The 206,852-nt window shown below is 73.7% G+C and carries 159 protein-coding genes and 1 pseudogene; 87 read left to right on the plus strand and 73 right to left on the minus strand.

What is annotated here, in order from left to right; all coding sequences use genetic code 11:
• The first annotated feature begins 257 nt into the window (after window positions 1-257).
• Together ACGFX4_RS11280 and ACGFX4_RS11285 are read left to right on the plus strand one after the other, a co-directional pair.
• Window positions 258-683 carry an NPCBM/NEW2 domain-containing protein gene (locus tag ACGFX4_RS11280; RefSeq protein WP_393071990.1) on the plus strand — a complete coding sequence of 142 codons (426 nt, stop codon included), beginning with the start codon at window positions 258-260 and terminating at the stop codon, window positions 681-683.
• Between the two features lie 67 nt (window positions 684-750).
• On the plus strand, window positions 751-1,713 hold the full coding sequence (locus ACGFX4_RS11285; RefSeq protein WP_393071992.1) for a formylglycine-generating enzyme family protein: 963 nt from the start codon (window positions 751-753) through the stop codon (window positions 1,711-1,713).
• A gap of 11 nt (window positions 1,714-1,724) precedes the next feature.
• Here the strand turns inward: ACGFX4_RS11285 and ACGFX4_RS11290 are convergent, their stop codons facing one another.
• Window positions 1,725-4,553 (minus strand): ATP-binding protein, encoded by a 2,829-nt coding sequence (locus ACGFX4_RS11290; RefSeq protein WP_393071993.1) that lies wholly within the window; start codon window positions 4,551-4,553, stop codon window positions 1,725-1,727.
• A gap of 197 nt (window positions 4,554-4,750) precedes the next feature.
• Entirely contained in the window at window positions 4,751-6,496 is a 1,746-nt protein-coding gene (locus ACGFX4_RS11295; protein ID WP_393071995.1) for an alpha-galactosidase, read from the minus strand.
• 513 nt (window positions 6,497-7,009) lie between these two features.
• Here ACGFX4_RS11295 and ACGFX4_RS11300 point away from each other — a divergent pair.
• From ACGFX4_RS11300 to ACGFX4_RS11320, 5 genes are all read left to right on the plus strand, one after another.
• The gene (locus tag ACGFX4_RS11300) at window positions 7,010-11,119 is read left to right on the plus strand and encodes a beta-galactosidase (protein WP_393071997.1); all 4,110 of its coding nucleotides are present in this window, start codon (window positions 7,010-7,012) and stop codon (window positions 11,117-11,119) included.
• A gap of 420 nt (window positions 11,120-11,539) precedes the next feature.
• On the plus strand, window positions 11,540-12,022 hold the full coding sequence (locus ACGFX4_RS11305; RefSeq protein ID WP_393071999.1) for an ATP-binding protein: 483 nt from the start codon (window positions 11,540-11,542) through the stop codon (window positions 12,020-12,022).
• Window positions 12,019-13,212: an ROK family transcriptional regulator gene (locus ACGFX4_RS11310; RefSeq protein ID WP_393072001.1), complete on the plus strand. Its 1,194-nt coding sequence runs from the start codon at window positions 12,019-12,021 to the stop codon at window positions 13,210-13,212. Before ACGFX4_RS11305 ends, ACGFX4_RS11310 begins: the two co-directional genes overlap by 4 nt.
• 303 nt (window positions 13,213-13,515) lie before the next feature.
• Complete coding sequence (locus ACGFX4_RS11315; RefSeq protein ID WP_393072003.1) at window positions 13,516-15,648, plus strand: NPCBM/NEW2 domain-containing protein; 2,133 nt, start codon at window positions 13,516-13,518, stop codon at window positions 15,646-15,648.
• A gap of 413 nt (window positions 15,649-16,061) precedes the next feature.
• Window positions 16,062-16,886 (plus strand): DeoR/GlpR family DNA-binding transcription regulator, encoded by an 825-nt coding sequence (locus ACGFX4_RS11320; RefSeq protein WP_393072369.1) that lies wholly within the window; start codon window positions 16,062-16,064, stop codon window positions 16,884-16,886.
• Between the two features lie 37 nt (window positions 16,887-16,923).
• Here the strand turns inward: ACGFX4_RS11320 and ACGFX4_RS11325 are convergent, their stop codons facing one another.
• Window positions 16,924-20,007 (minus strand): ATP-binding protein, encoded by a 3,084-nt coding sequence (locus tag ACGFX4_RS11325; protein ID WP_393072005.1) that lies wholly within the window; start codon window positions 20,005-20,007, stop codon window positions 16,924-16,926.
• On the opposite strand from ACGFX4_RS11325, the gene ACGFX4_RS11330 reads away from it, so the two are divergent.
• A complete protein-coding gene (locus ACGFX4_RS11330) occupies window positions 19,996-20,190 on the plus strand; it encodes a hypothetical protein (RefSeq protein WP_393072007.1) in 195 nt (64 codons plus the stop codon). The two genes, ACGFX4_RS11325 and ACGFX4_RS11330, sit on opposite strands and share 12 nt — an antisense overlap.
• 41 nt (window positions 20,191-20,231) lie before the next feature.
• On the opposite strand, the gene ACGFX4_RS11335 is transcribed toward ACGFX4_RS11330, so the two are convergent.
• The 7 genes from ACGFX4_RS11335 to ACGFX4_RS11365 form a co-directional block, all read right to left on the minus strand.
• The gene (locus ACGFX4_RS11335) at window positions 20,232-20,546 is read right to left on the minus strand and encodes a hypothetical protein (RefSeq protein ID WP_393072009.1); all 315 of its coding nucleotides are present in this window, start codon (window positions 20,544-20,546) and stop codon (window positions 20,232-20,234) included.
• Window positions 20,547-20,768: 222 nt separating this feature from the next.
• Window positions 20,769-21,803 (minus strand): ABC transporter permease, encoded by a 1,035-nt coding sequence (locus ACGFX4_RS11340; protein WP_393072011.1) that lies wholly within the window; start codon window positions 21,801-21,803, stop codon window positions 20,769-20,771.
• The gene (locus tag ACGFX4_RS11345) at window positions 21,800-23,374 is read right to left on the minus strand and encodes a sugar ABC transporter ATP-binding protein (protein WP_393072013.1); all 1,575 of its coding nucleotides are present in this window, start codon (window positions 23,372-23,374) and stop codon (window positions 21,800-21,802) included. The genes ACGFX4_RS11340 and ACGFX4_RS11345 overlap by 4 nt, the downstream gene beginning before the upstream one ends.
• A 164-nt stretch (window positions 23,375-23,538) precedes the next feature.
• Complete coding sequence (locus ACGFX4_RS11350; RefSeq protein ID WP_393072015.1) at window positions 23,539-24,585, minus strand: substrate-binding domain-containing protein; 1,047 nt, start codon at window positions 24,583-24,585, stop codon at window positions 23,539-23,541.
• Between the two features lie 587 nt (window positions 24,586-25,172).
• The gene (locus ACGFX4_RS11355) at window positions 25,173-26,069 is read right to left on the minus strand and encodes a DeoR/GlpR family DNA-binding transcription regulator (RefSeq protein ID WP_393072017.1); all 897 of its coding nucleotides are present in this window, start codon (window positions 26,067-26,069) and stop codon (window positions 25,173-25,175) included.
• Window positions 26,070-26,090: 21 nt separating this feature from the next.
• The gene (locus ACGFX4_RS11360) at window positions 26,091-27,134 is read right to left on the minus strand and encodes a substrate-binding domain-containing protein (protein ID WP_393072019.1); all 1,044 of its coding nucleotides are present in this window, start codon (window positions 27,132-27,134) and stop codon (window positions 26,091-26,093) included.
• A gap of 257 nt (window positions 27,135-27,391) precedes the next feature.
• Window positions 27,392-30,289 carry an ATP-binding protein gene (locus tag ACGFX4_RS11365; protein ID WP_393072021.1) on the minus strand — a complete coding sequence of 966 codons (2,898 nt, stop codon included), beginning with the start codon at window positions 30,287-30,289 and terminating at the stop codon, window positions 27,392-27,394.
• Window positions 30,290-30,675: 386 nt separating this feature from the next.
• Here ACGFX4_RS11365 and ACGFX4_RS11370 point away from each other — a divergent pair, with 386 nt between their 5' ends.
• From ACGFX4_RS11370 to ACGFX4_RS11380, 3 genes are all read left to right on the plus strand, one after another.
• Window positions 30,676-31,047 carry a CAP domain-containing protein gene (locus ACGFX4_RS11370; RefSeq protein ID WP_393072023.1) on the plus strand — a complete coding sequence of 124 codons (372 nt, stop codon included), beginning with the start codon at window positions 30,676-30,678 and terminating at the stop codon, window positions 31,045-31,047.
• A 30-nt stretch (window positions 31,048-31,077) separates the two neighbouring features.
• Entirely contained in the window at window positions 31,078-33,072 is a 1,995-nt protein-coding gene (locus ACGFX4_RS11375) for a protease pro-enzyme activation domain-containing protein (RefSeq protein ID WP_393072025.1), read from the plus strand.
• Window positions 33,073-33,238: 166 nt separating this feature from the next.
• Window positions 33,239-34,924: a substrate-binding domain-containing protein gene (locus ACGFX4_RS11380; RefSeq protein ID WP_393072028.1), complete on the plus strand. Its 1,686-nt coding sequence runs from the start codon at window positions 33,239-33,241 to the stop codon at window positions 34,922-34,924.
• 41 nt (window positions 34,925-34,965) lie between these two features.
• Here ACGFX4_RS11380 and ACGFX4_RS11385 read toward each other — a convergent pair whose 3' ends face one another.
• Window positions 34,966-35,349, minus strand: a complete 384-nt coding sequence (locus ACGFX4_RS11385) for a hypothetical protein (RefSeq protein WP_393072030.1) — start codon at window positions 35,347-35,349, stop codon at window positions 34,966-34,968.
• 189 nt (window positions 35,350-35,538) lie between these two features.
• On the opposite strand from ACGFX4_RS11385, the gene ACGFX4_RS11390 reads away from it, so the two are divergent.
• Entirely contained in the window at window positions 35,539-36,120 is a 582-nt protein-coding gene (locus ACGFX4_RS11390; protein WP_393072032.1) for a dihydrofolate reductase family protein, read from the plus strand.
• Between the two features lie 64 nt (window positions 36,121-36,184).
• On the opposite strand, the gene ACGFX4_RS11395 is transcribed toward ACGFX4_RS11390, so the two are convergent.
• Window positions 36,185-36,760: an AAA family ATPase gene (locus tag ACGFX4_RS11395; protein WP_393072034.1), complete on the minus strand. Its 576-nt coding sequence runs from the start codon at window positions 36,758-36,760 to the stop codon at window positions 36,185-36,187.
• A 162-nt stretch (window positions 36,761-36,922) separates the two neighbouring features.
• The gene (locus ACGFX4_RS11400) at window positions 36,923-37,444 is read right to left on the minus strand and encodes a helix-turn-helix domain-containing protein (protein ID WP_393072036.1); all 522 of its coding nucleotides are present in this window, start codon (window positions 37,442-37,444) and stop codon (window positions 36,923-36,925) included.
• A 114-nt stretch (window positions 37,445-37,558) separates the two neighbouring features.
• Here ACGFX4_RS11400 and ACGFX4_RS11405 point away from each other — a divergent pair, with 114 nt between their 5' ends.
• A complete protein-coding gene (locus ACGFX4_RS11405; protein WP_393072038.1) occupies window positions 37,559-38,041 on the plus strand; it encodes a YbaK/EbsC family protein in 483 nt (160 codons plus the stop codon).
• Window positions 38,038-38,823, plus strand: a complete 786-nt coding sequence (locus ACGFX4_RS11410; RefSeq protein WP_393072040.1) for an SDR family NAD(P)-dependent oxidoreductase — start codon at window positions 38,038-38,040, stop codon at window positions 38,821-38,823. The genes ACGFX4_RS11405 and ACGFX4_RS11410 overlap by 4 nt, the downstream gene beginning before the upstream one ends.
• 52 nt (window positions 38,824-38,875) lie before the next feature.
• Here the strand turns inward: ACGFX4_RS11410 and ACGFX4_RS11415 are convergent, their stop codons facing one another.
• On the minus strand, window positions 38,876-39,613 hold the full coding sequence (locus ACGFX4_RS11415) for a translation initiation factor IF-2 (protein ID WP_393072042.1): 738 nt from the start codon (window positions 39,611-39,613) through the stop codon (window positions 38,876-38,878).
• 235 nt (window positions 39,614-39,848) lie between these two features.
• Here ACGFX4_RS11415 and ACGFX4_RS11420 point away from each other — a divergent pair, with 235 nt between their 5' ends.
• From ACGFX4_RS11420 to ACGFX4_RS11445, 6 genes are all read left to right on the plus strand, one after another.
• Complete coding sequence (locus ACGFX4_RS11420; RefSeq protein ID WP_393072044.1) at window positions 39,849-41,033, plus strand: sensor histidine kinase; 1,185 nt, start codon at window positions 39,849-39,851, stop codon at window positions 41,031-41,033.
• Between the two features lie 35 nt (window positions 41,034-41,068).
• Entirely contained in the window at window positions 41,069-41,737 is a 669-nt protein-coding gene (locus ACGFX4_RS11425; RefSeq protein ID WP_393072046.1) for a response regulator, read from the plus strand.
• Between the two features lie 196 nt (window positions 41,738-41,933).
• On the plus strand, window positions 41,934-42,230 hold the full coding sequence (locus ACGFX4_RS11430; protein ID WP_393072048.1) for an SHOCT domain-containing protein: 297 nt from the start codon (window positions 41,934-41,936) through the stop codon (window positions 42,228-42,230).
• On the plus strand, window positions 42,227-43,009 hold the full coding sequence (locus tag ACGFX4_RS11435; protein WP_393072050.1) for an ABC transporter ATP-binding protein: 783 nt from the start codon (window positions 42,227-42,229) through the stop codon (window positions 43,007-43,009). The genes ACGFX4_RS11430 and ACGFX4_RS11435 overlap by 4 nt, the downstream gene beginning before the upstream one ends.
• Complete coding sequence (locus ACGFX4_RS11440) at window positions 43,006-45,573, plus strand: ABC transporter permease (RefSeq protein ID WP_393072052.1); 2,568 nt, start codon at window positions 43,006-43,008, stop codon at window positions 45,571-45,573. The genes ACGFX4_RS11435 and ACGFX4_RS11440 overlap by 4 nt, the downstream gene beginning before the upstream one ends.
• A 63-nt stretch (window positions 45,574-45,636) precedes the next feature.
• Window positions 45,637-45,915, plus strand: coding sequence for a tetratricopeptide repeat protein (locus ACGFX4_RS11445; protein WP_393072371.1), 279 nt, complete (start codon window positions 45,637-45,639; stop codon window positions 45,913-45,915).
• 188 nt (window positions 45,916-46,103) lie between these two features.
• On the opposite strand, the gene ACGFX4_RS11450 is transcribed toward ACGFX4_RS11445, so the two are convergent.
• The 7 genes from ACGFX4_RS11450 to ACGFX4_RS11480 all read right to left on the minus strand — a co-directional run bounded on the left by ACGFX4_RS11450 (window position 46,104) and on the right by ACGFX4_RS11480 (window position 52,294).
• Window positions 46,104-47,759 (minus strand): CehA/McbA family metallohydrolase, encoded by a 1,656-nt coding sequence (locus ACGFX4_RS11450; RefSeq protein WP_393072054.1) that lies wholly within the window; start codon window positions 47,757-47,759, stop codon window positions 46,104-46,106.
• A 141-nt stretch (window positions 47,760-47,900) separates the two neighbouring features.
• Window positions 47,901-48,176: a hypothetical protein gene (locus ACGFX4_RS11455; protein ID WP_393072056.1), complete on the minus strand. Its 276-nt coding sequence runs from the start codon at window positions 48,174-48,176 to the stop codon at window positions 47,901-47,903.
• A 95-nt stretch (window positions 48,177-48,271) separates the two neighbouring features.
• The gene (locus ACGFX4_RS11460; RefSeq protein WP_393072058.1) at window positions 48,272-48,868 is read right to left on the minus strand and encodes a GNAT family N-acetyltransferase; all 597 of its coding nucleotides are present in this window, start codon (window positions 48,866-48,868) and stop codon (window positions 48,272-48,274) included.
• Between the two features lie 33 nt (window positions 48,869-48,901).
• Complete coding sequence (locus ACGFX4_RS11465; protein WP_393072060.1) at window positions 48,902-49,684, minus strand: ABC transporter permease; 783 nt, start codon at window positions 49,682-49,684, stop codon at window positions 48,902-48,904.
• Complete coding sequence (locus ACGFX4_RS11470; RefSeq protein WP_393072062.1) at window positions 49,681-50,736, minus strand: ATP-binding cassette domain-containing protein; 1,056 nt, start codon at window positions 50,734-50,736, stop codon at window positions 49,681-49,683. The genes ACGFX4_RS11465 and ACGFX4_RS11470 overlap by 4 nt, the downstream gene beginning before the upstream one ends.
• 110 nt (window positions 50,737-50,846) lie before the next feature.
• Window positions 50,847-51,692, minus strand: coding sequence for a DUF4097 domain-containing protein (locus ACGFX4_RS11475; protein WP_393072064.1), 846 nt, complete (start codon window positions 51,690-51,692; stop codon window positions 50,847-50,849).
• Between the two features lie 92 nt (window positions 51,693-51,784).
• The gene (locus tag ACGFX4_RS11480) at window positions 51,785-52,294 is read right to left on the minus strand and encodes a hypothetical protein (protein WP_393072066.1); all 510 of its coding nucleotides are present in this window, start codon (window positions 52,292-52,294) and stop codon (window positions 51,785-51,787) included.
• Window positions 52,295-52,636: 342 nt separating this feature from the next.
• Here ACGFX4_RS11480 and ACGFX4_RS11485 point away from each other — a divergent pair, with 342 nt between their 5' ends.
• Both ACGFX4_RS11485 and ACGFX4_RS11490 read left to right on the plus strand, forming a co-directional pair.
• On the plus strand, window positions 52,637-53,014 hold the full coding sequence (locus ACGFX4_RS11485; RefSeq protein WP_393072068.1) for a hypothetical protein: 378 nt from the start codon (window positions 52,637-52,639) through the stop codon (window positions 53,012-53,014).
• Entirely contained in the window at window positions 53,011-54,804 is a 1,794-nt protein-coding gene (locus tag ACGFX4_RS11490; protein ID WP_393072070.1) for a caspase domain-containing protein, read from the plus strand. Before ACGFX4_RS11485 ends, ACGFX4_RS11490 begins: the two co-directional genes overlap by 4 nt.
• A 75-nt stretch (window positions 54,805-54,879) precedes the next feature.
• Here ACGFX4_RS11490 and ligA read toward each other — a convergent pair whose 3' ends face one another.
• Window positions 54,880-56,946 carry an NAD-dependent DNA ligase LigA gene (gene ligA / locus ACGFX4_RS11495; RefSeq protein WP_393072373.1) on the minus strand — a complete coding sequence of 689 codons (2,067 nt, stop codon included), beginning with the start codon at window positions 56,944-56,946 and terminating at the stop codon, window positions 54,880-54,882.
• Between the two features lie 123 nt (window positions 56,947-57,069).
• On the opposite strand from ligA, the gene ACGFX4_RS11500 reads away from it, so the two are divergent.
• The gene (locus tag ACGFX4_RS11500) at window positions 57,070-57,522 is read left to right on the plus strand and encodes a hypothetical protein (protein ID WP_393072072.1); all 453 of its coding nucleotides are present in this window, start codon (window positions 57,070-57,072) and stop codon (window positions 57,520-57,522) included.
• Between the two features lie 152 nt (window positions 57,523-57,674).
• Here ACGFX4_RS11500 and ACGFX4_RS11505 read toward each other — a convergent pair whose 3' ends face one another.
• The 5 genes from ACGFX4_RS11505 to ACGFX4_RS11525 form a co-directional block, all read right to left on the minus strand.
• Entirely contained in the window at window positions 57,675-62,045 is a 4,371-nt protein-coding gene (locus tag ACGFX4_RS11505) for a hypothetical protein (RefSeq protein ID WP_393072074.1), read from the minus strand.
• Between the two features lie 12 nt (window positions 62,046-62,057).
• Entirely contained in the window at window positions 62,058-63,575 is a 1,518-nt protein-coding gene (locus ACGFX4_RS11510; RefSeq protein ID WP_393072076.1) for an esterase/lipase family protein, read from the minus strand.
• Between the two features lie 282 nt (window positions 63,576-63,857).
• Entirely contained in the window at window positions 63,858-65,108 is a 1,251-nt protein-coding gene (locus tag ACGFX4_RS11515) for an IS701 family transposase (protein ID WP_393072078.1), read from the minus strand.
• Window positions 65,109-65,260: 152 nt separating this feature from the next.
• A complete protein-coding gene (locus tag ACGFX4_RS11520; RefSeq protein WP_393072080.1) occupies window positions 65,261-66,814 on the minus strand; it encodes a glycerol-3-phosphate dehydrogenase/oxidase in 1,554 nt (517 codons plus the stop codon).
• Window positions 66,811-67,389 (minus strand): TetR/AcrR family transcriptional regulator, encoded by a 579-nt coding sequence (locus ACGFX4_RS11525; protein ID WP_345695949.1) that lies wholly within the window; start codon window positions 67,387-67,389, stop codon window positions 66,811-66,813. The genes ACGFX4_RS11520 and ACGFX4_RS11525 overlap by 4 nt, the downstream gene beginning before the upstream one ends.
• Window positions 67,390-67,409: 20 nt before the next feature.
• Here ACGFX4_RS11525 and ACGFX4_RS11530 point away from each other — a divergent pair, with 20 nt between their 5' ends.
• Window positions 67,410-69,041: an FAD-binding oxidoreductase gene (locus ACGFX4_RS11530; protein WP_393072082.1), complete on the plus strand. Its 1,632-nt coding sequence runs from the start codon at window positions 67,410-67,412 to the stop codon at window positions 69,039-69,041.
• Window positions 69,042-69,096: 55 nt separating this feature from the next.
• On the plus strand, window positions 69,097-70,017 hold the full coding sequence (locus ACGFX4_RS11535) for a diacylglycerol kinase (protein WP_393072375.1): 921 nt from the start codon (window positions 69,097-69,099) through the stop codon (window positions 70,015-70,017).
• 38 nt (window positions 70,018-70,055) lie between these two features.
• On the opposite strand, the gene ACGFX4_RS11540 is transcribed toward ACGFX4_RS11535, so the two are convergent.
• A complete protein-coding gene (locus ACGFX4_RS11540) occupies window positions 70,056-70,925 on the minus strand; it encodes an NAD-dependent epimerase/dehydratase family protein (RefSeq protein ID WP_393072084.1) in 870 nt (289 codons plus the stop codon).
• Between the two features lie 107 nt (window positions 70,926-71,032).
• On the opposite strand from ACGFX4_RS11540, the gene ACGFX4_RS11545 reads away from it, so the two are divergent.
• Window positions 71,033-71,545: a MarR family winged helix-turn-helix transcriptional regulator gene (locus tag ACGFX4_RS11545; RefSeq protein WP_393072086.1), complete on the plus strand. Its 513-nt coding sequence runs from the start codon at window positions 71,033-71,035 to the stop codon at window positions 71,543-71,545.
• 21 nt (window positions 71,546-71,566) lie between these two features.
• Here the strand turns inward: ACGFX4_RS11545 and ACGFX4_RS11550 are convergent, their stop codons facing one another.
• Together ACGFX4_RS11550 and ACGFX4_RS11555 are read right to left on the minus strand one after the other, a co-directional pair.
• Window positions 71,567-72,448, minus strand: a complete 882-nt coding sequence (locus tag ACGFX4_RS11550) for an alpha/beta fold hydrolase (RefSeq protein WP_393072088.1) — start codon at window positions 72,446-72,448, stop codon at window positions 71,567-71,569.
• A 108-nt stretch (window positions 72,449-72,556) separates the two neighbouring features.
• Window positions 72,557-73,318 carry an MBL fold metallo-hydrolase gene (locus ACGFX4_RS11555; protein WP_393072090.1) on the minus strand — a complete coding sequence of 254 codons (762 nt, stop codon included), beginning with the start codon at window positions 73,316-73,318 and terminating at the stop codon, window positions 72,557-72,559.
• A gap of 87 nt (window positions 73,319-73,405) precedes the next feature.
• On the opposite strand from ACGFX4_RS11555, the gene ACGFX4_RS11560 reads away from it, so the two are divergent.
• From ACGFX4_RS11560 to ACGFX4_RS11575, 4 genes are all read left to right on the plus strand, one after another.
• Entirely contained in the window at window positions 73,406-74,281 is an 876-nt protein-coding gene (locus ACGFX4_RS11560; RefSeq protein WP_393072092.1) for a pirin family protein, read from the plus strand.
• A 116-nt stretch (window positions 74,282-74,397) separates the two neighbouring features.
• A complete protein-coding gene (locus tag ACGFX4_RS11565; RefSeq protein ID WP_393072094.1) occupies window positions 74,398-75,087 on the plus strand; it encodes a TetR/AcrR family transcriptional regulator in 690 nt (229 codons plus the stop codon).
• Window positions 75,084-75,953, plus strand: coding sequence for a tetratricopeptide repeat protein (locus ACGFX4_RS11570; protein ID WP_393072096.1), 870 nt, complete (start codon window positions 75,084-75,086; stop codon window positions 75,951-75,953). The genes ACGFX4_RS11565 and ACGFX4_RS11570 overlap by 4 nt, the downstream gene beginning before the upstream one ends.
• Window positions 75,954-75,989: 36 nt before the next feature.
• Window positions 75,990-76,244 carry a hypothetical protein gene (locus ACGFX4_RS11575; RefSeq protein ID WP_393072098.1) on the plus strand — a complete coding sequence of 85 codons (255 nt, stop codon included), beginning with the start codon at window positions 75,990-75,992 and terminating at the stop codon, window positions 76,242-76,244.
• Window positions 76,245-76,259: 15 nt separating this feature from the next.
• On the opposite strand, the gene ACGFX4_RS11580 is transcribed toward ACGFX4_RS11575, so the two are convergent.
• Complete coding sequence (locus ACGFX4_RS11580) at window positions 76,260-76,787, minus strand: PadR family transcriptional regulator (protein ID WP_393072100.1); 528 nt, start codon at window positions 76,785-76,787, stop codon at window positions 76,260-76,262.
• Between the two features lie 111 nt (window positions 76,788-76,898).
• On the opposite strand from ACGFX4_RS11580, the gene ACGFX4_RS11585 reads away from it, so the two are divergent.
• The gene (locus ACGFX4_RS11585; protein ID WP_393072102.1) at window positions 76,899-77,669 is read left to right on the plus strand and encodes an alpha/beta fold hydrolase; all 771 of its coding nucleotides are present in this window, start codon (window positions 76,899-76,901) and stop codon (window positions 77,667-77,669) included.
• 67 nt (window positions 77,670-77,736) lie between these two features.
• Here ACGFX4_RS11585 and ACGFX4_RS11590 read toward each other — a convergent pair whose 3' ends face one another.
• The 3 genes from ACGFX4_RS11590 to ACGFX4_RS11600 form a co-directional block, all read right to left on the minus strand.
• A complete protein-coding gene (locus ACGFX4_RS11590; protein ID WP_393072104.1) occupies window positions 77,737-78,477 on the minus strand; it encodes a Mut7-C RNAse domain-containing protein in 741 nt (246 codons plus the stop codon).
• Window positions 78,478-78,569: 92 nt separating this feature from the next.
• Window positions 78,570-79,172, minus strand: a complete 603-nt coding sequence (locus ACGFX4_RS11595; RefSeq protein ID WP_393072106.1) for an isochorismatase family protein — start codon at window positions 79,170-79,172, stop codon at window positions 78,570-78,572.
• Between the two features lie 78 nt (window positions 79,173-79,250).
• A complete protein-coding gene (locus ACGFX4_RS11600) occupies window positions 79,251-80,234 on the minus strand; it encodes a GlxA family transcriptional regulator (RefSeq protein ID WP_393072108.1) in 984 nt (327 codons plus the stop codon).
• A 91-nt stretch (window positions 80,235-80,325) separates the two neighbouring features.
• On the opposite strand from ACGFX4_RS11600, the gene ACGFX4_RS11605 reads away from it, so the two are divergent.
• Window positions 80,326-81,045 carry a 2-phosphosulfolactate phosphatase gene (locus tag ACGFX4_RS11605; protein ID WP_393072110.1) on the plus strand — a complete coding sequence of 240 codons (720 nt, stop codon included), beginning with the start codon at window positions 80,326-80,328 and terminating at the stop codon, window positions 81,043-81,045.
• Window positions 81,046-81,168: 123 nt separating this feature from the next.
• On the opposite strand, the gene ACGFX4_RS11610 is transcribed toward ACGFX4_RS11605, so the two are convergent.
• The gene (locus ACGFX4_RS11610) at window positions 81,169-81,897 is read right to left on the minus strand and encodes a 4'-phosphopantetheinyl transferase family protein (protein ID WP_393072112.1); all 729 of its coding nucleotides are present in this window, start codon (window positions 81,895-81,897) and stop codon (window positions 81,169-81,171) included.
• A 56-nt stretch (window positions 81,898-81,953) separates the two neighbouring features.
• A complete protein-coding gene (locus tag ACGFX4_RS11615) occupies window positions 81,954-82,163 on the minus strand; it encodes an MbtH family NRPS accessory protein (RefSeq protein ID WP_345695931.1) in 210 nt (69 codons plus the stop codon).
• Window positions 82,164-82,391: 228 nt separating this feature from the next.
• Here ACGFX4_RS11615 and ACGFX4_RS11620 point away from each other — a divergent pair, with 228 nt between their 5' ends.
• From ACGFX4_RS11620 to ACGFX4_RS11680, 13 genes are all read left to right on the plus strand, one after another.
• Window positions 82,392-84,701 (plus strand): lantibiotic dehydratase, encoded by a 2,310-nt coding sequence (locus ACGFX4_RS11620; RefSeq protein WP_393072115.1) that lies wholly within the window; start codon window positions 82,392-82,394, stop codon window positions 84,699-84,701.
• Window positions 84,701-86,206: an amino acid adenylation domain-containing protein gene (locus ACGFX4_RS11625; protein ID WP_393072117.1), complete on the plus strand. Its 1,506-nt coding sequence runs from the start codon at window positions 84,701-84,703 to the stop codon at window positions 86,204-86,206. Before ACGFX4_RS11620 ends, ACGFX4_RS11625 begins: the two co-directional genes overlap by 1 nt.
• Window positions 86,203-87,186, plus strand: a complete 984-nt coding sequence (locus ACGFX4_RS11630) for a threonine/serine dehydratase (RefSeq protein WP_393072119.1) — start codon at window positions 86,203-86,205, stop codon at window positions 87,184-87,186. Before ACGFX4_RS11625 ends, ACGFX4_RS11630 begins: the two co-directional genes overlap by 4 nt.
• Window positions 87,187-87,195: 9 nt before the next feature.
• A complete protein-coding gene (locus tag ACGFX4_RS11635; protein WP_345695927.1) occupies window positions 87,196-87,441 on the plus strand; it encodes an acyl carrier protein in 246 nt (81 codons plus the stop codon).
• A 19-nt stretch (window positions 87,442-87,460) separates the two neighbouring features.
• Window positions 87,461-89,737 carry a lantibiotic dehydratase gene (locus tag ACGFX4_RS11640; RefSeq protein ID WP_393072121.1) on the plus strand — a complete coding sequence of 759 codons (2,277 nt, stop codon included), beginning with the start codon at window positions 87,461-87,463 and terminating at the stop codon, window positions 89,735-89,737.
• A gap of 185 nt (window positions 89,738-89,922) precedes the next feature.
• Window positions 89,923-96,174, plus strand: coding sequence for an amino acid adenylation domain-containing protein (locus ACGFX4_RS11645; protein ID WP_393072124.1), 6,252 nt, complete (start codon window positions 89,923-89,925; stop codon window positions 96,172-96,174).
• A 16-nt stretch (window positions 96,175-96,190) separates the two neighbouring features.
• The gene (locus tag ACGFX4_RS11650; RefSeq protein ID WP_393072126.1) at window positions 96,191-103,387 is read left to right on the plus strand and encodes an amino acid adenylation domain-containing protein; all 7,197 of its coding nucleotides are present in this window, start codon (window positions 96,191-96,193) and stop codon (window positions 103,385-103,387) included.
• Complete coding sequence (locus ACGFX4_RS11655) at window positions 103,384-104,616, plus strand: cytochrome P450 (protein WP_393072128.1); 1,233 nt, start codon at window positions 103,384-103,386, stop codon at window positions 104,614-104,616. The genes ACGFX4_RS11650 and ACGFX4_RS11655 overlap by 4 nt, the downstream gene beginning before the upstream one ends.
• 66 nt (window positions 104,617-104,682) lie before the next feature.
• Complete coding sequence (locus ACGFX4_RS11660; RefSeq protein WP_393072130.1) at window positions 104,683-105,933, plus strand: MFS transporter; 1,251 nt, start codon at window positions 104,683-104,685, stop codon at window positions 105,931-105,933.
• A 96-nt stretch (window positions 105,934-106,029) separates the two neighbouring features.
• A complete protein-coding gene (locus ACGFX4_RS11665) occupies window positions 106,030-107,586 on the plus strand; it encodes an SMI1/KNR4 family protein (protein ID WP_393072132.1) in 1,557 nt (518 codons plus the stop codon).
• 915 nt (window positions 107,587-108,501) lie between these two features.
• Window positions 108,502-109,005, plus strand: a complete 504-nt coding sequence (locus ACGFX4_RS11670; protein ID WP_393072134.1) for a F0F1 ATP synthase subunit B — start codon at window positions 108,502-108,504, stop codon at window positions 109,003-109,005.
• Window positions 109,006-109,513: 508 nt separating this feature from the next.
• Window positions 109,514-110,665 (plus strand): hypothetical protein, encoded by a 1,152-nt coding sequence (locus tag ACGFX4_RS11675; RefSeq protein ID WP_393072136.1) that lies wholly within the window; start codon window positions 109,514-109,516, stop codon window positions 110,663-110,665.
• Window positions 110,666-110,741: 76 nt separating this feature from the next.
• Window positions 110,742-111,344 (plus strand): disulfide bond formation protein DsbA, encoded by a 603-nt coding sequence (locus tag ACGFX4_RS11680; RefSeq protein ID WP_393072138.1) that lies wholly within the window; start codon window positions 110,742-110,744, stop codon window positions 111,342-111,344.
• Between the two features lie 656 nt (window positions 111,345-112,000).
• On the opposite strand, the gene ACGFX4_RS11685 is transcribed toward ACGFX4_RS11680, so the two are convergent.
• A complete protein-coding gene (locus ACGFX4_RS11685) occupies window positions 112,001-112,984 on the minus strand; it encodes a LysR family transcriptional regulator (protein WP_393072140.1) in 984 nt (327 codons plus the stop codon).
• Window positions 112,985-113,201: 217 nt separating this feature from the next.
• On the opposite strand from ACGFX4_RS11685, the gene snpA reads away from it, so the two are divergent.
• Window positions 113,202-113,828 (plus strand): snapalysin, encoded by a 627-nt coding sequence (gene snpA, locus ACGFX4_RS11690; RefSeq protein WP_393072142.1) that lies wholly within the window; start codon window positions 113,202-113,204, stop codon window positions 113,826-113,828.
• 323 nt (window positions 113,829-114,151) lie between these two features.
• On the plus strand, window positions 114,152-114,472 hold the full coding sequence (locus ACGFX4_RS11695) for a hypothetical protein (protein ID WP_393072144.1): 321 nt from the start codon (window positions 114,152-114,154) through the stop codon (window positions 114,470-114,472).
• Window positions 114,473-114,486: 14 nt separating this feature from the next.
• Here ACGFX4_RS11695 and ACGFX4_RS11700 read toward each other — a convergent pair whose 3' ends face one another.
• Window positions 114,487-115,269 (minus strand): isoprenyl transferase, encoded by a 783-nt coding sequence (locus ACGFX4_RS11700; protein ID WP_393072146.1) that lies wholly within the window; start codon window positions 115,267-115,269, stop codon window positions 114,487-114,489.
• 162 nt (window positions 115,270-115,431) lie between these two features.
• Here ACGFX4_RS11700 and ACGFX4_RS11705 point away from each other — a divergent pair, with 162 nt between their 5' ends.
• The gene (locus ACGFX4_RS11705; RefSeq protein ID WP_393072148.1) at window positions 115,432-116,574 is read left to right on the plus strand and encodes a hypothetical protein; all 1,143 of its coding nucleotides are present in this window, start codon (window positions 115,432-115,434) and stop codon (window positions 116,572-116,574) included.
• Window positions 116,575-116,581: 7 nt separating this feature from the next.
• On the opposite strand, the gene ACGFX4_RS11710 is transcribed toward ACGFX4_RS11705, so the two are convergent.
• The 3 genes from ACGFX4_RS11710 to ACGFX4_RS11720 form a co-directional block, all read right to left on the minus strand.
• Window positions 116,582-119,491, minus strand: a complete 2,910-nt coding sequence (locus ACGFX4_RS11710) for an AAA family ATPase (protein WP_393072150.1) — start codon at window positions 119,489-119,491, stop codon at window positions 116,582-116,584.
• A gap of 108 nt (window positions 119,492-119,599) precedes the next feature.
• A complete protein-coding gene (locus tag ACGFX4_RS11715; protein ID WP_393072152.1) occupies window positions 119,600-119,821 on the minus strand; it encodes a hypothetical protein in 222 nt (73 codons plus the stop codon).
• 50 nt (window positions 119,822-119,871) lie between these two features.
• Entirely contained in the window at window positions 119,872-122,937 is a 3,066-nt protein-coding gene (locus tag ACGFX4_RS11720) for a type 2 lanthipeptide synthetase LanM family protein (protein WP_393072154.1), read from the minus strand.
• A 408-nt stretch (window positions 122,938-123,345) separates the two neighbouring features.
• Here ACGFX4_RS11720 and ACGFX4_RS11725 point away from each other — a divergent pair, with 408 nt between their 5' ends.
• From ACGFX4_RS11725 to ACGFX4_RS11760, 8 genes are all read left to right on the plus strand, one after another.
• Entirely contained in the window at window positions 123,346-123,969 is a 624-nt protein-coding gene (locus ACGFX4_RS11725; protein WP_393072156.1) for a LuxR C-terminal-related transcriptional regulator, read from the plus strand.
• Window positions 123,966-124,565: a response regulator transcription factor gene (locus ACGFX4_RS11730; protein ID WP_393072157.1), complete on the plus strand. Its 600-nt coding sequence runs from the start codon at window positions 123,966-123,968 to the stop codon at window positions 124,563-124,565. The genes ACGFX4_RS11725 and ACGFX4_RS11730 overlap by 4 nt, the downstream gene beginning before the upstream one ends.
• Window positions 124,566-124,616: 51 nt before the next feature.
• The gene (gene ddaH / locus ACGFX4_RS11735) at window positions 124,617-125,444 is read left to right on the plus strand and encodes a dimethylargininase (RefSeq protein ID WP_393072159.1); all 828 of its coding nucleotides are present in this window, start codon (window positions 124,617-124,619) and stop codon (window positions 125,442-125,444) included.
• A gap of 172 nt (window positions 125,445-125,616) precedes the next feature.
• The gene (locus ACGFX4_RS11740) at window positions 125,617-127,095 is read left to right on the plus strand and encodes an APC family permease (RefSeq protein ID WP_393072161.1); all 1,479 of its coding nucleotides are present in this window, start codon (window positions 125,617-125,619) and stop codon (window positions 127,093-127,095) included.
• Window positions 127,092-127,532 carry a hypothetical protein gene (locus tag ACGFX4_RS11745; RefSeq protein WP_393072163.1) on the plus strand — a complete coding sequence of 147 codons (441 nt, stop codon included), beginning with the start codon at window positions 127,092-127,094 and terminating at the stop codon, window positions 127,530-127,532. The genes ACGFX4_RS11740 and ACGFX4_RS11745 overlap by 4 nt, the downstream gene beginning before the upstream one ends.
• Window positions 127,533-127,561: 29 nt before the next feature.
• Window positions 127,562-128,911, plus strand: a complete 1,350-nt coding sequence (locus ACGFX4_RS11750; RefSeq protein WP_393072165.1) for a dipeptidase — start codon at window positions 127,562-127,564, stop codon at window positions 128,909-128,911.
• Between the two features lie 14 nt (window positions 128,912-128,925).
• Window positions 128,926-130,041: a M24 family metallopeptidase gene (locus ACGFX4_RS11755; RefSeq protein WP_393072167.1), complete on the plus strand. Its 1,116-nt coding sequence runs from the start codon at window positions 128,926-128,928 to the stop codon at window positions 130,039-130,041.
• Between the two features lie 15 nt (window positions 130,042-130,056).
• Window positions 130,057-131,262, plus strand: a complete 1,206-nt coding sequence (locus tag ACGFX4_RS11760) for an aromatic acid exporter family protein (protein ID WP_393072169.1) — start codon at window positions 130,057-130,059, stop codon at window positions 131,260-131,262.
• A gap of 1 nt (window position 131,263) precedes the next feature.
• On the opposite strand, the gene ACGFX4_RS11765 is transcribed toward ACGFX4_RS11760, so the two are convergent.
• The 3 genes from ACGFX4_RS11765 to ACGFX4_RS11775 all read right to left on the minus strand — a co-directional run bounded on the left by ACGFX4_RS11765 (window position 131,264) and on the right by ACGFX4_RS11775 (window position 134,504).
• Window positions 131,264-132,610, minus strand: a complete 1,347-nt coding sequence (locus ACGFX4_RS11765) for a diaminopimelate decarboxylase (protein WP_393072171.1) — start codon at window positions 132,608-132,610, stop codon at window positions 131,264-131,266.
• Window positions 132,611-132,680: 70 nt separating this feature from the next.
• Window positions 132,681-133,478, minus strand: coding sequence for a family 1 encapsulin nanocompartment shell protein (locus tag ACGFX4_RS11770; RefSeq protein WP_393072173.1), 798 nt, complete (start codon window positions 133,476-133,478; stop codon window positions 132,681-132,683).
• A 3-nt stretch (window positions 133,479-133,481) separates the two neighbouring features.
• A complete protein-coding gene (locus tag ACGFX4_RS11775) occupies window positions 133,482-134,504 on the minus strand; it encodes a Dyp-type peroxidase (RefSeq protein ID WP_393072175.1) in 1,023 nt (340 codons plus the stop codon).
• 232 nt (window positions 134,505-134,736) lie between these two features.
• Here ACGFX4_RS11775 and ACGFX4_RS11780 point away from each other — a divergent pair, with 232 nt between their 5' ends.
• Entirely contained in the window at window positions 134,737-136,083 is a 1,347-nt protein-coding gene (locus tag ACGFX4_RS11780; protein WP_393072177.1) for a DUF2254 domain-containing protein, read from the plus strand.
• Here the strand turns inward: ACGFX4_RS11780 and ACGFX4_RS11785 are convergent.
• Complete coding sequence (locus ACGFX4_RS11785; RefSeq protein WP_393072179.1) at window positions 136,069-140,808, minus strand: glycosyltransferase; 4,740 nt, start codon at window positions 140,806-140,808, stop codon at window positions 136,069-136,071. The two genes, ACGFX4_RS11780 and ACGFX4_RS11785, sit on opposite strands and share 15 nt — an antisense overlap.
• A 207-nt stretch (window positions 140,809-141,015) precedes the next feature.
• Between ACGFX4_RS11785 and ACGFX4_RS11790 the strand changes: the two genes are divergently transcribed.
• Window positions 141,016-141,933, plus strand: a complete 918-nt coding sequence (locus ACGFX4_RS11790) for an oxidoreductase (RefSeq protein ID WP_393072181.1) — start codon at window positions 141,016-141,018, stop codon at window positions 141,931-141,933.
• Here ACGFX4_RS11790 and ACGFX4_RS11795 read toward each other — a convergent pair.
• From ACGFX4_RS11795 to ACGFX4_RS11805, 3 genes are all read right to left on the minus strand, one after another.
• Window positions 141,921-142,589, minus strand: a complete 669-nt coding sequence (locus ACGFX4_RS11795; protein WP_393072183.1) for a hypothetical protein — start codon at window positions 142,587-142,589, stop codon at window positions 141,921-141,923. The two genes, ACGFX4_RS11790 and ACGFX4_RS11795, sit on opposite strands and share 13 nt — an antisense overlap.
• Window positions 142,590-142,636: 47 nt before the next feature.
• Window positions 142,637-144,076 carry a rifampin monooxygenase gene (rox, locus tag ACGFX4_RS11800; protein WP_393072185.1) on the minus strand — a complete coding sequence of 480 codons (1,440 nt, stop codon included), beginning with the start codon at window positions 144,074-144,076 and terminating at the stop codon, window positions 142,637-142,639.
• Window positions 144,077-144,220: 144 nt separating this feature from the next.
• Window positions 144,221-144,808: a hypothetical protein gene (locus tag ACGFX4_RS11805; RefSeq protein WP_393072187.1), complete on the minus strand. Its 588-nt coding sequence runs from the start codon at window positions 144,806-144,808 to the stop codon at window positions 144,221-144,223.
• A gap of 184 nt (window positions 144,809-144,992) precedes the next feature.
• Between ACGFX4_RS11805 and ACGFX4_RS11810 the strand changes: the two genes are divergently transcribed.
• Window positions 144,993-145,613 (plus strand): DJ-1/PfpI family protein, encoded by a 621-nt coding sequence (locus tag ACGFX4_RS11810; RefSeq protein WP_393072189.1) that lies wholly within the window; start codon window positions 144,993-144,995, stop codon window positions 145,611-145,613.
• Between the two features lie 100 nt (window positions 145,614-145,713).
• Window positions 145,714-147,570: a protein kinase gene (locus ACGFX4_RS11815; protein ID WP_393072191.1), complete on the plus strand. Its 1,857-nt coding sequence runs from the start codon at window positions 145,714-145,716 to the stop codon at window positions 147,568-147,570.
• Between the two features lie 22 nt (window positions 147,571-147,592).
• Here ACGFX4_RS11815 and ACGFX4_RS11820 read toward each other — a convergent pair whose 3' ends face one another.
• Entirely contained in the window at window positions 147,593-149,707 is a 2,115-nt protein-coding gene (locus ACGFX4_RS11820; protein ID WP_393072193.1) for an MMPL family transporter, read from the minus strand.
• Between the two features lie 141 nt (window positions 149,708-149,848).
• Complete coding sequence (locus ACGFX4_RS11825; RefSeq protein ID WP_393072195.1) at window positions 149,849-150,031, minus strand: hypothetical protein; 183 nt, start codon at window positions 150,029-150,031, stop codon at window positions 149,849-149,851.
• 96 nt (window positions 150,032-150,127) lie between these two features.
• Between ACGFX4_RS11825 and ACGFX4_RS11830 the strand changes: the two genes are divergently transcribed.
• The 4 genes from ACGFX4_RS11830 (at window position 150,128) to ACGFX4_RS11845 (ending at window position 155,748) form a co-directional block, all read left to right on the plus strand.
• On the plus strand, window positions 150,128-151,663 hold the full coding sequence (locus ACGFX4_RS11830) for a hypothetical protein (RefSeq protein ID WP_393072197.1): 1,536 nt from the start codon (window positions 150,128-150,130) through the stop codon (window positions 151,661-151,663).
• A 63-nt stretch (window positions 151,664-151,726) separates the two neighbouring features.
• Window positions 151,727-153,196, plus strand: a complete 1,470-nt coding sequence (locus tag ACGFX4_RS11835) for a hypothetical protein (RefSeq protein WP_393072199.1) — start codon at window positions 151,727-151,729, stop codon at window positions 153,194-153,196.
• Between the two features lie 63 nt (window positions 153,197-153,259).
• Entirely contained in the window at window positions 153,260-154,726 is a 1,467-nt protein-coding gene (locus ACGFX4_RS11840) for a hypothetical protein (protein ID WP_393072201.1), read from the plus strand.
• A 92-nt stretch (window positions 154,727-154,818) separates the two neighbouring features.
• Window positions 154,819-155,748, plus strand: a complete 930-nt coding sequence (locus ACGFX4_RS11845) for a DUF4396 domain-containing protein (protein ID WP_393072203.1) — start codon at window positions 154,819-154,821, stop codon at window positions 155,746-155,748.
• A gap of 262 nt (window positions 155,749-156,010) precedes the next feature.
• Here the strand turns inward: ACGFX4_RS11845 and ACGFX4_RS11850 are convergent, their stop codons facing one another.
• Entirely contained in the window at window positions 156,011-156,463 is a 453-nt protein-coding gene (locus ACGFX4_RS11850) for a hypothetical protein (protein WP_393072205.1), read from the minus strand.
• Window positions 156,464-156,638: 175 nt separating this feature from the next.
• On the opposite strand from ACGFX4_RS11850, the gene ACGFX4_RS11855 reads away from it, so the two are divergent.
• The 5 genes from ACGFX4_RS11855 to ACGFX4_RS11875 are packed head-to-tail and all read left to right on the plus strand — an operon-like array spanning window position 156,639 to window position 161,602.
• Window positions 156,639-157,715, plus strand: coding sequence for an MFS transporter (locus ACGFX4_RS11855; protein WP_393072207.1), 1,077 nt, complete (start codon window positions 156,639-156,641; stop codon window positions 157,713-157,715).
• Window positions 157,712-160,012, plus strand: a complete 2,301-nt coding sequence (locus tag ACGFX4_RS11860; RefSeq protein ID WP_393072209.1) for a molybdopterin oxidoreductase family protein — start codon at window positions 157,712-157,714, stop codon at window positions 160,010-160,012. Before ACGFX4_RS11855 ends, ACGFX4_RS11860 begins: the two co-directional genes overlap by 4 nt.
• A gap of 2 nt (window positions 160,013-160,014) precedes the next feature.
• Complete coding sequence (locus tag ACGFX4_RS11865; protein WP_393072211.1) at window positions 160,015-160,632, plus strand: 4Fe-4S dicluster domain-containing protein; 618 nt, start codon at window positions 160,015-160,017, stop codon at window positions 160,630-160,632.
• The gene (locus ACGFX4_RS11870; protein ID WP_393072213.1) at window positions 160,629-161,234 is read left to right on the plus strand and encodes a Rieske 2Fe-2S domain-containing protein; all 606 of its coding nucleotides are present in this window, start codon (window positions 160,629-160,631) and stop codon (window positions 161,232-161,234) included. The genes ACGFX4_RS11865 and ACGFX4_RS11870 overlap by 4 nt, the downstream gene beginning before the upstream one ends.
• Entirely contained in the window at window positions 161,234-161,602 is a 369-nt protein-coding gene (locus tag ACGFX4_RS11875; RefSeq protein WP_393072215.1) for a DUF6755 family protein, read from the plus strand. Before ACGFX4_RS11870 ends, ACGFX4_RS11875 begins: the two co-directional genes overlap by 1 nt.
• Before the next feature lie 23 nt (window positions 161,603-161,625).
• On the opposite strand, the gene ACGFX4_RS11880 is transcribed toward ACGFX4_RS11875, so the two are convergent.
• Window positions 161,626-162,447 (minus strand): hypothetical protein, encoded by an 822-nt coding sequence (locus ACGFX4_RS11880; RefSeq protein WP_393072217.1) that lies wholly within the window; start codon window positions 162,445-162,447, stop codon window positions 161,626-161,628.
• Window positions 162,448-162,560: 113 nt separating this feature from the next.
• On the opposite strand from ACGFX4_RS11880, the gene ACGFX4_RS11885 reads away from it, so the two are divergent.
• The gene (locus ACGFX4_RS11885) at window positions 162,561-162,965 is read left to right on the plus strand and encodes an SHOCT domain-containing protein (RefSeq protein WP_393072219.1); all 405 of its coding nucleotides are present in this window, start codon (window positions 162,561-162,563) and stop codon (window positions 162,963-162,965) included.
• A gap of 43 nt (window positions 162,966-163,008) precedes the next feature.
• On the plus strand, window positions 163,009-165,021 hold the full coding sequence (locus ACGFX4_RS11890) for a SpoIIE family protein phosphatase (RefSeq protein ID WP_393072221.1): 2,013 nt from the start codon (window positions 163,009-163,011) through the stop codon (window positions 165,019-165,021).
• Between the two features lie 57 nt (window positions 165,022-165,078).
• Here ACGFX4_RS11890 and ACGFX4_RS11895 read toward each other — a convergent pair whose 3' ends face one another.
• The 4 genes from ACGFX4_RS11895 to ACGFX4_RS11910 all read right to left on the minus strand — a co-directional run bounded on the left by ACGFX4_RS11895 (window position 165,079) and on the right by ACGFX4_RS11910 (window position 171,531).
• Complete coding sequence (locus ACGFX4_RS11895) at window positions 165,079-166,080, minus strand: aldo/keto reductase family protein (protein WP_393072224.1); 1,002 nt, start codon at window positions 166,078-166,080, stop codon at window positions 165,079-165,081.
• A gap of 57 nt (window positions 166,081-166,137) precedes the next feature.
• Window positions 166,138-167,763, minus strand: coding sequence for a D-alanyl-D-alanine carboxypeptidase/D-alanyl-D-alanine-endopeptidase (gene dacB, locus ACGFX4_RS11900; protein WP_393072226.1), 1,626 nt, complete (start codon window positions 167,761-167,763; stop codon window positions 166,138-166,140).
• A gap of 77 nt (window positions 167,764-167,840) precedes the next feature.
• Window positions 167,841-170,405 carry a collagenase gene (locus ACGFX4_RS11905; RefSeq protein ID WP_393072228.1) on the minus strand — a complete coding sequence of 855 codons (2,565 nt, stop codon included), beginning with the start codon at window positions 170,403-170,405 and terminating at the stop codon, window positions 167,841-167,843.
• Window positions 170,406-170,571: 166 nt separating this feature from the next.
• Complete coding sequence (locus ACGFX4_RS11910; protein ID WP_393072230.1) at window positions 170,572-171,531, minus strand: LysR family transcriptional regulator; 960 nt, start codon at window positions 171,529-171,531, stop codon at window positions 170,572-170,574.
• Between the two features lie 169 nt (window positions 171,532-171,700).
• Between ACGFX4_RS11910 and ACGFX4_RS11915 the strand changes: the two genes are divergently transcribed.
• From ACGFX4_RS11915 to ACGFX4_RS11925, 3 genes are all read left to right on the plus strand, one after another.
• Window positions 171,701-173,785 carry a SpoIIE family protein phosphatase gene (locus ACGFX4_RS11915; RefSeq protein WP_393072232.1) on the plus strand — a complete coding sequence of 695 codons (2,085 nt, stop codon included), beginning with the start codon at window positions 171,701-171,703 and terminating at the stop codon, window positions 173,783-173,785.
• Between the two features lie 205 nt (window positions 173,786-173,990).
• A complete protein-coding gene (locus ACGFX4_RS11920) occupies window positions 173,991-174,596 on the plus strand; it encodes a carbonic anhydrase (protein ID WP_393072234.1) in 606 nt (201 codons plus the stop codon).
• A 40-nt stretch (window positions 174,597-174,636) separates the two neighbouring features.
• Window positions 174,637-176,133, plus strand: coding sequence for a SulP family inorganic anion transporter (locus tag ACGFX4_RS11925; protein WP_393072236.1), 1,497 nt, complete (start codon window positions 174,637-174,639; stop codon window positions 176,131-176,133).
• Window positions 176,134-176,234: 101 nt separating this feature from the next.
• On the opposite strand, the gene ACGFX4_RS11930 is transcribed toward ACGFX4_RS11925, so the two are convergent.
• Entirely contained in the window at window positions 176,235-176,960 is a 726-nt protein-coding gene (locus ACGFX4_RS11930) for a hypothetical protein (RefSeq protein WP_393072238.1), read from the minus strand.
• Between the two features lie 127 nt (window positions 176,961-177,087).
• Between ACGFX4_RS11930 and ACGFX4_RS11935 the strand changes: the two genes are divergently transcribed.
• The 5 genes from ACGFX4_RS11935 (at window position 177,088) to ACGFX4_RS11955 (ending at window position 182,568) form a co-directional block, all read left to right on the plus strand.
• Window positions 177,088-178,092 carry a hypothetical protein gene (locus tag ACGFX4_RS11935; RefSeq protein WP_393072240.1) on the plus strand — a complete coding sequence of 335 codons (1,005 nt, stop codon included), beginning with the start codon at window positions 177,088-177,090 and terminating at the stop codon, window positions 178,090-178,092.
• Entirely contained in the window at window positions 178,085-178,621 is a 537-nt protein-coding gene (locus ACGFX4_RS11940; protein WP_393072242.1) for a hypothetical protein, read from the plus strand. Before ACGFX4_RS11935 ends, ACGFX4_RS11940 begins: the two co-directional genes overlap by 8 nt.
• Window positions 178,622-178,755: 134 nt before the next feature.
• Window positions 178,756-179,739: an AAA family ATPase gene (locus tag ACGFX4_RS11945; RefSeq protein WP_393072244.1), complete on the plus strand. Its 984-nt coding sequence runs from the start codon at window positions 178,756-178,758 to the stop codon at window positions 179,737-179,739.
• A gap of 34 nt (window positions 179,740-179,773) precedes the next feature.
• Window positions 179,774-181,015 carry a DUF58 domain-containing protein gene (locus ACGFX4_RS11950; RefSeq protein WP_393072246.1) on the plus strand — a complete coding sequence of 414 codons (1,242 nt, stop codon included), beginning with the start codon at window positions 179,774-179,776 and terminating at the stop codon, window positions 181,013-181,015.
• A complete protein-coding gene (locus ACGFX4_RS11955) occupies window positions 181,012-182,568 on the plus strand; it encodes a transglutaminase domain-containing protein (protein WP_393072248.1) in 1,557 nt (518 codons plus the stop codon). The genes ACGFX4_RS11950 and ACGFX4_RS11955 overlap by 4 nt, the downstream gene beginning before the upstream one ends.
• Here ACGFX4_RS11955 and ACGFX4_RS11960 read toward each other — a convergent pair.
• The 3 genes from ACGFX4_RS11960 to ACGFX4_RS11970 all read right to left on the minus strand — a co-directional run bounded on the left by ACGFX4_RS11960 (window position 182,534) and on the right by ACGFX4_RS11970 (window position 184,850).
• Entirely contained in the window at window positions 182,534-183,400 is an 867-nt protein-coding gene (locus ACGFX4_RS11960) for a hypothetical protein (RefSeq protein WP_393072250.1), read from the minus strand. The genes ACGFX4_RS11955 and ACGFX4_RS11960 overlap by 35 nt on opposite strands.
• A 15-nt stretch (window positions 183,401-183,415) precedes the next feature.
• Window positions 183,416-184,258, minus strand: a complete 843-nt coding sequence (locus ACGFX4_RS11965; protein ID WP_393072252.1) for a hypothetical protein — start codon at window positions 184,256-184,258, stop codon at window positions 183,416-183,418.
• A gap of 124 nt (window positions 184,259-184,382) precedes the next feature.
• Window positions 184,383-184,850, minus strand: coding sequence for an NUDIX domain-containing protein (locus ACGFX4_RS11970; protein ID WP_393072254.1), 468 nt, complete (start codon window positions 184,848-184,850; stop codon window positions 184,383-184,385).
• A 237-nt stretch (window positions 184,851-185,087) separates the two neighbouring features.
• On the opposite strand from ACGFX4_RS11970, the gene ACGFX4_RS11975 reads away from it, so the two are divergent.
• Together ACGFX4_RS11975 and ACGFX4_RS11980 are read left to right on the plus strand one after the other, a co-directional pair.
• Window positions 185,088-186,608: an FAD-binding oxidoreductase gene (locus tag ACGFX4_RS11975; protein ID WP_393072256.1), complete on the plus strand. Its 1,521-nt coding sequence runs from the start codon at window positions 185,088-185,090 to the stop codon at window positions 186,606-186,608.
• 320 nt (window positions 186,609-186,928) lie between these two features.
• Complete coding sequence (locus ACGFX4_RS11980) at window positions 186,929-187,822, plus strand: carbohydrate kinase (RefSeq protein WP_393072258.1); 894 nt, start codon at window positions 186,929-186,931, stop codon at window positions 187,820-187,822.
• A 16-nt stretch (window positions 187,823-187,838) separates the two neighbouring features.
• On the opposite strand, the gene gap is transcribed toward ACGFX4_RS11980, so the two are convergent.
• The 4 genes from gap to ACGFX4_RS12000 all read right to left on the minus strand — a co-directional run bounded on the left by gap (window position 187,839) and on the right by ACGFX4_RS12000 (window position 193,598).
• On the minus strand, window positions 187,839-188,837 hold the full coding sequence (gene gap, locus ACGFX4_RS11985) for a type I glyceraldehyde-3-phosphate dehydrogenase (protein WP_393072260.1): 999 nt from the start codon (window positions 188,835-188,837) through the stop codon (window positions 187,839-187,841).
• A gap of 119 nt (window positions 188,838-188,956) precedes the next feature.
• Window positions 188,957-192,058, minus strand: a complete 3,102-nt coding sequence (locus tag ACGFX4_RS11990; protein WP_393072262.1) for an aminotransferase — start codon at window positions 192,056-192,058, stop codon at window positions 188,957-188,959.
• Window positions 192,059-192,108: 50 nt separating this feature from the next.
• A complete protein-coding gene (locus ACGFX4_RS11995) occupies window positions 192,109-192,549 on the minus strand; it encodes an Lrp/AsnC family transcriptional regulator (RefSeq protein ID WP_393072264.1) in 441 nt (146 codons plus the stop codon).
• 89 nt (window positions 192,550-192,638) lie between these two features.
• A complete protein-coding gene (locus tag ACGFX4_RS12000) occupies window positions 192,639-193,598 on the minus strand; it encodes a GlxA family transcriptional regulator (RefSeq protein ID WP_393072266.1) in 960 nt (319 codons plus the stop codon).
• Between the two features lie 126 nt (window positions 193,599-193,724).
• Between ACGFX4_RS12000 and ACGFX4_RS12005 the strand changes: the two genes are divergently transcribed.
• A complete protein-coding gene (locus ACGFX4_RS12005) occupies window positions 193,725-194,222 on the plus strand; it encodes a hypothetical protein (protein WP_393072268.1) in 498 nt (165 codons plus the stop codon).
• A 33-nt stretch (window positions 194,223-194,255) separates the two neighbouring features.
• On the opposite strand, the gene ACGFX4_RS12010 is transcribed toward ACGFX4_RS12005, so the two are convergent.
• Together ACGFX4_RS12010 and ACGFX4_RS12015 are read right to left on the minus strand one after the other, a co-directional pair.
• Window positions 194,256-194,618, minus strand: coding sequence for a winged helix-turn-helix domain-containing protein (locus ACGFX4_RS12010; protein WP_393072270.1), 363 nt, complete (start codon window positions 194,616-194,618; stop codon window positions 194,256-194,258).
• Entirely contained in the window at window positions 194,615-195,343 is a 729-nt protein-coding gene (locus ACGFX4_RS12015) for a hypothetical protein (RefSeq protein WP_393072272.1), read from the minus strand. The genes ACGFX4_RS12010 and ACGFX4_RS12015 overlap by 4 nt, the downstream gene beginning before the upstream one ends.
• A 74-nt stretch (window positions 195,344-195,417) precedes the next feature.
• Between ACGFX4_RS12015 and ACGFX4_RS12020 the strand changes: the two genes are divergently transcribed.
• Complete coding sequence (locus ACGFX4_RS12020) at window positions 195,418-195,930, plus strand: isochorismatase family protein (RefSeq protein WP_393072274.1); 513 nt, start codon at window positions 195,418-195,420, stop codon at window positions 195,928-195,930.
• Window positions 195,931-195,941: 11 nt separating this feature from the next.
• Here ACGFX4_RS12020 and ACGFX4_RS12025 read toward each other — a convergent pair whose 3' ends face one another.
• A complete protein-coding gene (locus ACGFX4_RS12025) occupies window positions 195,942-197,300 on the minus strand; it encodes a glutamine synthetase family protein (protein WP_393072276.1) in 1,359 nt (452 codons plus the stop codon).
• Window positions 197,297-198,745 (minus strand): amino acid permease, encoded by a 1,449-nt coding sequence (locus ACGFX4_RS12030; protein ID WP_393072377.1) that lies wholly within the window; start codon window positions 198,743-198,745, stop codon window positions 197,297-197,299. The genes ACGFX4_RS12025 and ACGFX4_RS12030 overlap by 4 nt, the downstream gene beginning before the upstream one ends.
• A 248-nt stretch (window positions 198,746-198,993) precedes the next feature.
• Between ACGFX4_RS12030 and ACGFX4_RS12035 the strand changes: the two genes are divergently transcribed.
• The 3 genes from ACGFX4_RS12035 to ACGFX4_RS12045 all read left to right on the plus strand — a co-directional run bounded on the left by ACGFX4_RS12035 (window position 198,994) and on the right by ACGFX4_RS12045 (window position 202,130).
• Entirely contained in the window at window positions 198,994-199,734 is a 741-nt protein-coding gene (locus tag ACGFX4_RS12035; protein WP_393072278.1) for a FadR/GntR family transcriptional regulator, read from the plus strand.
• Window positions 199,735-199,816: 82 nt separating this feature from the next.
• Window positions 199,817-200,689, plus strand: coding sequence for a GNAT family N-acetyltransferase (locus ACGFX4_RS12040; protein ID WP_393072280.1), 873 nt, complete (start codon window positions 199,817-199,819; stop codon window positions 200,687-200,689).
• 226 nt (window positions 200,690-200,915) lie between these two features.
• Window positions 200,916-202,130, plus strand: a complete 1,215-nt coding sequence (locus tag ACGFX4_RS12045; RefSeq protein ID WP_393072282.1) for a hypothetical protein — start codon at window positions 200,916-200,918, stop codon at window positions 202,128-202,130.
• A gap of 51 nt (window positions 202,131-202,181) precedes the next feature.
• Here ACGFX4_RS12045 and ACGFX4_RS12050 read toward each other — a convergent pair whose 3' ends face one another.
• The 5 genes from ACGFX4_RS12050 to ACGFX4_RS12070 form a co-directional block, all read right to left on the minus strand.
• Window positions 202,182-203,456, minus strand: a complete 1,275-nt coding sequence (locus ACGFX4_RS12050; RefSeq protein ID WP_393072284.1) for an acyltransferase — start codon at window positions 203,454-203,456, stop codon at window positions 202,182-202,184.
• 155 nt (window positions 203,457-203,611) lie between these two features.
• Entirely contained in the window at window positions 203,612-204,157 is a 546-nt protein-coding gene (locus ACGFX4_RS12055; protein ID WP_393072286.1) for a hypothetical protein, read from the minus strand.
• Entirely contained in the window at window positions 204,154-204,582 is a 429-nt protein-coding gene (locus tag ACGFX4_RS12060; RefSeq protein ID WP_393072288.1) for a GNAT family N-acetyltransferase, read from the minus strand. The genes ACGFX4_RS12055 and ACGFX4_RS12060 overlap by 4 nt, the downstream gene beginning before the upstream one ends.
• Before the next feature lie 120 nt (window positions 204,583-204,702).
• A complete protein-coding gene (locus tag ACGFX4_RS12065; protein ID WP_393072290.1) occupies window positions 204,703-205,176 on the minus strand; it encodes a hypothetical protein in 474 nt (157 codons plus the stop codon).
• Window positions 205,177-205,205: 29 nt separating this feature from the next.
• Window positions 205,206-206,207 (minus strand): DUF6777 domain-containing protein, encoded by a 1,002-nt coding sequence (locus ACGFX4_RS12070; RefSeq protein ID WP_393072292.1) that lies wholly within the window; start codon window positions 206,205-206,207, stop codon window positions 205,206-205,208.
• On the opposite strand from ACGFX4_RS12070, the pseudogene ACGFX4_RS12075 reads away from it, so the two are divergent.
• Window positions 206,167-206,852 (plus strand): annotated as a pseudogene (locus ACGFX4_RS12075) (hypothetical protein); the annotation flags it as partial. The gene ACGFX4_RS12070 and the pseudogene ACGFX4_RS12075 sit on opposite strands and share 41 nt — an antisense overlap.

Raw genomic sequence — 206,852 nt, forward strand, 5'->3', positions numbered from 1 at the left:
GCCAGGCTCCCGTGCGCGGGGGCGCCACCGTCGTCCCGAGCGCCCCGAGATCCCGGCCGGCTCGCCGGCCCTGATCCTGGCCGTCCCGGCCGCGGGGGGGGGGGGGGGGGGGGGGGGGGGGGGGGGGGGGGGGGGGGGCGGGGGGGCCGCCCCGCCCCCCGCCCGCGCCCGGCTTCGCCGGCCGCGCGCTGAGTTTCGTCAAGGCTTGCTCCTTCGCACCGCCGGAGCCGCCGACCATCGACGGCTGGCTCGGCGACATGGCGTGGATCAGCGACACCAACGGCTGGGGACCGGTCGAGCGCAACACCAGCAACGGGCGCAAGGCCTCCGGAGACGGCACCCCCATCTCCCTCGACAAGACGGTCTACTCCAAGGGCCTCGGCGTGCACGCCGACTCCGAGATCGTCTACTGGCTCGCCCGCCGGTTCACCCGGTTCACCGCGGTGGTCGGCATCGACGACTTCTCCGCCAATCAGAGCAACCAGGGCAGCGTCGTCGCCGAGGTCTGGGTCGACGGCCGCAAGGCCTTCGACAGCGGAGTCCTCACGGCCGCCACCAAGTCGCGGAAGGTCGACGTCGACCTGACCGGCGTCTCCGTGCTGCGCCTGGTGGTCCGGGACTCGGGCAACGGCTACAGCTACGACCACACGTCCTGGGCCAACGCCTTCGTCCGGCACATCTGACCCGGGAGCCCCGGCGGCGCCCCTGTCGGGGCCGCCGCCGGACCCTCGGCCTTCCCAAGGAGCCACCATGGAATGCCACTGCACGCCGCGAGCCGTCCCCCCCGAGGGGGCGGCGGCAGCCCCCGTCCTCGCGGTGTCCGCCGCTCCGTCGGCGCCGGCCGAGGAACTCGTGGACCTGCCCGGCGGACGGTTCCTGATGGGCACCGACGACGACCAGGGCTACCCGGCGGACGGCGAGGGGCCGGTCCGCCCGGTCGTGCTCGGTGCGTTCCGGATCGCGCCGGTCACGGTGACCAATGCCCGGTTCGGCGCCTTCGTGGCGTCGACCGGGTACCGCACCGAGGCCGAGCGGTACGGCTTCAGTTACGTCTTCGAGGGCTTCCTCGACGATCGCCTCGCCGCCGGCTCGCCGGCGGTGCCGGCGGTGCCGTGGTGGCGGGAGGTCGCCGGGGCGCATTGGCAGGCGCCGGAGGGGCCGGGGTCCTCCGTCGGGGCACGGCAGGACCACCCGGTCGTCCACGTGTCGTGGCACGACGCGCAGGCGTACTGCGCGTGGTCCGGCACCCGGCTGCCCACCGAGGCCGAGTGGGAGTACGCGGCCCGGGGCGGCCTGGAGCAGCAGCGTTACCCGTGGGGAGACGAGCTCGCCCCGGACGGGCAGCACCGGTGCAACATCTGGCGGGGCGTCTTCCCCACCCTGAACACCGCCGCGGACGGCCACCGGGGCACGGCGCCGGTCAGGGCCTTCCGACCCAACGGCTACGGGCTGTACAACACCGTGGGCAACGTCTGGGAGTGGTGCGCCGACTGGTTCAGCCCCGACTTCCACCTCGCCGGGCCCCGGTGGGACCCGGCCGGGCCGCCGGCCGGGACCGCGCGGGTGATGCGGGGCGGGTCCCACCTGTGCCACGCCTCGTACTGCAACCGCTACCGGGTGGCCGCCCGCAGCTCCAACACCCCCGCCAGCTCGACCGGCAACATCGGCTTCCGCGTGGCGGCCGGCCCCGGCTCCCCGGAGTCCGGTCCGTAGCCGCGGAGGCCTCACCCCGTCGTGTCGAGGGTGTCGCGGACGTGGTCGCGGGTGGTGCCGAGCTTCCGCAGGACCCCGGCCACGTGGTGTTCGACGGTACGGGGGGAGAGGGCCAGGGTTCGGGCGATGTCCTTGTTGGTGGCGCCGGTGGCCAGGAATTCGGCGACCTGCTGTTCGCGGGGGGAGAGGCTGCCGGCGGGGACGCGGTGGCCGCGCGGCCCGGTGCGTTGATGCCCGCTGACCCGGAGGGCCTGTTCGCAGCGGGCGGCGTCGGCGGTGGCGCCGAGGCGGTCGAAGATGTCGAGGGCGTCCTGGAGGGCGCTCACTGCGGCTTCCGGCCAGTCGGGGCGGTGGGCGAGGTCGAGCCGACCGATCCGCTCGGTGACCCGGGCGGTGGTGTGGACGCGGCCGATGGCACGGTACCGGGCGCGGGCGCGTTCCAGGTGGACGACGGCCTCGTCGGGGTCGGCGTCGGCGGCGAGCATCCCGCGGCACCAGGAGACGCCCGCGGTGGCGGCGGGCGCGTCGAGGCCCGCGATGCCGCGCTCGGCCTCGTCGGTCAGCCGGCGCGCGTCGTCGTGGAGGCCGCACGCGAGGGCGGCCTCGACGGCGGTCGGGACCAGGTCGACGGGCCGGGCCCACAGTCCCTTGCGGCGCCGGGACGCCAGGGCCTGTTCCGTCCGTCGCCAGGCTGCCGGGGCGTCGCCCTCCAGCAGGTCCAGTCGGGCGAGCACGGCGACCGCCGGAGGGCCGATGTCCTCGTCGAGACCGTCGACGAGCGGAAGCAGGTCCTCGCGAGCGGCGTTCCACTGACCCCGCGCGGTGTCCAGGGTGCCCCTCGCCAGGAGGAGTTCGAGCCGGTGCGGGCTGTCCTCGGCGCTCTCCAGCAGCATGGCCTCGATCGTCCGGTCGAGGCCGTTCCAGCGTCCGGCCGCGAGGTCGAGGTGCAGCCGGATCAGCCGGCAGCCCAGCCGCATGAACTGGGACCCGACGCGGTCGCAGAGGTCCTCCGCCTCGCCCAGCAGGCCGCGCACCGCGTCGTCGCAGCCGCGGGCGAGGCCGCTGTACGCCGCGTTGTGCACGGCGCGGGCGCAGTGGCGGAGGACCCGGCGGTCGGTGCTCTCCCGGGGCAACTGCTCCAGGAGCTCCCGGCCCTGCGGGTGCCCGAGGAGTTCGAGCAGGCTGATGCGGTTGGCGAGGACGTCCGCCCGGGCGACCGGGTCGCCGCTCGTCTCGGCCAGCCGGGTGGCCCGCTCCATCAGTGCCAGGTTCTCGGCGGCGGGGCCGCCGCGGGGGCTCATCGCCGAGTAGAAGCCGAGGCACGCCGTCACGGCGGCGGCCGACCCCGGCCTGCTCTCCAGCTCCGCGATCGCCTGTTCCAGCTCCGCCCGGCTGTCCCGGTAGGCGTCCGTGTTCGCCAGCGCCCGGCCGAGGTTGAAGCGGATCTCGCCGCGGGTCTCGGTGGCGAGGGCCGGGTCGGCAACGATGCCGCGCAGGATCGCGATGCTCGCCGCGGGGTCGGTCCGGTCCACCGCGATGGTGCTGAGGGCGAGCGCGGCGCGGGTGCGGTCGCCGGGCGGGAGGGCGGGTTCGGCGAGGAGCTGCCCCAGGAGGTCGGAGGCGATGCCGTCGTCGCCGACGGCGGCGGCGTGGTCGGCGGCGGCCTGCGCGCGGGGCAGCCAGGCGGCGGTGTCGCCGAGGCGGCGGGTGTGGTGGGCGATCTGGACGAGTGCGGGCATCCCCTGGGCGGAGAGGGCGTCGACGGCGCGGCCGTGCAGGCGGCGCCGGCGCGGTCCCGGGACGGTGTCGTAGACGGCGCGCAAGGCCAGGACGTGGCGGAATCCGTACCGGCCGGGGCCCCGCTCGGTGAGCACGTCGGCCCGGATCGCGGCGATCACGGCGTCCTCGGCCTGATCGTCACTCAGCGCGGCGACCGCGGCGAGGAGTTCCTCGCCGACCGGGACGGCCAGAACGGCGGCCGCCTGAACGATCGCCGTGGCATCCGGGTCGAGCCCCGCCAGTCGGTTGTCCACGGCTTCCTGAACAGCACGCGGAACCCTCACCTCGTCGAGTACGGGCGCCGCGTCGGTGCCGTGCGTCCGGGCGACGCGGTCGGCCACGACGAGGAGGTCCTCCTCGGCGGCGAGCGGGAGGCCGCCGCTGCGTTCGAACAACTCCCGGCACAGGTGCCCGGTGGCGGCCGGACCGACGACGGAGACGGCCAGTTCCCGCACCTGGGCCTCGGTGAGCAGGTCCAGCGCGATGTCGGTGCCGCCGACGCCTACGGGGCGGCGGTAGGGCGGCCCGAGGACGTTGCCGGGGCCGGGCAGGTCGTGCTCCCGGTAGGTGAGGACGAGCCGCAGGTGCGGTGGTGGGTTGCGGGCGAGCAGGAGCAGCAGGTCGCGGGTGGCGTCGTCGGCCCAGTGCACGTCCTCGACCATCAGGACGGCCGGCCCGAGCGCGGCGAGCATCTCGTGCACCGCACGCATCAGCCCCTGGTTGGCGTTGCCTTCGACGGCTTCGGGGCCGGGTTCGGGGAGCCGGTCGGCGAGCTCGGGAAGGTGGGCGGCGAGGGCGGCGGTCGCGGGCCCGAAGCTCACGCCGGGCCGGAAGTGTGACCGTCCTGCCCGCAGGGCCTCGATCGCCGGGCCGAACGGCAGCGGTTCGCGCAGCGGATGGCACCAGCCGCGCAGGACCGGAACGGCCTCGTCGGCCAGTCGATCGGTGGCCTCCTGGAGCAGCCGGGACTTGCCGATGCCGGCCTCTCCGGACACGAAGATCACCGCCGGGCCGTCACCGAGCGCCGCCAGCAGCCTGCGCAGCTCGTCCTTGCGCCCCACGAACGCGAATCCCGACCGGCGGTCGGAACCGGGCCGATCGGATCGCACAGCCGGCATGGAGCATCTCCGAACGGGTCGAGCGAGCTGTCCTGTCACAGATTGTTCCACTCGGCCTGCTGACCGGCCAGGTCCCGGGAACGCGTGCGTTCTCCGCCGGGCGCCCGTTCTCGGGGCGCCCGGCGGGTTCGGCCTGCGGGTCAGCCGGTCCGGACGACGGTCCAGGTCTGGTTGGGCGCGGCCGCCTGCTGGGTGAGCAAGGAGCCCTTGGCCGTGCCGGAGGTGGTGACGGCGAGGCCGCTGTGCTTGGCGACGAGCTTGTACACGTTGGCGGTGGTGGGGACGAGGTCGAACTTCTGGTTGGTGGAGCCGGCGTTGCAGTACCACTGGATGGCGGCGGCGCCGGCGGAGGTGGACGCGCCGCTGATGTCGAGGCAGAGGTTGGAGTACAGGTTCTTCAGGCTGTAGGTGCCGTCGGTGTTGCGGGTGAGGATCCAGCGCTGGTTGGTGCCCTGGTTCCGGTCCCAGGTGATCATCTGGGTGTTGGCTGCCTTGGTGGGGCCGGGGTCGTCGATCACCTGGCCGGGGGTGGTCGCGTTGGCGATCTCGTAGGTACCGTCGGCCGGCAGGGCCTGGGTGGCACTGATCTGGCCGCCGGGGGTGAGGCGGTACATGGCGGTGGCGTGCGGGGCGAGGGTCGCGGAGAGGGCGCCGGTGGTGGTGGTCGTGGCACCGGACCACAGGTCCTTGACGGTGTAGGACGGCGCGCCGGCGATGCCGAGTTCGGCGACGGAGGTGGTCACCGTGGCGGTGGTGCTGCCGGTGTTGGTGAGGGTGACCGAGCGGTCCCCGTTGGCGAGTTCACGGACGGTCAGCAGCTGGGTGGGGGTGTTGGCGACGATCCGGGCGGCCTTGCCGAGGCTGTCCTGGTCGACGGCGATCACGTCGGCGTCGGTGAGGATGTCCCTGACCTCCGGCGTCATGTCGGGGAGCGTGTTGCCCGCGACGAGGGGGGAGGCCATCTGGGCCCAGAGGCTGAAGTGGGACCGGTACTCGTCCGGGGTCATGCTTTCCAGGCCCGTGTTCTTGTTCTTCACGCCGACTTCCATCATGTCGGGGTCGTTCCAGTGGCCGGGGCCGGCCTGGCTCCCGAGGGGGCCGTTGTAGCGGACGATGTTCATGACGCCCATGGAGTACGCGTTCGTCGTCTTGGGCTTGTCCCAGTCGGCCGAGATGTCCTCGGTGGTCCGCCACATGTTTGCGATGGACGACCAGTCGTAGGTGGCGCCGGTCTTGTCCTGGTGGAAGCTGTTGGGGTTGATGCTGTAGACGATCGGGCGGCCGGTGTTGCGCAGCGCGTCGCGCATCGTGGTGAAGCCGGCGATCTGCTCCGCGAGGGTGCCCTCATCGGAGCACCAGTCGTACTTGAGGAAGTCGACGCCCCAGGAGGCGAAGGTGTTCGCGTCCTGCTGCTCGTGCCCTCGGCTGCCGGTGGCCCCGCTGTACTGGTGGTTGCGCTGAGCGCACGTCAGGTCGGTGGGAACCTCGTAGATACCGAACTTCAGTCCCTTGGCGTGCAGGTAGTCGCCGAGGTCCTTCATGCCTCTGGGAAAGCGGGCGGCGTTCCCGCGGAGGTTGCCCTGGGCGTCGCGCTGCGGGTCGAACCAGCAGTCGTCGACGACGACGGTGTCGTAGCCGGCGGCCGCCATCCCGGACGAGACCAGGTTGTCCGCAGCCGAGCGGATGAGCTGCTCGCTGATGTTGCACTCGAACGAGTTCCAGGTGTTCCAGCCCATGGGCGGCTTGAGGGCCACGCCGTTGTCGTGGGCGGAGGCCGAGGGCGCGCCGACCGTGGCGAGCGGGCCGACGGCCGCGACGAGCGCGGCGGCCAGGACGGCGGCGGTTCTGCGGCGGGAGGCAGGGCGGGAGTGACCGAGAGGGGACATGGGCGTCTCCTGGAGCAGTGGGGGGTGGGAGTGCGAGCGATCACCCGACCGGGGCGGCCCTGGGGGAGGGCTCCCGCGTGATCTGCGGGAATCCGTCGGATTCCTTCGGAGGACGGCGGCGGGTTCCGTCGTTGGCGATGCACGCCGGCTCGTTTCCAGCATGTTTCGACTGGATGGGGCATATGGAAGCGCCAAATGGAACAGAAGTCAACATCGGGGCGCGTGGCGACTCAAGCGATGCAAGACCCCCTTCAATGGCGACATTTTCACAGGTAGTTGGCCAAATGCTGGGCCGGTAACGGCGAGGTATCGAAGCCGGTCGGCGCTGTCGGCCCCCTTGACGGGTGGATGAACGGCGCGTTTCCTGGTGTCGCCACGTTGGATACCGTTGATATCTGAGTGTTTTTATTGGGCTAATTTGTTGACTTGTCGGGTCGGGCGCCGACCCGCCCATGAGCCCCGAGCACTCCGGTCGAGGTACCGGCGAAACCCCTCCCTCAGACAGGAGACACAATGCGCAGGAGCGGTCACCGGGCGATTCCCGCTCTGCTGGTCAGCGCGGCCATGGCTCTCGGCGGGCCCGCCGGCCTCGTGCCCGCCCAGGCCGCGCCGGTCGCGGCCCCCGCGGTGGCAACCACCTCCCACACCGTCACCTGGGACGACTACTCCCTCAGGATCGACGACAGGCCCACCTACATCTGGGGCGGCGAGTTCCACTACTTCCGCCTGCCCAGCCCCGACCTGTGGCGCGACGTCCTGCAGAAGATGAAGTCCGGCGGCTTCAACGCGGTCTCCCTCTACTTCGACTGGGCGTACCACTCGCCGAAGAAGGGCGTCTACGACTTCACCGGGGTGCGCGACGTCGACAAGCTCCTCGACATCGCCAACGAGGTCGGCATCTACGTCATCGCCCGGCCCGGCCCCTACATCCAGGCCGAGGTCGACGGCGGCGGCTACCCGGCCTGGCTGAACGTCACGCCAGGACACGAGAAGAGCACCGACCCGGACCACCTCGCGAACGTCGACGAGTGGCTGGAGCGGATCGACGCCATCATCGCGCGCCACCAGCTCACCACCGGCCGGGGCACGGTCATCGCCTATCAGCTGGAGAACGAGTTCACCCACACCGCTCCCGCCGACATCGCGTACGTGACCCACCTCAGGCAGAAGGCCGTCGACGCGGGCATCACCGTCCCCTTCACCGGAAACCACTGGAACCACTGGAACTTCCCCGGCAGCCCCGTCGACATCGACGGCACCGACGACTACCCGCTGCTGTTCAACTGCGCCGACCCGACCTGGAAGCAGGTGACGGACTACTCCGGCAAGAAGCCCGCGGGCAAGCCGCTGTACCTCCCCGAGTTCCAGGGCGGTGCCATCAACAGCTGGGGCGGGTCCGACGGCGACAAGTGCCGAGAGAAGATGGGCGCCGACTTCGCCTCGGTGTTCTACAAGAACAACATCGCCTCCGGCGCGACCATGCAGAGCTTCTACATGACGTACGGCGGTACCAACTGGGGCCGCCAGGCCGTCTCCGGTACCTACACCTCGTACGACTACGGGGCGGCCATCACCGAGCCGCGGCAGCTCTCCGACAAGTACCAGCAGGACAAGCTGATCGGCTACTTCCTGCAGAGCGTCACCCCGATCACCAGGACCGACAAGGCGCCGTCCGCCGCGCTCACCAACCCGGCCGCGATCACCGACACCGCCCGCCGCAGCCCGGACACCGGCACCCAGTTCCACATCCTGCGGCACAAGGACTCCACGTCCACGTCCACCGACTCCACCGGGCTCGCGCTGACCGTCGGCGGCGGCCACTCCGGCTACACGCACGACGACACCTCCGCCGGGCTCCAGTACGCCGGCACCTGGACGCACGCCGACCGGACCGCCAGCTACACCGTCGGCGAGTACCAGCGGACCGAGTCGTTCTCCCGCACGGCCGGAGACAGTGTCACCATCCCCTTCACCGGCACCTCCGTGCGCTGGATCGGCTCCAGGGCCGCCAACCACGGACTCGCCGACGTGTATCTCGACGGCACCAAGGTCGCCACCGTCGACAGCTACGGCGCCGGCCCCGAGGCCAAGGACCAGGTCCTCTTCGGCAAGGACGGCCTGACCGCCGGCCCCCACACGCTCAAGCTCGCCGTCACCGGTCAGAAGAACCCCTCCGCCATCGGCACCTTCGTCGCAGTCGACGCGATCGACGTCCTCGACACCACCAGGACGCGCACCTACCCGACTGTCCCGCAGCAGGCCGGCACCGCCGTCACCTTCGCCGGCCGCGACTCCAAGATCCTGGTCGCCGACTACCGGCTCGGCGCCACCCAACTGCAGTACTCCACCTCGGAGATCCTCACCCATGCCCAGATCGGCGACCGGGACGTCGCCGTCCTCTACGGCCGAGGCGGCCAGGCCGGCGAGACCGTCCTCAACTACGCAGAGCAGCCGACCGTCCAGGTGCTGTCCGGAACCGTCGACCAGAGCTGGGACCCCGCCACCGGCGACCTACGACTCGACTACACCCACAGCGGCCTCGCCCGCGTCCTGATCAGCGGCCCCGGCAGCCTCAGGCCGCTGCTGCTCCTGCTGGGCGACGACCGGAACGCCAAGAAGTTCTGGCGTGCCGACACCGCGAACGGTCCGGTCCTCGTCCACGGCAGCGACCTGCTGCGCACGGCCACCGCGTCCTCGGGCCGCCTCGACCTGACCGGCGACAGCTCCTCGCAGCAGGGCATCGAGGTGTTCGCGAACGGCAGCGACCCGATCACCTGGAACGGAGCGCCGCTGGCCACCCAGGCCGGCGCCGGCGGGTCCGCCGCCGGCAGCCTCGCCGGTCCCGCCCCGGTGGTCCTGCCCGCCCTGACCGACTGGAAGCACGCCGCGGAGTCCTTCGAGGCGCAGCCCGGGTTCGACGACTCCTCCTGGACGGTCGCCGACAGGACCGGCTCCAACAGCATCACCAAGCCGGTCACGCTGCCGGTGCTGTTCGCCGACGACTACGGCTACCACTACGGCGATGTCTGGTACCGCGGCCGCTTCGCGGCAGGCGCCGAGGCGACCGGCATCAACCTGTCCGCGCTGACCGGCGGCTCGGGGATCTACTCGGTCTGGGTGAACGGCACGTTCCTCGGCACCACCGGCGACGGCAACGGCCACAGCTTTCCCTTCCCGGCCGGGGTGTTCAAGCCGGGCGCCGACAACGAGGTGTCGGTCCTGGTCCAGAACCTGGGCCACAACCAGAACCCCGGCACCGACGACTCCAACAAGCAGGCCCGCGGTCTGACCGGTGCGTTCGTCACCGGCGCACCCCTCTCCACCATCACCTGGCGGATCCAGGGCGCCCGGGGCGGCGAGGTCCCGGTCGACACCGCCCGCGGTCCGATGAACACCGGCGGCCTTTACGGTGAGCGGGCCGGCTGGACCCTGCCGGGCTTCCCGGACAGCTCCTGGGCCGGCACCACCCTCGCCACCCGTGACAACACCCCCGGCGTGTCCTGGTACCGGACCAAGGCCACGCTCAGCCTTCCCCCCGGCCAGGACACCTCCGTCGGCCTGAAGATCGCCGACGACCCGAGCCGCAAGTACCGGGCGCTGATCTACGTCAACGGCTGGCTGCTGGGCACCTACATCAACAACGTCGGCCCGCAGCACGTCTTCCCGATCCCCAACGGCATCCTCGACCCCCGCGGCGACAACACCGTCGCGATCGCCCTGTGGAACGAGGGCGGCACCAACGGAGGCCTGGGCACCGTGACCCTGGAGAACCTCGGCACCACCGCCTCCCCGCTGAACCCCGCCCCGGTCACGGGACCCGGCTACGACGCCGCCACCTACGCCGTGCCGGCTGCCCACAACGCCGCGCTCACCCTGAGCGCGCCCGACAACGCCACCCCGGCCGGCAGCTACCCCGTCTCCGCCGCCTTCACCGTTCCCGGCGGACAGCCCGGCGCCACGAACGTCGGCCTCGCCCTCGGCCTGCCCACCGGCTGGACCGCGCAGCCCACCGGCCCCACCGCCACGGCCACCGTCGCGCCTGGCTCGACCTTCACCGCCACCTGGAACGTCACCGCCCCGGGCGGGACGCTCCCCGCCGTCTCCTCCCTCACCGCCACCGCCGGCTATACCCAGCAGAACGGCGACCAGCAGCTCACCGACACCCATACCGTCCGCCACCTGACCGCCCCCACGGCGACCACGGACGTCAGCAGGCTGCCGTTCCTGGGCTCCACGAACGGCTGGGGCGGAGGCGTCAAGCTCGACAGGAGCAACGACAACAAGACCCTCACGATCGGCGGCACCACCTATTCCCGGGGCGTCGGCACCAACGCGAAGAGCACCGTCAGCCTCTACGTCGGCGGCCACTGCACCCGCTTCACCGCCACGGTCGGCGTCGACGACGAGGTCGGTGGGAGCGGCTCGGTGACCTACACCGTCCGCGCCGACGGAGCCGACCTGACGACCACCCCGGTCCTGCGGGGCAGCGACAGTACCGCCACCACCATCGACATCCCCGTCCCGGCCGGTACCACCGTCCTCGAGCTCGTCGCCGGCGACGGCGGCGACGGCAACACCAGCGACCACGCCGACTGGGCCGACCCCAAGGTGTACTGCGCCTGACACCTGAACCGCATGCCAGCCGGCCGGGAGGCGAAGTCCTCCCGGCCGACTCGGTGCCGCTCCCCGCCCCGGTACCCGGGCCACCGGGAGCACTACCTACCGCGGCGCCCACCCACCCGCTGCCACTACCTAGTGCCACCGGGAGCGGCCCCGTCCTCCACCCCCAGCGGAGACAGGAATGTCACCGGAATCGGCCGTCCAAACCGTGGAAGCCGCTCCCGCCCGGCGATTTCATGGAAGTGCGCCGGACGGGAGTTCCCACAGCCCCCGGCTGGCGCCCTCGGCGGAATCACCGCGGAATCCCGCCACCGAGCCGATCCGGTCCGCCACCGATTCACCCTCGCGCAGCCGGCACCCGGGCCTCCCCGGGGCCTCGGCACGCCGTGCCCCGCAGCCGCGCGAACCACGCCAGGAGACACCATGAGCACCACCAGCGCCCCCGGGCCGGCCGAGACCCGCACGGCACGTACGGCGGCAGCCGCGGGCTCGCACGCGGCGGCCTGCACCACCGCGTCGGGCGACGCCTGCGTCCCGCAGTTCCGGCACTTCGTTCGCGGCTGCGTCCGTCACCACTCGCTGCCCGACAGCACCTGTGACATCGCCTGCCTCGTGGTCAGCGAGCTCGTGACCAACGCGGTCCTGCACAGCGGCAGCCGTTCGGTCAGCGTTCTGGTGAGGATCGACCCCGTCGACCTCCTCATCGCCGTCCGGGACTGCGGATGCTGGCGAGAACGCACCGGATCCCGGCGCAGCGAGGCCGACGCCGGCATCGCCTGCGGGCGCGGTCTGGCCCTGGTCCGCGCCCTCACCGACTTCTGCACCATCGAGTCCGGCCCCGACGGCACCCTGGTCACGGCGCGCCTGCGCCTCGACGGCCGGGCCCGGACGGGGGCCGCCCGATGACCGTCGGCAGCGGCGACGGCGGCTCCGTCGTCGCGTCGGCCAACGGCTCGGCGAGGCGGCGCGCGGCCAACCGGACCGCCCTGCTGCGCGCACTGCGGAGCCACGGGCCGACGACCCGTCAGGACCTCGCCCGGCACGCCGGGCTGTCCCTGACCACCGTGGCGAGCCTGCTGGCCGAGCTGGAGCCGACCGGCCTGGTCGTCCAGCGGCCGATGGCCCAGGGGCGGGCCGGCCGGCGGCCGTTCCTGGTGGCGTTCGACCACGCCGCGGGGACGGCACTCGCGGTCGACGTCGCGGAGCGGTACGTCGCGGTCGCCGTCGGCAGCCGGTCGCAGCAGGTGCTCGCGGAGCGGCGGATCGAGATCCCGGCCCGGCCCGGCCCGGCAGCCGTCGCCCACCTGGTGTGCGGCCTGTCCGAGCAGGTGCTGGCCGAGGCCGGATGCGGCGCCGAGACGCTGCTGGGCGCGGCCGTGTCCGTCGGCGGGGCTGTCGAGGAGCCGGAGGAGGGGGGCCGTGGTCCCGGGCGGCGGGGCGGACCGACCGCGGACGCCGTGGCCAGGGCGGTCCGCCAGCGCTGGCAGATCCCGATCGCGCTGGAGAGCCCGGCCCGCCTGGGCGCGCTCGCCGAGTACGCGGAAGGTCCGGCCCGGGGCGCCCGCACGCTGCTCAACCTCACCTGGGACCGGCGTATCGACCTCGGCATCGCCATCGGCGGCGCCCTCCACCGCGGCAGCTCGGGCAGCGCCGGACGGCTCGGCCACCTCATGGTGCGCCCCGGTGGCCGCCCGTGCCGGTGCGGGCTCCGCGGCTGCCTCGACGCGTACCTGCAGGAGGTGCCGCTTCTGCACGACCTCGACCGCGGCCCGACCGGACCCCGGGAGACCTCCGTGGACGCCGTGGTCCTGCTCGCGCAGGCCTTGGCCACTGCCACGCTGCTCCTCGACCCGTCGGCGGTCGTCCTGGGCGGGTCCCTGGCCGGCCGCGGGGAGCCGTTGGCGGACCGGCTGACGTCAGAGCTGGGTGCGATGCTGCCGTCCGATCGGACGCCGCTGGTGGTTCCGTCGGTGCTGGAGAGGCGGGCACCCCTGCTCGGCGGGCTGGTCCTGGTGCTGTCGAAGGTTCGGGGAGTGGAGCGGGTGGCCGCCGGTCGGGCGAACCAACAGATGTCAACACCAGCCCCGGAGCAATGAGAGCGCGCTGTTTGATTCTGCGTCAACCCTTCGGGCCTGCCGAGCGTCGACCGCAGAGTTTCGCGCCGACTGCCGACGCGGCGGACGGCAGTCGGTCCAAGGCCGAGGCTGATGCTCTGATCTGGGGCTAAACGTCAACTCCTGCTTTCTCGGCGGTCGATGGTCGGCCTTCTGCGCCCCGACCGCGGGTGCTGACGGCTCGTCGGATCTCTTGACATCGGCGCCGGGTGGCCCGACGCTCTCAAACGCTTGGTTTCGTTGGATTCGGTTCCTTTGTGTTCCGATTGAGCCTGGAGGCCCTCCTTGGCGTCCGTTCCCCGCAAGAACCGGCACAGAGTCACCGGCTTCGCGACCGCCCTCGCCCTCCTGGGCGGCACCACCGCCCTGAGCGCCGTGGCGGTCGTCGGCCTGCAGACCGCGGCGGCCGCCCCGGCTGCCGCACTCCAGAACTCCCTCGCCCAGACCCCGCAGATGGGCTTCAACAACTGGAACTCCACCGGCTGCCGGGCGGAGTTCAACGAGGCGATGGTGAAGGGCATCGCGGACCTCTTCGTCACGCAGGGGCTGAAGGACGCCGGCTACACCTACGTCAACCTCGACGACTGCTGGGCGCTCCCCGCGCGCGACGCCGCCGGGAACCTCGTGCCCGACCCGGTCCGCTTCCCGCACGGCATCAAGTCCGTCGCCGACTACGTCCACGACAAGGGCCTGAAGTTCGGCATCTACTCCAGCGCCGGTACCAAGACCTGCGCGAGCAACGGCTTCCCCGGCGGCCTCGGCCACGAGCAGCAGGACGCGAACCTGTGGGCCTCGTGGGGCGTCGACTACCTCAAGTACGACTCCTGCTACGGCAGTGGCGTCGAGCGGTACCAGGTGATGGGCGACGCCCTCAAGGCCACCGGACGCCCGATCCTCTACGGCATCTGCGAGTGGGGCACCACCCGGCCGTGGACCTGGGCCCGCGACGTCGGCAGCTCCTGGCGCACCACCGGCGACATCGGCGACAGCTGGGGTTCCATGATCGGAATCGCCCACGTCAACCAGGCCCTCGCGCCCTTCGCCGGCCCCGGCGAATGGAACGACCCCGACATGCTCGAAGTCGGCAACGGCCACATGACCGACACCGAGTACCGCACCCACTTCAGCCTCTGGGCCGAGATGGCCGCCCCGCTGCTCATCGGCACCGACCTGCGCAAGGTGACCCCCGCCACCTACGAGATCCTCAAGAACACCGACGTCATCGCCGTCGACCAGGATCCCCTCGGCCGCCAGGGCACCGTCATCGCCAACAACGGCGGCCTCGTCGTGATGAGCAAGCCCCTCGCCGACGGCTCCCGCGCCATCACCCTCACCAACGAGACCGCCACCACCCAGACCGTCTCCACCACCGCGGCCGCCGCCGGCATCGGCGGCGCGTCCTCGTACACCCTCAAGGACCTGTGGTCGAAGGCCACCAGCCAGAGCGACGGCACGATCACCGCCACGCTCCCCTCGCACGGCACCGCGATGTACCGGCTCACCCCGGCGCTGCGCACCGACATGCCGGGCGGCACCTTCCAGCTCGGTGACCTCGCCCCGACCGCGACCTACGCCGCAGCCCCCGTCGAGCGTGACCACAGCGCCGGCGGTCCGGGCACGGGCGACGGCCGACCGCTCACGATCAACAGCGTCCAGTACCGCAAGGGCCTGGGGACGCGCGCCGAGACCGATGTCCACTACTACCTCGGCGGCACCTGCCGGAACCTGGTCGTCGACGTCGGCGTCGACGACGAGACGCCGGAGGGCTCGGTCATCTTCCGCGTCTACCGCGACAGCACCGTCGTCGCCGACAGCGGCCCGCGCACCGCCGGACAGGGAGCCCTGCGCCTGACCGCCGACCTGACCGGCGGCGAGGAACTGCGCCTCATCACCACCGCTCCCGGCAGTGACGGCAGCGGCCACGGCGACTGGGCCGAACCCCGCCTCACCTGCGGACCCACCCCCGGCTCCGACGCCACCACCGCCTCGCTCACCGCCCGGTCCTGGACCACCGCCACCAACGGCTGGGGGCCCGTCGAAACCGACCGGAGCAACGGCGAATCGGGCGCCGGGGACGGCCGCAACCCGCTGCGGATCGGCACCAGCACGTACGACCAGGGCATCGGCACCAACGCGCCGTCGCTCATCACGTACAACCTCGGGGGCAGCTGCACGGCCCTCACCACCGACGTCGGCATCGACGAGGAGGTCGGCAGCAAGGGCTCCGCCACCTTCCAGATCTACGCCGACGGGCAGAAGGTCGCCGACAGCGGCCTGCTCACCGGCCAGGACGGCCCCGTCCGTCTCACGGCCCGGCTCGACGGCGCCCAGGAGCTCCTGCTCCAGGTCTCCGACGGCGGCGACGGCAAGGCGTACGACCACGCCGACTGGGCCGGCATCCAGCTGACCTGCGCCTGAGTCCCGTCCCCGGCCGGTCCCGCCACGACTGCGGGATCGGCCGCACCCGCACCTCCGAAAGCAAGGCGATGACGACTTCGAAGTGGACAGCTGTCCTGGGAGGCCCCGCATGACCGACGCGGATTTTCACGTCGGTGCGCGGGTGGTGCACTACCGGCAGGTGACCCGGGCCGGCACGCTCGTGGAGGCCCGGCGCCGGTGGTTCCTCCCCGGGGTCCTGCTCTGGTACGTCCGGTGGGACGGCACCGACGAACCGGTCCGGGTCCGGCCGGGGACCTGGGTGATCGACGGTGCCACCGCGCCCGGCGCCGTCACGCCCCGTCGGACTCCCGGCCGTGTCCGGCCCGGTGGCACCGAAGATCGGCTGCGCTATATTCGGAGCCGGATCGCAGGTGGACGAGTCTGGGGTGGCAGTGGCGGCGGATCAAGGACTGCTCGCGGGACAGCGGCGTGCTCTGATCCTGGAGGCGGTGCGCCGTGACGGCGCGGTCCGCGTCTCCGATCTGGTGGCCGCCCTGGGCGTCTCCGACATGACCGTCCGGCGCGACCTCGACGCCCTGGAACGCCGGGGGATGGTCGAGAAGGTCCACGGCGGCGCGGTCGCGACGACCGGGAGCGGGGAGGAGCCGGGATTCGCCGTCAAGTCCGGGCTGGAGTCGGCCGCGAAAGCCGCCATCGCCGACGCGGCGGCCGCCCTGGTGAAGCCCGGTAGCGTCGTCGCCCTGAGCGCGGGTACGACGACGTTCGCCGTGGCCAAGCGCCTGCTGCACGTGGAAGACCTGACGATCCTCACCAATTCGCTGCCGATCGATCAGTTCGTGCGGAATGCCAGGACGGTGAACCCGAAGCCGCCCACGGTGCTCCTGACCGGGGGGACGGCGACGCGGTCGGAGGCCCTGGTCGGCCCGATCGCGGACCGCACCATCGAGTCCCTCCACGTGGACGTGCTGATCCTCGGAACCCACGGCGTGACCGAGAAGGAGGGGCTGTCCAGCCCCAACCTGGCCGAGGCCCAGACGAACCGGGCGTTCATCTCCCGGGCCCGCCAGGTCGTGGTCGCGGCCGACCACACCAAGTGGGGCACCGTCGGCCTGAGCACCTTCGCGGACCTCTCGCAGGTCGGGTTCTTCGTCACGGACGCCGGCCTGCCCACCGAGGCCCAGCGCGTCCTGCGCGACCGGGTCGGACAGCTCCTCGTGGTCGGCATCGAGGACGAGGAGTCCGGCCCCACCCCGTGACCACCCGACCGGCGAGCCCGCTGGCGGCCGCCGAGGGTCAGAACAGCGGCGGCTGAGCGCCGCGCAGCTGGTGGCGGGTGGTCTGCAGCTTGCGCAGGACACTGGCGACGTGGTGCTCGGCGGTGCGGGTGGAGATGCCGAGCGCGCGGGCGATGTCGAGGTTCGTGGCGCCGTCGACGAGGAGCCGGACGACCTGCTGCTCACGAGGAGACAGGTCCGTGCCGTACGTGCGCCGGTCGCGGGGCTGGGCCCGGTGCCGGCCGATGGTGCGCAGGAGCTGCTCGCAGCGTCCGCTGTCCGCGAGCGCGCCGAGGTGGGTGAAGGCCCGGAACGCCTCCTCCAGCCGGGCAGCGGCCTGCTGGGGGTGGTGGGGGACGAGGATCCGGCCGACGGCGGCGCAGACGAGCGCGGCATGGTAGGGGCGACCGATTCCGCTGTACCGCAGGCGGGCGTCGTCCAGGTGACGGACCGCCACAGCGAGGCCGTCACCGTCGTCCACCGCGGTCTTTGCCGCCAGCAGCCCACGGCTCCAGGCGATCTCGGCCTCCGCGCCAGGGGTGTCGCAGCCCGCGGTTCCGGCTGCCGCGTCGGCGACCAGGCGCTCGGCCTCCGCCACCAGGTCGCACGCGAGGGCCGCCTCGACCGCGGTCGGCACGAGGTCGGTCGCCCAGACCCAGCCGCCCCGTTCCCGCAGTTCGCGGACGCCGAGCCGGCCGACCTCCCAGGCGTCCTCCGGCTTCTCCTCCAGGAGGCCGGTCCGCGCGAGCGAGGCCGCCCCGAGGAGGAAGATCTCGCCGTGCTCCTCGGTCATCAGGAAGGTGAACACCTCGCGTGCGCGGGCCCACCGACCGTGCGCGAGGTCGAGCCGACCACGCACGAGCCGGGCCTCGACGTGCGCCCAGTGGCCCTCGACGGCCTGACTCATGAGCGTCTCGATCCGGTCCTCCAGACCGGTCCAGCGCCCGCCTGCGAGATCCAGCTTCAGCGCGATCGCCCCGCAGCCGGCCTCCACGCTCGGGTTCCCGATCCGGCGGGCGACGCCCTCGGCCTCCGCGAGCAGGACACGGCTCCGCTCGTCGTTGCCGCTCAGGTACATCGCGTCCGCCGCGTTGTGCAGCGCCCGGGCGCACTGCCGCTGGACGTCGCGATCGGGGTCGTCCCGCGGCAGTTGCCGGAGCATCACATCGGCTTCGCGGTCGCCCAGGCTGGCGAGCAGGCTGATCCGGCTGGCCAGGACGGTCGCCCGGGCAACCGCGTTGTCGCTGTGGGCGATGCTGGCGGTCGCCCGCTCCATCCAGCCCAGCCGCTCGGCGATCGTCATTCCGGTGGAGGTCCGCAGGCCCAGCGAGGCCATGGCGACCGCGGCCAGGTCGGGCCGGTCCCGGAGCTCACCGATCGCCCGTTCCAGCTCGGCGGTGGCGGCGGCCCGGACGTCCGCGCCGAAGAACAGCAGGAGTCCGAGGTGGAGGCGGATCTCGCCGCGGGTGACCACGTCCAGCGCCGGGTCGGCGAGGATCCGACGGAGCAGGGCGATGCCGGCGCGGGGGTCGGCCATGTAGTCCACGATGCGGCTGAGGTCGAGAGCGCTGCGTGTACGCGCCTCGGCCGGCAGCTCCGGCTCGGCGAGGAGCTGCTGCAGCAGGTTCGCCGCGATGCCGTTGTCGCCGACCGCGACCGCGTGTTCCGCGGCCGCCCGAGCCCGGGGAAGCCAGGCGGCGATGTCACCCAGCCGGCGGGTGTGGTGGGCGACCTGGACGAGTGCGGGTGTTGCCTCCCGGGACAGGACGTCGGCGGCCCGACCGTGCAGGCGGCGCAGCCGCGGACCCGGAATGGTGTCGTACACGGCGCGACGTGCCAGCACGTGCCGGAAGCCGTACCTGCCGGGCGCTCTCTCGACCAGGACGTCGGCCCCGAGCGCGTCGGTCAGGGCCTGTTCGGTCTGCTCGTCGGTCAGCGACGTCATGGCGGACAGCACCTCCTCGCGGGCCGGTACCGCCAGGACGGCCGCGGCCTGCACCACGGCCCGCGCGTCGTGACCGAGCGGGTCGACGCGGCTGTTCACCGCCTCCTGGAGCGCGCGGGGGACCTGCGCGTCCTCGAGCGAGAGCGGCACACCGCCCCCACCGGCCCGGGCCAGACGGTCGGCGAGGACGAGAAGGTCCTCCTCGGCGGCCAGCGGCAGGCCGCCGCTGCGCTCGAAGAGCTCCCGGCACAGGGATCCGGCCGCGGCCGGCCCGATCACCGAGACGGCGAGCCTGCGGACCTCCTCCTCCGGCAGGGGCCGCAGAGCGATCTCGGTACCACCCACGCCGAGCGGCCGACGGTAGGGCGAGCCGAGCACGCTCCGGCCGCCGCGCAGGTCGTGCGCGCGGTAGGTGAGCACCAGCCGCAGCTGCTCGGGAGGGTTGCGGGCCAGGAGGGACAGCAGGTCGCGGGTGCCGTCGTCGGCCCAGTGCAGGTCCTCCACCATCAGGACGACCGGGCCCAGGTCACGCAGGGCGTCGTGCACCGCGCGCATCAGCTGCTGCCCGGGCGTGCCGAACCCGCCTCCCGCGGGCATGGCCGGCAGCCGGTCGGCGAGCTCGGGCAGGTACGGGGCGAGGACGGCCGTCGCGGGGCTGAACCGCTGCACCGGTCCGAACCACGAAGACCCGTCACGCAGCGCGTCGACGAGCGGACCGAACGGCAGCGGCTCGCGCAGCGGATGGCAGCCACCCTGGAGAACCGGCACACCGGCGGCGGTCAGGCGATCTGCGGCCTCCCGCAGCAGACGCGACTTCCCGATGCCCGCCTCACCTTCGACGAGCACCACCGTCGCACCTTCGCCCACGGCGGCCAGCAGTTGTCGCAGCTCCACCTCGCGCCCCACGAAGGCGAAACCCGTACGGTGGGAAGCGGGACTCCCGGCTCCTGAGCCTGACATGCAGCATCTCCGCACTACTCCGAACGCGCCGCCACGCAGAGTATTGTCCCACGCCGCCCCGGCCGGGCAGTAGGCGGACGGGGCGGCGACCGGGCGAAACGCTGCACAAACGCTACGGGCTGCTGGTTCGTCCGCCGCGGCGGACGGTGATGTCGGCGGGGGATGTCGAGGGCAGGAGGCGCCCTGATGTCGGATCATGGCCTGACAGACGACGAGGTCGACCTCGTCCGCGCGTTCGTGGACGTGCCGCCCGGCCTGGCGGTCGATCGTACGGATGTTCAGCGTGCCAGGCTCGCGCAGCAGGCCGGCGGCCGATTCAGGAAGGTCGCGCCCGGGCTCTACGAGATCGTCGCGCACACAGCGGGCCCCGCCGAGCTGTGAGGCATCGAGAGCCCGGCGGTGACGGCCCGGGGCCGCGGAGACTACTGCGGAATCTCGACGACCCGGCCACCCGCGGCCCGCAAGCGGCGCACGACGGCACCCGCACCGCCGTGGTCGGTGCCCGTGACCGGCATGGCCGGGACGATCACCGTGTCGTAGAGGCCCTGCTCGACCGCACCGACCAGGCTGCCCAGCGCGGACCGACCGGCGGCGGCCCCGCACCCGCTGTCCACGTAGACGGCGGGGACGGAGAAGCCGTTGTCGAGGGCGTACTCCGTGAGGGCGGAACGGAGGTCCAGCAGGTCCCGGCACAGATAGACGGCCGCGGAATGCGTGCCCGCTGCGTATGACGCCATTTCCTCATCTCCACTCACCGAAGTGCGGATCCCGGTGGGAACGGGGTTGCCGGTGGCGTCCGATCGGTTGGACGCCACCGGCAGGGTGGCGAGTCGGCCGACCCTCAGCGGCCTTCGCCGGTCCGTCGGGAGACGGGCTGTCAGCCGCCGCTCCATTGCTGCGGCCTTCGTACGACAGCTCCCCGACGGGGTTCGGTGGGTACTGCTGCGGCTGCCGTGCGGTCAGGCGGGGAGGCCGACGGCGCGTTCGCCGGTGCGGCGTTGCTGGACGACGACGGCGACGACGAGGAGGGTTCCTTGGGCGACGTTCTGCCAGAAGGAGTTGATGCCCTGGACGGTGAGGCCGTTCTCGAGGGCGCCGAGGAGGGCGACGGCGAGGAGGGTGCCGCCGATGCCGCCCTTGCCGCCCTTGAGGGCGCAGCCGCCGAGGGCGGCGGCGGTGATGGCCTTGAGTTCGAGGCCTTCGCTGCCGGAGGTGGGTTGGCCGGAGCCGGTGCGGGCGGTGAGCAGGATGCCGGCGACGGCGGAGACGATGCCGATGAGGCCGTAGACGGCGACGAGGTATTTGTTGATGTTGATGCCGGCGAGGCGGGCGGCGGTGTCGTTGCCGCCGATGGCGTAGAGGTTGCGGCCGAGGTCGGTGTACTTGAGGAGGACGTGGACGGCGAGGGCGACGACGATGAGGATCCAGACCATGACGGGGAGTCCGGCGATGGCGCCGCGGCCGAGGAAGACGAAGACGGGGTCGTTGAGGACGTAGCCCTGGGCGCGGCCGTCGGAGAGGAGTTGGGCGAGGCCCTTGTAGGCGGCGAGGCCGGCGAGGGTGGCGATGGTGGGGTTGACGCGGCCGTAGACGATGACGGCGCCGTTGAGGAGGCCGATCAGCAGTCCGACGGCGACGGCGGCGGCCATGCCGGCGTAGGCGTTGGAGCCGGTGGTGGTGAAGGCCATGGCGGAGACGACGGAGGCGACGCCGGCCTGGGAGCCGACGGAGATGTCGAGGCCGCCGCAGATGATGACGACGGTCTGGACGACGGCGAGCAGTCCGGTGATGGTGGCGGCCTCGGCGATGACCTGGATGTTGTTCAGGCTGAGGTAGTTGTCGTTCAAAGCGCCGAAGAGGGCGAGGACGACGACGAGGGCGCCGATCAGGCTGATGTTCTGCCCGTTGAGGGCGGCCCGGTTGGCGAGCCGGCCCCGGTTCTTGTGCTGCGGCTCGGTCGCCGTGCGGCCGGTGCTCGGGGTGGTGGTGGTCATGCGGTGGCTCCAGGGGTACGGGCGGGGGCGAGGTCGTCGGCCATGGCGAGGTTGAGGATGGCTTCTTCGGTGGCTTCGGCGCGGTCGAGTTCGCCGGTGATGCGGCCGTTCTGCATGACGGCGATCCGGTCGGCGAGGCCGAGGACCTCGGGGAGTTCGGAGGAGATGACCAGGACGGCGACGCCGTCGGCGGCGAGGTCGGCGATGATCTGGTAGATCTCGGCCTTGGCGCCGATGTCGATGCCGCGGGTCGGCTCGTCGAGGATCAGCACCTTGGGCTTGCGGGCCAGCCAGCGGGCGAGGACCACCTTCTGCTGGTTGCCGCCGGAGAGCTTGCGTACCTCGTGCTCGATCGAGGGGGTGCGCACCCGCAGCCGATCGGTGAACTCCTGGGCCAACTGCCGTTCCGCCGACCGGCGGACGAAGCGGAACCGGCTGAGCCGGTCGAGGACCACGGTGGAGGTGTTGTCACGGATCGACCGCTGCAGGAACAGCGCCTGGGCCTTGCGCTCCTCGGGGGCGAGCCCGAGACCGGCCCGGATCACCTCGCCGGGCCTGCCGGACGGCAGGACCTGTCCGTCGAGGGTGACGGTGCCCGACCGGATCGGCCGGTCGCCGGCGAGGGCGAGGGCGAGTTCGGAACGTCCGGCACCGATGAGCCCGGCGAGGCCGACCACCTCGCCGGCGTGGACCTGCAGGTCGACGTCGCGGACGTCGTCGGTGGTGAGACCGCGGACGTCGAGGACGAGCCGGTCGGTGGCGACGCGCGGGCGCGAGAACATCGCGCTGAGATTCCGGCCGACCATCAGGCGCACCAGCTCGCCCTCGTCGGTGGTCCGGGCGTCCTGGACGCCGACCAGGGCGCCGTCGCGCAGGACGGCGATCCGGTCGGCGAGCTGGAAGATCTCCTGCATGCGGTGGGAGACGTAGACGACGGCCACGCCCTCGTCGCGCAGACGCCGGATGAGGGCGAAGAGCGCGTCGACCTCGTGCTCGGAGAGCGAGGAGGTGGGTTCGTCGAAGGCGATCACCTTGGCCTCGCCGGTCAACGCCCGCATAATCTCGACCAGTTGACGCTGGGCCGGGGTGAGCTGGGATCCGATCAGGTCGGGGTCGAGGACCTTGTCGAAACCGAGGCGGGTCAGGTCGGCGGTGATCCGGCGGCGCAGCTCCGCCCGGTCCAGGCGCCGGCCCGCTGCACGCGGCAGCGCGCCGGCGTACACGTTCTCGGCGACGGAGACGTGCGGGATGATCTCGGGTTCCTGCGGGATGATCCGGATCCCGGCCCGCCGGGCGTCGGTCGGCGAGGCGAGCTGGACTGGCCTGCCGTCGAGGACGACGTGGCCCTGGGTGGGCTGGTGGTCGCCGGTGAGGATCTTCAGCAGGGTGGACTTGCCGGCGCCGTTCTCGCCCATCAGCGCGGTCACCTGGCCGGGTGGGAAGTCGAGCGTGACGCCGTCCAGGGCCTGCACGGCTCCGAACCGCTTGGTGACGTGTCGCACCCCGGTGGCACCGGTGGTGGCTGCGGTGGGTGGGCGGGGGTTCGGGTTGCTGCCGTGGGCTTCGCTCATGAGGGTCGCCTTCGAGTGGTCCGGAGAGGTGGGTGGGCACAGGCGTCGCGGGGAGACGGGCGACGTGGCCTCTCGTGGTCGGGGCCGCTCCGGCCCCGGCGGGGGCAGGAAGCCGGGGCCGGAGCGGCAGCCGGTCCGCGGGGGCACGGTCCGGCCGTTCTTGGTCAGCTGCAGCTGACGCCGGCGGACTTCCAGGTGGTGGCGTCGACCATGGTGGTCTTGGCGAAGGCTTCCTTGGGGAAGTCCTTGCCGTTCTTGAGCTTGTCGTACATGGTCTGGACGGCGAGGGCCCCGACGTCCTTGCCGTTGATGAACAGGGCGGCCTTCATGCCGGAGGGCTTGGTGCCGCTCCAGTCCTTGCAGGCGAGGTAGGCGCCGAGGCCGACGCCGATGACGTTGTCGGCGCCGATGCCGGCGTTCTCGAGGGCGGTGACGCCGCCCTGGACGTTCTCGTCGTTGCAACCCCAGACGATCCAGTGCTTGACGCCTGCGTTGGCGGTGACGGTGGCGGCGATCTTGTCCTGGGCGCCGGTGGGGGTGTTGTCGGTGGCGACGTCGATGTTCTTCACCTCGGCGCCCGCGCCCGCGGTGAACGCGGCCTTCGCGGCCTTCACGCGGTCGCCGCAGACGGTGACGTCCTGCTTCCACGCGGAGACGATCCGGGTGTCGGCCGGGCTCCAGCCGGCCTTCTTGAACTCCTCGGCGGCGCGCTTGCCGACCTCGCCGCCCATCTGCTCGCCGGAGAAGCCGATCCGGGCGACCAGGTCGTCCTTGCCGCAGGAGGCGGGGGCGGGGCCGGTGGCGCAGATCTGGTCGTCGGAGGTGAGCAGCGCGACCTTGGCGTCCTTGGCGGTCTGGACGACCTGCGGGCCGACGGCCGGGTCCGGAACGACGATGATCAGGCCGTTGGTCTTCTGGGCGATCGCGGACTGCACCTCGCTGACCGTCTTGTTGGCGTCGTTGCCGAGGTTCACCACCTTCAGGTCGATGCCCAGCTCGGCCGCTCTGGCCTTGGCGCCGGCGGCCTCGCCGACGAAGTACTCCTGGTCGCCCTGCTTCTGCAGGTAGGTGATCGAGATCTTGCCGCTGACCGGCGCCGCGGGGGCGGCGTCCGACGTCGCCGACTCCTGACCGGTGGAACAGGCGGTGGTCAGACCGAGCGTGAGCAGCAGGCCTGCGGCGGCGACGGCACGGCTGGTGGTGCGGAACATGGGGAGCTCCTTCGAGCGGGGGTAGGTGATGCGGGGGGAAGCGGCCGGTGGATGCCGCTGCTGAGCGGCGCGGAGTCAAACCCCCAGAAACCAACAGGTTCAAACTGTATGGCACATATGACAGCGCCGTTACGTGCGCCGTCAAGGGTGGCGGGGGGTTGAGATCACCTTGTGACCATCTACTCCCGGGATCGGCCCGTGGGGTGCGACGGGCCGGTCAACCTTGGTGTAATGCAGCCAATTTGACGGGTTGTCGCCAGTCGCAGGGGGAGCGGTGGTGTCGCAGCCGCACAGGCGAGGGGTGGGTGCGGCATGGTGGATCCGCCGCCGGGTGTTCCACCAATTACCAACATCTGGAAGGGTATATGTCATGCAACTGTCAAGAGGGTGCGGGTGGGAACGGGCTCTGCCCCGGCCGAGGGGTGGGAGGCCGCGGGAAGCCCGACCGGTCGCCGGGTGATCGGTCCGCGACCGGATTCCCCATCCGACACAATCTCCGCGCGGGCCGTCAAGAATTCGTGGCCCGGACCGTTTTATCGCCGGGGTTCTGTCCGGCCGGGTGCGCGGTCCTCGCCCCCGTCGCGCCGTCAGCGGTCGGAATCCTCCTCGTCGTCGACGCCCACGACGAACAGCTGCCCGACCCGGTCGCGGAGCGCGGCCTGGGCCTCCACCGGCATTCCCGCATCGGTGACGAATGCCCCCACCTGCCCGAGGTCCGCGAAACAGCTCAGTCCGACCGTGCCCCACTTCGTGTGGTCCGCTGCCACCACCACCTGGCGCGCACGGGAGATGAACACCCGGTTGGTCTGCGCCTCGGCGAGGTTGGGACTGGAGAGTCCCTCGTTCGCCATCACACCGTGCGCCCCGAGGATCAGTACATCGACATGCAGCGACTCGATCGTGCGGTCCGCGATCGGTCCGACCAGAGCCTCGGACCGGGTCGCCGTTCCACCGGTCAGCAGAACCACCGGTCTCGAACGCGGGACCGTCGAATTCCGGACCAGCTGGTCGATCGGAAGGGAATTGGTGAGGATCGTCAGATCCTCGACGTGCAGCAACCGCTCGGCCACCGCATGGGCCGTCGAGCCGGCGCCGAGCCCGACCACGCTGCCCGGCTCGACCAGGGCGGCCGCCGCGTCGGCGATGGCGGCCTTGGCGTCCGACTCCATCGAGGACTTGACGGCGAACCCGAGCTCCTCGCCACTGCCGGTGGCCGCCACCGCGCCACCGTGCACCTTCTCCACCATGCCGCTGCGGACCAGGGCCTCCAGGTCGCGCCGGACGGTCATGTCGGAGACCCCGAGGCTCACCACCAGGTCCGAGACCCGCACCGCGCCGTCACGGCGCACCGCACCCATGATGAGCGCGCGCCGCTGCCGCGCGAGAAGTCCTTGATCTGTCACTGCCATCCCAGCCTCGTCCCGTGGGGAACCGGATTCGAAAACAACGCGGTCGAACTCGGGGCCGATGCCGGCGGAATCCACGCGCGGTCCGGCCGTTCTTGGTCAGCTGCAGCTGACGCCGGCGGACTTCCAGGTGGTGGCGTCGACCATGGTGGTCTTGGCGAAGGCTTCCTTGGGGAAGTCCTTGCCGTTCTTGAGCTTGTCGTACATGGTCTGGACGGCGAGGGCGCCGACGTCCTTGCCGTTGATGAACAGGGCGGCCTTCATGCCGGAGGGCTTGGTGCCGTTCCAGTCCTTGCAGGCGAGGTAGGCGCCGAGGCCGACGCCGATCACGTCCTCGGCCTTGAAGCCGGCGTTCTCCAGGGCGGTGACGCCGCCCTGGACGTTCTCGTCGTTGCAGCCCCAGACGATCCAGTGCCTGATCCGCGGGTGGGTCGCGAGGATCGCGGCGACCCTGCTCTGGGCACCCAGAGCGGTGTTGTCGGTGGGGACGGCGATCTTCTCGATGCTGGCCCCGGCGGTGGCGATGAACGCGTCCTCGGCGGCGTTGACCCGATCCTGGCAGACGGTGACATCCTGCTTCCAGGCGGAGACGATTCGGGTGTCGGACTGCGCCCACCCGGACTTCGCGAACTCCTGTGCGGCGCGCTTGCCGACCTCCGCGCCCATCCGGGTGCCGCTGAAGCCGATCCGCGCGACCAACTGATCCTTGTCGCAGGTGGACGGCACGGGGTCGGTGGTGCAGAGCTCGTCGTCGGACGCCAGGAGCGCGACCTTCGCGCTCCGCGCCAGCTCGGCGACCTGCGGCCCGACCGCGGGGTCGGGTGCGGCGACGATCAGACCGTTGGTCTTCCGCCCGATGGCCGCCCGTACCTCCGCGACCGCCCTGCTCGCATCGCTGCCGACGTCCACGACCTGCAGGTCCACCCCCAGTTGGGTGGCTCGCGCCCGGGCGCCCGCTGCCTCCTCGCGGAAGTACTCCTGATCGCCCTGCTTCTGCAGATAGGTGAGGGAGACCTTCCCTCCGACGGTGGTGATCGGCTCCGGGTCGGCGGTGGCGGGACCGCACCCTGCCGAGCAGAAGGCCAGGCCGAGGATCAGACAGGCGCCCAGCGTGGCGGCGGGACGGACGGGGTGAGCGTGCATGGGTGACTCCCGGCTCGGTGCCGCCCAGAACGGGAAGGCAACGCAAAGCATCAGGTCCAAACCGATTCAAACGTGGCGGGGTTCAGGAAACCTCCCGCGACCCCATCCGTCAAGGGTTCTGGGTGCTCGGCGGCGGATGTGGTCCTATGTTTGTATCTGATGGGTAGTGATATCTTTTGTTCGGCGTTGTGGGACGCCCCCCGGTCCGGGACGTACTCCCCCGACGCCCCGGACCGGAACTCCGCCCAGCGGATGCCTCACAGTGCGGGGCCGAGCGCGTCGCGCACGTGGGCGCGGGTGACGCCGAGCTTGCGGAGGGTTGCCGCGACGTGATGCTCGGCGGTGCGGGGGGACAGCGAGAGGGCCTGGGCGATGTGCCGGTTGCTCGCGCCGTCGGCGAGGAGTTCGGCAACCTGCCGCTCGCGCGGGGACAGGCCCGCGGTGGCGTGCGGGAGGGGTGCCGGGCGGGGACGGCCGCAGGCGCGGAGCGCCTGTTCGCAGCGGGCGGCGTCGACGGTCGCGCCGAGGCGGGTGAAGACGGCGTGGGCGTCCTGGAGGTCGCGGGCGGCGTCCGCGGGGTGCTCGGGGGCGGTGGTCAGCCGGAGCCGGCCGGCGTCCTCGGCGACGAGGGCGGCTGCATGCACGCGCCCGATGTCCTCGTAGCGGATACGGGCGCGGTGCAGGAGGTCCAAGGCGCCCAGGGTGTCGGTGTCGGCTGCCAGCATGGCGCGGCTCCAGTCGACGGCCGCGACCACGCCAGGAGCACTCCGGCCTTCGATGCCGCGGTCGGCCTCCGCCACCAACTCGGCCGCCTCGGAATGCAGTCCGCAGCCGAGAGCTGCGCGCACGGCGACGGGGAGCAATGCGGCGGGCCGCACCCAGATCTGGCTGCGGCGTATGGCGGCGATGACCGGCACCAGGCGCTGCCAGGCTGCCGCCGCGCGGTTCTCCAGGAGTTCGATCCGGGCCAGTGCGATCACGGCCTGCGGCCCGACCTGCTCGGTGAAGGCGTCGGCCAGCGGGGTGAGGGTCTCGCGGGCGCTGGTCCATCGGCCGCGGGCGGTGTTGAGGATGGCACGGGCGACGTGGGCGCCGACGTGGGCGGTGCTGTTCTCGGCAGTGTCGCGGAGCACGGTGCCGATCCGCTCCTCAAGGCCGTCCCAGTGGTCGCCGAGGAGGTCGAGGTGCAGCCGTATCATGCGGCAGCTGGACAGCAGGTAGAAGGAGGAGATGCGGCGGCAGATGTCCTCGGCCTCGTCGACGAGTGACCGGGCAACGCCGTCGCAGCCGCGGGACAGCTCCAAGTAGGCGGCGTCGTGCAGGCAACGGGCGCACAGCTGGAGGACGCCCCGGTCGGCACTGGTACGGGGCAGCCGGGCCAGGAGATCTCTGCAGCTCGGGTCGCCGAGGCTCTCCAGCAGGGTGATGCGGTTGATCAGGACGAGGGTCCGGGCGGACGGGTCGGGCCCGGCGTCGGCCAGCCGGGCGGCCCGGTCCATCAGGGCGAGGCTCTCGGTGGCATCACCGCTGCCGGCGCTGATGAGGGAGCCGAGGCTGAGGGCGGTCATGGCGGCCGCCGCCTGTTCAGGGTTGCCGACGAGTTCCGCGACGGCGCGTTCGAGCTCGTCGAGGCTCTCCTCGTTGACGGTCATGGAGGACAGCCCACGGGCGAAGCTGAGGTTGAGCCTGATCTCGCCGCGGGTGGCGGTGTCGAGCGCGGGGTCGGCGAGGATGCGGCGCAGGACGGCTGCGGCGGCAGGGGGATCGCTGCGGTACCTGGCGATGCGGCTGAGCGTCAGCGCACAGGAGCCGCGGTCGACGGGGCCGAGCGCGGGTTCGTCGAGGAGCTGCTCGAGAAGGCCGGCGGTGACTCCGTCGTCGCCGACGGCTTCGGCGTGCGCGACAGCCTCCTTCGCGGCGGTGATCCACGCGGTGGTGTCGCCGAGCCGGCGGATGTGGTGGGCGATCTGGACGGGGGCGGGCTCCGCTCGTGCGGTGAGTGAGTCGACGGCAGCGGCGTGCAGCCGGCGGCGCCTGGGGCCGAGGATGCCGTTGTAGACGGCGCGGTGGGCGAGGCCGTGACGGAATCCGTACCTCCCCGGTCCTCGCTCGGTGAGCACGTCGGCCCGGAGGGCCTCGGTGAGCGCCTCCTCGGCGCGGCGGCCGTCGAGGCCGGCGACAGCGGCCAGGAGGTCCTCGGAGGAGGGCCCGGTCAGGACGGCCGCGGCCTCGACGACGGCCTTGGCGTCGCCGCCGAGCGGTACGAGGCGGCTGGTGACGGCCTCCTGGAGGGCGCGCGGCACGCCGTTGTCCTCCAGGTCGATCGGGCCGCCGCCGTGGCGGACGAGCCGGTCGGCGACGACCAGCAGGTCCTCCTCGGCGGCCAGCGGGAGCCCGCCGCTGCGCTCGTACAGGTCCCGGCACAGGGAAGGGGTGGCGGCAGGGCCGACGGCTGACTCGGCGAGGACCCGGATCTGCTCCGGAGACAACGGCGCGAGGGCGATCTCGGCGCCTCCGACGCCGACCGGGCGGCGGTAGGAGCTGCCCAGCACGGCGCCGGCGCCGGGGAGGTCGACGGGCCGGTAGGTCAGGACGAGTCTCAGGTTGTCGGGCGGGTTGCGGGCGAGCAGGGACAGCAGGTCGCGGGTGGCGTCGTCGGCCCAGTGCACGTCCTCGACCACGAGCACGACGGGCCCGAGTGCGGCGACCACCTCGTGGATCGCGCGCATCAGCACCTGGTTGCGGGTGGGTCCGCCGGGGGAGTACTCGCCGGCACGGCCGTCGTCGGAGGTCGGGGCGGGCAGACGGTCGGCGAGGTGGGGCAGGTAGGGGGCCAGGAGAGCCGATCTCGCGGTGAGGCGGGCACCGCCGGGCAACGCGGCGGCACTCAGCGCGTCGATGACGGGGCCGAAGGGCAGCGGTTCTCGCAGCGGGTGGCAGCCGCCCTGGATCACCGGAGTGCCTTCCTCGCGAAGGACGCGCGCGGCCTCGTGGATCAGGCGCGACTTGCCGATGCCGGCCTCACCCAGGACGAAGACCACGGTCGGCGCGGCCCGGCAGGCCTCCAGGAATGTGCCCAGCGCCGCGGCGCGCCCGACGAAGGCGAAGCCCGTTCGACGGCCCGAGCCCGACCCGTCGGCCTGTTCCGGTCTCATGGACGGCTCCCACCGGGAGGGTGGCAAGGTCTGGTGACCCTATTGTCCCACCCGCGGGCCCCGGTCGGACGGGGCGCCGCCCGGCGCTGTTGAGACGCTGATCGGCAAAAGATCGGAATGATGAACCCACCGACCGGACACTTGTGTCGATTGTCGTCCGAGGCTGCTGTGTTCGACGGCGCGGCCGGCAGGGGCCGAGGGGCCTCGGCCTTCCGGATTCCAGCGTCGTCCTACGGTCGCGTCGGCCTGGTGGCCGCGTCGGCACCCCCGAGCCCCGGGCGCTCTCGGGTGCCGGTGGCCCCGGTACCACCGCCGGGACAGCGGTCGCCGGCGGCCAGGCGGGGGACGTCCTGATACCGGAGACTCCGTTCGCGACACTGTTGAAGGTGGACTCCCGGCTCCAGGCGGCAGCCCAGGCGCACGCGGCGGACACGGCGGCCCGCAACTACTACGAGCACAACACTCCCGAGGGGTTGGACCCGGGCGACCGGATGCAGAAGGCCGGCTACGGATTCGGCGCGTGGGGCGAGAACATCCACCAAAACCCGAAGAACGCCGCCGCGGCGATGAAGGGCTGGATGGAGAGTTCCGGACACCGCTCCAACATTCTGAACTGTGCGTTCAAGGACATCGGTGTGGGCGTCGACCTCGGCTCCAACGGCCCGTGGTGGGTGCAGGATTTTCGGCGCGTCGATCTGACGGGGGCTGCCCTGCACCCGTGTGAAACCCGGGCGGTGGGGCGTGTTCGATGGGGATAAATGAGTAGTACATGCCGTATTCGTGACGATATGACACAACGTTGGCACCTTCTCGCCGCCGCGCTCTCGGCGCCGCTGCTCGCCGCCACCCTCGCCGCGCCCGCGCACGCGGCGCCCGCCGCGCACAACCGGGTCGTCGTGCCCGGCACCCATCCCGTCTGGGCCTCGCCCTCGGCCGACGAGGGGGCGGTGGAGGCCTCCGAGCCCGTCACCGTCCGGATCTACCTGGCCGGGCGGGACCGGGCGGGGCTGGACGCCTTCGCCCAGGACGTCTCCGATCCGCACTCCGCGCAGTACCGGCACTTCCTGACGCCCGAGCAGCTGAAGGAGCGCTTCGGGACGAGCCCGGAGCAGGTGGCGTCGGTCCGCGCCTGGCTGGCCTCGACCGGGCTGACGGTCACCTCGGACACCGAGCACTACCTGGTGGCGAACGGCACCGCCGAGCAGGCCCAGGCCGCGTTCGCCGTCCAGCTGCACTCCTTCCGCCGCGGCAACCAGACCTACCGGGCACCGGTCGGCGAGGCCACCGTCCCGGAGGCGGTGGCCGGCTCCGTCCTCGCTGTGTACGGCCTCAACTCCGCGCCGCACAAGGTCCGGCACGGCGCCGGATCCTCCCGCCTGGCGGCGAAGGGCGCCGTCGCACCGCAGGACACCCTGCCCGGGCCGGCCCCCGCCTTCGTCAACTCCGGCCCGTTCTCCGACTACTACGGCTCCAACCCGGCCACCGGTACCCCGGCCGCCTACGGCTCGGTGCAGCCGTACGCCATCCAGGGGTACGACGGCGCGCACCTGCGCTCGGCGTACGGCGCGACCGCCTCCGGCCTGACCGGTCGCGGCGTCACCGTCGCCGTCGTCGACGCGTACGACTCGCCGACGCTCGGCGACGACGTCACCGCCTACGCCGCGGCCCACGGCGACGCGCCGTACGGCAAGGACCAACTGCTGCGCAACGACCCGCTGCTGTGGACGCACACCCAGGCCCCCAGCGACGCCGACCCGGGCGGCTGCGACGCCCAGGGCTGGTACGGCGAGCAGACGCTCGACGTGGAGGCGGTGCACGCCGTCGCACCGGAGGCGAACATCCGGTACGTCGGCGCGACCTCCTGCTACGACCCGGACATGATCGACGCGCTGCAGCGGATCGTCGACGTCCGGCTCGCCGACATCGTCAGCAACTCCTGGGGCGAGGTCGAGGGCGACAGCGACCCGGCCCTCGACCCGGTCTACGGGCAGCTCTTCCGCTGCGGCGCCGCCGAGGGCATCGGCTTCTACTTCTCCAGCGGCGACTCCGGCGACAACGAGGCCCGCACCGGCACCAAGCAGACCGACATGCCGGCCTCCCTCGACTACGTCACCGCCGTCGGAGGCACCTCGCTCGGCCTCGACCGGAACGCCGGGTACGCCTTCGAGACCGGCTGGGGCACCCTCAAGGCCGCCCTGTCGGCGGACGGGCAGAGCTGGGTGGACTTCCCCGGCGCCTTCACCAGCGGCGCCGGCGGCGGGACCAGCGCCCGGGTCGCCCAGCCGCGCTACCAGAAGCACGTCGTCCCCAGGGCACTGTCCGGTGCCAGGGGCGGCCGCAACCGGGTGGTCCCCGACATCGCGGCGGTCGCCGACCCGAACACCGGCTTCCTGGTCGGCCAGACCCAGACCTTCCCCGACGGCACCAGCCAGTACAGCGAGTACCGGATCGGCGGCACCAGCCTCGCCGCCCCGGTCGTCGCCGCGCTCCAGGCGCTCGCCCAGCAGGCCGCGGGCGCACCGCTCGGCTTCGCCAACCCGGCCATCTACGACCGCTACGGCACCGGCGCCTACCACGACGTCACCGACCACCCCTTCGGCCCCGGCACCGAACTCGCCGAGGTCCGCGTCGACTTCGTGAACGGCGTGGACGCCGCCGACGGCACCGCGACCTCGCTGCGCACCCTCGGCAAGGACTCCTCGCTGCACGCCGTCAAGGGCTACGACGACGTCACCGGCGTCGGCAGCCCGACCGCCGACTACCTCGCCTCCTACCGCCGCTGACCCCGGGGCCGGCCGGTGCCCGCCCCCCCCGCACCCGTCGGGCGCCGGCAGGGGCGGGCACCGGCCGATGTCCGTGCTTCACCCGGGCGTCGCCGACACGTCGCCCGACCTCCGGAAGATACCTCCGCGCGGACCGACACACGGCCGCAACAACGGGGGAGAGCACATGGGCGCACGGCGCACCCGCACACTGATCGCAGCAGGGGTCGTCCTGTCCACGCTGTGGCTGGGCGGGCCGTCACCCGCCCACGCGGCGCCCTTGGTGCGGATCACCGGCGCTGGCGCGACCTCCGCCATCAACCAGGTCGACACCTGGATCTCCGGGGTGCGTCAGGACGGACTGAAGGTCGTCAACTACGACGCGGTGGGGTCACTCGCCGGGCGGGACGCCTTCCGGAGGTACCTGGCCGACTTCGCCGTCACCGAGGTCCCGTACGGCGTGCCGGGCGGCCCCGCCGACCCGGCGCCGGACCGCCCCTTCGCCTACCTGCCGGTGACGGCCGGCGGGCTGGCCTTCCCGTACCACCTCACCGTCAACGGGCAGCGGGTGGACAACCTGCGGCTGTCCAGCACCAGCCTGCTCGGGATCTTCACCGGCGCCGTCGTCTTCTGGAACGACCCGGCCATCGCCGCCGACAACCCCGGCCGCGAGCTGCCCAAGGTGCGGATCAAGCCCGTGGTGCGCTCCGACAGCAACGGGCTCAACGCCGCCCTGACCGGCTGGTTCGCCGCCGAGCAGCCCGCCGCCTGGGCGGCCCACTGCGCGAGCACCGGGCTCACCGAGTGCGGGACGACCAAGACCTTCCCGGCGCCCGCCGGCGCGGCCGCGCTGAGCTCCGGGATCGGCGTCGCGGGGTACGTCGCCGCCGACAGCAGCGAAGGCGCGATCGGCTACACCACCGTCGACACGACGATCAACGCGCACCTGCCGAGCGCCCGCGTGCTGAACGCCTCCGGCCACTACACCGCCCCCACCCCGGGCGCGATGGCCGTCGGCCTCGCCACCGCCCGGACCGGCCCGGACGGACTCGTCGACCCGGCCGTCGCCCGGACCTCCACCGACCCGCGCGCCTACCCCCTGCCGCTGCTCCACTACCTCGTCATACCGACCGCCGGCCCGGTGGCCTTCAACCCGGACAAGGGCAACACGCTCGGCACCTTCACCCGCTACGCCCTGTGCAACCAGCGCGACGCCGCCGCCCTCGGCGGTGCGCCGCTGCCCGCCGGCCTCGTCCAGGACGGGCTCGCCACCGTCCCCCGGATCCCCGGCGCCGCCGCGCCGACCGAGGACCCGGCCATCTGCGGCGCCCCCGCCACCACGCTGATCGCCGACGCCCCGCAGCCACTGGACTGCGACCGGTACGGGGCGCAGGTCTGCGGGGTGGCCGCCGCCTCGCCGGCCGAGGTGATCACGGCGACCGTCCCGATCGGCTCGCTGGCCGTGTCGGTCGACGGCGGCGGCCAGGTGGTCCTGCCCTCACCCGTCCTCGACGCGAGCGGCACCGTGCTGCGCACCGGCGGCGAGCTCGCGCCGGTCACCGTGACCGACACCCGCGCCGGCAACACGGCCTGGACGCTCTCCGGCCAGGCCACCGACTTCACCTCGCCCGCCGGCGCCACCATCGCGGCACGACAACTCACCTGGACCCCCGCGGTGCTCGCCGCCGGCGCGCACCCGGTGACCGGCGGCCCGGCCCTGCCCCCCGGCGGCGGCGGACTCTCCACCCCGCGGACCCTGGCCACCGGCACCGGCCCGGGCACCGCGCGGCTCGGCGCGACCCTGCTCCTCGACGTACCGACCAGCACCCCGGCCGGCACCTACCGGGCGGTCCTCACCCTGACGGCGATCTGAACGCGAGACCTGCCGCCCGGCCGGGCCCTCCCCGCGAGGCGCTACACGCCCTCGGGCCGCGGCCCGGGCTCGCCCACGTACAGCCCCACCTGGGCGGCCTGGCTGCGCAGCTCCACCACCAGGCTCTCCAGGTCGGGAGTCACCAGGTCCTCGCAGTCCGGCCCGTCGGGGGCGGGCGGCAGAGGGCGGATGTAGTCGCGGACCAGCACGAGCAGCTCGGTCAGGTGCTCCACCATCGACGGGCCGATCACGTCCGCCGTCTGCCGCAGCTGGCTGGCGATGATCAGGACGGCCATCAGCGCGTCCTCCTCGGCCACCACGTCACGGGCCGGCGGCGCGTACGGCTCGACGTCCGCCTTGGTACCGGACTGCAGGAGGGAGGTCATCAGCCACGTGAGGCGGCTCTGCCGCGTACTCTCGCTCATCCCCCCACCACACCACGCCGAAGAACCCGCCGGGCGTCAGGCGCGCCCGGCCCCTCGCGCAACCCGGACGGCAGTGCCGTGCGACCGGAAGCGCGACGTCGAACGCAGCGGAATGCGAACCCGGGCACTTACCGGAGCGGCAGCTCACGACACGTTAGTTTGGGCCACCCCGAAGCAGAGGAGCGCCCCGTGGGCAAGGTGGTCATGTACGGCTCGGTGTCGGTGGACGGCTTCGTCGCGGACGAGAACGACATGCCCGGACCACTGTTCGACTGGCTGTCCAACGGTGACGTCCCGTTGGACGAGAGCGGCGAGGTGAAGGTGTCGCAGACGTCCTACGACTACACCCGCCCGTACTGGGACCGGATCGGGGTGACGATCGTCGGCCGCCGCGTCTTCGACATGACGGACGGCTGGGACGGGAAGCCGCCGAGCGGGATCGACCACGTGGTCGTCGTGACGCACCGGCCGCAGCCCGAGGGCTGGGACCCCGCAGCGCCGTTCCACTTCGTCGACGGCGTCGAGGCGGCCGTGGCCACGGCGCAGGAGCTCGCGGGAGACCGCATCGTCGAGGTCGCCGCCGGCGACGTCGGCGGCCAGGTGCTCGCCGCGGGCCTTGTCGACGAGGTGCGGATGGACGTCGTACCCGTCGTGTTCGGGTCCGGCAGGCGCTTTTTCGGGTCGGTCCACGCGCAGCACCTGCTGGACGATCCCGACGTGGTGATCCAGGGCGACCGGGTGCTTCACCTGCGCTGCCGGGTGCGCCGCTGACCGATCCGGGGTGAGTGGGCCGTCGCGAGTCGCCGACCCGACCGATGCGTAGGCAGCCGGAGCACTATCCGTCCCGCGCGGGGAGCTCCGAGAGGGCGGTGTCCCGCACGATGCGGTCCACCGTGTCGGGCAGGGCACTGTCGCTGCCGATGACGGTCTCGATGCCGCCCGGGAGCAGGTCGTGCGCCCGGTACCAGTCGTGCAGGTCCCGCTCGGTGACGGCCGCCAGGTAGGCGGCATCGGCCTTCGAGGCGTGCCGGAGCAGCGTCTCGGCGATCGGGATGTCGAGGTAGTAGCAGCGGGTGACGCCGCGGTGGTCGCCCACCAGGCGGGTGAGCATCTCGCCGTAGTGGTCGGCGTACAGGATGCCTTCGACGACGACGTGGTAGCCGGCGTCCAGCGCGTACCGTGCGACGGTGTCGATCAGGCCGATGTTCGCGCCGCCGGGGCGGTCCCGCTCGCGCAGGACGACGCGGCGGAGGTTGTCCTGCGCGACCACGGCCAGGCCCCGCCCGAACCGTTCCCGGACACCTGCCGCCACCGACGACTTCCCCGACGCCGAGTTTCCCCGGACGACCACGAGCCGGGTCTCCGCGCTCCCGGTGGGTGTGCCGGTCGGCGGGATCTCGGGGGCGCTCATCCGGCCCGTCCCGGCTCCGCGCCTGCAACCAGCCTGTGCGGCAAGGGACTTCTCCTCCACGAAGAGCCTGGCGAGGGGCGCTTTCGGCGTGCCCCACCGTAGGCGACGAACCCCCGCCGCGCTGCTTCGTTGCGGTGCTCGCCACACGATCCGGTGAACCTCCTACGCCGCCGGGTAGCGGACCACCAGCAGCGCCTCCGCATCACCCTCCGGCGCCTGGTAGAGGTGCGGCACGTCCGCCGCCCAACTGCCGTGCTCGCCGGGCCCGATCAGCTCGGGGGCGGCCACCGGGCCGACCCGTGCCGTGCCCGCCAGCACGATGATCCGCTCGGTCGTCCCGGTCGCGTGCGCAGCGGACTCCTGCGCCGCGCCGGCCCGGATCCGCACCCGGTAGGTCTCCGTCACCGCGTCCGCGTCCTCGAACCGCTCCAGCAGCACCGCGTCCACCGCGCGGCCGGAGACCGCGACCTGCAGGGCCGGACCGTGCAGTGCCGTGCTGAGCGGCACCCCCAGGGCCGTCGTGAGGGCGTAGAGCGTCTCCAGCGTGGGGTTGCGCCGGCCGGCCTCCAGTTCGGAGAGCGTGCCCTTGCCGACCTCGGCCCGGCGGGCCAGTTCGGAGAGCGACATCCCGCGTGCCGTGCGCAGTTCCCGCAGCCGGGCGCCGACCTGAACGGCCAGTTCCACCGCTCGCCTCCTCCCTCGCGCGGCCGCCGGAACCCGGTTGATCCGTCGGCTCGCAGCACCTATCGTTCCACATACGGAACGCGTTCCATAGACAGAACGTCTGGAGGCACCCCTGTGGCACCCAAGGAACTCCCCACCCGCACCCGACTCGTCGCCGATGCCCTCGCCGACGCAGGCGCCACCGGCCGGGTACGCGAACTGGCGGACGCCGTCCGCACCGCCGCCGCGGCCGCCGAGGCGCTCGGCTGCGAGGTCGGCGCGATCGCCAACAGCCTGGTCTTCCTCTCCGACGGCGAACCGGTCCTTGTCCTCACCAGCGGCCGCCACCGCGTGGACACCGCGGCGCTCGCCGCCCGCTGGGAGCGCGGCGAACTCCGGCGCGCCACCCCGGAGCAGGTCCGCGAGGCGACCGGGCAGGCGATCGGCGGTGTGGCCCCGGTCGGCCACCCCCGGCCCCTCCCGACCGTGGTCGACGAGGCGCTGACCGACTACCCGCGGGTCTGGGCCGCCGCGGGCACGCCGCACACCGTCTTCCCCACCACCGCCGCCGAACTCCTCCGCCTCACCGGCGGCTCGCTGCTCCCGGTCGGCCCGTGAACGTCGGCCCGGCCCGCCGGGAGAGCGCGGCCCTGGCCGGACAGGTCGCCCTGGTCACCGGCGGCTCGGCCGGCCTCGGGCGGGCCATCGCCCAGGGCCTGGCCGCCGCCGGCTGCACCGTCACCGTCGCCGGCCGGTCGCCGGATGCCTCCCGGCAGGCAGCAGCGGAGATCGCCGCCCGCACCCCCGGAGCCACCGTCGACGGCCGGGCCTGCGACGTCACGGACGAGGACGGGCTGCACGCCCTGGTCCGGCAGATCACGGACACCCACGGCCGCCTCGACGTACTGGTGACCAGCGCCGGCATCCAGGCCCGCGGCGAGCTCGCCGACCTCGACGCCGCGACCCTGCGCCGCTGCCTGGAGGTCAACGTCGTCGGCACCTTCCTCGCCTGCCAGGCCGCCGTGCCGGTGATGCGCGCGGCGGGGTACGGCCGGATCGTCACCCTGGCCAGCGCCCTCGGCCTGGTCGGCGCCGCCGGGCGGGCCGGCTACGCGGCGAGCAAGGGCGCGGTGGTCCAGCTCACCCGCAGCCTCGCCGTCGAACTCGCGGGCACCGGGATCTGCGTCAACGCCCTCGCGCCCGGCCCGTTCCGCACCCCGCTGAACGACGGAATGGACGACGACCCGCACGTCCGCGCCTTCCTCGACCACCAGGTCCCGATGGGGCGCTGGGCCGACCCGGTCGAACTGGTCGGCGCCGCCCTGCTGCTGGCGAGCCCGGCGGCCTCCTACCTGACCGGCGCCGTCCTCCCCGTCGACGGCGGCTGGACGGCCCACTAGCCACCGGACCCGCACGCGTCCTGCCGGTCCGGGACGGCTCGGCGGACGGACGTCAGTGCGGCGCCGGTTGCGGGTTCAGCGCATTGCCGACACTGCAGCCGCCCTCCCCGGGCATCCGCTGCATCCGGGACGGCGCCCAGACGTCGGTGGCGCCGGGGCTCACGCGGGCCAGCAGGCAGTCCTGCGGATCGAAGCCGTTGCCCTTCACGACCAGGAGGACGCCGACCCGTCCGCCGTCCGCCTTCACCTCGGTACGGATCGCCGGGTCCAGGTCCAGGGCGGCGAGCGCACGGCGCACCTCGGCCTCGTCCACCCGGCCGCCCGCCGGTACCTGGGGAAGCTTCGCGCGCAGCTCCTCGTACGGCAGCCGGGGCGGTGCGGGCAACGGGGCGAAGGACAGCGGAGGGCCGTCCGGGCAGTCCACGTCGCCGGGCTCCTCGCCCCACTCCGACGTCGGCGACACCCGGAAGGTGAAACAGCGCTGCACGGTGGCCTCCTCGGGTGCGAACGCCCCGCCGGTCCCCGACCCGGAGGTGCGGACCACCACGCGGATGCCGTCCCCGTCGTGCGTCGAGGTACCCGTCAGCCGCAGGACCTCCACCCCGTTCATGCCGGCGGCGGTGCGGCCGACCTCCTCCGCCGTGCGCGGTTGCTGGCCGTAGAGCCGCTGTGCCACCTTCCTGGCCGCCTCCCGGGCGGCGTCCGTCGCGTTGTTCTCGGCGGACGGCACCACCCCGCAGCCGACGGTGAACACCAGCAGCGGGGCGAGCAGGAGAAGTCGACGCGTCATGGGGTCCAGCCTTCCGGTACCGCACCCGGTGGGCATCGGCCCGCGTACTCAGGTCGGCGCGGGTACCTGAGTACGCGTACTCAGACGGTGCGGCGATCGGCCTCCTGCAGAGCCGGCGCCAGGGCGTGGCGGGGAGGAGCGTGGCGGGGGAGGGGCGCGTACTCCTCCGGGAGTAGGCGCGCCCGGTCCGGTGGGGTGACGACCGGGGTCGGGGGCGGCGGCTAGCCTTCCCGGCATGACCGATGTTCCCCCGCCGTGGCGGCCACCGTGGGTCCGGGCGGCCAAGGCCGGGTGGCCGGTGGCCGCGTCCGTGGTGGTCGGCGTGGTGCAGGTGGTGGGGACGTCCGTCGCCTCCCGGCACCAGACCGGGCGGGAGCCGCTGGACGCGTTCGCCGTCGTGTTGCTGCTGCTGGGCCCGGCGCTGCTGGTGTTCCGCCGACGGCGGCCGGTGGCGGTGCTGGTCGGCACCACCGCCGTCACCGGGGTGTACCTGGTGGCCGGGTACCCGTACGGGCCGATGTTCTTCAGCATGGTGGTGGCGTTCGTGGTCGCCGTGCAGGCCGGGCACCGGCGGGCCGCCTGGGCCTGCGCCGGGGTGTTCTACCTGGTGCACCTGCTGGTCAGCTATGTGCTGCCCGCGTCGTGGCGGCGGCCGCCCGACGGGCAGACGTTCTCCGGCTGGCAGGAGCTCGGCGTCACCGCGTGGCTGCTGCTGGTCTTCGCGGCCGCCGAGCTGATCCGCTTCCGGCGTGAGCAGATGGCCGCCGTCCGGGCCGCCGAGGCGGAGTCGGAGCGTCGGCGCGCCGACGAGGAACGGCTGCGGATGGCGCGCGAACTGCACGACATCCTTGCCCACTCGATCTCGCTGATCCACGTCCAGGCGGGCGTCGCGCTGGAACTGATGGACACCCGGCCCGAGCAGGCCCGTACCGCCCTGACCACCATCAAGGCCGCCAGCAAGGAGGCGCTCGGCGAGGTCCGCGAGGTCCTCGGGACGCTGCGCACGCCCGGGTCCGCCGCGCCGCGCTCGCCCGCGCCCGGGCTCGACCGGCTGGACGAACTGGCCGCCCAGGCCGGGCACGCCGGGCTCGCGGTGACGATCCGGGCCGAGGGCACCCCGTACGAGCTGCCGGCGGCACGCGGTCTGGCGGCGTTCCGGGTGGTGCAGGAGGCGCTGACCAACGTGTTGCGGCACTCGGCGGCCCGCCGCGCGGAGGTCCGGCTCGAGTGGCGGGCCGACGGCCTGGTCGTCCAGGTCGAGGACCCCGGCCCGGCCGGTGGCACCGACGCGGGCGGCACCGGTACGGGCCTGGTCGGCATGCGGGAGCGGGTCACCTCGCTGGGCGGCACGGTGGAGGCGGGCCCGAGCGGCGACGCGGGCTTCCGGGTCCGGGCCTGGCTGCCGCGGAGCGCACGCTGACCTGCCGCGGCGAGGCGACGGCCTAGGGTGGGGGGATGAGCGTGCGGGTGGTCCTGGCGGATGATCAGTTGCTGGTGCGGGCCGGGTTCCGGGCGCTGCTCGACGCGCAGCCGGACGTCGAGGTGGTCGGCGAGGCGGACGACGGGGAGCGTGCGCTCGCGCTGGCCCGGGAGCTGCGGCCGGACGTGGTCCTGATGGACATCCGGATGCCCCGGATGGACGGGCTGGAGGCGACCCGGCTGATCGGGGCGGACCCGGAGCTCGCGGAGGTCCGGGTGGTGGTGCTGACCACCTTCGAACTGGACGAGTACGTGTTCGAGGCGCTGCGGTCGGGGGCGGCCGGGTTCCTGGTGAAGGACACCGAGCCGGGTGACCTGGTGCGGGCGGTGCGGGTCGCGGCCTCGGGCGACGCGCTGCTGTCCCCGGGGGTGACCCGGCGGCTGATCGGGGAGTTCGCGGCGCGTTCGAAGGCCCCGGAGACGGCCGGCCGGCTGGAGGTACTGACCGACCGGGAGCGGGAGGTGGTGGCACTGGTGGGCCTGGGGCTGTCGAACGAGGACATCGCCCGCCGCCTGGTGGTCAGCCCGCTGACGGCGAAGACGCACGTGAGCCGGGCGATGGTGAAGCTCGGCGCGCGCGACCGCGCCCAGCTGGTGGTGGCCGCCTACGAGGCGGGGCTGGTCCGCCCGGGCTGGCTGGGCTGAGGGCCGGGGCGCGGCACCCGTACGCCCGAGAGCCGACGCGCAGCGGCCCGTACGCCCGAGGCCTGACGCGCGGCGGCCCGTACTCCCCGCGGAGTAGCCCAGGTGCCGCTGCCCGTACGACGCGCGGCGGGGGTGGGTGGCGGGAGGCTCGGAGCGTGACCGGAACACCCGGTCGGCCCCGCTTCCCACCGAGGAGATGGACCCCATGTACACCCTGCTCGCCCACGCCGCCGACGGCTCCTGGCCCGGCCCGTGGATCCTGCTGGTCCCGCTGTTCTGGTTCTCGGCGGTCCTCCTCGTGGTGCTGGTGGTGCGCCGCGTCCTGTGGCGGCGCGGCGGCTGCGGGTACGGCTGGGGGTACGGCCGCGGCGCGGACTCGCCGCTCGCCGCGCTCGGCCGCCGGTACGCCGACGGAGAGATCGACGCCGACGAGTACCGGGCCCGCCGGGCCGTCCTGACCGAGCGTCACGACCTCCGCGGCGGTGCCAAGTGACGACCGTGGTCGGACTGCGGGCCGCCGCGCGGGTCGAGGACGCGGTGAAGACGTACGGCCTGGGCGACACCCGGGTGCGCGCGCTGGACCACGTCACCGTGGAGTTCCCGGTGGCGCGGTTCACCGCCATCATGGGGCCGTCCGGCTCCGGCAAGTCCACCCTGATGCACTGCGCCGCCGGACTCGACACCCTCACCGCCGGCAGCGCCTGGATCGGCGACACCGAGCTCGGCACGCTGAACGACCGGCGGCTGACGGTCCTGCGGAGGGAGAAGGTCGGCTTCGTCTTCCAGGCGTTCAACCTGGTCCCGACGCTGACCGTCCGGGAGAACATCACCCTGCCGCTCGACCTGGCCGGCGCCGCCGGCGACCAGGAGTGGATCGACGCGCTGATCGACGTGGTCGGACTCGGCGACCGGCTCGCCCACCGGCCGAGCCAGCTCTCCGGCGGCCAGCAGCAGCGCGTTGCCGTCGCCCGCGCCCTGGCCGGCCGCCCCCAGGTCGTGTTCGCCGACGAACCCACCGGCAACCTCGACTCCCGCAGCGGCGCCGAAGTCCTCGGCCTGCTGCGGGACTCCGTCGACACCATGGGCCAGGCCGTCGTCATGGTCACCCACGACCCGGTCGCCGCCGGCTACGCCGACGAGGTGCTGTTCCTGGCCGACGGGCGACTCGTCGGCTCGATGACCGAACCCACCGCCGACCGCGTCCTCGACCGGATGAAGGCCCTGGACGCCAGGACCGCCGCCAGGACCGCCGACGGGGGCGAGCGACGATGAACGCCGCCCTGCGGATCAGCCTGCGCTCGCTGCTCGCCCACCGCCGACGGCTCGCCGGGACGTTCCTGTCCATCCTGCTCGGCGTCAGCTTCCTGACCGGCACCATGGTCCTCGGCGACACCCTGCGGGCCAACTTCGACACCCTCTTCGCCGACGCCAACGCCGGCACCGACGCGGTCGTCCGCAGTGCCGACGTCCTGGCGGCGCCCAACGTCCCCGGCGGCGTCCGGGCACCCGTCGCCGCGGCGCTCGCCGACCGGCTGCGCACCGTACCGGGCGTGGCCGCCGCCGAGCCCTCGGTGCAGGGTGCCGGCCAGCTCGTCGGCGCCAACGGCGAGGCGGTCGGCGGGAAGGGCCCGCCGACGTTCGCCGGCAACTGGATCGCCGACGGGAAGCTCAACCCGTACCGGCTCGCCGAGGGCCGCGCCCCCGCCGCGCCCGGCGAAGCCGTGATCAACCGCGGCGCGGCCAAGGCCGGCGGACTGCACGTCGGCGACACCGCCGTGCTGCGGGTGCCCGACCCGGTCCGGATCACCGTCGTCGGCATCGCCACCTTCGGCGCCGACGCCGACGGCATGGGCCCCAGCACGTTCACCGCGCTCACCCTGGGCGACGCACAGAAGTACCTCACCCCCAAGGGCGAGGGGCAGGCCGGCGCCGTCCGGCTGCGCGCCGAACCAGGCTTGACGCAGCGTCAACTCGTCGACCGGGTGATCCCGTTGCTCCCGGGCGGGGTCGAGGCGCTGACCGGACAGGCCGCCACCGCCGAGTCCACGGCGGACGTCTCGGGCCGGTTCCTGTCGATGTTCACCACCCTGCTGCTGGTGTTCGCCGGGATCGCCCTGCTCGTGGCGACCTTCACCATCCACAACACCTTCGCCATCGTGGTCGCCCAACGGACCCGTGAGAACGCCCTGCTGCGCGCCCTCGGCGCGAGCCGGCGCCAGGTCGTCGGCTCCACGCTCGGCGAGGCCCTCGGCGTCGGCCTCCTCGCCTCCGCCGCCGGACTGCTCGGCGGACTCGGCGTGGCCGCCGGACTCAAGGCACTCTTCTCGGCACTCGGCTTCTCGCTGCCCACCGGCGGGACGGTGCTGCACACCGCCTCCGTCCTGCTGCCGCTCACGGTCGGCACGGTGGTCGCGGTCGGCTCCGCGCTGCTGCCTGCCGTCCGGGCCGGGCGCATCGCGCCGCTCGCCGCGCTGCGGGAGACCGCGGTCGACACCGCGGCGAGCGGCCGGGCCGGCGCGGTGCGCTGGGCGCTCGGCGTGCTGCTGATCGCCGGCGGAGTGCCGGTGACCGTGCTCGGTGCGACGGACGGTCCGTCGCTGCCGCTGACGGTCGGCGGTGCGGTGGCGGTCCTCGCCGGGTTCGTGGTGCTCGGCCCGGTGGCGGCCTCCTTCGCCGTCCGGACGGCCGGTGCGCCACTGCCCCGGCTGCGCGGCGTGACCGGCGCGCTGGCACGGAGGAACGCCGCCCGCAACCCCCGGCGGACCGCCGCCACCGCGACCGCGCTGATGGTCGGCGTCGCCGTGGTCACGCTGTTCACCGTGTTCGGCGCCTCCATCAAGGCGAGCATGGACCGGACCGTCGACCAGTCCTTCGCCGGCGACCTCGCCGTCACCGCCCCCGCAGCGGGCGCCGGCGGCAGCGGAGTCTCCCCGAAGCTCGCCGACGCCCTCGCCGCCCTGCCCGAGGTCCAGCAGAGCGTCGGCCTCGGCCGCGGCGTCGCCGGGATCGACGGACACGGACGGCAACTGGACATCACCGACCCGACCCGGCTCGCCGGAGTGGTCGACCTCGGCCGCATCGACGGCTCGCTCTCCGGACTCGGCACGGACGGCCTGGCGGTCTCCCGTACAGCCGCCCGGACGAACGGCTGGACGGTCGGGTCGAACGTCCAGGTCGCCTTCGCGGACGGCGGCGCGCAGTTCACCGTACGGGCGCTGTACGAAGGCGGCGGCATCGCCGGGGACTACCTGATGACCCGGCAGGCCTGGGCACCCCACCGCGTCCAGGACAGCGACACCATGATCGCCGTCGCCCTCCGCCCCGGCACCACCCTCGCCGACGGCAAAGCCGCCGTCGAACGGGTCGCCGACGCGTACGGCAACCCGACCGTGCAGACCCGCGACGAGTACGCGGCCGGCGCGGCCGCAGGCGTCGACATGATGCTCTCCATCGTCTACGCGCTGCTCGCGCTCGCCGTCCTCATCGCCCTGCTCGGCATCGCCAACACGCTGACACTCGCCGTCCACGAGCGGACCAGGGAACTCGGGCTGCTGCGGGCCGTCGGCCAGACCCGGGGGCAGCTCCGGGCCATGGTGCGATGGGAATCGGTCCTGGTCGCCGCCTTCGGCACGGCCGGCGGCCTCGGCCTCGGCGCCTTCCTCGGCTGGGCCCTCACCCGGGCCTCCGACACCGACGGCACCGGCACCTTCGCCATCCCGCCGCTGCAACTCGCGATCGTCCTCGCGGCCGGACTGCTCGCAGGAGCCCTCGCGGGCCTGCGCCCGGCAGGCCGCGCGGCACGCCTGGACATCCTCCGGGCGATCGCCACGGACTAGCGGGGGCGGGTTACCGGCCGGCTGCCCCGGGGCGCTCCGAGGCGGCACGGTGCCGGCGGTCACCTGCCGTGGGCCTCCTACCGGCAGGCCGGGCGCACAGGGGAGGCGATCGGCCTTCTGGAGCGGGTGGTTGCCGATTCCGAGCGGCTGCTCGGCCACGACCACCCCGACACCCTGACCGCCCGCCTCCACCTCGCCGTCTCCTACTGGTACGCGGAGCGCAGGGACGAGGCCATCGACCTTCTGTTGCAGGTGCTCGCCGACCGCGAACGGCTGCTCGGCCACGACCACCCCGACACCCGAGACGCTGCGGACGCTCTCCGCAGTTGGCGCATGCTCTGAGCGGCGGCAAAGGGCCAGTGGGAGTGTGCAGTTGCAGTTGCAGTTGCAGCTGGGGCTGGGGCTGGGGAACACTCGGTCGCCGGGCTGCGCCCGCGGAAACGCGCGCAACCGCTTCGTTCGCCACAACGCCGGCAGCGTGGGCCTCCAGGAGCGGCCGCCCCCGCCGGTGGGGGCGGCCTCGTGGCGGGTCAGTCCTGGTCGTCGGAGCGGGAGTTGTCGGTGGCGCGGAGGAAGACCGGGTTGGTGAGGGCCGCCATCGGGCCCCAGGGCAGGTCCGGTCCCATGCTGTTGCCGCGGCCGGGTGTGCCGTCCGCCTTGGGGTGTCGGACTTCTGCGCGGACGTAGGCGGCCAGTGAGGCGGTGGTGCGCCACACCACGGTGCCGGTGCCGCCGGCGGGCAGCGACTCCTGGTGCAGCTGGCCTTCGTCCGTGATCAGCCGGACCGTGCCGTTCGGCACCCCCGAGACCGTGAGTCGGACGTCCACCGGTGCCTGGCCCGGCACGTTCAGCGTCTCGCCGATCCCGGCCTGCCGGCCGTGGCCGGTGGCGGTGAACTCCAGCTGTACGGTGGAGGATTCGGCGATCCAGCTGCGGCCGGCGCGGATCCCGGCGAGTACGTCCGCCCGGGTCAGGTCCTCGGCCAGTACCACGGTGTGCGGTGAGCCGACCACCTGCGGGACGCTGTGCGCGTCGCTGTTGCCGATCGCCGGCAGCCAGCGCCGTCCCTGCCGGAGGTCTTCCGCGAGTCCGGCGTCCCAGCCGTCCACCGCCGATTCGTCGTCGTAGGTCCAGGGGCCGTTCCACACCTCGACGGCGTCGGCGTCCTCGTAGCCGAACTTCCACAGGCACGCCACGTACGGGCAGAACGGGTGCGCCGGCACCACGAGGCCGCCGCGCGACCGCACTTGGCGGGCCAGTCGCGGGAACGCGGCGTCCCGGGAGCGGTAGCGCCAGTCCACGAAGGTGCCCGGCTCCAGGCCGAGCGCCAGCCAGTGGCCGTTGCGGGTGGTGACCTCCTCGCCGAGCACGACGAGCAGGTCCGGGCCGGCCAGTGGGCCCCAAGCGCCGTGCGAGGAGGGGGTGTTGTGGTCCGTCGAGACGATGAAGTCCAGCCCCGCGGCCCGTGCGGCGGCCGCCACCTCCTCCGGCAGCCTCCGTCCGTCCGAGTGCACCGTGTGCAGGTGGCAGTCGCCCCGGTACCAGGCCCGGCCCCGGCCGCGCGCCCGCTCCGCCGGGTACGACGGCGTGAACTCCGGCCCCGGCGCGCCGAACCGCAGCACCACCTCGACCCGGTACTCCAGGCCCTGCGGCGCCACCTGGTACGGACCCAGGACCACCTGCCAGGTGCCCGGCCGCACCGGCCCGGGCAGGTACCCCGGCGTCGCCGCCGAGCGGCTGATCGCGAACTCCTTCCGGAACCCGCCCGACCAGCCCCGGAACCCGCGTCCGCCGAGCGCCGTACCGCGTTCGTCGAAGATCCCGATGTCGCACGCGTTGCCCGGCGTCCCGGCCGGCACGGTCGGCCGGTCGTAGCTGTACGAGACGGCGATCTCCCGTACGCCCGGCGGGACTTCGAACGGCAGGTAGACGAAGTCGGGCGCACCGGTCTCCAGGCGGCCGGTCAGGACGAGGGTCCGGTCCGGCTGCCCGGTGGCGGGAGATGCGGGTCGCCCCGACGGGTCCGCGGTGGACGGTTCGGCGGCGGACGCCGGAACGGCCGACCAGGCCAGGGCCGCCGCGCCCGACGCGGCGACACCCGCCCGCAGCAGGCTCCGGCGGGCCGGCGGGGGAGCAGTGTGTTCGGTGTGCGGGGCATCGTCGTGGTCGTGCAGGAGCTCGTCCATTCGATCACCTCTCGGCAGGTCGCGGTACGACGCACTGCTCCCTACCCGCGCGGGTGAACCCCCGGTGAGAGCCCGCGCACGGCTGCCGGTCGAACGGGTGGCGGCCAGGCACGGCCGGCGGACGCGACCCGCGGGCGGTGGTCAGCCGGTTTCGGCCCGCAGGGCGTCCAGGAGGTCGCTGTCGTCGAGCTCCACCCAGCCGGAGAAGTCCGCCGAGGTGTACGCGCCCATCGGCCCCTCCGCGCCGTCCGAGCGTCGGCCCCGCCGCCACCCGAAGGCGACCTCTCCCGGTTCCGCCGGGCTGGAGAACCCACCCGGTGCCCGCCCGACGTACACCACCACGAAGATACCGAGCCCGGTCGGGGCGCCGCCCGCCACGTGCCGGTACACCTTGCCCGCCTTGAAGAAGTCCTCCATCGGCCGCCTTCCCGCACACCTGCCCCCACCAGCCATGATGCCCCCGCGCCCACCCCCCGGCCACGCGGTGCGGCCGCCCCGGACCGCGGGCGTCGTCAGGGGCGGGGGTCGCCGGCGAGGTGGGCGTGGAGGTGCTGGTCGTGCCAGCCGTCGGCGTGGTGGAGGGCGCTGCGCATGGTGCCCTCCAGGGGGTAGCCGGTCCTGGTGGCGACGCGGCAGGAGGCGGGGTTGGCGACGGAGTGGCAGAGCCGGAGGCGGTGGAGGCCGAGGTCGTCGAGGGCCCAGGCGGTGGCGCGGCGGACGGCGTCGGTGACGATGCCGCCGCCGCGGGCGGCGGGGAGGGCCCAGTAGACGATCTCGGCGGTGCCGGCGGCCAGGTCGATGTCGGTCCAGCCGATCAGTCCGAGGGCGTGGTGGCCGTCGGCGATCGCCCACAGGGCGGCGCTCTCCTCGCGCCAGCGGTGGTGCATCCGGGCGATCCGGCGTTCGGCGTCGGCGAGGTCCGGTACCGAGAACAGGTTCCAGTGGCGGATCGCGGGGTCGTTCCCGGCGGCGAGCAGGGCGGGGGCGTCGTGCGGGGTCCAGGGCCGTAGGACCAGGTCGCGGCCGGGCAGGGGGAGGACGGGCTGGTCCCCACCGGCCATGGTGCCGGCGGGGACGACGGGTGGCGGGGCGGCGGGGTCGGTGATCATCCGCGCATCGTGCCACAGCCTGCGTACGAGGGGTCAGCGGCGGGTGGTGCTGTTGAAGAGCGAGCGGGACCAGAGGTAGCCGACCAGGGCGATGCCGGCGCACCAGGCGAGGGAAATCCAGCCGCTGTTGCCGATCGGGGTGCCGGAGAGCAGGCCGCGCAGGGTCTCGGTCATCGGTGTGAACGGCTGGTTCTCGGCGAACCAGCGCAGGCCGGGGGCCATGGACGCGGCCGGGACGAACGCCGAGCCGAGGAAGGGCAGGAACTGGATGAGCAGGGGCTTGTTGCTCGCGGACTCGACGGTCTTGGAGATCAGGCCGAGGGCGACGGACAGCCAGGTGACCGCGAAGGCGACGGCCGCGAGCAGGCCGGTGGCGGCGAGCCATTCGAGCGGGGTGGCGCCGGAGCGGAAGCCGACCGCGAGGGCGACACCGATCACCGGGACCATGCAGATCATGGTCTGGATGACGCTGCCGAGGACGTGGCCGGTCATGAACGAGGAGCGGGTGATGTTCATGGTGCGGAAGCGGTTGATGATGCCCTCGGTCATGTCCTGGCAGACCGCGATCGAGGTGGACATCGATCCCGCCGCCACACCCATGATGACGATGCCGGGCGTGAGGTAGGTGACGTACGTGCCGCGGCCGCCGCCCATGCCGGCGCCGATCGCGTCGCCGAACGCGAAAGCGAAGAGCAGCAGCATCAGGATCGGCATCATGGCGCTGCCGAAGCCGACGGCCGGGTAGCGGACGGCGTGCTTGATGTTGCGCCGCAGCATGGTCCGGGAGTCGTGGACGGCGTGGGCGAGGGTGCTCATCGCTGGGGCTCCTCGGTGGGGGTGGTCTGCGGGGCGGCGGTCTGCGGGGTGGTGGGCTGCGCGGCGTGCTGCGGGGTGGTGGTGCCGTGGCCGGTGAGGGCGAGGAAGACGTCGTCGAGGTCGGGGGTGTGGACGGAGAGGTCGGCGGCGCGGATGCCGGCGGCGTCGAGGCGGTCGATGAGGGTGCGCAGCGCGTCGAGTCCGCCGTCGCCGGGGATCCGCAGGGCGAGGTTCTCCTCGTCGCGGGTGGCGGTGGGGAAGGCCGCGGCGGCGCGTTCGTACTCGGTGGAGTGGGTGAAGCGCAGCCGGACGTGGCTGCCGGGGATCCGGGCCTTGAGCTCGTCGGCGGTGCCCTCGGCGACGATCCGGCCGCCGTCGAGGACGGCGATCCGGTCGGCGAGCTGGTCGGCCTCCTCCAGGTACTGGGTGGTGAGGAAGACGGTGGTGCCGCCGGCGACCAGGGTGCGGACGGTGTCCCACATGGTGCGGCGGCTGCGGGGGTCGAGTCCGGTGGTCGGTTCGTCGAGGAAGATCACCTGCGGGTCGCCGACCAGGGTCATGGCGAGGTCGAGGCGGCGTCGCATGCCGCCGGAGAAGGTGGCGGCCCGGTTCCGCGCGACGTCGGCGATCTCGAAGCGTTCGAGCAACTCCTTGGTGCGGGACCGTCCTTCGCGCTTGCCGAGGCGGAGCAGGTCGGCCATCAGGAGCAGGTTCTCCTCGGCGCTGAGGAGGTTGTCGAGCGCGGCGAACTGTCCGGTGACGCCGATCGCGGAGCGGACCCCGTCCGGGTCGGTGGCCAGGTCGTGGCCGGCGATCTGGGCCTGGCCGCCGTCGGCGGCGATCAGGGTGGAGAGGATCTGGACGGTGGTGGTCTTGCCGGCGCCGTTCGGGCCGAGCAGGGCGAACACGGTACCGGCCGGGATCCGCAGGTCGATGCCGTCGAGGACGACCTTGTCACCGTACGACTTGCGCAGTCCGACGGCGGTGACGGCGGCGGGGGTTGGGGCGGTGGTGCTGGGCGGTCCCTGGTCGGGCTGACGTGGCGTGGGCATGACAGATGAAGGCATGTGGCCCTCCCGTTCGAAGGCGGCGGAGGTGAGCTGACGGAGGTGAGCTGGCGGAGGTGAGCCGGCGGTGGTGGGGAGGTGCGGGGCGGGACGGGTCAGGCGCGGGCGCGGCGGACGTCGATGTTGCCGTAGCGCGTCCGGGCGCGGACCTTGACGGTGTCCTCGCCCTGCTCCGGCGCGCCGGACCCGGTGAGCGAGTTGCGGACCTGCCCCTGGCCGGAGCTGACGTCCAGCCAGGCCGCGGTCCCGGCCCGGACGCCGACCTCGATCGAGCCGTACGAGGTCTCCAACTGGACCTCGCCGCGCGCGACCTCGTCGACCCGCAGCGCGCCGTGCGCGGTCGTCGCGACCACCGACGCCCCGGCCCGGCCGACGGTGATGTCGCCGTTCGCGCCGCTCACCCGCAGCTCGCCGGTGACGGCGCCGATCGAGGTAGAGCCGTGCGAGTTCTTCAGCACCGCCGGGCCGTCGACGGCGCCGACCCGCAGGCTGCCGGAGCTGGTGGTGATCTCCGCCAGGCCCTCGACCCGGTCGACCGTGATCGAGCCGTGCGAGGCGGTCAGGTGCAGCGGCCCGGTCGTCTCGAGCCGGGCGTCACCGGCCGAGGTCTTCACCCGGACCTCGCCCAGCCGGCCCTCGCCGATCACCTGCGTCCAGGAGCCGGTGACCTCGACCCGCGAGGCGGCCGGCAGCTCGACCGTCACGTCGACCGTGCCGGTGCGGCCGATCAGGTTGCGCTGCCGGGGCGTGCGCACCGTCAGCACCCCGCCGGCGAAGGTGACCTCGGTCTGTTCGGCGGTCCGTACGTCCCGGTCCTGCTTCGGGTCGCGGGGCCGTACGTCGACCACCGTGTCGAACCGGTCGCCAGCGGTGAGGCGGATCGAGCCAGCCGCCACCACGGCGGTGACCGAGATCGGCTCGGGAGTGTCGAAAGAAGGCATGGCTGTACCGTCCTCGTGGGTCCGTGGGGTCCTGGGAATCGTCCCGGCGCGGGACGTGACGTGGAGAAAGCGGCGGGGGCGGGCCCGGTGGGCTAGCGCACCCAGCCCGTGAAGCTCTGGCCGACGGTGTTGATCCGCTCCGCGGGCCGCGGCGGCGTACCGTCCACCGCGGCCGACACGGCGCGCACCAGCCACGCGTTGACCGACAGGCCCTCGCGGCCCGCGGCCTCCTCGGCGCGCGCCTTCAGCTGGGCGGGCAGCCGCAGGTTGACCCGGGCGGTGCCGCCCTCGTCGCTGTCGGCGTACGCCTTGGCCGTCTCGACGGGCGGGGCCGCCTCCTCGGGGGCGCCGACGGCGGCGGGCGGCAGCGTCACCACGAAGTCCGGGTCCAGCCCGCGCAGCCGCACGTCGACCGAGCCGGGCGCCAGCTCGCGGGTGATCTCCGCCATCGCGGCCGAGAGCACGTTCAGCATGGTCAGCCGGGTTGCCGACTCCAGCGGGGCGGTGAGCCGCTCGGCCAGCCGACGGGCGTCGTCCCCGCCGGCCTCGGCGGCCACCGCGAGTTCGCGGCGGAGGTTGTCGACGTACGGGGTGAGGTCCATGACGCCATCATGGCACCACGATGGCGCCATGCGCAAGCATGTGTGGCGTCATGTGTGGCGCCTCGTTGGCGTCACCGCTCTGAGCTGCAGAAACGTGCTGTGGCAGGCCGATGTCGGAGGGGTTGCGGGGATGGCCGAGCGGCAGGGTGGTGCCACGCGTGTGCCATGTGGTGCCGTGATGTGCCACGGTGCCGCAGTGCGTCGACCCGGGCGCGTGTGCAGCCGTCCGTCGGTGGCCCGAATCGCCCGATCCGGTGCCGCTCGGCCGTTGTCCGATCCCGGGACGACGCGAAGCCCTAGGGTGGGGTCGGCCAACTTGGGGTTGCGAGAAGGGGGTTGGGCGTGGAGATCACGCTCGTGTTCGAGCCGGTGGACGCTGCGCCGGAGGGGGCGGACGTGGAGGCGGCCCGGTCGGTGGCCCGGTGGCTCCGGGAGGACCCGGACCTGCGGGGCATCGAGGTGCGGCCGGGGACGGCCGATCCGCGCGAGGGCCGGATGGGGGAGGTGCTGGAGGTCCTCAACGTGGTGCTGACCAACGGGATCGCCCTCGGCAGCCTGCTGACCGCCGTCGCCACCTGGCGGGGCACCCGGCGCGGCGGGACGAGGGTCAGGATCGAGCGCAGTGGCACCTCGGTGCTGATCGAAGGCGGATCGGCGGACGAGGTGCGCCGGATCCTGGCCGAACTGGAGCCGCCGGCCGGAGGTGCCGGGCAGCCGTGACGGTGCTGGCGGACCCCGGCCGGTCGGCGGCGGTGCTGATCGGGGTGCACGACTTCGTCCACCTGGACGCGCTGCCGGCCGTCGAGGAGAACCTGCTGGGTCTGCGCCGGGTGCTCACCGACCCGGCCGTCTGGGGACTGTCCGACGAGGCCTGCGCGGTGATCTCGCAGCCCACGGCCGCGCGCGAGGTGCTGAACGCCGTACGGGAGAAGGCCCGGGAGGCCACCGACACCCTGCTCGTCTACTACGCGGGGCACGGCGTCACCGACGACTACTCGGAGGAGCTGTACCTCGCGCTGCCGGACACCGACCGGGAGGACGCGGCGCTGCGGTTCGAGTTCCTGCGCCGGGCCGTCGACTCCTCGTCCCGGGCCCGGCGCCGGGTGGTGATCCTGGACTGCTGCTACAGCGGCCGGGCGATGGTGGGGGCGATGGGCGCGGCCCAGCAGTTCGCCGACCTGGCGGAGGTGGAGGGGACGGTGGTGCTCACCGCCTCGGCCGCCACCAGGCCCGCTCTCGCGCCGCCGGGCGAGCGGTACACCGCGTTCACGGGGGAGCTGATCGACGTCCTGGAGCGGGGCCTCGCCGACGGCCCCCGGCTGCTGGACATGGAGACCCTGTACCGGTGCCTGCACACCCGACTCGGCGCCAAGTCCAGGCCGCTGCCGCAGCAGCGCAACCGGAACACCGGCGGGCTGATCGCGATCGCCCGCAACCGGGCGGCGGCGGAGAGCGAGGACGCCGGGAGGGAGCGGGAGGCCGAACGGGAGGAGTGGCGGCGCGCCGCGGAGGAGAACCTCGCCCGGAAGGTGCGGGAGGCCGAGCAGCTGTGGTCCGACACCGAAGCGCGGGCGCGCGAGCTGATGCACCGCGCCACCCGCCTGTCGGCGGCGGTGATCGCCCCGGCGGACGCGGCGTTCGTCCCGTACCGGTTCACCGCTCCGGACGCGCGCCGGCTGTTCGGCACCGACGGTTCGCTCGAACCGGTCGCCGAGCTGGTGCCGGGCAAGCGGTACCTGGCGGCGGAGGCGCGTGGGGACGCCCTGCTGGTCGAGATCGAGGACGGGACCAGGCTGGTCCTGCTCGACCGCGCCGGGATCAGGACCGAGGAGGAGCGGAACGAGTCCGGCCCGTTCTGGTTCGCGGTTCCGGTGAAACGTCAACTGGCCTCGGTGGAAAGGCCGTCGGAGTACGTGGGTGAGTTGCTGACGGGCACCTGGTACCTCGCGGTGGAGACCCGCGGGGAGTCACTCGTGGTCCAACTGCCGGACGGCGGCCGGGGCCTGCTGAACGACACCCGCGGGATCCAGAGGGGGACCGACGACGGCCCGGGCGAGCTGCCGGAGGGCTTGGACCGCTTCCGGCCGTTCTGGTTCGCGGTGTCGGAGCCGCACGACCTCACCAAGGAGGACGGCTCGCCGGAGCGCGTGGGCGAGTTGGTGCCCGGCAAGTGGTACCTCGCACTGGAGGACCGGGGAGACGCCCTGCTGGCCCTGCTGCCCGACGGCACCTGCGGGGTGCTGCTGCAGGACACCCGCTCGATCCAGAAGGACACGGATCCGTCACCCGCCGAGTGGCCGGTGGAGCGGGACGAGTTCGAGTTGTTCTGGTTCGCGGTGCCGGTGAAACGCTCGCTGGTGGATCAGGACAGACCGTCGCAGGAGGTCGCAGAGCTCCAACCGGGCACCTGGTACCTGGCGGTGGCGGCCCGCGGGGATTCACTCGTGGTCCAGGTGCAGGACGGCAGCTGGGGTGTGCTGCACGACACGAGCGGGATCCAGCGGGGTTGAGGCCCGCCCGCCGGCCCGCGACGAGCGGGCTCCCCGGCGCCTCGTGCGCCGGGGAGCCCGGGGGAGCGGTCCCGGTCAGGCGGTCGGGAGGTGGGCGGCGACGAGGTCCGCGAACTCGTCGGGGGTGAGGATCGGGATGTCGAGCTCGGTCGCCTTCTTGTACTTGCTGCTGGTGGTGTCCGCGGCGACCAGGAGGCTGGTCTTCTTGGAGACGGACGAGGAGGCCTTGCCGCCGGCGCGCTCGACGAGCTCGTTCATCTCGTTGCGGGAGAGGGCGGCGAGCGGGCCGGTCATGGCGCCGGTGACGACGACGACCTTGCCCGCAAGGGCGCCCGCCGCGGCCTGCCCGGCGTCGCCGTCGGAACCCTCGGCCCCGTCGACGGCGGGGGATGCCACCACGGTCACGGCGGTGCCGACGTCCTGGGCGGCGAGCTTGTCCAGCAGCGGTGCGAGGTCGGCGAGTTCGGCGGCGATGACGCGGGCCTTCTCGGTGCCGATGCCGTCCACGTGGGCCAGGGTCTCGGCGTCGGCGGCACGGATGGCGGCCATCGACCCGAAGTGGGCGGCGATCCGGCGGGACATGGTGCGGCCGGTGCCGCGCACGCCCAGGGCGCAGAACACCCGGTTGAGCGGCTGGCGCCGGGCCGTCTCGATGGCGGCGAGCAGATTGTCGGTGCTGGTGTCGCCCATCCGCTCCAGGCCGAGGAGCTGCTCCCGGGTGAGCGCGAACAGGTCGGCGATGTCGTGGACCAGGCCCGCGTCGACCAGTTGGGCGGCACGGGTCCCGCCGAGGCCCTCGATGTCGAGCTGGTCGCGGCCCGCGGCGTACACCACGGCCGCCAGCACCTGGCAGTTGCGGCCGCGGACGCAGCGCCAGCGCTGCTCGCTGGTGTCGATCGCGTCGCCGCAGCGCGGGCAGGCCTCGGGGAAGGCGATCGGGGTCTCGGCGCCGGTGCGCTGGTCGGCGAGCGGCGCCTCGACGCGCGGGATGACGTCGCCCGCGCGGTAGACGAACACCTGGTCGCCGATCATCAGGCCGCGGCGGGTGATGTCGGCCGGGTTGTGGAGCGTGGCGTAGGTGACGGTGACGCCGTCGATCACGACCGGTTCGAGGACGGCGCGCGGCGCGATGATGCCGGTACGGCCGACGTTCCACTCGACGTCGAGCAGGCGGGTGACCTTGTGCTCGGCGGCCAGCTTGCGGGCGACCGCCCAGCGCGGCGCGCGCGAACCCGAACCGGCGTCCTGCTGGTCGCCGGCGGAGTCGGCCTTCACCACGACGCCGTCGATGCCGAAGGGGAGGGCGGCGCGCAGGGCGGCGATCTCGTCGATGCGCTGCTGCGCCTGCTCCAGCGTCCCGCAGCGCAGCGGGTGGGCCGCGGTGGTGGCCGCGGTGTTGGCGCCGAGCGCGCCGAGCCGCTCCAGCAGGGCGCTGTGGGCGAGGTCGTCGCCGAGGCCGATGGCGTCGTACGCGAAGAAGGTGAGCTCGACGCGGTACGCCCGGTCCTTGGCGCGCAGGGTGCCGGCGGCCCCGCTGCGCGGGTGCGCGAACGGGCTGTGGCCGTGCTCGGTGCGGACCTCGTTGGCGCGGTCGAACTGCTCGGTGGTCAGCAGCACCTCGCCGCGCAGCTCGACGTCGAGCGGCTCGGCGAGGGTGGCGGGCAGGCCGAGGACGGCGTCGGCGGAGTGCGAGATGTCCTCACCGGCGAGGCCGTCGCCGCGGGTCAGGATCTGCCGCAGCCGGCCTCCGCTGTAGCGGGCGGCGACCGCGAGGCCGTCGAGCTTGGGCTCCACGCACCAGCCGTCGACCGGGCGGCCGATCCGGCGCTCCAGGCCGGCCGCCCACTCGGCGAGCTCCTCGGCGCTGAACACGTTGTCCAGCGAGAGCATCGGCACCGAGTGCGGCACGTCGCCGCCGACCGCGCCACCGGCGACCTTCCCCGTCGGGGAGTCGGGCAGCACCTGGTCGGGGTTGGCCTCCTCGTACGCCGCGATGGCGCGCACCAGGGCGTCGTACTCGTCGTCGCCGAGCGGCGTGCTGCCGTCGGTGTAGTACGCGGCGGCCGCCTGGACGGCGGTCGCGACGGCGCCGGCGTAGTCGGCGGGGGAGAGCTCTGCGGCGATGTCCTTCATGGTCACCATCATCCCGACCCGCACTGACATTCGGGCCGACCGGAGGCGTGTCCCCTACGGTCCTCCTGCGGCGGGTGATCGACGGGGAGCGGCTCCGTCGACTCGCGGCCGCCCGGCCGGGATGATCGGGGGATGTTCGAGCTACTGCCGGGGACGGGACTCGGCCTGCCGCGGGGCGCGGGGGTGGTGCGGTTCGGCGCGTCCGAGCGTGCGGCGCAGTGGGCCGTGGCGACGCTGGCGGACGTGCGGGAGGGGTGGGTCTGCGGGGCGGGGTGGGCGTTCGGCGCGCGGTACGAGGGCGTGGAGCTGCACGCGTACGGCGACACCGCCGACCGGCTGGGCCGCACCGGGCGCGACCGGGACGGCTTCGCGGCCGTGGAGCTGCGCCGGTGCGAGGCCGTGCCCGTCGGGCCGGCCGCCGTGCCGGTGGTGCTGCGCGGCATCGACGTGTTCGGGTACCCGGCGGACGAGGTGCTGGACGCGCTGGGCCCGGACCCGCACCCGACCGTCCGGTGGCACGCGGAGCGCTCCCCGGGCGGGTATCTGACGGCCGTGCGGCTCCTCGCGGACCTAGATGTGGCCTGATGCCAACGGTCAGTGGCCGCAGGGGGTCACTCCATGGTCGCAGCGAAGAGCCGGACGCGCCGACAACACCCACGGATATCCCCGCCACCCGCACATCGCCTGAACCGCCTGCCGGCCACCACCTTCGAGTCGCCTGGACACGGTTCTGACGGTCACGCTGTATCGGTGGGTACGGACGAGACATCGATAACGAGGTAGCCCGACAGGGCGCTTGCGATGAGCAGGTCTTGATGCACAGTCAGCGCGTGTACGGGGTCCACCAGGGGAAGGGTGTGGCCGGTTCGTGTCGCGGGGTTCCAGATCCGAATCGTCTTGTCCTTGCCGGCGGAGGCGATGCGCGGGGTGTCGTCGGATGCGGTGAACACCGCGACCGCGTTCACCCAGTCGGTGTGGCCGTTGAGGGGATCGCCCTCTTGGGTGCTGGTGGTGGGGTTCCAGATCCGCACCGTCCCGTCCTCACCGGCCGAGGCCAGGCGGGGCGTGCCATCGGGTGCGGAGAATGTCGCCACCGCACGCGCTGGCCCGCGGTGGCCGACGAGGTGTCGGCCTTTTTGGGTGCCGGTGGTGGGGTTCCAGATCCGCACCGTCCCGTCGTCGCCGGCGGATGCGAGGCGGGGGCTGCCGTCAGGCGCGGTGAACACCACCATGGCGTTCACTCCGCTGATGTGGCTGAGGATGGGCTCGCCCTCTTGGGCGTGGGTGGCGGGGTTCCAGATCCGCACCGTCCCGTCCTGGCCGGCGGATGCGAGGCGGGGGCTGCCGTCAGGCGCGGTGAACACCGCCACCGCACGCAGCCCCATGTAGTGGCCGGTGAGGGGCTCGCCTTCTCGGGTGCCGGTGGTGGGGTTCCAGATCCGCACCGTTCCGTCGAAGGCGGCCGATGCGAGGCGTGGCGTGCCGTCCGGTGCGGTGAACGCTGCTACCGCCCCTACCCACTTTGTGTGGCCGGTGAGCGGTTTGCCTTCCTGGGCGCCGGTCGCGGGATTCCAGATCCGCACTGTCCTGTCGTCGCTGCCGGTGGCGAGGCGTGGGGTGCCGTCGGGCGCGGTGAACACCGCCACGGCCCGCGTCCAGCCGGCGGTGCGGGGCTCGCGCTTGTGGGGGCTGGTCATGGGGTTCCAGATCCGCACTGTCCTGTCGTCGCTGCCGGTGGCGAGGCGTGGGGTGCCGTCGGGCGCGGTGAACACCGCCATCGCGTTCACCCAGTGGGTGTGGCCGGTGAGGGGTTCGCCCTCTTGGCTGCCGGTGACGGGGTTCCAGACCCGTATCGTTCCGTCGATGTCGCCCGAAGTGAGGCGTGGCGTGCCGTCCGGTGCGGTGAACGCCGCCACCGCCAGTACGTAGCTGGTGTGCCCGGTGAGGGGTTCGCCCTCTTGGGTGCCGGTGGCCGGGTTCCAGATCCGTACCGTCTCGTCCTTGCTGCCGGTGGCGAGGCGTGGGGTGCCGTCGGGCGCGGTGAACACCGCGACTCCGTTCACCCAGTCGGCGTGGCCGGTGAGCGGTTTGCCTTCCTGGGCGCCGGTCGCGGGATTCCAGATCCGCATCGTCTTGTCGTGGCTGCCGGTGGCGAGGCGTGGGGTGCCGTCGGGTGCGGTGAACACCGCCACTGAGTGCACCCAGTCGGCGTGGCCCCCGAGGTGTCGACCTTCCTGGGTGCCGGTGGTGGGGTTCCAGATCCGCGCTGGCACGTCGGTCCCGGCGGCGGCGAGTCGGGGGGTGCCGTCGGGCGCGGAGAACACTGCCATCGCCAGCACCCACCCTGTCTTGTACTGGACTTCTTGGGTGCCGGTGGCGGGGTTCCAGATCCGCACCGTCCCATCTTCGCCGCCGGTGGCGAGGCGCGGAGTGCCGTCGGACGCGGCGAACACTGCCACCGCCCGCACTTTGTCGGTGTGGCCGATGAGGGGCTGGCCTTCTTGGGTGCCGGTGGTGGGGTTCCAGATCCGTACTGTCCTGTCGTTGCCGGTGGTCGCGAGGCGGGGCGTGCCATCCGGAGCGGCGAAGACGGCCACCGCCCGCACCTCGCGGGTGTGACCGGTGAGTTCGAGGTGGAGTTGGCGTGGCTGGACGGTGCCGGTGGTGAGGGGGGGCGGCCATGTGCCGGTGTCGTGGAGGTGGGGTTCGGCGGGGGGTGGGGTGCCCTGGATGTAGGTGGTGCCGAGTCTGCGCGACCAGCGGCGCCATCCAGCGGCGGTACCGGCCCGCTGGTCGGATGCGGCGTGATGAGCGTGGTGCTGGAGGAGGACGGTCCCGGCGATGGCGGGTGGCAGCGCGTTCGGGTCGAGGCCGTGGTGGAGGGCGTTGGTGGTGATGCTGGTGAGGTCGAGGGCGTCGAGGACGTCGGGGTGGTCGGCGAGGGCGTGCAGGGCCGCGGCGGTGTGGCCGAGGCGGGCGTGGGCGACCAAGTAGTGGCGGGTGTAGGGGCTGACGACCGGGGGCTGGGATGCGGCGCCGGGGGTGCCCTGGCTTTCTAGGGCGTGGCGGGCTAGGGCGGTGGTGACGGCGGCGTGGGCCCGGTCCGTGTCGGGCGCGGCAGTGAAGTGTTCGGTGAAGGTGCGGTGTGCGAGGCGGTAGACGCTTTGCCCGTGTTCGTGGTCGAGGGCGAGGTAGGGGGCGGCGTCACGGAGCAGGTCGGGGATGCTGTCCCGGGTCCGGGCGGAGTCGGGTGCGAGGGCGTCGGCGGCGGTGGCCCAGATGCCGTCCTGGTCGGGCAGGCCGCGGCCCTGGACGAGGCCGAGGGCCCGGAGCAGTGGGGTGTAGTGGGGGTTGGTGCGCTGGAGGCGTCCGAGGGCGCGGGTGAAGAGCTCGCGGTGGGTGCGGCCGGTCAGGAGCGCGGGGTCGGCCAGGAGCGCCGGGTCGTTGAGGAGTTCATGGGCGGCGAGGCGGGCGTAGAGGAATTGCTGCGGCTCCGCGCCGTCCTGGCGTTGGTCGGTGACGAGGCGGCGGACGGCCTCGGTGATGAGCGTGTCGTCGGCCTGGAGGGCGCCTTGGTCCTTGGCAGCGTGGAGTTTGGCACGCAGGTACAAGGCGATGGCTTCTGGATCCCGGGTCACCACGACGTCCGGCGGTCCGTTGGCGGCCGGGCCGTGCGGGTCGACTCTGGGGGGGCGGAGGGCGTCGAGGAGGTCAGTGTCGTCGGGGGTGGGCTGATCGGGGCCTTCGCGAGTGGAGCGGCGGGTGCCGACGATCAGGCGGACGGTGGGCAGCGCGGCGAGGGGGCGCAGGAGCTGGTATGCGATGACGAGGGGCTGTTCGGCTTCGTCGAGGGCGTCGAAGAGCAGGGTCAGCGGTTTTTGGCGGTCGCGCAGTTCGGTGAGGAGGCGGCTGGTGAGGTCGGTGGGAGTCCGGCCGCCGACGGCTGCCTCGGCGAGGTCGGTGAGACCTGCGGCCTTGGCGACGAGGTGGAGGACGCGGGCCGGGGTGAGGCCGGCCAGGTGGGCGGTGAGGTCGAACGGGTCGTCCGGGCGAGGCACGCCGGGAGGCAGCGCGGTGAGGTGGCCGTTGCGGATGAGTACTTCGCGCAGACGGGTGTTGGTGTGCAGGAGGACGTGACCGAGGAGGGCTGACTTGCCGGCGCCGGCGGGGCCGGTGACCACCAGGACGCCGCTGGTGGCGGTGTGCAGCCAGTGGAGGATCTCGTCGCGTTGGATCGTGCGGCCGTGGAAGTACCAGGCGAGCTCCCCGAGTTCGGCACCGGATGCCTTCGGGAAAAAGTGCCGCTGCTCGTCGTCGGGCAACTGGTCGATGATGGCCTGGATCTCGGCGAGCTGGTCCAGCGGGGCGGAGACGGCTGCCGCGGCGGCAGGGGTGAGGCGGACCAGTTGGTCGCGGTGGTCGTCGATGGTGAGGTCGTCGACGAATCCGCGGAGGTCGCTGGCGAGTGCGCGTCCGAGGGCGGACAGGCCGATGGCACGCCGGGTGGGGAACGTGGTGTGCAGGGCCCGGCTCAGGGCCTCGGTGAAGGCGCCGAGTCCGGTGTAGCCCTTCGCGGCGCTGGACAGCAGCAGGTACCGGGCGGGCTCGTCGTCACGGGTGAAGAGTTCCTTGTGGACCTCTCGGGCGAAGCTCTTGGAGAAGCAGGCATCGAGGACGATGATCGCCCAGTTGCCATCGTTTCCGGGGTGGAGCTGGCGGTCGCCGATGGCCTGGGCGATGTCCTGCGGGGTGACGCCGTGGGTAATCGGCGTCGGGGTCCGGTGGTGGGCGAGGTGGCGAGCGCTGCCGTGGCCGACCCAGTACAGCACCGTGTTGCTGCCCGGCGAGGCTGACCCTCCCACCCAGTCGGCCAACCGGCTCTCGGCCCCCTGCCGGTCCCGATTCTCGGCCGACGCGGCCCACTCGGTGGTGCGCACGCCGTAGGGGGCGAGCAGGTCGGCGATCGCCCGTACGTGAGTCTCGGTGTCCAGGTCGTCGAGGTGTTGGTAGGCGGTGAAGTTGACCGGGAACAGCTCGATTCCGCTCCCTGCGGGGAAGGGTGCGGCGTCGGAGCTTGCGGGAAGGGGGACGGGGTGGGGAGTGGTCATGGGTGGCCGGCCTCAGGCGTCGGGCGGGGTGACGAGGACGAGTTGGGTGAGGGGCACGTGTCGGCCGGTGTTCAGGGTGACCCGGTACAGGTCGGGGGCGTCTGCGGTGAAGCGGGCTGATAGGGCGCCGTTCGTGCGGTCCGGGTCGGGGCGCAGGGTCAGGGGGTGGCCGGGGCGGCCGGTGGTCGCGGAACGCACGCTCAGGCTCACTCCGGCCGGGGTGTCGAGGCCGGTGACGGTGAGGGTGAGTGGCTGTCCGAGTGTTCCGCCGAGGTGCGGGGTTTCCAGGCCGGGCCCGTCACCGGTGCCGTCGCCGAGGTGAGGGCCCTGGGGGCGCTCGAGCGCGATGCGGCGGATCTGCCGCAGGACTTCGTCGTGGCACATCAACGTGCCGTGCTGGCCGAAGACGTAGTGGACGGCGTCGGTGCCGTGGCGGGTGGAGGGCAGGTGGACGGTGCCGTCGCCGGAGGCGTCGCGGCGGGCGGGGATGCCGGTGGCCGGGTCGCGGACGAGTTCACCGTCGGCGCCAACGTGGAATGCGTAGTGGCGGCCGGCGACGACCGAGTGGTCGGTGCGCTGTTCCTCCAGGGTCTGTACGGTCGGCTGGGCTTCGCCGGCGACCGCTCGGTGCCCCGGCAGTACGAACCCGTTCGCGCGGTGGCGGGCGTGCTCGCTCAGGGAGCGGGCGGCCAGGTCCCGGCTGCCGCCGAAGCGGGCGACATCGCCCGCGGTGAGGCGCTCGATGTCCGGACCGCGGTCCAGGCAGCGGTAGCCGGGCAGCAGGTCGTGGACGCCGGGCAGGGTGGCCGCCATCGCCTGCACCCGCCGCACGAGCCGGTCCGGCTTCGCCCGGGCGTGCAGGAGGTTGAGTGCCAGGACGGATTTCGCGGAGCCCAGGAACGGTGTGCCGACGGTGACCACAGCCCTTGTGTCGGCGGCGAGTTCGGGGTCCTGTTCCAACGCGGCCCGAACCACCAGTCCGCCCATCGAGTGCGCCACGAACAGCAGCCGAGGCGGTGCCTCGCCGGCAGCCCGCCACCCGGGCACCGCCGCCGCCTGCTCCCGCCACCGCTCCAGGTGTGCACGGGCCTGACGGGCCAGCACCGCACCGTTGTAGGAGACCGCCAGCCGCCAGTCGTACGGGAACGGCTCCACGGCCTCCGGTGCTGGCGTGACCGTCCGCAGTACCTCGACGGCCTTGCCGTAGGGGTCGAGGCCCTGGAATACGGGAAGCCACCAGGGCTTCGTGAGCAGTCCGGTGGCACGGACGCGCGTGAGCGGCGCCCGCCGGGCGGTGTCCGCATCGGCGGCCTGCTCCTGGGCGTTCGCCTGCAGGGCGGTGAACAGGGCCTCGCCGGTCAGCGCCCCGGTCAGCATCCCGAGATCGACGCCCCACAGCGTGCGGCCGGTGACGGTGTCCTCGAGGGCGCTGCCCATGATGCCCGGTACGACCATGCACGCGTCCCGGGTGCGGTCGTCGAACACCGGCGGCACCCCGCGCCCCACCTCGTAAGCCCCCACCATCCCCATCCCCCGACGATAGGGGAGCGCACCCGCCCGGGGACGGACTTCACCGAAGAAGCGTGCCGTGCGGACGTCGGTTGCCCTGCCCGGGCGGTGCTGCGGCTCACCGCCTAGTGCTCCAGCAGGACTTCGACGTTTTGCCTGTTCAGAGGGCTGCGCGGCGAGTGTAGTGGGCTGGCGCCCATCAGGGGCGGTCTTCAACAGACCGCCCCTCGATCGTGTGTAGCCGTCGTTGGTAGTGACAGCGTCGGGCGACGGCTTGGCGCTGTCGGCGCCAAGTGGACCAGTTCAAAGCGTGAGCGCGGGACGAGCACCGTGGCGGACACGGACCGTGGGAACGGCCGCCTGCCAGGAGTCGCCGGATCTCTGCCACGGTGAGGTCGACCAGGGCGCGGGAACCGTTTCTGCAGCCCCCTTTGATGCCGCAGCGGCCATCGCGGCCAGGAAGGCGTGCGCGAGCATGGCCAGGGTGATGTGCCGCATCCACCCGGTGTAACGGCGGACCTCGTACTGGTCCAGGCCGCACTCGTTCTTCGCCGCCTGGAAGCACTCCTCGATCGCCCAGCGCGTTCCGGCGATCCGCACCAACTCATCCACGGTCGTGTCGAGTTGTGCATATGCGAGGTAGTAAGCGATCTCGTCCGGTTTGCTCAGACTGCGACGGGCCAGCGCCCACCGCCGGCGAACCGGGCTCTCGTCCTGATAGTCGAACTCCGCCACCGCCGGCAGCCGGATGGCCGCCCAGTCGTAGACGCGTGGCCCCTTGGCGCCGTTCCCGCACGAGATCTGCTCCCATGCCTGCTCCGGGGCCTGGTCGAACAGCCAGTCGATGCGTGGACAGCCCACGCTGAACTGGGACTTGGGCACTGCCAGTACGTAGCCGACGCCGGACTGTTCCAGGAGTCGGCGGAAACGTCCTTCCTGGCCGTATGCCGAGTCCGCGGTGACCCAGGCGATGGGCAAGTCGGAGGCGAGTGCGCGCAGGACCAGGGCCTTGGCGAGGCTGCCCTTGGTGCGGAAGTCCCGTTCGTCGGGGATTTTCGCCGCGCGGCAGCGCTCCCGGTCCTCGGTCCAGGACTTGGGCAGGTAGAGCTCGCGGTCGACCAGGGCTCGGCCGCGGGTGGAGGCGTAGGCGGCGAAGACGCCGATCTGGCAGTTCTCGGTGCGGCCGGCGGTGCCGGAGTATTGGCGTTGCACGCCGGCGGAGGTGGTGCCCTTCTTGACGAAGCCGGTGTCGTCGATGATCAGGACTCCGTCGGCTTCGCCGAGGTGTTGGGCGACGTAGTGCTGGAGCTCGTCGCGGATGTCGTCCGCGTCCCAGCGGGCGCCGGCGAGCAAGTGCTGGAGGACGTCGGGGGTGGCGTGGCCGGCGTATTCGGCCAGCTGCCAGCCGTTCTTGCGGCCGACTGGGCCGAGCAGGCCGCGGACGTAGTCGCGCATCCGGCGGCGCGGCTCCACGCGGCTGAAGCGGTGGCCGACGCGGAGGAAGAGGTCTTCGAGTTCGTTGTCCCAGGTCTCGGCTGCAGACTCGTTGATCACGGCGGGAGCCTGCCCCCGACGCTGTCACTACCAACGACGGCTACACACGATCGAGGGGCGGTCTGTTGAAGACCGCCCCTGATGGGCGCCAGCCCACTAGACTCGCCGCGCAGCCCTCTGAACAGGCAAAACGTCGAAGTCCTGCTGGAGTACTAGGAAGCGCGCAGGTCCGCGTGGGTGAGGATCTCCTCGACGGTGGGGCGGGCCAGGTCGGCGTCGGTGGGGACGAGGGCGAGGCGGGTGCGGCGTTCGAGGATGTCGGCGGCGTCGAGGGCGCCTTCGTGGGTGAGGGCGTACTCGATCTCGGCGCGGGTGACGTCGAGGCCGTCGGCGACGGGGTCGAGCGGGCGGGCGACGGTGGCGGTGGCGAGGACGTCGCCGGCGGCGCCGCCATGGCGGGCGAGCAGGGAGGCGGGGAGGGCCGGGTCGGCGGGGAGGCTCGCGGGGTGGGCGGGCGCGCCGACGAGGGGGAGCCGGGTGGTGCGGCAGGGCCCGGCGGTGAGGGAGCGCAGGCGGACCGCGGTGTCGACGGCGTCCTGGGCCATCCGCCGGTAGGTGGTGAGTTTGCCGCCGACGACGGTGATGACGCCGGTGGGGGATTCGAGGACGGCGTGGCGGCGGGAGAGGTCGGCGGTGGCGCCGTCGCCGGTGTCGATGAGGGGGCGCAGCCCGGCGAAGGCGCCGCGGACGTCGGCCCGGGTGAGGGAGGTCCGCAGGGCGGTGTTGACGGTGGCGAGCAGGAACTCGATCTCGCCGTCGGTGGGTTCGGGGACGTCGGGGACCGGCCCGGGGGCGGCCTCGTCGGTGAGGCCGAGGACGACGCGGCCGAGTTGCTGGGGGAGGGCGAAGACGAAGCGGCTGGTGGAACCGGGCACGGGGACGGTGAGCGCGGCGGTGGGGTTGCCGAGCGCGGCGGCGTCGAAGACCAGGTGGGTGCCGCGGCTGGGGCGCAGCCGGATCGCGGGGTCGACGTCGCCGGCCCAGACGCCGGTGGCGTTGAGGACGGCGCGGGCGGTGACGGTGACGCTCTCGCCGGTGAGGGTGTCGGTGAGGGTGGCGGCGGTGCCGGTGACGTCGGTGGCGCGGACCCGGGTGAGGACGCGGGCGCCGTGCTGGGCGGCGGTGCGGGCGAGGGCGACCACCAGCCGTGCGTCGTCGACGAGTTGGCCGTCGTGGGCGACGAGTGCGCCGCCGAGGCCCTCGGTGCGGACGGCGGGGACGAGGCGGGCGGTCTCGGCGGCGTCGATCCGGCGGACGCGGGGGAGGATCCGGGCGGGGGTGCGGGCGCTGATCCGCAGGGCGTCGCCGGCGAGGAAGCCGAGGTGGACGAGGGCGGCCTGGCCGCGGCCCACCGAGGGGAGCAGCGGGACGAGTTGGGGCAGCGCGCGGATCAGGTGGGGCGCGGTGCGGGTCATCAGGATGCCGCGTTCGACGGCGCTCTCGTGGGCGACGCCGATGCGGCCGGAGGCGAGGTAGCGCAGGCCGCCGTGGACCAGTTTGGAGCTCCAGCGGCTGGTGCCGAAGGCGAGGTCGTGGGCTTCGACGAGGACGGTGCGCAGGCCGCGGGAGGCGGCGTCGAGCGCGGCGCCGGCGCCGGTCACCCCGCCGCCGACGACCAGGACGTCGACGGTCGCGCCGTCGCCGAGGTCGGCGAGGTCGGCGGCCCGGCGGCGGGCGTTGAGCGCGGTGCTGGCGGTGGGGGTCACGGCGCGAGGTATCCGTTCAGTGCGGTGGCCAGTTCGCGGCGCCAGGCGTGCTCGGGGAGCAGGGTGGCGACCATGCGGTGGGACTGGACGGTGGACTGGGCGATGAGCAGGACCATGGCGGCGAGTTCGGTGGGCTCGCCCGGGCGGATGGAGCCGTGCCGCTGGCCGGCCTCGATGCCGGTGCGCAGGGTGTCGAGGAGTCGGTGCTGGCTGGTGCCGAGCCGGTCGACGACGTACTCGAAGAGGGTGTCGGAGTCGGAGTGGAGCAGGGCGCCGAGCAGGGGGTGGTCGCGGAGTCGGACGGCGACCTCGACGACGGTGGCAGTGAAGGACTCGCGGTCGTCGCCGGCGGGCACCACGTCCTGGTAGGAGGCGGCGATCTCGCGGGTGAGGAGGGCGCCGATGACGGCGCGGACGTCGGGCCAGCGGCGGTAGACCGTGGGGCGGCTGACGCCGGCCCGCCGGGCGATCTCGGACAGCTGGGTGCGCTGGACGCCGAGCTGGAGGATCAGTTCGGCGGCGGCGTCCAGGATCGCGTCGTCGGTGCTGCGCGGCTCATCGTTACGACTTGACATGATGCGTAATACTGTAACGCATGGCACCTGAGACCACGCAAACCGGCCGCGCCGCCCTTCCGCTCCCCCCGATGAAGTGGGACGCCTGGGGCGACCCGGACCTCGCCAAGCCGCTGTCCGACGACATCAAGGGGCTGCTGGCCGCCGCCCTCGGCGTCACCGGCGGCGACGGCGAGGCGCTGACGGCCGAGCAGGTGGTCCTGACCCCCTCGCGGCTGGCGAAGGAGGACGCCGAGGCGCTGGCCGCCGCGGTCGGCGCCGAGTGGCTGTCGACCGCGGACGCCGACCGCCTTCCCCGCTCCGGCGGCAAGTCCACCCCCGACCTGCTGCGCCGCCGCAGCCGCGAGCCGCAGGACGCGCCGGACGCCGTGCTGCTGCCCGGCACCGAGGAGGAGATCGCCGCCGTCCTCGCGCTGTGCGCCGAGCGCCGGATCGCGGTCGTCCCGTTCGGCGGCGGCACCAGCGTGGTCGGCGGCGTGGACCCCGAGCGCGGCCCGTTCACCGCCGTGGTCTCGCTCGACCTGCGCCGCTTCGACCGGCTGCACGAGCTGGACGAGGTCTCCGGCGAGGCGGTCCTCGGCGCCGGCCTGACCGGCCCGCGCGCCGAGGAACTGCTCGGTGAACGCGGCTGGGAGCTCGGCCACTTCCCGCAGAGCTTCCGGTACGCGACCATCGGCGGCTTCGCCGCCACCCGCTCCTCCGGCCAGGACTCGGCCGGCTACGGCCGCTTCGACGACATGGTCTCCGGCCTTCGGGTGGTCACCCCCGCCGGCACCCTGGACCTCGGCCGCGCCCCCGCCTCCGCCGCCGGCCCCGACCTGCGCGAGCTCTTCCTCGGCTCCGAGGGCGTGCTCGGCATCATCACCGCCGTCCGCCTGCGGGTCCACCGCAAGCCCGAGGCCACGGTGTACGCGGCCTGGAGCTTCCCCGACTTCGCGACCGGCGCCGCCGCGCTGCGCGCCGTCGAGCAGCAGGGCACCGGCCCGACCGTGATCCGGCTCTCCGACGAGGCCGAGACCGCGATCAACCTGGCCATGACCGACAAGATCGGCGGCGCCACCGTGACCGGCGGCTGCCTGGCCGTCACCCTGTTCCAGGGCAAGGTGGAGCACACCGTCCTCCGGGACGAGGCGACCGCCCTGCTGCTCGCCGAGGCGGGCGGCACGCCGCTGGGTCCGGATGCGGCCACCGCCTGGGAGCACGGCCGGTTCAACGCCCCCTACCTGCGCGACGCGCTGCTGGACGCGGGCGCCCTCTGCGAAACCCTGGAGACCGCCACCAGTTGGGCCAACCTGGCCAAGCTGAAGGCCGCCGTCACCGAGGCGCTGCAGTCCGCGCTGCGCGAGACCGGCACCGAGTCGCTGGTGATGTGCCACATCTCGCACGTCTACCCGACCGGCGCCTCGCTGTACTTCACCGTGGTGGCCGCCCAGCGCGGCGACGCGCTCGCCCAGTGGGGGCTGGCCAAGCGGGCCGCCTGCGACGCGATCATGGCGAACGGCGGCACCATCACCCACCACCACGCGGTCGGTGCCGACCACCGGCCGTGGCTGGAGCAGGAGATCGGCGAGCTCGGCGTGCGCATCCTGCGCGCCGTCAAGGAGACCGTGGACCCGGCCGGGATCCTCAACCCCGGCAAGCTCATCCCGTGAGACCCGCGGGCGGGCCCGGCAACCACGCAGGGGAGAGCGGAAGTTGGCGACGGACATGAACCAGCGGACGATCGGGCGGGTGGTCCTGCTGTCCAATCCGGCGGCCGGGGGCGGGCACGCCGAGCGGGCGGCGGCGCGGGCCGCGGCCCGGCTGCGGGCGGGCGGCGTCCAGGTGCTCAACATCTCCGGGGCCGACCCGCAGGACGCCCTGCGGCTGGCCAGGGAGACGGTGGCCCGGGGTGTCGAGCAGGGCGGGGTGGACGCGCTGGTCGCGGTCGGCGGTGACGGCATGGTGCACCTGGCCGTGCAGGCGCTGGCCGGCAGCGGGATCCCGTTCGGCCTGATCCCGGCCGGTACCGGCAACGACCTGGCCCGGGAGTACGGGCTGCCGATCGGCGACCCGGAGGCGGCCGCCGACGTGGTCGCCGAGGGCCGGGTCCGCACCGTGGACCTGGGCCGGATCGAGGACGCCGACGGCGCGGTGCGGTACTTCGCCACCGTGCTGGCGGTCGGCTTCGACTCGCTGGTCAGCGACCGGGTCAACCGGCTGACCTGGCCGCGCGGCCGGATGCGCTACAACCTGGCCATCCTGGTCGAGTTGGCGAACCTGCGGCCGCTGCCGTTCAAGCTGGTGCTGGACGGCGAGACGGTCCTGGTCCGCGACCTGACCCTGGCGGCGGTCGGCAACACCCGCAGCTACGGCGGCGGGATGTCGATCTGCCCGGGCGCCGACCCCGGCGACGGGACGTTCGACCTGACGCTGATCGGCGCGATGAAGCGGTCCAAGCTGATCCGCTTCTTCCCGACGGTGTTCAAGGGCACCCACGTCCGCCACCAGGAGGTGGACGTCCGGCGGGCGTCCACCGTGCGGATCGAGTCCCCCGGCATCACGGCGTACGCGGACGGTGAGTTCGTCGCCCCGCTGCCGGTGGACGTGGGGGTGGCCCGGCACGCCCTGGGAGTGCTGGTCCCATGAGCGCACCGGGCCGGTAGGGCAACGGTCCTGAGGGGGCGTCAGGAACCGTTGGCCAGCTCGGAGACCGCGTCCTCGTGGCGCGGCTTCCAGCCGAGGCGGTCGCGGGCGGCCTGCCCGCTCACCGCCTGGTCGAGGGCGAGGGCGTCGGCGAACAGCGCGCCCACCGCGGCCGCCGCCTCCTCCAGCGGCCACAGGGCCGGCGCGGTGACCACGCCCGCCGCGCGGCCGGCGGCGCCCGCCAGCTCGCGGACCGGGACGGCCGCCTGGGTCACGCCGTGCCAGAGCGAACCGGCCTCGGCCCGCTCCGCCGCCAGCGTGAACAGCTCCGCCAGGTCGTCCACCTGGACCATCGGCCAGCGCACGCCCTCGGCGCCGGTGTACTTCGGCTCGCCGTGCTCGCGGGCCAGGTTACCCAGCAGCGCGGGGATGCCGCCGCCGCGCCCGAACACGATGCCCGGCCGGATCACCACCGCGCGCACCCCGTCGGTGGCCGTGACCAGCACCTGCTGCTCGATCTCCGGCCGGTAGCCGACGATCGGCAGCGGGTTGACCGGCGCGTCCTCGCCGACCGGCTCCACGCCGGTGGCGCCGAGCACCCAGACGCCGCTGGTGTACACGAAGGCCCGGTCGGTACCGCGCAGCGGGGCGGTCAGCGCGTCGATCGCCGCCGCGTCCACCGCCTGGTCGCCGCTGGGCACGCCCGCGTGGATCACCGCGTCGATGTCGGCGGTGACCGCCGCACCGAGCGCGGCCGGGTCGGTCAGGTCGGCAACCCGCTTCTCGTACGGAAGTTCGCCCTTGCCGGCCGCGTCGCGGACGAGCGCGACGACCTCGTGGCCGGTCCGGGTGAGGTTCTCGGCAATGGCGGATCCGATGTAGCCGGTCGCGCCGATGAGCAGGATCTTCACAGTAGCCCCCACGTGAATCGCTGATCGAATATTTCGATGTCGAAACTATAGGCAGGCCCTGTCGCAAGAGTCAAATATTTCGACGTGGAAATGTTAGACTGCAGGTCATGAGCGACCTTGACCTGCAGCGCGACGGAGTCGACGCGATCATCCAGCAGTGGAACACCGTCAGACCCGACCTCGACGTCTCCCCGATGGCCGTCGTCGGCCGGCTCTCCCGGGCGTCCCGCCTCCTCGAACGGAGCGTGAAGGACACCCTCGGCGCCCAGGGCGTCGAACCCTGGGAGTTCGACGTCCTCGCCACCCTCCTGCGATCCGGACCGCCCCACGTCCTCAGCGCCGGCGCCCTCAGCAGCGCCGCCATGGTCAGCTCCGCCGCCCTCACCAACCGGATCGACCGGCTCGTCGAGAAGGGCCTCGTCGACCGCGCCCTCGACCCCGACCACCGGCGCCGGATGCTCATCTCCCTCACCGAGCAGGGCCTGCGCCTCGTCAACGAGGCCGCCGACCACCACCTCGCCAACGAACGCACCCAGCTCGCCGGCCTCACCGACGACGAACAGCAGCAACTCGCCACCCTGCTGCGCCGCCTCCTGGTCTCCCTCGGCGACGAGGCGTAGCGCCTGCGCGCACGCCGACGATCAGAGCCGGCGGGCCAGGAAGTCGCGGATCAGGGCGGCGATCTCCGGTCCGTGGGTCTCCAGGGCGAAGTGGCCGGCGTCGAGGAGGTGGATCTCGGCGTCGGGGAGGTCGCGGGCGAAGGCGGCCGCGCCGTCCGGCCCGAAGATCTCGTCGTTGCGGCCCCAGGCGACCAGCGTCGGCGGCCGGTGGGTGCGGAAGTACTCCTGGAAGGCCGGGTAGCCGACCAGGTTGAACTGGTAGTCCCAGAACAGCTGGAGCTGGATCTCCCGGTTGCCGGGCCGGTCCAGCCCCGCCTGGTCGAGGGTCCAGGTGTCGGGGGAGAGGCGGTCGAGCCGGTCGGCGGGCACCCCGTGGGCGTACTGCCAGCGGGTGGCGTCGGCGGTCAGCAGCTCCCGGACGGCCCCCTCGTTCGCCGCCCGGTCCTTCGCGTGGGCGAACAGCACGTCCCAGAACGGGGTGAAGCCCTCCAGGTACGCGTTGCCGCTCTGGCTGATCAGCGCGGTGACCCGCTCGGGGTGCTTCGCCGCGATCCGCAGGCCGATCGGCGCGCCGTAGTCCTGGAGGTAGAGGGCGAAGTGGTCGACGCCGAGGGTGTCGAGCAGCGCCAGGGTGTACTCGGTGAGGGTGTCGAAGCTGTACGGGAACTCCTCGACCGGCGGGGTGTCGGACTGCCCGAAGCCCAGGTGGTCGGGGGCGATCAGGTGGTACGAGTCGGCGAGGTCGCGCAGCAGGTTGCGGAACATCGACGAGCTGCTGGGGAAGCCGTGCAGCAGGACCAGGGTCGGGGCGGCCGGGTCGCCGGCCTCCCGGTAGAAGATCGACCGGCCGTCGACCTCGACGGTGTGGTGCCGGACCTCGGTGGACGCGCTGGTGGCGGACATGCCGTGACTCCTCGGGTGAGGTGGTGCCGTGGTGTTCCGGGGCGGGTGGTGCTGTCGGTGTTCCGGGTTGGTTGGTGGGTGTGGCCGGGTCGGTGACTCGGCGGCCGGTCAGAGCCGGGTGGGGACGCCCGGGGTCAGGCGGCGCAGCCGACCGGCCAGGTCGGGTGCGGCGAACGCCTCGGCGATCCGGGCCGGGTCCTCGGCCAGGTGCTCCCAGGACTCGTAGTGGACCGGGACGACCGTGCGGGCACGGAGCGTTCGGGCCAGTTCGGCGCCCTCGGCGGCGCTGAGCGAGAAGCGCCGGTCGCCGGTGGACGGGAAGTGCGCGTCGCCCAGGTGCAGGAACGCGGTGTCGATCGCGTACCGCTCGCCGATCTCGGCCAGCGCCTCGTGCCGGACGGTGTCGCCGGAGAGGTAGAGCGTGCCGCCGTCGTACTCGACGACGAAGCCGGTGACCGGACCGGTGACCTGCTCGGTGCCGGCGGGTCCGTGCCGGGCGGGGGTGGCGGTGACGGTGACGGTGGTCGTGCCGACGGTGATCCGCCGGCTCTGCCAGGGGGCGAGGCCGACGGCGGTGCCGCCGAGGCGTCCGGCGGCCTCGGGCGTGGTGAGGACGGTCGCAGCCCGGGTGAGCACCCGGCGGCCGGAGGCGTCCAGGTTGTCGTGGTGCTGGTCGTGCGAGAGCAGCACCAGGTGGATCGGCGGCAGGTCGTCGGCGGTGAGCGCCGGTCCGGTGAGGCGGCGCAGCGGCCGGGCCGCCGGGTAGTCGGCGGGCCCCGGGTCGAACGCAGGGTCGGTGAGGACCGTGAGGTCGCCGATCCGGAGCAGGACGGTGGCGGTGCCGATGTGGGTGGCGGTGAGGGTGGGCATGAGGAAAAAACTAAACGGATCAGTTCAGTTTGTCAACGGAACGGTTCAGTCTTGACGGTGAACTAGTTGGTGTAGTTCATTCGTCCCATGACTTCCACCGTCCCAGCGGCTCGACAGGTCGAGCGCGTCGTCAGCCCGTTCCACACCTACGAGGGCGCCGGCTTCCCGGTCCGCCGGCCCTTCCCGACCGGCGAACTCCCCTTCCTCGACCCGTTCCTGATGGTCGACCAGGTCGGTCCGGTCGACCTCGCCCCCGGCGAGGCCAAGGGCGCGCCCCCGCACCCCCACCGCGGGTTCGCGACCATCCAGTACGTGATCGCCGGCGACATCGCCAACGCCGACTCGCGCGGCCACCGCGCCGTCGTCCGGGCCGGCGGCGTCCAGTGGCTCACCGCGGGCTCCGGGATCGTCCACGAGGCCCTGCCCACCGAGGAGTTCCTCGCCGCGGGCGGCCGGCAGCACCTGCTGCAGATCTGGGTCAACCTGCCCGCCCGGCACAAGTGGACCGAACCCGTGAGCCAGAACGCCGACGCCGCCGACCTGCCCGTCGTCACCACCCCCGACGGCGCCCACCTCACCGTCATCGCGGGCACCACCCACGGTGCGACCGGCCCGTTCGCGTCCGTCACCCCCGTGCTCGTCGTGCACGCCCGGCTCGCCGCCGGCGGCCGCGCCGCCTTCACCGCACCCGCCGGACACAACGCCGCCGTGTACGCGATGACCGGCGCCGCCCGCGTCGGCGACGTCCCGCTGCCCGACGGACACCTCGCCGCCCTCGACCGCGACGGGGAGCACTTCACCGTCCACGCCGACGGCGGACCGGCCGAGGTCCTGGTCCTCGCCGGCGAACCGATCGGCGAACCCGTCGCGCGCAGCGGCCCGTTCGTGATGAACACCGCCGCCGAACTCCGCCAGGCGGAGAAGGACTTCGCCCTCGGCCGGATGGGACGGATGGACGGGTGAGCGTCCCGGCCCGCACGGCGGGTGTCACCGCAGGTCCGGCGCCCGCCGCCGTTGCCGACCGAACGGTTCAGTTTATACTCTGGCGCCCAGACGCAGCGACCCCGGAGGACCACCCCATGGCAGCCGGCACCGGCCAGGACCCGACCGACGAGTACGGCATCCCGATCATCCCCGACCCGGCCGACGCCGCCTCCCGCAAGCGCCGGGCGATCATCGACGCCGCCCTCGCCGAATTCCTGGCGGAGGGCTACTCGGCGGCCTCCATGGACGCCATCACCGCCAAGTCAGGCGTCTCCAAGGCCACCATCTACAAGCACTTCGGCAGCAAGGAACGCCTCTTCCTCGCCGTCGTCGGGGGCCTCCTCCCCAGGACGTACGCCGACCTCGCACCCGCCGGCGCCACCATCGCCGCCGCACCCGACGTCCGCACCGGACTCGTCCGGCACGCAAGCGAGTTGGCCCGCATCCTGCTCCGGCCCGAGATCATGTCGCTGCGCCGCCTCGTCATCGGCGAGATCGACCGCTTCCCGCAGCTCGGCCAGCTCTGGTACCGCGTCACCTACGACATGAACAACGGCCCGCTGATCGAGGCCCTCACCGAACTCACCGCCACCGGCGCGCTGCACGTCCCCGACCCCGAACTCGCCGTCCAGCAACTCGTCGCCGCCACCGTCGGCATCCCCCAGCTCGTCCAGACCTTCGCCCCCGCCACCGAACCCGACGCCACCGCCCTCACCACCACCATCGAGTCCGGCGTCGACCTCTTCCTCGCCCGCTACGCGGCCGTGGCGGGAGGCGGGAAGTGAGCACCGAGGCTTCTCCCGGTACCGACGCGGACCTCGCCGAGCTCATCGCCCGTGGCGAACGAGGTGAGCCGGCGGCCGTGCTGCGGCTGCTCTCCGAGCTGTCGGGCGTGGCGGCTGCGGCGTGGGCCGTGCCCGCCGCCGTCGACGGGGAGGAGAAGGGACGGCACAGACTGCAGCAGCTGATGCCGGAGCTCCTGAGCGCCGCGAATTCCGGTGACAGCAAGGCGCAGTGCCTCCTCGGTGCGGCGGCGCTGGAGATCGACGAGGACTTCGCCGCCGCCGCGCACTGGTTCGGGCTTGCCGCGGAGGCGCGCTTCGCGGAAGGGCTGCGCGGACTGGGACTGCTGTACATGGCAGGGGCCGGTGTGGAGCGGGACCTGGCGCGGGCCGCCGAGTTCTTCGGTGCGGCGGCCGAACTGGGCGACGGCGTCGCCGCTTTCAACCTCTCGGTCTGCTGCTCCCGGGGCCTCGGCGTCCCGGTCGACCAGGGCAGAGCCTGGGAACTGATGCAGCTCGCCGCGGACCTCGGGCGGGTGGAGGCCGATGCCGAGATCGCCGACCGGCTCGCCGGGGAGGGGCGGCGCGAGGAGGCCCTCGGGCGGTACGTGACGGCGGCGGCCGGCGGGCACGTCGACGCCGCGCTCACGGCGGCGCGGTGGTTCCGCGACGGTGTCGGTACGACCCCCGACCCCGTCCAGGCGCTGCGCTGGTTCCTGGACCTGATGAGTCTCGGCGACATGAGCGGTGTCCACGAGTGCCACCTGCTCGCGGCCACCGCCTCGGTCGAGCAGATCCTCGAGGCGGGAAGGCTCGCGCGGCAGGAGCGGTACGCCGAGACGCTCGCCGAGCGCCGCCGGGGAAACTGATCGGCAGGGGCCGGGCCTTCGGATTACGGTGCGGGCATGGTGAATTTCGTACTGGTGGCGGGGGCCACGCTGACCGAGCCCGCCGTGCTGACCCGGCCGCTGGCCGAGCTCCCGGCGACGTACCTCGCGTGCGAGCCGGCCGGGATCGACGGGGTCGAACTCGACGACGAGGTGGCCGGGTTGGTGGACGCCGGGCACTGGCGGCTGGTGGTGATGGAGACCGGCCACTGGCCGATGTTCTCGCGGCCGGAGGAGCTGGCGGACCTGCTGGTCGACACTGCCGGCGGCTGACCGGCGGGTGGTGGCCTACTGCTCGTCGAGGGTGGCCAGGGTGTCGGCGAGCCAGGTGAGTTCGGCCTGGGTGGTGGCGCGGGCGATGCGGAGGATGCCGCTGCGGAAGGGGTCGGCGATGTCCTCGGCGCGCAGGGGGTGGCCGTCCTCGTAGAAGAAGCTGGCGGGTTCGTGGAGGAAGGCGAGCCGGCGGCGGAGGACGGCGGCCTGTTCGGCGGGGTGGTCGAGGTGGCGCAGGAAGGCGAGGACGGTGAACCAGCGGTTCTCGTCGCTGATGTCCAGCTGCTCGGGCTCGCGCAGGTGATGGAGGAGCGCGTCGCGTCCGGCCGGGGTGAGGTGGAGGGTGTGGCGGGGGGCGGCGGCGCTGCCGGGTTCGGTCTCGCGGACGAGCAGGCCGTCGGACTCGAGGCGCTTGATCGCGGGGTAGAGGGTGCCGTCGCTGATGGGCCGGACGTGTCCGGTGAGGGCGGCGAGGTGGCGGCGCAGCTCGTAGCCGTGCAGCGGCTGGTCGTGGAGGAACCCGAGGATCGCGAGCTTGAGCATGCGGCCATGCTGTCAGATCCGCGCCGAGCCATATATCGGCATCGGTATACCTCGGCTTCGAGGTATGGTTGCGGCGCCGAGGACGAGACCGCGACCGAAGGAGAGTCGGCCATGCGCCATGCCCCCGTGACCCCGAACGGCGATCTGATCCGCTGGATCGAGATCCCCGGCAGCGGGCCGTCCACCCGCCTGTACCTGCACGGGCTCGGCGCGAGTTCGCCGGTGTACTGGGCGGCCGCGGCCGCCCATCCGCTGCTGACCGGGCACCGTTCGCTGCTGCTGGACCTGCTGGGCTTCGGCATCAGCGACCGCCCGACGGACTTCGGCTACACGCTGGAGGAGCACGCCGACGCGGTGGCCCTCGCACTGGAGTCGGCCGGCGTGGAGGGCGCGGAGGTGGTCGCGCACAGCCTGGGCGGCGCGGTGGCGATCCTGCTGGCGGCGCGTCACCCGCACCTGGTGTCGCGGCTGGTGCTGGTCGACTCGGTGCTGGACCCGGCGCCGCCGGTGCTCACGCCGGGCGGTTCCGGGATCGCGAGCTGCACCGAGGAGGAGTTCCTGGCGCACGGCTGGGCGCGGACCGAGGCGCGGGTCGGGCCGACCTGGTGGGCGACGATGCGGCTGGCGGGCCGGGTGGCGCTGTACCGCACCACCGTGCACCGCGGCCGCGGGACGGTGCCCGGGCTGCGGGAGCAGCTGTCGGGGCTGTCCGTCCCGCGGACGTTCCTGCACCCGGAGGCGGACGGCGCGCCGGCGGGCGCGGCGGAGCTGGCGGCCGCGGGGGTGGTGATCCGGGCGGTGCCGGACTGCGGCCACAACATCATGTTCGACAACCCCGAGGGCTTCGCCCGCGCCACCGCCGAGGCGCTGGCCGGCCGGTGACGGTGACGGTGACGGTGACGGTGGGGACGGGGCCGGATCCGGGCTGACGGCCGGCGGCCGGCGACTGTCAGGCGGGGACGGCGCCGGGCGTGCCGAAGTCGCGCAGGGCCTCGTCGACGATCTCGTTGAGCCGGGCGTGGTGGGCGCCGCGCCAGTAGACCTGGGCGCAGGCGGTGCACTGGGCGAAGGCGTCGTACGCGTGCTGGGTGCCGTCCAGCAGCTGCCGGTGCACCGTCTCCTTGGCTGCCGGGCGGAGCGTTCCGTTGCAGGCCGTGCACCTGGTCCACGGGGCGAGCGGGGGCGCGAACCGGGAGAGGACGTCCCTGAGCTGGTCGGCGGGGCGGTGGCTGTAGACGTAGGCGCCCGCCCAGAGCTCGCGTCGGCGCAGCAGACCGCGGTCGCGGGAGAGCAGCACGCGCTGCTCGGCCGCCGAGCGGGCGGCCAGCGCGGCGTCGCCGATGTCCGGGTTCTCGTACGCCGCGTCGATGCCGAGCAGCCGCAGCCTGCGGGTGAGCGTCCCGAGGTGGACGTCGAGCAGGAAGCGGGTCGGGCCGGCGACGGGCTGGGGCCTGGCCACGCTCCGCACCTCGATCTCCTCGCTGCCGCGGGGGATGTGCGAGGTGTCGGCCGGCCGGCCGTCGACGAGCAGCGTGCCGACCTCGGTGAGCGGGACTCCGAGGGACTCCACGACGTGGCCGAGCGTCGAGGCGCCGTCGGTGCGCACCGCGGACCGCCCCGTCCGCCGCGCCGAGGCGACGAAGAGGTGCAGCTCGGGAGCGAAGCTGATCCAGATCTCCGGTCTCTCCACGGGGCCAGCATGCCAGCGTGCGGCGGGCCGCGGCCAACGGTTTCCGCGCCTTCGCCGCCGGAGGCCCGCTCGGGCGGCGGAGGGGGCGCAGGTCAGCCGGTGAGGGCGTCGATGCTCGGGACGACCACACCGAACAGATCGGCGACGGTGGTCAGTGCCGCGGCCTGGAGTGCCGCGGCGGAGACCGTGCTGCCGTCGGGGGCGGTGAGCGGGCGGGTGGCGGTGGCGTCGGCGACCACGGTGGGCCGGTAGCCGCGGACGAACGCGCCCTGGGCGGTGAACTGGACGCACATGTGGGTCATGAACCCGGCCAGCACCAGTTCGGGGCCGGCGCCGAGGTTCTTCAGGGTCTCCTCCAGCACGGTGGCGTGGAAGGCGTCGGGGGTCTGCTTGACGACCACGGGCTCGCCGTCCTGCGGTGCGACCTCGGCGCTGATCGCCCCGATCTCGGCGCGGATGTCGTACGGGGTGCCCTCGCCGCCGTCGTTGACCACGTGCACGACGGGGATGCCGGCGGTGCGGGCGGCGGCGAGCAGCCGGGCCCCGGCGGCGAGGGCGGCCTCGGCGCCGTCGAGGGCCATCACGCCCTCGCGGTAGGTGTTCTGGTAGTCGATCAGGACCAGCGTGGCGTCGGCGAGGCGCGGCGGGCGGTTGTCGAGGCCGCTGACCTCGCGCAGGGTGGCGGAGGCGGTCATGGTGGTGCTCCTTCGGTCGTGGGTGTTCGCGGGCACGGCGGAGCCGCGGGTGCGGCCCGTGCCGTGCGGAGGAGAGGGTCAGGGGTTGGTGCGGAAGCGCCGCCGGTACGCGGCGGGGGTGGTGGCGAGCTGCTTGCGCAGCGCGCGGTGCAGGGTCTCCACCGAGCCGAGGCCGCAGGCGGCGGCGACCCGGTCGAGCGGCAGGTCGGTGCCCTCCAGCAGGCGGCGGGCGGCCTCGACCCTGGCGGCTTCGACGTACGCGGCGGGTGTGCGGCCGGTCTCCTGGCGGAAGACCCGGGCGAAGTGCCGTTCGCTCAGGCTCATCCGGCCGGCCAGGGCGGCGGCGGAGAGGTCGTCCTCCGGGTGGTCGGCGATGTGGCGGCGCAGCTCGTCGATGTCCCGCCGGGTGGCGGGCGGGGTGCTGAGCGGGACGGAGAACTGGCTCTGCCCGCCCTGCCGCTTGAGGTACATCACCAGCTGCCGGGCGACGCCGAGGGCGACCTCCTCGCCGTGGTCGTCGGCGACCAGGGCGAGGGCGAGGTCCATGCAGGCGCTGATGCCCGCGCCGGTCCAGACGTTGCCGGAGCGGACGAAGATCGGGTCGGGGTCGACCGTCACCTCCGGGTGCTCGGCGGCGAGTTGGGCGGCGGTGGACCAGTGGGTGGTGGCGGTGCGGCCGTCCAGCAGTCCGGCGGCGGCGAGCAGGTGCGCGCCGACGCAGACCGAGGCGACCCGGCGGGCCTGCGGGGCGGCGGTCCGCAGCCAGGCGACCACCTCGGGGTCGATCCGGGCGACCGGTCCGTCGGGGTGCAGGTCGACGGCGCCGGGGACGAGCAGGGTGTCCAGCACGCCGTCGACCTGGTCGAAGGCGAGGTCGGTGAGCAGCCGGACGCCCGCCGAGGTGGTGACCGGTCCGGCGCCCGGGCCGGCCAGCCGGACCTCGTAGCCCGCGCGGCCGCCGGTCTCCCGGTTGGCCAGCGCGAAGACCTCGGCGGGCCCGGTGACGTCGAGCAGGTCGACGTCGGGGAAGACCGCGATGACGACGCGGCGGGTGGTTGGCATGCGTCCATCCTCGCCGCGGGGCGGGGTGGCCGCAATGACGGCTTCCTGTCATATCCGGACACGGCGGCTCGGTGTGCGGAATCATGATCGAATGGACACGCGATTCATCGGTATCGACGAAGTGGCCGAAGTCCCCACCGTGGCGGTCGTGGTGGACGTCATGCGGGCCTACACCGTGGCCGCCTGGGCGTTCGCGCGAGGGGCGGAGAGAATCGTCCTCGCCGAGTCGCTGGACGACGCACGGGCACTCAAGGAGCGCCACCCGGACTGGGTGGCGCTCAAGGACGGGCCGCCCGCGCCCGGCTTCGACGCCGTCAACTCGCCGGCGCTGCTGCGCACGGTCGACCTCCGCGGACGGACCGTCGTGCAGAAGACCACGGCCGGGACGGTCGGCGCCCTCGCGGTCAGGGAGGCGAGGCTGGTGCTGTGCGCGAGCTTCGTGGTGGCGGGGGCGACGGCGGAGCTGCTGCGCGAACGCGGGTGCGGGGACGTCACCTTCGTGGTGACCGGTGAGGACGGGCGGGCCGAGGAGGACCTGGCCTGCGCCCAGTACATCGCCGCGCTCGCCGCCGCCGGGAGGAGACCGGAAGCCGCCGTGGACGGGCCGGACGCCGCCGGGTTCCTGCGCCGCGCCGCCGGCTCGCGGGCCGCCGCCGAGTTGGCGCAGGGCGTGCGCGAGGGGGCGCACCCGGACGACGTGGCGCTCTGCCTGGAGCTCGACCGGTTCCCGTTCGCCCTGGTGGCGTCCCAGGAGGACGGGCTGACGGTGCTGCGCCCGACCGCCGGGCCGGCCGTGGGTGAGCCCGCCTGAGTACGGGTACTCATGACGCCCGGAGGGGGCCGCCGGACGATGGCCACCGGCGATCGGCACCGGCGGTCTGGTGGTTCGGGTGACCCGGACGCCGCTGGGCGGGTGCCCAGCGGCGTCCGCGGGTCATTCCAGCCGGCGGACCGACAGGGCGGCGGCGTAGCCGGCGGGCACCAGGATGTCGCGGATGTGCCAGCCGGGCGGGGCCGGTCCCGGTTCGGGGCCGGTGCCCAGGTAGTCCAGGCCGGGGCTGCGGGACAGCCCGGTGCCCAGGCCCTTGAGGTACGCCTCCTTCCGGACCCAGGCGCGGGCCACCGCGGCGGGTCGGTCCTCGTCCAGCATGGCCATCAGTTCGGCGGCCTCCGCCGGGTGCAGCATGGCCTGGACGTCGTGGGTGGCCTGCCGGCTGGGCACCTGCTCGACGTCCACGCCCACCGGGGAGGTGGCCAGCGCGACCATCACCAGGTCGCCGCTGTGCGAGAGCGAGAAGTGCACGCCGTTGCCGCGCAGGACCGGACGTCCGTGCGGCCCGCCGCAGCCCGTGCAGGGCTCGCGGGTCAGGGGCAGGGTGGCGGCGTCCATGCCGAGGTGGGAGCCCAGCAGTCCGCGCAGCACGGCGTGCGCCAGCACGTACGCCTCGCGGTCGGACTCCCGGCGGAACGCGTGGGCGCGCTGCCGTTCCTCGGCGTCGAGCACCTCGGCGGCGTGGCGCAGGGCGTGTTCGTCGTGCCCGCGTGCCGTCGCCAGATAGACCGCCAGCGGCCCGGTGAGGCTGCGCTGGGGCGGTGAGCGCAGCTCGGCCTGGATCCGCCGCACGTCCACCGCGGTGGGGACGTACAGCGACTGCGATGTCATCACGGACTCGTGTCCTCCGATCGGGCGGGGCGTGGTGCGTACGGCGTCCCGGCCGGTCAGGCGCCCGCGGCCGCGAGGCGGCGGCGCAGGCTGAGCGGCCGCATGTCGGTCCACACCACCTCGATGTGGTCCAGGCACGCCTGGCGGGTGCCGGCCGTGCCCTCGGCGTGCCAGCCGGCCGGCAGGTCGCGGTCGGCCCGCCAGATCGAGTACTGCTCCTCGTCGTTGAGTACGACCTGGTACTGGGTCTCGTCGGTGTCGCTCATCGGGGCGTCCTCCTCGTGGTCGCCGGGTGCTCGCTCGGTCGAGGGCCAGCGTGCCGCCTGCGGGCGGCCCCGCCACAGGGACGGAGCGGCGGATGCGGCCCGCGTGTCTCGCTGCCGGTTCTTCTCTGCCGGGCCGGGGCGGGCGACCGGCAGTGTGCTGAAGCGTCGGACCGGGGCGCAACCCGCCGCCGGACCGCCGAACCCCTGTCCCTGGAAGGAGTTCCGCCCATGTCGGACGTCCCGGAGAACGTCGTGCTGCCAGCCGGGGGGTGGCGGCTGTGGGAGCACTTCGCGCTGCGCGGCCCCGGCTTCCCCGCCGAGGGCGTGCTGCGCATGGCACCCGCCCACCTCGCCCTGGAGGCCGACAAGTTCGGCCCCGACGACAGGCTCGCCGGCCCGGACTGGCAGGCCTTCACCGAGGCCTACGACACCGCCGCCGTGGAGACCGCCCGCCGCCTGCAGGAGATCGCCGCGATGCCCCGTTTCCGGGCCGCCATCGCCTGGCAGAACCCGGCCGTGCTGCGCACCGGCATCGCGCCGTTCCTCGCGTGGGAGCCGACCGCCGCCGGCCGGACCAGCATGCCGCGCCAGCGCGAGGAACTGGTCGCGCACTACTGGCAGCGGTTCTGCGTGAAGAACGACACCATCGGCTTCTTCGGCCCGGTCGGCTGGGGCCGCTGGGACACCTCCGGGCACGGGGTGACCGTCGACCCCGGTGCCGGCTTCCTCGCCGACTCCCGGGTGTACTTCGCCAGTTGGGCGATCGACGCGCTGGCCGCCGTGCTCGCCGAGGACCCGGAGCTGATGGCCTGGATCCCGCCGGTGCGGGTCTCCTTCGTCGGCGTGGTCGACGGCGCCGTCCGGCTGCCCGGCCGTAAGCCGCAGGAGATCGACCCGTTCGACCGCACGGTGCTCGACCTGTGCGACGGCACCCGCACCGTCGCCGCCGTCGCCGCCGAGCTGGGCATCGGCCCGGCCGAGGCCGAGGAGGCCGTCCGCCGGCTGGTCGGCAGGCGCTGGGCGCACTGGCGTCTGGACGTGCCCGCGAGCACCTACCCGGAGCGCGAGCTGCGCACCATCCTGGAGCGGATCGGCAACACCGAGGTGCGCGAGCGGGCGCTGGCCAAGCTGGCCGTCCTGGAGCGCGGCCGCGACGCCGTGCAGGCCGCCGGCACCGACGCCGAGGCGCTCACCACCGCGATCGCCGCCCTGGAGGCGGACTTCGCCGAGACCACCCAGGCCGACGCGCAGCGCGCCAAGGGCGCCCGTACCGCACCCTGCCGCGGCCTGGTCTACAGCGACAGCCGCCGCGCCGCCACCGCCAGCGCAGGCAGCGCCCTGCTCGCCGAACTCACCCCGCTGCAGCAGTGCCTGACCTCCGCCCGCTGGCTCACCAACCGCTTCGCCGCGCAGGTCACCGAGCGGGTCCGCGCCGTCCACCGGCGCCTCGCCGAGCAGGGCCGGGTCGACCTCGGCACGCTCTGGCTGGAGTGCCTGCCCTCGCCGTACCCGCAGGCCAAGGCCGACCTGGACGCCATCCAGGACGAGCTGCGCGCCAAGTGGGCGCGGATCCTGGAACTGCCCGAGGACGCCCGCCGGGTCCGGGTCTCCTCCGCCGACATCGCCGAGCGGGTCCGCGAGGAGTTCGACGAGCCCGGCGCCGGCTGGTCGCTGGCCCGCTACTTCAGCCCCGACGTGCTGCTCCTCGCCGAAGGCCCCGAGGCCGTGGCGCGCGGCGAGTTCGAGCTGGTGCTCGGCGAGATGCACTCCGCGCTGAACACCATGGGCGCCTCGCTCTTCGTCCACCAGCACCCCGACCGGGACGAGCTGATCGCCGAGACCGGCAAGGACTTCCCCGGCCCGCGGCTGCTGCCGATGCTCCCCAAGGAGCTGCCGCTCAAGTGGTCCACCCGCAGCCGGCCCTCCCTCGACCGGCCCGAGGACTACGTGGTCGCCCTGGTCGACCAGACCGGCGACCCGTACCGGCCGCGCACCGCGCTCAGCGCCGACGTCACCGTCGAGGAGCGGGACGGCGACCTGGTCGCGGTGCTGCCCGACGGCGCGGTCTTCCCGCTGCTGGATGTGTACGCCAACACCCTGACCCAGAAGGTGATGGACCGCTTCACCATCCGCCCGCGCGGCGACCACACGCCCCGGATCACCATCGACACCACCGTCGTCGCCCGCGAGACCTGGACCCTGCCGGTCGACTCCTTCGCCTTCGCCGAGGAGAAGACCGAGGCCGGCCGCTTCGTCCGGGCCCGCCAGTGGCAGCGCGAACTCGACCTGCCGCGCTTCGTCTTCGTCGTCTCCCCGGCCGAACCCCGGCCGTTCTACGTCGACTTCGACAGCCCCGTCTACATCACCATCCTCGCCAAGGCGCTGCGCCGCCTCGCCCGCAAGGACCCGGACGCCAAGGTCAAGGTCAGCGAGATGCTGCCCACCCCCGAGCAGGCCTGGCTCACCGACGAGCACGGCGCCACCTACACCTCCGAACTGCGCTTCGTCGCGGTCGACCGCACGGTGGGGGAACGGTGATGCGCACCTTCGTCGACGAGCTGCTCGCGCACGGACGGAACACCCCCGGACGGGTCGCCCTCAGCACCCCCGAGGGCGACCTCGGGTACGGCGAACTCGCCCACCGGATCGAGGCGTTGACCGCCCGGCTGGTCGAACGCGAGGCCGGCCCCGAGCGGGTCTGCGCGATCGCCGTGGACCGCGGCGCGGACGCCGTGGTCGCGATGGCGGCCGTGCTGCGCGCCGGGGCCGCCTTCCTCACCCTGGACGTCGAGCAGCCCCCCGCCAGGCTGGCCGCCCTGGTCACCAGCGGCGGCGCCGAACTCCTGCTCACCACGCAGGGTTCGGCAGAACGGCTGGCCCTGCCGATCCCCGGCGAGCCGCTGCTGATCGGCCCGCCCGCCGGTGCGGCGGCCCCGCGCGCCCACGACACCCTCCCGGTGACGCCCGACGCGCTGGCGTACGTCAGCCACACCTCCGGGACCACCGGGGAGCCCAGCGCCGTCCTGGTGGAGCACCGCGGCCTCGACTCCTACCTGCGCTTCGTCGCCCGCGACTACGGCCTCGGCGCCGACACCGTCGCCCTGCAGGTCGCCCCGCTCGGCTACGACGCGTCGATCCGCGACACCTTCGCCCCGCTGCTGGCGGGCGGGCGCCTGGTGCTGGTGCCGCGCTCGCGGCTGCTGCGCCCGGAGGGCTTCGCCGCCGCCGTCCGCGAGCACGGCGTGAACACCCTGCTCAGCGTCACCCCGTCGTTCCTGACCCACCTGGCCGCCCAGCCGAACGCCGCCGAACTGCTCGCCGGCATCCGGCTGGCCGTCTCCAGCGGCGAGTCGCTGCGCCCCTTCCTGACCGCCGGCGGCCGCCCGCTGATCGACGGCTCGCTGGTCAACCAGTACGGCCCGACCGAGTGCACCATGACCTCCACCCGGCACCCCGTGCCGACCGTGCCGGAGCTCGGCGCGGACGTGGTCGGCCGCCCGATCGACGGTGTGGTGGTCCGCCTGCTCGACCCGGACCTGGCGCCGGTCGCCGACGGCGAGGCGGGCGAGGTGTACATCGGCGGCGTGGGCGTGGCCCGCGGCTACCGCGGCCGGCCCGCCCGGACCGCCGAACGCTTCGTCCCGGACCCGCTCGGCCCGCCCGGCGCCCGGCTCTACCGCACCGGCGACCTGGCCGCGGCCGGCCCGGACGGCCTGCGCTACCTGGGCCGGATCGACCGCCAGGTGAAGATCCGCGGCTACCGGGTCGACCCGGCCGAGGTGGAGTCCGCGCTGCTCACCCACCAGGACGTCACCGGCGCGGTGGTGACCGCCGCCACCGACCCGCAGGGCCGGGTGTACCTGGTCGCGCACGTCACCGGCGACCTGGAGGAGGTCAAGGACGCGGCGCTGCGCACCCACCTGGGCCGCACCCTGCCGCCGTACCTGATGCCGCGCCGCTTCGACCGGCTCGCCGAACTGCCCACCAACCGCAGCGGCAAGGCCGACCGGCGGGCGCTCGCCGAGGCGGGAGGGGCCCGGTGACCGCCCAGCTCGCCCAGCTCGACCACCTCGCCGGGGAGACCGGCCTGCGGCCGCACGACGTCACCGCCGCCGCGATCCGGATCGCCCGGCACATCCGCCGCACCCCCGTGCTGGACGTGCTGCCCGGCGTCCTGCTGAAGGCCGAACACCTGCAGCACAGCGGCTCGTTCAAGCTGCGCGGCGCCACCAACGCGGTGCTCGCGCTCGGCGCCCGGCGGATCGTCACCGGCTCCTCCGGCAACCACGGCATCGCGCTGGCCGGCCTGGCCGGCCGGCTGGGGCTGGACCTCACCGTGGTCCTCGCCGCGGGCGCCAGCCCGCAGAAGGCGGCGCTGATCGAGGCGCTCGGCGCCCGGACCGTCACCGTCACCGGCGGGGTCGCCGAACGGGAGGTCCACGCCCGGGAGCTGGCGGAGCGGACCGGCGCCGTCCTGGTGCCCTCCTCCGACCACCCGCTGGTGGTCGCCGGACAGGGCACGGTGGGCCGCGAGATCCTCGCCGACGTGCCCGACGCGGACACCGTGTACGTGCCCACCGGCGGCGGCGGACTGCTCGCCGGGGTCTGCCTGGCCGCCACCGGACGCCCCGTCCGGGTGGTCGGCGTGGAACCCGCCACCACCCCGCGCTACGCCCGCTCACTGGCCGCCGGCCGCCCGCTGCGGCTGCCGCCGAGCGCCACCGTCGCCGACGGGCTGCGCGGGCAGCAGCCCGGCACCGTGACCTACCCGATCGTCCGCGACCGGGTCGACGCGCTGATCGCCGTCACCGACGCCGAGATCCTGGCCGCCGTCGACCTGCTCGCCCGGCACGGCGTCGAGGCCGAACCCAGCGGCGCCGTCGCCCTCGCCGGAGCGCTCCGGGCCGGACCGACCGGGCGCGCCGTCGCCGTGGTCTCCGGCGGCAACACCGCCTCCGCTCTTCGCACCGCCACCGCCCGGCAGTCCCCGGGCCCGCGCAAGCACCCCGTCCCGACCTCCTGAGGAGTCCCCATGACCACCACCGCCCGCTCCACCGCCGACCTGCTGGTCTCCATCTACCGCGACGTCCTCGGCATCGACGACCTCGACCGGGACGCCGACTTCTACGCCGCCGGCGGCGACTCGCTGAGCGCCTTCCAGATCATCGGCCGGCTGCACGAGGAGCTCGGCGTCGAGCTGCCGGTCTCCCTGGTCTTCGCCTACCCGACGCCCGCCGACCTCGCCGAGGTCGTCGACACCGACTTCGCCGACGCCTGAGGCCCGAGGGAGACCTGCCGTGACCGACACCTACCTGCCCGGCGGGCGCTGGCGGCTGTGGGAGCAGTTCGCCCTGCGCGGGCCCGGCTTCCCCGCCGACGGGGTACTGCGCCTGGCCCCCGCCGGACTCGCCGAGGCCGCCGACAAGTTCGAGGCCGGCGAACAGCTCACCGGCGATCGCTGGACACCGTTCGCCGAGCTGTACGCCGACGCCGCCGTGGAGAGCGCCCACGTCCTGCAGGACATCGCCCGCACCCCCGCCTTCCGCGAGGCGGTCGCCTGGCAGAACCGGCCGGTACTGGCCTCCGGCATCACCCCGTTCCTCAACTGGACGCCCAGCGCCGCCGGTCGGACCAGCATGCCGCGCCAGCGCGAGGAACTGGTCGCGCACTACTGGCAGCGGTTCTGCGTGAAGAACGACACCATCGGCTTCTTCGGCCCGGTCGGCTGGGGCCGCTGGGACGGCTCCGGGCCCGGGGTGACCGTCGACCCGGGCACCGGCCTGACCGCCGACTCCACCGTCTACTGGGCGAGTTGGGCGATCGACGCGCTGGCCGCCCGGCTCGGCGAGGACCCGGCCGCCCGGCCCTGGGTGGCCCCCCGACGGGTGCCGTTCGTCCGGCTCGACGGCCTGCTGGTCACCGTCCCCGGACGCAAGCCGCAGACCGTCGGCGCCGACGCGGCCGCCGTACTGGCCCGCTGCGACGGCGTCCGCACCGCGCACCGGCTGGCCGAGGAACTGCCGGGCGTGGACGTCCCGGCCGTCCTCGACGAGCTGGTGGCCAAGCGCTGGGCGCAGTGGCGGCTGGAGATCCCCGCCTCCACCCACCCCGAACGCGACCTGCGGGCCTGGCTCGCACAGGTCGGCGACCCGGCGCTGCGCGAGCGCGGCACCGACGCGCTGGACGCCCTGGAGCGCGGCCGGGCGGCGGTCGCCGCGGCGAGCGGCGCCGAGCAGGTGGTCGAGGCGCTGGTCGCGCTGGAGGCCGAGTTCACCGCGCTCACCGAGACCGCCGCCGTCCGGGAGAAGTCCGCCGGCACCGCGCCCTGCCGGGCCGTGGTGTACGCCGACACCCGCCGCTCCGCCACCGCGCACCTGGGCACCGCCGTCCGCGACGCCCTCGCCCCGCTGGAGCCGCTGCTCAGCAGCGCCGGCTGGCTCACCGGCCGGCTCGCCGAGGCGGTCATGGCCGGCGCCCGCAGGGTGTACGAGCAGTTGGCCGCGCAGGGGCCGGTCGACCTGGCGAGCTTCTGGTTCGCCTGCATGCCGGTGCTGCACGGCGACGCCCGGCGGGCGGCCGAACAGCTGCAACGCGCCTTCCAGGAGCACTGGCAGGCCGTCCTGCAGCCGCAGCCCGGCGCTCGGCGCGTACACCTGACGCTCGATCAGGTGGCGGGCGAGGTGGCCGCCAGATTCGCCGGACCGGGCGGCGGCTGGACGGCCGCCCGGTACCTGTCGCCGGACGTGATGATCGCCGCCGAGGGCGCGGAGGCGATCGGGCGCGGCGCGTTCCACCTCGTCCTCGGCGAGCTCCACCTGGCGTCCAACACGCTCGGCGCCTCGCTCTTCGTCCACCAGCACCCCGACCGGGCCGAACTGGACGCGCTCACCGGCCGCGACCACCCGGGGCCCCGGCTGCTGCCGCTGCTGCCCAAGGAGCACCGCTCCCGGCTCTCCGCCCGGGTCAAGTACGCGCTCACCCGCCCCGAGGACTACCAGGTCGCCCTGGTGGACTTCACCGCCGACCCCGGCCGGCCGCGCAGCGTGCGCAGCGCCGACGTCGCCGTGGTCGACCGGGACGGCGAACTGCGGGTGGTGCTGCCCGACGGCGCCGAGTTCCCCGCGGTGGACGTGTTCTCGCACGTGCTGACCACGCTGGCGATGGACCTGTTCCAGGTCCTCCCGGAGGCCGACCACACCCCCCGGGTGACCGTGGACCGGCTGGTGGTCGCCCGCGAGCAGTGGCGCCTGCCGGCCGCGGGGGCGGCGTTCGCCGCGGAGAAGGACGAGGCCCGCCGCTACGTCCGGGCCCGCCGCTGGCGGGAGGAGCACGGCCTGCCCCGGTACGTGTTCGTGGTCTCGCCGACCGAACCCCGGCCGTTCTACGTGGACTTCGACAGCCCGGTGTACGTCAACATCCTCGCCAAGGCACTGCGCCGGCTCGCCGGCAAGGACCCCGAGGGGCGGATCACCGTCACCGAGATGCTGCCCAGCCCCGAGCAGGTCTGGCTGACCGACGACGAGGGCGCCGCCTACACCTCCGAGCTGCGCTTCGTCGCCGTCGACGAGCACTGACCCACCCCGCCCGACCCACGCGGCGGGCCGCCCCGGAACACCCCCGGGCCGGCCCGCCGCGTCGTCGTTCTCCCCTTGCGGGGACGGATGCGCACGGGGCCCTGCGCGCAGGGCTGCGTCTTCTTCTCTGGGGCCGCCCGCCCGCGACCGGCAGTCTGCTGGAAAACACCGCATGGAGGCCCACAGTGACAGCAGGCGCAGCCCCCGGAGGGGCGAGGCACGGTGACACCCCGAAGGTTTCGTTCGCGCAGCGGCGGCTGTGGTTCCTGGACCAGCTCGCCCAGGACTCGGCCGGATCGCTCCTCCCGCTCGCCCTGGCGATCAGCGGCCCGCTGGACGCGGACGCCCTGGAGCGGGCCCTGGTCGGCGTCGTCGACCGGCACGAGGTGCTGCGCACCCGGTACGCCGCCGTCGGCGGCGAGCCCGTCCCGGTGCTGGACGCGCCCGGCGGCGCCGTCCTGGAGCGTACGGAGGCGGCGAGCGCCGAGGAGCTGTTCGCCCGGGAGCTGGCCCGGCCGCTGGACCTGGCCGCCGAGTACCCGATCCGGATGGTGCTGGCGCGCCTCGGGTGGGACGAGCACCTGCTGCTGGTGACGGTCCACCACATCGCGATCGACGGCTGGTCCTGGGACGTGCTGCTGCGCGAACTGGCCGCCGGCTACCGCGGCGAGCAGGTCGCGGCGCCCGCCGTCCAGTACGCCGAGGTGGCGGCCGCCCAGCACGAGCGCCTGAGCGGCGCCCGCCTGGAGCGCCTGATGGCGTACTGGCGCAGGCGTCTGACCGGTGTCGCCCCGCTGGCCCTGCCGACCGACCGGCCGCGGCCGCGGTTCTGGGACGGCGCCGGCGACGTGGTCCGGTTCCGGCTGCCCGCCGAGCTGGTCGCCGAGGTCGACGGCTTCGCCCGCGGGCGCCGCGCCACCCGTTACATGGTGCTGCTGGCGGTCTACCAGGCGCTGCTGGCCCGGCACAGCGGGCAGAGCGACATCGCGGTCTGCTCGACCCTCGCGGACCGGGGCCGCCCGGACACCGCGGATGTGATCGGCCCGTTCGTCAACACCATCGTGCTGCGCGGGGACCACGCGGGGGCGCCGTCCTTCGACGCCCTGCTGCAGCGGGTCCGCGCGGACGTGCTGGCCGACCTGTCGCACGCCGAGGCGCCGTTCGACCAGGTGGTGCAGGCGGTCGGCGGCGAGCGCGACCTGTCCCGCCACCCGCTGGCCCAGGCCTCGTTCACCCTGCTCAACTCGGCGATCAAGCCGATCGACCTGCCCGGCCTGGACGCCCGGCTGGTCCACCCGCCGCTGACCGGCACCGCGCTGGACGTCTTCCTCGACCTCAGCCTGTGCGCCGACGGCAGCGTCATCGCCCTGCTGCAGTTCGCCACCGCGCTGTTCGACCGCGCCACCATGGAGACCTTCGGCGCCTCCTACGTGGAGCTGCTGCGCGCGGTGCTCGCCGAGCCCGAGCAGCCGGTGCGCGAGCTGGCCCGCCGGGTCGTGCCGCAGCTCGGCAGCCGGCCCGCCGAGGAGTGGGCGACCGCCGCGGACCGTCCGGCCGGCCCGGTCGCGCCGCCGGCCTTCACCGGCGCGCCCGCCGACACCGCCCTGGTCTGCGGCGAGCAGCGGGTCACGTACGCCGAACTGGACGGCATGACCGGCGGACTGGCCGCCGCGCTGACCGCCGCCGGGGTCGGCCCGGGCCGCGCGGTCGGCGTGCTGGTGCGGCGCGGCACCTGGTCGGTCGCCGCGCTCGGCGCGATCTGGCGGGCGGGCGGCGTGTACGTCCCGCTCGACCCCGAACTGCCCACGCAGCGCCTGCGGTTCATGGCCGAGGAGGCCGAGCTGGCCTGCCTGGTCGCCGACGGTGCGACCGAGGGGCTGGCCGCCCTGCTCGGCCCGGCGGTGGTCCGCGCCGACACCGTGCTGCCCGACCCGGACGGCCCCCGGCACACCGCCGACCCGGGCGACCTGGCCCACATCATCTTCACCTCCGGCTCCACCGGCCGGCCCAAGGCCGTCGGCGTCGAGCACCGGGCGCTCGCCTCGCACGTGGCCGCCGCCCGCGCCCGCTTCGGGATCACGGCCGCGGACCGGGTGCTGGCCTTCGCCTCCTTCTCCTTCGACGCCTCGCTCGACCAGCTGCTGCCCGCGCTGACCTGCGGCGCCCGGGTGGTGGTCCGCCCCGACGAGCCGTGGCTGCCCACCCAGGTGCCCGAGGTGGTCGCCCGGCACGGCATCACCGTGGTCAACGTCCCGCCGACCTACTGGACCGAGCTGGCCTTCGCCCTGGACCGCCGCTCCGCCGCCGCCCTGGCGGGCCTGCGGTTGCTGATCCTCGGCGGCGAGGCCGTGCCGGTCGGCGCGCTGAACGCCTGGCGGGCGGCCGTCCCGCACGTCCGGGTGGTCAACGCGTACGGGCCGACCGAGACCACCGTCACCGCCACCACCCACGAGGTCGACGGCCCGGTGGAGGACCGGCTGCCGATCGGCCGCCCGCTGGGCGCCCGCCGGGTCCGGGTGGTCGACGAGCAGGACGAGCCGGCCCCGGTCGGCGTCCCCGGGGAGCTGCTGATCGGCGGCGACGAGGTCGCCCGCGGCTACCTCGGCCGGCCCGCGCTGACCGCCGAACGCTTCACCCCCGACCCGGACGGCACCGGCACCCGCCTCTACCGCACCGGCGACCTGGTCCGCTGGCTGCCCGGCGGCGACCTGGAGTACCTGGGCCGCCGCGACGACCAGGTCAAGCTGCGCGGCTTCCGGATCGAACTCGGCGAGGTCGAGGCGGTGCTGCGCGAGCACCCCGGTGTCACCGCCGCCGCCGTGAAGGTCGACGGCCGCACCGGGCAGAGCCTCGCCGGGTACGTGGTCGCCGACGCCTTCGACCCGGCCGCGCTGCGCGCCTGGTGCGCCGAGCGCCTGCCGCACTACGCGGTGCCCTCCGACTACGTCCGCCTGGACGCGCTGCCGGTCTCCGCCTCCGGCAAGCTCGACCGGAACGCCCTGCCCGACGCCCGGCCCGACCGGGCCGCCAGCGGCGCCGAGTACACCCCGCCGCGCGACGAGACCGAGCGGGTGGTCGCGGAGATCTGGGCCGAGGTGCTCGGCACCGAGCGGATCGGCATCGACGACAGCTTCTTCGAGCTCGGCGGGCATTCGCTGCTCGCCACCATGGCGGTCTCCCGGGTCGCCGAACGCCTCGGCCGCGAGGTCGAGCTGCGCACCATCTTCGAGAACCCGCGGATCCGCGCCTTCGCCCCGGCCGTGGCCGCCGCCCGCAGGTCGGCCGGCGGGGCCGTCGTCCCGGTCGACCGCAGCGGACCGCTGCCGCTCTCCTTCGCCCAGGAACGCCTGTGGTTCCTGGACCGCACCTCCAACGCCGGCGACGAGTACGTCCTCTGGTACGCCTGGCGGATCCGCGGCGGCCTCGACCGCGCCGCCTGGCAGCGGGCCCTGGACACCGTCACCGCCCGGCACGAGGTGCTGCGCACCGCGCTGGTCGAGGTGGACGGCAGGCCCGCCCAGCAGGTCTGCGACACCACCGCCGTCCCGCTGGAGTGGCAGCCCGCCCCGGCCGCCGCCGGCGAGGCCGAGCGGCTGGCCGCGGTGCGGACCGCCGCGCAGGCGCTGGCCACCCGGCGCTTCGCCCTGGACCGGCCGCCGCTGCTGCGCTCGGGCGTCTGGGAGCTCGCCGGGGACGACCACGTCGCGGTGGTCTCCTTCCACCACGTCGCCACCGACGGCTGGTCCAAGGACGTCTTCCTGGCCGAGCTGTCCGCCGCCTACCTGGGCGGCCCGGAGCGGCCCGAACCCACCCTGCAGTACGGCGACTTCGCGGTCTGGCAGCGCGAGCGCGCGGAGAGCGGCGGGCTGGAGGCCCAGCTCGACCACTGGGAGCGGGCGCTGGCCGGCGTCCCGGTGCTGGAGCTGCCCACCGACCGTCCGCGCCCGGCCGCCTGGACCGGCCGCGGCGCCGCGGTCGAGATCGACTTCCCCGCCGGGCTCGGCGACCGGGTCGAGGAGTTCGCCCGGGAGCGGGGCGCCACCCGGTTCATGGTGCTGCTGGCCGCCGCCCAGCTGGTGCTGGCCCGCTGGAGCGGCCAGGGCGACCTGGCCGTCGGCACCCCGGTGGCCGGCCGCGGCCGGACCGAACTGGAGCGGCTGATCGGCTTCTTCGTCAACACCGTGGTGATCCGCACCGACCTCACCGGCGGCCCCGGCTTCGCCGGTCTGCTGGACCGGGTGCGCGGCGACGTGCTGGCCGCCTTCGACCACCAGGACGTGCCGTTCGAGAAGGTGGTCGAGCGGCTGCGGCCCGAGCGCGACCTCGCCCGCAACCCGCTGTTCCAGGTGATGGTCGACGTCCAGGAGAGCGCCGGCGGCGCCTCGGCGATCCCCGGCCTGGACGCCTCGAACTTCGAACTCCCCTGGGGGTCCGCCAAGTTCGACCTGACCGCGACCTTCCTGCGGTCGCCCGGCCGGTTCGCGCTGAACGTCGAGTACGCCACCGACCTGTTCGAGGCCGCCACCGTCACCCGCTTCGCCGAGCAGGTCGGCCGGGTGCTGGCCGCCGTCCTCGCCGACCCGGACCGCCCGGTCGACCGGATCGACCTGCTGGACCCTGCCGAGCGGGCCGAACTGCTCGCCACCGCCGGCACCGACGCGCCGCCCGCCCCGCTCTTCGCCCCCGCCGGTGAGCCCGACGCGACCGCCCTGGTCTGCGGGGACGAGCGGGTCACGTACGCCGAACTCGACGCGCTGACCGGCGGCCTGGCCGCCGCGCTGGCCGCCGCCGGCGCCGCGCCCGGCAGCGCGGTCGGCGTCTGCCTCGGCCGCGGCATCCGCTCGGTCGCCGCGATGCTCGCGGTCTGGCGGACGGGCGCGATGTACGTCCCGCTCGACCCCAAGCTGCCGGTGGAGCGGCTGCGCTTCATGGTCGAGGAGTCGGGCGTCGCCTGCCTCGCCGTGGACGCCGCCACCGCCGCCGACCTCGCCCCGCTCGGCCTGCCGCAGGTCCGCGCCGAGCAGGTCGCCCCCGCCGCCGACGGCCCGCGCCGCGCCCGCGACCCGTACGACCTGGCGTACACCATCTTCACCTCCGGCTCCACCGGCCGGCCCAAGGCGGTGGGCGTCGAGCACCACGGTCTGGCCGCCCATGTGGCCACCGCCCGCGGCCAGTTCGCGCTGACCGCCGCGGACCGGGTGCTGACCTTCGCCTCGCTCTCCTTCGACGCCTCGCTGGAGCAGATCCTGCCCGCGCTCTCCTGCGGCGCCCGGGTGGTGATCCGGCCCGACGAGATCTGGTCGGTCGAGCAACTCGCCTCCGTGGTCCGGGCCGAGGGCGTCACCGTGATGGAGCTGACCCCCTCGTACTGGGAGGAGCTGGTCGCCCGGCTCGACGTCCTGGCCCCGCAGCTGGCCGGCCTGCGGCTGCTGGTCACCGGCGGCGAGGTGCTGCCGCCCGGCCCGCTGGAGCGCTGGTTCGCACAGCTGCCCGGGGTGCCGGTGGTCAACACCTACGGCCCGACCGAGTCCGTCATCTCCGCGACCGCCCACCGGGTCACCGGCCCGCAGACCGGCCGGGTGCCGATCGGCCGGCCGCTCGGCTCCCGCCGCGCGTACGTGGTCGACCGGCACGGCGACCTCGCGCCGATCGGCATCCCCGGCGAACTGATGGTCAGCGAACCCGAGTTGGCCCGCGGCTACCTGGGCCGCCCGGCGCTCACCGCCGAGCGCTTCGTGCCGGACCCGTTCGGCGGCACCGGCGGCCGGCTCTACCGCACCGGCGACATCGTGCGCCGACTCGCCTCCGGCGTCCTGGAGTTCGTCGGCCGCGGCGACGACCAGGTGAAGATCCGCGGCTTCCGGGTCGAGCCCGGCGAGGCCGAGGCGGTGCTGCGCCGCCACCCCGGGGTCACCGCGGCCGCCGTCCTGGTCCGCGACCTGCGGGGAGAGCGCGCCCTGGTCGGCTACGTCGCCGGCGGCGGACTGAACACCGACGCCCTCGCCGCGCACTGCCGGGCCCACCTGCCCGGCTACCTGGTGCCGAGCGCCTTCGTCCTGCTCGACGCGCTGCCGCGCACCGTCCAGGGCAAGCTCGACACCGCCGCCCTGCCCGCACCCGAGGCCCCGGCGAAGGCCGAGTTCCTCGCCCCGCGCACCCCCACCGAGACGGTGACCGCCCAGGTCTGGGCCGAGGTGCTGGGCGTGGCCAGGATCGGCGTCCACGACGACTTCTTCGCCCTCGGCGGGCACTCGCTGCGCGCGGTCGCCGCCGCTTCCCGGCTGCGGGCCGCCTTCGACTGCCCCATCGAGGTACGCACCCTCTTCGAGCACCCCACCGTCGAGCTGCTGGCCGCCGAGATCGAGCGCCAGCTGGTGGAGCTGATCTCCGCGATGAGCGACGACGAGATCGACCTCTCCCTCGACTACCAGGACTGATTGGACGGTTGACGACATGACCACTTCCGAGATCACGCCCGAACGGGGCGCCCGGGCCACCCTGTCGCCCGCCGCCCGCAAGCTCCTGGAGCAGCGCCTGCGCGGCCTGACCGCCGCCGCCGCGCCCGCCGGGATTCCGCGGCTCGACCCGCGCCCCGAGCGCGTCCCGCTGTCCGCCGCCCAGCAGCGGCTGTACTTCCTCGACCAGCTCGCCCCCGGCACCGCCACCTACCTGATGCCCGCCGCCTGGCGGCTCACCGGCCCGCTCGACACCGCCGCGCTGGCCGGCGCGGTCACCGACCTGGTGGCCCGGCACGAGCAGCTGCGGGTGACCTTCCCGGCCGTCGACGGCGTGCCCGCCCAGCTGGTCCACCCGGCCGGCGCGGCGCTCACCGTGCTCGACCTGCCGGCCGGTGCCGACCTCGCCGGGACCGTCCGCGAGCTGGCCGTCCGCCCGTTCGACCTGGCCGGCGAGACCGCCTTCCGGGCCGCCCTGGTCCGGGCCGGCGCGGACGACCACGTGCTGGTGCTCGCCATGCACCACATCGTCTCCGACGGCTGGTCGCTCGACCTGCTGGTCCGCGACCTGCGCGAGCTGTACCGGGCGCGCAGCGAGGCCACCGCCGCCGTGCTGCCCGAGCTGCCGATCGACTACACCGACTACGCGGTCTGGCAGCGCGCCGCCGACGAGTCCGCGGACCTGGAGTACTGGCGGGGCCGGCTGACCGGCCTCACCCCGCTGGAGCTGCCCACCGACCGGGCCCGCCCGGCCGTGCCGAGCGGCGTCGGCGCCGTGCACCGCACCGACCTGCCCGCCGAACTCTGCTCCGCCGTCACCGGGTTGGAGACCACGCCGTACATGACGGTGATGGCCGCCTTCCAGGCCGCGCTGGCCTTCCACAGCGGCCAGGACGACATCGCGATCGGCACCGTGGTGGCCAACCGCGAGCGGGCCGAGACCGAGCAGCTGGCCGGCTTCTTCGTCAACACCCTGGTGATGCGCGCCGACCTGTCCGACGACCCGACCCCGCGCGGCCTGCTGGCCCGCACCCGGGAGCACGTCCTGGGCGCCCTGGCCCACCAGGGCCTGCCGTTCGAGCGCGTGGTGGACGAGCTCAGCCCCGAGCGCGACCTGGCCCGCAACCCGCTCTTCGAGGTGCTGTTCACCCACGCCGCCGTCGGGCGCGGCGGCTTCGCGCTCGGCGCCGCCGAGGCGACCGCCTTCCCGATCGCGCTGACCACCGCCAAGTTCGACCTCCAGCTGGAACTGCGCGAGGACGAGGGCCGCCTCACCCTGCTGTACGTCTACCGGCCGGAGCTCTTCGACGCCCCGACGATCGCCCGGCTCGCCGAGCACACCACCGCCCTGCTCACCGCCTTCACCGCCGCCCCGGACGCGCCGCTGTCCACCGTCGACCCGCTGACCGCCGCCGAGCGCGCCCTGCTGCTGGGCCCCGACGGCCCGGCCAACACGAACGCCGCGACGGACACCGAGCCGCGCACCGCCGCCGCCCGCCTGGCCGAGCAGATCGCCCGCACCCCGCACGCGGTCGCCGTCAGCGGCGGCGGCCGCACCCTCACCTATGCCGAACTCGACTCCGCCGCCTCCGCGTTGGCCGCCCGGCTGCGCGCCCGCGGGGTCGGCCGCGAGGACCTGGTCGGCGTCTGCCTCGACCGCGGCGTCGACCTCGCGGTCGCCCTGCTCGGCGTCTGGCGCGCCGGCGCCGCGTACCTGCCGCTGGACCCCGCGCACCCCAGGGCCCGCCGCGAGTACACCGTCACCGACGCGGGCGTGACCTGGGTGGTGGTCGACGACACCGGCGCCGCCGCCGTCGAGGGCCTGCCGGTCTCCACCCTCGCGCTGACCGACGAGGAGCAGGTCGAGCCCGGCCCGGACGCCGCTCCCGCCCCCGGCGACCTGGCGTACGTCATCTACACCTCCGGTTCCACCGGCAACCCCAAGGGCGTCGAGCTCACCCACGCCAACCTGGCCTGGCTGCTGGCCGCCGCCGACCACCACTTCGACTTCGGCCCCGCCGACGTGTGGACCCTGGTGCACTCCCCGGCGTTCGACTTCTCGGTCTGGGAGCTGTGGGGCCCGCTGACCAGCGGCGGCCGGGTGGTGGTGCTCACCTCCGACGAGGTCCGCGACCCCGCCGCGATCGAGCGCGTCCTGCGCGAGGAACGGGTGACCGTCCTCAACCAGACCCCGGCCGCGTTCAAGGGCCTGCGCGCCCACCTCGCCCAGCAGGGCACCGACTTCGCCGACCTGGCGCTGCGCACCGTGGTCTTCGGCGGCGACGCCTTCGACGTCCGCGACTACACCGACTGGTTCGCCGCGCCCGCGGGCAAGCCCGCGCTGGTCAACATGTACGGCATCACCGAGACCACCGTGCACGTCACCTACCGGCTGATCACCGCCGCCGACGTGGCCGCCGGCGTCCGCTCGCCGATCGGCCGCCCGCTGGCCGGCCAGCACGGCTACGTCCTCGACCGGCACGGCCGGCTCGTCCCGCCGGGCACTGTCGGCGAACTGTACGTGGCCGGCGGGGGAGTGGCCCGCGGCTACCGCAACCGCCCCGACCTGACCGCCGAGCGCTTCCCGGTGCAGCCGCTGGGCGGCCGGACGTACCGCACCGGCGACCTGGTCCGGGTCGAGCCGGACGGCGAACTCTCCTACGTCGGCCGCGCCGACCACCAGGTGAAGATCCGCGGCTACCGGATCGAGCCCGGCGAGATCGAGACCGCGCTGCGCGCCCTGTCCGGCGTCCGCGACGCCGCCGTGGTCGCCCGCACCGAGGGCGCCGGCACCGCCCGCCTGGTCGCCCACCTGGTGCTCAGCGAGGGCCGCCCGCTGGACGCCGCCGAGCTGCGCGACCGGCTGCGACTCACCCTGCCCGAGTACATGGTGCCCGCGCTGTTCGTCCGCCACCCGAAGCTGCCGATCACCGCCAACGGCAAGGTCGACCGCAAGGCGCTCACCCGGGTCGCCGGCACCGACACCGCCGCCACCGGCTACGAGCCGCCGGCCGGTGCCACCGAGATCGCGCTCGCCCGGATCTGGGCCGAGGTGCTGGGCACCGAACGGGTCAGCCGCACCGCCAACTTCTTCGACCTCGGCGGCGACTCCATCCTCGCGCTGCGGGTGGTGGGCCTGGCCCGCACCGCCCACCTGGCGATCACCGTCGCCGACCTGTTCCGCTCCCGCAGCCTCGGCGACCTCGCCCAGTACGCCACCGAGGCCACCGACGCGCCCGCGCCGGTCGTCCCGTTCTCCCAGCTCGACCCGGCCGACGCCGCGCGCCTGCCGCAGGGCCTGGAGGACGCCTACCCGCTGACCATGCTGCAGGCCGGCATGCTGCACGAGATGCTCGCCGACCCGCGGCGCGGCGCGTACCACAACGTCACCGACCTGAAGATCTCCGTCCCCGAGGGCTTCGACCTGACGGCCTTCCAGGCAGCCGTGGACGCGGTGCTGCGCGCCCACCCGATCCTGCGCTCCTCGATCGACCTGGTGAACTACCGCGAGCCGCTGCAGCTGGTCCACCGCGAGGCGTCCTGCCCGCTCGGCTACACCGACCTGCGCGGCCTGCCCCGCGAGACCCAGCGGACGATGCTCCGCGGCTACGTGGACTCCGAGTTCGACCACCGCTTCGACCTGGCGGCCGCCCCGCTGATCCGGATCCACCTGCACCACCTCACCGACACCGACCTGCGCCTGGTCCTCACCGACTGCCACGTGGTGCTCGACGGCTGGAGCCTCACCTCGCTGATCGCCGACCTGCTCGACCTGCACCGCCAGGCCGTCGCACAGCGCCGCGCCCCCGAGCTGCCGCCCGCCCCGCCGTTCGCCGAGTACGTGGCGCTGGAGCGGGCCGCCCTCAACAGCCCCGAGGCGCTGGACTACTGGCGCGGAGCGCTGTCCGAGCTGCGCCCGGTCCGCTTCCCCCGCCGCGGCGCCGCCATCGAGGGCACCCCGGTCTACGAGGCGCGCCGCGCCTACCCGGCCGAGCCGATCGGGCGCCTCGCCCAGCTGGCCGGCGTGCCGCGCCGCACCGTGCTGGTCGCCGCCTTCCACCACACCATGAGCCTGTTCGCCGAGCGCGACGCCGACGCGGCCGGCCACTCGATCGGCCTGGTCACCAACGGCCGCCCCGAGGTGCCGGGCGCCGACCGGATGCGCGGACTGTTCCTGAACACCGTGCCGTTCGGCGTGGCCCGCCCGAGCGGCAGCTGGCTGGACTACCTGCGCGAGGTGTTCGCCGCCGAGCAGGAGATGCTGCCGCACCGCCGGATGCCGATGGCGAAGATGGCCGCGCTGCGCCCCGGCGAGCCCAACCTGGTCGAGGCGATCTTCAACTTCGTCAACTTCCACCGCCTCTCCCACGACACCTGGGACGAGTCGCTGGAGATCGCCCGCACCATGTTCCCGCTGCTGGTCAACGCCAGCGTCAACAGCTTCACCCTGGACGCCGACCCCGAGTACGTCTCCCCGGCCACCGCCGAGCAGCTCGCCGACGTGTTCTGCGGCGTGATCGCCGCCATGGTCGAGCACCCCGAGCACCCGGTCACCCGGCCCGCGCTCACCGGCGAGGCCCGCACCACCGCCCTGAAGGAGTGGGGCAGCGGACCGGAGCTCGCCACCGACCCGACCATGTTCCACCAGCGGATCGCCGCGCACGCCGCCGCCACCCCCGACGCGGTCGCCGTCGAGCACGGCGACCGGCGCCTGACCTACGCCGAGCTGGACGGCCAGGCTTCGCTGCTCGCCGCCCGCCTGCGCGCCCTCGGCGTCGGCCCGGAGACCGTGGTCGGCATCTGCGTGGACCGCGGCCCGGACTGGGTGCGCGCCGCGTACGGCGTGCTCAAGTCCGGCGGCGCCTTCGTCCCGCTCGACCCGCAGCACCCCACCGAGCGCCTGGCGTTCATGGCCTCCGACAGCGGCATGCGGGTGCTGCTCACCCAGACCCCGCTGGCCGGCGCCGTCCCCTTCGACGGCCCGACCCTGCACCTCGACGACCCGCAGCTGTGGACCGGGAGCGTCGAGCCGGTGCCCGGGCCCGGCCCGGACCAGGACACCCTGGCGTACATCATCTACACCTCCGGCTCCACCGGCACCCCCAAGGGCGTGGCCGTCCCGCAGCGCGGCCTGACCAACATGCTGGAGGGCCAGCGCGACCTGGTGACGCCCACCGCCGACGAGCGGGTGCTGCAGTTCGCCTCCTTCGGCTTCGACGCCTCGATCCTCGAACTCACCTGGTCGCTCGGCAACGGCGGCCGCCTGGTCACCGCCCCCAAGGACGCGCTGCGCCCCGGCCCCGACCTGGCCGCCACCCTGACCGATCACGGCGTGACCGCCGCGATGCTGCCGCCCAGCGCCCTCGCCGTGCTCGGCGAGGACCGCTTCCCGGCCCTGCGGGTGCTCCAGGTCGCCGGCGAGGCCTGCCCGGCCGAACTCGCCGACACCTGGTCGCGCGGCCGCCGCTTCCACAACGTGTACGGCCTCACCGAGACCTCCGTCTGGTCGGTCGCCGCCGAACTCGCCCCCGGCCAGGGGCGCCCGCCGATCGGCCGGCCGATCCGCAACACCACCCTGCTGGTGCTCGACGACGACCTGCAGCCCGTCCCGGTCGGCGTCCCCGGCGAGCTGTGCATCGGCGGCGAGGCCGTCGGCCGCGGCTACCTCGGCCGGCCGGCGCTCACCGCCGCCACCTACGTGCCCGACCCGCACGGCGCCCCCGGCTCCCGGATCTGCCGCACCGGCGACCTCGGCACCCACCGCCCCGACGGCAACGCCGAATGGCTCGGCCGCAAGGACACCCAGGTCAAGCTGCGCGGCTTCCGGATCGAACTCGGCGAGATCGAGCACAAGTTGCGCGCCCTCCCGGAGACCGGCCAGGCCGTCGTGCTGCACCGCACCGACCTGCCCGGCGGCGAGCCCGCCCTGGTCGCGTACGTGGTCCCGGCCGCCGGGGAGCGCTCCGTCGAGCACTACACCCGGGCGCTGCGCGCCACCATGCCCGCGTACATGGTCCCGGCCCGGTTCGTCTTCCTGGACGAGATGCCGGTCAACCGCAGCGGCAAGATCGACAAGCGGGCGCTGCCGCTGCCCTCCGCCGACCGCGACCACGCCACCGCGTACACCGCGCCGGGCAGCGCCGCCGAGAAGGTGCTCGCCGAGATCTGGCGCGAGGTGCTGGGCCTGTCCCTGGTCGGCGTGCACGACGACTTCTTCCGGATCGGCGGCAGCTCGCTCTCCACCGTCCGGGTCTCCGCGATGGCCGCCGAACGCGGCCTCACGGTCACCGTCCGGGACCTGATCGAATGCCCGACCATCGCCCAACTCGCCGAGCGCGCAGTGGAGTTCTCCGACGGCTCGGAGCCGACCGCGATCACCTCCGAGGTCCGGCTGCGCACCGGCGAGGGCGCCCCGCTGTGGTGCGTCCACCCCAGCGGCGGCAGCGCCGCCTGGTTCGTCCCGCTGGTCCGCGAACTGCGGCCCGGCCGCCCGGTGCACGCCTTCCAGGCCCGCGGCCTGCTCGGCGGCGTCGACCCCTCCACCATCACCGGCATCGCCGCCAACTACACCGCCGAACTCGCCGACCACGGCTCGACCGGCCCGCACGAGCTGCTCGGCTGGTCCATGGGCGCCAACATCGCCCTGGAGATGGCCACCCAGCTGCACGAGGCCGGCCACACCGTCGACCCGCTGGTCCTGGTCGAGCCCTACCTGCCCAACCCGGCCGCCGCCGCCCGACTGGCCGCCGTCGGCCGCGAGATGCGCGAGGCCATGGTGCTCCGCGACCGGCTGCGCACCCTCCCCGAAGGACCCGAACACGACCGCACCGCAGCCGAGTTGACCGCCCAGCTGCTCGGCGCCGGAATGAGCCCGAGCGAGGCCGCGCTGGTCGGCAACGCCCCGATCGAGGTCTGGCACTCGCTGCTCACCGCCCTCGCCGACTACCGGGTCCGCCCCTACCCCGGCCACATCCACCTGGTCGTCGGCACCCTCGCCGCCGGACTCCCGGCCGGCGAGCCGATGCCCGGACTCGACGTCGACTTCGAGACCTACGTCGCCCGCTGGCGCGAACTCGCCCAGGACGGACTGACCCTGCACATCAGCGAGGGCGACCACCTGTCCATGCTCGCCGACCCGCTGGTGGGCCACCTCGCCCGCCTGGTCGACACGATCGCCACGGAGGCCCGGCGATGACCACGCTCACCGCACCCGCCCGCTTCGACGAGCGCTACCTGCTCGACCCGCAGCTCAACGCCGACCCCTACCCGTACCTCAACGCCCTGCGCGACCACAGCCCGGTGCACTGGAGCCCGATGCACCGCGCCTGGCTGGTCACCGGCTACGACCAGGTGATGCAGTGCCTGCGCGACCCCGCGGTCTCCGCCGACCGGGTCCGCCCGCTGATGGACGCCGTCCCGCAGGGCGCCCGCGACGACGCCGAACGGGCCTTCGGCATCCTCTCCCGCTGGATGGTCTTCAACGACGCCCCCGACCACCGCCGGCTGCGCCAGGTCTTCCAGGAGCAGTTCGCCGCCCGCGCGATCGCCCGCTACCGCACCTTCACCGAACGGGCCACCGGCGCCATGCTCACCCGCAAGGCCGCCCCCGGCCGCGGCGGCGACCTGTGGACCGACATCGCCAAGCCGCTCCCCGCCCTGGTCTTCTCCCGCTGGCTCGGCGTCAACGCCGCCCACGGGCCGTCCTTCTGGTACTGGAACGCCAAGGTCGCCGACCTGGTCCTCGGCACCGCCCAGGACGAGGCCGAGTACCGCACCTCGCTCCAGTCGCTGTGCAGCCTGGAGGACTACCTCGGCGACCTGGTCGCCGAACGCACCGCCGACCCCAAGGACGACCTGATCAGCTCCGTGCTGGCCGGCGGCCGGATCGGCGACACGGTGAGCGTCGAGGAGTTCACCGGCATGCTCACCCAGATGGCCTTCGCCGGCGGCGAGACCACCAGCAACCTGATCGCCAACACCGTCCTGGCCCTGCTCCGCGACCCCGCGCTGATGGCCGAGGTCCGCAACGACCCCGCGCTGGTCGGCCCCGCGGTGGAGGAGACGCTGCGCCTCGACGGCCCGTCCAAGATGTCCATCCGCAGCGCCGCCCGCGACTTCGAGCTCGACGGGCGGACCGTACGGGCCGGCGACCGGATCTTCCTGGTCACCGCCGCCGCCAACCGCGACCCCGGCCGCTTCCCCGACCCCGACCGGTACGACCTGCACCGCGAGGGCTCCACCCACCTCGGCTTCGGCTTCGGCGCGCACTTCTGCATCGGCGCCGCCCTCGCCCGGCTGGTGGCTGGCGTGGTGGTCTCCGTCCTGGTCCGCGACTACCCCGCGCTCACCCTCGACACCCCGCACCTCGGCTGGCAGAACTCCCTGCTCAACCGCAGCCTCACCGCCCTCCCGGTCCGCTACTGACCGCACCGCCACGGGCGGGCCCCCATCCCGGGGGCCCGCCCCCTTCCCGTACGGAAAGGACCGACGATGGCGACCACCACCGTCACCGCACCCGCGCCGCCCCGCCTGTGGAGCCCCGCCCGCAACCGCAACTTCCGGCTGCTGTGGGCCGGCCAGTCGCTCTCCCTGCTCGGCGACGGCTTCAGCGTCATCGCCTTCTCCTGGATCACCCTCTCGCTCACCCACTCCACCCTCAACCTCGGCTACGTCCTCACCTTCCAGGCCGTCCCGCGCGCCCTGCTCACCCTGGTCGGCGGCTCGCTCGGCGACCGCTGGTCGCCCCGCGCCCTGATGGTCGCCTCCAGCTGGGCCCGGGCCGGCCTGATGGCTGCCGTCGGCGTCGCCGGACTCACCGGCTCGCTCACCGTCTGGCTGCTGTGCGCCGCCGCGGCCGCCTTCGGCACCGTGGACGCCTTCTTCCAGCCCGCCCGGGTCTCCGTCCTGCCCTCGGTCGTCGACAAGGAGGTCCTCACCCAGGCCAACGCCCTGCTCGGCACCGGCACCCGGATCTCCGCCGTCCTCGGCCCGGCGGTCGGCGGCCTGGTCGTCGCGCTCTCCGACGCCCCCGTCGCCTTCCTGGTCGACGGCGTCTGCTTCGCGCTCTGCGGCCTGTGCGTCTCGCTCATCCCCGCCGCCGCGCGCAAGCCCGCCGCCGGTGGCGGCACGTCCGACGGACCGTCGCTCGGCGCCCGGATCCGCGAGGGCATCCGCTACACCTGGGACGACCCGCGGCTGCGCACCGTCGTCCTCCTCGACACCGCCGTCAACTTCTGTTACGCGGGCCCGTTCACCGTCGGCTTCGCCACCCTCGCCAACTCCGCGCTGCACGGCGGCTCCACCACCCTCGGCCTGCTCAACGGCGCGCTGGCCGGCGGCGCCATGCTCGGCACCCTGGTCGGCGGCCTGCTCGGCGGACGCCCCCGGGTCGGCCTGCTGGTCGCCGCGCTGGCCGGCTGGCTCGCCGTCGGCATGGGCACCCTCGGCCTGCTCGCCAACACCCCGGCCGCCGTGCTCACCGTCCTCGCCATGGGCTTCGGCATCGGCTTCCAGGGCGTCTTCGGCCTCAGCTGGATCCAGCGCAACATCCCCAAGGACATCCTCAGCCGCGTCATCTCGGTCGACATGGTCCTCGGCTACGCCGCCGCCCCGCTCTCCCTGATCACCTGCGGTGCGCTCGCCAAGGTCTCCACCGCCGCGATGTTCACCTTCACCGCCGCGGTCCTCGCCGTCACCGCGCTGGTCGTGCTCTCCTCCCGCCCGGTCCGCGAGATGTCCTGAGCCGTCCTCAGCCGTCCTCAGCCGTCCTGAGCCGTCCTGAGCTGTCCGACCCGGGTGCGATGATCCTCGCGATCAGCACCAGGGGAGGGGAGACCGATGACCGGACAGGTGGAGCAGGCAGCCCGGCGGGTCGTCGAGCGCATCGTCGAGACCGCGCCGGAGGGCTGGACGGAGTCGCTGCTGACCGGCCGTGACACCGGCCACGGGCTGCGGGCCCGCAGCAGCTACACCTTCCCGCCCGCCCCGGCACGCCCGCGCGGACACCGTGAACCGGGGCGGCCGCACGGCCTGGACGAGGTCGGCGAGCTGGTCGCGGCGGTCCGGGCCGCCCGGGGCTGGCAGCGGGTCGACCTGGAGATCCGCTGCCGCCCCACCGGCGCGTACACGGTGACCGCCACCGACCTCGGGGCGTACCCGCCCACCGCCGCTTCGGCCGTCCCCGACCCGGCGTACCGGCCGGTCCCGCCCGGCCTCGCCCAGGAGGCGGGCACCGCGCCGCCCGCCGGCGACCCCGCGCTCGCGGTGGAGCGGCTGCACGCCTTCCTCCGCCGCCGCGACGAACTCCTCGGCGCTCCCACCGAGTTGCCGCCGCCCGCCGGCGAAGCCGAGCTGGCCGCCGCCGAGCAGCGCCTGGGCGTCGCCCTGCCCGCCGACCTGCGCGCGCTCTACCTGGCGGCCGACGGGGACGGGGACACCGGCCTGTTCAACGGCGACACCTGGCTGCCGCTCGCCGAGCTGGTCCGGGCCCACGGCGTGCTCGGCGAGGACGGCGGCCCACCGGAGTGGAACTCCGTCCTCCTCGAACCCGAACCGTTCGGCACCGTCCGCCGGCTCCTCGCCCACCCGGGGTGGCTGCCGTTCGCCACCTCCGCCGACGGCAACTACCTGGCGGTCGACCTGGCGCCCGCCGTGCACGGCCGCCCCGGCCAGGTGCTGGAGATCGGCCGCGACTTCACCGACGGCCCCGCGTACGCGGCCGAGTCGGTGACCGCCCTCCTCGGCCGCTACCTCGGCCTGCTCGACGACGGCGCCTACGACGTGGTGGACGAGGAGTACGTCGAGCTCCACGACCTCGACGGCCGCGGTTGGAACGCCGAACTGCTCGAGAACGACCTGCCCGACCGCATCCCGACCGGCACCCAGGCGGTCCACCTGCACGGCCCCGGCCCCGCGGACCTCACCCGCCTCGCCGACGTGCCCGTACGGAAGCTGTACCTGAAGACCTCCGCGCCCGCCGACCTCGCACCACTGCGCGAGGCCCCGCTCGAAGACCTCACCGCCGCCGTGCAGCCGGACGGCCTCGCCGCCCTCACCGGGCACCCGACCCTCGCCACCCTCACCCTGACCTGCACCGGCCCACTGGACCTCGCCCCGCTGCGCACCCTGCCCGCCCTGCGCGGCCTCGACCTGTCCCGCGCGGAGCCCGCCGACCCGACGGTCCTCGCCGACCTTCCCGGCCTGCGCCACCTCGCCCTGACCCGCGCCCAGTGGGCCGCGCTCGCCGCCGCCGACGCCGTACCCGAACACCTCGCCACCGCCCGCCGCACCGACGCCGACGACACCACCCCGCTCGCCGACACCGCCCGCTGGGCCGCCGCCCTCGGCCTGCCCGTCCCGCCCCCGCTCGGCCTCCACGGCACCGTCTCCGGCTGAGCTTGTCCTACCTTTCAAGCGGGTCGGATCTGATCATTCGTAGGATCAGGGACGCCCAGGGGTTCCGGGTATGGCTGTGAGCTTGTCGCCGCCTGATGGCTCAAAGAACTTGGCCGCCCGGAGCCCCGCGACGACTCGACCGCTAATCGGGATAGGCGACTTGATCGCTTCGTAGGACTGACCGACGCCGCCAAGGAACTGAGCCGGGTCCTCGTCCTCAGAAGCCGGACCCGAGTTGCTTGCTCGGACGGCACCCGGAACTCGTCTCTCAGGGCGGTGACGACTGAACCGAGGTCGGCGGCCTGGAGCGAGTGATTTTGCTGACGGGCCGTTCGGCTCCGCGGGAGAGTGGGAGACGGGTCGGCGTCGGCGACCCGGGCCTCTCCCGGGGACGGTCACCACGGTGACCGTGAGAACGATCAGTCCCGAGGGCTTCGCGGGAGGCCGGTTGGCGGGACCGGCGGGATCGGCGGGACTGGCGGCGGGTGATGCGCCTGGTCGTGAGGGTGATCGCGGCCCAGGTGAGTACCTGTTTCCGATCCTCAAAGTTGCAGGTCAACCCATGGATGCCTGAAATGGGCGGCTTGTGGAAGCGTTCGGCGAACGGAACTGCTGGGGCAGGTGGGGCGAGCGGACGGTCTCCGGGGAGAGCTTCAACAGGTAGTGAGTAGCGTGGGACGGCGTGCCGCCGGTCGAGGCCCTGCTGGTCGAATGGCCTCCCGGCGCGAGCACGCCCACCGACTACCCTTCTACTTCTCCCGCATCGACGTCTGGGACGTCGCGCGACACCTGCCCGAGGTGCTGGAGTCCGAGGAGTGGCAGGCCCGGACGGGTCGCCCGGCGGGGTGCCGTCGGCTGACGCGGATACGGTCAACTATTCGAATTTTGCAGGATGTTGGAGGGTAGAACGGAAGCATGGACCCTCTGAAGACCATTGTTGAGTTCACTGCTGAAGCCGTCGTGGGCCTGTCCTGCTTCCTGCTGGTGTTCCTGGTCCTCGGCCGCGGGCTGCTGCCCCGGGTGGAACAGATCCTCGCGGAGCGGCGGGACGCCACCGAAGGGCGGCTGGCCCGGGCAGAACAGACCGCCGCCGAGGCCGAACGGGCGCTCGCCGCACGGCGGGAGGAGTTGTCGGCCGCCCGTCTGGAGGCCGCCGCGATCTTGCAGGCCGCCGCCGCGGAAGGCGCCGGGCTGCTCGTCGCCGCCCGCGCCGAGGGGCAGCGCCAGCGTGCGGCGCTGGTCGCCGACGGGCGCGCCCGGATAGACCTCGACCGGGAGCTGGCCCGAGTCGAACTGCAGGGCTGGATAGGAGAACTGTCCGTCGACCTGGCCGGCCGAGTGATCGGCGAGCCGCTGCACGAGTTCACCGCCCGCCAGGGCACCGTGGAGCGCTTCCTCGACGAGCTGACCGCCGACTAGCGACCTCGTGGATGGCTACTGACCTTGAAAGCGTGATGCCGGCCTGCCGGAGGTGACCTCGGTGGCCTGGCTTGGGCCCGCTCGGCGGCGTTGGCGTTGTCCATAGGGTTGAGCCGTCGGCCCTCCCTGTTCATGCTCCGGGTGGGCGAGCTCAGTAGCCTGGTATCAGGTGAGCCCAGGGCAAGTTGGTGGCCACCAACTTGAGAACGATCAAGGCTGAGCTGGTCCGCCGACCAAGGTTCGCCGGCCCCCGGGTGGAGCTCTCCCCGGAGACCGCCCGGCTCGCCCCACCTACCCCAGCAGTTCCGTCTGCCGAACGGTCACCTTGACCGTTCGGCGAACGCTTCCACAAACCGCCCATTTCGGGCATCCATAGGTGACCTGCAACTTTGAGGATCGGAAACAGGTGCTGGCCGCACCTCGCCGACCGCGCGCCGCGTTCAGCGCCGCCGAGCGACGTGCGACCCCGAACGGTCGGACCGGGACGGGCTACCGCTAGGGTCGCCCGATGACGTTCACCGCCGTCCTGGTCAATGCCACCGTGGTCGCCGGAGTGCCCGCCGGGCTGCTGCTCGGGCTGCCGCTGCTGCGCCGCCCGGCACCGCCCCGGGCGGGCCGCACGGTGGCGCCGGAACTCGTCCTGCTCGCGGTGACCGCGCTGATCTACCTCAACCAACTGCTCTGCGCGGCCTACCTGCTGCGGGTCCACGGCGGGGACGCCGGCTTCGTCACCCGGTACCTGCCGCCCGGCTGGTTCGCCCAGCCGACCGGCAACCCGCTGGTCCGGGCCCTCGCCGACCACCTGCCCGCGCCGGCCCTGTTCGCGCCGACCGTGCTGCGCGTCCAGGCCTTCCTGGAGCTGCCGTTCGTCCTGTTCGCGTACGCCACCGTGCTGCGCCGGCTCAGCCCCGCCCGTTACCGGACGGTCCTCGGCTCCGGCCCACTGGTCCGGTCGACCGCCCTCGCGTACACGGTCGTCTTCGGCGTCGTCGAGTGGGGCCTGTACAACCCGTGGACCGTCCAGGACCTGCTCCTCCGTACGGCCTCCGCCCTCGTCACCGCGCCCGCCCTGATCGCGCTCGCCCGGCGCGAACCCGGCCCCGACCGTCGGCCCGGCACCCTCGGCCTGCTGCGCTTCACCGCCTCGCTCTGGGCGGTCGGACAGCTGGTCATGGTGGTCTACGACACCGCCCTGCTCTACAACATCGGCCACCTGGGCGGCCGTTGGCCGGAGCTGCTGCTCGCCGTGCTGGTCCTGGCGGCCACCGCCCGGTGGCGCACGCCCGAACCCGCCGACGGCGCGAGCACCCTCGCCCTCCAGGAGGTGCTGCGCCGCTTCCTGGTGCTCTTCCTCGTCCCGGCCCTGGCGATCCGCTACGGCGTGGAGTTCGGCATGCCCGTGCTGTCCGTGCTCGGCGCCCTGCTGGTGACCGCGGTGGCACTGTGGACCCGGCCGGTGCGCGCCGCGCTCCTCCCCCTGCTCCTCGCCGGCGCGTGCGGCCTGCTCGCCGCGTACCTCGCCGCGAAGGCGCTCACCGACACCTACTACGAGAGCGGCCTGCTGCGCGCGATGGCCGCGCTCCTCGTCACCGCCACCCTGGCCTGCGCCGCGGCCGACCGCCTCGCCGCCCGCCGCCGGGCCGCCGTCCGCGCGGCGTGACCACCCGTCATGGCCCACGGAACCCGCGCCCGATTGGACCAGTCGAACACCTGGCCGATCGCCTAGCGTCGGACGGGTGACCACAGTCGACTTCTACTTCGACCCGATCTGCCCGTTCGCCTGGATCACCTCGCGGTGGATCCTGGAGGTCGAGCAGCACCGCGAACTCGACCTGAACTTCCGGGTGATGAGCCTGTCCGTGCTCAACGAGGGCCGCGAGGACCTGCCCGAACGCTACCGCCGCCTGCTCGACACCGGCTGGGGCCCGGTCCGGGTCTGCATCGCCGCCGCCCAGCACCACGGCGACGGCGTCCTGCGCGAGCTGTACACCGCCCTCGGCACCCGCCTGCACAACCAGGACCGGGCCGCCGACGACACCCTGATCCGCGAAGCCCTCACCGCCGTCGGCCTGCCCGCCGACCTCGCCGACGCCGCCCGCACCACCGACTACGACGACGCCCTGCGCAAGAGCCACCACGAGGGCATGGACCCGGTCGGCGAGGAGGTCGGCACCCCCACCATCCACATCGACGGCACCGCCTTCTTCGGCCCCGTCCTCACCGCGATACCCCGCGGCGAGGAAGCCGTCCGCGTCTTCGACGGCGTCCGCCTGCTGGCCGGCTACCCGAACTTCTTCGAACTCAAGCGCACCCGAACCGGAGGCCTGGACTTCAGTTAGGTGTACTGAACTGCAGGTTCTCCGTTGCGATTGCGGTGCTCGACGTGTCCCCCAGCCTGGCTCTGTCCCCCGTGGCCACCGCCGCAGTCCTCGCAGGCTCCTCCGATACCGTCGCACTTGTAGCAGAGCACGAAGCCGGGCGTGACGGTCTCCGGCGCCCGGACCGGCTCCGGCCACCTGAACTCCTCCGCCTGTTGCAGGGCCACGCCCGGGGCCGCCCCCTGTAGAGCACGCTCGATCCGCCGTCGCCCGACCGCACCTCGATCCGGACACCACCGGGGTGGAGGGCGGTGACGACATACCTGCGCGCCGGACCGCCGCTTCCCTCCGCCGGCCCGGCAACCTCCCAGCCGGCCGCGTTGAGCGGCCCGGCCCCCGGGCCAAAACGTCGGCGGCGCCGACCCCTCGGCCCGCTCCGGGAGGAACACGGTCGAGCAGCCGTAGGCCGGGGGCTCGTGCCAGTCGACGACCTCCGGCTCGTCGAGGGAGAACAGAGCGAGGTCGTCGCCGGGGGTCAGCTCCTCCGCCAGTCCGACGAGCTGCGCCCGCAGGACCTGCCCGTACCGCTCCGACACTTCGCGTGCACCCGGAACTTCTCCATGGAATGGCTCCTTCCCCGGCCGACCGGGCGAATCCCGCGCGGGCGGGACGGGACGTCAGAGCGGCGGTACGGCGGGGGCGAGGAGGGTGCGCAGGGAGCGGTTGTGGCGGCGGAGCCAGGCGCGGTAGGCGGGGTTGGCGCCGGCGAGGTCGAGGTAGGCGTGGCGCAGGTCGGTCCACAGGCCGTCGAGGGCGGGGCCGCCGACGGCGCCGGGTCGCCAGGTGAGCAGCAGCCGGACGGCGAGCGGGTCGCCGTGGACGGGGCGCAGGACGGTGCCGGGGCCGGGCGGCGAGGTGGGCTGGCAGGGGCGGACGGCCTCGCCGGAGGCGACGAGTTCGGCGGCGGTGGCGTTGTCCCGGACCTGGACGACGCGCGGGTCGAGCCCGGCCTCGGTGAAGACCCGGCGCAGCGCGGCGTACTCGTGGTCGGCGGTCGGGTCGACCATCCAGGTGTCGTGGGCGAGGTCGGCGAGGCTGACGACCGGGCGGCCGGCGGCGGGGTGGGTCTCGGCGAGGGCGACGAACTGCGGCTCGCGGGCGACCAGGACGCGCTGCTCGGTGCCGGCCGGGACGCGCAGCGGGAAGCCCTCGCTCTCGTGGACGAAGGCGATGTCGAGCTGTTCGGCGGCGACGAGTTGGAGCAGGGCGATCGCCGAGATGTCGATGTGGATGGTGGTGTCGGTCTCCGGGAGCCGGTCGTGGATGCGGCGCAGCCAGGCGGCGACGGCCCGGCTGCCGACGCTGCCGATCCGCAGCCGTCGGCGGCCGGGTCCGGCGGCCTCGGCGCGGGCGGCGGCGACGAGGGCGTCCATCTCGCTGATCACGGGTCTGGCCCGGGAGAGCACCGAGTGGCCGAGGACGGTGGGGCGGCTGCCGGTCTGTTCGCGGGTGAACAGCCGTCCGCCGATGGTCCGTTCGATCCGGTGCAGCTGGGTGGTGAGCGACGGTTGGGTCATGCCGAGCCGACGGGCGGCCTTCCGGACGCTGCCGGTGTCCGCGATCGCGCACAGCACCCGCAGGTGTCGGACGTCGAGCTCCACGACGGGAGCATAACGGGGCGTCCACGATCTGCCAAGGGCATGTCAAGCAATGCCAAGGAAGTGTCAAACTCCGTTCACTGCAGGGGTATTGCACCGAGCTATCGCCGGTTGCCATCTCCGCGCCCCGTCCGCCCTGCCCCAAGCTCGGTGCAACAACTTGTCACCGTGTCCCGGACAGCCTCCCCACGGCCCCGGGACCCGCGAATGGAGTCCCCACATGAACCGCTCCATGACCGTGCTCGCCGCTGCCCTCGGACTGGTCCTCGCGGCCGGAACCGCCGCCGTACCCGCCGCCGCGGCCACCACCCAGGGCTACACCCCCTCCGCCGGCATCGCCGCCAACTCCACGGAGGACGCCAACAACAAGGCGTTCTACGAGGCCGTGATGAAGTCGGCGAAGGCCAAGCAGGCCGCCAACCCCTTCCTGCTGGCCGTCACCGTCACCTACGACGCCAGCAGCGCGCCGAGCTTCCGCACCGTCATCTCCCAGAGCGCGCAGATCTGGAACAGCTCGGTCACCAAGGTCCAGCTCCGCTCCGGCACCAACGCCGACTTCCGCTACTACGAGGGCAACGACTCCCGCGGCTCCTACGCCTCCACCGACGGCCACGGCCGCGGCTACATCTTCCTCGACTACGCGCAGAACCGGCAGTACAACTCGCTGCGCGTCACCGCGCACGAGACCGGCCACGTGCTCGGCCTGCCCGACCACTACTCCGGCCCGTGCAGCGAGCTGATGTCCGGCGGCGGCCCCGGCACCTCCTGCACCAACCCGTACCCGAACACCACCGAGCGGAACCGGGTCAACAACCTCTGGGTGAACGGCTTCGCCATCGCCGGCTGACCCCACCCACCCAGGACGCCGGCCCCGCCCCCGAGCCGGGCCGGCCGTCCGACCCCCGCACCCACCACCCGACCCCCGCCGACCACCCCGGACGGCGGGGGTCCTGCGCTCTCCCCGGACTGCCCGCCACGGGAACGGGTACGGTCCCGTCCGTAGGTCCGCGCGGGAGACCCCTGGGGGAACCGGCAATGAGGGCAAGGCTCGTGGTCCCGGCTGTTCCCGCACTCCTGGGCCTGGTGCTCGCGGGTTGTACGAGTTCCGGCGATCCCTCCCCGCCTTCGCCGCCTCCCTCCGCGACGCCGGCTCCTCACCCGTCGGAGCCCGTGCACGTCGAGATCCCCGCCCTCACCCCGGCCGAGCCGGGGAGGAAGACGGTCGTCACCGTTCCGGTCCGGGAGGGCGGCTCCACCGTCGGGTCGTACGCGCTGGCCGCGGGCGAGGTGGTCGTCGTCGTGGTGTGCAGCGACGGTGACCTGGTCGTCCGGCTGGAGCCGGCGTCGGTCTCCACGGTGATCTGTCCTCCGGGGACGGTGACGCCGGTGCGCAACGTCTTCCGGCTCTTGGCGCCGCAGGACGTCGACGTCCGGGTGGAGGCCCCGGCCGGGGCGCGGTGGACGCTGAGGATCGAGCAGCCGGACCGGTAGCGGCGGGGGCGCGGTCAGCGGCCGTAGCGGCGTTCGCGTTGGCCGAAGGAGCGGAGGGCCCGCAGGAGGTCGACGCGGCGGAAGGCGGGCCAGTAGACGTCGACCCAGTACATCTCGGCGTACGCGGACTGCCAGAGCAGGAAGCCGGACAGCCGCTGCTCGCCGGAGGTGCGGATGATCAGGTCGGCCTGGTCGGAGGCGTCGGAGTAGAGGTTGGCGCTGATGTGCTCGACGTCGAGGGTGTCGGCGAGGTCGGCGGGGTCGCCGCCGGCGGCGATGTGGTGGCGGAGGGCGGCGCGGACGGCGTCGACGATCTCGCGGCGCCCGCCGTAGCCGACGGCGACGTCGACGCGCAGGCCGTCGCGGTCGGTGGTGCTCGCGGCGTCCTGCTTCATGGCGGCGGCGAGGTCGCCGGGGAGCAGGTCGAGGGAGCCGATCAGGTGGACGCGCCAGGGGCGGCCGGGGAGGGCGAGGCCGGCGACGGTGTCCTGGATGATGCCGAGGAGGGGGACGAGCTGTTCGGCGGGGCGGCCGAGGTTGTCGTCGGAGAGCATGAAGAGGGTGACGTGTTCGACGCCGGCGTCCGCGCACCAGGTGAGGAACTCCTCGACCTTGGCGCCGCCGACCCGGTAGCCCTCGACCACGTCGCGGTGGCCGGCGGCCCTGGCCCAGCGCCGGTTGCCGTCGAGCATGATGCCGACGTTCTTGGGGCGGGGCAGCCCGTCGAGGCCGCGGATGACCCGCCGCTCGTACACCGGTAGCAGCAGGTTGCGCGCCCACGCGGGAAGCAGCGGCATTGTCCCTCCAGGAACGGTCCGGGATCACCAGGAGGGGCCGACCCTACCAATTCGCCGGCCCACCGGCGTTTCGCGGAAGGGAAGTTCACCTCTCCGGGCGAGGCGCTAGGGTGGCAGCCCGACGGGGGCATTCGCCGACGAACCGCCTGGGAGAACTCCACCATGACCACTGCCCCGATCGAAGGTGTCGACGCCGACGGCAACGAGACCGACGGCGACGACACCGACCGGGAGGCCGTCGAGCACGAGCAGGCCGAGATACGGGAGTTCGTCAAGCGGCTGAGCGCGGACGACATCCGGTCCGGCAACTGGTTCACCAAGCTGGTGGCGCAGGCGCTGAGCGCCTACACCCGGAAGGTGAACTGGCAGTACTTCCAGGAGCGGTACGCGGGCGTCCCGGCGGATGTGATCGTCGATCAGCGGATCAAGATGGCGGCCCGGTACGCCGCGATCGAGGGCGGGCTCTCCGCGGGGGCGTACACGGCGGCGGTCGCGGCCACGATCGGGAGTCTCGGCGGCGCCTCGCCGGCGACGGTCCCGGCCGCGGTGGCGACGCTGATGGTCGATGTCGCGTACATCAGCCAGCTGCAGCTCCGCCTGGCCCATGACATCGCGGTCCTGTACCGGGTTCCGCCGGACCTCGACGACCCCGAGGACCTGTGGAAGATGCTGCGCGTCGCCTTCACGATCAAGAGCGGGGAGGCGGCCCGCACGGGCGTGATCAAGTTCGTTCCGGGCCTGACCCGGCAGGTGATCAAGCGTTTCTACGCGAAGTCCGCGCTGTCGGCGGCGAAGGGGCTGCCGTACGTCGGGAAGTACCTGCTGCAGCGCAGCGTCATCAAGGTGGGCATCCCGCTGGTCGGCGTTCCGCTCTCGGTCATCCTGAACCGCTGGACGACCCTGCTCGCGGGGCGGCACGCGCAGGCCGTCTTCCGGAACGAGGCGCGGGTGGTCGAGCTCGCGGAGCGGCTGACCGCCCGGACCGAGCACCCGAACGCGATGCTGTGGGTGGCGTGGCTGGTCATCGCGGCGGACCGGGAGAAGTCCGACAACGAGGCGCTGCTGATGCGGCACCTGGTGCGGCTGGCCCGGGAGCGGCACGGGGTGGTGGACGAGGGACTCGCAAACCTGGTGGACCTCGATCCCGCCGACGTGTGGCACCGGTTGGACGCCGAGGCGGGGGATCTCGGCCACCTCCTGGACGTGGCCCAGCAGGTGGCCGAGGTGGACGGCCCGGCCGGCAAGCGCGAGCAGGCCGTGATCGCCGAGCTCCGTGAGTGGCTCGGCCTCCGGGCGACGCGCTGAGGGCGGATCAGCCGCCGAGCGACGCGCTGAGGGCGCAGAGGGCGGCCCGGTTGGCGACGCCGGTCTTGGTGATCAGGGCGGCGATGTGCTTCTCCACGGTGCGCGGCGAGATGTAGAGCCGTTCGGCGATGTCGCGGTTGCCGAGCCGGTCGGCGAGGACGACGAACACCTCGTACTCGCGGACGGTGACGCCCTGGGCCCGCAGCTCCTCGGGGATCCGGCTGGTGCCGGTGCGGTGCTGGTGGACGGGGGCGCCGAGGCGGCGCAGCGCGGCGCGGCAGGCGCCGGTGACGGCGGGTACTTCCTGCTGGTGGAAGTGGTGTTCGGCGCGGCGGAGCCAGGTGACCGGGTCGCCCCAGCCGTCGGTGTGGGCGGCGTCGGCGACCAGACGCAGGCCGAGGTGGAGGGCGGTGGGGTAGGGCTCGGCGAGCCGGAGGGCGGCGTCGACGGCGCCGGCGGCGGCGTCGGGTCTTCCTTCGCGGCCGAGCAGGACGGCGTCGGCGAGCAGGGTGAACTGCCGGTTCCAGCGCATCCGTCCGGAGGCGGTGTCGGTGGTGAGGGCGTGCCGGGCGCGGTCGGCCTCGCCGGAGAGGACGTCGAGCAGCAGCCGCAGGCCGTGCGAGCCGGCCAGGTGGTAGGTGGAGGGGTTGTCGCGCTCGATGTCGGCGAGGATGCGCAGTTCGCGGTCGGCGAGGGCGCGGTCCTCCTCCATCAGGGCGCAGAAGGTGCGGGCGAGGCCGAGGGCGAGGGGTTCCTCCTGGGAGCCGTGGCCGTCCCATTCGGCGAAGGAGGCGAGGGCCTGTTCCATGCCGGTGCGGTCGCCGAGGTGGGCGGCGCAGGTGGCGCGGGCCATCAGGACGTACCGGACGGCGGGGGCCAGGCGCAGGCGGCGGACGGTGGCGAGGCACTCCTCGGCGTTGTCGCGGGCGGTGGTGAACTCGCCGCGCAGCACGGAGTCGAGGATCATGATGCCGTCGATGGTGTAGACGACGGTGGCGGAGCCCAGGCGCAGGGCCTCGTCGCGGGCGCCGAGGAGGCCGTGGCGGTCGCCGTCGAGGAGCCAGGCGTTGCCGCCGATCCGGGTCGCGGCGTACATCCGGCGCAGTGGCAGCTGGTGGCGTTCGGCGGTGGTCATGGCGCGTTCGAGCATGCCGTGGGCCTCGCCGGGGTCGCGTTCGCGGGCGACGGTGGCGAGGAGTTCCCAGGCCTGGCAGGCGACGGTGGGCAGGTCGTGGCGTTCGGCGGCCTCGGCGGCGGAGCGGGCGAGCTTCTCGGCCTGCTGGGTGCGGTCGGCGCCGGGGGTGTCGAGGGCGAGGTAGGCGGCGGCGACGTCGACGGAGGCGGCGACGGCCTCGTCGGGGTCGGGGGCGAGGACTTCGCGGGCCTGGGCGATCTGGCGGTTGCCGTCGGCCCAGCGTCCGGCGGTGTGGGCGACCTTGGCGAGGCGGGTGTGCAGGGCGGCGAGGCGGGCGGAGCCGAGTCCGGCGCCGCCGAGGGCGTGGAGCTGCTCGGCGAGGGCGAACGCCCGGGCGAAGTCGCCGGATTCGGCGAGGGCGGGCAGCAGGGATTCCAGGACCTCGGCGCGCGGGGCGGGGTCGGAGCAGCCGGTGAGCAGGGATTCGGCGCGGTCGAGCAGGGTGACGGCGGAGCCGATGGCGCCGTCGGCGAGGGCCCGGCGTCCGGCCTCGGCGAACAGCCGGCCGGCTTCGGCGTGGTCGCCGGCCTCGGAGCGCAGTTCGGCGACCAGCGGGCACCAGGCGTCGGGGAGTTCGGGGTGGAGCTGCTGGACGGCGTCGGCGGCGCGCCCGGCGAGGTCGGCCCGGGCACCGGGGGTGAGCTGGGTGAACAGCGCCTCCACGGTGAGCGAGTGGCGGAAGGCGTACCAGTCGGGGGAGGGCTCGTCGGGGACGACGAGTTGGGCGGCGACACCGGCGTGCAGGTGGCTGAGCAGGCTGCGGTCGTCGATCCCGGTCATCTTCTGCAGCACGGTGAGCGGGAAGCGGCGGCCGAGCACGGCGGCGGCGGAGAGCAGGGTGAGGCCCTGCGGCCCGAGCCGGTCGATCCGCCGCAGGATGCCGCGGGCGAGGGTGCTGGAGACGTCGGCGCGCAGGTCGCCGACGACCCGCCAGCCGTCCGTGCCCTGGACCAGCGCCCCGCCGCTGATCATCGACTGCAGCAGCTCCTCGACCAGGAAGGGGCTGCCCGCGCTGTCGTCCCAGAGCCGGGCCAGCGCGTCCTCGGGCACCTGCGCCGGCTCGGTGCCGAGCTGGGCGGCGACCATGTCGCGGACCTGCGGCCGGGTCAGCGGCGGCAGGTCGACCATGGCGCCGACGCCGCGCCGCCGGGCGGCGGAGGCGAGGTCGAGGGCGTCGCAGAACTCGGTGCGGATGGTGGCCAGCAGCAGGACGGGCGTGTACTCGAGGTTGTCGACGAGGTACTCGACGACCGCGAGGGTCTCGGGGTCGGCGTCGTGCAGGTCCTCCAGCAGCAGGAGCAGGCCGCGGTCCTTGGCGGCGCCGATGAGCAGGCGCAGCACGGCCTCGCCGAGGATGACCATCGAACTGTTCTCGTGCTCGCCGGTGTTCCAGTCGGGTATGAGCCGGCCGAGCACGGTGCGGTACGGGCCGAGCGCGGAGTCGTCGACGGGTTCGCCGCCGCGGAAGAGCGACATCAGCGCTTCGGTGAGCGGCCGGAACGGGACGGTCGGGCCGGTGGTGGAGCTCCGTCCGCGCAGCACCCGCATGTCGGCGTCGAAGGCGGTGCCGACCGCCTCGGCGGCCAGTCGGGACTTGCCGATTCCCGCCTCGCCGACCAGGAACACCACGCCGCCGCGGCGCTTCCTGGCGTCGGCCAGTGCCCCTTGGAGGTGGCTCAGCTGCAGGTCACGGCCGACCACGTACGGGGCATGGGAACGCATGAGCGCATGCTAGTTGACATTCTTTCGACAGGCCACAAGGCCTTTACGCCAGGTGCTCGTAGGCTTCACATCCGGTCACACCCGGACGTCCGGCGCCGTGTCGGGGTCTCACATCTGCGGCATGGAGACCGAGGTGTCGACCTGGCTGAGGGTGATCACGATGCCGCTGGTGAGGACCAGGCCGGCCAGCACCCGGGCGCGGGCGCACATCCGGTTGCGGCCGCCGAGGGTGATGCCGCCCGCCGGGTCCTGCTCGCGGACCTCGACGACCTCCTGGGCCTCGGCGGCGGTGGCGACGGCGGTGACGGCGGCGGCGGTGGTGTTCTTCATGGCAGGTGGTTCCCTTCTGACGGTTCGCGGTGTGGTGTGCGGAGGGTGGTTCAGAGGGAGAGCGTGAGGACGGACGGCACCCGCTCGGGGAAGCCGAGGCGGAGCAGGCCGTAGCCGATCCCGGCCAGGCCGCCGAGCAGCCCGGGGGAGGGGACGTTTTCCGGAGTGCCGCAGCGGGGGCCCTGCTGTTCGACCAGCGCGAGCAGCTCCCCGGCGCGGTGGTTCAGCGCCTCGCGGGCGCCGGTGCGGCCCCGTTCGGCGAGGACGGTGAGCGACTCGAGCTCGCCGAGCGCTCCCTGACGCAGGCTCAGGTCCGCGCAGGCGGCCGCGCCGGGCAGGGTGTCGCCGAGCGCGGCGGCGCCGAGCGCGTCGACCGCGGCGAGCTGCACCCCGGGCCGGCCGGCGTACCAGCCGGTGCCGGGTGCCGCCTGCAGCGCCCGGCGCAGCAGCGAGGCGCCGACCTGGGCGTGCGCGGAGCCGGCCGAGCCGTCGGCGGTGCCGTGGCGCAGCAGCGCCCAGCCGATGCCGGCGCCGCCGCGGGCGAACCCCGGTGCGGCGGAGCGCTGTTCGGCCACGGCGAGGAGCCGTTCGGCGAGCCGGTCGGCGAGTTCGCCGGCCGGCGCCCAGCCGGTGGCCCGGTGGGCGAGGCGGACGGCGGTCAGCGCGCCGGCCAGGCCGTCGGCGAGGCAGGCGTGCGCGCCGTCCTCGGTGACCGTCTCGGCGGCGTACGCCAGGGCGGTGAGCGCGTCCGGCAGGCAGCCGCGCAGTTCCTCGTCGCCGAGCAGGTCGGTGAGGCGCAGCAGCGCGTAGACGATGCCGCCGAGCCCGTCGAGGGCGCCGGGGCCGACGGCCGCGGCCAGTTCGGGGTCGGCGACCAGGGCGGAGAGCAGTGCGGGCAGCGGCCGGACGGCCTGCCGGGCGAGCGCGGTGTACCGCTCCGCGCCGGAGACCGCGCCGAGCTGGGCGAGGAAGAGCGCGACCCCGCAGTAGCCCTCGGCGAGGCCCGCGCCCATCGGCAGGACCGCCCAGTGCTCGCCGGCGACCCGTTCCAGGCCCAGCCAGTTGACCCGTCCGTCGCCGGGCACGGCCCGGGCGGCCAGCTCGTCGCCGATCCCGCAGGCGGCGCTGAGCAGCCGGGACGGCTCCGGCACCACGGCCGGCACCGGGCGGGCGGCGAGCGCCGAACGGGGCGCGGTGAGCGGCGCGTTGGCGGCGGCGACAGCCAGCGTCGCGGAGATCACCCACTCCTGGTCGAAGCGGTCCAGCTCGTCCATGGCGGCGACCTTGGCCCGCACCGTCGCCAGGCTCGACCCGGCCTGCAGGCCGGCCAGCCGGACCTCCCGCGAGGTCAGCACGTCGGCCCGGTCGGGCCGGTGGAAGAAGACCGGGACGTCGCCGCGCCACAGGTCGGCGGTCTCGTGCTCGATCAGCCGCTGCCGGGCCGGGTCGCCGACCGACTCGGTCCACAGGACGGCGAAGACCGAGTCCCGGGCGAGCGCGTCGCGCAGCAGGTCGGGGTGGGTGGACTCCTCCAGCAGCGCCGCGTACAGCCGGGTCGGCCGGGCGATCAGCCGCGCCGGGGCGGTCGCCCACTGCGCCAGCAGCCCGTCCTCGCCGAGCAGTTCGTCGCGGTGCGCGCAGATCGCGTCGTAGCCGGCCCGGAAGCCCTCGTACAGGGCGGCCCGGTGGTCGGCGTACGGGGCCCGGCCCTGCGGCAGCGGCTGGTTGCGGGCGCCCTCGCTCGGCGCCGGGCCGCGGACCGCGTGCATCCGGTCGGTGCCGGCGTCCAGCCAGCGCAGCACGTCGCTCGGGTAGCTGCCGTCGGTGGCCCGGCCGAGCGCCGAGATGTCCAGCGCGCCGTGCTCGCCGATCAGCAGGTGCGGCAGCAGGCAGGTGCGGTGCACGGAGGCGGCGAGCGCCCGGGCGGCCGGGTCGTCGCCCGCGGTGGTCGCGGTCGGCAGGCCGGAGTGGAACAGCGTCTCGGCGTCCACCAGGACCGGCTGGTCGGCGCAGGCGATCAGGTTCTCGTAGTGCATGTCGGCGCCGTCGACCGCGTACAGCAGGGCCAGCAGCGCGCCCTGGCGCCGGTAGAAGGCGTCCGCCTGGTCGGTGCTCTCGCAGTAGCGGTGCTCGATGAACTCCAGCCAGCCGTAGCCGGCGCCGCGCACCGAGCGCGGGGTGCGCAGGCCGAGGCCGGGCACCTGGGCGTCGAGCCACCCCGCGGCCCGGTCGAGCACCTCGTGCTGCTCCACCGAGCGGGGCTTGTATACGGCGCGGCCGGCCGCGAAGTGCAGCACCGCGACCGCGCGGCCGCCCTGGTGGGTGTCGCCGAGCGCCAGCTCCAGGCCGGTCAGCGGGCCCGGGTCGCGGCCCTCGAAGAGGCCCTCGACCAGCGCCTGGCGGTCGGCCTGCAGTCGCTCGGCCAGCTCCACCACGGCCTCGGCGGCGTCGGTGGCGCTCTGCCCGAGCATCCGGCCGAGCACCGGGTAGCGGGTGAAGAGCCGGGCGAGGCCCGCGGCGGTGCCGGTCCGCGCCACGAAGGAGGCGAACCGCTCCCGGCCGTCGGCGCCGGTCAGGCGGCCCGCGGTGCGGGCCAGGTGCAGTTCCTTGACCAGCGTCCGGGCCGCCTGGCGGGCCAGCTGCCCGCCGAGCCGGCGCTCGAACGCCGCCAGGACCGCCTCGCACTCCGCCTGCGGCAGGGTCAGCTTCGCGGCGACCTCCGCGGCCGCGGTGTCCACCAGCGGGCGCAGCGCCGCGACGAACACCTCGGCGCCCTCGCCGGTCACCTCGGCCCGCTCGATCCGCGCCGGGGCCCCGGCCACCGCCTTCTCCACGTACTCGGCCCAGCTCGGCCGCACCGTGCGGGCCGCCAGGCGCTCCGGGAGCTCGTCGCCGAGCGCGGACGCCAGCTCCTCGCCCAGGCCCAGGCTGGCCAGCCGGGCGGCGAAGCCCGCCAGGTCCCCGGCGGACCACGGTGCGGTCCGGGGGGCCGGGACGGCGGCCGCGGCGGCCGGGCGGCCCGGGGCGGCGAGGCGCTCACGGAGCGTCAGGCCGCGGGCCCACCACCAGCGCGGCAGCGCCTGGGGCTCGTCTGCGAGGAGTACGCGTTCGGTCACGAGAAGAAAGGTCCCAGGACCGCCCCCACCCCCACATGGGGGCTCGACCCCCATATTCTCCCCACCCCACCCACCCCCTGGGTACCCCCTGGGGGGACCGGCCCCGACCTGCGGTGTTTCAGCGCGCACAGCGGTTCGTCCTCGGGGGCTCGGGGAACTGTGGGGCCGACCACGGGGTTGGCGCACCAGTGCAGTCGGCCGACCACGGGGTCGGCCTCGCAGTTCCCCGAGCCCCTGCTGTACCTGCGGTCCGGGGACGGAACCCGCATGCGGAAGCGCCCCTCGCACAAACGTGGGGGTCGTCCCCCGATGCCCGCCCCCGCCCCCCGGTCGCAGTCTGGTGCCATCACCCCCCGCCAGCCCCGCCGGAACCGAACGGCCGGGCTGTACACCACCGGAGGAGAGACCGTGGGACAACCCGTACCCGTGAGCGTCGTCGCACCCGACCCGGTCCTGGAAGCCGGCACCACCAGCACCCTCGCCGCCTGCCCGGACGTGGCCGTGACCCTGCCGGGTGAGCAGCCGGCCGTCGTCGTCATGCTGGTCGACCGCTTCGCCCGCGCCGAGCTGGACATGCTGCACGCCGCCCGGGACACCGCGAGCCGCCCCGCCGTGGTGCTGGTCGCCGGCGAGCTGAACCCGGCGGAGGCGCTGCACGCCCTCGCGGCCGGCGCCCGCGGCCTGCTGCGCCGCCGCGACGCGGACGGCCAGCGGCTGGCCCGTGCGGTGTGCGCGGCGGCGCGCGGTGACTGCACGGTCCCCCCGGACCTCCTGGACCAGCTGCTGGAGCACTCCGCCGCGGCCCGCGCGGTCGGCGATGTTCCGGGACCGTGGGCCGCCGCCGGCCTGTCCGACCGGGAGCGCAGCGTGCTGCAGATGGTCGCCGACGGCCACGAGACCAGCGAGATCGCCCGCTGCCTGGCGTACTCGCAGCGGACGGTGACGACGATCGTCCACGACATCACCCAGCGGTTCCGCCTGCGCAACCGTGCCCACGCGGTGGCCTACGCGCTGCGGGCGGGTCTGCTGTGACCGTCCTCGCCGAAGCCCCCGTCACCACCGCCGCCGCACCCGGCATCCACCTGGTCGTCGGTCCGGGCGGCGCCCGGATCGCGCACCTGCTGCACCGCTCCGGTCTGGTCCCCGCCGTCGAGGGCGAGGAGGAGACGGTGAAGGTCGCCGTCGCCGCCCGGATCGAGGACGCCGTCCGGGTCGGCGCCGCCGTCGGCCGCCCGCTGCTGGTGATCTGCGACACCGTCACCCCCGTCGGTGTCCGGCTCGCCCTGCAGGCGGGGGTCGCCGCCGTGCTGCGCTCCGCCGAGCTGACCCCCGAGCGGCTGGCCGCCGCGCTGCGGGCGGCCCGGCACGGCGACGGCCGGATCCCGTACGCCACCCTCTCCCAGCTGCTGGCCGGTGCCGGCGGCGACGAGCGGCCGCCCGCGCTGACGGCCCGCCAGACCGAGGTGCTGGACCTGATGGCGGAGGGCCACGGCAACGCGGTGATCGCCCGCACCCTCAGCTGCTCCGAGCACACCGTCAAGAACGTGATCTACGAGCTGATGGCCCGGCTCCAGGTGCGCAACCGCGCCCACGCCGTGGCCCACGCCGTCCGCTGCGGCCTGGTCTGAACCCGGCCCGACCCGCACCGCACCCGTCCCGTCCATCCCACAGGAGCCCCCGTGAACGCGACCGCGGCGACCCCGCGCACCTTCCGCCCCCGCCGGTACCTGATGTGCCGACCCGAGTACTTCGAGGTCAGCTACGCGATCAACCCCTGGATGGACCCGGACAAGCCGGTCGACACCGCCCTGGCCGTCCTCCAGTGGGAGCGGCTCGCCGCCCGGTACCGCGCGCTCGGCCACACCGTGGAGCTGATCGACCCGATACCGGGCCTGCCCGACATGGTGTACGCCGCCAACGGCGCCACCGTGGTCGGCGGCCGCGTGCTCGGGGCCCGCTTCCGCAACGCCGAGCGGGCCGCCGAAGGGCCCGCCTACCTCCGCTGGTTCCGCGAGCACGGGTACGCCGAGACCCTCGACCCGGAGCACGTCAACGAGGGCGAGGGCGACCTCCTCACCACCGCCTCCTGGATCCTGGCCGGCCGGGGCTTTCGCAGCAGCACCCAGAGCCACCGCGAGGCGGAGGCGTTCCTCGGCCGACCGGTGCTCTCCCTCGACCTGGTCGACCCCCGCTACTACCACCTGGACACCGCGCTGGCCGTCCTGGACGGCGACGAGATCATGTACAACCCGGCGGCGTTCGCCCCGGAGAGCCTGCGGCTGCTGCGCCGGCACTTCCCCGGCGCCCTGCTCGCCACCCCGGAGGAGGCCGCGGTCTTCGGCCTCAACGCGGTCAGCGACGGCCTGCACGTCTTCCTCCCCGAGGCGGCCCAGTCGCTCGCCGGGCAGCTCGCCGCCCGCGGTTTCCGCCCCGAGCCGGTCGACCTCTCCGAGCTCCTCAAGGGCGGCGGCAGCGTGAAGTGCTGCACGCTCGAGTTGCGCCCCTGAGGCCCGCGGAACCCGTGCGCGGCGGGCCCGTCCGGCGGGGTCGGGGGTGCCCTGCTGGGCCGAACCGGTGATCCTTCCCACCGGAGGCCCGCCGCCCGGCGTGCGGGGCGCCGGGGTGCCGCTGAGGCTGAGAACACGCGGCCCGCCCCGGGCCGCCGTGAAGGAGGCGTCCATGAGTGCCGCTGACGTGCCGGCCGAGCGGCCCGGGAGTACGTCCACCGGGTCGCAGGCCCGTGCCGCCCGCGCCGTCGCCACTCCCAAGATGACCTGGCTGACGCTGGCTCTGATGACGACCAGTTCGGTGGCCAGTCTGCGCGCCTCGCCAACCATGGCCGTGTACGGCCTGGCGTGCGTGTTCCTCTACCTCGTGCCCGCGATCGTCTTCCTGCTGCCGACCGCGCTGGTCTCCGCCGAGCTCGCCTCCGGCTGGAGCGGCGGCGTCTACAACTGGGTGGCCCAGGGCCTGTCGAAGCCGTTGGGCTTCCTCGCCGTGTGGTGCCAGTTCGCGATGACGATCTTCTACTACCCGAGCCTGCTGGCCTACGTGGCCTCGACGATCGCGTACGTGATCAATCCGGAGCTGGCGAACAACGGCGTCTACACCGCGATCGTGATCATGGTGTGCTACTGGACCGGCGTCTGGATCTCCTCGCGCGGCACCAGCGCGGTCGCCGGCCTCGCCTCCTGGGGCCTGGTCATCGGCACCCTGATCCCGGGCACGCTGCTGGTCGTGCTCGGCATGGTCTTCCTCGGCCAGGGCAACGCCTCCGCCGCGCCGATGAACGCCGACCACATCCTCCCGGCCTGGACCGGCCTGGCCAGCCTGGTGCTGATCGTCAACAACTTCCTCAGCTACTCCGGCATGGAGATGAACGCCGTCCACGTCTCCTCGCTGAAGAACCCGGCCAAGGAGTTCCCCAAGTCGATGTTCCTGGCGATGGGCCTGGTCCTGCTGATCTTCATCCTGCCCGCGCTGGCGATCAGCTGGGTCGTCCCGGCCGACCAGCTGAGCCTGACGGCCGGCGTGATGCAGGCCTTCGACGCCTTCTTCCAGTACTTCCACATCGGTTGGCTGACCCCGCTGATCGCGGTCGGCCTGGTGGCCGCCTCGCTCGGCGGCATGCTGACCTGGCTGGCCGGCCCCTCCAAGGGCCTGCTGCTGATCTCCCGCCAGGAGGGCTACCTGCCGCCGTACCTGCAGAAGCTCAACGGCCACGGCATCCAGCAGAACCTGCTGGTCACCCAGGGCATCGTGACCAGCCTGATCGCCCTGCTGTACGCGCTGATCCCCAACGTCTCCAGCGCCTACTGGATCCTCTCGGTGATCACCACCCAGGTGTACCTGATCGTCTACCTGCTGATGTTCGTCGCCGCGATCCGGCTGCGCCGACTGCAGCCCGACCACCCGCGCGGCTACCGCGCCCCGGGCCTGGTGGTGCTCTGCGTGGTCGGCCTGCTGGCCTCGGCGGCCGCGATGGTCATCGGCTTCGTGCCGTCCTCCCAGTTCGGCGGCGGCAGCGTCTGGGGCTACGTCGCCATCGTCGGCGGCGGCCTGCTGATCCTCGGCCTGATCATCCCCTTCACCTTCCTGAAGCTGAGCAAGCCCGAGTGGCGGCAGCCCGACGCCGCCGGTGAGGAGGTGGCCGCATGAGCAGGACGATGATGGCCTCGCAGCACCGCTGGATCTACATCGGCTCGATCGTGCTGCTGGTCGCGATGGTGGTGATCGGCCTGCTGACGTACACCCAGCAGAAGCAGACCAACGAGGCCGCGAGGAAGGCCGGGCAGCTGGCCGACGAGCTCACCGCGCAGGGCTACCCGCACCCGGACGAGGGCCAGATCGCCCGCACCCTGGGCACCGACGGCGGCGCGGTCTGCGAGAACCCGTCGGGTGCGCTGAAGACCGCCCTGCAGAAGGTCAACATGTCCAACGGCGCGGCCGGCCCCGGCCAGCGGCCGATCATCTCCAACGCCCGGACCGTCGAGGCGGAGGCGATCGTGCTCAACGTCTACTGCCCGGAGGAACTGGTCGAGTTCAACCAGAAGGTCGACGACTACAAGACCGCCAAGACCGTCGAGAACCCCTGAGCCGAACCCCCCCCCGGGAGCACTCCGCCATGACCGACGAACTCGCCCGCAGGATCGCCGACCTGATGCCCCTGGCCAAGGCGGACCTGACGGAACTCGTCTCCATCCCCTCCGTCGCCGACCCCCGCCAGTACCCGCCGGAGAAGTGCCGTGAGGCCGCCCAGTGGGTGGCCGACGCGTTCACCGCGGTCGGGCTGCGCGACGTCCACCTCGCCGAGACGCCGGACGGCAGCCACGCCGTGCTCGGCCACCGCCCGCCGCCGCCCGGCGCGCCGACCGTGCTGCTGTACGCGCACTACGACGTGCAGCCGCCGCTCGACGACCAGGCGTGGACCACCCCGCCCTTCCAGCTGACCGAGCGCGACGGCCGCTGGTACGGCCGCGGCGCCGCTGACTGCAAGGGCAACATCGTCATGCACCTCACCGCGCTGCGCGCCCTCGGCGACGACCTGCCGGTCGGCCTGAAGCTGGTCGTCGAGGGCTCCGAGGAGCAGGGCACCGGCGGCCTGGAGGCCTACGTCTCCTCGCACGCCGACGAGTTGCACGCCGACGCGCTGCTGATCTGCGACACCGGCAACGCCGCGGTCGGCGTGCCCACCGCGACCACCTCGCTGCGCGGCGTGGTGAACGTGGTGGTCACCGTCACCACGCTCAAGGGCGACGTGCACTCCGGCATGTTCGGCGGCCCGGCGCCCGACGCGCTGGCCGCGCTGATCCGCGCCCTGGACTCGCTGCGCGGCCCGGACGGCTCCACCCGGATCGACGGCCTCGACGGCGACGGCAGCTGGGACGGCGTCGGCTACGACGAGCAGCAGTTCCGTACCGACGCCGGCGTGCTGGACGGCGCCGAACTGCCGGGCGGCGGCAGCGTCGCCGACCGGCTGTGGGCCCGGCCCGCGGTCACCGTGCTCGGCATCGACTGCGCGCCGGTGGTCGGCTCGGCCGCCGCCGTCCCGGCCACCGCCCGGGCCCGGGTCAGCCTGCGGATCCCGCCCGGCACCGACCCCGGCGCCGCCCGCGCCGCCCTGGTGGCCCACCTGCGGGCCGCCGTGCCGTGGGGCGCGAAGGTGGAGATCGAGCCGGAGCAGTCCGGCGCGCCGTTCCGCGCCGCCACCGACGGCCGGGCGTACGCCGCGCTCGACAAGGCCGCCCAGGAGGTCTACGGCAAGCCGCTGGCCTACCTCGGCCAGGGCGGCTCGATCCCGCTGTGCAACGTGCTCGCCTCCACCTACCCCGGGACGGAGATCATCCTGATGGGCGTCGAGGAGCCCGCCTGCCTGATCCACGCGCCCAACGAGAGCGTCGACCCGCGCGAGATCGAGCACATGGCGCACGTCGAGGCCCTCTTCCTGCGCCACTACGCCGCGGCCCGGCGCTGAGAAGGGACCGACGCATGCCGCAGCCCTTCACCACCCAGGACTTCGCCGCCCGGATGACCCGCGCCGCCGACGCCGCCGCGGCGGCCGGCCTCGCCGGCCTGCTCGTCGCCCCGGGCCCCGACCTGGCCTACTTCACCGGCTACCAGCCGACCGCCATCACCGAACGGCTCACCACCCTGCTGCTCACCCCCGGCCGCGAACCGGTCCTGGTGGTGCCCAAGCTGGAACGCCCCGACGCCGAACGGGCCACCGGCGCCGGCGCCGTCCGGCTCTCCGACTGGAGCGACGGCGAGGACCCGTACGCGGCCGTCGCCCCGCTGCTGGAGGACGGCCGGTACGGGATCTCCGACAACGCCTGGGCGATGCACCTGCTCGGCCTGCAGGGCGCCCGGCCGGGCACCGGCTACACCTCGCTCACCCGTTCGCTGCCGATGCTGCGCGCGGTCAAGGACGCCGACGAGCTGACCCGGCTGGCCGCCGCCGGGGCGGCCGCCGACGCCGCGTACGGCGAGATCCTCAAGGTGCGCTTCGCCGGGCGCACCGAACAGGAGGTGGCCGCCGACCTGGCCGCGCTGCTGCTCGAATTCGGGCACAGCCAGGTCGACTTCACCGTGGTCGGCTCCGGGCCGAACGGCGCCGACCCGCACCACGAGGCCGACGACCGGGTGATCCAGCCGGGCGACACCGTGGTCCTCGACTTCGGCGGCCTCAAGGACGGCTACGGCTCCGACACCACCCGCACCGTGCACGTCGGCGACGACGTGCCGGACGAGGTGCGCCGGGTGCACGACGTCGTCCGGCAGGCCCAGCAGACCGCCTTCGAGGCGGTCCGCCCCGGCATCGCCTGCCAGGAGGTCGACCGGGTGGCCCGCGCGGTGATCACCGAGGCCGGGTACGGGGAGTACTTCATCCACCGCGTCGGCCACGGCATCGGCCTGACCACCCACGAGCCGCCCTACATGGTGGAGGGCGAGGAGCAGCCGCTGGTGCCCGGCATGTGCTTCTCGATCGAGCCGGGCATCTACCTCCCCGGCCGGTTCGGCGTCCGGATCGAGGACATCGTCACCGTCACCGGCGACGGCGGCCGCCGGTTCAACTCCACCCCGCACGAGCTCGCGGTGGTGCACTAGCCCCGGCCACCCGCGATGCCCACCCCCGCCGAGGCGGCGGCCGTGCTCCGCCGCCTGCTCAGGGACCCGGCGGCCGTCCTCACCCTCCGGGCGACGGCGGCCGCCACCCTGTCGTACGCGGTCGCCCTGCAGCTCAGCGCCGAACCGGCGCCGCTGACCGCACCGCTGACCGCGCTGCTGGTCGTCCAGGTCACCCTGTACTCCACGCTCACCACCGGCATCCGCCGGGTCAACTCGGTGGTCGTCGGCGTGCTGATCGCGATCGGCTTCAGCTCGGTGATGGGGCTGTCCTGGTGGAGCCTCGGGCTGATCATCCTGGCCTCGCTGACGGTCGGCCAGTTCATCCGGGTCGGCGAGTTCGTCAACGAGGTCGCGATCAGCGCGATGCTCGTCCTCGGCGTCACCCGCCTGGCCACCCAGGCCTGGGACCGGGTGGTGGAGACCCTGATCGGCGCCGTCGTCGGCCTGCTGTTCAACCTGGTCTTCGCGCCGCCGGTCTGGGTCGACTCGGCGGGCGAGTCGATCGAGGGCCTGGCCCGCCGCGCCCGCCACCTGCTGCTCGACATCGCCGACCAGCTCGGCGGACCCGTCCCGGTCGAACGCGCCGCCGAACACCTGCACGAGGCCCGCCGGCTCGACCAGGCCATCGCCGAGGTCGACGCCGCCCTCCGCCAGGCCGAGGACAGCCTGCGGCTCAACCCCCGGATCAGCGAGGGCCTGCTCTCCCGCACCGTGCTGCGCACCGGGCTGGACACCCTGGAGATCTGCGTCGTGGTGATCCGGGTGATCGCCCGCTCCCTCACCGACCTCGCCAAACGCCGCGGCCCCGGCGGCCGGCTGTTCGACCCGGACGTCAGCGCCGCCCTGGAGGACCTGCTCGACCACCTCGGCGGCGCCCTGGTCAGCTTCGCCGTCCTGGTCACCACCCAGGTCGCCCAGAACGCCGAGGAGGCCGAACGGCGCCTCGCCGCCGAACTCACCGCCGCCTGGCACAGCCGCGAGCGGGTCGCCCAGCTGCTGCTGCTCCGCGTCCAGGAACACCCGGAGGCCTGGCAGCTGCACGGCTCCCTGCTCGCCGAGGTCGACCGGATCCTCGACGAGCTCGACCTCGACCACCGCTCCCGCCGCCTGATGGAGGAGCTCGACAAGGCCTCCGTCGGCCAGCGCGAACGCTTCACCGGCCTCGGCCGGCTGCGCCGCCTGGCCCGCGGCGACGACTGACTCAGCCCGCCCCGGCGTCCAGCCGGTCGAGCGCGTCCGGCAGGTCGCCGCCGGCCTCGGCGACCACCTCGGCCAGGGTCTGCCGCCGCCGGAGGGCCGCGAACCGCACCCCGCTGCCCGCCGTGGAGAACCCGTGCACCGCCGGCCGGGCGATGCTGTTGTAGCCCCACGGGGCGGAGGTGTAGTAGCCGCCGGTGTCCTCCAGCACCACCAGGTCGCCCGGCTCGATCCGGGGCAGCGTCCGGGCCCGCGCCACCAGGTCGCCGGCGAAGCAGCACGGCCCGGCCACGTCCTGCGGCTCCTCGCCGCTCAGGCGCCGGACCCCGTCCGGGCGGTGCACCGACACCCGCAGCGGCCAGGCGTCCGGCATGAACACCGTCCGGGTCGCCAGGTGCGCCCCCGCGTGGGTCAGCGCGATCCGGCGGCCGCCGACCACCTTGGTGTACTCCACCCGGGCCGCCGTGAAGCCGTTCTTCGCCACCAGCGAGCGCCCGAACTCGGTCACCAGCCCGTACCGCCCGTCGAACAGCCCCGGCACCGCCGCGCCCAGCTCCGCCACGTACTCGGCGTACGTGGGCCGCACCTGCTCGTCCTGGAAGTTGACGGGCAGTCCGCCGCCCAGGTCGAGCGCGGCCACCTGCTGCCGGCCGGCCCGCTCGTTCACCTCCTCGGCCAGCTCCCAGGCCTCCCGGACGCCCGCCGCGATCAGGTCGAGCGGGCAGCCCTGCGAGCCGACGTGGACGTGGATCCGGGACAGCCACGGATGCCGTTCGAACGCCGCCACCACCCGCTTGCGGGTGCCCGGATCGCGCAGCGGCACACCGAACTTGGAGTGCTCGGAGGCGGTACTCATCGCCCCGATCGACCCCGCGCCGACCTGCGGGTTGACCCGCAGCCCCAGCACCGAGCGGGTGCTCGCGTCCTCCACCAGCTCGGCGATCCTGGCCAGCTCCTGCAGGTTGTCCGCGTTGACGGCCACCCCCAGGTCGAGCGCGTGCGCCAGCTCCCCGGCGCTCTTGGCGGGGGAGTCCAGCACGATCCGCTCGACCGGCACCCCGGCCGCCAGCGCGATCGCCAACTCCCCGGGGCTGGCCACCTCGCAGCCCATCCCCGCGTCCGCCAGCAGCCGCAGCAGCGGCACCAGCGGCGCCGCCTTCACCGCGAAGGTGTGCAGCACCGGCGCCGCGCCGAACGCCGCCCGCAGCTCGCCGACGCTCTCCCGCACCCCGTCCACGTCCAGGAACCCGGCCGCCACCTGCTCCGCGCCGAGCAGCCCGGCCGCGACCGCCGCCGCCAGCACCCGCTCGCGCCGACCGGCGTCCAGCCGCCGGTACTCACCCGTCTCCACAACCGCCTCCCCACCCGTCGCACCCAGCCTGCCCCATCCGGCCGCGCCGGGGGAGAGGGCCTCGCGGCGATCAGCCCGCCAGCGGGACCGACGCCTCCGGGCTGAGCAGGCTGAACGTCACGCTCTCCTGGAGGTACAGGCTCACCGTCTCCGCGTCGTGGCTCAGGTACCCGATCGACAGGTCCTGGCCCAGGTGCAGCGTGAAGTCCCCGCCGCGGGTGGACAGCACGCACCCGCCCTCCAGCGCCGGCGCCCAGATGATCGGCCCGTCCAGCACCCGCGCGATGTGCTGGCGCACCGGGTAGCCGTGGTCCGAGGTCTCGTTGACCGCGGTGTACGCCTCCGCGCCCAGCAGCAGCGCGTACGGCCCGTCGACGTCGGCCAGCCGCAGGGTGGTGAGCGCCCGGCTGACCGCGTCCGGGTACTCCGTGACGTCCGCCGGGAGCGGCAGCGGCTCCGCCGAGGAACCGGCCCGCAACCCCTCGATGCCGGCCTCCACCCAGCCCTCGAAGACGATCCGGTCCTCGGTCAGCGCCATCGCCCGGGCCGCGTCCTTCGCCGGCTGCCAGTCGCTGTCCCCGGAGCCGCGCTCCACGGAGTCGATCGCCTCCCGGGACAGCGTGAACGGGTGCCGCAGCTCCATCGCCGCCCGCACCTGGTGCACCCGCGCGCTCACCCCCGGCGCGGGCCGGCCCGCCGGCCGCAGGTGGCCGGTGCCCGCCGCGGCGAACGCCGACCCGTGCGGACCGTCCAGGTCCACCACCCGGCGGCCGGCCAGGTGCAGGGTGAAGGTGGAACGCACCTCGTCCTCCAGCTCCTGCCAGGCGGCGGCGCTGATCGGGGCGAGCTTGCGGTGCAGGTTGTCCATGGGTCACTCGGCCTTCGTCGAGGTGGGCACGGGCTTGAGGCTGCCGATCCGCAGCGAGGAGTCGAGGGGGACGTCGGCGGGCTGCCCGGCCGGACGCGCCTCGGGGGCTTCCGCGCCGGGCGCGGGCGGCAGCGCGTCCAGGAACCCGGCCGGCGGCACGGCGAACAGCGAACCCGTCACGGCCGTGGAGAAGTCCAGGATCCGGTCGTGCGGCGCCTCGTCCGTCCCCAGGAACATGTTGCGCAGCATCTGCTCGGTCACCTCCGGCGTGCGGCCGTAGCCGATGAAGTAGGTGCCGAAGCGGCCGTCCGCGACCGAGCCGAACGGCATGTTGGCGCGCAGGATCTGCCGCTCCTCGCCGTCCGCGCCGAGCACCTGGTTGACCGCCACGTGCGAGTCCGGGCGCTGGACGCCCTCGGGCAGCTCGATGTCCTCCAGCTTGGTGCGGCCCACCACGTGCTGCTGCTCCTCGACGGTGAGCCCGTCCCAGGCGTCCAGGTCGTGCAGGTACTTCTGCACCACCACGTAGCTGCCGCCCGCGAACTCCGGGTCCTCCTCGCCGATCAGCGCCGCGGAGACCGCCGCGCGGCCCACCGGGTTCTCCGTGCCGTCCACGAAGCCCAGCAGGTCGCGCTGGTCGAAGTAGGTGAAGCCGTGCGTCTCGTCCACCACCCGCGCCGCCCCCGCCAGTCGGCGGGTCACGATCGACGCCAGCTCGAAGCACAGGTCCAGGCGCTGCGCGCGGATGTGCAGCAGCACGTCGCCCGGCGTCGCCGGCGCGGTGTGCCGGGCGCCGCGCAGCTCCCGGAACGGATGCAGCTCCGCCGGGCGCGGCCCCGCGAACAGCCGGTCCCACGCCGCCGAGCCGATCCCGGTCACACAGCTCAACTTCTCCCCGGGCTTGCGGAACCCCAGCGAGCGCACCAGCGCCGCCAGGCCGCCCAGCGCCTCGCGGACCGCCTGCTCGCCGCCCGGCGCCACCGTCAGCACCACGAACACCGCGGCCCGGGTCGTCTCGCTGATCACCCGCTGCGGCTCCGGCCGCACCTCCCCGCCGCCCACCCGGCACCTCCCGCCGCTCCACCACCCCGCCCCGACCGACGGCCACGCCCACCCTTTCCCGCGCGCCCCCGCCACGCTCGAACGACCGCCCCGATCCGCCCGGACTTTCACCCGGTCGGCCCACCCCGCCGGGCCGTCACCCGTCCGACGGCGCGTCGCCGCGGCGCACCCGTACCCGGTGGCTACGCTCGGCCGTGTGATCGGCGGGGTCCACCTGGAAGCGCAGTGGCGCAAGGAAGCGCTGCGCACCAACCTGTGGGTCGTCCCCAGCGTCGAGGTGCTGCTCGCCGTCCTGCTCTTCGTGGCCACCTGGCAGGTCGACCGGGCCGACTACCGGGGCGACATCACCCTGCCGCCCTGGGTGATCAGCGGCACCGCCGACGCCGCCCGGCAGATCCTCGCCGCCATCGCCGCCGCCCTGATCACCGTGGTCGGCGTGGTCTTCTCGATCATGATCGTGACGCTGACCCTGGCCTCCACCCAGTTCGGCCCGCGGATGATGCGCACCTTCATCCGCGACCGCACCACCCAGCTCACCCTCGGCACCTTCGTCGGCACCTTCGTGTACGCGGTCCTGGCCCTGGTCTCGATCGGGCCGGCCGGCGACGGCGAGTTCGTCCCGCACCTGTCCATCACCCTCTGCATGGTGCTGGTCCTCGCCGACCTGGCGGTCCTGATCTTCTTCATCCACCACATCGCGACCTCCATCCAACTGCCCCGGGTCATCGCCGGCATCGCCGCCGAACTCTCCGCCGCCATCGACGCGGGCGCCGCCGAACCCCGACGCACCGGCGCACCCGACCAGGGCCCCGGCGCCGCCGAACTGCACGCCCGCCTCGACAGCGCGGGCGCCGCCGTCGCCGCCCCCGCCAGCGGCTACCTCCAGTTCGTCCGGCACCGCACCCTGGTCCGGATGGCCGCCGAACTCGACGCCGTGATCCGCCTGGAACACCGCCCCGGCCACTTCCTCGTCCAGGGCCACCGGATGGCCACCGTCTGGCCCGCCGAAGCCGCCCCCGCCGTCGCCCGCAGCTTCGCCCGCGCCCACGTCACCGGCCCGACCCGGTCGCTCGCCCAGGACATCGCCTTCGCCGTCGACCAGCTCGTCGAGATCGGCATCCGCGCGCTCTCCACCGCCGTCAACGACACCTTCACCACACTGACCTGCGTCGACTGGCTGGGCGAGGGCCTGTGCCGGATCGCCGAGCACTGGGACCCCGACCCCGTCCACCGCGACGTCGGCGGCCACATCCGGGTCCTCACCGTCCCGGTCAGCTACGAACGCCTCGTCCAGCGCGCCTTCGAGAAGATCCGCCAGACCGCCGCCGGCATGCCCGCCGTGCTGATCCGGCAGCTCGACGCGCTGTCCGCGATCATGGCCGCCACCCGGGCCGAGGACCAGCGTGCCGTCCTGCTCGACCAGGCCGCCATGATCGACCGCCTCGCCCGCGACACCGTCCCCGAACCCGCCGACCGCGAGGACATCCACCGCGCCTACCTCGCCGTCCTCGCGGCGCACACCGCGGTGTCAGGCCAGCAGTGACGCGGCGTCGGCCACCGCGTCGGGTACGACCTTCGCCAGCATCTTGACGGACCGTCTCCAGTGCGAGAGGGCCAGGGCTTCCAGGAGGATCCGCGGGGTTTCGGGTCGATGCGGCCCCAGGATCTTTGCCACCTTGGCCAGGGCTCCTGCTTGACGCTCCGGGTCGCCGATGGTCCGGGCGAGTTCGAGAGAGCCCTGCGTATCACCCACCCGAGCCAGGGCGACGGACATGTGTGCCGTTGCTTCGACTCTCATCCCCGGATCGCCGATGGTGTCGGCGATCTCGGTCGCCAGCCGTCGGCGGCCGGTCTCGGTGAGCGCTGCCGCGATGTTGATCAGCGCGACCTCGCGGAGCTCCGGGGAGAGGATGTCCTGCGCCAGGTCGACGGCTTGCCGGTGTCGATCGAACCTTGCGAGGACGGGGGCAATGAAACCCAGCGCCGCGTCTCGCTTGCTCAGGTCGGTGATGGTGCGGGCGGCCCTGACTGCTGACCCGGCCGACTCGGCGGCTGCGTCCCGGCGATCCGCTCTCGCGAGAGCGTCCGCGATTCGGGTGAGGCCGCAGGCCCTGTCGTACGCGTCGGTGAGGGTCCGGGCGACGTCGACGGCTTGTCGATGACGGTCCGCCTTGGCGAGTGCGTCCACGACGGCGAGCAGGGCTTCCGCCTCGTTCTCCGGCCCGACGATGGTGTGGGCGAGTTCGGTGGCCCGTCGATGGTGACCGGCCTTGGCGAGTTCGCGCACGACGCCGGCCAGCGCGCTTGCCTGGCTGTCCGGCGTGGAGAGGCTGCCGACGAGTTCAAGTGCTCTGTCGTGCTGCCCTGACCGGGCGAGTACGACCGTGAGGTCCGTGATCGCGGCCGTGCGGAAGAACGGGTCCGGAACGGCGTCAACGAGCTCGAAGGCCTGCAGGTGTCGACCGACCCGGGTGAGAACGGACGCGACCCGCATACGCAGAACCACTCGGTCGACCGAGTCCGGCACGGCGCCCGCGAGCTCGACGGCTCGTGCGATCGGACCCGTCGTCTGCTGACGGCAGCCGGCCTTGAGCAGAGCCTCTGCGATCCTCATGAGCGCGATGCCCTCCCGGCAAGGGTCTGTGACGCCGCGGGCGAGCGTGACCGCCTCTTGGGCGAGCCGTTCGGCCCGGTGGCCCTGGCCGTCGGTGACCAGAGCGTCTGCCAGGTCGGCGTAGACCTCGGCCTTGAGGCCTTGGTCGTTGATGGTGCGGGCGAGTTCGGACGCCTGTTTGTGGTCGCCAGCCCTGGCGACGGCACCCGCGACGCGAGCGAGAGCTCTGACCTGTTCGTCCGGGTCCGCGATGGTGAGGACGAGTTCGAGAGCAGCGGTGCCCTGGTCGGCCGCGGCCAGGTCGCCCGCGATCTCGGTGAGTGCCTCCGTCCGGAGGTACCGGTCGGTGATGGTGCGAGCGAGTCTGATGGCCTCGAGGTGGTCGCCGATTTCGGCGAGGGCTGTGGCGATAGCAGCGAACGCGGTGGACCGTCGGCGCGACTCGGGGACGGCATTGGCAAGTTCGACGGCAGCTCGGAGGTGGCCGAGCCTGGTAAGGGTGCCGACGAAGGTGCTGTGATGAGGAATCCCGACCACTCGGGCCCGGCGGATCGCCTCGTCCAGCAGCCGTGCTGCCTGATCGGTCGCCGTGCTCCTGATGAGCGCGCCGGCAACGTGGACCAAGGCCGCCAGCCGGTGTCGTTCGTTGCCGAGCGTGAGGCTCAGCTCGATCACTTCTTGGGCGAGATCGATCGCTCGACGGTCATGGCCGGCGTCTGCCAGCGCACCTGTGACCTCTGCCAGCACCCGAATGCGGCTGTTCACCTCACTGATGGACCGGCCGGCGCGAATGGCCTGCGGATGCAGACCGTCGACAGCCAGTCCGGGTGCGACGAGCGCGAGCGCTCGGTCTCTCTCCGCCGACCTGGTGATGCCGTTCACGAGTTCGGCCGCCCTTTGGTGTTCGCCCACGCTGGAGAACGCTCCGGCGAGATCGGCCTGAGCCCGGGCCCGCGCATCCGCATCGTGGATGGCAGGTAGGAAACCCGAGGCCTCATCGAGCAACCGGGTCGCTGGGTCCGAGCAACCGTTGGAGACCAATCGCTGTGCGGCCTCGGTGAGCCGGGCAGCTCGGGTTTCGGCGGTCGGAAGAGCGTGGGCCATGGCGATGGCCCGGTCGACACGGCCGAGACGGGCCCAGACAGCCATGAGGGCGGCAGGTGTGTTGCCACTGGCCCGGTGAAGGTTGTCACGCTGGACGGCGAGGCGAAACGCCGCGCCCAACTGCTCCTCGCTCGGTGCCGAACCGGTGGTGAGCAGGACGTCGAATGCGGCCCGGATGTCGTCGAGGGCGGCCCGGTCGGCCCCGCTGACCTGCCAAAGGCGTTCATGGCGGGCCGGGTCGCAGGCCAGCGCGGTGAGTCGGTCGAGGTCGGCGGTGGAGTGGAGCAGGTCAGGGTACCCGCGGAGTAGGTACTCGGGAGTGTTCCCGGGCCAGCCGGCCGCTCGGTGTTCCTCGGCCCAGGCATGAATGCGGTTGAGGTGGTCGGTGAACCTGCCCGGAGCGATCAGAGCGAGCGCTGCCTGCTGGATCTCCTCGTGGGCGAGGAGGTAGACGCTTCCGGCGCCGAGGTGGTGCCAGGTCGTGGGGCGAGTCGTGAAGGCACGGCCGGTTGACCCACTGAGGGCGCGTTCGACGATCCGAGGGGTGGTGTCTGCGGTGCACAGGTGCGCCAGATCGGCGGCAGTGAGGCCGCCACCGGCTGCCGCGACCAGCCCCACCAGGTCACCGCCCAGACCGCCGTCGTGGAGCAGCCGCTCGAGGTCGCGTTCGGCTTCCACCCGGGCAGCTTTGGCGTATGGCGACGAACTGAGCATGTGATCGATGGCGTCGCCGTGCAGCGGGTGGTTGCGCGGTACGTCGTCCGGGACGGGAGGGTGGGGACGCCCGGCGACGATCGCCCGGGCGCCATGGGGCAGGACGGCAGGAATCAGCGCTGCGATGCTGTGGGCGTCGGGGCCGGTGGTGACGCCACGGTCCTCGTCGAGGCCGTCGACTACCAGGACCAGGCGCTCGCCCTTCAGCTCGCATTGAGCGGCGGCGCGTTCGAGGGCGTGCAGGAGCTGGCTGTCGCGGGTCTGTTCGGTGACGGGCGGTTCCTCCTCGCCGAGCAGGGCGTACAGCTGGCGCTGGACGATCTGACAGAACGCCGCGCGGTCGTTCTGGCCGGCGAGACGGGCGGTGATGAAGAACGCGACGACGCGCACGCCGGGCGGCGGGTTGAGGGCGAATTGGGCCATGACGGTGGTCTTGCCGGACCATGCAGGGGCGAGCCAGCGCCACCACCCGTCGCTACCGGCCCTGTCGGAGGAGGTGGCGAAGTCGGCCATGGCCGCGAGTTCGTCGTCCCGGCCTTCGCAGCCACCGCCGGCAATCCGGACGATCGACTGGCGGTAGAACGAGCACGGAGCCGTTCCGCCCGGAATACCGACATGAATGGCTCGGAGTTCCTTGACCGCGTCGAGGAGTGTCCGGGCGCCGGCGCTCCATGTACAGTCCGCGCCGGTTGTCCGGCGAAGGGTCTCGGCTTCGGCGTAGGCGGCCTCGCGATCGTTCAGCACCTGTGCGATGGCGCCGGCCCAGATACGTGTGTCCGTGTCCTCGTCGTTGTGCAGCGGCAGTACGATCCGTCGTGTCTGCTCGGGCCAGCGCTCCTTGAGCAACATCCCAAGCCCGCTGTTGCGGGACGCCAGGAGTGGAATTCCTGCGGCGATGGCCTCCATACCGACCATGCCGAACGCCTCGGCTCGGGACGGCATCAGGACGAGGGAGGCGGTGTTGCGTTCCTGCCGCAGCCAATCGGAATCCGTGGAGTAGTTCCGGACGCTGACATCCAACTTGTCGAGTGGCAGCCGACCGGCCCACTCGCCCACCCGTTGGCGCAGCTCGGCGCCGTCGCCGGGCCGGCTGCCACGCAGGAGCAGTTCGAGGTCCGGCTCGTCAACCAGTGCCTCGCTCCGAAGTACGTGGCCGACCGCGCGGGCAGCGACGTCCACGCCCTTGATGTGGTGGTCTTCCAGACGTCCCACGACCAGGATGCGTGGCGGACCTGGACGGCGGGTGAGGGCGGGCCCGTCCTGCCGGTCCGGGTCGTCGAAGCCGGGGTCGATGCGCAGGAGCCGGTCACCGTCCGCGAAATCGGGTCGCAGCTTGCGCAGGAGACGAGGGCCGACCGCAATGACGCGCGAGGCGCTGTCGAGGAGTTCCCACTCCTCGCGGGTACGGTCCTCGGCACGTTCGGCGGGGTCGTCGTCGCGGTCGGTCTTGAACCACTCCAGTTCGCTCGGGTGGGTGTGCACGATGTGGAAGCGGGCGGTGGTCTTGAAGTGGTCGTGGACGAGAGTGTGGGCGGGGCGGCCGGTGACGCGTCCGTGGCCGAGGACGACGTCTGGTACCCATCCGTTGGGGAGCCGGGGTGGGCGGGCGAGGGTTTCCAGGTGGGTCGCGCCACGGAGCAGGTGGGGGGTGACGAGGTGGACGCCGCACCGCTGCGCGTCGGCGAGCTCGGCGGCGGACGGTTCGGCCGGGAGCGAGCAGTAGACCTCCGCGCCCTCGGCGGCCAGCGCCCGGCAGAGCTGCCGGTTGAAGGTGCTCACGCCGCCGTGCGCGGGCAGCCATTCGGTGGCCAGCGCCAGAATCCGGACCCGCACCACACCCCCAGCACCCTGCCGCCGTCTGCGACACACCAGGGTAGCGAGCGTGCGGTCCCGCGAGCGCCTCTCGCCGGGTTCAACGGCCGAACGGTGACGGTTCGTTCCCGATCCGGATGTGATCTTTCGCTCCGCCCGAAGACCTGTCGAAGCACTGTTCGGCCGCCTCATACTCCATCACCTGACCGACCGGCAGATCAGAGGAGTGCGGTGCGTACAGCAGGCGGTGCGGGGACGTGGAAGCTCGGCGACCTGGAGGTGAACCGGGTCGGGTACGGGGCGATGCGGCTGACCGGCAACGGGATGATGGGGAACTCGGACGGCACGCCGATCGACCGGGACGCGGCGGTGCGGCTGCTGCTCGGCGCGTTCGAGCAGGGTGTCGACCACGTCGACACGGCGTCGTTCTACTTCTCGCCGCTGCGCTCCGCGAACGAGCTGATCAACCGGGCGCTCACCGCCTGGACCGGCGAGGTGACCGTCGTGACCAAGGTCGGCCCGTGGCGGGACCCGTCCGGCGAGTGGCACACCATGGGCCGCCCCGACCAGCTGCGCGGACAGGTCGAGGAGAACCTGCGTCAGCTCGGCCGCGACCACCTGGACGTGGTGAACCTGCGCCGCAACGGGCCCGGGCTGGACTCCGTCGCCGAGCACTTCGGCGCCCTCGCCGACCTGCGCGAGGCAGGGCTGATCCGGCACCTCGGCCTGTCCAACGTCCGCCCGGAGCACGTCGAGGAGGCCCGGACGATCGCGCCCGTCGTGTGCGTGCAGAACTCGTACGGCCTGGACTGGCGCAACGCGGACGAGGTCGGCCTGGTGGACCGGTGCGCGGAGTGGGGCATCGCCTTCGTCCCGTTCTTCGCGGTCTCCGGTCTCCGCCGTGAGGGCGCCGTGGCCGCCGAGCAGGACTCCCGCGTCCTCGCGGTCGCCCGCGCGCACGGCGCGTCCCCGGCCCAGGTCCGGCTGGCCTGGACCCTGCACCGCGGCCCGCACGTCCTCGCCATCCCGGGCACCACCAGCCCGGCCCACCTCGCCGAGAACCTCGCCGCCGGCGCCCTCCGCCTGACCGAGGAGGAACTCGCCCTCCTCGACCAGCCGCACCGGCCGGGATCGGACTACGCCGGGTAGCCGATCCCGGCGATGTCCGCGGCCAGGTCTGCGAGCCGGACGTCAGGGTTGAGCGCGGTGACCACCTCCTGCGTCAACGGCCGAAGGTCGTAGACGTGCTGGACGGCGGCAGGATCCGGCTCCAGTTCGTAGTACTCCTCCGCGAATTCCCGGTACGCCTCGGCGGTGCCCGCGAGGAGCAGCCCGAAGAGCCACTCGGCTCCGTCGGCGTCGCCCTCGCGGTCGTCGGGGACCTGGATGTCGCCGCACCGCCACGTGGAGTCTGTCGTCTCCCGCCACAGGCATGCGGTAGCCCGGGAGATGCCGTCGTGGTCGAGGAACGCCGGCTCCTCCGCCATCGGGCGGAGGACTTCCGGGAGGGAGTCGAACAGTCCGGGCCAGGGCGCGGGTGGTGAGGTACGGAACGGGCTGATCGGTGACTCGTGGTAGCAGGCCTGCGCGTAGACCCCGGCCGCCGCGAAGATGATGGCGTAGTCGTCGCCGCACCCGTTCCGCATCGACGCCATCTCCTCGGACGGTGCCCAGTGGGCGTCGTACGAGTAGTAGCGCCACTCCCACTCCGGGCTGAGGACGGCGTCGAGCATCGCCATCGCCTTTGACCGGGCGCGGACGGCCTCGGGGTCCGGCAGCTGCTTGATCACCTCGTGAACTGTCACGCGGTGATCCAAGCAGCCGCCTCGGACAACCGACCGGCCGGCCGAGGTCAGCCCGCAGTGGGTGCGCCGAACCAGGTGGGGAGGTGGGTGAGGAGGTCCTGCTGGTCGTCGCCGGCCCAGGCGATGTGGCCGTCGGGGCGGAGGAGGAGGGCGGGGGCGCCGAGCAGGTCGGCGAGGTCGGCGGGGCAGGGGAGGTGGTCGACGCGGTCGGCCCAGCCGGTGGGGGCGAGGGTGCCGGTGGTGTCGAGGAGGAGGCCGCGGCCGGTGTGGAGGTGGTCGTAGAGGCGGTCCTGCTTGAGCGGGAGGTCGCGGAGGCGGCGGCCGACGAGCGGGTTGTCGTCGCCGAAGTCGTAGCGGATGCCGATCGCGGTGATCTTCTCGATCAGGTGGCGGTTGACGTCCTCGAACTCCATGAGTTCGGCGAGCAGCCGCCGGACCGCCTGGGCGCCGGGATCGGTGGAGAGGAGCTGCATCTGGGCGCGGGTGTTGTCGAGGACCTCGGCGCCGACCGGGTGCCGTTCGTCGTGGTAGCTGTCGAGCAGGCCGGCGGGGGCCCAGCCGTTGATCTCGGCGGCGAGCTTCCAGCCGAGGTTGAAGGCGTCCTGGAGGCCGAGGTTGAGGCCCTGGCCGCCGGTCGGCGGGTGGATGTGGGCGGCGTCGCCGGCGAGCAGGACACGGCCGTCGCGGTAGCGCTCGGCCTGCCGGGTGGCGTCGCCGAAGCGGGAGAGCCAGCGCGGCGAGTGGACGCCGAAGTCGGTGCCGGCGACGGCCCGCAGCCGCTCCTTGATCTCGTCGAGGGTCGGCGGGACGGTGCGGTCCTCGGCGAGGCCGTCGGCGGGGACGACGACGCGGTACACCCCGTCGGGCATCGGGCCGACGCCGAACCGCAGTTGGGTGCGCCGGACCTCCGTGACGACCTCGGTGACGGTCTCCGGCGGGACGCCGATCTGCATCTCGCCGATCAGCGTCTCGACCCGGGTGTCCAGGCCGGGGAAGGCGATGCCGGTGAGCTTGCGGACGGTGCTGCGCCCGCCGTCGCAGCCGACCAGGTACCGCGCGCGAAGCGTTGTGCCGTCGGCGAGTTCGGCGGTGACGCCGTCCGTGTCCTGGTCGAGGCCGACGAGTTCGACGCCGCGCCGCAGGTCGGCGCCGAGGGCGAGGGCGTGGTCGGTGAGCAGCTGCTCGGTGACGCGCTGCGGGATGCCGAGGACGTACCCGTGCGCGGTGTCCAGGTCCTCGGGCCAGGACTTGGCGATGGCGGCGAAGAACCCGCCGACCCGGTACTGCGTGCCGCGGGCCAGGAACTCCGCCAGCAGGCCGCGCTGGTCGAGCAGCTCGATGCTGCGCACGTGCAGGCCGAGGGCGCGGGAGTGGATCGGCGGTTCCGCCGCCTTTTCGAGGACGGCCACCTGTACGCCCTGCAGGCGCAGCTCGGCGGCGAGCATCAGGCCGGTGGGTCCGCCGCCGACCACGATGACGTCAAGCATGGATTTCCCCGATTCCCCGTAGGTCTTTCCGTTCGGACATTTCCGCAGGTCGCGGGTCCGAGGTTGGCAATTGTGTGGCAGGGGTGGGGCCTTGCCGCAAGGCCCCCCATGCGCTATATCTTGATAGTGGCAGGGAGTGCTCATTCACTCCTTGCCACCGGTGTTTTTACGGGTGCCCCGCCGGCGGCGGAAATAGTGCACGGTGAGCAGCCCCAGCAGCGGGCCCCAGGCGGCGAGCGGCCAGTACGCGGTGTAGAAGACGGCGGACTGCCAGCCGTCCAGGTAGGGGCCGGGGTCCGACTCGCCGGTGATCCGGTGGCCGGTGCTGATCATCGCCATCGAGTACGGCCACAGCAGCGTGTTGAACGCGGCGCCGAGCCCGGCGGGGAGGACCGCGGCGAGGACCGGGACCGGGCGGCCGCCGAGGCCGGGGATCCACCGCGGCCACACCTCGCCCCACTCGCTGACCAGGCCGATCGCGAGGAACGCCAGCCCCTCGGCGACCACGCTCAGCGCGATCACGTACCACCACTCGGCGCCGAACCAGGGCGGCGGCGGGTGGCCGTCGGTGGGCGCGTGCATCAGCGGCAGCCGCAGGTCGACGGAGAGGACGCGCCACAGGCCGGAGGGCAGGACGACGAGCGGCGTCGCGTACGCCGCCCACCGGGCCCAGCGGGGTGCGCTGGCGGCAGGTCGGCCGTGGAATCGGCTGAGCAGGGCAGAAGTTGACATGGCGTCGGCTCCGGTCGGGGTGATGCGTTCGGACCCGACCAAGGTCGCAGCGGGCCGGGCGGGCGGGCATCCGTCCCGAGTCCCGGGCGGGGTCACCCTCCCGGAGGAGTGGGATCGGCCCGAGGGACGAGATCCGCCCCGCGTCGCGCAGAGGTCTGGACCAACTCCGGTTAGGCTGCGGCGCATGGACATCGTGATCCCGCTCTTCGACAACTTCGAGCCGCTCGACGCGATCGGGCCGTACGAGATCCTCGGGTACGTGCCGGGCGCCACCGTGCGGTTCGTCACCGACCGGCCGGGGCTGGTGAAGGACGTGTTCGGCAACATGCCGGTGCACGTACCGACCCGCTATGCGGAGGTCGAGCGGTGCGACGTCCTGCTGGTCCCGGGCGGCGGCAGCTACCGGACGATGGTGGAGGACCCCGAATTCCTCGCCTGGGTGCGCCGGATCCACGCCACCACCCGGTTCACCACCTCGGTCTGCACGGGCGGGGTGGTGCTCGGCGCGGCCGGGCTGCTCGACGGGCTGAGCGCCACCACGCACTACGCGGCGGCGCCCGAACTCGAGGCGTTCGGCGCGGTGTACACCGCCGAGCGGGTGATCCGGCACGACCGGGTGATCACGTCGGCCGGCGTGTCCTCCGGCATCGACATGGCGGTCCGACTGGCCGCGCTGCTCTCCGACGACGTCACCGCGCAGGCGATCCAGCTGTACACCGAGTACGACCCGCAGCCGCCGTTCGACTCCGGCTCGCTCGCCAAGGCCCCCGACGAGGTGGTGGAACGCGCCCGCGGCCTGCGCTGACGGCGCCGCACCCCGTGTCCGGAGCAGCCCCTATGCTGACGGGAGTTGTCGGCCGTCCCGGCGGCGCGGGGGCGGCGGACGGCAGCGAGAGGGGGGTGTCGTGGAGGCACTGGGGGCCGGGGATCCCCGGCAGATCGGCGAGTACCGGCTGCTGCGCAGGCTCGGCGCGGGCGGCATGGGCCAGGTGTACCTGGGCCGGACCGCCGGCGGCCGTACGGTTGCGGTGAAGACGGTGCACGCGCACTTCGCGGCCGACCCGGAGTTCCGGGTGCGCTTCCGGCAGGAGGTCGCGGCGGCCCGCCGGGTCGGCGGGCGGTGGACGGCACCGGTGCTGGACGCCGACACCGAGGGCGAGCGGCCCTGGGTGGCCACCGGCTACGTCGCCGGCCCCTCGCTGACCTCGGCCGTACGGGACTTCGGGCCGCTGCCCGCCGCCGCGGTCCGCTCCCTGGGGGCCGGCCTCGCGGAGGCGCTGGCGGCGGTGCACCGCAAGGACCTGGTCCACCGGGACGTCAAGCCGTCGAACGTCCTGCTCGCCCTGGACGGGCCCCGGCTGATCGACTTCGGCATCGCCCGGGCGCTGGACGCCACCGCGCTCACCCGGACCGGGCACGTGGTCGGCTCGCCCGGCTTCCTCTCGCCCGAGCAGGCCGGCGGCCTGGCCGCCGGCCCGGCGTCGGACGTCTTCTCGCTCGGCGCGGTGCTCGCCTTCGCCGCCACCGGCACGGCGCCCTTCGGCGCGGCGCAGAGCACGCCCGTGCTGCTCTACCGCGTGGTGCACGAGCAGCCCGACCTGGACGCCCTGGCGGCCGTCGACCCGCGGCTGCGGGACGTCGTCGCCGCCTGCCTCGCCAAGGACCCGGCACAGCGGCCCTCGCCGGACGAGCTCACCGGACTCCTGGCCGGCGACGACCGGGGCGCCGGCGGACGGCTGGACAGCCGCGACTGGCTGCCCCCGGCCGTCTCGGGCGCGCTCGCCCGCCTGGCGGTGGAGCTGCTCGACCTGGACACCGAGTCCGCCGGGTCCGCCGGGTCCGCCGAGAGCCCGGCGCCCCTGCCGCCGCAGCCGCTGCACGCCCCGCTGCCGACACCCGACACCGCATCCGGGCCCGCGGCGGCCGGTGGCGTCCCGACCCCGACCGTGAGCAGCGCACCGACGCCGCTGGGTCACGTCCCGACGCCGACGGCGAGCAACGTCCCGGCGCAGGCGGCGATGAGCGTCGCGGCGCCGACCGCGGGCAGCGTTCCGGGAGTCGGAGCGTCCACCGCGACCGCGTCCCCGTCCCCGGCGCTCTCCGGGTACCCGGGCCACGCGCCGCAGCCGCTGCCGGGCTTCGGCCCGCCCGCCGCCTTCGGCCCGCCGGTGGAGGGTGCGACGGCGACCACGGCGCTGCGCCCCGCGCGTTCGCGGACCGCCGGCCTGGTGGTCGCCGCGGTCGTCGCGGCGGCGGTCGCCGGCGGCGCCGTGTACCTGCTCACCCGCCCCGACGGCTCGGCGGACGGCGGCAAGCCGACCACGCCGGGCACCGCGGCCTCCGCCCCGGCGACCTCGCCTCCCGCATCGGGATCGCCGTCCCCGTCCCCGTCTCCGTCCCCGTCCGCCGCGGCGGACGCGGGCGCGGTGCCGGCCGGGTTCCTGGGCACCTGGCAGGGCCGCCTCGGCAGCCCGCAGCTGGGCAGCGGCACGGCGGACTTCCGGATCACCATCACGCAGGGCCGCAAGGGCGAGGCGGTGGCGGCGATCCGCAACAACACCGGGCCGGGCACCGGGTCCTGCGACGCGACCGCGGAGCTGGTGTCGTCCGCTGCCGACCGGATGGTGCTCAAGACCCGCCCGATGAGCATCCTGACCGGCTGCGTGGCCAACCCGTACGACCAGGTGTACACCCGCAACGGCGACGGCAGCCTGCACCTGGCGGTGGACAGCTTCAGCGGTGATCTCACGAGGGCAGGCTGACCGCCCGCTCGGCCACCTTCGGCTACCCCTGTTCGACGGTCGCGGGTTCGGCCTCGGGCGGTGGCGCGGACGGTGGCGGGTGGGAGAGCGGGCTGGGCCACCACATCCACCGCCCGATGTCGACGGTCAGCGCGGTGACCAGGATCGAGCGCACCACCAGCGCGTCGATCAGCACGCCGAGCGCGACCGCGAAGCCGATCTCGGCGAACCCGACGATCGGCAGCGTGCCGAGCACGGCGAAGGTGCTGGCCAGGATCAGCCCGGCGGAGGTGATCACGCCACCGGTCGCCGCCAGGCCGATCACCGCGCCGCGGCGGGTGCCGTGGTGTCCGGCCTCCTCGCGGATGCGGGTCATCAGGAAGATGTTGTAGTCGATGCCGAGCGCCACCAGGAACACGAACACGAACAGCGGGAACGCCTGGTCCTCGCCGCTGAAGTGGAAGACGTGCTCGAAGAAGAACGCGCTGATGCCGAGCGCCGCCGCGTACGAGAGCACCACGGTGGCGATCAGCACCAGCGGTGCCACGACCGCCCGCAGCAGCGCGGCGAGGATCAGCGTGACCACGACCAGGACCAGCGGGATGATCACGCGGTTGTCGTGCGCGGCGGCCCGGCCGGCGTCCAGGACGACGGCGGTGCTGCCGCCCACCTTGGCGTCGGCGCCCGGGACGGCGTGCGCGGCGTCGCGGACCCGGTCGACGGTGGCCTTGGCCTGGTCGCTGTCGGGCGGATCGGTCATGGTGGCCTGGAAGAACGCCTGGCCGGACTTCTCCACCGGCGGACTGGTGGCGGAGATGCCCTCCGTGGCGCCGACCGCCTGCCGCACCTCGGCGACCTGTCCGGCGGCGCTGACCACCGACAGCGGCGCGCCGGTGCCGCCGGGGAAGTGCGCGGCGAGCACCTGCTGGCCGGCCACCGAGTCCGGCTTGCCGGTGAAGGTGCCGGCGGTGGTCAGACCGGTGGCGTTGAGCGAGAGCAGCCCGAGGGTGCAGGCGGCCAGCGCGAGCGCGGTGCCCGTCCAGACCCGGCGCGGGCGGCGGGCGATCCAGCCGCCGATGTGCGCCCAGCGACCCGTCCGGGTGGGTTCCGCCGTCCCGTAGTCGGGTTTGACCGGCCAGAACACCCACCGGCCGACGGCCACCAGCAGGGCCGGCAGCAGCGTCAGCATGGCGACGAGCGCGACCAGCACGCCGATCGCGCAGACCGGTCCGAGGCCGCTGGTGGAGTTCATCTCGGCGACGGTCAGGCAGAGCATCGAGGCGACCACGGTCGCCGAACTGGCGAGGATCGCCGGGCCGGCCCGGTGCAGGGCGAGCGCCATCGCCTCGTGCCGGTCCTCGTGACGCCGCAGCTCCTCGCGGTAACGGGCGGTGATCAGCAGGGCGTAGTCGGTGCCCGCGCCGAGCACCAGGACGATCAGGATGCCGGCGCTCTGCGCGTTGACGGTGAGCCCGGCGTGCTCGGCGAACAGGTAGATCAGCGCCTCGGCGACGATCAGTGCGACGCCGGCCGCGCCGAGCGGCAGCAGCCACAGCACCGGGCTGCGGTAGGTCAGCAGCAGCAGGACCACCACCACGGCGACGGTCGCGAACAGCAGCGTCGAGTCGATGCCCGCGAAGGCCTCCGACTCGTCGGCGCCGACGCCCGCCGGGCCGGTGACGTGCGTGGTCAGGCCGGGGACGTCGCCGGCGGCCGCGGTGGCGCGCATGCTGTCCACGGCCGGGCGGAGGTTGTTCCAGCCGGTCGACCCCAGCTCGACGGGCACGACGGTCTGCATCGCCCTGCCGTCCTCGGACTGCACCGGGCCGACCACCAGCCCGACCACGTGCGGGGCGCCGGCGAACGCGGCGGCGTCCTGCACGGCCTTGGCGTGGTCCTCGACCGTGATGCCGCTGTCCCGCTCGTACACCACCACCGCCTGCGCGGTGTCCACCGGCTGGAAGGAACGCTGTTCGACCAGCACCTGCGTCGACTCGGCGTTGCCGGGCAGCCAGCTGGACGCCTCGTTGTCCTCGGCGTCGTTCAGCTTGCCCGCGAGCGGACCCGCCACCAGGATCAGCAGCAGCCACAGCGCGAGCACCACCCATTTGCTGCGCCGCCCGCACGGCAGCGCCGCCAACCGTCTGGTCGGGCTCATGGTGTGCGTCCCTCGGTGCCGGGCCCGGCGGGCCGCGCCCGCCCGGACAAACCCGCCTCCCAGGATCCCACCGCGGCCGGACGCCGTCAGTTCGAGGCAGTTGCTCGGGCGTTCCGGTGCGCGCGCTCGGGCGCGCCCGGCTCAGCTGCCGAGCAGGCCGGTGAGGTCGTACCCGAGGCCCGCGAGCACCGGCAGCGCGCCGAGGTCGGTGATCGCGCCGACCGGGATGCTGTAGCCCTGGTTGACCTGCGGCTCGGCCGCCGCGGGCGACGCGAGGACCAGAGCGAGAGCGGCCGCGGCGAGGGCGGTGGGAAGCAGCTTCATGCCCTCACCAACGAGCACGGTGCGGCGAGGGGACGGGTAGGACACCGAGATTCCCGCGTGGCCCGACCGTGATCGGCGGCCACCAGAATCGTTCCCATGCAGAACGAGGGGGGACGGGCTGTCGCCGTCGGCGCTGCCCTGCGGTGGGTGGGGAATCCGGGCACGGTCGCGGCCGTGCTGGTGCTGGCGTTCAACGACCATGTCGGGAAGCGGGCTTGGCCGGGGGTGGTGACCGGAAAGCTGAGCGACGTGGCGTGGATGCTGGTGGCGCCGCCGGTGCTGGCGCTGCTGCTGACGCCGGTCCTGCGGCTGCGCGGCAACCGGCCCGCGGCGGTGGGCATCGCCGGTACGGCCGTGACGTTCGCGCTGGCGAAGGCGGGCCCGGCCGGGGCTGACATTGCGTCACAGGTCTGGTCGCTCACCGGCGTGCCCAGCCGGACCGTGGCCGACCCCACCGACCTCTTGGCGCTGCCCGCCCTCGCCCTCGCCTGGCTGCTCTGGCGGGCGAGCCTCCGGCCGTGGCGGGGATGGCAGGCGCTCGCGCTGATCGCCGTCCCGGCAGCGACGGTCGCGATGGTGGCGACCACACCCGCCGTCGACACCTCCTCGCTCCGCACGGTGAACGGCCAACCCGTGCTGCGCATCAACAGCCACACGTGGGCCGGCCAGGACGGGGGCCTGACGTGGACCCCGCTGGACCAGGACCCCGGCCCGGCCGACCCGGGCGACCCCACGTCCACGGTGGGGGCCGGCCGCTGCGTGCCGGCCGAGCCGCGGATCTGCTACCGCGTGCGCTCGCTGGACGCACCGGTGGAGGCCAGCGAGGACGGCCGCACCACCTGGCAGCCGGTCTTCACCCCGCCCTGGGCCCCCTCGCCCTCCCCGTCCGCGCCGGGATCGCCTTCGAGCGGCGCGCCGGGCTCGGCCACGGCGGGGACGACGGGCTCCGCCGGGGGCGGCGCGGGGTACTTCCCCGGCGAACTGGAGGTGGTGACCCTGTCGGGCGGCGGGTACGGGGTGATCGTCCACCTCGGACACCACGACCTGGTGGTCCGTACGGCGGACGGCCGGTGGGCGACCGTGGCCCTGCCGAAGCCGCCTCCCCGGCCCGACGTGGACACCGGCTCACGGCCGTTCCTCCTCGGACTGCCGGTCGCCCTGGCCGCCGGCTGGGCCACGGCCCTCGCCGGCCTGGGCGCCCGGGCGGCTGCGGCCGTCCCCGCAGCGCGGCGGCGGACGTTCGTGATCGGGCTGGCGATCCGCCAAGTCCTGGTGCTGGACTGGGTGGTCCTGGCCGCCTGGCTCTGCGGCGAGTGGTCGGGCGTGATCGTGGTCGGGTCGGGCTGGGCGATCGCCGGGCTCGTCTCCCTGTGCGGGCTCCCGCTGCTGAGGCTGCTCCCGAAGACGGGGCAGGGGCCGCGGACGAGCGGCGGGATCGTGGGCGTGTTCGTCCCGGGTCTCGCCGTCCTGACCGGCTGCGCGGCGCTGGTGCCGTACCTCTGGTGGTCGGTCTTCACCTCCACCGAGTGGTCGAGGATCTCCTGGCTGGCGCTGTACGTGGCCGTGGTCGGCTCGGTCCTCGGGGCGATGGCGGGATGGCTCCAGGACCGGCCGACCCCGTCCCGCCACTGACGGCCGGCCCACCCGGCCTCCCGCGTCTTCCGGTCGTGACCGCGGTCCGCCAGACTCGTTCCCATGCGGAACGAGGGGGAGCGGGCCGTCGCGGTGGGGGCGGCCCTGCGGTGGGTGGGGAATCCGGGGACGGTCGCGGCCGTGCTGGTGCTGGCGTTCAACGACCGTGTGGGCAAGCGGGCTTGGCCGGGGGTGGTGACCGGCAAGCTGAGCGACGTGGCGTGGATGCTGGTCGCGCCGCCGGTGCTGGCGCTGCTGCTGACGCCGGTCCTGCGGCTGCGCGGCAACCGGCCCGCGGTGGTCGGCATCGGCGGGACGGCGGTCGCCTTCGCGCTGGCCAAGTCCGGCCCGGTGGGAGGCGAAGTGGCCTCGTGGGTCTGGTCGTTGAGCGGTGTGCCGAGTCGGATCAAGGGCGACCCGACCGACCTGGTGGTGCTGCCCCTCCTCGTCCTGGCCTGGTGGCTGTGGCGGGCGGGCCAACGTCCTTGGCGGGGCTGGCAGGTGCTCGCGCTGATCGCCGTCCCCGGCGCGGTGGCGGCGATGGTGGCCACCTCGACCGTGGAGCACCGCCCCGAGCTGTGGGGCGAGGACGGCCGGCCGGTCCTGAGCGCCGACGGGCACACCTGGACCAGCCGGGACGGTGGCCTGACCTGGACCGTCCTGGACCGGAAGCGCGGCGCGAAGGCCCGGCGCGACGACGGTCCGACGGCGGCCGAGGGGCAGTGCGTGCGGGCCGAACCACTGCGCTGCTACCGCTTGTTGGGGATGAGAGGCGTGGAGGTCAGCGAGGACGGCCGCTACAGCTGGAGCAACGCCTTCACCCCGCCCTGGTCGACACCCTCCCCGGCCCCCTCGACCACCCCGACCGGGCCCGTCGATCCGACCCGGTACGAGTACCCGGGGGAGCTGGTGGTCGCGGCCCTGCCGGACGGCGGGTACGCCGTGATCGCGCACTACGCCGGACACGGCCTGGCCGTGCGCACCGCGGACGGCCGCTGGTTCACCGAGGGCTACCCCGTCCTTCCGCCGCCACCCCCGGCGAAGCCGCCCGAGCGGCACAGTTGGACCGGCCTGCCGGTCGCCCTCGCGGCCGGCTGGTCGGCGACCCTCGCCGGCCTGGCCGCCCGGCTGCTGGTGGTCGCGTCCCCCGATCGGGGCTGGCGCTCCGCCGTCGTGCTGATGATCCGCCAAGGCCTCGGCCTGTACTGGGTCTTCCTCGCCGGATGGCTCTGCGGCGGCCGCCTCCTGTGGTCCGTCTCGGGATGGGTGGTGGCCGGGGTCATATCGCTGTGGCTGCTCCCGATGATGACCCTGCTCTACCGTCCCGAGCGCGGCTCGGGCCTCGCACTGCCCGCCCTCGGCCTCGCCGTCGGTGGCGCGGCGATGGTCCCGTACGTCCGGTGGTCGGCCGGGGAGCTCGCGGCCTGGTCGACGGCGTCGCGCCACGCGCTGTACTGCGCGATCGTCGGCACCGCGCTCGGTGTGCTGGCGGGCGCCCTGCCGTGGCGGAGAACGGCCGGGCCCCGGCACTGACGGGTGGTACACCGAGATGCCCGCGTGGCCCGGACGTGATCTTCCCCCGGGACACTCGTCCCCATGCGAAGCAATGGGGGACGGGCTGTCGCCGTCGGCGCTGCCCTGCGGTGGGTGGGTAATCCGGGCACCGTGGCCGCGGTGCTGGTGCTGGCGTTCAACGACCATGTCGGGAAGCGGGCTTGGCCGGGGGTGGTGACCGGCAAGCTGAGCGATGTGGCGTGGATGCTGGTCGCGCCGCCGGTGCTGGCGCTGCTGCTCACGCCGCTGCTGCGGCTGCGCGGCGACTGGCCCGCGGTGGTCGGCATCGGCGGGACGGCGGTCGCCTTCGCGCTGGCCAAGTCCGGCCCGGCGGGAGGCGAAATCACCTCGTGGATCTGGTCGTTGAGCGGTGTGCCGAGCCGGATCAAGGGCGACCCGACCGACCTGGTGGTGCTGCCCGCCCTCCTCGGGGCGTGGTGGCTGTGGCGGGCGGGCCGACGGCCGTGGCGGGGCTGGCAGGCGCTCGCGCTGATCGCCGTCCCCGGCGCGGTGGCGGCGATGGTGGCCACCTCGGCGGCCGACCCCGGGCTGCTGCTGTGGAGCGACAACGGCCGGCCGATGCTGCAGACCTCCCAGGCCCTGTGGACCAGCGCGGACGGCGGCCACACCTGGACGGTCGTCAGGACGACCGTCGCCGACGACCTGCCCGGCGATGGTGGCCCGTCGGCGACCCAGGGGCGCTGCGCACCCGACCGGCCGCTCGTCTGCTACCGGCTCGCCACCGGCGGCTCCGCCGTGGAGGCCAGCCAGGACGGCGGCCACACCTGGACACCGGCCTTCACCCCCACCAGGACCGAACACAACGACGCGAACGCGCGCGGCGAGGTGGGCGAGTTGGTGGTGGTGACGCTGCCGGGCGGCGGCCACGGCGTGATCGTGAACTACCACTGGCGGGGCCTGGCCGTCATGGCGGCGGACGGCCGGTGGACCGAGCGGAGCCAGCCGGCGATCCTGCCGGAGCAGTGGGACTGGACACCGGCACGCGCCCTGCCGGTCGCCGCCGCGGTCGCCTGGTCGGTGGTCGTCGCGGGCCTGTCCGTCCGCATGGTGCGCACCGCGCCGGCCCGCAGGCGCCTGACGCTCGGCCTGCTGCTGGTGCTCCGCCAGGCGGCCGTCCTCGGGGCGGTGTACCTGATCACCCGGCTCTGCGGCCTCAACGCGGTGTGGTTCATGCCCGGCTGGCTGCCGGCGGCTGTCCTCGCGGTCTGGGCGTTCCCCCTGGCGCTGCAGCTGTGGCCCCGCGAGCGCGAGGAACTCGGCTGGGCCTGCTCGTACGCCCCGCTGATCGCGATCACGGCGGTCGCCGCTCTCGCCGTCATGCCGCCGTACATGCTGCAGTCGCTGGGCGGCGGGCCGGGCGCCTGGTCGCTGGCCTCCACGGCGGCGATGTTCGTCGCGCTGGTCGGCACGGTGTGCGGTGGCGGGGCGGGCATGGCGTCCGCCCTCCCCCCGGCCCCCGTCCACCACCCGGGCCCGTACCCCTTCTGACGTGCTCGATCGGGGGCCGGTGCCACTGCCGTCGAGTGGCCGGTGATCAGCAGGGCTGACAGGCTGGTCGACATGACGACCAGGAGGCGTGCGTGCTGCTCGACGGCGTGATGCTGCTGTGGTTCCTGCAAGTGGCGATCGCCGTCGTCTTCGTCGCCGTCGACATCCAGCGAACCCCCGAGGCCACGGTGATGAAGTGGGGCTTCGTCGTCGTCACCGCGTTCAGCGGCCTGTTCGGCGCCCTGCTGTACGTGCTCAGCTGCCGCGAGCCGCTGCCCGGGACGCACGAGCAGTACGTCGCGGCGAAGTGGCGGCAGGTTGTCGGGTCCACCATGCACTGCGTGGCCGGCGACGGCATCGGCATCCTGGTCGCCGCGGTCATCACCTACAACCTCGGGCTCCAGCCGTGGGGCGAGACGCTCTTCGAGTACGCGCTGGGCTTCCTGTTCGGCTGGACGGTCTTCCAGGCCCTGTTCATGAAGTCCATGTTCGGCAGCTACCGGGAGTCGTTGAAGAAGACGTTCCTCGCCGAGCTGCTGTCCATGAACGCGGTCATGGGCGGCATGGTCGCCGTCATGAACCCCTGGATGACCAACACCATGCCGCGCCCCAGCCCCACCGGGCCGACCTTCTGGTTCATCATGTCGATCTCGCTGTGCGCCGGCTTCCTGGTCGCCCTGCCGATGAACTGGTGGCTGGTCGACCGCGGACTCAAGCACGGCATGCTGACCGTCCGCCACGAACAGCCGGTGCCCCTGGCCGCCGGGACGGCCCTGGCCGGCGCCGCCCTCTCCGGCGCACCGACCCTCCGGGCCGGGGACCTCGCTCCCGCCGCAGCCCCCCACGCCGGCCACACCACGACGGCCGCCGCGCCGACTCCCGCCGCCGGCGCGGAGCACGACCACCACGCGATGGACGCCCACGTCGGCCGCCGCGCCCTCGCCGGCATGACCGCGGTGAGCTTCCTGATCTTCGGCGCAGGCGTCGCGGTCGCCGGGATCTTCGGCCACCTCACCAGGTGATCCGGTTGCCGGCGGCCGAACATCCTCCCGTCGGGCTGCGGGGCGCCTTCGCGGAGATGGCATGTTCGCGGCCGAAAAACCGCAGGTCACAGGTCTATCCGCCGCGGGTGGGTGGGGTCTAGCATTCCCGGCACGGCGGCCTCACCACGGTGCTCCGGGCCGCCGTGCAGAGCAGCCGCGCCTTGCCCCCGGCGCTGCTGGCCTCCCACCGGTCGGGCCCCGGGAGCACCCCCGTTGCTTCCGGGGCCCGGCTGACTGCGCCTCAGCGGCATCGGCCGGTCCGCGCGGTGCCCGGTGTGGACGGCACGCTCGTCGGCCGGTAGCTGGAGGTACCGCCGGGAGCCTGGGACGCCGGGTTCGACGGCAGACCGCCGGACACGCCTCCGGTGGAGGATCCGCCGGTGCTGCCGCCGCTGCTCGTGCCGGTCGTGCCGCTGGTTCCGGTCGTACCCGAGGTGCCCGTGCCGCCGGTGGTGGTCTTGGTACCGCTGCCGCCGGTGGTCGTGCTTTTGCTGCCGGTGCTGCCCCCGGTGGTGCTCCGGCCTCCGCTGCCGCCGGTGGTCTTGCCCGCGTACCCGTTGCCGACGGCGGCGAGGGTCAGCCCCGTCCCTCCGTCGCTCTGCCGGCTGCACCGCTTGGACTCGCCCGAGCAGCCGGTCAGCGTCGCGAACACCAGCGCGGCGCCCACCACCGCGATCGGAACGGTCGATCTCATGAATTCCCCCCCGTGACCTCGGATCGTCTGCTCACAGGGACGCCGGCGCCGGGCGGTCGGTTCGCAGGCCGGTTCACAGGTGGGAGACCCGCCGCCACCCGATCGGATCACCCCGCGCGCAGCGTACACACACCGTCACTAGCGTGCGGATCAGTCGACTGATCGGAGAGGGCAGGTGCCAGACACACCGCCAGACACACCGTCAAGTCCAGGCGGCCGTTCGACGGCTGTTCGGGCGTCCGTGGTGGCCACCGGGGCGAGCGTGCTGCTCCTGGTGGCCATTGTGCTGGGCAGCAGGGGCCTGCGGGACTTCGACTCCGCGCTCGTCCCGTACGCGGTCGCCACCGTCTTCCTGACCTTCGGCGTGGTCTACCGCTACACCGTCTGGGTGTCGGCGCCGGCGGCTCGGCGGCTGTTCAAGGAGGGCTGGCGGGCGGCGCTGTCCTGGGAGAACCTGAAGCGCTCGCCGACGGCGCTGCCGAAGATGATCGCCACCTACCTCGGCTTCCAGAAGTTCCTCGGCGCCCGTTCGCACGCCCGCTGGGCCGCTCACCAGCTGATCTTCTGGGGCTGCCTGCTGGCCGCCGCGATCACCTTCCCGCTGACCTGGGGCTGGTTCACCTTCACCGCCTCCAGCGCCACCGGGCCGGGGTACGAGATGCGGCTGTGGGGCATCAAGCTGTTCGGCTTCGACTCCGGGTCGTTCTTCGGCTGGGCGCTCTACCACGGACTGGACCTGGCGGCCGTGATGGTGATCGGCGGCGCCGGCTACTTCCTGATGCGGCGGATGCGCGACCGGGAGGCGATGACCGGGCAGCGCTTCGGCTACGACTTCGTCCCGCTGCTGGCGCTGATCACCATCTCGGTGACCGGTCTGCTGCTGACCTTCTCGGAGATGTTCCTGCACGGCGGGGGCTACGAGTTCCTGGCGATCCTGCACATGGCGTCGGTGGTGCTGACCCTGGTGTACCTGCCGTTCGGCAAGTTCTTCCACATCGTGCAGCGCCCGGCCGCGGTCGGGATGCAGCTGTTCAAGTACACCTCGCGGAAGAAGGACGACCCGGCGGGCGAGGTGTTCGCCTGCAAGCGGTGCGGCCAGCCGGTGGACACCGTGGCGTACGTGGAGAACCTGCGCGGCACGATGCGCGACCTGAAGCTCGACTTCGACGCGTGGGCCGAGTACTGCCCGCGCTGCAAGCGCGTCCTGCGCGGCGGCGCCTACCTGTCCAGCGTGAAGCGGGGGTTCAAGTGAGCGCGGAGCGCGTACCGCTCGATCCGTCCATCGCGCCGTCCGGCACCCGGAAGTTCCGGGACGCGGGCGGCCTGCCCGCGGCGGGCTGGCGGGCGGACCAGACGGAGCAGACGCTGGTGCCCACGCACTGCTGCTTCTGCGGCGTGCAGTGCGGGATGTACCTGCGGGTGGACACCCACGGGAAGGTGTTCGGCGTCGAGCCGCGCAACCACGACATCAACCGGATGCGGCTGTGTCCGAAGGGCATCAACGCCTACCAGCAGGTCAACCACCCGGACCGGCTGGTCACGCCGCTGATGCGGCGCAGCCGGGACGAGCCCTTCCGGGCGGTGACCTGGGAGGAGGCGCTGTCGTACACGGTGGAGCAGATCCGGCGGATCCAGTCCGAGCACGGGCGGGACGCGTTCGGGATGCTCGGCGGGGCGAGCCTGTTCTCGGAGAAGACGTACCTGGTGGGGAAGTTCGCCCGGGTCGCGCTGAAGACCCGGCACGTGGACTACAACGGCCGGCTGTGCATGGTGAGCGCGGCGGGCGCCAACAAGCTGGCGTTCGGCATCGACCGGGCGGCCAACCCGTTCTCGGACATCCTGCAGACCGAGTGCCTGCTGATCGCCGGCTCCAACGTCGGCGAGTGCTTCCCGGTGATGACCCAGTACGTGTGGGGCGCGCGGGACCGGGGCGCGAGCCTGATCGTGGTGGACCCGCGGGAGACCGCGATCGCCCGGACCGCCGACATCCACGTGGCACTGAAGTCCGGGACGGACGCGGCGTTCTTCAACGCCGTGCTGAACGTGATCGTGGATGAGGGCCTGACCGACGAGGCGTTCCTGGAGGCGCACACCACCGGCTGGGCGGAGGTGAAGCAGTCGGTCAAGGAGTACACCCCGGCGCGGGTCGCGGAGATCTGCGGCGTCCCGGCCGAGCAGATCGTGCAGGTGGCCCGGACCTTCGGGCGGGCCCGCCGGGCGATGGCCTGGCACGCGCGCGGGATCGAGCACCACACGCAGGGCGTGGAGAACTGCCTGACCGTCATCAACCTGTGCACCGCCACCGGCAACCTGGGCCGCCCGGGCGCCGGGTACGGCACCATCACCGGCCAGGGCAACGGGCAGGGCGGCCGCGAGCACGGCCAGAAGGCGGACCTGCTGCCGGGCGGCCGTTCGATCAACGACCCGGCGCACCGCCGGCAGATCTCCGCGATCTGGGGCATCGACGAGGAGGAGCTGCCGCAGGCCGGCACCTCGATGATGGAGATGGTCTGGCAGATGCAGCGCGGTGAGATCCGCGGCCTGCTCGGCGTCTGCAACAACCCCTTCGTCTCGCTGCCCAACTACGCCGTGGTGAAGTCGGGTTACGACGAGTTGGAGTTCCACGCGCAGTTCGACTTCTTCCTCTCCGAGACGGCCTCCAACGCGCACGTGGTCTTCCCGGTCACCACCTGGGCCGAGGACGAGGGGGTGATGGCCAACGCCGAGGCCCGGGTGGTCAAGCACAACAAGGCGCAGGAGCCGCCGGCCGGGGTGCACACCGACACCTGGGTGCTGTGCGAGCTGGCCCGCCGGCTCGGCGTGGGCGAGAAGTTCGCCTTCGAGGGGTCGAAGGAGGTCTTCGACGAGCTGCGCCGGGCCTCGGCCGGCACGGTGATCGACTACTACGGGATCACCTACGAGCGGCTGGAGGAGACCGGCGGGATCGCCTGGCCGTGCCCGAGCCTGGACCACCCGGGCACGCCGCGGCTGTTCGAGGGCGGGACGACGGCGCACCCGGACGGCAAGGTGCACATGCAGGTGGTGGAGTGGCACCCGCCGGCCGACCCGTACGACGACGAGTACCCGATGACGCTGACCACCGGGCGGACGGTGGCGCACTTCCTGTCCGGCAACCAGACCCGGCGCCTCGGCGCGCTGGTCGAGCAGACGCCCCGGCCGTGGGTCGAGGTGCACCCCTCGCACGGCTTCCGCACCGGCGACCCGGTGCGGGTGGTCACCCGGCGCGGGACGTCGGTGCTGCCGGCGCTGGTGACCGAGGCGATCCGGGCGGACCACGTGTTCGTGCCCTACCACTGGCCGTACCCGGTGGCCGCCAACGCGCTGACCATCGACGCGCTGGACCCGCGCTCGAAGATCCCCGAGTACAAGGTCTGCGCGGTGCGGATCGAGCGCGCCGAGGCCGTCGACGAGGTGCCGGCGCCGCCCACCCCGCCCGGCCGCGAGGCCTACCCGGAGACCCAGGTCTCCCGCACCGACCCGCTGCCGCCGACCTCCCCGCAGGGCCGCGGCACCGCCGAGAGGGGCTGAACGTGCTCGGACGGACCATCTTCATCGACCCCGGCCGCTGCATCGGCTGCCAGGCCTGCGTGTCGGCCTGCCGGGAGTGCGACTCGCACCGCGGCAAGTCGATGATCCATCTGGACTACCCGGACGAGGGCCGCTCGGTGGCCTCGCTGCCGACGGTCTGCATGCACTGCGAGGACCCGGTCGCCCCGTGCGCCGAGGTCTGCCCGGCGGAGGCGATCCTGATCACCGCCGACGGTGTGGTGCAGGAGGCCGACCCGACCCGCTGCATCGGCTGCGCGAACTGCGTCAACGCCTGCCCGTTCGGCGTACCGAAGATCGATCTGGAGGCCAAGCTCCAGATGAAGTGCAACCTCTGCTACGACCGGACCAGCTACGGGCTGGCGCCGATGTGCGCGACGGTCTGCCCGACCGGCGCGCTGTTCTACGGGACGCTCGAGGAGCTGCAGGCCGAGCGGCCCGGGGTGGACGTCTCCACGCTGTTCGCCTTCGGCGACGTCACGGTCTCCACCGGCGTCGCGATGGTGGTGCCCGCCGATCGGCAGCAGCCGGTCCCCGGCGGGCTGCTGAACCTGATCGAGGTCAACGGGCAGCCCACGCCCGGGAACGGAGCCACGCTGTGACCACCCCGCCGACCGCCGGCCCCACCGAGGAGGAGCAGGCCGCGCTGCGCGACCGGATCAGCGCAGACTCGCTGACCACCCGGCGCGACTACCTGCGGATCGTGGCGACCGTCTCCGGCGGGCTGGTGGTCGGCTCGACCGTGGTCTCCGCCGGGGTGCTGCACCGCCACGGGGACGGCTCCGCGCCGCCGTTGAAGGTCGCAGACCGGCTGGGCAGCGGCGAGGCGGTGACCTTCAACTACCCGGGCGAGAACGACCGGGCGATGGCGATCAAGCTGGCGGACGGCCAGGTGGTCGGCTACTCGACCGTCTGCACCCACCTGGCCTGCGGCGTGCTGTGGCGCAAGGACAGGGGGGAGGAGGGCGAGCTGTACTGCCCGTGCCACGAGGGCGTGTTCAGTGCGCGGACCGGCGAGGTGACGGCCGGGCCGCCGCCCCGTCCGCTGCCCAAGGTGATCATGGTGGAGGACGCCGCCGGCGCGGTCTGGGCGATCGGCACCGCCCGCTCCGGCGAGGGCGTGGAGGCCGGGCTCTGCCGCGGTCTGCGCGACCGCGACCCCGCGCTGGCCGAGGCGGCCGGCTGCCCGAAGGACGGCTCCTGATGACTCTCCCCGAGGGGCACTACCCCGAGAACTACCACCCGGGCAGCGACGAGCCCCGGCTCAACCGGCCGGTTCCCGAGCGCTACCCGCAGATCCGGGCGACCAGCGGCTACGGCGACCCGCGGGTCACCGGCACCGGTCCGGGCCCGGGCGCCGGGACCGAGCAGCAGCCCGAGCGCTCGGCGATCCTCACCGCCCGCGTGGTGCTGGCGATCACCGTGGTGATCGGCCAGCTGTGGGCGCTGACGGTGGCCACCAACGCCTGGATGCAGGGCAACACCGCCACCGCCTGGTGGTGCACCGGCTTCTCGGCGGCGTCCTTCCTGGTCGTCCTGCTGGCCTGGCGGGCCTCCCCGCGCGACCGCTGAGGCCGCGACGCGGGCGGGGGCGGTCAGACGGGGACCCGGGTGATCACCGCCTTCGTGAGCGGGGAGAGCTGGTCGACCAGCTTGCCGAAGTCGGCCGTCCGGCCGTCGGACCACTGGGCCATGCCGACGAGCATCCCGCTCCCGTAGCTGGAGAACGCCTGCACCAGCCCGCTGTCGGCCGGCAGCGCCCGCAGGCCCGACTCCACCGGCGGGAGCTGCACCACGACCTCGTAGTCCATCGGGTCCTGGGCGAGCCACGAGACCAGGTGGAAGGCGTCCAGCGGGTCCTTCATGGTGAACAGCGCCAGGTTGTACTGGTTTCCGTCGGCGTCCCGGTAGATCGCGAGGTCCACGCCGAGGCAGCCCTGGCTCTGGGTGATCTTTCCGGCCAGGGCCGGTGCCACGGTGTCCGCCCCGGTGCAGACCGGGTCGGCCTTGGCCGCGACCAGCGTGTAGCCCTGGACCTGCTGCGGGAAGACCGACAGGGGTATGGCGGCCGTCGCCATGGTGCGCGCGCCGGAGGCGGACGCCGACGGCGTCGCGGTGGTTGCGTCGGCCGGGGCGGGAGACCCGGTGGCCGCGGCGGTGGGACTGGCGGGGGCGGAGGCCACCGGCGGTGCGGCGGCGGGCGGTTGGTGCGCCCCGGGTCCGATCACGTAGCCCACCACGCCGGCCGCCACGACGAAGGCGACGACCGTCGGCACCAGCCACGAACGCCGGCGCCGCCGGGGCTGCTGGGGCGGCTGCGCCCGCTCCGTCGCGCTGGGCTCGTGCTGTGCGTTGTTCTTCTCGTACTCCCTGACGAACTCTTCCCACAGTGCGTCACTGGACTCATGTTCGGTCACGGACGGAACCCTAGTGATCATCCGTCCACCTGGGAAGGAGCGGGACCCTCCGGATGCGGTGTCCGTTTTGTAGTGATAACAATCTTTTCGACCCGTTGTGAAGGGAGCCTTCGGTGGATGACTATCCGCTGCTCAACCTGTTCTGGACCATGCTGTGGTTCTTCCTGTGGATCCTGTGGTTCTTCCTGCTCTTCAAGATCATCACGGACATCTTCCGCAGCGACGACATGGGTGGCTGGGGCAAGGCCGGCTGGATGATCTTCGTGATCATCCTGCCGTTCCTCGGCGTGTTCGTGTACCTGATCGCCCGCGGCAAGTCGATGGGCGAGCGCGACCTCGCCCAGATGCAGCAGAACGAGGCCGCCTTCAAGAGGTACGTCCAGGACGCCGCCGGCAGCAGTGGCGGCGCGAGCGGTCCCAGCAAGGCGGACGAGCTGGCCAAGCTGGCCGACCTCAAGACCAGTGGCGCCATCTCCGAGGAGGAGTTCCAGAAGGCCAAGGCCCACCTGCTCGGCTGAGCAGGCGGCACCCAGGACACGGAAGGAATGAGGACCGACGGGGGTGGCCGAGCCGCAGCTGACGCCGGAGGCGTTCGACCGGGCGATCGTGGTGATCGCGCTGACGGCCGGACCGGACCACCGGCTGGTCTACGTCAACGAGGCCTTCCGTGACCTGTTCGGCGACCGGCCCCTCGGCGGGCCGGTCGCCGAGGTGTTCGCCGACGAAGGGGCCGAGGGCCTGGTCGACACGCTCGACCGGGTCCTCGCCGACTCCACCGCCCGCCAGGTCACCGCCCACCGCACGGTCGCCGCGCCCGGCGCCGGCGGGCCCGACGACCACCGGCACTTCGTCTACTCCTGCTCACCGGCCGCCTCCCGCTACGGCCCAGGCGTGCTGATCGCCGCCATCGACACCACCGCCCAGGTGCACTCCGCCCGGCAGGCCGAGCTGCGTTCACTGGAACGGCTGCATGCCCTCCAGCGGTACGAGGCCCTGGTCACCGCGGTCTCCCAGATGGTCTGGCTGGCCCAGCCCGACGGCACCATCACCGAACTCGTCCCCGGCTGGCACGAGCTCACCGGGCAGCCCTGGCAGGAGTCCACCAGGTTCGGCTGGCTGGACGCCGTCCACCCGGGCGACCGCGACCGGCTCACCGCCGTCTGGTCCCGCGCCTCGCGCGAACGGCCGCCCCTGGTCGAGTACACCTTCCGGGTGCGCACCCGCGACGGGAGCCACCGGCACGTCCGCTCCCGCGCCGTGCCGATCGTCCGCGACGGGCAGCTGATCGAGTGGATCGGCACCACCACCGACATCGAGGACCAGTGGCGCCGCCGGCTGCGCGAGCGCCTGCTCGCCCGGGCCGGCGGGGTCACCGACGCCGAGCGGACCGAGGACGCCTTCGCCGCGCTCGCCGCCGCCGTCGTCCCCGAACTCACCGACGCCTGCGCGGTCTACCTGCTCTCCGGCGCCTCCGGGCAGGAACTCACCGGCACCCGGGTCGCCTCCGTCGCCCGGCCCGGACTGCCGCCGCTGCCGCCGATCCGCCGCCAGTCCTACCGGCTCGGCGCCAAGTCCCGGCTCGCGGTCGCCCAGCGGCGGCCCAAGCTGCTGACCTTCCCGGCCGGACAGGTGCCCGACGGCGCCGTCCCCTCGATCTCCGCCGAATGGCTCAACGAGGCCCGCGCCACCAGCCTGACCCTGCTGCCGATCGAGGTCGACGGCACCGTGGTCGCGCTCGCCGCGGCGGCCCGCTGCGAGGACTCCGAGCCGCCCTGCGAGGCCGACATCGAGCTGCTGCACGAGGTCCTGCAGCGCGCCCAGGCTCCGCTGCACCAGGCCCTGGAACTCCAGCGGACCCGGCACGCCGCACTCGTCCTGCAGCGGGCGCTGCTCACCGAGCCGCCCGCCGTCGAGGGCGCCGAACTCGCCACCCGCTACCAGCCCGGCAGCCGCACCGCCGAGGTCGGCGGCGACTGGTACGACGCCTTCCCGCTGCCCGACGGGTCGCTCGCGCTCACCATCGGCGACGTCGCCGGTCACGACCTGGCCGCCGCCACCACCATGGGCCAGCTGCGCTCGATGCTCCGCTCGGTGGCCTACAACCGCACCCACCTGGTGACGCCCGCGCACACCCTGGCCGAACTGGACGCGGCCGCCGACGGGCTGGGGGTGGCCTCCTTCGCCACCGCCGTCCACGTCCACCTGGTGCGCGGCGCGGACGGCGGCTGGACGGCGGCCTGGTCGAACGCCGGCCACCCGCCGCCGCTGCTGGTCCCCGCCGAGGGCGAGCCCCAGCTGCTGGCGGGGGAGGAGGCCGACGTGCCGCTGTGCGTGGCGCCCGGCGAGCCCCGGCTGACCCACCGCCACCCGATCGGCGCGGGCGACACCCTGATCCTCTACACCGACGGCCTGGTCGAGGTACCCGGCGAGCACCTCTCGGAGGGCATCGCCCGGATGAGCGGCGCGGCCGCCGAGGCCCGTCGCCTGCCGGTCGGCGAGCTCTGCGACCGGCTGCTGGCCCGGGTCGCCGAGATCCGCGACGACATCGCCCTGATCGCCTTCCGGCCGCGCTGAACGCGGGGACGCCGACGGCCGGGGGCAGGTGCCCCCGGCCGTCGGCGGTGGTGCGTGCTACGGGCGGGACTGCGGGGCGTTGGCCGCGGTGAGCCCCGGGTCGGTCAGGGCGACCGGGGCGAGGATCTCGTCCATCCGGGCCAGCAGGGCCGGCTCCAGCTTCACGCCGGAGGCCTTCACGTTCTCCGCGACCTGCTCGGGGCGGGAGGCCCCGATGATGGCCGAGGAGACGTTCGGGTTCTGCAGCACCCAGGCGACGGCGAGCTGGGCCGGGCTCAGCCCGGCCTCGTCCGCCAGCGGGCGCAGCTGCTGCACCCGCTCCAGCACCTCGGGCTGCAGCCAGCGCGAGACGAAGGCCGAGCCGCGCTCGTCGGTGGCCCGGGAGCCGGCCGGCGGCTCGGCGCCCGGCAGGTACTTGCCGGTCAGCACGCCCTGCGCGATCGGCGACCAGACCACCTGGCCGATGCCCAGCTCCTCGCAGGCCGGCACCACCTCGGCCTCGATCACCCGCCACAGCGCGCTGTACTGCGGCTGGCTGGAGACCAGCGGGATGCGCAGCTCCCGGGCCAGCGCGTGGCCGGCCCGGATCTGCTCCGCCGTCCACTCCGAGACGCCGATGTAGTGCGCCTTGCCGGAGTGGACCACGTCGGCGAAGGCCTCCATGGTCTCCTCCAGCGGAGTGAGGGTGTCGTAGCGGTGCGCCTGGTAGACGTCCACGTAGTCGGTCTGCAGGCGGCGCAGCGAGCCGTTGATCGACTCCATGACGTGCTTGCGGCTCAGGCCCCGGTCGTTGCGGCCCGGGCCGGTCGGCCAGTACACCTTGGTGAGGATCTCCAGCCCCTCGCGCCGCTCGCCCTTGAGGGCCCGGCCGAGCACCGACTCGGCGCGGGTCTCGGCGTACACGTCGGCGGTGTCGAAGGTGGTGATGCCCGCGTCCAGCGCGGCGCGGATGCACGCGGCGGCGGTCTCCTCCTCGACCTGCGAGCCGTGGGTGAGCCAGTTGCCGTACGCGATCTCACTGACGATCAGGCCGCTGCGGCCGAGGTGGCGGAACTCCATGGGTCTGTCTTCCTCACTGGGTCGGTGCCGGACCCTCCGTACGCTACGCGCTCGCGGTCAGCAGCGGGCGAGCAGCTCGCAGTCTTCCCAGCGGGTCTGCGCGGACGGGGCGTCGTCGCTCTGCTGCGGGGCGACGCTGCGGGACTGCGGCGCCTGCAGCTGCTTGGGGGCGGCGGGCGCGGTGGACGGCGCGGCGGGGTGGCCGGCGGCCAGGCGGACGGCGATCGCGTCGATCAGCGGACGCGGGCTGGTGCCGGCGAAGTTGTTGACCATCACGGTGAAGACCAGCTTGCGGCCGTCGGGCGCGGTGGCGTAGCCGGTGAGGTTGTCCACGCCGCCCATCGAGCCGCTCTTGGCGTGCACGTTGTCCTGCGCGGCGGTGCCGCGCATCCGGGCGGTGAGGGTGCCGCCGACCATCCGGGCCGAGTTGCCGGCCACCGGCAGCGCCGCGTACCAGGCGTCGAACCAGGGCTTGGTGGAGGCCAGCTGCATCAGCCCGGCCATCTTCGCCGGGGTGACCAGGTCGTAGCGGGACAGGCCCGAGCCGTCGACCTGGCGGCCGGCCGGCAGCTCCAGGCCGTTGGCCTTGAGGAAGGCGCGGACCTGGGTGATGCCGGCGGACCAGCTGCCGGTGCCGCCCTTGACCTTGCCGGTCTCCTTCAGCAGGTGCTCGGCGATGCCGTTGTTGCTGAGCTTGAGCATCGGGGTGATCAACTCGCCGATGGTGGCGGAGTCGTGACTGGCCAGCACCTGGGACTGCTCGCTGCCGTTGGCGGCGGCGGTCGGCTGGACGACGCGCACGCCGTGCCGGGCCAGCGCCCCGGCGAAGACCGCGCCGGTGTAGGCGGCCGGGTTCTCGACGGTGGTCCAGTAGGTGGCGGGGGCGGCGCCGGCGGCGATCGAGCCGGAGACGGCGAGCACGTTGGCGCCGCGCTTGCGCTCCACGCCGGAGGTGGTGCCGCTGCCCGCGGCGCCGGTGGTGACCTGGCCGCTGACGGTCAGCGGGGTCTCGGCCGGGTTGAAGGTGATCTTCGCGGGCTTGCCGGCCTCGCCGGGGGTGACGATCACCTGGGCGGCGCCCATGGTGTACTCGGCGTCCGGCGCGAGGGTCAGCGCGGAGATCTGCGGGCTGTAGCTGTAGGGCTCGTCGTCCCAGGCCCAGCCGGGGCCGAGCGGGGTCGACTCGTAGCGGGTGGCGTCGGTCAGCAGCCGGCCGGTGACCACGGTGATGCCGGCGTCCGCGACCTTGGCGGCGAGCGCGTCCAGGTCGTCGGGGCGCAGGCTCGGGTCGCCGCCGCCGCGCAGCACCAGGTCGCCGAAGAGCGCGCTGCCGCGCTGGGTGCCGGTGGTGCGCACCTCGGTGGTGAAGCGGTGGTCGGCGCCGAGCAGGTCGAGCGCGGCGGCGGTGGTCACCGTCTTCAGGGTGGACGCCGGGGTGAGCAGGGCGTTGGGCTGGCGCTGGTACACCGGCTGGCCGGTGGCCGCGTCGAGCACCACGACGCCCGCCTGGGCGTTGGCCAGGCGGGCGTCGGAGAGGATCGCGTCCAGGTCGCCCGCCAGGGTCGGGTCGGCCGGGGTGGTGCTGTCGGCGTGCGCCGAGCCGACCAGCAGGGTGGCGGCCAGCGAGAGGGCGACGAGCGGCAGGGCCCGGCGCACGGGGCGCCGGGCGAGGTGCGCGGTCAAGAAGTACTCCTGTGTGAGACGACGGTCCGTCACACACATGCACGCGTCAAGCGATCGTCAGGTTTCACACGAATCCGTCAGAACTGCGTGGTGACGGTCACACCGCTGAAGTCGGTGACCGCGTACAGGCTGACGTACCGGTAGCCGGCCGTCGGGTTGGTGACGGTGATCGACTGGGTGGTGCTGCCGGTGTTGGTCGAGGAGGCGGTGAAGGCGCTCGGGGAGGCCCAGGTGCTCTCGTTGTAGTACAGCCCCACGGTGCCGGTGCCGCCGGAGGTGGTGACCTTCAGCGTGGTGGTGCCGGCCGGCAGGTAGACGTACAGGTAGTCGGTGTTGCCGGCGGTGCGGGCGCGGCCGGTGCGGGAGCAGTTCTGGCCCATCGCGTCGGTGCGCTGGTCGGTGCAGGTCGGCAGGGTGGTCGGCGGCGCGGTGACGGTGACGCCGAGCGGCGTGGTGGCGATCCGGCCGTTGCTGTCGGTGGTGGTCAGCGCCACGGTGTAGGTGCCGGCGGCCGCGTAGGAGTGGCTGGGATTGCGCTCGTCGGAGGAGCTGCCGTCGCCGAACGTCCAGTGCCAGCCGGTGATCTGGCCGCCGCCGGTCTGCACCGAGCGGTCGGTCAGGGCGACGGTGTTGGCGCTGATCGAGGCGTTGAACAGCGAGGTCGGGCCGGTGGCGTAGCAGGCGCCGCCGTTGCAGGCGGTCAGCCAGGCGTCGAAGTCGGCGTCGTAGGAGGTACCGACGCCGTTGTAGACGGCGTACCCGCCGGCGTAGTCACCGGCGCGGAAGCGGGTGAGCATGGTGGCGACGTCGTTCGGGTGCTTCTCCAGCATGTACCGGACGGCGAGGTAGCCCCACGGGTAGACCCGGGTGGAGTCGGAGTTGCCGTAGGTGTTCTGGAAGATGGTGGAGAGCTTGTAGGTGTGCTTGCCCGCCTCCGCCATCGCGTCGGTGTCGGTCGCGCCGCGGTAGGAGTAGGACAGGTACTCGGCGACGCCCTCGATCCACCAGATGTTCGGGACGGAGGTCTGGGTGGTGAAGTTGCCCTTCATGTCGTAGATGCCGTCGAGGTAGTGGGTGTACTCGTGGTTGAGGTTCCACACCCGCGCGGTGTCGGTGTTGTTCCACGACTTGCGGTACATCACGGTCACGGCCCGGCCGTTGGGGTCGGTCGCGTCCATGACGGTCTGTCCGCCGTTGTCCGTGGAGTTGCCGAAGATGGCCCAGGAGTACGTGGTGTAGTCGGCCTTGTTGGCGAAGATGCCGAAGGTGACGGTCTTGGCGTACTGGTTCGGGACGGGCCCGTTGTCCTTGACCACGGTGTGGAAGGCGGCGTCCTCGCCGCGCAGGCTGGTGCAGACCGCGTTCAGCTCGGCGGCCGTCAGGTCCTGCGCCTGCAGGGTGCGGTTGTCGCAGACCAGCTGGTTGGGCAGCACGACGGCGGTCAGCTTCGCCGGCAGGTTGCAGGTGTCGTAGTACGAGCAGTTGGCGCCGTTGTAGTAGTTCGCCTGGTAGGCGGTGTGCACGTACAGCGAGCCGGTGACCCCGAGGATCGGGGCGCCGTCCAGCACCTGCTTGACCAGCGGCTTGGCCGCCGTCTCCACCGCGCCGCCGTCGCCGGCGATCCGGGCCAGGTCGTTGCCCGCGTTGGTGACCAGCACCTCGTTGGGGCCGCCCAGCAGGTCCTTGTGGTTGGTGATGAAGGCCGCGAGGGAGGGGATCAGGCTGGTGTCGGCGCTCAGCGCGCTGACGAAGTCCGGGTTCCAGTTGGCGCGCCAGAGCGGGAAGCGCAGCACCGAGTTGACCGCGCTCACCATCTTCGGGAACGCGTTGTAGGCGTTGGTGTAGCCGTTCAGCACCTGCTGGTAGACGTTCAGGTACTTGCCCTGGATGTTGGCGCTGTCGGTGAGGGTCAGCACCTCCTTGAGCACGTTGCCGTTGTCGTCGTTGACGTCCTTCCAGCGGGCGCCGGCGAAGAACGCGTCCAGGCCGGCCTTGACCGCGTCGGTCAGGGTGGCGTCGTAACCGCCCACGGTGGAGGCGTTGTTGGACTGGATGTAGTAGCCGGCCCGGAGGAACAGCACCAGCTGCAGGAAGTTGCCGCTGTTGTTGCCCGCGTAGGCGGGGGCCTGCGCCTTGAAGGCGTTCGCCACGGCCAGCATCTGGGACTGCTTGAAGACGCCGGCGGTGTCCGTGCCGGTCACGTTGAACAGCGAGTTGACGCAGTCGACGGTGGAGGCCTGGACGAAGGAGACCAGGGCGGCGCCGGTGCGGGAGGAGAAGTCCGCCGGGGTGCAGGAGGCAGCGACCGCGGCCTCGGCCGCCGCGCCGAGCTTGGCGGACGGCGCCTTGGCCGGCGCGGGTACGGCGGCGGGGCTGCCGGCGGTGGCGGCGGGCTCGCCCAGCAGGGACTGGCTGAGCAGCGCGGCCGGGATCGGGGCCGTCGGCGGGGCGAGGGCCTCGGAGACGGTCGGGACGCCTCCCAGGCCGGCCGGCTTCGGCGCGGCGGTGGCGGCGGGGGCCTTCTTGGCGCCGCCGGCGGCGCCCGGCGCGGCGGAGGCCGCGGTCGGCAGCAGCACGGCGGTGGTGGCGCAACACGCGGCGACCGCGGTCGCCAGCGAGGAGAGGGGTATGCGCAGGCGCACGGGCAAGTCCTTCTGGAGTGGGGGTGAGTGGGAGCTCACGCAGCATCAGACGGAGCACGAGGGTGTGCTGCGCAGAGCATCCTGACACCGAATCCAGCACAGAACAATGTCACAGGTCATATGACATTGCACCGGACAGGTCATCACCGGGACTGAGGGGGTGGGGTCAGCTGCGCGGCAGCCGGTACTTGCCGGCCGCCCAGAGCCGGAAGTGCGGCGACTGCGCGATCAGCTCCCGGTAGGCGTACGCGGCCGCGCCGAACAGGGCCCCGGCCAGCTCCTCGTCGACCCGCTCGCGGCTCCACACCAGCACGTACCGGCACCACAGGGGAGTGCCGACCAGCGGGCGCACCACCACCCCCGGGGCGGGCCGGATGGTCGCCTGCACCACCGACACCCCCAGCCCGCAGGCGATCATCGCCTGCAGGTGCTGCTGGTCGCCGAGGAACTCGTGCACCGCCACCGGGGAGAACCCGGACGCCCGGCAGGCCGCCTCGAACACCCCCGGCCAGCCCGCCCCGTCGTCCGGCGTCACGAACCACGCGCAGTCCGCCAGGTCCGCCAGGTCCACCTCCGCCTGCCGGGCCGCCGGATGGTCGGCGGCCAGCGCCACGAACCCGGGCTCGGTGACGATCCCGCGGTGCGCCAGCGCCGCCGAGTGCCGCAGCTCCGCCCCCGGGTAGTCCGCCGCCAGACCCACCTCGGCCTCGCCCCGCTCGATCAGCTCGACGATCCGCGTCGACGCGTACACGCTGCTCACCAGCGGTGACAGGCCGGGCACCACGGCCCGGGCCCGGGCCAGCATGCCCGGCAGGATCGGCGTGTTGGTGGACGCCAACCGGAAGGTCCGGCCCGCGCCCTCGCCCGCCACCGGCGACAGCTGCCCCAGCGCGTCGACCCGGGCGACCACGTCCCGTACCTGCTCGATCACCCGCACCCCCAGCGCGGTCGGGCGGACCCCGCTGCTCCCGCGCTCGAACAGCGGACCGCCGAACTGCGCCTCCAGCCGCTTCAGCTGCCCGCTGACCGACGGCTGCGAGAAGTTCGTCGCCACCGCCGCCCGGCCCAGGCTGCCGGAGTCCGCGATGACCAGGAGCATCCGCAGCAACCGAAGTTCGATGTCCAAGGCCGATCCCCCCGCCGATCCGTACGTGGCCGCCACCCTAGGAGATCCACCGGACGCCGCACGACAACGGAAACCGTCGTCCCGATCGGCGGCCGATCGGTGATTCGGTCTCGAGATGCCCGGGCGGCGGACAGATGCGAAGGTGGGAGGGACGGGTGGAGGTGAGGGGTTGCTGGACGCTGACCGGGACGAGGTCTCCGCCGCTGTGCTCGAAGCGCTGTTCGCGCAGTCACCGCAGGGGATGTTCCTCTTCGACGAAGAGCTGCGGGTGGTCCGCTACAACAGCACCGGCCGCGGCGTCCGGGGTGTCCCGCCCGACCGGATCCTCGGCCACACGGTCGCCGACTTCGCCCCCGACTTCGCCACCGGGGAACTCGACAAGCTCGCCCGCGAGGTGCTGCGCGACGGCGTCCGGGTGCGCGAGCTGCTGGTCCGCGGCTACGTCCCCGGCCGGCCCGAGCACGAGATGGCCGTCGCGGTGTCGATGTACCGGATCCGCCTCGACAACGGACAGGTCTTCGGCCTCGCCTCCGTCGAGGACGTCACCGAGCGGCAGGCCGCCATCCGCCGGCTCGACATCCTGCACGCCGCCCACCGGCGGATCGGCGCCTCGCTGGACGCCCCCGGCATCGCCGCCGAGCTCGCCGCCGTCGCCGTCCCCGCCCTCGCCGACGCCATCACCGTCGACCTGCTCGACGAGCCGCTGCGCGGCCTGCCCGCCCACCACGGCCCGGTCGAGGCCGACGCGCCGCTGCGCCGCGCCGCGTTCCGCTCCCTCGACGGCGGCGACGGCCCGATAGGCCACGGCGAGCTCAGCACCTTCCCGATGTCCACCCCGTTCACCCGCAGCCTCGACGACGCCCGGCCCCGGCTGATCACCCATCTCGACCCGTCCGAACCGTGGCTGGACACCGACCCCGAACGCCTGCGCCCGCTGCTCGCCACCGGCATCCACACCGTGATCGTCGTCCCGCTCACCGTCCAGGACACCCTGCTCGGCGTGGTCGGCCTCTACCGCTACCGGCACCCCGAGCCGTTCGACAAGGACGACCTGCAGCTCGCCACCGAGGTCGCCGCCCGCGCCGCGCTCTCCATCGACCAGGCCCGCAGCTACGCCCGCGAACGCAACATCGCCACCACCCTGCAGCGCCACCTGCTGCCCCGCGAGCCGCAGCGGCTCTCCGCCGTCGACGCCGCCCACCTCTACCTGCCCGGCGCGGTCGGCAGCGGCGGCGACTGGTACGACGTCATCCCGCTCTCCGGCACCCGGGTCGGCCTCGCCATCGGCGCGGTCACCGGCGACGGCATCGAGGCGGCCGCCACCATGGGCCAGCTGCGCACCGCGCTGCGCACCCTCGCCGTCCTCGACCTGACGCCCGAGGAGCTGCTGGTCCGGCTGGACGAGACCGCGCGGGTGCTCGCCGAGGAGCAGGACCGCCGCCGACGGGCCGGCGGCCGGGGCGTCGCCTCCTGCCTGTACCTGGTCTACGACCCGGTCGAGCGCACCTGCGTCGGCGCCTCGGCCGGCCACCCCGGCCCGCTGATCGTCGGGCCGGACGGGGAGCAGGTCCCGTACCCGATCGTGACGGGGGAGCCGCTCGGCCTCGGCGACGGCTGCTACGAGACCACCACCCTCGAACTCGCCGAGGGCAGCGTGCTGGCGCTGCACACCGACGGCCTGACCGCCGCCGTCCGGGGCAGCGACCCGCTCGGGCGGCTCGCCCAGCTGCTCGCCCGCCCCGAGCGCGAACCGCGCGCCCTCGTCGACGACATCGCGTACGGCCTGCTGCCCGGACGGCAGCGCGACGACGTCCTGCTGCTGGTCGCCCGGACCCGGGCGCTGGCCGAGGACCGGGTCGCCGCCTGGAGCTTCCCCGGCGACCCGGCGGTGGTCGCCACCGCGCGGCGCCTGGTCGAGCACAAACTCGCCGAGTGGGGGCTGGCCGAGCTGGAGTTCGCGACCGATCTGATCGTCAGCGAGTTGGTCACCAACGCGGTGCGGTACGGTGCCGCACCGATCCGGCTGCGGATGATTCGCGACCGGGAGCTGATCTGCGAGGTCTCCGACAGCAGCAGTTCCGCCCCCCACCTGCGGCGCGCCCGCAGCACCGACGAGGGCGGACGAGGCCTGTTCATCGTCGGTCAGCTGGCCGACCGCTGGGGCACCCGCTTCTCCCGGCGGGGCAAGACCATCTGGGCCGAGCAGCCGGTCGAGCCGGCGGAGCAGGCCGAAGGGGCGGCGCTCCCCGAGTGATCCGGGCGCCGGGCGCGGGAAATGGTACGTGCGCGCTCCGACGATTTTACGAAGTGTGGGGTGCGGCCTTGTGGCCCCGACGCGCCAGGTAACAGACTGTTAACCAAATCGGCACAACATACTTTCCGAGGTTGCCTTTGCCTTGGCTTGACCCTTGTTTTACATTGACTTGACTAACCGTCAGGTCAACGGAGGGACCCCCTCGATGGATCCACTGATCGACCGTGCCCGAGCCTTCCCGCAGCGCGCGGAGGCAGGCGGCCGACACCTCACCGCACTCGCCGGGGGCCAGTCCCCGCAGGCGCTCTTCATCACCTGCTCCGACTCGCGAGTCGTCCCGGCGCTGATCACCGGCGCCGACCCCGGCGACCTCTTCGAGCTGCGCACCGCCGGGAACATCGTCCCGGAGTACCGTCCTGACGCGCCGTCAGGAGAGGCCGCCACCATCGAGTATGCCGTGGAGGTCCTCGAGGTGCGCGACCTGGTCGTCTGCGGCCACTCGCACTGCGGCGCCGTCGGCGCCGTCGTCCGCGGCGACGACCTCAGCGTGGTGCCCGCCGTCCGCGACTGGCTCAGCACCGCCGCCGACCCCGGCGCCCTGCGCGCCGACGCCACCGACCTTTTCGACCCGACCGTCGCCGGTCCGGTGCAGCGCCACGTACTCGCCCAGCTCGAACGGCTGCGCGGCTACCCCGGCATCGCCGCACGCCTGGCGGACGGTCGACTCAGACTCCACGGCTGGTTCTACGAGATCCACACCGGCCTGGTGCTCTCGCACCGCGCCGACAGCGGCCTCTTCCTGCCGCTGTAACCCGCCGCCGTCCGCCTTCTTCTGAAAAACCGAGGACCCGATGACTCGTCGTCCCGCCCTTCGGCTTTCCGCGTACCGAACGGTACTCCGCACTGACCTCCCCTCCTCGCTCGTCGTCTTCCTGGTCGCCCTCCCGCTCTGCGTGGGCGTCTCCGTCGCCTCCGGCGCCCCCGCCGAACTCGGCCTGGTCACCGGCATCGTCGGCGGCCTCGTCACCGGCCTGCTGCCCGGCAGCAGCCTGCAGGTCTCCGGCCCCGCCGCCGGTCTCACCGTCCTGGTGTTCGGCGCCGTCCAGGAGCACGGCCTGGCCGCCCTCGGTGTCATCACCGCGGCCGCGGGCCTGCTCCAACTGGCCATGGGCGCCATGAAGCTGGGCCGACTGTTCAGAGCCATATCGCTGTCCGTCGTGCAGGGCATGCTGGCCGGCATCGGCCTGGTCCTGATCGCCGGACAGCTCTACTCCGCCGCCGGCGCCAAGGCCCCCTCCGAAGGGGTCGCGAAACTGCTCGGCACCCCCCGGCTGATCCTCGACACGCTGACCGGCGGCGGATCCGCCCTCGCCGCGGCCGCGGTCGGCGCCGGCACCGTCGCCCTGCTGGTGCTCTGGCGCAGACTCCCCGCCCGGATCCGGGTGATCCCCGCCCCGCTCGGCGCCGTCGGCATCGCCGTCCTCGCCACCGCCCTGCTCGACCTGCCGATCGGCCGCGTCGAGGTGGAAGGCCTGGCCGGTGTGATCCACCTGCCCGGCATGGCGGAGATCACCGCCCTCGGCAGCGTCGCCATGCTCGGCACCGTGGTCGCGTTCACGCTCATCGCCTCCGCCGAGAGCCTGTTCAGCGCCGCCGCCGTCGACCGCCTGCACGACGGCCCGCGCACCGACTACGACCGGGAACTGCTCGCCCAGGGCGTCGGCAACACCGTCTGCGGCGTGCTCGGCGCCCTGCCGATGACCGCCGTCATCGTCCGCAGCGCCGCCAACGTCCAGGCCGGGGCCAGGACCAAGGCCTCCCGCGTGCTGCACGGACTGTGGCTGCTGCTCTTCGTGGTCCTGCTGCCCGACGCGCTCGGCGCCATCCCGCTCGCCGCACTGGCCGGCGTGCTGATCCACGCCGGTGCCAAGCTGGTGCCCGTCAAGGAGCTCCTGCCGCTCTGGCGCGCCCAGCGCGGCGAGGCCGTCATCCTGGTCGCCACCGCCGTCGGCATCGTCGTCACCAACCTGCTCGAAGGCGTCCTGCTCGGACTGCTGCTCGCCGTCCTGAAGTCCGCCTGGGACACCTCGCAGCTCCAGGTCACCGTCGGCGAACGCCCCGACGGCTCCATGCTGGTCCGGCTCACCGGCACCGCCACCTTCCTGCGGCTGCCCAGACTGCTGGAGACGCTGGAACAGCTGCCCGCCGACCGGTGCGTCTGCCTCGACCTGACCGGCGTGCGCTACCTCGACCGGGCCTGCCGCAGCGCGCTGCAGACCTGGCAGGAACGTCACGACCGGGGCAGCGAGGTGGAGTTGCTCGGCGTGCCGTCCCTGGCGGCGGTCTAGCCGGGTCCGTGGTTCGTGGTTCCGGGGTCCGTGGTCGCGTCGTGCGACCGCGGGCCCCTCGGGCGTTGTCGGCGGCGCGGGCGTTGTGGGCGGGCGTGGGGTCAGAGGTCCGACGCGTCGATCCATTCGAGGGTCGCGACCAGGTCCGGCGCCTTGTCGGCCTCCTGGGCGACCAGCAGGGCGTAGTCCCGGCAGTCGGCCACCGTCTGCTCCCACGGGACCCGGCGGTCGACCTCCCAGCTCAGGTCGGGGCCCTTGGTCCAGGAGAGACGGCCGTCGGATCGCACGTGCCAGAACTGGGCGTAGAGGATCGCCTGACGGTGGGCGGCGAGCTCCCCCACGACCTCGGCGAGGTGGACGGTCGGCCAGGCGGGCGTCCGGTCACCCACCTCGCGCAGGAGCTCGGCGGCCCGGGGAGGGAGGACCTGCTCCCGGGCACCGAGGTCGGTCAGCGCCTGACGCAGGGCCACGCCCTCGCTGTAGGACGGGTCGTCGCCGTGCCGCCGGAACCTCTCGTACGCGCGCCGGACGGCCGGTACCGCGCGGACGATGCCGAGCGTGGCCAGCGCCTCCGCGGACCAGCTGCGGACCGTGTCGCTGTCGCTCTCCAGCAGGCCGATCAGCACATCGGCCGGGCGGGCGTCGTCGAACGCGTTGAAGACCTCGATCGCGCACAGCTGACCGAACGGCGCCATCCGGGGCGTCGCGGCGATCACCGCGCCCAGCACCGTCGGGCCCCGGGCGATCAGGGCGTGCTGGGCGTCCTCGGCGGTCTCGGTGCTGTCCGAGTCGAGTTCGGCGACGAGGCGGGCGAGGGTGCTGTCCATGGGCAGGCAGTCTCACCGGGGCGGGCCGGGCGGCGCGAGCGGATTTCCACGAGGTGCGGAGAACCGGTGACGGCGGGCACCGGGGCGGCTGTAACGTAGCGTGTCGACGGATCGACGGAGGGTGGGGGTGGGCTGCGTGGTGGGCGGTGCGGCGAAGCCCGGGTCCGTCTTCGTCGGGGTGGTCGAGGCCGTCGCCGAGGACGTGCTGGCGGTCGGGGCGGGCGGGTACAGCTACGCGGTCGACTACGACCGGGCGGGGATCGGCGCTCCGCTGTGCCCGCGGCAGGTCGTGCGGTTCGTACTGACGGGCGACCGGACCGGGCGGCTGCTGCCGCTGCCCGACCGGGCGGCGTGGCAGGCGTTCGCCGATGCGCTGCCCCCCGACCGGTCGGTGGCGGGGAGCGTCGTGGGCATGCACCGCGGCCACCTGCTGGTGCAGGTCGGGCCGCTGTTCGGCCGGCTGCCCGCGTCGGCCGGGGCGCGAACGTCCGTGCTCGGCAGCCGGGTTCCGGTCGCGGTCGGGCGACTGGACGGCGCGACCGGGCTGGTGGAACTCGCCCTCGCCGCCCGGGCCGACCTCGTGGAGATGGCCCTGCGGCAGGAACTCGCCGACTCCCTGGCCGAGCGGGAACGGCTGTCCGCCGAGGTTGTGCGGCTGGAGAGCCCACCCAACGGCGGCGAGTACCGGGCGGCCACCCTGAAGGAGGCGCGGGCGAGGCTGCATGACGCCGAGACCGCGACCGCGCTGGCGCGGCAGGCGATCGACCAGTACCTGGGCGCCCGGGCCCGGGGGGCGCCCGCGGAGCCCGGGCGGCCGACGGCTGGGGCGGACGCGGTGGCTGCGGCGGATGCGGCGGATGCGGCGGACGCGACGGGTGCGGGGGGCGCGGATGCCGGGGGTGGAGGCGCCGGGGGTGGTGGTGCGGGCCCGGGGGGTGGCGGGCCGTACGCGCCGGAGGACTACGCGGCGGCGGCCGGGCTGATCAGCATGGGGTTGGCGGAGATGTTCCTGCTGGTCGGGCCGCCGCCGACGCAGGCGCGGGGGTGGACACCGGACGGGCCGGGAGGCCTCGGAGGCAGTAGTGACGACAGCCCGGTCGGGGCCGGACAGGGAGGGGCGGGCCGTGGCTGAGCCGGAGGGCGAGGTCATGCTCGGCTCGGTGGAGCTGGAGCTGGCGCACAAGATCGCGCGGGAGTGGGCCGACGTCCCGGCGAGCCACCTCGCGGCGGCGTTCGCCGCGATGGAGCCGCAGTTGCAGCGCACCCACGAGTACCGGATGCGCCAGGCCGACCACGAGCACAGGCGGCGGCTGCTGGAGCTGAAGGACGCCGACCGGCAGTACGAGCTGGAGCTCGCCAGGTCGCGGGAGCGGCTCGACCGGACGGAGAAGGCCCACCGGCAGCACCTGGTCGGGGTCGCGGCGGGTGCGGCGGTGAGCCTGTCGTGCATCGGTGGGGCGATCTGGTTCGGCGCGTCGGGCCGTTACTGGCCGATGGCGATCCTGGTCGGGCCGGTGCTGATCGCGCTGACGCGGATGTTCGTCCTGCGGCGGAGCGAGCCCGGGGACGTGGGGGCGATCGCGTCGGCGGTGAACCGGCTGGTCGGGCGGGCGCCGGTGCAGGCCGACCCGGGTGCGGGCGGGACGACGGGTGCGGTGTAGCGCGGTGGTTCGATCAAGTTGCCTTGCTTGAGAGGAGGTTGACGAAGCGTCACAGCTTGGAATCGGCCACTCCGGTCGGCCCGGTCGATGCCTAGGGTGGGTGCCACGGCAGCGACCTGGGGAGGGGCACGCCGATGGAGGGCACAGCCGAGGAGTGGGGCGAGCGGCTGCGGGAGTTGCTGGTGGCGCCGGTGCGCCGGGTGTTCCGGGGGGACGCGCGGGCGGTGGAGCTGGCGATGGTTTGCCTGCTCGCCGAGGGTCACCTGCTGGTGGAGGGACTGCCCGGCAACGGGAAGACCACGTTGGCGAAGGCGCTGGCGAAGACCATCGGCGGTACGTACCGGCGGATCCAGTTCACACCGGACCTGATGCCGGCCGAACTGACCGGCTACCAGCGGCCGACGCTCGGCGGTGACGACGAATTCCGGAAGGGCCCGCTGTTCGCGAACGTCGTGGTCGCCGACGAGGTCAACCGGGCCTCGCCGAAGACCCAGTCGGCGCTGCTGGAGGCCATGGAGGAACACGCGGTCTCCGTCGACGGCGTGTCCCACGCCATCGACCGGCCGTTCCTGCTGATCGCCACCCAGAACCCGGTCGACCTGCAGGGCACCTATCTGCTGCCGGAGGCGCAGCTCGACCGCTTCCTGGTGCGGGTGCGCGTCGCCGACCCCGACGAGGCGACCGAACGGGACATCGCCGCAGGACGCGCCGGGAAGGTCGACGACCTGAGCGCGACCCTGAGCGTCCCCGAGGTGAGGCAGGCGATCCGCGCGGCGCGGAAGCTGGTGCGGGCCGGCGATCCACTGGTCGAGTACGCGGTCCGGGTGGTTCGGGCGACCCGGGAGAGTGCGGAGCTGGAGCGCGGCGCGAGCGTCCGGGCCAGCGGGGCGCTGGTGCGGGCCGTACGGGCGCACGCGCTGCTGCGGGGCAGCGACTTCCCGAACGCGGACGACGTGCAGGCGCTCGCCGGACCCGTGCTGGCGCACCGGCTCACCGCGGCACCGGGCGCCCGGAGGACGCCCGAGGAGGTGGTGGTGGAGCTGGTCGGCCGGGTTCCGGTGCCCGAGCAGCTGCGCGCGGCGCGCAAGCGGTGGAGGGGCGCGAGGGGCGACGGCTGAGCGGTCGGGGGTGCCTGCGTGATGGACCCCGGGCTTGGGGACTGCGAGCTGCGAGCTGGGGGCTGACGTGCTGAAGGGCGGGCCGGGCGTGGTCGGGTTGACGGTGCGAGGGTGGCGGGTGGTGGGCCTGGCGGTCGCCACCGGGGGTTCGGGGGCCGTGCTGGGCGTCCACCAGCTGGTCGGGCTGGGGTTCGCGGCCGCGGCGGTGGTGTTGTGGGGCGTGGTGGCGGGCTCGTTCGTCCGGCTCGGTGCGGTGCGGCGGGAGGACGCGGAGTCGGTGCCGGTGGCACGTGGCAGTGTGCTGCGGATCCGCTACGGGGGGCGCGGCGCGGCCTCCGTGCGGATCGGCGAGCAGCTCGTCAACGAGCGGACCGGGCGCCCGATCCGGGTGGAGACCGCCGGGTCGACGCTGCTGACGCCGCCGCTCGACCGCGGCCGCTGGCGGATCGGACCACCCGAGGTGGAGTGGCGCGATCCGGCCGGTACGGTCCGGCGGCGGGTCGCGGTGGGGGAGGAGTTCGAGCAGCTCGTCCGGCCGGTGGTGGTGGAGCCGGCGCTGTCGGCGGCGGGTGCCGGGGCGCGGACGGCGGCCGTGCGGCCGGTCGATCCGGAGGACATGTTCGAGTTCCACTCGCTGCGGTCGTACGTGGCCGGGGACGATCCGCGCACCGTCCACTGGCCGGCCTCGCTGCGGGCCGGTGCGGCGCTGGAGGGGCGGCTGCGAGCGGATCGGCTCCGGGTGCGCCAACCTCCGTCGGGGGAGGGCGATGTGGTGGCGGTGCTCCTCGACCCCGAGGCCGACGGGGCGGACGGCGGCGAGGTCTTCGAGTCGGCCGTGGACTGCGCGGCGAGCCTGGCGGTGGCGGCGCTCGCCGTCGGCGTGCGGCTCGTCCTGTGGTGCGGCGGCACGGACGGCGCGAGCGAGGTGCGGACCCGCGAGGAGGTCCTGGACCGGCTCACCGACGTCAACCCGGTCGGTCGGGGCGGTGGCGTCGAACGGGCGGCCCGGACGCTCGCGGCCACCGCCCGGGGCGGCACGGCGTACCTGGTGAGCACGCGCCCGTTGGAGTCGCGGCGCGGCGGGCTGCGCGTCCTGGCCGAGCGGTTCGGGACGGTACGGGCGATCCGCTGCGCCGCGGGCGGTGGCGGTCCGGAGGACGGCGGTGGCGGCGGTGGCGGTGCGCCGGGAGGCTGGAGGGAGCTGGCCGGTGCGCGGGCCGCGACGGTCGGGGGCGCGTCGGAGCTGGCGGCGCTGCTCGCGGGGGTGCGGTCATGACGGCGGCGGCGCTGGCCGGGGTGGGAGGGCTCCGGCCGTCGGTGGTGGCGGGTGCGGCGGCGGTGCTGCTGGTGGCGGTGCTGGTGGGTACCTCGCGCGCCGGGGGGTGGGGGCGGCGGGTGCTGGGCGGGCTGGGGTTGGCGGTCCTCGCGGCGGTGGTGGCGATGGCCGGTGCGGCGCAGGTCCCGCTGCCCGAGGTGCACGGCGCGGTGCCGCGGGTCGCGCCGCCGGGTGCCGTCGATCCGGCCACCGATCCGCTCGACCTGGTGCCGGTCCTCGCGGCGCGCGGTCCGCAGCCGGCCTTCCGCGCGGTGCTCGCCGGAGCACTGGCCCAGCGTCCGCCGAGGTGGGTGCTGCTCGCGTACAACAGCTGGACGCCGGACGGCGGTTGGAGTGCGCGGCCGGCGCTGGGGCCGGTGCCGGAGGTGAGCGCGGCCCCGGACGGTGGCGGAACGGCGGCCGTCACCCTGCAGGAGGCGGGTGTCCGGCTGCTGCCGCACCCGGGAGGGGTGCGCGGGGCCGGTGTCGCGGGTGCCGGGCCGGCCGGGCTGCTGGGAGACGCCGAGCTGGAGGCGCTGTACGCGCGCGGGGAGCTGCCCTCGTACCGGGTGGCGGTGGCGGCGGGAGGCGGCGGCGGACGGCCGGTGGTGGGAAGCGGCGCGTCCGGGCTGCCCGGGTGCGCGCGCGGGGTACTCGGCCCGGTGATCGAGCGGGTGCGGGGCGGTGGCGGGGCCGAGCGGCAACCTGGCCTGCTGGAGGCCGAGTTCACCGGCGGCACCTACCTGCTGGACCCGGCCGCGGGTGGCGGGGAAGGGTGCGAGGCGCTGGTGGCGCTGGCCGGCGGGCGGGGAGCGAACCGGGCGCAGTTCGCGACCGCGTTCGCGCTGGCGGCCCGCGAGCTCGGCTTCAACGCGCGGGTGGTGGCCGGGTACCGGGCCGTCGAGCCCGGACCCGACGGCGCGGTCGCGGTGACCGCGGGGGACGCGCTGGCGTGGGCGCAGATCGAGTACGAGGGCGGCTGGGTGGACTTCGACCCGGTGCCGGGAGCGAAGCCGATCAGCTCCGGGACGCCGGTCCCGTCCGCGAGCGCGCCCGATGACCGCACCGAGTCCGTGGACGTGGGCGGCACGGGGTGGAGTCGTGAACTGCCCTGGCTGTTGGTGCTGGTGGCCGCGGTGATTGTGGCCGCGGGCGCGCGTCCGGTGTGGCGGCGGGTACGGCTGGCACGCGTGCGGCGGCGGGGTTCGGCGGCGCAGCAGGTGCTGGCGGCGTGGGAGGAGGTGGCGCGGCGGATCCCGGGTGCGGGACGCGACCCGTCCCGGACGTTCGGCCGGACCGCTGCCGAGGTCGGCATCGACCCGGTCGGCCGGCTCGCCGCGCTCGCCGAGCGGGCGCTGTACGGTGGCGACGCCGGTGCACAGCAGGCCAGGCAGGCTTGGGAGTTGAGTACGACGAGCCGTCGCGCTCTCCGGCGGAGGGCGCGACGGCGGACGGTGGGCCGAGCGGCCGGCCGAGCGGTCAGCCGATCGGCGGGCAGGTCGAAGCGCGGGTGAGGTTGAGGTCGACCTCGTCCAGCAGGATGCTGTTCTGCGGAATGGTGATGGGCTGCGCGGGCTTCCAGGTGTCGAGCGCGGTCCGGTAGCCCTCGGCGGTCAGGTAGTGCAGGGAGAAGGTCGCGGCGCCGAACTCGCACTCCTTGTAGGCGCCGACGTCCTTGATCCAGGTGCGGTCCGGTCCGAGCCGGGCGGCGGACTCCTTGGTGACGAAGTACACCGCGTAGCGGGGCTTCGCGTTGTTGGGCGAGCCCGTGCCCGTGCCGAGGATCTGCTCGGTCACCGCGATCGCCCCGCGCGAGCCGTCGTCCGGAGGGAACTCCGGTACCCGGACGGTCAGGAAGAACCACGGCGCCGGAGTGCTGGCACCCTGGCACGGACTGGCGAACGAAGCCGTGAACGGCGCCGTGGCAGGCGTGCGGCCGCAGACCTCGGTGGGGGTCGGCGACGGAGCCGCCGTCGGCGGGGTCGGCGCGGACGTGGTGGAAGGGCCGGGCGCCGGGGCCGGAGCTGCCGAGGTGGCCGGCGGGGACGGCTTCGGCCAGATCGCGTCGTGGATCGAGGTGCGGAAGTTGCCGAGATTCGCGACCAGGGCGGTCACCGCCGTGACCACCCCGGCGGCGGCGAGGATGCGGTTGCGGTACTTGGTCAGCGCCCGCTCCTGGGGGTCGGAGGGCGGGGCGTCCGGGTCGCTCTCGTTCGGCTCGGACCGCTCGTCCTCCGGCCCGTCCGGCCTCGGGCGGCGCGGAGCGGACGACGTGGGTGGAGCGGGCGGAGTGGTGCGTCTGCCGCCCTCCGGGTCCTCGCCGTCGGTGCGGGGCTGCTCCGGCATGGTGGTCTCCTCGCTTCAGCAGTCGTCGGTGCGCTGAACGGTCACGTGGTCCAGAAGCGTGCTGCCCGGTGGAAGCGCGACCGCGACCGACTGCTTCCAGGTCGCCGTCGCCTGTTCCAGGCCGGACTTGGTGAGGCGGTAGATCTCCAGCCGGGCCAAGGTCGCGCTGTGGCACTTGGTGCCCACCGTGTAGTTCACGACGCTGCGGTGCGGATCCGAGGCGACCGGAGCCAGGGCGAGCGGGTAGCTGGCGGCGAAGGTGTAGTGGGTGTCCTGCGGGGCGCCGCTCTCGTCCGACAGCACCGTGATCACGGCCACCAGCCCGCCCTGGTCCTCGGGCGGGTACGCGGTGACCCGGACCGTGGCGGCCACACCCATCGGCACCCGGGCGCCCTCGCACGGGCTCAGGAAGGTCGCCTGGTACGGGCCGGAGCGGTTCGGTGCGCTGCACGGGCCCGGCGGGCGGGTGGTCGGCGTGGCGGACGCCTGCGAGGGCGTGGCCGGCGCGGTCGAGGTGGGGCGGCGGGTCGAGGTGGTGGCCGTGGGCGTGCGGGTCACCGTCCTGGTGGGGCTCGGCGTCCGGGTCGGCGACTTGTGCGCGGTGGGCGACGCGGACGGGGACGGCGGTGAGGGCGACGGGGTGGGTGTGGGCGGGGGCGTTGGTGTCGGGGTGGGACTCGGCGTCGGCGTCGGGGTCGGCGTCGCGCGCGGTGGCTCGGTGGCCGGAAGCAGCGGGAGGTCGACCGTCGCCGAGGCGCGGGACGGCCCCGGCCGGGACAGTGCGACGACCAGCGCGGCGACGACGGCGAGGACACTGACGACGATGGTGAACGGCGTGGAGCGGACGAGTCTTCGCAAAGCTCCCCCCAGAGCTGAACTCCTGCTTCCGCACGGCGAATTCACGCCAGACCATAGCGGATGACGATCCGTCGGATCGAGTGCTTTGCGCCATTGGAGGGGCCGGGCCGCCGCGGACGGAGAGTCAGCGTACGACCGGGAACCGCCCCGACCGCCAGTCGGCGACACGCTTGCGGATGCTCGGCACCATCGGCAGCCCGTCGGTCTGCCCGGGCGTGAACCAGCCGACCTCGAACGACTCGTCGGAGACCCGGAGTTCACCGCCCAGCGGGCGACCCAGCAGGCAGATCGAGAACTCCTGGCGGACCTCGCCGTCGTCGTACGCCATCACGTGCCCGGGGTCGGTGTAGGTGCCGACGATCCCGGTGATCTCGATGTCGATCCCGGTCTCCTCGCGCGTCTCGCGGACGCCGCACCCGCCGATGGACTCGCCCAGGTCCATCCGGCCGCCCGGCAGCGCCCACAGGCCGTTGTCGCTCCGGCGCTGGAGGAGGATCCGGCCCGCGCCGTCGACCACCACCACCGAGGCGGCCGGCACCAGACTGTTCGGCGTCGGAGCGTCCGGGTCGTCCTCGTAGTCGCGTCGCGCCACAGCCGGCCGCCTCCCTCCGGAACCGGGCGGACCGCGCCCGCCCACACACCGACAGGGTAGGTGCCGGGCCGTCGTGGTGACGGGATGTCACCTGGGTTGTGGGCCATGGGGAGGACGGTGGGGCCGGAGTGTCCGCGGTTGGGCGCGTTGCGCGGGGGAGGAAGGGACGGGTCGGGGACGATCGAGGCGCGTCGGGTGCGCGGCGGGCGCGCCGGAGCTGGTGGCAGGAGTGGACGGATGGCGATCGGGCGACGGGGGTTCCTGGGGGCGCTGGGCGCGGGCGGGGCACTGGCACTGGCCGGCGGCCGCGAAGCGGTGGCGTACGGGCGCGTGCCGCGGCCCGGCGTGGACGCCTGGCCCGGGCGGGGACGGCGCCCCGTCGTGCCGCCGGACTGGGAGGCACTGCGGCAGCGGCTCGGTGAGCGGCTCGTGATGCCCGGCGACCCGGACTACCCGGTGCAGCGGCTCGGGTTCAACGAGCTGTACGACGGCCAGTACCCGGCGGCGGTGGCGCGGTGCGCCTCGGCCGAGGACGTCCAGGCGTGCCTGGAAGCGGCCCGCGGCCACGGCATCCCGATCGCGGCGCGCAGCGGCGGGCACAACTACCTGGGATACAGCGTGCCGGACGGCGGTCTGGTGATGGACCTGCGGATGATGGCCGACATCGACGTGCGGCCGGACGGCACGGCGGTGGTCGGCGCCGGGGCGCGGCTGATCGAGGTGTACGCGGCGCTGGCGGCCGCCGGGCGCCTGATGCCCGCCGGGTCGTGCCCGACCGTCGGCGTGAGCGGCCTGACCCTGGGCGGCGGGATCGGAGTGCTCGCCCGCAAGTACGGACTGACCTGCGACCGGGTCGCCGGGGCGCGGGTGGTGACGGCCGACGCCTGCCTGCGGCAGGCGTGCGAGAGCAGCGAGCCGGACCTGTACTGGGCGCTGCGCGGCGGAGGCGGCGGCAACTTCGGCGTGGTCACCGAGTTCGACTTCCGGACCGAGCCCGCACCGCTGCTGACCGTCGCCTCGCTGGTCTTCCCTCGCGGCTCGGTGGCGGACGTGCTCGGCGCATGGCAGCCGTGGTCCGCGATGGCGCCGTTCGAAATGTGGGCGAGCTGCCAGGTGTCGGGCGGCACGCCGCCCGGCGCCAAGGTCGTCGCCTGCTGGGTCGGCGACCGGGCCGGCGCCGACGCGCAGCTGGACCGGCTCGTCGCGGCGGCCGGAGTGCAGCCGACCACCCGCAGCGTACGGGAGTTGGACTACCTGAACGCCATGAAGTACATGGCCGGCTGCTTCACCGACACCATCGAGCAGTGCCACCCGGTCTGGGAGGGCGGGGTGCTGCAGCGGACGGGGTTCGTCGCCGGATCGCAGATGATCGGCCGCCCGCTGGATTCCGCCGGCGTGGACGCGCTGGCGACCGGGCGGCCCGGCGTGGACCTGCTGTTCGACTCGCTCGGCGGCGCGGTCGCCGAACTCGCCCCGGACGCAACGGCGTTCCCGCACCGGGCGGCCTCGGCGAGCGTGCAGATCTACATCGGCACGACGGCCGCCGGGCAGCAGGCGGCGACGGAGACGGTCGACGCGATCCGCGAGGGACTCGTGCGGCTCGGCACCTCCGGCGCGTACGTGAACTACCTGGACGCCGACCAGCCGGACTGGGGACGCGAGTACTACGGCCGGAACCTGCCGCGCCTGAAGCGCGTCGCACGACAGTACGACCCGGACGGCGTCTTCGCCTTCCCGCGGTCGGTTGCCTCCGCGTGAGGTGATACGGGGTAACCCGGCAGTCCAGACCGTCCGCGCACAGCTCGACCGCGGCCGGTTCCTGCGCGGCAGGCTCGCCCGGGGCGCCGCGACCGGCGGTGCCCTCGGGCCGGAGACGGCCGCTACCAGGGTGCGGGCCGTCTTCGACGGCGACGGCGTCGCTGTCCTGTGGGCGTGCATCGCGGCAGCGGATCGAAACCGGAGATTCCCATGTGCACAGCTCATGATTCTCCCCGGAGGGAGCCGCGGTCGTGGACCGGGTACGGTGCGAGGGTCGAGGGACGGCAGGCGTCCCGTCCGGGTACCGAAGGGTTCGCAGCATGGGTGAGTCGAGCGGCGCCGGTGACGTCGAGTTCCTCGTCATCGGTGAGTGCGTCGCCGACGTGGTGCGCGTGCCCGGGGAGGCGGATCGGCCGCATGCGGGTGGGAGTCCGGCGAACGTGGCGTTCGGGCTGGCGCGGCTGGGGCGGCGGGTGGCGCTGCTGACGCAGGTGGGGGAGGACGCGATGGGGGCGCTGATCGGGGCGCACCTGCGCGGGGCCGGGGTCGAGGTCCTGACGGACGGTCAGGAGGTGGACACGCCGGTGGCGGTGGTCACCCTGGACGGGCACGGGAAGGCGTCGTACGAGTTCGCGATCGGCTGGAGCCTGCGCCGGCCGGCGGTGCTGCCGCGGGCGCCGCGGGTGCACCTGGGGTCGATCGCGGCGGTGGTGGAGCCGGGCGGTGCGGTGGCGCGCGGGCTGCTGCGGGAGCTGCGGGCGGCGGGGGCGAGCGTGTCGTACGACCCGAACGTGCGGCCCGCGCTGTTCGGCGAGCGGGCGGCCGGGGTCGCGGCGGTGGAGGAGTGCGTGGCGCTGAGCGATGTGGTGAAGGCCAGCGACGAGGACCTGGAGTGGCTGTACCCGGATGTCCCGGTGCGGGAGAGCGCGGCCCGGTGGCTGGCGTCGGGTCCGCGGACGGTGATCGTGACCCGGGGCGGCGAGGGCGCGTTCGCGCTGACCGCGGAGGGCGAGGTCCGGGCGGCGGCCGTGCCGGTCGAGGTGGTGGACACGGTCGGCGCCGGGGACTCGTTCATGGCGGCGGTGCTGGACGCGCTGGCGGACGGCGCGGAGGTGGGGACGGCGCTGGCGGCGGCCTCCGCGGCCGCCGCCGTCACCGTCTCCCGGGCCGGCGCCAACCCGCCGACCGCGGAGGAACTCGCGGCCCGCCGCTGAGCGGCGGGCCGCCGCGTCAGTTCGCGGCGAGCAGGTCGAGGGTGTCGACCACGCGGTTGGAGAAGCCCCACTCGTTGTCGTACCAGGCGACGACCTTGACGTGCTTGCCGTCGACCCGGGTGAGCTCCGAGTCGAAGATCGAGGAGTGCGGGTTGCCGGTGATGTCGGCGGAGACCAGCGGGTCGTCGGAGTACTCCAGGACGCCGGCCAGCGGGCCCTCGGCGGCGGCGCGGTAGGCGGCCAGGATCTCCTCGCGGGTGACCTCGCGGGAGACGGTGGTGTTCAGCTCGACGATCGAGCCGACCGGGACGGGGACGCGGATCGAGTCGCCGGAGAGCTTGCCGTCCAGGTTCGGCAGGACCAGGCCGATCGCCTTGGCGGCGCCGGTGGTGGTCGGCACGATGTTCACGCCGGCGGCGCGGGCGCGGCGCGGGTCGCGGTGCGGGCCGTCCTGGAGGTTCTGCTCCTGGGTGTAGGCGTGCACGGTGGTCATGAAGCCGTGCTCGATGCCGGCCAGCTGGTCGAGCACCGCGGCCAGCGGGGCCAGCGCGTTGGTGGTGCAGGAGGCGTTGGAGACGACGGTGTGCACGTCCGGGTCGTACGCGTCGGTGTTCACGCCGTAGGCGAGCGTCACGTCGGCGCCGTCGGAGGGCGCGCTGACCAGGACCTTCTTCGCACCGGCGTCGAGGTGGGCGCGGGCGGCGGACGCGGCGGTGAACCGGCCGGTGGCCTCCAGCACGATGTCGACACCGAGCTCGGCCCACGGGAGGTTGGCCGGGTCGCGCTCGGCCAGCACCTTGATGCGGCGGCCGTCGACCACCAGGGTGTCGCCCTCGACCTCGACCGGGCGGCCCAGCCGGCCGGAGGTGGTGTCGTACTTCAGCAGGCGGGCGAGCGCCTTGGGCTCGGTGAGGTCGTTGACCGCGACGATCTCGAGCTTGCTGTCCCGCTCGATGAGGGCCCGCACGACGTTGCGTCCGATGCGACCGAATCCGTTGACGGCGATGCGAGTCATGGGGGTTTCTCTCCCGTTTCCGTTCCTTTGCGTTGCCACCAGCCTCGCTCGTCGGGCGCGTCCGTGGCATGGGCGGAAGTGCCACGGTTCGAAAGGATCTCGCCAGGGCGGCGACCGGGCTACCGGCCGGCGGAGAGTTCGGTCAGGGCGAGGTCGAGGGCGGTGGCGAAGAAGTCCGCCGCCTGGGCGTCGAGGCACAGCGGCGGCTTGATCTTCAGGATGTTCAGGTGGTCACCGGTCGGCTGGACGACCACTCCGAGGTCCAGCATCCGGTCGCAGAGCTCGGCGGTCTCCTCGGTGGCGGGCTCCAGGGTGACGCGGTCGCGGACCAGTTCGAGGCCGAGGTAGAGGCCCGAGCCGTGCACCGCGCCGACGATCCCGTGCCGGTCGCCGAGCGCCGCGAGCCGCTCCTTGAGCCGCCCGCCCGTACGCACCGCGTTGCCCTGGAGGTCCTCGTCCCGCAGGGCGTCGAGGACGGTGAGACCGGCGACGCTGGAGACCGGGCTGCCGCCGGTGGAGGAGAAGAAGTACCCCTGGTCGCGGTAGCGCTCGGCGACGGCCCGTGAGGTGATCACCGCGCCGAGCGGGTGCCCGTTGCCCATGGCCTTGGCCACGCAGACGATGTCGGGGACGACACCCTGCTGTTCGAAGCCCCAGAACCATGCGCCGAGTCGCCCGTACCCGACCTGGATCTCGTCGGCGACGGCCAGGCCGCCGTGCCGGCGCACCGCGGCGTACAGCTGCTCCAGGTAGCCGTCCGGCAGCGGCACGCCGCCCGCGTTCCCGTAGTAGCTCTCGCTGACGAAAGCACCCGGCGGCCGGCCGGACGCCGCGAGCTCCTCGACCAGCCGGACCGCCTCGGGTGCGTAGCGGGCCGCCCGCTCACCCCGGTGGCGGCCCCGGTAGGAGTTCGGCGAGTCCACGGTGTGTACCCAACTCGGGCGGGTGGAGAGCGCGTTCGGGTTGTCCTGGAGGGAAGTGGAGATCGCGTCGGAGGCGTACGTCCAGCCGTGGTACGCCTCGCGCAGGGCGACCACGTCGTGCTGACCGGTCGCACCGATCGCCAGTCGGATGCCCAGGTCCACCGCCTCGGAGCCCGAGTTGACCAGGAACACGGTGTCCAGCGGCTCGGGGAGCAGGGCGGCCAGCCGTTCGGTGAATTCCACCACCGAGGCGTAGTGGAAACGGGAGTTGGTGTTCAGCCGGCGCAACTGCCGGGTGACCGCCCGTTCCACGCCGGGGTGGGCGTGGCCGAGCGGCGTGACGTTGTTGACGATGTCCAGGTAGGAGCGGCCCTCGGTCGACACCAGGTGGTGGCGCCAACCGCGTTCGATCCGCGGCGGGTCGGCGTAGTAGTGCCCCTGGACGGTTGCGAAGGAGGCGCTGCGCCGGTCCAGCAGGTCCGGGCGGCCGTCGGCGCCGGTGGCGGGCAGGCCGAGCAGCGGGGACGGGTCGGCGGTGAGGGCCAGCCAGCCGGCCGCGTACTCCGGCCGGACCAGCGCCGGGACGGCCGGTGCGTCGGCGGACCGCAGGGTGATGTGCATCCGGCTGCCGGCCGGCAGCGCCGCGATCGGGTCGCCCGCGTCGAGCGCGGCGCCGGTGACCGGGAGCGGGGAGATCGTGGCGGGGAGGTCGACTTCGAGCACCTGGCCGCCGCAGCGCAGCTCCGCGCGGCCCGGAGCCGAGACCAGCAGCTCGCCGGTGAAGGGCGCCCGCAGCTCGGTGGCGGGGCCGGTCCACAGATCGATGCCGGTGGCGACCGTGGCGGGGGAGGAGAGGGAGAGCGCCGGCGCGGCGGTGAGCCGGGCCTCGGCGTACCGGGTGGCCACGGCGGTGGCGCCGTCGGCCAGCAGTGCGGCGGCGAGCCGGTCCTCGGTACCGGGCTCCAGCCAGGCGCCGCGGTCCATGGCCTCGGACTCGGCCGACAGGTCGAGCAGGCCGATGTCCGCGGGACCGGGTCCGTGCAGCAGCGGGTGGCCGACGGCGAGGTGCTCGGCCCGCGCTCGGGTGTCGGCGGTGCGAGGGACGGCAGCGCGGGGACGGGCCGGGACGGGGGGCGTGGGGGCGGGCGGGGCGTCGGGAGCCGCGGAGACCGAGGCGTCCAGGCTGCCGCGGGCGCCCGGGACCGGGGCTGCGGTCGGTTCGGGCGAGTCCAGTCCGATGGCGTCGAGGATCAGCGCCGTCATGACGGCGGACGGTACGGCGGTGGCCTGCTCGAAGATCCGCCACTCGCGCTCCAGCGCGGCCCGGACGTACGCGTTGCCGGCGTCGACCGCAGCCTGGTGGCGGCCGCTGGCGACCAGCCCGGCGGCGCGCAGCACGGTCAGCGGCCACACCGCCGCGGCCTCGTCGGCGGACAGCGGACGGACCTGGTGGAAGGCGCGCACCGCGGGCAGGACGTGGTGCGGCTCCATGCCGCGGTGGTGCAGCATCGACGACAGGCAGACGGCCAGCTCGGAGACCGCCCAGCTGGTGGTCAGGTCGCCGAAGTCGATGACGCCGTCCGGCTGCGGCAGCCGGCCGTGCGGGTCGCGGACCAGGTTGTCGTCGGTCAGGTCGAGGTGGACGGGCTGCATGGGCAGCCGGGCGGCGAGTGAGGACACCGTGGTCCAGGCGGTGCCCGTGGCGGTCAGGACGGCCGCTCGGCGCTCGGGCTCGGTGATGTGCTCCAGGAGCCGGGCGACGACCTGGTCGGTGTACCGCAGGTCCCACTGGAGGACACGGTCCAGACCGGGATGGCGGAAGTCCCGCAGCGTGGCGCCGACCCGCCCGGCGATCCGACCCATCGCGGCCACGATCGAGGGGGAGAGGTGGCGCGGGCCGGAGAGCGCGCCGCCGGGCAGGTAGCGCAACAGCCGGGCGGTGACCGGTCCGTCCTCGGTGTCGACGACCGCGCTGCGGCGGGTGCCGTCCGGGCCGCGCAGCACGGTCGCCACCCGGAGGTCCGGGTGTGCGGCGGCGAGCAGGTCGGCCGCGGTGTCCTGGGCGTCGACCTCGGTCGCGGTGAACGCCGGATTGGCGACCTTGAGGACGGCGACGGGCGTGCCGTCCGCCTCGCGCAGCAGGAAGTTGGCGTCCTGCTGGCTGCCCAGCTCCTCGGCGTGCACCCGCAGTCCGAAGTGCTCGGCGGCCAGGTTGCGGGCCTGCTCGGTGCCGATCCGGGGCGCGGGCAGGGCGCCGTGGGCGAAGAAGTCGAGGGTGGCGGGCTGGCTGTGGGGCATGCCGGGATCCTGGATCGGTCGGTGGTGGAGGGTGTGCCGTTCGGCGGGTGTCACTGCACGTCCCAGAGGAACCGGTGGGTGTGGATCCCGAAGTACGGGAAGCTCTCCACCGCCGTGACCCCCTCGATCGGCCGCACCACGTCGTTGATGAAGGCCAGCAGGTCGTGCGGGCGTCGGCAGACCGCCTCGGCGAAGAGGTCGAAGCTGCCGGAGGTCAGCACGGAGTAGACGATCTCCTCGTGGCGGGCGAGCTCGTCCGCCACCGTCCGCGGGTCGCCGTCGATGCGCAGGCCCAGCAGACCCATGGCCTGGCCGCCCATCGCCATCGGATCGGTGACGCCGACGACCTGCACCACCTTGGTGTCGATCAGTCTTTGCAGCCGCTGCCGGGCGGCCGACGGGGAGAGCCCGACCTTGGGCCCGAGATCGGCGTACGGGATCCGTCCGTCGATCTGCAGTTCGCGCAGGATCAGCCGGTCGATGTCGTCCATGTCCGGAACGCTACAGAGGATTCGTTCGCATGGCGAGGGGTGGACGCACGATTCGAGCGTCATGACGATCGAATCGTGACCGGAGGCGGTCAGTCGCCCCGGGTGAAGGTCCGGCGGTACTCGGTGGGCGTGGTGCCGAGGATCCGGTGGAAGTGCAGGCGTAGGTTGGTGCCGGTGCCGAGGCCCACGTCGGCGGCGATCTGCTCGACGCTGCGCTCCGAGCGCTCGAGCAGCTCGCGGGCCAGGTCGATCCGGGCCCGCATCACCCACTGCATCGGGGTGTAGCCGGTGTCCTCGACGAAGCGGCGGGAGAAGGTGCGCGGCGAGACCGCCGCGTGCCGGGCCATCTGCTCCAGGGTGAGCGGATCGCCGAGGCGGTGCAGCGCCCACTCGCGGGTCGCCGCAAAGCGCTCGCCGACCGGCTCCGGCACGCTGCGGGGCACGTACTGCGCCTGGCCGCCACTGCGGTAGGGCGCCGCGACCAGGCGGCGGGCGGCGTGGTTGGACGCGGCCACCCCGAGGTCGCGGCGCAGGATGTGCAGGCACAGGTCGATGCCGGAGGCGGCGCCCGCCGAGGTGAGGACGGTGCCCTCGTCCACGAAGAGCACGTTCTCGTCCACGTTGACGGCCGGGTGCCGGGCGGCCAGTGCCCGCGTGTAGTGCCAGTGGGTGGTGGCCCGGCGGCCGTCCAGCAGGCCGGTCGCGGCGAGCGCGAAGGCGCCGGTGGAGATCGCGGCCAGGCGCGCGCCCCGCCGGTGGGCGGCGATCAGCGCCTCCACCACCGACGGCGGCGGGTCCTCCCGGTCGGGGAAGCGGTAGCCGGGGACGAACACGATGTCCGCCCAGGCGAGCGCCTCCAGGCCGTGAGCCACGTGGTAGGACAGGCCGTCGCCGCCCGCCACCAGGCCCGGCGCCGCGCCGCACACCCGCACCTCGTACGGCATGCTCGCGCGGGTGGTGAACACCTGGGCGGGGATCCCGACGTCCAGCGGCTTCGCCCCGTCCAGGACCAGGACGGCCACCCGGTGCAGGCGTTCCGCCGCGCGCATCTCCCCACCTCACGTCGTGTCAGTTCCGCTCCCCACCGTACCCGCGGGGGCGGGCCGAGGATTTTCGAATCGCCCGGCCTCCGTCACCGGTGATCATTAGAGTGACGGACGGGGAGAGGAGTGGCCATGGGGGCACAGTCACTGCCGCGCGAGTACCGGGCGGACAAGAGCAAGGCGAACAGGATCCTCGTCGTCATGGGCGTCATGGTGGTCGGCATCGAGATCGGGGCGTGGTCGATCGACGACCTGCCCGTCTGGGCGAAGCTGCTGATCAGCGGCCTGGCGCTGTCCTTCGTCGTCGTGGTCGCGGCGACGCTGCCGCGCTCCGGCACCACGGCGGACCGCACCGGCCTGCAGATCCACGGGCCGTTCCGGACACGCCGGCTGGCCTGGACGGAGATCGAGGACATCGTGACCCTGCCGATGAAGGCCAACGGCCAGCCCTTCGCGCCCGAGTGGGTCGCGTACGCGTACCCGACCTCCGGGCGGCGGGCCCTGCTCATCCATGTCAACGACCTGCACCTCGGCTCGCGCCACCGCCTCGAGAGCGAGATCGGGCTGCTGTGCGCCGCCCGGGACGAGCTCGGCGGGGCCGAGCCGGTCCCGGACGGGATCGCGGGCTGAGCACGCGGCGGTCGGGCCGGCCGGGCCGGTCGGTCAGGGCGGTGCGTCTCGGCGCTGTGCGTCCCCGCCGGGCTGCTCGGGCTGCTCGATCTGCTGGATCAGCCGCTTGAGCTGGGCCACCTCGTCGCGCAGCGCGCGGTCGCCCGCCGTGGTGAGGGAGAGCCAGGTGCGGGCGCGCTTGCCCTCGTAGCCCTTCTCGACCTTCACCAGGCCGGCCTTCTCCAGGACGGACAGGTGCTGGCTGAGGTTGCCGGCGGTCAGTCCGAGGGTGGTGCGAAGGAAGCCGAACTCCACCCGGCGCGCCTGGTGCGCGACGGTGAGGATGCCGAGCCGGACGCGCTGGTGGACCACGTCGTCCAGGCCGTTGACGGGGTGCTGCTCGGGTGCGGTGCTCATCGGGCGGCGCGCCGTCCGATCCGCTCGGCCAGGCCGAAGCCGAGCGCCCCGAGCAGCAGCAGAGCGCCGGGCACGCCGTAGCGGGGCAGCGCCGACCAGGGCGAGGTCGCGTCGATGCCCGCCCAGCCGGTGGAGAGCGGCACCAGGTCGATCGCCAGGCACGCTGCGGCGAGCAGGAGGAGGACGGGGCTGCGCTCCACCCGGGCCAGCACCAGGAGCGGAACCCCGACGGTCAGGGCACTGCCGGTGAGTCGTTCCAGGAAACGGGTCGTCCCGGCGCCGGGGTCGAGGTGGAGCCCCCAGAAGTCCAGCGGGGTGCCGGGCTGCGGGATCCCGTGCCGGGTGGCCCAGAAGGTGGTGGCGGCCACCAGCCCGACCAGGGCGATCCCGGTGACGACGTACGGCCGGACCCGGGTGCCGACGCCGCGCCGACGCGCGCGCCGCAGGTAGAAGGCCGCCGTTGCGACGTACACGGCGGCGAATCCGAACGCCCAGTAGACCGGGGAGCCCTGGTGGACCAGGGTGCAGCTGCCCTCCGCCGGGCAGGGGACGGTGCTCACCCGGAAGGTCAGGCGGCCGACCAGGATGCCGCCCAGGGTGAGGGCGCCCAGCAGGAGCAGCGGGAACCAGGTGCCGCGCTGGGCGGTCCGGACCCGGCGGGTGAAGTCGCCGAGCTCGGAGAGGACTTCGCGAGGCGTGCCGGAAGGCATCGATGCGTCTGTCATGCAGTCAGCTTTGCATCGCAAACCAATTGGGGCAAGAGGAGGTACGGGTGCGATCCGTCGGCTAACCTGCGACTGTGACCACCCTTGACCGCAGCCGCTGCGCCCTCGTCCTGATCGACCTGATGGAGCGGATCGCCGCGCTCCCGCTCGAACCGCGCAGCGGGGACGAGGTGGTGGCGGCGTCGGCGGAGCTGGCGCGACGCTTCCGGGCGGCGGGCGCGCCGGTGGTCGCGGTCCGGGTGGAGCGGCCCGGGGTCGCCGAACAGCCGCCCGGCAGCGGGCTGGTGGCGGAGATCGCCGAGCTCGCCGACGCCGTCGTGGTGAAGCGGACCATCGGCGCGTTCTACGGCACGGAGCTCGACGGGCTCCTGCGCGCCCGGGGTGTGGAGACGGTGGTGCTGGCCGGCATCGCGACCAACCTCGGGGTGGAGTCGACGGCCCGGGCGGCCGCCGACCACGGCTACGAACTGGTCTTCCCCGAGGACGCGCTCGCCGGGCTGACCGCCGCCGAGCACGAGGCGGCCGTCGGGCTCGATCTGCCGCGCTTCGGCGCGGTGGTCAGCTGCGCGGAGATCGAGCTCGGCTGAGGTCATGGGCCTTACAGGCGTTCGAAGTTGCGGCGGCGCTCCCAGTCGGTGACGGCGGCGTCGTAGGCGGCGAGTTCGGTCCGTCCGGCGTGGGTGTAGTGCTGGACGACGTCCTTGCCGAACGCCTCGGTGGCGGCGGCGCTGTTCTCGAACAGGGCGACCGCGTCGCGCAGGGTGGCGGGCACCCGGGGCGCGTCGCTGGCGTACGCGTTGCCGGTGAACTCCGGTTCCAGCTCCAGCTGTTGCTCGACGCCGTGCAGGCCGGCGGCGATCAGCGCGGCGACCGCGAGGTACGGGTTGACGTCGCCGCCGGGGACGCGGTTCTCGAAGCGCAGGGACGGGCCGTGGCCGACCACCCGCAGCGCGCAGGTCCGGTTGTCCCGTCCCCAGGCGACGGCGGTCGGGGCGAAGCTCCCGTCGACGTACCGCTTGTAGGAGTTGATGTTCGGCGCGAGGAGGAGGGAGAACTCGGCCAGGCAGGCCAACTGTCCGGCGAGGAAGTGCTCCATGGCGCGGGAGAAACCGTGCGGACCGTCGCCGGGCATGACGGGGAGGCCGGCCTCGTCGCGGAGGCTGAGGTGGATGTGGCAGGAGTTGCCCTCGCGCTCGTTGTACTTCGCCATGAAGGTCAGGCTCTGGCCCTCCTGCGCGGCGATCTCCTTGGCACCGGTCTTGTAGACGGTGTGGTTGTCGCAGGTGCGCAGCGCGTCGGCGTACTTGAAGGCGATCTCGTGCTGGCCGAGGTTGCACTCGCCCTTGGCGGATTCGACGACCAGTCCGGCGCCGGCCATCTCGTTGCGCAGGCGGCGCAGCAGGGGTTCGATCCGGGCGGTGCCGAGGATCGAGTAGTCGACGTTGTACTGGTTGACCGGGGTGAGCGCCTGGTAGTTCTTCTCCCAGGCCTGCTCGTAGGTGTCGCGGAAGACGATGAATTCGAGCTCGGTGCCGACGTGCGCCGTCCAGCCGTGGCCGGCGAGGCGTTCGAGCTGGCGCTTGAGGACCTGGCGGGGGGAGACGGCGACGGGCCGCCCGTCGTGGTGGGCGAGGTCGCACTGGACCATCGCGGTGGCCGGGTGCCAGGGCACCATCCGCAGCGTGCCGAGGTCGGGGACGAAGACCAGGTCGCCGTAGCCGCTGTCCCAGGAGGAGACCTCGTAGCCGTCGACGGTGTTCATGTCGATGTCCACGGCCAGCAGGTAGCCGCAGCCCTCGGCGGCGTGCGGGACGACGTCGCTCAGGAAGTACGAGGCGGCGACGCGCTTGCCCTGCAGGCGGCCCTGCATGTCGGTCATCGCGAGCACGACCGTGTCGACGGCCCCCTCGGCGACCAGCTCGCGCAGGCGGTCGAGCGTCAGGGTCGGCTGACTCATGTGGTGCTCTCCTCTGCAGGTGCGCCCGCCGGTCCGTCCTGCGGCACGAGGCCGTGGACGCGCGGGCCGGTGAACCAGTGCCGGGCCGAGACCAGCCACCACAGGCCGGCGAAGCCCAGCACCACGGCGACCGCCACGGGGGTGTAGTTGAAGCTGACGGCGGTGATCGGGTTGACGGTCGGGAGCATGAACAGGACGGTGATCACGGCCGTCCAGCCGACCGCGACGGTGCCGATCATCCTGCTCCAGCGGCCCAGATGCCACGGGCCACGCGGGAAGGCGTCGCCCTGTCTCAGCCGGAGGAAGGTCGGGATGACGTACGAGATGTACAGGCCGATCACCGAGATCGAGGTGACGGCGGTGTACGCGGTGGAGTTCCACAGCGCGGGCAGTCCGAGCAGCAGCGCGCCGCCGGTGGCCAGCCAGACCGCGTTGGTCGGGGTCTGGGTGCGCGGGTCGATCCGGTGCCAGAGCTTGGAGCCGGGCAGTGCGCCGTCCCGCGAGAAGGCGTAGATCATGCGGGAGTTGGCGGTCACCGAGGCCATGCCGCAGAAGAACTGGGCGCCGATCACGATCAGCAGCAGCAGCTTCGCGCCGGTGGTGCCGACCGCGTCGATGAAGATCTGCGCGGGCGGCACGCCGGTGGACGAGGAGAGCGCGCCGTCGTAGTCCTGGATCGCGAAGGTCAGGCCGAGCAGCAGCACCCAGCCGGCGACCAGCGAGACCAGGATCGCGTTGACGATGCCGCGCGGGCCGGAGCGGGCCGCGTCGTGGGTCTCCTCGGTCATGTGCGCGGAGGCGTCGTACCCGGTCAGCGTGTACTGCGCGAGCAGCAGGCCGAGGCAGGCCACGTAGAAGCTGCTCCGGAAGCCGGTGTTGTTGACGAACTCGGTGAAGACGAAGCCCACCGACTGGTGCTTGGACGGCAGGACCGCCAGCGCCCCGACGATGACCGCGACGCCGGCCACGTGCCACCACACGCTGACGTTGTTCAGCAGGGCCACCAGCCGCACGCCCCGGGTGTTGAGCAGCCCGTGCAGCAGCAGGATCACCGCGAAGATCGCGATGGTGTGCTCCGGCGTCGCCGCGAAGCCGAACTGCAGGTCCAGGAAGGCGTTGGTGAAGAACGCGGCGCCGTAGTCGACGCCCGCCGTCACCGCGACCTGGCCCATGAAGTTGCACCAGCCGGTGAACCAGGCCGCCGCCGGGCCGTTGCGCCGGGCCAGCTTGGCCGACCAGTAGTACAGGCCGCCGGCGGTGGGGAAGGCCGAGCAGATCTCGGCCATCGCCATGCCGACGCACAGGGTGAGCAGACCGACCAGCGGCCAGCCCCAGGTGATCACGGCGGGGCCGCCGGTGTTCAGGCCCATGCCGTAGAGCGTGAGGCAGCCGGAGAGGATCGAGACGATGGAGAAGGAGACCGCGAAGTTGGAGAAGCCCGACATCGAGCGGGCGAGCTCCTGGGTGTAGCCGAGCTCGCGCAGGCGCTGCTCGTCGTCGGAGAGGCCGGTGGAATCCACCGGAAACACGGCTGTGCGATGGTGCTCGGGAGACTGCTGCTCTGCTGTCATGCGCAACCCCGGGGGTTAATGGTCCGATTCCGTTCCATTGAGGATGCGCCGTATCGTTCACCCCCGGCGGCACCCCCGTCAAGGGGTGCGCCCCGCCCCGAACGGGTGGGTACGATGCCCGGGTGGACGAGGCAGCGCGCGCACCGATGGACGGGCAGGTCGACGCCGCCTTCCGCCCGGTCCGCACCGGCAACGCCTTCGAGGAGACCGTCGAACGGCTCCTCCAGGCGATCAAACTCGGCGTGGTCGCCCACGGCGAGCGCCTGCCCGCCGAACGCGAGCTCGCCGCCCGCCTCGGCGTCAGCCGCGAGACCCTGCGCGAGGCCCTGCGCTCCCTCCAGCAGGCCGGGTACGTCGAGTCCCGGCGCGGCCGCTACGGCGGCACCTTCGTCACCTACCGCCCGCCCGCCCCCGACGTCGGCGAGCTGCGCCGCGCCGCCGAGGACCTCGGCGCCGAACTGGAGGACGCGCTCGCCTACCGCCTGGTCCTGGAGACCGGCGCCGCCGAACTCGCCGCCCGCCGCGAGCTCACCGCCGAGCAGCGCGAGTACCTGCTGCGCCGCCTGCACGACGCCGACAGCGCCGGGCCCGGCGAGTACCGGCAGTGCGACTCCCGCTTCCACCTGGCGATCGGCGAACTCACCGGCTCGCCCTCGCTCGCCGCCAGCATCGCCGACGCCCGGATGCGGCTCAACGACCTGCTCAACGCCATCCCCATGCTCGGCCGCAACATCGACCACGCCAGCGAGCAGCACCACGCCGTGGTCCGCGCCATCCTGGCCGGCGACCCGGCCGGCGCCCGGCGCACCACCGAGGAGCACCTGGAGGCGACGGCCACCCTGCTGCGCGCCTTCCTGGCCTGAGCCTCCGCCAAAACCCCTTGCCACAGCGGCGTCCCGGTGATTGCGTGCTCGCGAAACGATCACCGCACCGGCTGGAGCCGCCTTGACCCTCCGCACCACCCCGACCGTCACCGCCGTCCCCACCGACACCGACGACCTGCTGCGCTGGCGCACCGACGACGCGCCCGCCGGCACCGCCGCGCTGCGGCTCTACACCGCCGCCGGGCAGGAGCACCTCGTCGAGCTGACGATCGACGTCCGGCCCGAGGACCGCCGCCGGGGCGCCGCCACCGCACTGCTCGCCGCCGCGATCGACGCCGCCCGCGAGCGCGGCCGGCGCACCGTCCTCGCCCAGGCCGAGGCCGGTACCCCCGCCGACGCCTTCCTCGCCGCACGCGGGTTCCGGGCCGTCCTCACCCTGCTGTACTCCCGCCTGCCGCTCGCCGACACCGACCGGGGCGCCCTGGACGCGCTGGTGGCCCGGCCGCACCCCGGCTACCGCCTGGTCTCCTGGGTGGGCACCGTGCCGGACGCGCTGCTGGAGACCTTCACCGCCTCCCGCCGGGCGATGGACGACATGGCGATGGACGATGCCGACCTCGGCACCGTCACCTGGGACACCGAGCTGGTCCGGGCGATCGCCGAGAAGGTCGCCGCCCGCGGCGAACTCCTGCACACCGTCGCCGCCGTGGACGCGTCGGACGGCTCGATCGTCGGCTTCACCGAGCTGGTCGTCCCACAGTCCCGCACCGGCGACGCCCAGCACTACGGCACCGGCGTGCTGCCCGAGCACCGGCGACGCGGCCTCGCCGCCTGGATGAAGGCCGAGTCGATCCGCTGGGCACTCACCGAGCAGCCGTTGTTGGAGGGACTGCTCACCGACACCGCCCGGTCCAACACGGGCATGCGCGCCGTCAACGACGCCCTCGGCTACCGGCCGACCCACACCACGGTCCAGTACCAGCTGGAACTCTAGGGTCCGCGGGAAAGTGTCGATTCCATTCTGCCCGGTCGACCGCCCCCGGCGGTAGGACCGAGAGCACGTCGGTTCGATCTTGTCCCGGCCCCGCGTCGACCCGCAGACTCGTCCGCATCCACTCCTGACCGCGCGTCGGTTCCCCTGCCCGGGGAGCCGACGTGCCGCGTCGTGCTGCCCCGCCGTCCGGCGGGGCAGCGGAGCGGACGGACGAAGGGGGACCCTGATGACCGACGACCTGACGACCCGTGCCCGCACCCTGCTGCTCAGCACCGACGAGCCCACCCTCCTCCAGCAGGTCTGGGCCTACCGGCTCCTCGCCCCGGCCTCGCCCGCCGTCTACCGCCCCAAGCTCACCCGCGCGCTCGTCCACCTCAGCCACTCGGTCCTGGACGACCACGCGGCCCGGCACGCCCTGCTCGCCGAGGCCCTCGAAGCGGCGGACGGACTCCACCCCGACAACCCGGACCGCAACCCCGCGCTCCACACCGCGCTCGACGCGCTCCAGACCATGCACGCCGAATTCGACGACCACGAGCAGTGGCTGACGCTCAGTCGGCACCGTGTCGACCTCGCCCGGTCGTCCGGCGGCCCCGCCTTCCTGGCCGGTGCCCTGTACGCGCTCGCCACCGCCCTCGCCGGGTGCGGCCGCTTCGGCGAGGCCGCCGACGCCCTCCACGAGCAGCGCCGTGTGCTCCCGCCCACCGCGTGGGACCGGGATCGGTACCTGCCGCAGCTGAGCGCCCTGCTGAGCGCCGCCGGACGTCCGGCCGAGGCCCACCTCGCGTACGGCGAGCACGCGGCCCGGCTCGCCGCCGCGGCGACGGAGAGCGACGGGCACCCCGTCCTCGCCGTCCGCGCACTGATCCAGCACGCCCGACTGCTCGACCGCGACGGCCGGACCGCCAAGGCCGCCGGCGCCCGCGCCGATGCGGCATCGCACCTGCGGCACCTCGCCGCGGTCACCGACCAGCGCTCCTACACGGTGGATCCGGACGGGTGCGCCGACCAACTGATGGTCGCCGCCGACCCGGACCAGCCGGCCTTCTTCCTGCACGACGGCTTCCGGACACCCCGCGCCCGCCGCGCGGTCGCGGACCGGCTCGCCGACCTCCGGCAGCGGGTCGACCGGCTCGGCCCGCTCGCCGAGGCCGACCCCGCGACCCACCTGCGCCCCCTGGTGGACCTGCACCGGCGTCTCACCGCCGCGACCGCCCTCGGGATCACCGCCAGGATCACCACCGGCCCCGGGTGGTGGCAGCTGGACCCCGCCCTACCGCCGGCCGACGGCACCGTCGCGCTCGCCGAACTGCTCACCGCCCACGGCCTGGACCCGGACGGCAGCCGGCTCGCCGAGGCCCTGCTCGACCGCGCCTGCCTGCTCACCACGCTGCGCCGCCCCGCCGACGCCCTCGCCGACCTCACCCGCGTCGGCGGCTGACCCCCACCCCCGGCTGAGCCGCGCCACCGGCTGACCCGGGCCCGGCCCGGGTCAGCCCGTCCCGGCCGCCTCCGGCGCGACCGCCGCGCGCGCCGGGGGCAGCAGCACCAGCGCCGTCCCCGCGGCGAACCCCGCCACCGTCCACCCCGCCGGGGCACCCGTCCTGGCCAGCCCCTCCCCCGCCCACACCGTCAGCGCCCAGACCGCGCAGGCCAGTCCGGCCAGTCCGGCCAGCACCGCGTACGGCTGCCGGACCTCGGCCTGCGGACGCACCGCACCGCCCACCCGCAGCAGCGCCCGCTCCAACGGCCCGAGCACCGCCAGCAGCCCGACCAGGAAGAGCACCAGCACCGCGATCCACACCGGCCGCCATGCCCACCACGCGCCGGAGCCGACCACCGGCTCCGGCGCCAGGTCGGTCAGGTAGAACGCGGCGGCCGCCACCAGCACCGGCACCATGTGCCACAGGTACAACGTCATCGACACCCGGCCGAGCGGCCGGACCAGGCGCCACAGCCACTCGGCCCGCAGCGCCCGCTCCATCGCGGGCGCCGCCAGCAGACAGAGCGCGCACTGCGCGAGCACCCAGGCGAGCATCGCGAGCGACGGCGGGTCGGTGTTGCCGACCTCCTCGGTGCTCACCAGGATCAGGCTCACCGGGAACGGCCCGTACGCCACCAGCGCCGCGAACGCCGCCGCCCCGGCCCCGGCCACCGCCCACAGCAGCGGCCGGCGCGCCGCCAACCGGCCGTCCTCCCAAGCGAACCCGAGCTGGTAGGCCACCGCCCACACCAGGACGTAGTTCGCGGACCCGATCCAGCTCCCGCGATCCGCCAGGTCGACGAGGTCCGCCGCCACGGCGAGCACCGCCAACGCCGCCGGGGCGGCGAGCCCCCAGCGCCGGTACGCCGCGTACAGCCACGGCGTCAGCGCACTGACGATCAGGTAGACCGGCAGGAACCAGAACTGCATCGCCAGCGCCCAGCCGACCATGCCCAGCAGCCCCGGATCCACCCCGGCCGCGCGGCTCACCGCCAGGCACGCCACCGCGATCGCCACGTACGCCGCCGCGGGCAGCAGCAGCCGCACCGCACGGCCGCGGATCCAGCCCGCCGCCCCGCCGCCGGCCTCCCGGTGCCGGCGCCAGGAACCGGCCGCCGCGTACCCGCCCGCCAGGAAGAACACCGGCATGATCTGGAACAGCAGCGTCAGCCACTGCGTCCACCCCACCGTGGCCAGCAGCTCGGGCGCGGTGATCGTCCCGTCCGGGTGGCGGACCAGGGCGGTGATCACCCAGTGCCCGAGCACCACCATCACGATCGCCACGCCCCGCAGGAAATCGACGTACCTGACCCGGCCCACGCAGCCCACCGTCCCCCGTCTCGAACCGTCGGCCCACTATGGTCGTACCGCAACGGCCCGGTCCAGCGCCACACGGTTGCGATTCGATCTCCGGTCCGCCCCGCTCCTCGGGCACCACCTCACCCGGCGGCACCGATCCCGAACTCGCCCAGCAGAGCGATGAGTTCAGCCCGCCCGGTGCGGACCAGCGCGCCGCCGGTGAACCGCGGGTCGTCCGTCACCTCGGCCACCGTCCCCGCCGGTACCGCGAACGCCGCCGCAGCCGCGTCGTCCTCGAACTCCGCCTCGGCCAGCACCAACCCGGCCAGCGGCCCGTCGAAGACGTCCACGCCCAGCGGCGGCAGGCTCAGCCTGGTCTTGCGCAACTCCCGTGCCTCCAGGGCCGCGAACACCCGGTACTCGTCCTCCGACAGGTACGTGTTGGTGATCAGCCCCTGCACCGCGCCGCCGCCCGGCCGCTCCGCCGGAACCTTCTGCGTGAGCTTCCACACCCGTTCGCCCACGCCCTCCTGCTCCACGGCCCGCAGCCGCATCCGGGTGCCCGTCAGGTAGCGGTCGGTGATCCGCCGCACCGCCGTCGCCCCGGCCGGGTCGGGCGCCCCGGCAAGCAGGAAGCGCCGCTCCCGCTCGACCCGCGCGTACTTGCCGGCCACCGGCGCGGTCACCCGCCCGCCCCGGGGATGTACATCAGCCGCTCCGGGTACGGGAAGGGCTCGAACCCGACCCGGGCGTACACCTCGTGGGCGTCGACGGTGGACAGCAGCAGCCGCTTCAGCCGGTACGGCGCCAGGTGGTCGCGGACCGCCTCGGCCAGCTGCGTCCCCAGACCCCGCCCCCGGTGCGCCTCCTCCACGTACACGTCGCACAGCCACCCGAACGTCGCCAGGTCGCTGACCACTCGCGCGTACCCGACCTGCCGCCCCTCCCCGTCGTACGCACCGAAGTTGATCGAAGCGGCCGCCGCCCGCCCGATCGTCTCCCGGCTGCGCCCGAGCGCCCAGAACGCGCCGGTGGACAGCCAGTGGTGGACCAGATCCAGGTCCACCCGATCCGGGTCGGTGGAGATCTCGTACGGACTCACAGTGCTCATGCCCTCGATCGTACGCAGCCGTTGCCCCCCACCCACAGCTCGGGAACGGCTGCGACCTGGCGGCGGCCGTCCGCGGGTTGCGAGCCGTCCGGCGGTGTGCCGGTCGGCCGCGCGGGCCGGTCAGCGTTCCGGGAGGCGGGCGAGCTCGCGGGCCCACTCGTCGGCGGCGGCGCGCAGCATCCGGTCCGTGCAGCGGATCTCCACCACGGCGGACGGCAGCGCCGTCTGCTCGTGCTCCTCCGCCCAGGGCGGGGCGGCGGCCAGCGCGAAGTGCACCCGTACCACGGCGGTCCGCTCGTCGCGGGCGGCGAGGCTGAAGCCCAGCACCGGCTCCAGGAACTCCACCCGCCCGTCCTCGTCGTCGGCCGCCGTGACCGGCACCCGCCGGTCCGCGACCGCGCGCAGCCAGCGCGGGACGCCCTCCGCCTCGAAGCGCAGCATCGCCGGGTCGGCGAACCGCCAGCTCCCGCCGGGGGTCGTCACGTCACCCCGGACGATCAGCCAGTTGTCGTCGAACTCGTTGCCCATCGGCGTGGGGAACTGGTACCGCACCGGACTCAGTTGGAGGTAGTGCGCGTCGTCGGCGAGGATCACCGCCCCAGCATGCCACGCCTGCGCCGCCGCTAGTCCCCGCTGCCCGAGGCATTCGCGGACACCCCACCAACCGGACCCGAGGAGTTCACACCCGACGCGGATCCGCCCGGCGCGGAGCTCCCGTAACTCGCCCCGGAAGCGGGCGAGGCGGGCGACTTCGGCGCCCCGGGGGCCGAGCCCGGCGAGGAGCCGGGCGAGCCGGGGCTGTACGGCGACGACCCGGGCGAACCCGGCGACGCCGGCGACTTGCCCGAGGACGGGCCGGACGACGGACCCGAGGACGGCCCCGACGAAGGACCGGACGGCGAGGCCGACGAACTGTAGTCGCCGCCGCCCGTCGTCCCGACCGGCCGGTCGAAGTGCCCACCGCTCTGCGGGTCCGTCAGCACGATCACGTCGGCCGGCGCCGGCGCGGGCTGCACGATCACCACATCGGTGCCCTTGAACGTCGACCACGCCTCGCCCTGGTACGAGGGCGAGGCGGTCACCGACGCCGGCGGCAGCAGCGGGTTCCCGCACGCGCAGCGCACCCGCGGCACGCCGTACGAGTCGACCAGCACCGCCGTACCGGACTGCAGCACCGCCTGGTACGGCGTGGCCGCGCCGTCCCGGTAGCCGTGGTTGGTGACCCGGGTGTCGGCGCGCAGCACCACCGGGGTCAGGCCCTTGAGGTAGCCGTCGATCGCGTCGGGCGTGATGCTCTCCACCTTCGCGAACGCCTGCGCCTTGTCCGGGTTCTCCTTCAGGTAGCCGGACAGCTTCGGCACGTCGCAGCTGGCCAGCTTCTGGCTGCCGCCGTAGAGGCCGGCCGTGCCGCCGTTCACCACCTCGCCGCCCGCGCTGGACGCGGACGCCGAGTAGCTGGTCGCCGGCGCGGACGCGTACGCGGACGTCGCCACGGTATTGGCCACCGACCCGGTGAACGGGTCCTGTCCGACGGCCGCCACCGGCTGCAACGCGACCTGCTCGCTGCCGGCCGCCTGGGTGGTGGTGCCGCTCCCGCTGTTCGACGACTGGTTCGCGAACACCACGCCGAGCACCACGGCCGCCACCGCGACACCCGCCCCCACGGCGACGATCCGCGGGTTCCGCCACCACGGCGGCCGGCCGCCCCCGCCACCACCAGGGGGCACCTCCCGCAGCGGCGGCTCACCGGGCGGCTTCCCGCCCCCGCTCCCGCCGGCCGCCGGCGGCACCACCGCACCGCCCGACGGCACCGAGGCCGGCGCGGTGCCCTGCCCCGACCCCTGCGGCGACAGCGGCCCGGACGGCGGCCCCACCGGCTGCTCCCCCGACGCCTGCGAGTCCCCGTACATCCCGGCCGGCGGCCACGACGGCCCGCTCGCCCCGAACTGCGGCGGCTCCGACCCCCGCGACCCACCTGACGGCGGCGGCTCCGACCAGGCCCCGTCCTCCTCGGCCCCGGGTTTCGGCGCCCCCGTCCACCCCGCCGACCCCATCGCCGCAGCCGCTCCGGCAGCCGCCGCAGCCGCCCCCCACCCGCCGCCGCCGCTCTCCCCCTCCGAAAGCTGCGTCTCGTCCCCCGCGTCCCCACCGGCCGGCGCAGACCCCGTCCCGGGCGGCGGCTCGGCCGCAAACTCCGTCTCCTCGCCCGGCCCACCCGACGGCGAAGCAGCCAGCTCCGTCGGCTCGTGCCCGACCACCGGCCCACCGGT

Origin of the sequence: Kitasatospora sp. NPDC048365 (assembly GCF_043200835.1) — a bacterium.
Classification (GTDB): Bacteria; Actinomycetota; Actinomycetes; order Streptomycetales; family Streptomycetaceae; genus Kitasatospora; species Kitasatospora terrestris.

Coding starts and splice junctions, on each gene's coding strand:
- ACGFX4_RS11450 (WP_393072054.1), bottom strand. CDS start 47,759: ATGGACGAGCTCCTGCACGACCACGACGATGCCCCGCACACCGAACAC.
- ACGFX4_RS11920 (WP_393072234.1), top strand. CDS start 173,991: ATGGATCCACTGATCGACCGTGCCCGAGCCTTCCCGCAGCGCGCGGAG.
- ACGFX4_RS12010 (WP_393072270.1), bottom strand. CDS start 194,618: ATGAGCACCGCACCCGAGCAGCACCCCGTCAACGGCCTGGACGACGTG.
- ACGFX4_RS11415 (WP_393072042.1), bottom strand. CDS start 39,613: ATGACGCGTCGACTTCTCCTGCTCGCCCCGCTGCTGGTGTTCACCGTC.
- ACGFX4_RS11385 (WP_393072030.1), bottom strand. CDS start 35,349: ATGAGCGAGAGTACGCGGCAGAGCCGCCTCACGTGGCTGATGACCTCC.
- ACGFX4_RS11480 (WP_393072066.1), bottom strand. CDS start 52,294: ATGGACCTCACCCCGTACGTCGACAACCTCCGCCGCGAACTCGCGGTG.
- ACGFX4_RS11715 (WP_393072152.1), bottom strand. CDS start 119,821: ATGAAGAACACCACCGCCGCCGCCGTCACCGCCGTCGCCACCGCCGCC.
- ACGFX4_RS12025 (WP_393072276.1), bottom strand. CDS start 197,300: ATGAGTCAGCCGACCCTGACGCTCGACCGCCTGCGCGAGCTGGTCGCC.
- ACGFX4_RS12000 (WP_393072266.1), bottom strand. CDS start 193,598: ATGCGCGCGGCGGAACGCCTGCACCGGGTGGCCGTCCTGGTCCTGGAC.
- ACGFX4_RS11310 (WP_393072001.1), top strand. CDS start 12,019: ATGACCGTCGGCAGCGGCGACGGCGGCTCCGTCGTCGCGTCGGCCAAC.
- ACGFX4_RS11700 (WP_393072146.1), bottom strand. CDS start 115,269: ATGCCGCTGCTTCCCGCGTGGGCGCGCAACCTGCTGCTACCGGTGTAC.
- ACGFX4_RS11750 (WP_393072165.1), top strand. CDS start 127,562: ATGACCGACGAACTCGCCCGCAGGATCGCCGACCTGATGCCCCTGGCC.
- ACGFX4_RS11500 (WP_393072072.1), top strand. CDS start 57,070: ATGTTCGAGCTACTGCCGGGGACGGGACTCGGCCTGCCGCGGGGCGCG.
- ACGFX4_RS11955 (WP_393072248.1), top strand. CDS start 181,012: ATGACGGCGGCGGCGCTGGCCGGGGTGGGAGGGCTCCGGCCGTCGGTG.
- ACGFX4_RS11330 (WP_393072007.1), top strand. CDS start 19,996: ATGTCGGATCATGGCCTGACAGACGACGAGGTCGACCTCGTCCGCGCG.
- ACGFX4_RS11505 (WP_393072074.1), bottom strand. CDS start 62,045: ATGACCACTCCCCACCCCGTCCCCCTTCCCGCAAGCTCCGACGCCGCA.
- ACGFX4_RS11635 (WP_345695927.1), top strand. CDS start 87,196: ATGACCACCACCGCCCGCTCCACCGCCGACCTGCTGGTCTCCATCTAC.
- ACGFX4_RS11875 (WP_393072215.1), top strand. CDS start 161,234: ATGACTCTCCCCGAGGGGCACTACCCCGAGAACTACCACCCGGGCAGC.
- ACGFX4_RS11625 (WP_393072117.1), top strand. CDS start 84,701: ATGCGCACCTTCGTCGACGAGCTGCTCGCGCACGGACGGAACACCCCC.
- ACGFX4_RS11425 (WP_393072046.1), top strand. CDS start 41,069: ATGAGCGTGCGGGTGGTCCTGGCGGATGATCAGTTGCTGGTGCGGGCC.
- ACGFX4_RS11280 (WP_393071990.1), top strand. CDS start 258: ATGGCGTGGATCAGCGACACCAACGGCTGGGGACCGGTCGAGCGCAAC.
- ACGFX4_RS11990 (WP_393072262.1), bottom strand. CDS start 192,058: ATGCCCCACAGCCAGCCCGCCACCCTCGACTTCTTCGCCCACGGCGCC.
- ACGFX4_RS11580 (WP_393072100.1), bottom strand. CDS start 76,787: ATGCTCAAGCTCGCGATCCTCGGGTTCCTCCACGACCAGCCGCTGCAC.
- ACGFX4_RS11295 (WP_393071995.1), bottom strand. CDS start 6,496: ATGTCCCCTCTCGGTCACTCCCGCCCTGCCTCCCGCCGCAGAACCGCC.
- ACGFX4_RS11465 (WP_393072060.1), bottom strand. CDS start 49,684: ATGAGCACCCTCGCCCACGCCGTCCACGACTCCCGGACCATGCTGCGG.
- ACGFX4_RS11325 (WP_393072005.1), bottom strand. CDS start 20,007: ATGATCCGACATCAGGGCGCCTCCTGCCCTCGACATCCCCCGCCGACA.
- ACGFX4_RS11615 (WP_345695931.1), bottom strand. CDS start 82,163: ATGAGCGACACCGACGAGACCCAGTACCAGGTCGTACTCAACGACGAG.
- ACGFX4_RS11360 (WP_393072019.1), bottom strand. CDS start 27,134: ATGCACGCTCACCCCGTCCGTCCCGCCGCCACGCTGGGCGCCTGTCTG.
- ACGFX4_RS11710 (WP_393072150.1), bottom strand. CDS start 119,491: ATGCGTTCCCATGCCCCGTACGTGGTCGGCCGTGACCTGCAGCTGAGC.
- ACGFX4_RS11340 (WP_393072011.1), bottom strand. CDS start 21,803: ATGACCACCACCACCCCGAGCACCGGCCGCACGGCGACCGAGCCGCAG.
- ACGFX4_RS11995 (WP_393072264.1), bottom strand. CDS start 192,549: ATGGACGACATCGACCGGCTGATCCTGCGCGAACTGCAGATCGACGGA.
- ACGFX4_RS11585 (WP_393072102.1), top strand. CDS start 76,899: ATGCGCCATGCCCCCGTGACCCCGAACGGCGATCTGATCCGCTGGATC.
- ACGFX4_RS11575 (WP_393072098.1), top strand. CDS start 75,990: ATGGTGAATTTCGTACTGGTGGCGGGGGCCACGCTGACCGAGCCCGCC.
- ACGFX4_RS11550 (WP_393072088.1), bottom strand. CDS start 72,448: ATGTCCGCCACCAGCGCGTCCACCGAGGTCCGGCACCACACCGTCGAG.
- ACGFX4_RS11660 (WP_393072130.1), top strand. CDS start 104,683: ATGGCGACCACCACCGTCACCGCACCCGCGCCGCCCCGCCTGTGGAGC.
- gap (WP_393072260.1), bottom strand. CDS start 188,837: ATGACTCGCATCGCCGTCAACGGATTCGGTCGCATCGGACGCAACGTC.
- ACGFX4_RS11430 (WP_393072048.1), top strand. CDS start 41,934: ATGGACCCCATGTACACCCTGCTCGCCCACGCCGCCGACGGCTCCTGG.
- ACGFX4_RS11960 (WP_393072250.1), bottom strand. CDS start 183,400: ATGCCGGAGCAGCCCCGCACCGACGGCGAGGACCCGGAGGGCGGCAGA.
- ACGFX4_RS11670 (WP_393072134.1), top strand. CDS start 108,502: ATGGACCCTCTGAAGACCATTGTTGAGTTCACTGCTGAAGCCGTCGTG.
- ACGFX4_RS11850 (WP_393072205.1), bottom strand. CDS start 156,463: ATGAGATCGACCGTTCCGATCGCGGTGGTGGGCGCCGCGCTGGTGTTC.
- ACGFX4_RS11365 (WP_393072021.1), bottom strand. CDS start 30,289: ATGAGACCGGAACAGGCCGACGGGTCGGGCTCGGGCCGTCGAACGGGC.
- ACGFX4_RS11470 (WP_393072062.1), bottom strand. CDS start 50,736: ATGCCCACGCCACGTCAGCCCGACCAGGGACCGCCCAGCACCACCGCC.
- ACGFX4_RS12060 (WP_393072288.1), bottom strand. CDS start 204,582: ATGAGCACTGTGAGTCCGTACGAGATCTCCACCGACCCGGATCGGGTG.
- ACGFX4_RS11345 (WP_393072013.1), bottom strand. CDS start 23,374: ATGAGCGAAGCCCACGGCAGCAACCCGAACCCCCGCCCACCCACCGCA.
- ACGFX4_RS11335 (WP_393072009.1), bottom strand. CDS start 20,546: ATGGCGTCATACGCAGCGGGCACGCATTCCGCGGCCGTCTATCTGTGC.
- ACGFX4_RS11975 (WP_393072256.1), top strand. CDS start 185,088: ATGGCGATCGGGCGACGGGGGTTCCTGGGGGCGCTGGGCGCGGGCGGG.
- ACGFX4_RS11455 (WP_393072056.1), bottom strand. CDS start 48,176: ATGGAGGACTTCTTCAAGGCGGGCAAGGTGTACCGGCACGTGGCGGGC.
- ACGFX4_RS11665 (WP_393072132.1), top strand. CDS start 106,030: ATGACCGGACAGGTGGAGCAGGCAGCCCGGCGGGTCGTCGAGCGCATC.
- ACGFX4_RS11945 (WP_393072244.1), top strand. CDS start 178,756: ATGGAGGGCACAGCCGAGGAGTGGGGCGAGCGGCTGCGGGAGTTGCTG.
- ACGFX4_RS11525 (WP_345695949.1), bottom strand. CDS start 67,389: ATGTCAAGTCGTAACGATGAGCCGCGCAGCACCGACGACGCGATCCTG.
- ACGFX4_RS11620 (WP_393072115.1), top strand. CDS start 82,392: ATGTCGGACGTCCCGGAGAACGTCGTGCTGCCAGCCGGGGGGTGGCGG.
- ACGFX4_RS11810 (WP_393072189.1), top strand. CDS start 144,993: ATGGACATCGTGATCCCGCTCTTCGACAACTTCGAGCCGCTCGACGCG.
- ACGFX4_RS11285 (WP_393071992.1), top strand. CDS start 751: ATGGAATGCCACTGCACGCCGCGAGCCGTCCCCCCCGAGGGGGCGGCG.
- ACGFX4_RS12015 (WP_393072272.1), bottom strand. CDS start 195,343: ATGACAGACGCATCGATGCCTTCCGGCACGCCTCGCGAAGTCCTCTCC.
- ACGFX4_RS11460 (WP_393072058.1), bottom strand. CDS start 48,868: ATGATCACCGACCCCGCCGCCCCGCCACCCGTCGTCCCCGCCGGCACC.
- ACGFX4_RS11440 (WP_393072052.1), top strand. CDS start 43,006: ATGAACGCCGCCCTGCGGATCAGCCTGCGCTCGCTGCTCGCCCACCGC.
- snpA (WP_393072142.1), top strand. CDS start 113,202: ATGAACCGCTCCATGACCGTGCTCGCCGCTGCCCTCGGACTGGTCCTC.
- ACGFX4_RS11350 (WP_393072015.1), bottom strand. CDS start 24,585: ATGTTCCGCACCACCAGCCGTGCCGTCGCCGCCGCAGGCCTGCTGCTC.
- ACGFX4_RS11805 (WP_393072187.1), bottom strand. CDS start 144,808: ATGTCAACTTCTGCCCTGCTCAGCCGATTCCACGGCCGACCTGCCGCC.
- ligA (WP_393072373.1), bottom strand. CDS start 56,946: ATGGTGACCATGAAGGACATCGCCGCAGAGCTCTCCCCCGCCGACTAC.
- ACGFX4_RS11840 (WP_393072201.1), top strand. CDS start 153,260: ATGCGAAGCAATGGGGGACGGGCTGTCGCCGTCGGCGCTGCCCTGCGG.
- ACGFX4_RS12030 (WP_393072377.1), bottom strand. CDS start 198,745: ATGTCGGGCTTCTCCAACTTCGCGGTCTCCTTCTCCATCGTCTCGATC.
- ACGFX4_RS11835 (WP_393072199.1), top strand. CDS start 151,727: ATGCGGAACGAGGGGGAGCGGGCCGTCGCGGTGGGGGCGGCCCTGCGG.
- ACGFX4_RS11510 (WP_393072076.1), bottom strand. CDS start 63,575: ATGGGGATGGTGGGGGCTTACGAGGTGGGGCGCGGGGTGCCGCCGGTG.
- ACGFX4_RS11475 (WP_393072064.1), bottom strand. CDS start 51,692: ATGCCTTCTTTCGACACTCCCGAGCCGATCTCGGTCACCGCCGTGGTG.
- ACGFX4_RS11560 (WP_393072092.1), top strand. CDS start 73,406: ATGACTTCCACCGTCCCAGCGGCTCGACAGGTCGAGCGCGTCGTCAGC.
- ACGFX4_RS11595 (WP_393072106.1), bottom strand. CDS start 79,172: ATGACCGCCTCCGCCACCCTGCGCGAGGTCAGCGGCCTCGACAACCGC.
- ACGFX4_RS11745 (WP_393072163.1), top strand. CDS start 127,092: ATGAGCAGGACGATGATGGCCTCGCAGCACCGCTGGATCTACATCGGC.
- ACGFX4_RS11545 (WP_393072086.1), top strand. CDS start 71,033: ATGAGCGACCTTGACCTGCAGCGCGACGGAGTCGACGCGATCATCCAG.
- ACGFX4_RS11930 (WP_393072238.1), bottom strand. CDS start 176,960: ATGGACAGCACCCTCGCCCGCCTCGTCGCCGAACTCGACTCGGACAGC.
- ACGFX4_RS11705 (WP_393072148.1), top strand. CDS start 115,432: ATGACCACTGCCCCGATCGAAGGTGTCGACGCCGACGGCAACGAGACC.
- ACGFX4_RS11420 (WP_393072044.1), top strand. CDS start 39,849: ATGACCGATGTTCCCCCGCCGTGGCGGCCACCGTGGGTCCGGGCGGCC.
- ACGFX4_RS11395 (WP_393072034.1), bottom strand. CDS start 36,760: ATGAGCGCCCCCGAGATCCCGCCGACCGGCACACCCACCGGGAGCGCG.
- ACGFX4_RS11980 (WP_393072258.1), top strand. CDS start 186,929: ATGGGTGAGTCGAGCGGCGCCGGTGACGTCGAGTTCCTCGTCATCGGT.
- ACGFX4_RS11655 (WP_393072128.1), top strand. CDS start 103,384: ATGACCACGCTCACCGCACCCGCCCGCTTCGACGAGCGCTACCTGCTC.
- ACGFX4_RS11305 (WP_393071999.1), top strand. CDS start 11,540: ATGAGCACCACCAGCGCCCCCGGGCCGGCCGAGACCCGCACGGCACGT.
- ACGFX4_RS11770 (WP_393072173.1), bottom strand. CDS start 133,478: ATGGACAACCTGCACCGCAAGCTCGCCCCGATCAGCGCCGCCGCCTGG.
- ACGFX4_RS11555 (WP_393072090.1), bottom strand. CDS start 73,318: ATGCCCACCCTCACCGCCACCCACATCGGCACCGCCACCGTCCTGCTC.
- ACGFX4_RS11535 (WP_393072375.1), top strand. CDS start 69,097: ATGAACCAGCGGACGATCGGGCGGGTGGTCCTGCTGTCCAATCCGGCG.
- ACGFX4_RS11675 (WP_393072136.1), top strand. CDS start 109,514: ATGACGTTCACCGCCGTCCTGGTCAATGCCACCGTGGTCGCCGGAGTG.
- ACGFX4_RS11565 (WP_393072094.1), top strand. CDS start 74,398: ATGGCAGCCGGCACCGGCCAGGACCCGACCGACGAGTACGGCATCCCG.
- ACGFX4_RS11820 (WP_393072193.1), bottom strand. CDS start 149,707: ATGAGCCCGACCAGACGGTTGGCGGCGCTGCCGTGCGGGCGGCGCAGC.
- ACGFX4_RS11600 (WP_393072108.1), bottom strand. CDS start 80,234: ATGCCAACCACCCGCCGCGTCGTCATCGCGGTCTTCCCCGACGTCGAC.
- ACGFX4_RS11375 (WP_393072025.1), top strand. CDS start 31,078: ATGACACAACGTTGGCACCTTCTCGCCGCCGCGCTCTCGGCGCCGCTG.
- ACGFX4_RS11650 (WP_393072126.1), top strand. CDS start 96,191: ATGACCACTTCCGAGATCACGCCCGAACGGGGCGCCCGGGCCACCCTG.
- rox (WP_393072185.1), bottom strand. CDS start 144,076: ATGCTTGACGTCATCGTGGTCGGCGGCGGACCCACCGGCCTGATGCTC.
- ACGFX4_RS11755 (WP_393072167.1), top strand. CDS start 128,926: ATGCCGCAGCCCTTCACCACCCAGGACTTCGCCGCCCGGATGACCCGC.
- ACGFX4_RS11830 (WP_393072197.1), top strand. CDS start 150,128: ATGCAGAACGAGGGGGGACGGGCTGTCGCCGTCGGCGCTGCCCTGCGG.
- ACGFX4_RS11605 (WP_393072110.1), top strand. CDS start 80,326: ATGGACACGCGATTCATCGGTATCGACGAAGTGGCCGAAGTCCCCACC.
- ACGFX4_RS11380 (WP_393072028.1), top strand. CDS start 33,239: ATGGGCGCACGGCGCACCCGCACACTGATCGCAGCAGGGGTCGTCCTG.
- ACGFX4_RS12005 (WP_393072268.1), top strand. CDS start 193,725: ATGGGGGCACAGTCACTGCCGCGCGAGTACCGGGCGGACAAGAGCAAG.
- ACGFX4_RS11740 (WP_393072161.1), top strand. CDS start 125,617: ATGAGTGCCGCTGACGTGCCGGCCGAGCGGCCCGGGAGTACGTCCACC.
- ACGFX4_RS11610 (WP_393072112.1), bottom strand. CDS start 81,897: ATGACATCGCAGTCGCTGTACGTCCCCACCGCGGTGGACGTGCGGCGG.
- ACGFX4_RS11925 (WP_393072236.1), top strand. CDS start 174,637: ATGACTCGTCGTCCCGCCCTTCGGCTTTCCGCGTACCGAACGGTACTC.
- ACGFX4_RS11530 (WP_393072082.1), top strand. CDS start 67,410: ATGGCACCTGAGACCACGCAAACCGGCCGCGCCGCCCTTCCGCTCCCC.
- ACGFX4_RS11825 (WP_393072195.1), bottom strand. CDS start 150,031: ATGAAGCTGCTTCCCACCGCCCTCGCCGCGGCCGCTCTCGCTCTGGTC.
- ACGFX4_RS11895 (WP_393072224.1), bottom strand. CDS start 166,080: ATGGAGTTCCGCCACCTCGGCCGCAGCGGCCTGATCGTCAGTGAGATC.
- ACGFX4_RS12045 (WP_393072282.1), top strand. CDS start 200,916: ATGACCGACGACCTGACGACCCGTGCCCGCACCCTGCTGCTCAGCACC.
- ACGFX4_RS11300 (WP_393071997.1), top strand. CDS start 7,010: ATGCGCAGGAGCGGTCACCGGGCGATTCCCGCTCTGCTGGTCAGCGCG.
- ACGFX4_RS11760 (WP_393072169.1), top strand. CDS start 130,057: ATGCCCACCCCCGCCGAGGCGGCGGCCGTGCTCCGCCGCCTGCTCAGG.